Here is a 225144-nt window from a genome sequence, read left to right on the forward strand (position 1 = left end):
AGTCCGGCACCACACCCAAGGACTCCACCCACCGGAACAACGCCACCTCAACCGCGAACAACCCCGGCTGCGTCCACCCCGTCTCATCCAGCCCCCGCCCGCCGAACACCACATCCTTCAGTGACCCCGGCAACAGACCTTCAAATCCAGCGCAGACCTCATCAAAGGCCGCCGCGAACACCGGGAAGGCCTCATACAACTCCCGCCCCATACCCGGACGTTGGGCGCCCTGTCCCGTGAACAAGAACCCGGTACGCCCCTCAGCAGCAACCCGAGACACCACACCCGGCACCGACTCACCACGAGCCAACGCCTCCAGACCGGCGACCAGTTCACCGCCGTCGGCCGCGAGTACCACCGCGCGATGCTCGAACGCCACCGACCGCGAACTCGCCGCCGACAGACCCACATCCAACGGGGACACCCCGTCCCCGGCCACCGACACCAACCGCCCCGCCTGCGCCCGCAACGCCTGCTCGGTCTTGGCCGAGAGCACCACGGGCACCACCGGCAGAGAAGCGGTCGGCTCCACGGGCTCGCCGGGGTCGGCCGCCGGGGCCTGTTCGACGACCAGGTGGGCGTTGGTGCCGCTGACGCCGAAGGAGGAGACGGCGGCGCGGCGCGGGCGGCCGGTCGTCGGCCAGGGGCGTTCCTCGGTGACCAGCTCGATCGACCCGGCGGTCCAGTCGACGGCGGGGGTGGGCTCGTCGACGTGGAGGGTCTTGGGGACCACGCCGTGCCGCATCGCCATGACCATCTTGATGACACCCGCGACACCGGCGGCGGCCTGCGTATGACCGATGTTCGACTTCAACGACCCGAGCAGCAACGGCTGGTCGTCGGGCCGGGACTGGCCGTAGGTCGCGAGGAGCGCCTGGGCCTCGATCGGGTCGCCGAGCATCGTGCCCGTGCCGTGTGCGTCGACGACGTCGACCTCGGCGGGGGAGAGCCCGGCGTTGGCCAGGGCCGCGCGGATCACGCGCTGCTGCGAGGGTCCGCTCGGGGCGGTCAGGCCGTTGGAGGCGCCGTCGGAGTTCACCGCGGTGCCCCGGATCACCGCGAGGACCGGCAGGCCGCGCCGCCGGGCCTCGGAGAGCCGCGCGAGGGCGAGGACGCCGACGCCCTCGGAGAAGCCGGTGCCGTCCGCGGCGGCCGCGAACGCCTTGCAGCGGCCGTCCGGCGAGAGGCCGCGCTGCCGCGAGAACTCCACGAAGGGGTCCGGCACCGGCAGGACCATCGCCCCGCCCGCGAGGGCCAGCGAGCACTCGCCGCCGCGCAGCGCGGAGACGGCCTGGTGGATCGAGACCAGCGACGAAGAGCAGGCCGTCTCCACGGTGACCGTCGGGCCTTCGAGGCCGAGGAGGTAGGAGATCCGGCCGGAGGCGACGCTGGTCAGCATCCCGGTCATCATGTAGCCCTCGGTGCCCGCGGCCGAGGCGTCGACGTCGGACGCGTAGCCCGTGTACATCACGCCGACGAACACGCCGGTGTCGCTGCCGCGCAGCGAACGCGGGTCGATGCGGGCCCGCTCGACGGCCTCCCACGTGGTCTCCAGGAGGAGGCGCTGCTGCGGGTCCATCGCGAGGGCCTCGCGCGGGGATATCCCGAAGAAGGCCGCGTCGAAGCCCTTCACGTCGCTGAGGAAGCCGCCCTCGCGCGCGGAGACCTTGCCGGTGGCGTCGGGGTCCGGGTCGTACAGGTCGTCCACGTCCCAGCCGCGGTCGGCGGGGAATCCGGAGATCGCGTCGACGCCGTCGGCGGCCAGGCGCCACAGGTCGTCGGGTGTCGTCACGTCGCCGGGGTAGCGGCAGCCCATGCCGACGATGGCGATGGGCTCGGAGCGGCCCGCCTCCAGCTCCTCGACCCGGGCCCGGGCCTTGTGCAGGTCGGCGGTGACCCACTTGAGGTAGTCGAGGAGCTTCTCGTCCTTGTTCATCTGCTGACCGCTCATTTGGCTACCGCCCGAATCGAGTTCTCAAGGCCTGTCGCGGGATCGTGGTCGGCGAGCACCGTGGAGCCGAGCCGTCCCGCCAGGTACAGCGCGAGGTGCAGGCGCAGGCGGTCCTCGCGCAGGGACCGCCCGAGGAGCTGCTCCGCCTTCTTCACCCGGTAGACCACGGTGTTCTTCGCGATGTGCAGGTGTTTGGCGGTGAGGGCGACGCCGCGCTCGTTGTCCAGGAGGCAGCGCACGGTCTCGCGCAGCGCGGCCATGGACCTGTTGTCCGCGGCGAGCGGACCGAGTTCGCGGCGGACGAAGTCGGCGGTGGCCTCGGCGTCGTTGCCGAGCAGGATCACCGGCTCCAGGTCGCCGTAGTCGCAGAGCCCGTACGGTCCTGGCTCGATGATGCCGCCGACGCGCTCCGCGGTGACGGCCTGCTCGTGGGAGCGCTGGAAGCCCGCCACGCCGTCGCCGGGCAGGCCGGAGGCGACGTGGATGTGCGGGGGCAGGTCCACGGGCTTCTCGGCGCGCCGCAGCTCGGCCGGGCGGTCGGTGGCGCGGCCGCCCCACGCCCACAGCCGCCCCGGGCCCGCCGGGAGCATCAGCATCGAGGAGCAGCCGACCTGGTCGAGCAGGCGCAGGGCCGTGGCCTCCAGCTCGCGGCTGCTGTCGGGGGTGATCTCGTCCTGCCACAGGACGAGCGCGACGTGGTGCAGCGTCAGGTCGTACCCGAGCTGGCGCAGCGCCCGCATGGTGTCGATCGGCTTGCCCTTGAGGATGGAGGAGACCAGCTCCAGGCGCTCGCCCACCGAACCCGCGAACCAGCGGTCGCGCTCGGCGGCGAACTTCTCGGCGACCGCGGCGGACAGCGTCTCCATTCCCTCGAAGAGGTCGGCGGAGATGGACCGCATCATCGTCGCCTGGTCCTCGGCGGGGATCACGGCGTCGCGGAACTCGAACAGCTCACGGGTGAAACTCGCGTGGGCGGCCCGGACATAGCGAAGGACGTGGTCGACGGTCGTGTTGTCCGAGATGCGTTCCCGAATGGTGTGGGTGAGCTCCGCGGAAAGGACGCCGGTGATGGATCTTATGCCGCTGAGCCGCAGGACCACCCAGAGCGCTATCGCCTCGACGAGCCTGGTCTCGCTGCGGGACTTCTGGTCGAAACGGGCGAAGGGCTCTCCGGAGAGTTCGGCAAGCAGCAGGCGGCTGTTCTCGATCGCCCAGCCGGTCGCTCCCGTACCGACGCGGGCGACTACCTCCTCGACCAGCTGCGGATTCGTCGCCGGTAAATGGAGTACGGAGTCGTCAGCGGGGCGCAGTAGATGCAGCAGGGAACTGGTGGACGTGATCTGTGGACGCGCAGGAATAGTGGCCTGCGAAGTCGGGCAGCCTGACAACGAGTAGCCTCCCTAACGGAAAGCGGACGCGACTGGGTGCGGGCAGCCTATACGCGCTTTCGGCCACGGCGGGTAACCGCCTGGTAACCGGCTCTGACCGGCGGAATTACCGCGCGGTGGGCGGTAGTTCCGGCCTTTGGGGATATCTTGCGCTCGCGGTCGACCGATGGGCAGTGGTCTTGGTGCTGCCCGGTCCCGCCGATGGGCAGCGGTCCTGCGCTGCGCGGTCCCCCTGATTGGCAGCGACGAGGAGTGCTCGTGACCAAGCCCGCCACGCAAGACCTTCGAATCGGCGCAGTGACCGGCACGGTGCCCTGGGTCCTTTCCGGGCGCAGCGCGGCGGGACTGCGCGCCCAGGCCGGTCGCCTCCTCGCCCGGCTCGCCCCGGGACCGGCGGCGGGCGCGGCCGAGGCCGCGCTGCTCGCCGAGGTGGGCCGGTCGCTCGTGGCGGCCGGGGCCGCGGGCGAGTACCGGGCCGTGGTCATCGGGCGCGACCGCGCCGAACTGCTCGACGGGGTGCGCGCGCTCGCCGAGGAGCGGCCCGCGCCGCACGTGATCACCGGCCGGGCGCCCCGGCGGGCCGGGGCGGGCACCCGGCCGGTGTTCGTCTTCCCCGGGCAGGGCACCCAGTGGGTCGGCATGGCGGTGGCGCTGCTCGACGCCTCGCCCGTGTTCGCCGAGGCGGTCCGGGACTGCGAGAAGGCCCTGTCGCCGTATCTGAACTGGTCCCTTGAGGACGTGCTGCGCGGCGTTCCGGGCACCCCGCCGCTGGACCAGGTCGACGTCGTACAGCCCGTGCTGTTCTCGATGATGGTGTCCCTGGCCCGGCTGTGGCGCCGCTTCGGCGTCGAGCCGGGCGCGGCGGTCGGCCACTCGCAGGGCGAGATCGCGGCGGCGCACGTCGCGGGCGCGCTGTCCCTCGACGACGCCGCGCGGATCGTCGCGCTGCGCAGCCAGGCCCTGACGAAGATCCGCGGCCGGGGCGAGATGCTGACCGTGCTCGCCCCGGGCGACCAGGTGCGCGCCATGCTGGCCGACTGGCAGGACACCCTCTCGGTGGCCGCGGTGAACGGCCCTGCGACCATCACGGTCTCGGGCGACGTGGCCGCCATGGCCGACTTCGGGGCCGCGCTGCGGGCGGCCCGGATGATGCGCTGGCGGGTGCCGGGCGTGGACTTCGCCGCGCACTCGCCGCACGTGGAGGACCTGCGGGAGACCCTCCTCGACCTGGCCGCGAGCGTCGAACCCGCGGCGGGCGACGTGCCGTTCTACTCGACGGTGACCGGGCAGCGCGTCGACACCGAGGGCCTCGACGCGGAGTACTGGTACCGGAACCTGCGCCAGACGGTCAGGTTCGACGACGCCGTGCGCTCCCTGGTCACCGACGGCCACGAGGTCTTCGTCGAGTGCAGCGCCCAGCCCGTGCTCACCGTCGGCATGCAGGACATCGTGGAGGAGCTCGGCCGCTCGGCGGTGCTCATGGCGACGCTGCGCAACGAGGACGGCGGCGCCGCCCGGTTCCTCGCCGCGCTCGCGGAGGCGTACGTCCACGGGGTCGCCGTGGACTGGACGGCGGCCTTCGCGTGACGGACCCCCACGGGGCCGAAGGCCCTGACCGGAGCGACGGTCAGGGCCTTCCCGTACGCGGCCGGTGCCGGGCCGTCAGTCGACGTCGATGCCCAGCGTGCGGAGCTTCGGTTCGATGACCGCCCGGCAGTACGGCTGGAAGCGGTTCTTGTTGTAGAAGTCCTGCTGATCGGAGTCCGCCACGACGAACTGCTGATAGGGCCGCAGGTCGGTCACGATGTCCTGCCCCAATTCCTTCCGCACCCGGTTCATGACCTCTTCGGAACGCGCCCGCTGGTCCTCGTCGACGTAGAAGATCGTCGAGTGGTAAACGGTGCCGTGGTCCGCTCCGCTCTGGTTCGGCGTGGTCGGATCATGGCTCTGGAAGAAGAGGGTGAGAATCTCCTCGAAAGAGATGGTGTCGGGCCGGAAGGTCAGTTGCACCGCCTCGACGAACTTCTGCGGATTGAGTCCGTAGCGCTCGTAGTCCTCGTAGTTGGGGGGCGGGCCGTGGTCTCCCGCGAAACCCGCGACACTTGATGTCACACCGGGGGTCCGACGCATCACAGCGTCGAACGACCAAAAGCATCCGGGACCGAGTGTCGCGGTCTCGGCATTCCCTGATTCGGATATTTCATCGGCCATCGGAGTCCTCCCCAGACTCAGGTCCGAATTTTCGCTCGATGGTAGCAGGAATTACATTTCCAGCGGTGGGTGAAGAGGCTGTGCGGGAAGGGGAGTTCGGCGGTTTCGCGGACCGTGCGGGGGGTTGGTACCGAAGCGGCGGGAACCCGGCGGGGCCCCGGCGCGACTCCTGGGCTGCCGGTGCGCGAGGCCCGGCCCTGAAGAGCGGTTCCAGGAGAGGTGCGATGCGTAGGCGTACGGGGTGGGGAGTGGCGGTCGCGGTGGGCGGTCTGCTGGTCGCGGGCTGCGGCGGTGGCGGCGACGGCACGGACGGCCCCGCCGGGGGCGGCAGGGCCGCGGGGTTCCCGGTGCGGGTCACCGACTGCGAGGGCGACGCGACCAGCTTCTCCGCTCCGCCCCGGAAGATCGTGACCAGCAACGCCGCCGCCCTGGAGCTGCTGCTCAGGCTCGGCGCCGGGGACCGGGTGGTCGGCACCGGCTTCCCGCCCGGCAAGGGCACGCTGCCGGGCGCGCTCGGGGCGCGGGCGGACGACGTGAAGGTGCTCAGCCGCTCCGTGATCCCCAAGGAGAAGCTGCTCGGCTCCGGGGCCGAGCTGTACATCGACACCTTCGCCTCCATGGGCGGGATGGGCGGCGGCATGGGCGACGCCCCGACCCCCGAGGAGTACAAGGCCGTCGGGATGAAGCACATCTACTTGAAGTCCACCGCCTGCGCGCAGGGCCACAAGGGCCCCGTGACCGACCTGTCCGCCGTGGAGCGGGACATCACCACGCTCGGCGCCGTCACCGGCAACCGGAGCACGGCCAAGGAACTCGTCGACGGCATGCGCGCCAAGCTGGCCGCCGTGCGCACGGCCGTGCGCGGCGTCCCCGAGCACAAGCGGCCCACGTACTTCTTCTTCGACTACGACGCGGGGACCAAGCAGCCCACGGCCGTCTGCAACCGCCAGGTCGGCCACGCGGTGATCACCCTCGCGGGCGCCCGGAACGTCTTCGCCTCCTGCGACGGCGCGTTCAAGCAGGTCGGCTGGGAGGACGTGGTCTCCAAGAACCCGGACTGGATCCAGCTCGGCGTCCGCAACCGGGGCAGCGCCGCGGCCAACGAGAAGGCCTTCGACGAGGCCAGGAAGTGGCTGGAGAACAACCCGGCCACCAAGGGCCTGCGCGCGGTGAAGCGGGGGAAGTTCCTGCGCGTCGGCTCCGAGGCCACGACCATCGCGGGCGTGTCCAACGCCGACACCGTGGTGCGGATCGCCAAGACCCTCTACCCGGGCAAGGTCCGCTAGCCGTGGCCTCCCCGCGCACCGGGGCCAAGGAGGCGGGCCGCGCCGACGGCGAGGCGCGGGTCCTGCCCGCGTGGCCCGTCGCCGCGGGCCTGGCCGTGCTGCTCCTCGCGGCGCTCACCGCGGCCGTGTCCTGGGGCTCGACGTCGCTGCCGCCGGGCGAGGTGTGGGGCGTCGTCGGGCGCAGGCTGACCGGCGCCGCGCCCAGGCCGGGCACCAGCGACCTGATCGTGTGGCAGCTGCGGGTGCCGCGCGCCCTGCTCGCCGCGCTCGTCGGCGCCGGGCTCGGCCTGGTCGGCACCGCCGTGCAGGCGCTCGTACGCAATCCGCTGGCCGACCCCTATCTGCTGGGGGTCTCCAGCGGCGCCTCCCTGGGGGCCGTCGCCGCGATCGTCCTCGGGGCGGGCGCGGGCAGCGCGCTCGGGCTCTCCGGCGCGGCCTTCGCGGGCGCCCTCGTGACCTTCGCCCTGGTGTGGGCCGTGGCCCGGCGCGGCGGCGGCTTCGCGCCCCTGCGGCTCGTGCTCGCCGGGGTCGCGATCGGCCAGTTCCTGTCCGGGTTCACCAGCTACCTGGTGCTCCAGGCCGGGGACGAGCAGCAGACGCACAGCGTGCTCTTCTGGCTCATGGGCAGCCTGAGCGGCGCCACCTGGCAGCTGATCGCCGTGCCCGCGGTGGCCGTCCCGGCCGCCCTGGTGCTGCTCCAGGCGCGGGCCCGGGGCCTCAACGCGCTCCTGATGGGCGACGAGACGGCCGCCGGGCTCGGCGTCGACGTGGGGCGCCTGCGCCGGGAGCTGTTCGTGGTGACGAGCGTCCTCACCGGTTCCCTGGTGGCGGTGTCCGGGGCGATCGCCTTCGTCGCCCTGATGGTGCCGCACACCCTCCGCCTCCTGGTCGGCGACGACCACCGCAGGCTGCTGCCGCTGTCCGCGCTCGGCGGGGCCGTCCTCATGGTCGTCGTCGACATCGTGTGCCGGACCGCCATGGACGCGCAGGAGCTGCCCGTCGGGGTCGTCACCTCGCTGATCGGCGCCCCGGCGATGCTGTTCCTGCTCGACCGGCGTCTGAAGAACGGGAGTTGAGGCCGCGTGCGCGTCGACATCGAGGACCTGTCCGTCGCCTACGCGGGGCGCACCGTCGTGGCGGGCGCGCGCCTCGTCGCCGCCGAGGGCGAGATCACCGGGCTCGTCGGCCCGAACGGCAGCGGCAAGTCCACGCTCCTGCGCACCGTCTACCGCCATCTGCGGCCGGTGGCGGGCCGGGTGCTCCTGGACGGGGCCGATCTGCGCGAGCTGACCCCCGCGCGGTCGGCCCGGCACGTCGCCGCGCTGCCGCAGGAGCGCGGCGCGGACGTCGAGCTGACCGTGCGCGAGGTCGTCGCGATGGGGCGCACGCCCTACAAGCGGGCCTTCGCCGGGGACGACGCCGCCGACCGGGACACCGTCGCGCGCGCCCTCGCCGAGGTCGGCATGGCCGCGGCGGCTGGACGCCGCTTCGCGGCCCTGTCCGGCGGCGAGCGCCAACGCGTCCTGCTGGCCCGCGCGTTCGCCCAGGACCCCGACGTCCTCGTGCTCGACGAGCCGACCAACCACCTCGACGTGCGCCACCAGGTGGAGCTGCTCGCCCTGCTGCGCGGCAAGGGGCGCACCACGCTCGTGTCCCTGCACGACCTCAACGCGGCCGCCTCGGTCTGCGACCGCCTGCACGTGCTGCACGGCGGGCGCGTCGTCGCGTCCGGGCCGCCCCGCGCGGTGCTCACGCCCGCGCTGCTCGCCGAGGTGTTCGGCGTCCGGGCGGCCGTCGTGGACCATCCGCTGACCGGCGACCCCCTGATCGCCTTCGACCACCGGGAACCGGCGGGGGAGCCCGCGGCCGACGCGCCGGAGCGCGTGCGGTGCGCGGACATCCCGTGAAGGCCCTGTGGCGCGCCCCGCGCCCGCAGTAGGTTCGGTGAGCGCGGGGCCGCCCACGGCCGCCCGCGGGGTCCGGACCACGGCTGAGGGGAGCAGGGGTGCGCCGGGGCACGACGGTCGGCGGGCGCTACCGGCTGGTGCGCGGCCCCCTCCACGGGGGCATGGGCGAGGTGTGGATCGCCCGCGACCAGCGGCTGCCCCGCCAGGTCATCCTCAAGCGGCTACGGCGGCGCGGCCGCCGCGGCGCCGACCGCGGGGAGTTCGACCGCCTCGAAGCCGAGGCCCGCGCCCTCGCGCGGTTCAGCCACCCCCACGTCGTCACCCTGCACGACGTGCTCACCCTGCCCGAGGGCGCCCTGCCGCGCCGCAGGACCGCGTCCTGGCTGGTCATGGAGTACGTGTCCGGGGGCAGCCTCGCCGACCGGCCGCCGCTCACGCCCCGGCGGGCCGCGCGCGTCGGCGCCCAGGTCGCGGCCGCGCTCGCCGCCCTGCACGCCGAGGGGATCGTGCACGGCGACGTGAAGCCCGGCAACGTCGTCGCCACGCCCGAAGGCCTCGCCAAGCTCGCGGACTTCGGCGCCGCCTACCGGGTGGGCGGGCAGGAGACCCTCACCCCGCCCGGCACCCTCAGCTACACGCCCGACTACGCCGCCCCCGAAGTCGTGCGCGGCCGCCCCGAACCGGCGTCGGACGTGTTCTCCCTCGCCGCCCTGCTGCACACCCTCGTCACCGGCCGCCCGCCGCGCCCGCGCACCGGCGGCGACGTCGACCCGTTCGTCGCCGAGCGGCAGGCCGAGCGCGGCGAGGTCGCCCTCGACCCGGACCTCGGCCCGCTCGGCGACCTCCTGCCCGCGATGCTCGACCCCGCGCCGAAGAACCGCCCGGGCGCGGCCGAGGCGGGCCGATTGCTCGCCGGGATCGCGGGCCCGCAGGAGCCGCTGCCGCGCGGGGACATGGGCGGCGACGGCGCGGGCGACGGCGTCGGCCAGGACAGCGAGAGCTCCGGGCGGATGGTGCTCCCGGGCCGGTCACGGCAGTTCCTGATCGTGGCGGCCGTGGCCGGGGTGACGCTCGCCGCCGCCCTGTGGCTGCCGCCCCTGCGGCCGGGCGGCCACGACGAGGGCCCCGGCGGCGCGGACCGGGCCCCGACGGCCTCGCCCCTCGGCGACCACCGCACCGTCGACCCGTGCGCCCTCGCGGACCCGGCCGCCCTCAAGCGCTTCGGCCAGGCCGAACTCGACCGGCGCTACGGCAACTTCGACCGCTGCGACATCCTCGTGGACATCGGCGGCGACGCCCCCGTGGACGTCCAGTTCCACCTCGACACGGGCGGCGGCTCCGGACGGCCCGCACCCCGCCGCACCGAGGGGAACGTAGCCGTGGTGAAGGAGTCCGGCGACAGCGACGAGTGCGTCCGTACGCTGCTTCTTGCCACCGAACGCGACGCGCACGCCGCCGTCGTCGTGGAGGACACCGGGTCCGGCCGCGACAGCGCCGCGCGGCTGTGCGCCCTGGCCGACGCCGCCACCCGCGCGGCCGTGCGGCGGCTCAACGCCGGGCCGCTCGCCCGCCGCCCCGAGGCCCCGCCGGACTCCCTCGTCCACCAGGACGCCTGCGCGCTCCTGACCGGGCGGGCCCTCGAAGCCATCCCCGGCGTCGACGCCCGCGACCCCGACGTCGGCTTCGGCAACTGGGACTGCGAGTGGGCGAGCACCACCAGCGACCTCTGGCTGGAGCTGCGCTTCGACCAGGGCCGGGCGGTGCCGGACGCGGGCGATGGCACGCTCACTCGCGTCGGTGGCCGCCGGGCCGTTGTCGAGCCCGGTGCGGAGGGGCCGCGCACGTGTCGCGTTCGCGTGGTGCACCGGGGCCCTGGCGGTGGCCGGGCCGTCGAGACCCTCAACGTCACCGTTGGCGGTGATCCCTCCCGAGACCGGCTGCGCCGTCTTGCGCTGCGCTTGGCCGCGGAGGCGGTGGCTGGGATCCGGTGAACGCTTCTTCTGCGGGCCGTCGGTGGCTGGTCGCGCAGTTCCCCGCGCCCCTTAGGGGGGTGTACTTCGGGACGGGTCCCGGGACAGGGCATCCACACTGGCGGACACCGCGGCCAAGGAGGAGACGCCATGAACGGTCCCGCGAGCCTTGCGCGCGGCGTCGCGCCCGCGCCCCCGGGCACCCTGCACGCGCGCACCGTCACCGGCGACCTCCAGGCCCCGCCCAGGCCCGGCCTGACCGTGCGGTTCGGACGCGGCGAGGAGCCCGGCGTCGACCTCGGCGTCGGCGAGCACGACCTGATGGTGAGCCGCCGCCACGGCGAGCTCACCTACCGCGACCGCGCCTGGTGGCTGCGCAACACCGGACGCCAGCTGCTGCGCCTGCCGCGCGGCCGGATGATGCACTCCAGCACCGACCCGGTGCCGCTCGCGCCGGGCTACACCCCGCTGTTCGTACGCGGCTCCGGCTACCGCGAGCACCTGGTCGAGCTGTACGTGACGGGCCACGACGACCTGGGCCCGGTCTCCCGCCGCCGCGCCGACACCGTGCCGCCCAAGCGGTGGCCGCTGTCGGACGAGGAGCGGCTGCTCCTCGTCGTCCTCGGCCAGGAGTACCTGCTGTACGAGGAGAGCCCGCGCCCGCTGACCTACCCCAGGGCGGCCGAGCAGCTCGCCTATCTGCGCCCCGACGAGCTCTGGGGGGAGCGCAGGATCGAGTACCGGATCGAGGTCGTGCGGCGCAGGCTGCACGACAGCGGCTTCCCGTACCCGCTCCTGCACGACACGTCGGTGGGCCGCCCGTCCGACAACAGCCTGCTGCACAACCTGCTCAGGGGCCTGGTGGAGTCCACCACGCTGGTGCCGCCCGACCTCGGCCTCATGGACGACGAGCCGGGCCGGTAGCGGGCAGTGACTCCAGGAGGAACACGGCGGCGTCCCGCACCGGCGGGGGCGCGGCGCCGGGCTCCCGCAGGCGGCGGGCGAGCCGCCCGAGGACCTCCGTGGTGCGCGCGGAGCCGATGGCCCCAGCGCGCGGGGCGAGGTCCGCGACCAGCCGCTCCGCGTCCCGCCAGGCGCCCGCCCGGACGAGGGCCGCGAGCAGCTGGGCGGTGAACAGGTGCCGGTAGGACGGGCCGGGAGCGGTGGCCGCGCGGTGCAGCGCGGGCACCGCACCCTCGGTGTCGCCGAGCCGGGCGAGGACCCAGCCGCGGTGGCCGAGCAGCTCCCACTCGTCGAGCCACCACGCCCACGGCGGGTCGCGCCGCGAGACGCCGTCGAGGAACCGGCTTGCGGCCCGCGCGAGCAGGTCGCGCGGCTCCCGCCGGGCGCCGAGCAGCGCGGTCGCGTGCGCCTCACGGATCAGGACGAGGCTCGCCACGCGCGGCGGCAGCGGCTGCGGCCCCCGCGCGCGGGCGGCGGCGGCCAGCGCGGCGCGGGGGCGGCCGGTGTGGGCCAGGAGCATGCTGTCGTTCAGGAGCGTGAGGCGGGCCGTCCAGCGGTCGCCGCACTGCTCCGCGAGGGCGAGCGCGCGGGCGTTGAGCCGGTGCGCCCGCCGGTAGTGGCCCGCGTCGAACAGGATCCACCCGGCGACCTCGTACAGCTCGGCGAGCGCGGCGAGCCGGTCGCTGTCCGCGCCTCGCGCGGCCCCGGACGGGCGGCGGCGGGCCGGGCGCGCGGCCGTGCCGGGCAGGCCCCGCAGGGCCGCGCGGACCAGCGGCACGGCGGCGCGGGCGCCCTGCGCGGCGTCCACGGCGACGAGCCGCCGCACCGCGTCCACGGCGTACGCGGTGACGTCGCCCTCCCCGTGCTCCACCACACCTCCCCGGCCGCAGGCGATCTCTATGTGCGCTGCAACGGCCCCCGCGCGGGCTCTGTTCCCGCCACGGCCTGGGCCGGGGCCGCCGCGCCCGCCCACTCCATCCGCGACCAGGGCAGCGCGAGCGCGTCCAGGGACGTGACCGTGCGCGGCGCCAGGGACGCCAGCGGGGCCGCCTCCGCGTGCCGGGCGAAGACCGTGTCCACGTAGCGGTGGCCGGTGTCGGCGGCGATGAAGACCGTGGTGCGGCCGGGGGCGGCGGCGTGCTCCCAGCGCGCGGCCGCGTAGGCGGCGCCGGTGGACAGGCCCGCGAACAGCGCGTGCCGCCGCAGCAGGTCCACGCTCCCGGCGAGCGCGGTGTCGAAGGACAGCCAGTGCAGGGTGTCGTACGCGCGGTGGGAGACGTTGGCGAACGGGATGGAGCTGCCGATCCCGGCGATGATGATCTCCGGGTCGGCGACGTGCTCGCTGCCGAAGGTGACGCTGCCGAAGGGCTGCACGCCCACCAGGCGCACGTCGGGGCGGCGGGCCCGCGCGTAGCGGGCGAGGGCGCCGGTCGAGGCGCCGGAGCCCACGCCGCCGACGAGGGTGAGGCCGCCGGTGGCGCCGGTCTGCGCGCACAGACGGTCCGCGATCGCCTCGTAGCCGAGGTAGTGGATGTCGTCGTGGTACTGCCGCATCCAGAAGTACTCGGGGTGCTCGCGCAGGATCTCGTGGACGCGCGCGACGCGCCGCCTCTGGTCGAGCTTCAGGTCGTCGCTGGGCGGCATCTGCTCCAAGGTGGCGCCGAGGACGGCGAGTTGGGTGCGCAGGGTGTGGTCGACGGTGGTGGAGCCGACGATGTGGCAGCGCATGCCGTAGCGGTGGCAGGCGAGCGCCAGCGCGTAGGCGTAGATGCCGCTCGAACTGTCGAGCAGCGTGTCGCCGCGGCGCACCGCGCCGGTGTCCAGGAGGTGGCGCACGGCCGCGAGGGCCGAGACGGCCTTCATGGTCTCAAAGCGCAGGCAGACGAACCCGTCGGCCACGCGTATCAGGTCGGGTCGGCCGATCGCTTCCGCGATGTGCTCGTCCATGCGGGGGCTCCTCGCTCGTGGTCGCAGGCGGGGTGGGGGTGGTGTGGAAGGTGTGGGTGGCGGGGATGCCCGTGGCCGCGAGGGCCCTGCGGCAGGCGCGCAGCTGGCCGCGCAGCTCCCGCGCGGCGGGGTCGAAGAGCAGCCCCGCCACGTTGCCGCTGTGCGCGACCTGGACGCCGAGCGCGCCGACGCGGCCCGCGATGCCGGTGAGCGCGGTGAACTCCGCGTGCGGCAGGACCCGCTGGCGCAGCCGGGCGCTCTCGGTGGCGACGTGGCCGAGCAGCGCGGGGTCGGCGGCGGCCACGGCCTGGCGCAGCAGGTCCCGCAGCCGCTCGTAGGCCGGTACGTCGGTGTCGTCCGCCGGGGCGGGGGCGGGCAGCGCGAGGGTGTCCACCGACCGGCCGCCGCCGAGCGCGCAGCCCACGACGACCGCCGGGGGCAGGGCCGCGCCGAGGTCCTCCAGGACGCGGCCCTCGCGCTGGGCGAACAGCAGCGCGCGGCCGTCCAGCATCAGCGGGTCCGAGGCGCGCTCGGCGCGCACCGCGAGCCGCGCGACGGCCTCCGGCGCGAGGCGCACGCCGAACGCGTCGGCGACCGCGCGCACGGCCGCGATCACGTCGCTGCTCGACGAGCCCATGCCGAGCCCCACCGGGACGTCGCCGACCAGCCGCAACTCGCCGCCGCACACCGGCTCAGCGCCGTGCGCGGCGCACTCGGCGAGGGCGTACGTCGCCGCGCGCAGCGCCTTGGTGCGGTCGGCGGGGACCACCGTCACGGCCGCGGTGCCCGGGCGGCGGGTGAACTCCGCGCGGGTGCCGAGCCCGGCGAGCGGCAGCGTGACCAGGCCCGCGACGCGCCGCCCGCGCCCGTCCAGGAACACGCCCTGGAGGATCTCGCCGTGGTGGCAGGCGGCCCGCCCGGTCCCGGCCCTCACGCCCCGCCCTCGTCGCCCGGCGCGACCCGGTACCGGTACAGGACCGTCGCCTCGGCGCTGAACTGCGAGAACGGGAACGGCTCCGCGGACAGCGCGGTCACCCCCGCGCCCAGGAAGGCCCGCGCGACGGCGCTGCCGGACTGCGCGTACACGACCAGCGGGACGCCCCGCTCGCGGCAGCGGGCGAGGATGGTGTCGAAGCTGCCGTTGGACAGGGTCATGCCGGTGGCGACGACGGCGTCGGCCCGGTCGAGGACCTCGTGCATGTCGCGGCTCACGGGGTCGCCCCACTGGGTCGTCCGCAGGTTGAAGTCGCAGGGCAGCGGGTCGCCGCCGCGCTCGCGGATCGCCGCGACGAGCGGGTTGACCACGCCGATCAGCGCGACCTTGGCGCCCGGCCCGATGTCGAGCAGGCCCGCGATGGCCGTGTCCCGGGCCACCGCGCGCACCTCCGGCGGCCCGGCGGGCAGCGCCACAGGATCGGCCCCGGCGGCCTCCCGGTGCGGCGCGACAAAGGCCAGGTAGGCGTCGAGGGCGGCCGTGCGCAGCGGCGTCGGCGCGTCCTTCAGGAGCGCGCCCAGCGAACTCCCCGACGCCTCGCGGCAGATGGCCGGGTCGATCTCGCCCGCCTCGAAGGCGCAGCCGCCGAAGGCCCCGCCGACGCGGACGAGGACGTACTGGTTGAGGTAGGTGACGTCGCCCCCGGCGAGCCGCGTGCCGTGGTGGATCCAGAACACGCTGGTGGCCGTCAGGCCCGCGGGGTCGGGACCCAGTTCGCCCGCGAGGGCGGCGGCGAGGAGTTCGGTGACGTTCTCGGGGTGCTTCACGCCCGGCCTCCCCGGGTGAACGCGAACAGGAAGGTGAGCACGCCGTCGCGCCAGTCGCGCACGGAGTCGACCCGTGGCGCGAAGCCCCGGTCCTGGGCGTCCTGGACGATGCGGCGCAGGTCGGCGGTGTTCGACGCGATCACGTACGCCACGCCGTCCGGCGCGAGCAGCTCCCGCTCGGCGAGCTGCGTGAAGAACCGCGCGAGCAGGGACGAGCCGACGCAGGTGTTGCGCACGACGTCGGGGTCCTCGCTCACCGCCTGGCTGACGGCGGGCGGGTTGAAGGTGACGACGTCGAGCCGCGCGCCGGGCGGAAGACCGTCGAACAGGTCGCCCGCCGCGGGCAGGAACGCGGTGCCCTCCTGGGGGCCGACCAGGCGGGCGTAGTGCCGGGCCGCGGTGGCGACGCTGGTGGCGTGCACGTCCATCGCGTAGATCTCACGCGCCCCGCGCACCCCCGCGGCGACGGCCTCCACACCGAGCCCCGCCCCCATGGCCCCGTAGCGCAGGCCGCGGGTCTCGATGCGGCCGTCGAGGATCCGCTCGTGCACCATCCGGCTGGTCTCGCCGGGCAGGAACACGCCGGGCGGCACGTCGAAGCTCCAGCCGTTCCACTCGTACGTACGCGTGGTGTGCAGGTCCGCCTTCGGCTGGTTGAGGGCGACGATCCGCTCGGCGGGCAGGGGTGGCGGCAGCTGCCGCAGCAGGTCGGGTCCGATGGCTCGGGTGTTCATCAACTGTCCTTCTTCATAGGGGAGTGGGAGGAGGAAAGGGGGCCGCGGTAGCTGACCGCGAGGTGGCCGAGGGCGTCCGGCCCTGTCTCGGCGTCGACCTCGAAGACCTCCGCGAGCAGCTCGGGCGTCAGGACGTCCTTCGGCGGTCCGGCGGCGACGAGGCGCCCGCCGTGCAGCAGGAGCAGCCGGTCGCAGTGGCGGGCGGCGAGCGACAGGTCGTGCAGCGCGACGAGGACGGTCTGGTCGGTGCCCGCGAGCAGGGCGAGCAGCTCCAACTGGTGCTTGACGTCGAGGTGGTTGGTCGGCTCGTCGAGCAGGAGCGCGTACGGCTGCTGGGCGAGCGCCCGGGCGATGTGGGCGCGCTGGCGCTCGCCGCCGGACAGGGCCTTCCAGGCGCGCTCGCGCAGGCCGCTCAGGCTGAGCCGCGCCAGGGCGGCGTCGACGACGGCCCGGTCGTGGGCGTCGGGCCCGCGCCACCGGTCCCCGAACGGCGTCCGGCCGAGGCTCACCACGTCCACGACCCGCAGCTCGCTGTCGGTGTCGGCGGCCTGCTCCACGAAGGCGACGCGCCGGGCGACGCGCCGGGCGCTCCAGGCCCCGATCGGCTCGCCGTCGTAGCGGACGACGCCCTCGGTGGGCGTCCGGAGCCCGGCCAGGCAGCGCAGCAGGGAGGACTTGCCGGAGCCGTTGGGCCCGATCAGGCCGACGGTTTCGCCCGGGGCGACGTCCAGGGACACGCCGTCGACGATCGCCCGGCCCGCGACCGCCCAGCGCACGTTCTCCGCGGTGATCCTCACAGCTCACCCCGGCCGCGCAGGACCAGCAGGAACAGCGGCACGCCGAGCAGCGCGGTGAACACGCCGACGGGCACCTCCTGCGGCGTGAACGCGACCCGCGCGAGCGCGTCCGTCCACACCAGGAACACCGCGCCGACCAGGGCCGACAGCGGAAGCAGCACCCGGTGCCCGGGCCCGACGAGGAACCGTACGCCGTGCGGCACGATCAGGCCGACGAAGCCGATCGCGCCCACGGACGCGACGGCCACCGACGTCATCAGGGACGTCACGACGAGCAGCACCCAGCGCGTGGCGCGCACGTCGACGCCGAGCGACGAGGCGGTGTCCGCGCCGAAGGAGAACCCGTCGAGGGCCGCCGAGTTGAGCCAGAGCACGAGCAGGCCCACCGCCGTCACGGCGGCCGTCACGGCCACCGCGTCCCAGCGCGCGGGCGCCATCGAGCCGAGCAGCCACTGCGTGATCGCCCGGATCATCTCCGCGTCGCCGGACGCCATCAGGACGAGCGAGGTGAGGGCCGTGAACAGCTGCGACACCACGACGCCCGTCAGGACGATCCGCACCGAATCGAGGCCGCCGCGCCGCAGCAGCAGCATCAGCAGGGCGAACGACACCATGGCGCCCACGAACGCGCCGCCCGTCACGCCGAGCGAGGCGGACCCGACGCCGAGCACCACGACGGTGACCGCGCCGGTCGAGGCGCCCGAGGAGATGCCCAGGAGGTAGGGGTCGGCGAGCGCGTTGCGCGTGACCGCCTGGAGCGCGGCGCCGCACACCGCGAGCGCGGCGCCGACCAGGGCCGCGAGCAGCACGCGCGGCACCCTGAGCTCCCAGATCAGCGAGTCCACGAGCGGCGCCGACGGCTCGGCGCCGAGCCCCAGATGGAAACCGGCGCTGCGGGCGATGTCCCCGTAACCGACGTCGGTGGTGCCGAGGCGCACGGACACGGCGGCGGACGCCACGAGGGCGAGCGCGGCCAGGAGGAAGAGCCCGGCCCGCGCGCCCGGCCCCCGCAGCACGCTCCGGGCGGCCGCGGGGGAGGGGGCGGCGGCCCCGGGGGAGCGCACGGCCGCCCGGGCCGAGGGGTGCAGCAGGTCCGGTGCGCCGCCGCCAGGACCCGGCGGCGCGGGCAGGCCGAGAGTGCCCGCCGGGCCCGGGCTAGCGGACATACCCGAGGTCCTCCATCCCCGTGACGAGCCGCGGCAGGGCGCCGACCGCGCGGACCGAGGGGTCCATCTCCGTGCCGGGTATCTCGACGAAGCGCTTCTCCCGCACGGCGGGCAGCTTCGCCATCACCGGGTTGGCGCGGACCGCCGCGCGCTTGTCCTCGGCGCTGTCGCCCGGCTTGCCGCGCTCCGACAGATCGCCGAGCACGATGAAGTCCGGCTTGCGCTTGGCCACTTCCTCCCAGCTGACCTGCGGCCAGTCCTCGTCGACGTCGTCGAAGGCGTTCCGCGCGCCGACCACGCGGCTCATCTCGCTGGGCACCGCGGAGCCGCCCGCCACGTACGGGGTGTCGCCGTACACCGAGTACAGCCACACCACGCGGGGCTCGCCCTTGACCCGCTTCTTCGTTTTCGCGGCCTTCGCGAGCGCGGCGCGCTGCCGCTCCACGAGCTTCCCGGCGCGCTTCTCGACGCCGAAGACCTTGCCGAGGTCGGCGTAGTCCTTGAAGAGCAGCTCGAAGGGGGTGCGGTCGGCGCCGCGCGGCGGGCAGTCCACGGCGCTCACGAACGACGGGAGCCCGAGCCCGGCCAGCTCCTCGCGGGTGCCGACGCGGTCCTTGGTGAAGTAGTCCGCGAAGCCGCCGACGGCGAGGTCGGGCGTCGCGGCCCGCAGCTGCTCGCTGTTGAGGATCTTCGGGCTGAGCACCTTCACCTCGTCGTACGCCGACGCGTACTCCGGCGCGATCCTCGTCTTGAGGTTGGACGTGCCAGCCATGCGGTCCTGGAGCCCGAGCGCGAGGAGCACCTCGGTGGAGGACTGGTCGAGGGCGACCGCGCGCTTCGGCGGGCCGTCGAAGGCCAGCTTCTTCCCGCAGCTCGTGACGGTCGTCTTCCGGGCGGCGGCCGCCCTGTCGTCCGACGGTTCGCTGCCGCCGGAGGCGCAGCCGACGGCCGTGAGGGACAGGACGAGGGCGGCTGTGCCGAGGCGGACGGGGTGGCGCGGACGCATGGGACCTCCGGTGTGGGTGGGGACGCGACAAGGGTACTGTAATGGTAATCATTTTCATTAGCGGGCCTCGGGGTGGCTGCCGACGAAGGGGGGCCACCCGTGACGGGGCCGCAAGTCCCTTACTCGGTACGGGACTTGGGGGGCCCCGCGAACCCGCATAACGATTTCGAGACCGCGCGGACCGCTTCGAGACCGCGCGGACGACAGCAGAGGAGTACGTCACGTGGCGACCACGCCAACGCAAGCGGCCGGGCCCGCCGAGGGTGCGGAAGGGGGCGCGGCGGAAGGAGGCACGGTCCCCGCGCGGAGCGTCCTGCGGGAGCCCGCCTTCCTGCGGCTCTGGGCGGGCACCACCGCGTCCGGGCTCGCCACCTGGGCGCTGCCCTTCGTCCTCGGGCTCGCCGTGCTCGACCGCGCCATCGGCGCGGGCACCCTCGGCCTGCTGCTCGCCGCCCGCACCGCGGGCTTCCTCGTCGCGGTCGCCGTCGGCGGCGTCCTCGCCGACCGGTACTCGCGGCGCGGCGTCGTGCTCTGGGCGGGCCTCGCCGCCGCGGCCGCGACCCCCCTCCTCGCGCTCGGCCTCGGCCGCTCGCTCCCGCTGATGCTCGCGGCCGCCGTGGTCGCGGGCGCCGGGCAGGGCGCGTGCCGCCCCGCCTTCCAGGCGCTGACCGCCGAGGTCGTCGACGAGGACCGGCGCCAGGCCGCCAACGCCGCGATGACCCTGTCCGTACGGGCCACCACGCTCACCGGACCCGCGCTCACCGCGCTGCTCGCCGTGGTCCTCGACACCTGGGCGCTGCTGCTCGGGATCGGCCTGCTGTGGCTGGTGGCGGCGCTGGTGCCGGGCCCCGGCCGGGCGGAAGCGGCGGCCGCGGGCACGACCGGTGAACGCCCCTCCCTCCTCGCCGAGTTCGGCGAAGGGCTGCGGGAGGCCCGGCGCCACCCCTGGTTTCTGGCCGGGCTCGGGGCGCTGACCACCGTCATAGCCACCGGCTACTCGGCGACCGGCGTGGCACTGCCGCTGGTCAGCCGCGACAAGTACGACACCGGGGTGGTGCTCGCCGCCGCCATGACCGCGTACACGCTGGGGGCGCTCGGCGGCGCCCTGGTCGTCGCCCGCTGGCGGGCGCGCGCCCAGGGCCGGGCCGCCCTCGCGGGCCTCGCCCTCTACGGCTTCGCGCCGCTCAGCCTCGTCCTGCCGGTGCACTGGACGGTCGTCGTGGCGGCGTACGCGGTGGCCGGGGTGGGCATCGAACTGTTCAACGTGCCGTGGTTCACCGCCACCCAGCGCGAGGTCGCGCCCGACAAGCTGGCGCGGGTGTCGTCCCTGGACTTCATGCTGTCCTACGGCCTCGCCCCCGCGGGCCTCGCCCTGATCGCCCCGGCCATCGACACCTTCGGCCCCCGCCCGGTGCTCGTGACCTGCGCCGCCCTGTGCTTCGCGGCCCCGGCCCTGGCGGCCCTGGTGCCGAGCAGCCGGGGGTTCAGCAGGTCTCCGGCCTGATCTCGGCGGAAGGCGACGGCGCGCGGCCGAAGGATTCAGCCTGTCCGGCGTTTGAGGACAAGGCGCGGAGCGCCGGTGAGGCGGGGGTCCGAGGGGCGGCAGCCCCCGGAGGGCCCGGCTACAACGGGGCCTGCCAGGTGGTGGTCGTGCCCGTGCCGGAGGCGGAGTCCGCTTCCCCGTCGTCATGGACGACAAGCCGCACACCGGCACGCCCGTCCGGCAGGACCCCCGCCTCCACCGTCACCTCGACCCGGGTGACGCCCGGGCGCCGAGACGTCGCGGCCAGGGCCCGGCGCAGGGCGGCGAGGAGGCGGCCCGCGGTGGGCTCCGTGACCCGGGTGTCCACCGCGCCCGTGAAGTGCACCGACGGCTGCACCCCGAGCACCGCGCCCGCCCCGGCCGTCTCCTTGAGCACCTTGCCCCGGAACGTCGTCGGCGCGTCGGCGGGCGGCTGCTGGAGCGCGAAGATCGCCGTCCGCACCTCCTGGATGGTGGACTCCAGCTCGTCCACGGCCTGGTCGAGCGCCGACTGCTCGGGGGCGGAACCGGCCCTGCGGCGCGTCGACTCCAGCATCATGCCGGTCGCGAAGAGCCGCTGGACGACGAGGTCGTGCAGGTCGCGGGCGATGCGGTCGCGGTCCTCGAACACGGCGAGCCGCTGCCGGGACTGCTGCGCGTCGGCGAGCACGAGGGCGAGCGCGGCCTGCGAGGCGAACTGGGTGGCGAGCAGCCGCTCCACCGCCGTGTACGGGCGTTCGCCGCGGCGGCGCGGCAGCGCGAGCGTGCCGATGAGACGGCCGCCCGCCTGCAGCGGCAGCATCATGCTCGGCCCGAACCGGGACCGCACGTGGGTCGTCATCCGGGGGTCGGTCGCCGAGTCCTCGATGAACACCGGCTGCCCGCCGAGGAGTTGCTCCAGTACGGCGCTGCCGGGCTCGATGGTGGTCCCCATGAGGTCGTTCTGCGCGGCCGCCGCGGGGTGGCGCCGGTACCCCGGCCCGGCCGACCCCGAGGTCGCCGCCGCGACGATCCGCATGCCGCCCTCGGCCGTCGGCTGGAGGACGACGCCCGCCGCCGCGTCCGCGAGGAGCCGGGCCTGCTGAGCCACCGTCATCAGGGCGTCGGGCGCCGCCTCGCCGGTGAGGAGGGCCGTGGTGACCGCCGCCGCGCCCTCGATCCAGCGCTCCCGCTGCCGGGCGGTCTCGTACAGGCGGGCGTTGGCGATGGCGATGCCCGCCTGGCTGGCGAGGACCCGCAGCATCCCCCGGTCCTCGGCGGTGAAGGCGCCGCCCCGCTCGTGGGTGAGGCGGAGCAGGCCGAACTCCTCGTCCTGGACGTGGATGGGCACGCTCAGCACGGAGTCCCCGTCGTCCCCGTCGTCCCCGTCGTCCCCGTCGTCCCCGGAGCCCGTCGCGCCGGGCTCCGGCTCCGCTCCGGCCGTGAACCGCTCCGGCCGCGCGCCCTCCGCCGCCAAGACCCGCAGCACGGCGTGCCGGGCCCCGGTCAACGCGGCGGCGCTGTCCACGATGTGCTGGAGCGTGGGGCGCAGGGACAGCTCCGTGCCGATGCCGATGACCGCGTCCAGGAGCAGCGGCAGGGGCGGCGGAGCTCCGCTGACGACGTCGTCGGTCATGGCGGCGGCGTACTCCCGTCACGGACGGGCCGAGCCTCGTCAGCCTGTCAGGGGAGCGAGGACCAGCGGCTGGATCTTGCCCTCAAGCATGGCACCGAGGCCCAGCACCGCGCACACGTCGGGCCGCTCCGCGATGTGCACGGGCATGCCCGTCGCGTTCCGCAGCATCTGGTCGAGGCCGGGGAGCAGCGCGCTGCCGCCGACCATCATGATGCCCCGGTCGGCGAGGTCGGCCACGAGGTCCGGCGGGCAGTCGCGCAGCACCTTGCCGATGCCGTCGAGCACGGCGGTGAGCGGGGTGTGGATGGCGTTGCGGACGGCCGCCGTGTCGACCTGGACGGAGCGGGCCAGGCCCGTGGCCACGTCCCTGCCGTGGATCTCGGTGGACTCGGGGCCGTGCGGGGTCAGGCCGTTGCCGCTGAGGGCGAGTTGCAGGGGGCGTACCGACTGGGAGGGCAGCATCAGTTCGTGCTGGTGGCGCAGGTGCTGCACGATCGCGTGGTCGATGGCCTCGCCGCCCACCGGGATCCGCTCGGCCGTCACGATGGAGCCGAGGGAGAGCACCGCGACCTGCGTGGTCGCGGCGCCGCACACCATGATCATGGTGGCTTCGGCACGCTCCACCGGAAGCCCGCAGCCCACCGCCGCCGCGATCAGCGTGTCCACCAGCTCCACGCGCCGCGCGCCCAGGCCCACCAGGGTCTCGACGGTGGCGCGCTGCGCGAGCGGGTCCGCGTCGTGCGGGGTGCACGCGGCCGCGCGCAGGCGGGGCTTGCGGCGCAGGGTGCGGCGCAGCTTCTCGCCGAGCAGGCTGCGCAGCATGCGCTGGGCCATCTGGATGTCGACGACCGTGCCGCCGGAGACGGGGCGTACGACACGGATGTAGGCGGGGGTGCGTCCCGTCATCTGCTCCGCGAACTGGCCGACCGCGATGAGCGCGCCCGTCCGCGTGTTCACGGCGGCCACGCTCGGCTCGTCCACGACGAGCCCGGCCCCCTTCACGAACACGCGCGTGCGGGCCGCCCCCAGGTCGACGCCGATATGGCAGCGGCGCAGCTGTTCCAGACTGACGGTCACGGCGGATCCTCCCGAGAGCACGCGGGGGCCCACCGGGCGGCGGGCCCTGCCCTTCGCATCCTGCGGGGGCCCGGGGGCGGCCGCATGCGGGGGTGGGCCGGGCGGGGTGCGGCCGAGCGGGTGGTTCCGCCCACCGCACGGGCCGGACACACCCTGCGCGTAATTCAGTTCCTGGCCTCCAGGAGTGCCGGTTAGCATCCCGTGTGACACGAGCATCCACTGAAGACGCGACTGACGACGAGCGCCCCGCCATAGCGGACGCGGGGCCCGGTTCCGGTGCGTCCGTCGCGCCCAAGCGCCGTATCCTCGCCGATCTGACCCCGCTGCGGACCTCCGCCGACTACCGGCGGCTCTGGCTCGGCAACACCGTCTCCTGGGTCGGCCAGGCGATGACCGCCCTCGCGGTGTCCCTCCAGGTGTACGACATCACCGGGTCCAGCTTCTCGGTCGGCCTCGTCGGACTGTTCTCGCTCGTCCCGCTCGTGGTCTTCGGCCTGTACGGGGGCGCGATCGCGGACACCGTGGACCGCCGCAAGCTCGGTCTGTACTCGGCCATGGGCCTGTGCGCCCTGTCGGTGGTCCTCGCGGCGGCGGCGTTCGCGGACTTCCACCACGTGTGGTTCCTGTACGGCGTGGTCGCGCTCCAGGCGATGTGCGGCGCCCTGAACTCGCCCGCCCGCACCGCGATGATCCCCCGCCTCCTCCCGCCCGAGCAGCTGCCCGCCGCCAACGCCCTCACCTCCCTGACCACCACCTCGGGCACGACCGTCGGCCCCATGCTGGGCGGCCTCATCGTCGGCCTGTGGGGCTACCAGGCGGCGTACGCCATCGACGCCGTCGCCTTCACGGCCGCGCTGTACGCGATGTGGCGGCTGCCGTCGATGCTCCCCGGCGACGACGGTGCCGACGGCGGCGGAGGCCCGGCGGATGGCGGCAAGCGGCGCCGGGCCTCCGTGGTCGACGGCCTCCGCTTCCTCGCCACCCGGCCGAATCTGCGCATGACGTTCTTCACCGACATGTGCGCGATGGTGCTCGCGCACCCGCGCGCGCTGTTCCCCGCCATCGCCGTCGTCTGGTACGGCGGCGACGCGAAGACCGCGGGCCTGCTCGCGGCGGCGCCCGCCGTGGGCGCGCTGCTCGGCAGCGTGTTCTCCGGCTGGCTCGGCCGCGTCCACCACCACGGGTTCGCCATCGCGCTCTCGGTGGCGGGCTGGGGCACGGCCGTCGCCGTCTTCGGCCTCACCCGCGACCTCTGGCTGGGCGTCGTCTTCCTGGCCCTCGCGGGCGCCGCCGACACCATCTCCATGGTGTTCCGCAGCACCATGCTCCAGGCGGCCACGCCGGACGCGATGCGGGGGCGCCTGCAAGGCGTGTTCATCGTGGTGGTGGCGGGCGGCCCCCGCCTCGGCGACTTCCTCGCGGGCACGGTCGGCGACCTGACCTCGCCCCGGGTGGCGATCGTCGGCGGCGGCGCGGCCTGCGTGCTCGCGGTGGGCCTCCTTGTGCTGCGCTGGCGCGCCTTCCTCCGCTACGACGCCCGCGACCCGCAGGCCTGACGCCTCGACGCGGCTGCGCGCAGGCGTCGGCCTCAGCCGCCACCGCGCCGAGGTTCCCGCGGCGCGGGGTCCTTCTCCGGTGACCAGGAGAGCCGCACCAGGAGATGGCCCTCGGCGGAGCCCTTCACGAGCACCGCCCCGGCCTCGGCCGTCATCCGCACCCCGAACTCGATCTCCACCGTGTCCGGCCTGAGCGTGCCGTCGCGGAACACCTGGAGCGCCGACTCGGCGGCCGCCCGCGCGCTGTCCAGGGTGGCCTCGAAGGTGCGGGCGGCCTGCGCGGGCCCGTCGCCGCGCGAGACGAGCCGGACGCCGTCCAGGTCGTCGGGGTCGAGCGCCACGACCACCCGCGCGCCGCTGTTCGTCGTGTACTCGACCAACCCACCGTCCATACCGCCCATGCCGCCCCCGTCGCCACGCGGGCCCGCCGCGGCCCACAGCTCGGTCTCCGAGCCCACATTCTGGCCGAGGTCCCCGCTGGCGGGAAGCCGCCCTGGCAGCTTCCCGCCAGGCCCGCGCAACTCTCCCGCAACACAAGCGGACTGACACTTGCCGCATCGCTCGCGGGCCTCCGCGCCCCGGGCGCCACCCGCACGTGGTGCCGACGAAGAGAGGTCGCCTTGAGACCGAGACCCCGTCAAGCCCGCCGCCCCCGCCGGGCCCGCCGCACACTCCTGCCCGCCGGGCTCGCCCTCGCCCTGCTGCCCGCGGGGCTGACCGCGGCCGCCGCCCCCGCGTCGGCGGCACCGGGACCCGACCCCCGTGCGCCCCAACCGGCCGCGCACACACGGCAGTCCACCGTCACCCTCGTCACCGGCGACGAGGTCACCGTCACCCGGCTCGGCGGCGGCAAGCAGACCGTCACCGTCGACCGTCCGCGCGGCGCGAGCGGAGCCGTGCGCACGCGCGTCGTCGACGGCCGCGTCACCGTCGTACCGGACGAGGCCCGCCCGTATCTGCGCGCGGGCGTCCTGGACGAGCGCCTCTTCGACGTGTCGGAGCTGATACGTCAAGGAGTCGGAGCCCGGCAGGGAGCACAGGGGGCCGCGTCCGGTGGCCTGCCGCTCATCGTCACGTACGAGAAGGACGCCCCGGCCGCCCGCCAGGCGCCGCGCGGCACCCGCCAGGTCCGCTCGCTGCCCAGCATCCGGGGCGCCGCGCTCAAGGCGGCCCCCGGCCCGGCCTTCTGGCGGAGCGTCACCGGCGGCGGGAAGGCCCCGCGAGCCCTCGGCGGCGGCATCGCGAAGGTGTGGCTCGACGGCCGGGTCCGGGCGGACATGGCGGCCAGCAACGCCCAGATCGGCACTCCCGAGGCCTGGCAGGCCGGGCTCACCGGCAAGGGCGTGAAGGTCGCCGTCCTCGACACCGGCGTCGACGCCGACCACCCCGACCTCAAGGGCCGCGTGGGCGCCACGAAGAGCTTCATTCCCGGCGAGGAGGTCGCCGACCGGGGCGGCCACGGCACCCACGTCACCTCCACGGTCGGCGGCAGCGGCGCCGCGTCCGACGGCAAGGAGAAGGGCGTCGCGCCCGGCGCGGAGCTCGCCGTCGGCAAGGTGCTCAGCGACGAGGGCTTCGGCAGCGAGTCGCAGATCGTCGCCGGGATGGAGTGGGCCGCCAGGGACGTGGACGCCAGGATCGTGTCCCTGAGCCTCGGTTCGAGCGAGCCGAGCGACGGCACCGACCCGATGGCCGCCGCCGTCAACGCCCTCACCAAGGAGACCGGCGCCCTCTTCGTGGTCGCCGCGGGCAACACCGGCGCGCCCTCCTCCATCGGCTCGCCCGCGGCCGCCGACTCCGCGCTCACCGTCGGCGCCGTCGACTCCGCCGACGAGGCCGCGTACTTCACCAGCCAGGGCCCCCGCCACGGCGACCGTGCCCTCAAGCCGGACCTCTCCGCCCCGGGCGTGGACATCCTCGCCGCCCGCTCCCGACTGACCCCCGGCCAGGGCGACTACACCACCATGAGCGGTACGTCGATGGCGACCCCGCACGTCACCGGCGTCGCCGCGCTGCTCGCCGAGCGCCACCCCGACTGGTCGGCGCAGCGGCTCAAGGACGCCCTGATGTCCACGTCGCACGAGCTGGACGAATCCGCGTACACGCTCGGCGCGGGCCGCGTGGACGTGCCGTCCGCGATCGGCGCGAAGGTGACCGCGACCGGCGCCGCCGACCTCGGCTTCTACGCGTGGCCGTACGACGGCAACAAGCCGGTGCGCAGGGCGCTGACGTACACCAACGAGACCAACGAACCGGTGGAGTTGAGCCTCGCCGCCGAGGGAGCCGCCGACGGCGTCGTCACGCTCGCCGACAAGAAGCTCACCGTGCCCGCGCACGGCACCGCCGCCACCACCGTCACCGGCGACGGGGCGCGGGCACCCGTCGGCAACACCAGCGGCCGCGTCGTCGCGAGCGCGGGCGGCAAGCGCGTCGCGCACACCGTCTTCGGCCTGGTCAAGGAGGAGGAGCGGTACACGCTCACGCTGCGGGTCAAGGACCGCGACGGCGCCCCGACCGGCGCCGACGTCGTGGTGCACCCGCTGGCCAAGGGCGCGGACCCCACCCCGGCCGCGGTCGGCGGCTCCGGCGAGCTGAAGCTGCGGCTCAAGCCCGGCGCGTACTCGCTGTCCTCCTTCCTCGACGTGCGCGGTGCCCACGGCGCGGACTCCCTCGGCCTCGGCTTCCTCGCCGCGCCCGAGGTCACCCTCGACCGGGACCGGACCGTCACCCTCGACGCGCGCGACCTGCGGGAGGTCACCGCGAAGGTCCCGCGCCGCACCGAGACCCGGCAGCTGCTCATGGAGGCCGCCCGCACCGCGAACGGCTCCTCCTACCAGGGCGCCGTGCAGGTGCCCGTCAAGTACGACAGCGTCTTCGCGGCCCCGACCCCGAAGGTGCGGCAGGGCACTTTCGAGTACCGCACCGTCTGGCGCCTCGGCAAGCCCGTCCTCGACGTCAAGGGCGTCGGCGCGGCCGTCGCGCAGCCCGGCGGCACCGTCACCGAGGGCCGGGCCCGGCTGAAGGCCTTCGACGCCGGGGACGGCACCCCGGGCGCGTACGCGGGCAAGGACGCGCGCGGCAAGGCCGCCGTCGTGCGCCGCACCGGCGCGGCCGGGCAGCCCACGCCCGCCGCGCTCGCCCAGGCGGCCCAGGACGCGGGCGCCGAGGCGCTGTTCGTCACCGACGGCGTGCCCGGCCGCCTCAACGCCTGGTTCGGCACGGACGACAACGCGGACCGGCCCCTGACGATCGCCACGGTCGGCGCCGCCGACGGGGCGCGGCTGCTCGCCGCCGCGCGCGCGGGCCGCACGCTGGAGACGACCGGCACCCCCTATACGCCCTACGTCTACGACTTGGAGGACGGCTTCACCGGCGCCGTCCCGGACCGGCCGCTCACCTACGCGCCGGGCAAGCGCGAACTCGCCGTCGTGGACGCCGCGTTCCACGCGCCCGCGCGCAAGGCCACGCCCGGCGGGGAGTTCCGCTACTCCCTCACCGACACCTTCCCCGTCGGCCTCGGTTTCCTGGAGAAGGTCGCGTACCCCGCCGAGCGCACCGACTACGTCGCCTCCGGCAAGGGCCGCCTGTGGCACGAGACCGTGCACGCCGGGCCCGCCGCCCTGGAGCAGCGCGGCGGGCTCGTCGACTACCGGGGCGGCAAGCACACCGCGCTGAACTGGTTCAAGCCCGTCTGGCACCCGTGGCTCGGCTCCGGGCTCGGCTGGGGCCAGGAGCGCACCGGCGACGACCTGGCCTTCAACGTGCCCGGCTGGGGCGACTCCGGGCCCGACCACACCGGCTTCGGCGACGTCTGGAACGACGACTCCATGACGCAGGTCAGCGCCGTCTACGCCGACGGCGAGCTGGTCGACCGGCGGAAGAGCTCCGGCGTGTACGTCTGGGACGCCGCGCCCGAGGAGCGCACGTACAAGGTCGTGACCGACACCACGCTCTCCGCCGAGCGGTGGCGCCTGGCCACCCGGGGCCACGCCGAGTGGACCGTCCGCTCCGCCCGCACCCCCGCCGACCGCAAGACCGTCCTGCCCGTGCTGAACCTCGGCTTCGACGTCGACACCGACCTGTACGGGGACGTGCGCGGGGGCCGGACGCTGCCGGTGGGCCTCTCGGCCGCCTACGTCCGGGGCGCCGCCGCCCCGGGCGCGATTCGCTCCGCGCGCCTTGAGGTGTCCTACGACGACGGGGCGTCGTGGGCCGTTGTCCCGCTGCGGAGGGACGGGGCGTCCTGGAGTGGGAAGCTGCGGGTGCCGCGGGGTGCTGCCGCGGTGTCGCTGCGGGGCTCCGCCTCGGACGACCGGGGCGGGGCGGTCACCCAGGAGATCCTGCGGGGCGTGGGCGTGCGCTAGCCCCCTCCCCGCCCCCGCGCCGCTGGCTTGCCTTACCCCACCGCGCTACCGCGCTTGTCCTCAAACGCCGGACGGGCTGAAACACCCCGCCCGCCCGCCCCTCTTCGGGACGGGTGGGCGGGGTTCGTCGCGAAGCGGCGAAGCAGACGAGGGACGGCGTGCGAGCCGGCAGGTCGGGGCCGGGCGGGGTCACCGGGGCAGGTACGGGCGGGTGGGAGGAAGGCCCGCCGCGGTAGCGGTGGGGGCGGTTCAGCTGGGCGCGGTCAGGGCTCGCTTCAGGATCTTGCCCATGTCGTTGCGCGGGAGGGCGTCGAGGACGTGCAGGGCCCGGGGGCGCTTGTGGGGGGCGAGCCGGTCCGCCACGTGGGCGGCGAGCTCGTCGAGGGACGGCACCCGGCCGGGGTCCGCGGGGACGATCCACGCGACGACCCGCTCGCCCAGGTCGAGGTCGGCCTCCCCGGTGACGGCGGCCTCCCGCACCCCGTCGTGTTCGAGGAGCGCGTTCTCGATCTCCCCGGCTCCGATCTTGTACCCGCCGCTCTTGATGAGGTCGGTCGCCTTGCGCCCCACGATGCGGACGTACCCGTCGGGCTCCCGCACGGCCATGTCGCCGGTCCGGAACCACCCGCCGTCGGCGAACGCGGCCGCCGTGGCGTCGGGCCGGTTGAGGTACTCGGTGAAGAGGTTCGGCCCGCGCACCTGGATCTCGCCGACGGCGTCGGGCTCCGCGGGGACCTCCCGGTCGGCCTCGTCGACGAGGCGGAGTTCGACGCCGGGCAGCGGCACGCCCACGGTGCCCGCGCGGGCCTCGCCGTCCGCGCGGACGCTGGTGTTCATGAGCGTCTCGGTCATGCCGTACCGCTCGATGACGCGCCGCCCCGTGGCCGACGCGATCCGCTCGTGGTCGTGCACGGGCAGCGCCGCCGAGCCCGAGACCAGGAGCCGCGCGCCCGCGAGGGCCTTGACCAGGCTGGGCTCGTCGGGCAGCGCCTCCGCGACGCGGTGGTACATCGTGGGCACGCCGAAGAGCATCGTGGCCCCCGAGGCCAGCTCCCGGGCGACGCCGTCCGTGCTGAACCGGCCCAGGTGGCGCAGCGATCCGCCGCGCCGCAGCGGCCCGAGGACGCCGAGGATCAGGCCGTGCACGTGGAACAGCGGCAGGCCGTGCACCAGGACGTCGTCGCCGGTCCACTGCCAGGCGTCGGCGAGCGCGTCGAGGGTGGCGGCGAGCGCGCTCCGGGGCAGTACCACGCCCTTGGGCGGGCCCGTCGTACCGGAGGTGTAGACGACGAGGGCGGGGGCGTCGGGGGACACCGCGCGGGGCGTGGCGGGCGCGGGCCCGGCCGCCGCCGGGTCCACGTCGACGCGGTCAAGTCCCGCGAGGGCCGCGGGCAGTTCGTCGCCGGGGGCCGCGAGCACCAGGGACGGCGCGCTGTCCCCGACGATGTGCCCCAGCTCCTTCTCGCCCGACTTGGGGTTGAGCGGCACCGCGGGCACCCCGGCGAGCAGGGCCGCCACCACGCCGACGGCGGTCTCCAGGCTGGGGGTCGCCCAGACGGCCACGCGGGCCGCGCCCGCGTCGACGAGCCGGTCGGCCAACGCGCCCGCCGCCGCGCCGAGCCCGGCGTAGCTCAGGGCCCGGTCCCCGAACCGCAGGGCCGGGGCGTCGCCCGGCGCCGTCAGGGCGGGGATGAGGGGTTCGGGTTCCACGAGTCGTCCTCCGTATGTACTCAGCGTGTGCGCGGCGGCTTGCTGAGGGCGTGCCGCCGCCCGCGTCACGATCACTTCCCCCGGCAAACCTATCCACCTCCCCGCCGCCCCAAGCCCCCGGCCACGGGCCGGGAGAAATGCGCTTTCCCGGTGGGGGAGGTGCGGGTTAGCCTGCGGCTTCCGTCGTCCGGCTCCATGGTGCCCGCCCCGGGCCCCCGTACCCGAGGAGAGCGCCCGTGGCCCTCGCCGTCGCCCTTGCCACCTTCCGGCCCCAGGACCACATCGGCGCCGTGGACCGCGACCTGCCGGACCTCGCGCGGGCCGTCGGCGCGGCGGGCGCCACCACGCGAGTCGCGTACTGGGACGACCCGGACGTCGACTGGGGCGCGTACGACCTCGTCCTCATACGCTCGACCTGGGACTACATCGAGCACGTCGCCGAGTTCACGGCCTGGGCCGAGCGCGTCGCCGCGGCCACGCGGCTCGCCAACCCGGCGGACGTCGTGCGCTGGAACGCCGACAAGCGGTACCTGGGCGAGCTGACGGCGGCCGGGGTGCCGACCGTGCCGACGGCGTACGCGGCCCCGGGGTCCGGCGCGGAACCGGACCTGCCCGCGGGCGAGTTCGTCATCAAGCCCACCGTCGGCGGCGGCTCCCACCTCGCGGGGCGCTACGGCCCCGGCGAGCACGCGGCCGCGCGCGCCCACCTCGCCCGGCTGGCCGCCGAGGGCCTCACCGCGATGGTGCAGCCCTACATGAGCCGGATCGACACCACCGGCGAGCGCGCCTTGATCTTCTTCGGCGGCCACTACCGGCACGCCATCCGCAAGGGCGCCGTCCTCACCCCGGGCACCGCGTACGACGCCGACAAGACCTCGCACCCCGACGTCCGCGCCTGGCGGCCCACCGACGCCGAACTCGCCCTCGCCGAGCGCGCCCTGGCCGCCGTGCCCGGCGCCCCCGAGCTGCTGTACGCCCGCGTGGACCTGGTCGACGGCGACGACGGTACGCCGCACGTCATGGAGCTGGAGCTGATCGAGCCGAACCTGTTCCTCGACGTCCACCCGGAGTCCCTGCCGGTGGTCGCGGAGCTGATCGTGAAGGCGGCCGGGCAGTGACCAGACCCTAGGGGCCCTCGGGGTACGAGACCCGCTGCAACAGGCCCCAGGTGAACTCCGCCACGCACGCCCGCGGCCGCCCGGTCTCCCCGTCCGCGGCGCTGAACGCGAGCCGCCACCGCGTCGGCGCCGTGCCCTCCATCGGCCGCGCGGGGGCGAAGGCGCGGGCGGCCTCGTCGACCGTGCAGGACCAGGGCGTGAGGTCGGCGAGCGTGCGCAGGGCCGGGGGTGCGGCGCCGGGGGCCCGCACCAGCCACTCGTTCCAGACGGCGTTGCGCGGCCCGAGCAGCACCTCGAAGCGCAGGTCGGGCCAGAGCGGCACCGGCCACAGCAGGGCCTCGCACTCCAGGTCGCCGATGGTGCGCCGGGCGGTGGCCGCGGGCTCGCCGAGCACCGAGCGGTACCGGGAGACGGCGGCCCGTGACCGCGGGGAGCGCACCATCGCCTGCCAGCGCCGGTTGGCCTCGCGCATCTCGCCGATGGAGGCGCCGAGGGCGTGCCGGGCGTCCTCGACGAGGTCCGGGTTGTGGTCGGCCATGCGGCGCAGCAGCACCAGCTGGAAGTCCAGCGGGGTGAAGGGCGCGGAGGGACTTGAGGGCATGGGACCCATCGTGGCCCATCGCCCGGCCGGGGGTGGACGGCCCCTCCGCGCCCCGGCTTCAGGGAGCGGTCTGCGTCAGGAGCCGCTCGTGCTCCTCCTCGGTGACCTGCTCGCCGGAGGACGGAAGGAGCTGCGGGATGCCGTCGACGATGGGGTAGCGGCGGCGCAGGCGCGGGTTGTACAGGGCCTGGTCCGCCTCCGCAGGGCCGGACCGCTCGGGCAGCACGAGCACCAGCGGCCCCTTGTCCAGCGGGCAGGCGAGGATCTTCAGGAGGGGGTCGTCGGGGTTCATCCTGAGGTGAGCTCCTTGGGAGGCGTGGGGGTGTGGGCGGCGGGCGGCGCGTCGTGCTTGGGCATGACGAGCAGGACGGTCACGGCCAGGGCCGTGCCCGCGACGCGCAGCGCGAGGCGCGCCGGGTCGTGGGGCAGCGCCTCGCCGAACGCGAGCGTGCCGAGCACCGCGGTGAACAGGCTCGTCACCGTCGTGCACACCGGTACGATCAGCGAGGCCCGGCACCGCTGGAGCGCCGCCTGCGACATGACCAGGCCGAACGCGCCGGTGAACAGCAGCAGATAGGGGTAGGGCGAGCGCAGCAGGTCGAGGAGCGCGCCGCCGATGTCGTGCGTCGTCAGCGAGCTGGAGACGCCCTTGATGGCCAGCGAGCTGACGCCGTACAGCAGGCCGACGGCGACGCCGTACTCCACGCCGGACGTCGGCTGCCGGTGCTGTTGTCCGGCCCGGCGCTCGCCGTTCGCGTACAGCCAGACGCCGAGGGCGAGCGACGGCAGGCTGACCAGCAGGACCAGGGCCACCGGGGCGTCCTTGCCCACGGTGTCGGCGCCCTCGTCGAGGGAGAGCACCACCATGAGCAGCGCGACCAGGATCGCGCCGACGGCGATGCGCTCGCGCCCCGAGGTCCGCTCGCCGAGCAGCCGCGAGGACAGCAGCAGGAGCAGGACGAGGCCGGAGACGAAGATGCCCTGGGCGGCGGCGATCGGCAGCGTACGGTAGACGGCGAGCTGCGCGCCGAAGCCCGCCGCGAGCGCGAGGGAGCCGCCGAGCCACAGCGGGCTGGAGACGACCTGCCCGAGCAGCCGCAGCGGCGCCCGCACGCTCACCGACGGCATCGCGGACAGGGCCCGCTTCTCCAGGACGAAACCGGTGCTGTAGAGGACGTTCGCGAGCAGCGCCGCCACCACACCCACCCACATGGGCCTCAGGCCCTTCGGGCGTGCAGCAGCAGGATCGAGGCGGCGCCAGGCACGGCGCAGGCGAGCCGGTCCAGGGCCCGCAGCGGCCGGGGCACGCCGTGGAAGGGCGCGCCCGCGAGCCGGACCACGTCGAAGCCGGAGGCCGCCACGAACTCCTTGAGCGCGCGTGCGGTGTACAGGCGCAGGTGCCCGACGACCTCGCGCCCCGGGCGGCCGTGGATGGCGCGCAGGCTCACCTCGGAGAACACCGGCTGCACCCCGGCGAGCAGCAGGCCGCGGTTGTACCAGGCGGCGAGGTTCGGCGTGGACAGCATGAGGTGGCCGCCGGGGCGCAGCACGCGGCGCAGCTCGTCGAGCGCGGCGTCGGGGTCGACGAGGTGCTCGACGACCTCGCTGAACAGCACCGCGTCCACGGTCCCGGACGCGAACGGAAGGCCGCCGTCGGTGAGTTCGCCACGCACGACGTACGGCAGGTGGCCGCTCGCGCGGCGCAGCGCGTCCTGGGACCAGTCCACGCCGACGACGCGGTGCCCGGCGAGCAGGGGCGCGGCGACCCGGGCGGCGGAGCCGTCGCCGCAGCCCACGTCGAGGACCACGCGGGCGCCGCGCGTGGCGGGCCCGAGCGCGGCGGCGAGCATCCGGGCCTGCCGCAGGCTGCGGGCGTCACCGGAGGCGACGGGGACGGCCGGGTTCTCGTAGAAGTCCCGCAGGCCGCGCGGGCGTTCGGGCGCGGGCCGCGCCGCGGCCCCGGTCGTGCCGGTCGTCGTCATGGGGCGGGTTCCTCCTCGGTGACGTGGAGGTAGTGCTCGAAGAGGTCGCGCAGATGGGCGCCGTCGCCGTGGCCGAGCAGCGTCCGGGACCAGCGCAGGGCCAGGTGCAGGCGGCCCCCGGTGGAGGCGGTGGTCACGGTCAGGCCGCGCGGCATGCGGGCGGGCGCCGAGAACCACACCGCGTGCGCCGCCCCGGCGTCCCCGAAGTCGAGCGCGTACGGGATCCGGCCGATGTTGCTCAGCAGCGTCGTCGACGTCCACGGCGCGGCGGCCCTGCGCAGCCCCCGGGTGACGGCCGCCCGCACCCCGACCGGCAGGACCGGCGCGGTGAGCAGCGTCGCGCCGTGGCCGAGCTGCGGCCGGGAGAGGGCCTTGAGGGCCCGGGTGCGGTCGGAGGTGCGGCGCAGGAGCGTACGGACGTCCTCGGGGCGCGGTTCGGTGTCGAGGAGCGGGGTCAGCTCGTCGGCGCCGAAGGGGACTTCGACGAGCCGGGTGCCGTTGCCGATGGGCATCGACATGTCGCGGGGGCGGTCGTCCACCGGCATGGTGATGCGCAACGGCCGCGGCTTCGCCCCGTGTTCGCGGTTCCAGTGGGCGATCATCAGGGCGGTCGCGATCATCAGCTGGTCGTTGACGGTGAACGGCGAGCCCTTGGGGCGGCGCGGCACCGGCAGCTCCGCGACCAGCATGCCGTTGCCGGGCGAGGGCTCGGGGGCGCCGTGGGCCACGCGGGCGGGCGGGGCCCACGGCGAGGGCAGCTCCGGCGCGTCCGCGGCCGGGGCGGTCGCGGGCGTGCGCGTCGGGGGCGCGGCGGGCGCGTTGTCCCGGCCCCCGTACAGCTCGGCGGCCGTGGCGAGGACGCGCAGACAGGCCGGGCCGTCCAGGGCGGTGTGGTTGATGGTGAGGAACAGGACGCTGGCCGCCCCGCTCCCCTCCGGCGCGGCGACGACCTCCAGGCGCACCGGCGGGGACGCGGTCAGCGGCGGCGCGTCGCACAGCGCCCGCTCCCGGGCCCGCCGCAGGCCGTCCGCCCGGGCCTCGGGGAAGGAGACGGCCTCCACGTCGGGGCCGTCGGTCAGCTCCCACTCGTAGCGGCGCCGGTACCAGGCGCCGCGCGCCTCGCGCATGAGGATGCGCGGATGGCGGCGCAGCGCCTCGGTGAAGGCCGCCCGCAGCCGGTCCGGGTCCGGGGCGCCCGGCAGGTGCACCTCGATGTGGACGGTCTCCGGCTCCTCCTCCTGGAGGCAGTGCCGGGCGACCTCGTCGACGACGGGGAACGGCACCCGGCGCCGCGGACGGCCGGGGCCGTCCGCGCGCCGTGCCGGGTGTTCCAGCGCGGTCATGCCTGGTGGTCCTCTCCTTGCTCCGTGCCGTCGCCGGACTTCCGCTCGCGGTGCGGCAGCGGCGGCGCCCCCGGGCCGCGGTCGGGGCCGAGCGGCAGCGTCGTCGCGGACGGGTCGCTGTCCGACGGCCCGGCGGGCCGCGCGGCCGGGCCCGGCGCGGGCTTCGCGAGCGGGTCACCGCCCGGGGGAGTCCCGGCATCGGCGCCCGGCCCGGCCGCGGGTGGCCGCGGCGATCCCGCGGGCGGCGCGGCCTGAGCGGGCACGGTCGCTCCGCCCGGGCCCGCGGCCCCCGCCGGGGCGGCATCGCGCACCGCCACCAGGGCCGCGAACAGGCCGATGAACGCCATGATCTGGGCCGCGTGCCCGAAGGCCCCCTCGTCCGCGGCGACCGTCTCCCCGGCACCGACGGCGGCGGCGATCCCCGCCCCGGCGAGCGCGACGAAGGCCAGCGGCGCGAGCAGCTGGTGCCGCCGCCACGCGAGCACCGCGAGGGCGGGCACGAGCAGCGCGAACCAGCCCGCGACGACCACGGCCACCAGGGTCAGGGCCACCGTGCCGAGGACCGCGCCGGGCGCGGGCGGCGCCACGTCGGGGCCGTCCGGGTTGGCGTCCTTGCGGCGCACGAACACCAGCACCACGAGCGCGAGGACGCCGACGCCACCGCCGATGAGCCCGGCCTCGTACGCCGTGGACGGCTCGTAGCTGAGCTTGACGGTGCCGCCCTCGCCCGCCGGGATCAGCCAGCCCTGCTGCCAGCCGTCGAGCCGCACCTCGCGCAGCTCCTCGCCGTTCAGGGTGGCCTTCCAGCCGTCGTTGACGTTCTCGTACGTGGTGAGGTACGAGGCCGCGCCGTCCCCGACGGCGAGCTCGCGCCGGTCGCCAAGCCAGTCCTTGACGCGCAGGTCGCGCGCGGTGGTGTCGAGGTTGCCGGGCGTGCCGCGCGTCAGCGTGACGTCGGTGAGCTTGAGCGGGCCCGCGTCACCGGCCTCCACGGTGTGCTCGCCCGCGCCCAGGTTCACCTCGGGCCGGGGCTTCGGCCGCCGTTCGCCGCGCTCGCACAGCGTGACCTCGACGGGCCGCCGCTGCACGAGGTCGCGCACGGTGCCCTTCACGGAGGTCGGGTACAGCTTGCCGTCGACGGCCACCTCGGGGCCCTGGCCGCAGGCGAGTTCGAAGGTGCGCCCGGCCCGCGGCTGCTTGGTGCGGTACTGGTCGAGCGCCGGGATGTACGCCTCGGTCAGGCCCACCGGCAGCTGGAGCTTCTTGTCCGCGACCGGGTTGTGCAGGGTCAGCGGCGCGGTCTTGGTGATGGTGATGTCGAGCCGGTCGGTGGTGATCGGCGTGAAGCGCGCCATGCCGTTCTCGTCGACACCGGCGACCGCCGCGCCGTCCGGCGAGCTGATCTCGATCTTCTCGGCGCGCGTCGACAGACCGCCCGCGGGCGGCAGGACGATCTCACCGACGGGCACCTTCCCGGGCCAGCGCAGATGGATCACCGGGCTGTCCCCGGCGATCCACGCGGTGGTCAGGTCGCCGTCCGTCAGATTGCGCGCGGACAGGCCCGTGCCGAGGCCGGACGTGGAGTCGGCGCTGGCGCGGATCTGCTGGCGCTGGTCGGGAGCCACGTCGTAGAGCAGCTCGTCGAGCGCGGACCCGGGCGTGGCGACGGCGCTCATCCGCACGTCGTACGTGTCCTGCCCCTCGGTCGTGAACCGGCGGTGCAGGCCCGGCTCGGAGGTCACCGGCGACAGGCCGCTGAGGTCGGCCGAGCGGTGCATGGAGTACGTCGTCGCGTCGGCGTCGGCGCCCTCCGTGCCCTTCACGTCGTTGGGCATCCGCAGCAGCTTGGTCACCTGGACGCCGGGGATGCTGATCTCCGCGAACCCGGCGCCGGTCAGGCCCTCCGTCGCCACCTGGGAGTCCAGGATGGTGATCTTGATCCAGTCGGTGTCGCCCGGCACGGCGGCGACGCGCTGCGTCGTGCCGTTGGCCTTGAGGAACGACTCCTTCTCGCCCTTCTCGGTCTCGACCCGCACCCGCGTCGGGGCCGCCCGCACCCCGTCCTGGGGCAGCGGCCTCACCTTGAACGAGGCCGGGACGTGCGTCTTCTTCCGGAACTCCGCCTTGATCCACTCGCCGTCGGGGCTGCCCGGGTTGCCTTCCGTCCAGGCCGTGTCGGGGTTGCCGTCGAAGGCGTTCACGGGGTCGTACTGCGGCAGGTGGAAGAGCCAGTTGCCGTAGGAGGACGCCGTCACCGACTTCGCGCCGCGCAGCTCCGCCGTCGTCTGGTGCTCGATCCCCTTGGTCGGCAGGATCTGGTGCGGCTTCTTGCCCGGATCCTGGAGCGCGTCCGGCGCGTTCCGCTCGTCGCGGGTGTACGTGTACGAGGTGTTGGTGTTGACCAGGCCGAACCGCGTGTCCGCGCGCCGCAGGCCGTCACCGACCGCCTGGAGCCCGGGCGCGGACCCGAGGCCGGGGTGGTTGTCCCCGGTCAGGACCACCGGGCGGTCGCGCAGCTGGGGATCGGCGGACAGCGGGAGCAGTGCCTCCGGGCCGCCGCTGACGACGGCCGTGTTGGACACCGGCTTCAGGCCCGCCTGGCCCGGCCGCGGGGTGTCCTTGCCCGGCGTGTAGATCTCCACCGCGCGCTGGCGCGGGTAGAGGCCCTCGACCTGCACGGGCGTGTCGTTCGCGATGCGGCCGCCGGTCTGGGTGGGGCCGAAGCCGGTCACCCGCGTATAGCCGGACTGCTCCAGGGTGCGCTTGACGGTCGCCGTCGGGACGTGGCCGATCTGGTCCGGGTCGAGGTCGTTGCGCACGACCACGTAGTACAGGCCCGCCCGCGTCAAGTAGTCCTTGAGGCCCGGGACTTGACTGCCCGTCATCAGGGCCTGCTCGACGGCGTCCATGGCGCGCCGGTTGCCGGGCGTGCCGAAGGGCACGTAGTCGCGCTGGGCCCAGCGCGACTCCGCCCGCACGTCCAGGGGCTGGTCGATCGGGGAGCCCCAGGTGTAGATGCCGTGCGCGGACGCGGGCACCACCAGGGCGCGCGAGTCCGGCGAGTACTTGTCCAGCCAGTCGGCCGTGGCCTGCCAGTGGTTCGGCAGCTTCTTGAACGAACCGGGCTGCAGGATCGAGCCGTTGAGGTACGGCCACAGCAGACCGGGAAGGACCAGGACGGCCGCGATCAGGGGCGCGTACCGCCGCCCGGGCAGGGCCCGCGCGCCGCGCGCGGGGCCCACCACGCCCGCCAGGTGCGCGAGACCGAGGGCGAGGGCGAGCGCGAGGCCCGTCTGGAACTTGTAGATGTTGCGGAACGGCACCAGCCAGCCGTTCAGCCAGTCCTGCACCGTGCCGTGGAAGAGTGCCCCGGAGGCGCCGCCGTACCCGGCGAGCAGGACCAGGGCGGTGGAGAGGACCGTCAGGGTCAGCCAGCGCCGCTCCGGCAGGTCGCGGCGGGCGAGCCCGGCGAGCCCGAGCCCGGCCGCGAGCGCCGAGCACACGACGGTGACCACGGAGGTCGCCACCGTCCAGCCCGCGGGCAGCCAGGCGTCGCCGAAGTGCAGGTACGCCACCCAGTTCCCGGCGCCGCGCAGCGCCTCGGTGGCCGACATGGTGCCGGTCGTGGTGGCCGCGTTCTCCACGTACGGAAGGAAGTTCTCGCCGTAGATGCCGAGCAGCAGCAGCGGCACCACCCACCAGGCGGTGGCGAGGATGACGCCCGGCACCCACCAGACGATGAGCTTGCGCTTGCGCGGCCCGTTCGGGCGCGAGAGCAGGTACAGCGCGACGGGAAGCAGCGAGGCCAGCGTGGACGCCGCGTTCACGCCGCCCATGAACGGAATGACGAGCGCCGAGCGGAACGCCGCGATCCGCGCGGTCACGCGGTCGTTGGTGAGCGGAAGCAGCACCCACGGCAGGAAGGCCCCGGGCAGCGCCGCCGCCGACGTCGAGCCGATGACCACGGTGAACGTCGGCCACAGCGCGTACACCACCGCGCCGAGCAGCCGTGAGCCGCGGCTGCCGATGCCGAGCCGCTCGGCGAGCCGCAGCGCGCCCCAGAACGCGGCCGTCACGATCAGCGAGAACCACAGCCGCTCCGCGATCCACACCGGCAGCTGGAGCAGGTCGGTGAGCGCGTAGTACGGCAACATCGGGAAGGCGTACCCGATGTACTGGTCCTGGAGGCCCCCGAAGCCGCCCCGGTCGTGCCACAGCTGACCGAGGTCGGACAGGAACTGCCATGGATCGACGGCGACACCCAGCTTGGTGTCGAACGTCATCCGCCCCGGCTTCACCGCGAGGAAGCACACGAACGTGACGGCCCAGAACCCGACGGGCCAGCGCCGCCGGTGCGGGCCGTGCTCGGGTTCGGGCCGGCGCGCCGTCGGCCGCGTCGCGGCCGGGGGAGGGGCCTGGACCGTTGTGGTCATGGACACCGCCTGAGGATGAGGAGAAGGTTCCAGGTCGTGAACTCGCGCACGCCCGGTACCTTCGCCACGGACTCGGCGAGGAACGGCCAGTAGCGCGAGCGCGCCGAGACGACGGTGACGTCGTCGCGCGCCCGCACCTGTCTGAGCGTGGGTCCTATGTGGTGCGCGAAGAGATTGACGCCGAGCGTGTGCTTGGCGGGCGTGCCGGTGCGCCGCTCGTAGCGGACGCGGGCGCGCTCGGCGCCCAGGTAGTGCCAGGGCGCCCACTCGTGGCCGCCCCAGGGGGACAGCCAGTTCGTGAACGCCACGTAGATGAGTCCGCCGGGCCGGGTGACCCGGACCAGCTCGCTGAGGAACGTCTCCGGGTCGGCGACGTGCTCCAGGACGTTGGAGGAGAACGTGACGTCGGCGGCGCCGGTCGCCACGGGCAGCAGATAGCCGTCCGCGACCACCGCGCCCTCGGGCGGCTTGGCGCCGCTCGCGTCCCGCGCGCCGAGCTCTTGCAGGTCGGGCTCGAAGAGGAACGCCTGCGCGCCGCGTCTGCGGAACTCCTCGGTGAAGTAGCCCGCGCCGCCGCCGACGTCCACGACCACCTTGCCGTTGACGGGCAGATACCGCTCGACCTGGTCGGCGGCGTCGCGGGCGAGCAGCGCGTAGCAGCGCTCCGGTTCCTGCCGCTCCCGCAGGAAGGCCCGGAACAGGGTCGCGGAGCGGCGCAGCGAGGGATCCTTCACCCGGACCCCTCGGCGGACGACGGGGCGGGCTCGTGCGCGGCGACCGCCTCGGCGGCCACCGCGGCGAACTGCCGCACCGTGTTGGCCCAGCGGAACTGCGCGGCGCGCTCGGCCGCGGCCTTGCCGAACGCCCGGCGCCGCTCGGTGGAGAGCGCGAGCGTGCACCAGGCGGCGGCGAAGGAGCTCTCGCCGCCCGCGAGCAGGCCGGTCACGCCGTCCTCGACGGAGTCCCGTACGCCGGGTACGTCGAAGCCGATCGCGGGCGTGCCGCGCACCGCGGCCTCGGTGATGACCAGGCCCCAGCCCTCGACGGCGGAGGGGTGCAGGAGCAGCCAGGCGGCGCACAGCAGCCGGTGCTTCTCGGCCTCGGAGACGTGCCCGGTGAACTGCACGTCCGGGCCCGCCATCCGCTCCAGGCGGGCCCGCTCGGGGCCCTCGCCGACGATGACGAGCCGCCCGCCGGTGACCGGGCGGACCCGCTCCCACAGGCGCAGGAGCAGATCGACGCGCTTGTACTCGACGAGGCGGCCCATGGCGAGGAAGAGCGGTTCGTCGGAGCGCTCGTGCAGCGGCCCCGGCTCCTCCACGCCGTTGTGCACGACCCGGATGCGGTCGCGGTCGACGCCGAGGTCGCGCAGGGCGGTGGCCGTCGAGGGCGAGACGGCGACCAGGAGGTTGCCGCGCTGGGCGCCCGCGAGCGCCCAGTGTTCGAGCCTGCGCCCGAGCCGGGCGGCCGGGGCGAGGGGGCCCTGGAAGCGCATCGCCCACAGCTCGGTGTGGACGTGGTTGACCAGGCAGAGGGTGGGGCCGCGGTGCCACAGGGGCGCCAGGTACGGCATGCCGTTGCACACCTCGACCAGCAGGTCGCTGCCGCCGATCTGGCGGCGGTAGGCCGAGCGGGCGCGCAGGTAGTGGCCCAGGTCGCCGCCCGCGGACACCACGCGGTAGTCGCGGTAGGCGGCGGGGCCGCCGCACAGCAGGGTGACCTGGTGACCCCCGCGGGTCAGCCCGTCGGCCAGGCGGTCGACGAGGAGTTCGGAGCCGCCTGCCGCGGGGTTGCCGAGATCGCGGCGGGCGAGGAAGGCGATCCGGCGCGGCTGCGGGGGAAGCGCCGGCAGGAGCCGCGCGGGCCGCTGGGCGGCGGGGCGCAGCGACGACGGCACGTGCTGGGGCATGGGGTGCTCCAACTCGTCTCAGGGTGCGGAACTGTGGGGGGATCGGACGGCGGTGCGGTGGCGCTCTTCCTCGCTGTGGTGGCGGACGGGTGGTGCTCGGCGGGGTTCCGGGTGGCGCGTGGGGGCGGAATCCCGCAGGTCGGTCGGGGGGTGCGGGGTGCTCGGGGGGTGGTGCGGGCCGGCGTTTGTGGGTGGGGTGGTTAGTTTTCGCCGCACCGAACGGTGCGGCTACTCACCGGCGTGACAATTTCAGGCCTTCTTAGATCTGACGTCTCATCATTTCGTGCTGGTTTGCAGGGCGCTTCGTGAGATATCAGAATGTGGACCTTCCGCATCCGGATTTCCACCGTGCCCGTTCGAGCCATCCGGGCCGTTCGGGTCGTTCGGGTCGTGGGGGTCGTTCACCCCGTTCGTGCCCGCGCTCCGGCCCCGCAGGACCAGCGCGCCGCCGAACAGCGCGAGCGCCCCGCCCAGGACCACACTGAGCAGCGGCAGGGTCTCGCCGACCAGCTTCAGGCGCGAGCTGTCGTCCTTGGCGAGCTTGACCTGGGCCCGCTGCGTCTTCTCGTTGAACGCGATGCGCTGGCTGTCCAGGAGCACCGTGCGGTCCGTCTTGCCGCCGGGCGCGCGCAGTGTCTTGCGCGGGCCGATGGCCGCGTAGATGATCCGCCCTGTGCGCTTGTCGGCGACCAGTTCGATCTTGTGGTTCGCGTACCACTCCTCGGCCATGACCTGGCCGCGCTTGGGCAGCCCGACCAGGCGCCCCGGCACCTGCCGGGTCCCGGCCTTCGTGGCCTTCACCTCGCCGGTGAAGCGGTAGCCCTCGTACCCCTGGACCTTCTTCGGGCCCTGGTACGTCAGCGGGACGGTGTCGCCGAGGGTGCTGTCCCACCACAGGTAGGCGCGCTTCTGCACGTCGAAGGGGAACTTGAGGTACGCCTCGCCCTCGAAGTACGGCTTCTCGCCGCAGCAGTGCACGGGCTTGTTGGTCTTGCGGTCGGTCACCCAGCGCTCCAGCGTCCACTGGAGCGAGTCGTGCGGATCGGCGGCGGGCAGCGACTTGTCCGGGTCGACGGACGTGGACACGTCCCAGATCGCCCGCCCCGACTTCTCGCTGTCGGCGACGTCGCCGCGCACCTGCCGGGTGATGGTGAGGTGCTGGTCCTCTACGGTCTTGATCTTCTCGGTATCGAAATAGCTGCCCGTCCCTTCGAAGACGGTGATCTGGTCTACGTCGATCGGCGTGCGTTTCGCCCGCGGCTCGACGTACCAGGCCAGCATCGGGGCCAGGACCAGCAGAAAGGCGCCGAGGCCGAGCAGGACCAGGGACAAGGGCGAGGCTGTACGGCGCGTCATCCGGCGCTCCTGCCGTGAGGTGAACAGGGGGACGGTCGAACACAGAGCTGTGGTGCGGAAAAAGCGGTGGATCACGGATCGGTCGCACACTGGTCGGCCGCTCAACTGTGAGGCATTACCGATGAGTTGCGCAGGCGCTTCGGATCTGTTGCCGATGAGTTGCCCGAATCGCTGCGTCGCTGTCGCCACGGTGTTACTGACCCGTATGAGCCGCGAACGCTAGGCGGACCCTTGACGCAGTGTCAATGGTTGTCGACACTGGGCACCGCCGGGCGGGGCCGGCGACGGGCCGGTTATCGACTCTGTGTAACCGGACAGTTCGTGATCAGGGTGGGGTACGACCTCCAGCAGAGAGGCTGACCCTCGTATGCACAGAATGCTCGCCGCGGCACTGACCGTAGCCGTCGCCGCGGCCCTCGCCGTGGGCGCAGGATTCGGCGTCGTCGCGCTCCTGAACGCCACGCCCGACCAGCCCAACCGGCCGCTCGTCCACTACGACTCACCCGACCGCGACCAGCGGGACCAGTGATCCGGCCATGTCCGCCGCCCCCGACGTCTCCGAGAGCGAGCGCCCGACCATGACTCGCTCCGCCTGGCGCGACGTGCCGCCCCTCCAGGTCAGACGCTTCGCCGCGCTGGCCCTCGAAGAGGTGCCCGTGCTCGCCCAGGACATCCTGCGGGAGATCCGCGCCGAGTATCCGGGCCTGCCCGTCGTCCTCGACGACTCCGGCGAGCCCATGGCGCTCGTCGGCATCCGGCGCGCCCTCGAAGGCTTCGTCCAGCAGCTGGCCGCCGCCGACCGGCCGCGCTACCACCCCGAGGTCTTCCAGGAGTTCGGCCGCGGCGAGGGCCTCGAAGGCCGCAGCCTCGACTCGCTCCAGGCGATCTACCGCCTCGGCGTCCGGCTCGCCTGGCGCCGCCTCGCCGAGATCGGCCAGCAGACCGAGATCCCGCCCCCGGCCATGTACGAACTCGCCGAGTCCGGCTTCGAGTACCTGGACGGCCTGGTCGACCAGTCGGTACGCGGCTACGCCGAGGCCGCGGCCCGCCAGGCCGGGGAGCGGCTGCGGCTGCAACGCAAGCTGATGGAGTCCTTGCTCGCCGAGCGCCGCCCCGAGCCGCAGCCGAACGCCGTGCTCGGCGCCGAGGGCGGACTCGACGAGCGGGCAGCGCGGGTCGGCTGGCCGCTGCCCGAGCGCGTCGCCGTCGGCGTGCTGCTCCGTCCGGCGCGCGAGGCGGTCGCCCCGGCCGTCGGCGAGGGCGTGCTGCTCGACATGGAGGCCGAGCAGCCCCGCATGGTCGTGCCCGACCCGGAGGCGGCGGGCCGCCCCGAACTCCTCCGCCGCGCCATGACCGGCTGGTCCGGCGCCATCGGCCCGCCCGTGCCGCTCGCCGACGCCGCGAAGTCGCTGCGCTGGGCGCAGGCGGCGGTCGGCCTGATGCAGCGCGGACTGCTGCCCGCGGGCGAGGTGCTGCACTGCACCGAGCACACCGAGGCCCTGGTCCTGCTCCAGCCCGAGGAGCTCATCGAGGACCTCACCCGGCGCTGTCTCGCCCCCCTCGAACACTGCGGGCCCGCCCACGGCCGCCGTCTCGCGCAGACGCTGCTCGCCTGGCTGGAGACCCGCGGCGGCGCCCCCGAGGTAGCCGCCCGCCTTGGTGTGCACCCGCAAACCGTGCGCTATCGCCTGCGGCAGATCCGGGAGCTGTGGGGCGACGAGATCGACGACCCGGACCGCCGCTTCGAACTGGAACTGGTCCTGCGGGCCAGACGCCTACGCGGCGAACTGGGTCGCCCCTGACCCACTCCGCCCGTCGGAGCGCCCCGAAGGGGCGCGGGGCTGTATCGATGTGCGGCTCCGCCGCGTGGGCGCGACCAGCCACAACGCACCCGCAGAGGAAAGGGAACAAGGGGAGGCGAGGGCGCTAGCCCTCGCCCAGCATCCTGCGCAGCAACCCGCGAAGGGACTCGCGCTCGTCCCGGGAGAGCTGAGCCAACGGCTCACGCGCGAAGTCGAGCGACTCGCGCAGACTCCGCGCGGTCCGCACCCCCTCCTCCGTCGGCGCCGCCAGCTTCACGCGGCGATCGGCCGGGTCGGGGCGCCGCTCGACGAGGCCCCGGGCCTCCAGGCGGTCGACGATTCCGGTCACGTTCGACGGCTCGCACTTCAGCTTCTGGGCGATGCGCCGCATCGGCATCGGCTCCAGGGAGAGCAGCCCGAGGACGCGGGCCTGCGCCCCGGTCAGGGCGTGCTTGCCCGCCGCCACCTCGTACTCCTCGTGATAGCGCGCCACGACCGTGCCGATCAGCTCGACGACCTCGAGCGTCAGCGGGTCGATCCGGGGGGCGGGGGAGTCCTTGGTGACCATGTCTCACAGCGTACCCATTTACTTGACAATCTAAAATATCGAAGCGCATGCTTATTTCAGAACCTGAAGCATTAGGCCCCGCAGCCCTCGCACCCCCGACGGCGCCCGGGGCCTGACGTCCGAGGAAGTCTGAGGAGGACGCCCCCATGTCCGTCACCCCCGAGCAGCTCCCCGCCACCGGCCGCGCCTGGCACCTCGTGCGCCGCCCGCACGGCTGGCCGGTCCCGGAGGACTTCGCGCTGCGGGAGGTCCCCGTCGAGGCCCCGGCGGAAGGCCGCGTCCTGGTCCGGAACCTGCACTTCTCCGTGGATCCGTACATGCGCGGCCGGATGAACGACGTGAAGTCGTACATCCCGCCGTTCCAGCTCGACCAGCCCATGGACGGCGGCGCGGTCGGCGTGGTCGTGGCCTCGAACGCGGACGGCTTCGCGGTGGGCGACCACGTGCTGCACTTCTCGGGCTGGCGGGAGTACGCCTCGGTGCCCGTGCGGTACGCGACGAAGGTGGACCCGGAGGCGGCCCCGCTCTCGGCGTACCTGGGCGTACTCGGCATGACGGGCCTGACGGCGTACGCGGGCCTGCTCGAAGTGGCCTCCTTCAAGGAGGGCGACACCGTCTTCGTCTCCGGCGCGGCGGGCGCGGTCGGCAGCCAGGTCGGCCAGATCGCCCGGCTCAAGGGCGCCGCGCGCGTCGTCGGCTCGGCGGGCTCGGACGACAAGGTCAAGCTCCTGGTCGAGGAGTACGGCTTCGACGCGGCCTTCAATTACAAGGACGAGAAGCCGGTCGTCGACCAGCTCAAGGAGGTGGCCCCCGACGGCGTCGACGTCTACTTCGACAACGTGGGCGGCGAGCACCTGGAGGCCGCCATCAGCCGCATGAACGTGGGCGGTCGCGCCACCATCTGCGGCATGATCGCGGGCTACAACGACACCGAGCCGACCCCGGGCCCGCGCAACATGGCCATGATCATCGGCAAGCGCCTGCGGCTCCAGGGCATGCTCGTGGGCGACCACGAGAACCTCCAGCCGCAGTTCGTGCGCGAGGTCGGGGCCTGGGTCCGCTCCGGCGAGCTGAAGTACACCGAGACGTTCGCGCACGGCATCGACAGCGGTGTGGACGCGTTCCTCGGCATGCTGCGCGGCGAGAACACCGGCAAGATGATCGTCTCGCTCGACGGCTGAGAACTTCCGCTACTCGGTAAGGTAATTCCAGATAGCCGGGCCGACGGGCGCGCGGAACGGCACACACCAGGAGGATTCGACACCCATGTCCATCCAGAACATCGACGTCAAGTACACGGCCGTGGCCACCGCGGAGAACGGCCGCGACGGCCGGGTCGCCTCCGACGACGGCAAGCTCGACGTCGTCGTGAACCCGCCGAAGGAGCTGGGCGGCAGCGGCGCGGGCACCAACCCCGAGCAGCTCTTCGCCGCCGGTTACAGCGCCTGCTTCCAGGGCGCGCTCGGCGTCGTCGCCCGCCGCGAGAAGGCCGACATCTCCGGCTCCACGGTCACCGCCAAGGTGGGCATCGGCCAGACCGAGTCCGGCGGCTTCGGCCTGGAGGTAGAGCTCGTGACCTCCATCCCGAACGTGGACGCGGCCACCGCCAAGTCCCTGATCGAGCAGGCCCACCAGGTGTGCCCCTACTCGAACGCGACGCGCGGCAACATCAAGGTCGACATCAAGCTGGCGTGACCTGGCGGGGCGCCTTGAGCAGCGTTGGCTCGCGCTGACGCGCTTGCTTCCCCCGCCCACCCGCCCCCCTGCCAAGGGGGGGCGGGTGGGCGGGGTTTTTCAGCCCCTCCGGCGTGTGAGGAGCGGGGGTCTGGGGGGCGGAGCCCCCAGGATCGGGAAGGGGTGCCCGCGCGCGGAGCGCGCTGATGGGCACGGCGGGGCGCCCCGCGAGGGCTAGCGCGCAGCGAACAGCGCCCGCGCCACCTGGGCGTACTCGCCCTTCGGGTGCGCCCGGAACAGGGGCTCCGTGCCGAACAGGGTCACTCGGGAGCCCCTGGCGTCACCGGCGACGACCGACGCCTGCCCCGCCGCGTCGGAGGGCCCACCGCGTCCGCCGTCCGCCGGACGCCAGTGCCCGGACACCAGCGGATTCCCCGAGCCATAGGCCTGCTCGACCCGCACCCCGCCCCCGAGCCCCGTGAACCACACCGGCGCGTAGACGAAGCTGAACCCGGCCGCCCCGCGGGCATCGCGCACGCGCACCACGCCGTTGGCGTCGCCGTTGCCCTCGACGGCGGTGACGGGCAGCAGCCCGGCCGCGGAGTTCAGCGCGGCGCCCTCCGCGCCGCGCCCCACAAGACGGCCCCCGCGCGCGAAGAACGCGTCGAGCCGGGACTTCGCCCCGGCGTTCAGCTTCGCGTGGTCCAGGCCCGCCGACACGAAGAGCACGTCCGTCCTGCCCCAGTCGAAACCGGAGTTGAGGGCGTTCGTCGACACGGGCACCACGTCGAAGCCCATCTCCCGCAGCGCGAACAGCTCGCCCGGCGTCACCGCGGCCGCGACCCGCGTGCGCCGCAGCACCTCGCCGCCGCGCTCCCGGGTCGCGTGGAAGGCGACGTCGTACTCGGCGGCGGCCTCCCGGGCGAGCCGCCGCGCGGACCCGGGCACGATCGCGCCGCCGTCCCCGGCGTCGCGCACCGCGACCCCGTCCCCGAGCAGCGAGTTCAGGGCCGCGACCTCGCGCGGGTCGTCGAGCCGCAGCCGCAGGTCACCGCGCGGCGCGACCCGCGCGACCGGGGTGGCGGCGTGCACGCGCCGGGCCGGGACCCGCGCCGGGTCGCCCCGGTCCACCGACCGCACGGACGCGCCCCACAGCCGCCCGAGGCTCCAGCCCGAGATGTCGTACATGGTCGACACCTTGGCGCTGATGTCACGGCCGTCGGCCAGGATCACGTTCGCCAGGCCCCGCTTGGGCTGGCGCATGTCGACGACGTACGAGCCCTTCGCGTACGCGCGCCCGCCGAGCCGGAAGTCCCCGGTGGCGCGCCGCACGCGCACGTCGTTAGCGAGCAGGTGGTCCACGAGCCGGGACGCGGCCGCCGCCGAGCGCTGGTCACGGCCGCCCGCCGGAATCACGTACGCGCGCGGGAACGTCGTCGTGTAGACGTCCTCCGGGCCGATGCCGGGCACCCCGGGCACCGTGTCCTTCGACACCGGCACCTGCTTCGCGCCCGCCGCGCCGCGCCGGAACACCTCGATCTGGTCCGCGATCAGCGACCGTCCCCTGCGGTCGGCGAAGCCGATGCTCGCCTTCATGGCCGCGCCCGCGACGTCCACGTTGATGGCGGCGCGGCGGCGCAGCTCGGCGACCGGCTGGGAGTCGTACTCCTCGTTGTTGACCTGCATCGGGAACTCGATGGTGTGCGCCGCGACCGCGCCGTGGAACGGCATGTACTGCGGCGTGAAGATGGGCGGCCAGTCGTCCCAGCCCTCCTTCTGGTCCCGGAACGGGATGATCGCCGGTTTTACGCCGTCCTTCGCCTCGGTGTAGCCGAGGCCGTTGACGGCCTTCTCCATGCCGAGGGCGTTGGCGTAGCTGTTCTTCAGGAACAGGTCGTACTCGTAGTTCTCGCCGTGCGGCGGCGTGGTCGGCTCGATCAGCGTGCCGTTGACGTAGCCGTGCAGGTCGATCATCACGGCGGGCTGCTTGGTGACGGCGATGCGCCGCACCGCGCGCGCCTCGGGCTGCGACGCGGTGATGAAGTCGCGGTTCAGGTCGAAGCCGCTCGCGTTCTGCCGGGTGCCCGCGATCCGGCCGTCGGGGTTCATGGTGACGTTGAAGTACAGGCGGTTGCGGGCGAGGAGCCGCCGCGTCCCGGCGTCCCGCGCCTTCGCCAGCTTCCTGATCAGCTTGAGGGCCGCGTCCGTGCCCTCCCACTCGTTGCCGTGGATGTTGTTGTTGATGAACACGGGCGTCTTGTACGCGGACTTGATCGCCTTGTCCTTGGCGGCCGCGGCGGGCGCCTCGCTGATGAGGCGGCGCATCCGCTCCTGCCGCGCCGCCTCGCGGGCCGACTCGGGCGCGGTCACCGTCACCAGGTACAGCTCGTGGCCGCCCGCCGAACGCCCGGCGATCTCCACGCTGACCCGGTCGCCGATCTTCTGGATCTCGTTCAGCTCGGGCGCGATGGCGTGGTACGGGGTCAGGCCCAGCTTGATGGACTTGTCGGCCGGGTCCGGCGGCTCCGGGGCGAGCCTGCGCTCGCGCGGATAGCCGCGGACCGCGCCCGTGCCCAGCGGCACGTCGGCGCCTTCCAGCGCCCGCCGGGCCGCGGCCTCGGGCGTCCTCGCCGCCTTGTCGGGTGAGTCGAGCGGCGTCCCGTCGCGGACGACGGGGCGCGGCGCGGGCCGGGGGTCGGCGCTGGCGCCGCCCGGCGTGAGCGCGGTGAACAGCAGCGTGCCCGCGGCGGCCGAGGCGGTGAGCAGAACCGGTCTGGATGGCCGGGATGTCCCCATCCGTACCTCCCTTGGAAGATCCTGAGAGCCCTGAGAGATCAGGTAGGGGAGGTCTACAGGGTGAACTCCGCCGCAACAAGGGGGTTTTCACCCACCGGATAAGGTGTGCCGCATGCGTGATCTAGGTCAGGGCTTCGGCTATCTGGTGAAGGGGCAGCGCTGGGTCGCCCAGCACCGCAAGAGTTACGGCTGGGGGTTGCTGCCGGGCCTCATCACCCTCGTGCTGTACGCGGCCGCGCTCGTCGCGCTCGCGCTGTGGGGCACCGACCTGGTGTCCTGGGCGACGCCGTTCGCCGACGACTGGGGCGACCCGTGGCAGGGCACGTTCCGCGGCTTCCTCACCGCCCTGCTCTTCGCCCTCGCCCTGCTCCTGTCCGTGGTGAGCTTCACCGCCGTGACCCTCCTCATCGGGGAGCCGTTCTACGAGTCCCTGTCGGAGCAGGTCGACATCTCCGTGGCGGGCTTCGCCCCCGAGTCGGGCCTGCCGCTCTGGCGCGACCTGTGGATCTCCGCGCGCGACAGCCTGCGGATCGTGGTGCGGGCCCTGCTGTGGAGCGTCCTGCTCTTCGGGCTCGGCTTCCTGCCCGTCGTGGGCCAGACGGTGATCCCCGTCCTCGGCTTCCTCGTCACCGGCTTCTTCCTGGCGGAGGAGCTGACGGCGGTCGCCCTCCAGCGCCGGGGCGTCCAGCTCCGCGAGCGCCTCGCCCTGCTGCGCGCCCGCAAGCCCCTCGCCTGGGGCTTCGGCGCACCCCTCGCGGTGGCGTTCCTGGTCCCCTTCGTCGCCGTCTTCCTCATGCCGGGCGCGGTCGCGGGCGCGACCTTGATGGCCCGCGACCTGCTCAATGAAGACGACGCCGCCACCGACGATGACGACGCCGCTCCGGTCGTACGGCCACCGGGTTTCAGCCCGTCCGGCGTTTGAGGACGAGGCGCGGAGCGCCGGTCAAGCGGGGGTGCGGGGGCGGCAGCCCCCGGAGCGGGAAGGGGCGGGCCTGGGGCGCCACCCGCGAGGGCAGCTAGCCTCGGGCCTCCACCGCGGCCACCACGATCCGCCGCGTCTGCCCGACGATGTCGGCCCGGTTGCGCAGGAACTCGGGATCGGTGACCGCCCCGGCCGCCGGGTCGGTGTTGCCCGCCCCGAACTGCAGCACCGGCGTGTGCACATGCCCACCGGGCAGCCGGTCGCGCAGCCCGAGGCGATCACGCAGCAGCGTCACCCGGTAGGCGATCTCGTTCGACAGGTAGTCACCGCCCCCGCCCTGGCGCGCGACCGACCCGGGCGTCGGCCCGTCGGGCCGGTTCACGGGCGTGCTGCCGCCCGCGGGGATCTCGGTGACGGCCGTGTTGTCGTACACGGGGAAGCGCCCGGTGGAGGCGGCCACGATGTCCTTGTACGGCAGCGTCGTCGTGGTCCACTGCGGCTGCGACGCGGGGTCGGAGACCGGCACGGTGCCGGTGCTCGACAGGTTCTCGTTGTCGCCGAAGCCCCCGCGCCACGCGCCGTTGGTCCGCTCGATGTCGAACTTGCCGACCCGCCCCTGGCTGACGGTCGTGAACAGGTCCACCCGCGGCAGCTGCCGCCGCAGCGCCCGCTCCACCGCCCCGTCCGCGAAGTCCGTCCAGCGCACCGGGAACGTGACCGTCTCGATCCGGACGGGGCCCGCGGCCGTCCGTACGACCGTGCCGTCGAGGGCGAGCGCCGTCGCGCCGGACGGATTGCTGATCCGGACGTCCCGGTCCAGCGTGAACGGGTCGAAGCCGGTCAGGAGCACCCGCTTCATCCGCTTGCCGTGCCCGTGGGGGTACGTCACCGCGTCCTGGCCCCGGGACGACACCTCCAGCTTCCGCAGCAGCCGCGCGCGCTGCTCCGCGCCGAGTCCGAGGCCCTCGGGCTGCCACGCCCGCAGCTCCCGCGTCATCCCGAGCCGCGCCCAGTAGAGCGGCCGGTCGTCATCCCGGCTCAAGTCCCCGCCGCTCGGTCCCCGCCCCTGCACCCGGTCCACGGCGCGCTTCCACAGCGCCTGCCCGTGGCGTACGACGATCCGCTCGGCCTGCCCGTACGAGTGCGCGCGGTCCAGGGCCCGCGCGAAGGCGGGCGCCACCGCGTCGAAGCCGCTGCGGCGCAGGATCTCCTGGGGCACCGCGCGCTCCAGGCGCTGCTCCTCGACGGTGGGCGCGGCCCCGCGCGGGGCCGGGGAATCGGCCAGGGCGGGTGCGGCCGAGGCCCCGAGCAACAGCGCGGCGCCGAGGGCCCCGAGCCGGAGCCCGACTATGTGAGAGGAAGCCACGAGAGTCCTTCCGTTGCAGGTGAGGTGGCCGCAGTATCGCGGGGCGGGGGAGCCGCGCGCTACGGGTACGGGATCTTTGCCGGGCGGCGCGGCCCGTGAGGCCCGCACCGGCCGCACGGCCCGCGGGTGTCCGCCGCAAGGCCCGGCCCGCCTCCCCCGCGCGGCGGAGGCGGACCACCGCGGGAGCCGATGCCCCGGCCGGGCCCGCGCACCAGCATGGAACGCATGCTGAGAGTCACCTCCCTGCCCGGCGTGCCCCGCCGGGTCGCACTCGCCGCGCACGCCGTGCCGTGGGTCGTCCTGCCGTCCAGCCTGTGGCGCGTCGCCCTCGTCCTGGGCCTTCCCGTCTCCGACTACCGCCCCGGGCCCGGCGAATCGCTGTACGTCCTCGCGCTCAGCGCCGTCTCGGAGGGCCTGGCCCTGCTGACCCTCGGCCTGGTCAGACCGTGGGGCGAGGTCGTGCCCCGCTGGCTGCCGCTGCTCGGCGGCCGCCCGGTGCGCCCGCTCGCCGCCGTGGTCCCGGCCGCGCTCGGCTCCGTGGCGCTCGCCGTGATCTGGGGCTTCGCCTTCTGGAGCGTGGGCACCGGCATGGACTCGGGCATCGGCCCCGGCGGCATGGGATCGCCCGCGCAGGACGCGTTCCTGGTGCTCTGCTACGCCCCGCTGCTGCTGTGGGCCCCGCTGCTCATGGCGGTGACGGCGGCCTACTACCGCCGCCGCACGGCACGCCCCTCAGTCGGTGAGCAGCCGCCCGGACTCCCGCAGGGCGGCCAGGAACGGCTCCACGCTGGGCGCGCGTGAGCGCCCCCGCGCCGTCGCCGCGTACACCGCGCGGGCGGGCGTGCCCTCGTCGTGGACGGGGACGAGCACGACGTCCTGCCGTACGCCCTGGGCCGCGAGCGCCGGGATCAGCGTGACGCCGAGCCCGGCGGCGACGTACCCCTGCTTGGCCGTCCACTCGGCGACGACGTGGGCGACGCGCGGCCGGAAGCCGTGCCGCAGGGCGGCGTCGAGCAGCGTCCCCGCGGGCTCCGCGCTGCCGGAGATCCAGTCCTCCCCGGCGAGCCGCGCGAGCCCCAAGGAGGCCTCGCCCGCCAGGGGATGGGCGGCGGGCAGGGCCACGTACAGCGGCTCGTCCAGGAGGTGGTGCAGCTCGTACGCCTCCTGAGGGAGCGGGCCGCCCGTCGTGGACACCACGGCCAGGTCGAGCTCGCCGTCCGAGAGGCGGGTCAGCAGCGGCCCGGTGAAGCCCTCCTCACGCGTGAGCGTCACCCCGGGGTGCCGGGCCCGGAACGCGGCGATGGCGCGCGGCACCAGGGCCACGTCCGCCGTCGCGAACGCCCCGAACCGCAGCAGGCCGCCGGCGGCGCCCTCCAGGTCCGTCAACTCCTGCCGCAGCCGCGACAGTTGGCCGGTCACGGCCCGCGCGTGCGGCAGCACGGCCCGCCCGTGCGCGGTGAGCCGCACGCCGCGCGGCAGCCGGTCGAAGAGCGGGGCCCCGCCGAGCGCGGCCTCCAGGGACGCGATCTGGCGGGACACGGCCGACTGCGTCAGGGACAGCCGCCGCGCCGCCACCGTGAACGAGCCCTCGACGGCCACCTCAAGGAAGGCCCGCAGCCAGTAGGTGGAGAGGTCGGCGGCCCCCGGCCCGGGGCCGTCCGCTCCGCCATGCGCAGTCTGCATGCCAGCCATGCTAGACATTCGCTTGTCGCATCACATGCCCGGTCCTAGCGTCGTCCCCATGGAACAGCGCACACCGCAGCCGGAACGCATCGCCTTCCTCGGCCTCGGCCACATGGGCACGCCCATGGCCCGCCACCTGCTCGCCGCCGGGCACCCGTTGACCGTCTGGAACCGCACCGCCGCGAAGGCGGAGCCGCTCGTCGCCCAGGGCGCGCGCCTCGCGGCCTCGCCCGCCGACGCCGTGCGGGACGCCGACGTCGTGATCACGATGCTCGCGGGCCCCGACGCCGTGCGGTCCGTCGCCGACGCGATCCTCCCCGCCGTCCGCGAGGGCGCGTACTGGGTGGAGATGTCGACCGTCGGGCCGGACCTCGTCAAGGAGCTGGGGGAGCGGGCCGCGGGCCGCGTCACGCTCGTCGACGCGCCCGTCGCGGGCAGCACGGACAAGGCCGCGGCGGGGCAGCTCGGCATCCTCGCGGGCGGCGACGCCGACGGGGTCGCGCACGTGCTCGCCCGGCTCGGCACCGTGACCCGCACCGGCCCCGCCGGGTCCGGCGCCGCCCTCAAGCTCGTCGTCAACACCGCGCTGCTCGGCGGTGTCGCCCTGGTCGCCGAGGTCCTCGCCCTCGCCGACGCGCTCGGCCTGGACGGGGACGCGGTGCGCACCGCCCTCGCCCAAGGGCCCCTCGGCGGCGCCGCGCACCGCGCCTTCGCCCAGGACGTGCACTTCGGCGCGGACCTCGCCGCGAAGGACACCGCGCTGGCCGCGCGGGTCGCCCGCCTCCCCGTCACGGAGGCCGTCGCGGCCCACTTCGAGGCCGCGGCCGCCGACCCCGACACCGCCCACCAGGACATCTCCCACGCCGTGGCCCGCATCCGGGGCCGCGCCGCCCACACCGACTGAAGACCGGAGCCCGCACCCATGTACGCCACCCTGGACAACCCCGCCGACGCGCCCCAGCCCCTCGGCCCCTACTCCCAGGTCGCCCGCGTCCCGCTCGCCGACGGCCACGCGCTCCTGCACGTCTCCGGCCAGATCGCCGAGGGCGACGGCATAGCCGAGCAGAGCCGGGGCATCTTCGAGGCCCTCACCGCCCTCCTCGCCGCGTACGGCGCCACCCTCGACGACATCATCAACATCCGTACGTACCTGACCGACATGGACGACCTGCCCGGCTACGGCGACGTGCGCTGCGCCTACCTCACCGGTACGCCGCCCACCAGCACGACGGTCCAGGTGGCCCGCCTCTTCCAGCCCCAGGCGCGGATCGAGGTGGAGGTGGTGGCGGTGACCCCCTAGGAGCCGGTCAGCCGGTCAGGGGCGGCGGGAGGTGATGCCGCGGTAGGCCATCTCGGCGAGCCGCGCCTGGCCGCTCTTGCTGGGGTGGAACCAGTCCCAGTGGCTCAAGTGGTCCCCGCCGAAGCGGAAGTCGAACACCGCCCCGCCGTCGTACCGGCACCGCAGGTCCTTGGCGCAGACCTCCTTGAGCACCGTGTTGTACGCCACGACCCGCTCCTGCACGGACTCCCTGCGCTGGGTGGCGGCCCGGTCCGTCGCGTCCGCGTCCTGGAGCATCGACTTGCAGATGCCGAGCTTCCACACCTGCTTGCCGAGCAGGTTCTCGCGGCCCTCGGACCACAGCCGCTTGAGGTCCGGCACGCTCGCCACGTACACCTGCGCCGTGGGCCGGGTGGCGCGCAGCGCCGCCATCGCGTCCTCGAAGTCCGCCCGGAACTCGGCCACCGGCGTCATCTCGGCGACGGAGGACCGGCAGGCGTCGTTCGCCCCCGCCATCACGGTGACGAGCTCGGGCCGCCGGGCGGCGGCCTGCTCCATCTGCCCGGGCAGATCGGCCATGCGGGCGCCGGTCTTGGCGTAGTTCCAACTGTGCGTGGCGGCGCGTTGCCTGCCGAGCAGCCGCTGCGCGAGGCTGCGCACCTCGCCGTCGCTGCCGGTCGCCCAGGACGCCTCGGGACAGTCGGAGAGCACCGAGCAGGCGTCGAAGCCACGGGTGATGGAGTCGCCGACGGCGGCCAGGGAGCGGGGGCTCCCGTCCCACTCGGGCACGGCCTTGCGGCCCGCTCTGTCCTGCGCGGAGGGGCCGTTCGGCGCCGGGTCGTCACCGCCCGACGCGTCACACGCGGTGAGCGTGGCGATGCCGGTCAGAGCCGCCGCCGCGACGGCGACGGCGGCCCGGGAGCGGCGCCGTGAGTTCCGCATACTCGTCCCCTCTGTCCCGTAGTCGTCCAACGGGACGTCGTACGGGCCCTTCAGGTTGCGTGCCACCGCATGGTGAGATGTCCCGGCGACGGCCGACGGACACCCGGCCGGGGGGCAACGGGCCTCCCAGCGAGTGAAACATCCGTGTTGCCCGGCATGCGGACCGACGGTACGTCACAATCCTTGCCTCACATCACGGTAGCCTCGCCACCCAGTGGCAACCGATTTTTTTCGGTTCCGCTAAATTACATCACGTCACATCTGTCCGGTTTTCAGTCTTTCCTTGTCTTTCCTCGGATTCGAGGAACAGCTGGAACACCGCTCGGCACGGGCTCGGGGCCGCCGGGAACGGCGTGTCCCGTCCCACACTGGAGGTCCCGGTGACGACACGTGGAGTTCTGTACGTGCACTCCGCACCGCGCGCGCTGTGCCCGCACGTCGAGTGGGCGGTCGCCGGGGTACTCGGCGCCCGCGTCAGCCTCGACTGGATCAGGCAGCCCGCGGCGCCCGGTACGTGGAGATCCGAGTTCTCCTGGCGCGGCGCGGCGGGGACCGCCTCCAAGCTGGCCTCCGCGCTGCGCGGCTGGCAGCTGCTGCGCTTCGAGGTCACCGCGGAGCCGTCCGCCGCAGCCGAGGGCGAGCGCTACAGCGCCACGCCCGAGCTCGGCATCTTCCACGCCGTCACCGGCATCCACGGCGACATCCTGATCCCGGAGGACCGGCTGCGCGCCGCCCTCGCCCGCTCCAAGGGCGGCGAGAGCGATCTGGAGGCCGAGGTCGCCAAGCTCCTCGGCAAGCCCTGGGACGACGAGCTGGAGCCGTTCCGCTACGCGGGCGAGGGCGCACCGGTGCGCTGGCTGCACCAGGTCGTCTGACACCTCGTCCGGGCGTACCGTACGCGACGCGAAAGGGCCCCCACCGCTCGGTGGGGGCCCTTTCGCGTCGGCTACCGGCTCGTCAGACCGTCCGGAAGGCGAGCACCACGTTGTGGCCGCCGAAGCCGAACGAGTCGTTCAGGGCCGCGATCGTGCCCTCGGGCAGCGGGCGGGCCTCGCCGCGGATGATGTCCGCGTCCACCTCGGGGTCGAGGTTGTCGATGTTGATCGTCGGCGGGGCGATGCGGTGCTTGAGCGCGAGGACCGTGGCCACGGTCTCCACGCCGCCCGCGCCGCCGAGCAGATGCCCGGTCATCGACTTCGTCGACGCGATCGCCATGTGGTCCACGTCGTCGCCGAAGGCCTTGCGCAGCGCCTTGATCTCACCGATGTCGCCCTGCGGCGTCGAGGTGGCGTGCGCGTTGATGTGCGCGATCTCGGACGGCTTGAGGTCGTTGTTCTCGACCAGGTGGCGCAGCGCCTGCGCGATGCCGCTGCCGGACGGCTCCGGCTGCGTGATGTGGTGCGCGTCGGCCGAGATGCCCTGGCCCACCGCCTCCACGTAGACCTTGGCGCCGCGGGCCCTGGCGTGCTCCTCGGACTCGAGCACGACCACGCCCGCGCCCTCGCCGAGCACGAAGCCGTTGCGGTCGACGTCCCAGGGGCGGGAGGCGCCCTGCGGGTCGTCGTTGTTCTTCGACATCGCCATCATGTTGCCGAACGCGACGATCGGCAGCGGGTGGACCGCCGCCTCCGTGCCGCCCGCGACGACGACGTCGGCGCGGCCGGTGCGGATCATCTCGATCGCGTAGCCGATGGCCTCCGCGCCCGAGGCGCAGGCCGAGACCGGGGTGTGCACCCCGGCGCGGGCGCCGAGGGCGATGCCGACGTTCGCCGCGGGCGAGTTGGGCATCAGCATCGGCACGGTGTGCGGGGAGACGCGGCGTACGCCCTTCTCCTTCAGCACGTCGTACTGGTCGAGCAGGGTGGTCACGCCGCCGATGCCGGAGGCGATGACCGCGCCGAGCCGGTCGGGGTCGACGCTCGCGTCCTCTCCGGCCTTGGCGGTGAAGCCCGCGTCCTGCCAGGCCTCCTGGGCCGCGATCAGCGCGAACTGCGCCGAGCGGTCCAGCTTGCGGGCCTGCGGGCGCGGGAGGATCTCGCCCGGTTCGACGGCGATCTGCCCCGCGATGCGGACCGGCAGGTCCTCGGCCCAGTCCTGCTCCAGGAGGCTGACCCCGGAGCGCCCGGCGAGCAGGCCCTCCCAGGTCGAGGCCGCGTCGCCACCCAGCGGTGTGGTTGCGCCGATACCGGTGACGACCACGGTGCGATTGGTCGAGTTCACTGGATTTCTCTCTCCACGATTGGTTCAGATGCGGATGCGGCGGCGCCACCGCCGGGTGGCGGCTGGCCAGAGCCTGCTGGCCGCCAGGATCAGGCCTGGTGCTCGAGGATGTACTTGGTGGCGTCGCCGACCGTCTTGAGGTTCTTGACGTCGTCGTCCGGGATCTTCACGTCGAAGCGCTCCTCGGCGGCGACGACGACCTCGACCATGGACAGCGAGTCGACGTCCAGGTCGTCCGTGAAGGACTTGTCCAGCTGGACGTCCTCGACCGGGATGCCGGCGATCTCGTTGACGATCTCCGCGAGACCGTCGACGATCTCCTTCTCAGTGGCGGCCATGAGGCGCTCCTTCTTGTGTATCCAGAGGGTGTGACGGCAACCGTACGGATCCGAAGATCCGCAGCGGGTGCCTAGGGGAGGGTAACGACCGTGGCGGCGTACACGAGACCCGCCCCGAAGCCGATGACGAGAGCGGTGTCGCCGCTCTTCGCCTCGCCGGTCGCCAGGAGCCGCTCCATCGCGAGCGGAATCGAGGCTGCCGACGTGTTGCCGGTGGTCTCCACGTCACGGGCGACCGTGACGTGCTCCGGCAGTTTCAGAGTCTTCACCATCGAGTCGATGATCCGCATGTTGGCCTGGTGCGGGATGAAGACGTCCAGGTCGTCCGCGCTGATCCCGGCCGCGTCGAGCGCCTCCTTGGCGACCTTCGCCATCTCGAAGACGGCCCAGCGGAACACCGCCTGGCCCTCCTGCGTGATCGCGGGGAACTTGACCTCGCCGTCGGCGCCGACGGGCAGCTGGGTGACGTCGCCGATGCGGTACTCGTCCCAGGCCACGGTCTGCTTGATGGTCTCGGACTTGTCGCCCTCCGAGCCCCAGACCGTCGGGCCGATCGCGGGCTCCTTGGCGGGGCCCACGACGACCGCGCCCGCGCCGTCACCGAACAGGAAGGCCGTCTTGCGGTCCTCGAGGTCGGTCAGGTCGCTCAGCCGCTCCACGCCGATGACCAGGGCGTACTCCGCGGAGCCGTCGATGATCAGGCCCTTGGCGAGGGTCAGGCCGTAGCCGAAGCCCGCGCAGCCCGCGGAGATGTCGAACGCGGCGGGCTTGCCGGTGCCGAGCTTGTCCGCGATCTCCGTGGCGATGGCGGGGGTCTGCTTGAAGTGCGAGACGGTGGAGACGATCACCGCGCCGATCTGCTCGGGCCGGATGCCCGCGTCCGCGATGGCCTTGCCCGCGGCCTCGACGGACATCGCGGCCACGGTCTCCTCGGGCGACGCCCAGTGGCGCGTCGCGATGCCGGAGCGGGAGCGGATCCACTCGTCGGAGGAGTCGATCTTCTCCAGGATGACCTCGTTGGGCACCACCCGGACCGGGCGGTAGCCGCCGACCCCCATGATGCGCGCGTACGGGGCGCCCTTGCTGGGCTTGATCTTCGTCATGCTCCAGGCTCCTTCTCAGGCACCCGCCGCGTCGGCGGCGGCGGTCTCGGCGATGAGTGCACGCGCGGCGTCGAGGTCGTCCGGCGTCTTCACGGCCAGGTTCTTGACCCCCTTGAGCGCGCGCTTGGCGAGACCGGTCAGCGTGCCACCGGGGCACACCTCGATCAGCGCCGTGACGCCGAGCTCCTGGAACGTGTCCATGCACAGGTCCCAGCGCACCGGGTTCGCGACCTGGCCGACGAGGCGGGAGACCACCTCGGCGCCGCTCGCGACGGCCTGGCCGTCCCGGTTCGAGATGTACGTGAGGCGCGGGTCGGCGACCTCCAGGCCCTGGGCGGCCTCCTCGAGCGCGGCGACCGCGGGAGCCATGTGGGGGGTGTGGAACGCGCCCGCGACCTTCAGCGGCACGACCTTGCGGACGCCCTCGGGCTTGTCCTCGGCGAGCGCGGCCAGCTGCTCGGCGGTGCCGGCGGCCACGATCTGGCCCGCGCCGTTCACGTTCGCCGGGGTCAGGCCGAGCTTCTCCAGGTGCGGAAGCGTCACCTCGGGGTCGCCGCCGAGGAGCGCGGCCATGCCGGTCTGCGTCACGGCGGCGGCGTCGGCCATGGCCAGGCCCCGCTTGCGGACGAAGCCGAGCGCGGCGTCCTCGGAAAGCACGCCCGCGTACGCGGCCGCGGTGATCTCACCCACGCTGTGGCCCGCCACGGCGCCCGGGGTGATGTCACCCAGTGCCTGCGCGGAAAGGAGACCCGCGGCGACGAGCAGCGGCTGCGCCACGGCGGTGTCACGGATCGCGTCGGCGTCCGCCTGCGTACCGTAGTGGACGAGGTCGAGCCCGATGGCGTCCGACCAGGCGGCGAGGCGGTCCGCGGCGCCGGGAAGGTCGAGCCAGGGGGTCAGGAAGCCGGGCGTCTGAGCGCCTTGGCCGGGAGCGACGAGTACGAGCACTCTCACACTCTCTCTTGTGGACAGTACGAACCGCCCGTGGGGACAGGGACGAAGAACCGCTGGGGGAATTGTAGGGGCCCGACAAACCCCTACGACTGGGGATCGCCAGCGGCCAGGCGTCCCAGGATCAGTGCGATCCGCAGTGTGAAGGCGGAGCGTACATCTGAAGGAGACCATCCGGTGACGTCGGTCACACGTCGAAGCCGGTAGCGCACGGTGTTGGGATGCACAAAGAGCATCCGCGCCGCACCCTCCAGGCTGCTCGCCTGTTCCAGGTAGACACTGAGGGTCTCCAGGAGCGCGGAGCCCGCTTCCTCCAGTGGTCTGTAGATCTCCTCCACCAGCTGTTCGCGCGCCGCCGGATCGCCCGCCATCGCCCGCTCGGGCAGCACATCGTCCGCGAGCACCGGACGGGGAGCGTCCTGCCAGGCGGCGCAGGCCTTGAGCCCCGCCGCGGCGGCCTGGGCCGAGCGGGTCGCGGCGAGCAGGTCGGGCACGATCGGCCCGGCCACCACGGGCCCGGCCGCGTACGGGCCGATCAGGGCCTTGGCCACGGCCAGGGGGTTGTCGTTGCCGCCCGCGATGACGACAAGACGGGCGCCGAGCACTCCGGTGAGGACCTGGAGCTTCGCGTGCCGGGCGGCCCTGCGGATGGCCTCGACGGTCAGCTCGCTGTCGCCGTCGGGGGCGGTGCCGAGGACCACGCACACGTGGTCGGGGGAGTTCCAGCCGAGCGCGGCGGCCCGGGACACGGCGCCCTCGTCGGCCTCGCCGGACAGCACGGCGTTCACCACGAGGGACTCCAGGCGGGCGTCCCAGGCACCGCGTGCCTCGGCGGCCTGGGCGTACACCTGAGCGGTGGCGAAGGCGATCTCGCGGGCGTAGACGAGCAGCGCCTCGCGAAGCACCGCCTCGTCGCCGGGCGCGGCCACCTCGTCGATGGCGGACTCCATGACCTCGATGGTCGTCCGCACCATCTCCACGGTCTGGCGCAGCGTGATGGCGCGGGTCAGCTCGCGCGGCGCGGTCCCGAAGACGTCCGTCGAGATCGCCTGCGGGGCGTCCGGGCGCCGGAACCACTCGGTGAACGCGGCGATGCCGGCCTGGGCGACCAGGCCGATCCACGAGCGGTTCTCCGGTGGCATGGCCCGGTACCAGGACAGCGTCTCGTCCATGCGCGCGATGGCCTGCGCGGCGAGGCTGCCGGACGACTTCTCCAGGCGCCGCAGGGTCGCGGTGTGCGGGTGGGCGCGGCCGGTGCGGGCCGGACCCGTGGCCGTGGCGCCTGTGTCCTGGTGGATTTCGTTCGCTGAGGGTTCGGGCACGGGGACAAGACTGCCTTATCGGGGCGGCGGCGTGCGGGGCCGGGTCTACCGTGGGGACGTGATTGATGTGCGGCGCTCCGGCGAGCGGTACCCCGGTGGCGACCCCGGGGCGGGGATCGACTCCTACCACGCGTTCTCCTTCGGGCCCTACTACGAGCCCGACAACCTCCGCTTCGGCGCCATACTCGCCTGCAACGAGGAGCGCCTCGCCCCCGGCGCGGGCTTCGACGAGCACCCCCACAGCCACACGGAGATCGTCACGTGGGTGGTCGAGGGCGAGCTCACCCACCGCGACTCCACCGGCCATGAGTCGCTGATCGGGCCCGGTGACGTCCAGCACCTCAGCGCGGGCGCGGGCGTCCGCCACGTGGAGCGCAACGCGGGCCCCGCCCCCTTGACCTTCCTCCAGATGTGGCTCGCCCCCCTGGAGCCCGGCGGCGACCCCGCGTACGGGATCGTCCCCGGCATCGCCGACTCCACCCCCTACGCCCTGCCCGCGGCGGGCGCCCTCCTGCACGTCCGCCGCCTCGCCCCGGGCGAGCGCACGGCGATCCCACCCGCGCCGCACGTGTACGTCCACGTGGTGCGGGGCGAGGTCGCCCTGGGCCAGGAGGACCTGGCCCCCGGCGACTCGGCGAGAATCACGGAGGAAGAGGACCTGGAAGCAGTGGCGTACGAGACCCCGGCGGAACTACTGCTCTGGGAAATGCCCTAGCCCCCGCCCCGCCTCCCGTACGGCCGAAGCTCAGACCTCGGCCAGGACGGCGTCCGTGAAGGCGGGCCACACCTCCACGGCCCAAGGCCCGAAGGCCCGGTCCGTGAGGGCCACACACGCGGCCCCCGCGTCGGGGTCCACCCACAAAAACGTTCCCGCCTGCCCAAAGTGCCCGAAGGTCCGCGGCGAGGACGAGCCCCCCGTCCAGTGCGGAGCCTTCCCGTCCCGGATCTCGAAGCCGAGCCCCCAGTCGTTGGGGTTCTGGTGCCCGTACCCCGGAAGCACCCCCTTGAGCCCCGGGTACGTCACCGACATGGCCATCGCCACGGTCCGCGGATCGAGCAGCCGCGGCGCCTGCACCTCGGCGGCGAACCGTACGAGGTCGTCGACGGTCGACACCCCGTCCTTGGCGGGCGACCCGCCGCCCGCGAGCGAGGTGGACGTCATCCCGAGGGGTTCGAGCACGGCCTGCCGCAGATAGTCGGCGAAGGGGATGTCCGTCGCCTTGGCGATGTGGTCCCCGAGCACCTCGAACCCGGCGTTGGAGTACAGCCGCCGCGTGCCCGGCGCGGCCATCACCTGGTGCTCGTCGAAGGCGAGCCCGCTGGTGTGCGCGAGCAGGTGCCGCACGGTCGACCCCTCGGGCCCGGCAGGCTCGTCGAGCTCGACGGCGCCCTCCTCGTACGCGACGAGCGCCGCGTACGCCGCGAGCGGCTTGGTGACCGAGGCCAGGGCGAAGCGGTGCGCGGTGGGCCCGCGGCTCCCGGCCACGGTGCCGTCCGCGCGGACGACGGCGGCGGCAGCGGTGGGGACCGGCCAGTTATCGATCAGCTCCAGGCTCTGCATGCGTACGAGCGTAAGCGCCGGGTCCTCGCGCGGGCAGCCAGGGGGTCGGGCCGCGGGAGCGGGCGAAAACCCCTTGCTTCGAGTGCGCTCGAAGGCCATAGCGTGGGGGCCATGACGGTCATGGAGACGGGGTCCGCCCTCGCGGAGAGCCAGTACACGATCAGCGAGGTCGCCGCGGAGACCGGCCTGACCGCGCACACCCTGCGCTGGTACGAGCGGATCGGCCTGATGCCGCACATCGACCGCTCCCACACCGGTCAGCGCCGCTACCGCGACCGCGATCTGCGGTGGCTGACCTTCCTCGGCAAGCTGCGGACCACCGGCATGCCGGTGGCGGACATGGTGCGCTACGCGGAGCTGGTGCGCGCGGGCGACCACACCTTCGCCGAGCGCCAGGCCCTCCTGGAGCGGACCCGGCGCGACGTCCGCGCGCGCATCGAGGAGCTCCAGGACACCCTCGCCGTGCTCGACCACAAGATCGGTTCGTACGCGGTGGCGCGGTCGGAGGCCGCCGTCAGCGCGGAGGCGGCCGCCGGGGCCTGCGGGCCCTGACCGCTCACAGCTCGGCGAGCAGCTCCGTCTTCTTCGCCGTGAACTCGTCGTCCGTGAGCAGGCCCGCCTGGTGCAGCTCGCCCAGGTGCCGGATGCGCTCGGCGATGTCGGCCGGGTCGCGCCGCACCGCCGGGGCCGCCGGGGCGCTCTGCGCCGCCGGGGCCGGGCCGGACGCCCTGACGGCCGCGAGGACCGACGCGGCGAACGGCAGTGACTCGTGCACAGGGCCGTAGCCGAGCCCGAAGACGACCGCCGCCGGGTCCTGGTCGGCCTGGGCGGGCTGCGCCACCGGCGACTCGCGGCGCAGCAGGCGCAGATGCCCCTCGAAGACCTCAGGGGAGCGCCACTCGATCCCGCTGAGGTCGGTCACCGCGAAGCTCTGGTCCCCGGCCTTCCACTTGGCCGACGACGCGCCGGTCCAGAACCAGCGGAAGGCCACCGCCTTGCCGTCGAAGGACGCCTTCCCGTCGTACGCCTTGAACTGCAGCGGAGCCTCGGGCGCGGCCACCAGATAGCGGTCCGCCTCTCCTGGATCCTCGGCGGGCAGCAGGGCGCGCAGCTCATCCGCGTAGTACTCGGCGAGCGTCTCCCGCTCCGCGGGCAGCACCAGGCGGTACGGGTCGGCCCCGTCCTTGAGCTGTCCCGCCGCTGCCTCCATCAGTGGATCGGCACCTGGTCTCGGGACCAGGTGCAGAACCGTCGTCCCCCGTTTGCCCGGTGTGAGCGTGACCCCCGCGATCGCCTCAAGGGGGATGCGGCGCTCGCCGAGAGCCTGGAACAGCTTCGGCGTACGGATCCCCCGTTCGAAGCGGATGAGCACGGAGTCGGACTCGAACTCCCAGGCGGCGTGAAAACCGGCCAGTACATCACCCATGCGGCTCATCGTATGCGGCACGCGCTCCTCCGTCTCTCCTGCGGCGGGCCGCTGTTTCGCCGATTTCTACGCGCGTCAGGCCGCCGTCGTACCGGAAATTCCGTCGTGGCAGCCCGCGTCCCCGTCGGCGCAGCGCACCGCGTCGTACGCGCCGACGCCGATCCGGGCGAAGTTGCTGAGGCTGTCCGTGCCCGGCTCGAAATAGCCGGTGTGGCCCTGGGCGCGGTCGGCGGACACCACGCGGGCGCCGAAGCCGCCCGACACCGGGTCGGCGCCGTGGCCGAGCCCGCCGACTTCCATGTGCGGCACATCCTGGATCCAGTCGTCGCTGTCCCGTGCGGCCCAGACCCGCGCGCGGGTGCCGAGCCCTGACACGTTGTCGGCGCGCATCCCGGGGCTGCCCGCGACCGCGATGTCCGTGACCCGGGCGGGCAGCCGCCGGGCGGCGACCCCGCACACCACCGAGCCGTAGCTGTGGCAGTACAGCGCCACGCCGGTGCGCCCCGGCAGGGCGCGGACCAGCGCGTCGAGGCGGACGGCGCCGTCGTCGGCCCGCATGGAGGTGGCGGCGTCCACACCCAGCCCGACGGGCGTGGTGTAGTCGGCCCACGCGATCACGGCGGTCCGGGTGCGCGGGTCGGTCCTGCGCTCGGCGCGGTAGAGGGACCGGGCCATGCCGACGGGCGCCGCGTACTTGCGCTGGGTCCGCTCGAAGGTGAGGACGTCGGTGTCGACGCCGGGCACGATGACCGACACGCGGCTCGCCCGGTCGAGGTCGCCGAGGACCTCGGCCATGCGGCCCGAGCCCATCGGGTCGAAGGCGAGGACCTGGCGGTCGGGGCGCATCATCACGCCGAACCGCTTCATCCTGCGCTCCGCGTCCTGCTTGCCGATGGGCGAGAGCCGGTCGTCGTGCATGCGCCGCCGCTCGATCGCCCGGGCCTGCTTGAGGGCGATGCGGTTCGCGCGGTAGCGCAGCGCCACGGGGGCGCCGTTCATGTTGCCGACCGCGAGCGGGTAGCGCGCGGCGAGCCGGTCGCGCTGGTACGCGGTGAGCGAGGCGAAGAACCGCGCGAGCCGGTCGGCGGGCGCACCGGGGTCGGGCAGCGCGCGTCCGTCGATGTGCCCCCGCTCCCAGGCGGCGAGGGTGGCTTCGAGCGGCGACGCGTCGCCTCTGTTCTGGCGCACCGCGGTCCACCCGGTCGTCGCCAGCATGACGAACACGACGGTGAGCGCGAGCAGCGCGCGCCAGATGCTGAGTTGGGGGGATGAGTCGAAGGAAGTCACTGCGGGACACCCTAGGAGAAGGCGGAAGCCCGCCGTGCACGGGGTGAGGCAGATCACGTTTCTTGCTGGGTATTTGCGGCAAAGCGGGCGCACGTCGTATCGGATGGTCACGCTCCGTCGAAGGGGCGTACGTGTGGCGCGCGTGGGGCGTGCGGGGGAGCGGGGGCGGGAGCCGCCACGAAGCGTCAAGCTCCGCTACCCAATGTAGCGTCAGGTGGGGGGTGTTGATCAGCCGCGCTCGGCGCTGGCGGTCGCCTCCGGCAAGCTCCGCCGCGCGCGGGGGGCGGGTCAGCGTCCCCGGTGCCAGTCCTCGGCGAGCGCGCCCAGGTGGTCGAGGTACGCCTCGGTCGTCGCGCGGATCGAGGCGACGCTGACGTCCTCGCCGGTGGCCCACAGCCGCCCGGCCGCCCGCATGACGCCGCCGAACGCGGCGGTCGCCACCCGCGGCCGCGGATCCGCGGGGTCCAGGCCCTCCCGCTCGGCGAGCACGTGCGCGGCCCGCGCCTCCAGCTCGGTGGAGCGGTGCAGATGGACCGCGAGCAGCGAGGGCGTCGACTCGATCATCTGGTACGTACGGATGTGGAGTTCGACCGGGATCAGCTCGGCCAGCGCCTCGTTCATGGCCTCCCAGGAGTCGAGCACGGCGCCGCGCAGCGCCAGGAACGGGGGCTCGCCCGGAGGGCGTTCGCGCAGCGCCCGCATGAAGCGGGTCTCCACCATCTCGGGGACGGCGAAGGCGGTCTCCTGCTTGCCCGCGAAGTGCCGGAAGAACGTGCGCTGGGAGACGTCGACGGCCTCGACGATCTCGTCGACCGTCGTCTCCTCGAACCCCTGTGTGGTGAACAGTTCGAGCGCCGCGCGCAGCAGCGCGTCACGGGTGCGCCGCTTCTTGAGTTCGCGCAAGCCGGGCCTGGTCACGCCGCTCTCTTTTCTCCTGGAGTCCGCCCACCCTACCGGCGCCCTCCGGGGCGCGCGGGCGTCCGCGTCAGCGGCTGTCTCCTGAGGCTCCCTACCAAGTGTCAGTGGCTGACACTAGCCTCGGTCCATGACGACTCAGACTCCGATCGGCTCGGCGGACAAGCCGCCGGATCCGTCCTCAACCTCCGGCCTGGGCAAGGGACTTCGCGGTCACCCCTGGCTGACCCTGGTCTCCGTCGGGATCGGCGTGATGATGGTGGCCCTCGACGGCACGATCGTCGCGGTCGCCAACCCGGCCATCACCAAGGACCTGGACGCCACCCTCGCGGACGTCCAGTGGATCACCAACGGCTATCTGCTCGCGCTCGCCGTCGCCCTCATCACGGCGGGCAAGCTCGGTGACCGCTTCGGCCACCGCCAGACCTATCTCATCGGCGTCGTGGGCTTCGCCGCCGCGTCCGGCGCCATCGGCCTGTCCGACACCGTCTCCCTCGTCATCGCCTTCCGCGTGCTCCAGGGGCTGTTCGGCGCGCTCCTCATGCCCGCCGCGCTCGGCCTGCTGCGGGCGACCTTCCCGGCCGAGAAGCTGAACATGGCCATCGGCGTCTGGGGCATGATCATCGGCGCCTCCACCGCGGGCGGCCCCATCGTCGGCGGCCTGCTCGTCGAGCACGTCAGCTGGCAGTCGGTCTTCTACATCAACGTGCCCGTCGGCGCCCTCGCGCTCGTCCTCGGCCTGGTGATCCTCAAGGACCACCGCGCGGAGAAGGCGCCCCGGTCCTTCGACGCCCTCGGCATCGTGCTGCTCTCGGCCGCGATGTTCGCCCTGGTCTGGGGGCTCATCAAGGCGGGCGACCCGTGGGGCTGGGGCAGCGGGAAGACGTGGCTGTTCCTCGGCGGCTCCGTCCTCTGCTTCGCCCTGTTCGCCTTCTGGGAGAACCGGGTCGAGGAGCCGCTGATCCCGCTCGCCCTGTTCCGGTCGGTGGCGCTGTCCGCGGGCGTGGCCCTGATGGTCCTGATGGCCTTCGCCTTCCTCGGCGGCCTGTTCTTCGTGACCTTCTACTTGCAGAACGTGCACGGCATGAGCCCCGTCGACAGCGGCCTGCACCTGCTGCCGCTGACCACCATGATGATCGTCTCCTCGCCGGTCGCGGGCGCCCTGATCACCCGGGTGGGGCCGCGCCTGCCGCTCATGGCGGGCATGGTCTGCACCGCCGCCGCGATGTTCGGCATGACGAGCCTGACGGAGGACACCGGCACCCTCGCGATGTCCCTGTGGTTCGCGCTGCTCGGCCTCGGCCTCGCGCCGGTCCTGGTCGGAGCCACCGAAGTCATCGTGGGCAACGCCCCGTTGGAGCTGTCGGGCGTCGCGGGCGGCCTCCAGCAGGCGGGCATGCAGGTCGGCGGCAGCCTCGGCACGGCCGTCCTCGGCGCGGTGATGTCCACCACCGTGGACTCCGACCTGGAGGGCAACTGGCGGGACGCCGGACTGCCCGGCGCCCCGCCACCGGGCCTGGAGAAGGCGGCCTCGACCGGATCGGTGCCCGAGGAGGTGGCCACGTCCCCCGGCATGACCGAGAGCACCTTCGCCCGCATCACCGACGTCGTCCACGACACCTTCATGTCGGGCCTGGGCGTCGCGTTCGCCGTGGCGGGCGTGGTCGGCGCACTCGCGGCGGCGGTAGCCCTCCTGACCAAGCGCGGCACGAACACGGAGCCAGGCTGACCGCCACCCCAAAGGGCCAGCGCCCCAAAGGGGCGCGGGGAACTGCGCGCCCAGCCACGACGCACCCGCGGGTGAAGGGAAGGGGGGAGGGAGCCCCTAGGGCCCACCCAGGGCAAAGCCAGGGGGATTTCGCCTATCCGGGTGAGCCCCACCGAAACCCCTTCCCGCCCCGGGCACCCGCGGCGGAGAGTGACGACAAGTGATCGATACGACACGGGGGTTCACACATGCGTACGACCAAACCCGCCGCCACCTTCACGGCCCTGACCGCCGCCGCACTAGCCGCGGCGGTCCTCACCCCCGCCCACGCGGGCACCACGGGCACCACAGCTCCGGCACGGGCCGGTGCCGCGCCCCCGGGCAAGCTCGGCGCGTGCGGGCCCGGGGAGCTCTGCCTCTGGGAGAAGGCGGGCTTCAAGGGCGAGCGGCACGTGTTCGAGCTCGCCGGGGTCGACATCGAGAGCTGCGTCGCGCTGCCGGAGGGGGGCAGCGCGCAGGCCCTCGCCAACCGCACCGGCCGCCCCGTCACGACGTACCAGTCCCGGGAGTGCGCCGAGACGGCCGAGTTCAACACCTATCCCGGCGGTGGCACCTGGGCCCCCGAATCGCCCTACCGCATCAGGGCGTTCAAGGTCTGGGAGCGCTGAGGCGCGCGGCCGCCCGGCCCGCCGACAGGCAGGTCAGGGCCTGCGGGGCCCCGGGACGGGCGGGGCGGCCGCGTCCTCCCCGTCGGGCACCGGGAGCGGTACGGGGCCACCGGACAGCGCGGCGACCTGCGCCCGCAGCGCCATCACCTCCGCCGTGAGGGCCTCGATCGCCGCGGTCTGGCGCCGCTCCTCCAGGTTGTCCTTCTCGAAGCGGGCGATGAACCAGGCCGCGATGTTGGCGGTGACCACACCGAGCAGCGCGATGCCCGACAGCATCAGGCCCACCGCGAGGACCCGGCCGAGCCCCGTGGTCGGCGCGTGGTCGCCGTAGCCCACGGTCGTCATCGTGGTGAAGGACCACCACACGGCGTCCCCCAGGGTCTTGATGTTGCCGTCCGGCGAATCCCGCTCCACGGACAGCACCGCGAGCGAGCCGAACATCAGCAGCCCGACCACCGCCCCCACGACATACGTGGTCAGACGTATCTGCGAGGCCATCCGCGCCCGCCGCCCCACCAGGAGCAGCGTCGCGACCAGCCGAAGGAGTCGTAGCGGCTGGATCATCGGCAGGACCACGGCACACAGGTCCAGCCAGTGCGTGCGGACGAAGTGCCCCCGGCGCCCGGCCAGCGAGAGCCGCACCAGGTAGTCGACGGCGAACGAACCCCAGACGAACCACTCCACAGCCGTGCAGGCGCTGGTCAGGGACGCGCTCGCCTCGGGCCTGACTATCGGTACGGCGTAGGCGACGGCGAAGGCCACGGCCAGGGCGAGCAGCGGACGTTGCGTGCGGCGCTCCCAGCGGACCTGTGCCGACGGCTGCCGCTCAGCCATTTCCTCCATGAGCGCATCGTAGGAAAAGCCCGAAGGGCGACGGGCCCCGGGCCCGTCGCCCTTCGCACTGATGAGGTGTTCCCCCGCGGCACGGGGTGATGGACAGGCGCGGCGCGTTACGCGTCGCCCCCGGCGGCGCCCGGGTCGGCCGCCGTCACGTCCAGGAGCTGGTAGCGGTCGATCGCCTGCTTCAGCGCGGAGCGGTCCACCTTGCCCTCGCGGGCCAGCTCGGTGAGGACCGCGACCACGATCGACTGCGCGTCGATGTGGAAGTAGCGGCGGGCCGCACCCCGGGTGTCGGCGAAGCCGAACCCGTCGGCGCCGAGCGACTGGTAGGTGCCGGGCACCCAGCGGGAGATCTGGTCCGGGACGCTGCGCATCCAGTCGGAGACCGCCACGAACGGACCCTCGGCCCCCGACAGCTTGCGCGTCACGTACGGCACCCGCTGCTCCTCCTCGGGGTGCAGCAGATTGTGCCGCTCCACCTCCACGGCCTCGCGGCGCAGCTCGTTCCAGGAGGTCGCGGACCAGACGTCCGCCTTCACGTTCCACTCCTCGGCGAGGATGCGCTGCGCCTCGACAGCCCACGGCACCGCGACGCCGGAGGCGAGGATCTGCGCCGCAATGGCGCCCCGCTCGCCGGGCTTGAGGCGGTGGACGCCCTTGAGGATGCCCTCCACGTCCACGTCCGCGGGCTCGGCCGGGTGCTGGATCGGCTCGTTGTAGACGGTCAGGTAGTAGAAGACGTCCTCGCCCGGCTTGCCGTCGGCCGTCTCGCCGTACATCCGGCGCAGGCCGTCCTTGACGATGTGGGCGATCTCGAAGCCGTACGCCGGGTCGTACGCCACGCACGCCGGGTTGGTGGAGGCGAGCAGCTGCGAGTGGCCGTCCGCGTGCTGGAGCCCCTCACCGGTCAGCGTCGTGCGCCCGGCGGTCGCGCCGAGCACGAAACCGCGCGAGAGCTGGTCGCCCATCTGCCAGAACTGGTCGCCGGTCCGCTGGAAACCGAACATCGAGTAGAAGACGTACACCGGGATCAGCGGCTCGCCGTGCGTCGCGTAGGCGGAGCCCGCGGCGATCAGGGACGCCGTGCAGCCCGCCTCGGAGATGCCGTCGTGCAGCATCTGGCCGGTCGGCGACTCCTTGTACGCGAGCAGGAGCTCGCGGTCCACGGCCTCGTACTGCTGGCCGAGCGGGTTGTAGATCTTCGCGCTCGGGAAGAAGGAGTCCATGCCGAAGGTGCGGTACTCGTCAGGCGCGATCAGCACGAAGCGCTTGCCGATCTCCTTGTCCCGCATCAGGTCCTTGAGCAGCCGTACGAACGCCATGGTGGTGGCGATGGACTGCTGGCCGGAGCCCTTCTTCACGGACGCGTACGTCTTGTCTTCCGGTAGCTGCAGCGGCTTGGCGCGCACGACCCGGGTCGGGACGTAGCCGCCCAGGCCCTTGCGGCGGTCGTGCATGTACTGGATCTCTTCGGAGTCGCGGCCCGGGTGGTAGTAGGGCGGCGCGCCCTCCTCCAGCTGCTTGTCGGTGATCGGCAGGTGCAGCCGGTCCCGGAAGCCCTTGAGGTCGTCCACGGTCAGCTTCTTCATCTGGTGCGTGGCGTTGCGGCCCTCGAAGTTCGGGCCGAGCGTCCAGCCCTTGATCGTCTTGGCCAGGATCACCGTCGGCTGGCCCTTGTGCGCCTTGGCCGCGGAGAACGCCGCGAAGATCTTCCGGTGGTCGTGACCGCCGCGGCCCAGGTGCAGGACCTGGTCGTCGGTCATGTTCTCGACCATGGCGCGCAGCCGCTGGTCCTCGCCGAAGAAGTGGTCGCGGATGTACGCGCCGGTCTCCGTGGCGTACGTCTGGAACTGCCCGTCCGGGGTGGTGTTCATCTTGTTGACCAGGACGCCGTCGCGGTCCTGGGCGAGCAGCGGGTCCCAGCTGCGGTCCCACACCAGCTTGATGACGTTCCAGCCCGCGCCCCGGAAGATCGACTCCAGCTCCTGGATGATCTTGCCGTTGCCGCGCACGGGGCCGTCGAGGCGCTGGAGGTTGCAGTTCACGACGAACGTGAGGTTGTCCAGGCCCTCGCGGGCGGCAAGGGAGAGCTGGCCGAGCGACTCGGGCTCGTCCATCTCGCCGTCGCCGAGGAAGGCCCAGACGTGCGACTTCGTCGTGTCGGCGATGCCGCGCGCCTCCATATAACGATTCATACGGGCCTGGAAGATCGCGCCGAGCGGCCCGAGACCCATGGAAACCGTCGGAAACTCCCAGAAGTCCGGCATCAGGCGCGGATGCGGATAGGAGGAGAGGCCGTAGGGCTCCTTGGACTTCTCCTGCCGGAAGGCGTCGAGCTGCTGTTCGCTCAGCCGGTCGAGCAGGAAGGCGCGGGCGTAGATGCCCGGCGACGCGTGCCCCTGGAAGAAGATCTGGTCGCCGCCGTCGCCCTCGTCCTTGCCGCGGAAGAAGTGGTTGAAGCCCACGTCGTAGAGCGAGGCGGAGGAGGCGAAGGTGGCGATGTGGCCGCCCACGCCGATGCCGGGGCGCTGGGCGCGCGAGACCATCACCGCGGCGTTCCAGCGGGTCGCGTTGAGGATCTTCCGCTCGATCTCCTCGTTGCCGGGGAAGAACGGCTCGTCCTTGGTGGCGATGGTGTTGACGTAGTCCGTGCTGCGCATCTCGGGCACGGCGACGCGCTTCTCACGTGCGCGTTCGATCAGCCGGAGCATCAGGTAGCGGGCCCGCTCCCGGCCGCGCTCGTCCACGGCGGCGTCGAGGGAGTCGAGCCATTCCTGGGTCTCTTCGGGGTCGAAGTCCGGGACCTGGCTGGGCAGACCGCCAATGATGATCGGGTTGCGATCGGATCCGGAAGCCACGCTGTTCCTTCGCTGTGTTGTCGCGCATGCACGCGATCGGATTCGTGCTCTGCCTTGACTCTGCTGTGAACTCTGCTCTGCGCTGTGCGTGTGCTGGGGTGTGCTGTACCGGTACGTACGACGTTCACCATCGTGTACCCCGGTGGTGGATACGTCATCTCTACTGGGGGGTAACCGGGATCCTGACTGGTGACCCTGGGGTAGGCTCGGTCAAATCGCAACGATACGCCCATCCTGCCTAAGGGCCGCGCGGCCCCGTACGGGCCCGACGGATGTGGCGGGAGTTGCGGTGACACGGCCGGGAACGTCACCGTTTCGGCGGTCTCGACGGCCGGGTACTTGCGCGATCCGTCCCGCCCGTGTGGACTACGGCCAATGCCCCGCGCACGCGCGTGGCTGAAGGCATTCCCAAAACATGATCAGGAGGCAATCCGTGAGCGCGACCGCGGACCACGCGGAGACGAACCTTGCCGTAAGGCTGGGTTTCCAGCCCGACATGGTGGTCCAGGAGATCGGCTACGACGACGACGTCGACCAGGAGCTCCGCGAGGCCATCGAGCAGGCTACCGGCACGGAGCTCGTCGACGAGGAATACGACGACGTGGCTGATGCCGTGGTGCTCTGGTTCCGTGAGGACGACGGGGACCTGACTGATGCGCTGGTGGATGCCATCGCGTACATGGAGGAGGGCGGCTCGATCCTGCTCCTCACACCGAAGACGGGCAGGGACGGCTACGTCGAGCCCAGCGAGATCGGTGAGGCATCCACCACGGCGGGTCTGTCCCAGACCAAGAGCATCAACGCGGGCAAGGACTGGAACGGCAGTCGGCTCAGCACGCCCAAGGGTGCCGCCAAGAAGAGGTAGCCGGAGATAGCCAAGAAGAGGTAGCCGGCCACAGGCCCACCGCACGGCCCCCGACGGTCCCGCCCGTCGGGGGCCGCGCGTGTTCCGCCACCCGCCCCCTCCCCGCTCCGGGCCGGGGAGCCCGCCGTAGGCTGGGGGACGCCCCAATGGCGTACCCGAAGGGAAGTGGGTCCTCGTGACGGTTGCGGTCGGCGAGACGGCTCCGGATTTCGAGCTCAAGGACAACCACGGGCGGACCGTGCGGCTGGCGGACTTCCGCGGACGGAAGAACGTGGTGCTGCTGTTCTACCCGTTCGCCTTCACCGGCGTGTGCACCGGCGAGCTGTGCGCGCTGCGCGACGAGCTGCCCACGTTCGTCAACGACGACACGCAGCTGCTCGCCGTCTCCAACGACTCGATCCACACCCTGCGGGTCTTCGCGGAGCAGGAGGGGCTCGAATACCCCCTGCTCTCCGACTTCTGGCCGCACGGCGAGGTGTCCCGGGCCTACGGCGTCTTCGACGAGGACAAGGGCTGCGCGGTGCGCGGCACCTTCATCATCGACAAGGACGGCGTGGTGCGCTGGACCGTCGTGAACGGCCTGCCCGACGCCCGCGACCTGAACGAGTACGTCAAGGCCCTGGAAGAACTCGGCGGCCGCTGAGGCGGCGCTCGCCCCCTAGGGGCGACACCCTGGGATTCTTCGGGTGCGGAGCCTGTGGCGGGCGGGAACCGCTCACTAGGATCCAGACGTTGATCCGATGGCAAGCACGACTGGGGCTCCCCGCCCCTGGACACTATTTGGGAGGACTCGTGGGAGTCAGCCTCAGCAAGGGCGGCAACGTATCGCTGAGCAAGGAGGCGCCTGGTCTGACCGCGGTCACGATCGGCCTCGGCTGGGACGTCCGTACCACCACCGGTACGGACTTCGACCTGGACGCCAGCGCCATCCTGACGAACGCGGAGGGCAAGGTCACCAGCGACCAGAACTTCGTGTTCTTCAACAACCTGAAGAGCCCGGACGGCTCCGTCGAGCACACCGGTGACAACATCACCGGTGAGGGCGAGGGTGACGACGAGCAGATCAAGGTCAACCTCGCGGCGGTCCCGGCCGACGTCGAGAAGATCGTCTTCCCGGTCTCCATCTACGACGCCGAGAACCGCCAGCAGTCCTTCGGCCAGGTCCGCAACGCGTTCATCCGCGTGGTGAACCAGGCGGGCGAGGCGGAGATCGCCCGCTACGACCTCTCCGAGGACGCCTCCACGGAGACCGCCATGGTCTTCGGCGAGCTCTACCGCCACGGCGCGGAGTGGAAGTTCCGCGCCGTCGGACAGGGTTACGCCTCGGGCCTGCGCGGCATCGCGCAGGACTTCGGCGTCAACGTCTGAGCCGAGCAGTCCGCAAGACCCAAGCCGTCCGGCGCCGCACTCCCGAGTGCGGCGCCGGACGCGCTCAGCACGACAGCCCAACGGCAGGCACCACCCCGGGGAGGACACGATCATGGGCGTCACACTCGCCAAGGGAGGCAACGTCTCCCTGTCCAAGGCCGCACCCGACCTCACGCAGGTGATGGTCGGACTCGGCTGGGACGCTCGCTCCACCACCGGAGCCCCCTTCGACCTCGACGCCAGTGCCCTGCTGTGCCAGTCGGGCCGGGTCCTGGGCGACGAGTGGTTCGTCTTCTACAACAACCTGAAGAGCCCGGACGGCTCCGTCGAGCACACCGGTGACAACCTCACGGGCGAGGGCGACGGGGACGACGAGTCGCTGCTCGTGGACCTCTCCAAGGTCCCGGCCCACTGCGACAAGATCGTCTTCCCCGTCTCGATCCACGAGGCGGACAACCGGGGACAGACGTTCGGCCAGGTCAGCAACGCGTTCATCCGCGTGGTCAACCAGGCCGACGGCCAGGAGCTCGCCCGCTACGACCTCTCCGAGGACGCCTCCACGGAGACCGCGATGATCTTCGGCGAGGTGTACCGCTACGGCGGCGAATGGAAGTTCCGCGCCGTCGGTCAGGGGTACGCGTCCGGTCTGCGGGGCATCGCTCTAGACTTCGGAGTCAATGTTTCCTAAAGGACTCTGCCCGGGATCCCCAAACAGCTGACGCGGTCGGCTCGCAGGGGTCCCGGGAAGCCCCCGGAAGCGCAAGCGGCCGGGGACGGCGCGGGGGAGACCCGTACACACACGATGGGGTAGCCAGTGGTTCTGAAAACCTTCGGCTGGTCGTTCGCAGTCACTGCGCTCGGCTTGGTCGCAGCGGTGCTCTTTGGGGGGTGGACGGCGTTCGGGATCGTGGCGATCCTGTCCATCCTCGAGATCTCGCTGTCCTTCGACAACGCGGTGGTCAACGCCGGGATCCTGAAGAAGATGAATGCCTTCTGGCAGAAGATCTTCCTCACCGTCGGCATTCTCATCGCCGTCTTCGGCATGCGCCTCGTCTTCCCGGTCGTGATCGTCGCCGTCAGCGCGAGCATGGGCCCGATCGAAGCGGTCAAGCTCGCGCTCAACGACAAGGACCAGTACCAGCAGCTGGTCACGGACGCGCACCCGTCCATCGCCGCCTTCGGCGGCATGTTCCTGCTGATGATCTTCCTCGACTTCGTCTTCGAGGACCGTGACATCAAATGGCTCGGCTGGCTGGAGCGCCCGCTCGCCAAGCTCGGCAAGGTCGACATGCTGTCGGTCTGCATCGCGCTCGTCGTGCTGCTCGTCTCCGCGATGACCTTCGCCAAGCACGCGCACCAGCACGGCGGCACCCACGCCGACAAGGCGGAGACGGTCCTGATCTCCGGTGTGGCGGGTCTGATCACCTATCTCATCGTGGGCGGTCTCTCCAGCTACTTCGAGGACAAGCTGGAGGAAGAGGAGGAGCGCGAGCACGAGGCCGAGGAGGAGGCCAAGGCCAAGGGCAAGCAGGTCTCGGTGATCCAGCTCGCCGGCAAGGCCGCGTTCTTCATGTTCCTCTACCTGGAGGTCCTGGACGCGTCGTTCTCCTTCGACGGCGTCATCGGCGCCTTCGCGGTCACCAACGACATCGTCCTGATGGCGCTCGGCCTCGGCATCGGCGCGATGTACGTCCGGTCGCTCACGGTCTACCTGGTCCGCCAGGGCACCCTCGACGACTACGTCTTCCTGGAGCACGGCGCGCACTACGCCATCGGCGCGCTCGCCGCGGTCCTGCTCGTCACGATCCAGTTCGAGATCCACGAGCTCATCACCGGCTCCATCGGCGTCATCCTCATCGGCGCCTCCTTCTGGTCGTCCGTGCGCCGCAACAAGGCGCTGGCGGCGGCCGAGGGACAGGCGGGCTCGGACGAGAAGGCAGAGGTCTCCTCAGGCGTCTGACCGCCCCGGGCCCCGGCCCGGCCACGAGCACCGCACTGGCGGCGTCCCCGGCACCGGGGGCGCCGCCAGTGGCGTCCGGGCGCTGCCGTACGGTGAGATCCGGATCACTGGACGGGACGTGTGACACCGGCTTGGGCGAGGAACTCTCTTGTTCGGGGCCGCTGTTGGGGCGCGGCTCCCCGTCCGCCCCGGGGGGCGCGGGCGGGCGGTGACCGGGGCATCGAGTGGGGGTAGGCATGGGCTTCTTCGACGGTCTGCGGCCCGGTCGGGCGATGGACTTCGCGGCGGGCGCGGCCGCGACGAACGCCATCGAGCTGACCAAGCGGCATCCGATGGTGTCGCTCACCAAACAGGGCGCGGCCACGGGCAACCTCCGGGTCAACCTGTCCTGGCAGATGCGGACCTCCGACCTCATCGGCAAGAAGCGCGGCGGCGGCCTGCTGCGCCACCCCTTCAAGCTGTTCCAGCCCGAAGAGGTCCAGGCGCACACCCAGAGCATGGTCAATGTGGACCTCGACCTCGGCTGTCTGTACGAGCTGGCGGACGGCGCCAAGGGCGTGGTGCAGCCGCTCGGCAACTTCTTCGGGAGCATCAACTCGCCGCCCTATGTGAAGGGCAGCGGCGACGACCGGTTCGGCTCGGGCACGGGCGAGACGCTGTACGTCAACCTCGACCACCGGGAGTCCATCAAGCGGCTCCTGGTGTTCGTCTACATCTACGACCAGACCCCGGCGTTCGACCGCACCCACGCCAAGGTCACGCTCTACCCCAGCAATGGCCCGCGGATCGAGATCGACCTGGACGAGCGCCAGCCGCAGGCCCGCTCGTGCGCGGTGGTCCTGATCGAGAACATCAAGGACGAGCTGATCGTGCGCCGCGAGGTGAAGTTCGTCTACGGCTTCCAGGCCGAGCTCGACCGGCTCTACGGCTGGGGCCTGCAGTGGGGCCGCGGCTACAAGTCCAAGGTCGGCTGAGCCGCCGCCCGCGCCCCGCTCAGCGCGGCAGGAACTGTGGCCCCTGCGGCGGCATCCGGAAGGCCGGGTCGGGCACGGGCGGCGCGACCGGGTGCGGATAGCCGTACGCGGGCTGGGGCGCCACCGGCGGCTGGGTGACGTGCGCGGCCGCGGGCTGCGGGTAGCCGTAGGCGGGCCCCGGTGCCGGATGGCGTGGCGGCTGGGGCGGGTAGCCGTACGCGGGCTGGGGGGCGATGGCGGGCGCGGGCGGCGCGACCGGGTACTGGGTGTGGGGCTCCGGCTGGGCCGGGGGCGGCGGCTGTACGGGGTGGGCGGCCGAGGGCTGCGCGGCGGCGCCGGGCCCGCGCGGCAGCGAGGCGTCCGGGGTCGGCTCGGGCACCGCCTCCGACTCGTCCACGGAGATGCCGAAGTCGGTGGCGAGGCCCACCAGGCCGTTGGAGTACCCCTCGCCGAGGGCGCGGAACTTCCAGCCCTCGCCGCGGCGGTAGAGCTCACCGCAGATCAGCGCGGTCTCGGCGCCGGTCTGCGGGGTGATGTCGAAGTACGCGAGCGGCTCGGCGGTGGCAGCGGCGGCGGGCGAGGCGTCGTACAGCAGGATCCGCAGCGCCCGCACCTGCTCGAAGGGCACGTCCTCGGCGGAGGCGACCAGGAGCACGCGGTCGACGGCCGCGTCGAGGCCCGCGAGGTCCGCCTGGACGGTGTCGGTCAGATGGACGGCGGTGCCCTCGGTGACGCGCTTCTGGCCCAGGCGCCAGACCTTCCCGGAGGGGTGGCGCGGCTGGTTGTAGAAGACGAAGTCCTCGTCGGAGCGCACCCGGCCGTCAGCGCCGAGCAGCAGCGCCGACGCGTCGACGACGGGGGAGCCCTGGCTCAGCGCCCAGCGCAGGACCGCGCGGACCGCGGTGGCTTCCAGCGGGACGTTCGACCCCTTCAACATCGCGTGCGTCATGCCGTCATCCTGCCCTTCCCGTCCCGGGGGGTACAACGTGGGGGCCCGGGCTGCTGCCCCGGACCCCGGGCCCCGGACCCCGGGCTTGCGGTGCCTCAGGCCCGAGCGTTTCGCCTCGTGTGCCGTGCTGGGGCGTCGCTCGCCTGCAGGTTTGTTGTGGCTGGTCGCGCAGTTCCCCGCGCCCCTACGGGGCGCGCCCCCTGGGGATGCCCCGTAGGAGCGCCTTGTCCTATGACATCCGGTTGTGCCGGTGTGGTGCCGAGGTGTACGTCATGGCCGGGTTACCTGGATTTCACGCCCGCGGGGAACCTCTGCCACCCGTCCTTACGTACTATTACCGGCCACATCTTCGGATCGCATACGCGATGCGGGCGGAAACAGGAGAATCCCAGGGGAACCCCATGCGTCACTTCGGGCACATAGCCCCAGAGGTGCGAGAGCGCCTCTTTCACAGGGAGCCGTGCGCCTTCACCGCGGACTCCCCGCCGCAGCTCATCGCCGCCGCTCTCGGCGCCACGCTGTACAGCCCGGCCACGCGGCCGCGCCTGGCTGACGACATCCTCAAACAGGCTGGCCGTGGCGTGATCTCGATGGTCCTCTGTCTGGAGGACTCCATCGACGACGCCGAGGTCGTCGGCGCCGAGGAGAATCTGATCCGGCACTTCCGGGATCTCGCCGCGCGCCCGGACGCCGAGCCTCCGCTGCTCTTCATCCGCGTCCGCGCCCCGGAGCAGATCCCCGATCTGACCCACAGGCTCGGCCCCGCGGTCCGTCTCCTGTCCGGATTCGTACTGCCGAAGTTCACCGAGGAGCGGGGCGTTCCGTTCCTGGAGTCGCTCGCCGCCGCCGAGACGGCGAGCGGGCGGCGCCTGTTCGCCATGCCGGTCCTCGAATCGCCGCAGCTCCTCCATCTGGAGAGCCGCGCGGAGACGATCACCGGCATCGCCCGCACCGTCGACAAGTACCGCGACCGGGTGCTCGCGCTGCGGCTCGGCGTCACCGACTTCTGCTCGGCGTACGGGCTGCGCAGGCCCCCGCACATGACCGCCTACGACGTGCAGATCGTCGCCTCCGTCATCGGCGACGTCGTGAACCACCTCGGCCGCGCCGACGGCACCGGCTTCATCGTGACCGGGCCCGTGTGGGAGTACTTCCGCGTCCAGGAGCGGATGTTCAAGCCGCAGCTGCGCCAGAGCCCGTTCCTGGAGGTCCGCGCCGAGGAACTGCGCCAGGCCCTGATCGAGCACGACCTCGACGGCCTGCTGCGCGAGATCGAGCTGGACCGGGCCAACGGCCTGCTCGGCAAGACCTGCATCCACCCCTCGCACGTCATGCCCGTGCACGCCCTGTCCGTGGTCAGCCACGAGGAGTACGGCGACGCCCAGGACATCCTGCGCCCCGAGCGCGACGGCGGCGGAGTCATGCGGTCCGCGTACACGAACAAGATGAACGAGGTGAAGCCGCACCGCGCCTGGGCCGAGCGGACCCTGCGCCGCGCCGAGGTCTTCGGCGTCGCGCGCGAGGACGTCGGCTTCGTGGAGCTGCTCTCGGCGGGACTGCCCGTCTGATGGCGCGACGGAGCCAAGAAGCAACAGCGAGTGACGGTGAGCGGCAGTGAGTGACAGAAAGGCGTCCGAGGACGTGGTGTGGTCGGGTACGTGGGTCGCTGAGCGGCTGGGTGTGGAGCTCGTCGGCGACGACCTGCGGGAGCTGCTCGGGCTCGCGCTGCGGCGCAACCCCCGGCGCGCCCACCTCCTGGTGTCGAACGTGCTGGGCAAGCACGTGCCGCAGCTGCCGTCCGTGGTGCGGCGCTCCGGATACGAGCTCGGCCTGCGGGTGCGCGAGCTGCTCGGCCCGGACGCGTGCGCGCGCGCCGTCGTGCTCGGCTACGCGGAGACGGCGACGGGCCTCGGCCACTGCGTCGCCGACGGCGTCGGCGACGCCCCCTACCTGCACTCGACGCGCCGCCCCGTCGCGGGCGTGGCCCGCGCGGGCGGCTTCGAGGAGGCCCACTCGCACGCCACCTCCCACCTGCTGCTCCCCGAGGACCCCCGGCTGCTCGCGGGCGCGGGCACCCTCGTCCTCGTCGACGACGAGTTCTCCACCGGCAACACCGTCCTGAACACCATCCGTGACCTGCACGCGCGCTTCCCCCGCGAGCGGTACGTCATCGTGGCCCTGGTCGACATGCGCGCCCCCGCCGACCGCGACCGGCTCGACGCCTTCGCCGCGGAGATCGGCGCCCGCGTCGACCTGGTGGCCCTCGCGTCGGGCACGGTACGGCTGCCGGAGGACGTCCTGGAGAAGGGCCGGGCCCTGGTCGAGGCACACGAGGGGCAGGGGGAGCGCGGGGCCGCGGCCGAGCGGCCGCCCGCGCCGCGCACCGAGCCCGCCCCCGTCACCCGCGTGCCCCTGGCCTGGCCGGACGGCGTCCCCGACGGCGGCAGGCACGGCTTCACGCCCGCGCACCGGATGCGCCTGGCCGCCGCCCTGCCCGGCATGGCTCAGCGGATCGCGCGGGCGCTGCCCGAGGGCGCCCGGCGCGTCCTCGTCCTCGGCTTCGAGGAGCTGATGTACGCGCCGCTCGCGCTCGGCGTCGCCCTGGAGGGGCACCTCGGCGGCGAGGCGGAGGTCCGCTACTCCACCACCACCCGCTCGCCCGTCCTCGCCGTCGACGACCCGGGCTACGCCATCCGCACCCGGCTCGTCTTCCCCGCCCACGACGACCCCGCCGACGGGCCCGGCGACCGCTACGCCTACAACGTGGCGGGCGGCGGCTTCGACGCGGTCGTCGCCGTCGTCGACTCCACCGCCGACACCCCCGCCCTGCACGCCCCCGACGGCCTGCTCGCCCGCCTCGCCGCGCACACCGGGCACGTGCTGCTCGCCGTCGTGCCCTCGTACGCACCCGAAAGGTCCCCGTCCGTGCTGCCCGAACCCCTCCGCGGCCCCGCCTTCTCCTCGTACGCGCCCGACGACGTCGGCTGGCTGCTCCAGGACCTGTCGGCGGTCACGCTCGAAGCGCCCACCGAGGAGCGCGAAGAGGCGATCCAGAGCGGCGGCGCGCACTACGCCGAGTCGCTGCCCGTCGAGTACCAGCCGAGCGCGCGGTACCAGGAGCTGTTCCGGGCCGCGCTCGACGACTCCGCCGCCCGGATCGCCCGGGCCGTCGGCACGGTCACCGAGACGGTCATCGCCGAGCGCTCGCCCCGCCCCGTGCTCGTCTCCCTGGCCCGCGCGGGCACCCCCGTCGGCGTCCTGATGCGCCGCTGGGCGCTGCACCGCCACGGCCTCGACCTGCCGCACTACGCGGTGTCGATCGTGCGCGGCCGCGGCATCGACGCCAACGCGCTGCGCTGGCTCGCCGCGCACCACGACCCGGCCGACGTCGTCTTCGTCGACGGCTGGACGGGCAAGGGCGCCATCACCCGCGAACTCGCCGCCGCGATAAGGGAGTTCGAGGAGGCCGAGGGTGTCAGCGGCTTCGACCCGGACCTGGCCGTGCTCGCCGACCCGGGCTCCTGCGTGCGCACGTACGGCACCCGCGAGGACTACCTCATCCCCTCCGCCTGCCTCAACTCCACGGTCTCCGGCCTCATCTCGCGCACCGTGCTGCGCGCCGACCTCGTCGGCCCCGACGACTTCCACGGCGCGAAGTTCTACCGCGAGCTCGCGGACGCCGACGTGTCCGCCGACTTCGTGGCCGCGGTCGCCGCCCGCTTCGACGAGGTGGGCGAGGCCGTGGACCGGCGGGTCAAGGAGATCCTGGCCGCCGACCGCACCCCCACCTGGGAGGGCTGGGCCGCCGTGGAGCGGATCAGCGAGGAGTACGGCATCCACGACGTGAACCTCGTCAAGCCCGGCGTCGGCGAGACCACGCGCGTGCTCCTGCGCCGCGTGCCGTGGAAGATCCTCGCCCGGGCCGGAGCGGGCGCCGACCTCGACCACGTCCGGCTGCTCGCCGCCCAGCGCGGCGTGCCCGTCGAGGAGGTGGACGGACTCCCGTACACCTGCGTGGGCCTCATCCACCCCCAGTACACGCGCGGGGCGACCGGCGTCGACGGCAAGGCGGTGACCGGAGCGTGAGCGCCCGCCCCGTCCGGCTTGTCGCCAGCGACCTCGACCGGACCCTCATCTACTCCGCCGCCGCGCTCGGCCTGCGCATGCCCGACGCCGAGGCGCCGCGCCTGCTGTGCGTCGAGGTGTACGAGGGCAAGCCCCTGTCGTACGTCACGGAGACCGCGGCCGGACTCCTCGCGGAGCTCGGCCGGGCCGCCGTGTTCGTGCCCACGACCACGCGCACGCGCGAGCAGTACGCGCGCATCCACCTGCCGGGTCCCGCGCCCGCGTACGCGATCTGCGCGAACGGCGGGCAGCTGCTCGTCGACGGCGTCCCGGACCTCGCCTGGCGCGCGGCCGTCGACCGGCGCGTCGCCGCGGAGTGCGCCCCCCTGGAGGAGGTCCGCGCCCATCTGCTGCGCACCGCCGACCCGGCCTGGCTGCTCAAGGAGCGCGTCGCCGAGGACCTCTTCGCCTATCTGGTCGTCGAGCGCGCCCTGCTGCCGGACGGCTGGGTCAAGGAGCTCGGCGTGTGGGCCGGGCAGCGCGGCTGGACCGTCTCGCTCCAGGGGCGCAAGGTGTACGCCGTGCCGCGGCCGCTCACCAAGAGCGCGGCCATGCGCGAGGTCGCGCGGCGGGTGGGGGCCGACGAGACGCTGGCCGCGGGTGACTCCCTGCTCGACGCGGATCTGCTGGCCGCGGCGGACCGGGCCTTCCGGCCCTCGCACGGGGAGCTGGCCGACGTCGGCTGGACCGCGCCCGGCCTCGTGGTGGTGCCGGAGACGGGGGTGGCGGCGGGGGAGTCGATCGCGCGCCGCCTCCTGTCGGAGTGACCCTCGCGGTGCGCCCCAGACCCGCCCCTTCCCGATCCGGGGGCTCCGCCCCCGTGCCCCCGTTTTTCGGCGCTTCGCGCCTCGTCCTCAAACGCCGGACGGGCTGAAAGATCCAGCCCCTCCGGCGTTTGAGGAGCGGGGGTCTGGGGGCGGAGCCCCCAGGAAGCGGGAAGGGGCGGGTCTGGGGCGCAGCGCGGCGTAAAGTTGGGGCATGCCCCGTTACGAGTACCGCTGCCGCCCCTGCGGCGACACCTTCGAGCTGAGCCGCCCGATGGCGGAGTCCGCGGACCCGGCCGTGTGCCCGGCGGGCCACGAGGACACCGTGAAGCTCCTGTCGACCGTGGCGGTCGGCGGCAGCACCCCGGCCCCCGCCTCAGGGAGCGGCGGCGGAGGCTGCTGCGGCGGCGGCTGCTGCGGCTAGCGCAGCACGTCGGCCGCGCCGAGCAGGCCCAACTCCGCCCGCGTGGGGGCGCCTTCCCAGTCCCCGCGCGAGGCGACCGCGAAGGCCCCGGTGGTCACCGCCCGCTCAAGCCGCCCCGGCACCTCCGCGCCGTCGAGCAGCGCGGACAGATACCCGGCGACGAACGCGTCCCCGGCGCCCACGGTGTCGACGACGCGCACCGGCACGGCGGGGCGGTGCCACACCGCGCCCCCGCCCCCGTACGCGGTGGCGCCGTCCGCCCCCAGCTTCACGACGACCTCCGGGACGCCGAGCCGCAGCAGCCGCTCGGCCGACTCCCGTACGTCGGCCGGTCCTTCGTCCGGCGGCAGGCACACCGGCAGCTCGTCGGCGGAGGCCACGAGCACGTCGACAGCCGAAAGCCAGGGGCGCAGGAAGGCCCCCGCCTCCCGCGTACTCCACAGCCGGGAGCGGAAGTTGACGTCCAGACAGACGGGCACGGCGTGCTCGCGCGCCAGGCGCAGCACGCCCTCCCAGGCGGCCCGGGCCGCCTCGCCGAGGGCCGGGGTGACCCCGGTCAGATGCAGCAGGCGCGGCGGCGCGGCGGCGAAGGCCCGCGCGACGGACTGGGCGTCGACGCGGGAACCGGCCGAGCCGGAGCGGTAGTAGTGGACCCGCGTCACCTCCGGAAGGCGCGGCTCGAAGAGGATCAGGCCGGTGGGCGCGTGCGGGTCGCGCCGCGCGCCGGTGACGTCCACGCCCTCGGCCCGCAGCGTCCGCAGGACCAGCTCACCGGCCTCGTCGTCGCCGACGGCACCCGCCCAGGAGGCGCCGTGCCCGAGCCGGGCCAGGCCCACGGCGACGTTCGACTCGGCCCCCGCGACGGACACGGTCATGGTGCCGCCCAGCTTCAGCGGCCCCGTGCCGCGCAGGGCGACCATGGTCTCCCCGAAGGTGAGCACGTCCGGGCCGGGGCCGGTGCCCGCGCGCACCCCGCTCACGCGCACACCTGCGCGAACCGCCGCGCGCGCCGCCGCAGGGCGTCCAGGTCGCCGCCGTCCGCCGCGTCCCCGACGAGCGGCGAGCCGACGCCCACCGCCGCCGCACCGTGCTCCAGATAGGCCGCCGCCGCGTCCGCGTCCACGCCGCCGACCGGTACGAACGGCAGGCCGGGGAAGGGCCCGCGGAGCGCCTTCAGATAGTCGGGGCCGCCCGTCGCCGACGCCGGGAAGACCTTCAGGGCGGTCGCGCCCACCGCGCTCGCGGCGATCACGTCGGTCGGGGTGAGGACGCCCGCGAGCACCGGCAGGCCGAGCGCCAGGCCGGTGTCGACACCCGCGCCGAGGCCGGGTGTCACGATCAGGTTCGCGCCCGCCCCGGCCGCGCCCTGGGCGTCGTCCGCGGTCAGGACCGTACCCGCGCCGAGCCACGCGTCCGCGCCCAGCTCGGCCCGCGCCCTGCGCAGCACTCCGAGCGCGTCGGAGCCGCTCAGCGAGACCTCGACCAGCGGCACCCCGGACTCGACGAGCGCCAGGACGGTACGGAACGACGCCTCCGGGTCGCGGCCGCGCACGATGGCGAGCAGCCGCCGGGCCCGCAGCGCGGCGAGGAAACCGGCCGCGCCTGCGGCCGGACCGTCGGTCGGACTCTTGCGCACACCCTCGGTCATGCCCTCAGGCTCGCACAGCGGCCGGGCCGTCCCGACGCGGGGCCCGGGGCTCAGCCCGCGCCCTGCCCCCGCTCCTCGCGGATCCGCGCGACCACCCGGGCCGCCGTCGCGCGCACGGCCTCCATCTCGGTCAGGAACTGCCAGTAGTCGGGGTGGCGGCCCTCCAGGGCCGCCACCGCGCGGTCCAGGCGGGCCACCGACTCGTCCAGCGGGCGGGCGTCGCGCGGGTCGGGGCGCTGGCGGCCCGCCATGGCCAGGCGCTGGGCGTCCCGGACCGCGAACCGGGTGCGCTCGATCTCCGCCTGCGGGTCCTTGGAGACCTCATTCAGGCGCCGCAGCCGGTCACCGGCGGCGGACACCGCCTCGTCGGTGGAGTTGAGCAGGGCCCGCACGGTCGACAGGCGCGCCGTCGCGTCCGGCCACCGCTGCTCCTCGCGGGCCCGCTGGGCCTCCGCCAGCTTGGCCTCGGCCTGCCGTACGTTCTCCACGGCCTGCTCGGGGACGCGCTGGAGGTCCTGCCAGCAGGCCGCGGTGAAGCGGCGGCGCAGCTCGCTGAGGACCGGCTCGACCTGCTCGCTGCGGGTGGTCAGGGCCTGGGCGCGGGTGCGCAGTGACACCAGGCGCCGGTCGATCTCGCGGGCCCGCTCGGGCAGCCGCTCCGCCTCCGCGCGGACGGCCTCCGCGTCGCGTACGACGCGGTCGGCGCGCTGCAGCGTGTCGGCGACGCCGTGCTGCCCCGCGCCCTGGTTGAGCTTGGTCAGCTCGGGCGCCAGCGCGGCGAGCCGCCCCGCGAGGTCGTCGGCCTTCAGGCCCGCGCCGCGCACCGCGTCCAGGGCGTTGCTCGCCGCGAGGAGCGTCTGGCGGGCCCGCTCCACGGCCGGGGCGAGCCGGGCGAGCTGCGTCTCCGCCTTGTCGAGCAGCGGCCCGAGCCCTTGAGAGAAACGGTCCAGGTCCTGCTTGGTCCTGCCGAGCGCGTCCTTGGCCGCCGTCAGCTCGGTGCGCGCCCGGGTCGCGGCGGACGCCTCCAGGTCGTCGCGGTCCAGGTCGTGCGCGTCGACCGCGGTGATGTACTGGTGGCTGACCTCGTCGATGCGCTGCCCGAACGCCTCGAAGTCGGCGGCGGCGCGGCGCGCGGCGGGCGAGGAGTCCACCGCCACGATCGTCTCGATGGAGATCCGCAGGTCCCGCTGCGCGGTGTCCAGCTCGTAGAACGCGGCCGCCGCCGCGTCCTTGGCCGCCTGCGCGTCGGCCCGCGCGCCCTCGCCCCGCCCACCGAACCACCGCCGCGTCCCGCCCCCGGCGAAGGACCCGGGCAACACGGCGAGGACAAGGGGCAAGAGGGCGAGCGTCAACGCCCCTGGAAGGGGCGCGGGACGGGACACTCTGCGGCTCCGCCGCGTGGGCGCGCCCGGCCACGACCGGCCCGCAGATTTCCGTACGGGCGACACGAGACGGCGCACACCGCCGAAGGCGGAAGGGGCCACCGGCACCGAGGGACAGGCACAGGAGGCCGTGCCACACCTGTGTGGCTGCGATGGTGTCGCCGTCACTGTCCCTCTCCCGCGCTGTCGTCCGCCCTGCCAGGCCGGTGTCACATTCTCCCACCGGTAGAGGACGAACACACGAGGTGGTCAGTTCGCCGCGCGCACCGTGATGTGGCCGTCGACGCTGCGTACGGACACCCGGTGCGGGCTGTCGTCGGCGCGCGGCACGGACACGTCGACGCCGCCGTCCACGCTCTCGGTGTCCACGCGGTACCGGGCGTCGGGCAGGCCGACGGTCACGGACCCGTCCGTGCTCCGCGCCCGCACCCGGTCCGGTACGGCGCCGAGTTCGAGCCACACGGAACCGTCCCGGGAGCGGGCGCTGACCCGCTTCGACGTGACCCCGTCGGTCCGCACCGACCCGTCGGCGCTGCTCAGGTCCAGCGGCCCGCTGGAGTTCCGCACGGTCACGCTGCCGTCGGCCGTGCGCACCTTCAGGGGCTCGCGGAAGCCGCTGGCGGTCACCTGGCCGTCGCGGTTCAGGATGGTCACGGCGACGCCGCGCGGTACGACGACGCGGTGCTTGGCGGAGCAATTGCTGATCACCCCGCTGCACTTCACGCGGAACGTGAGCTTGTCGCCCTCGGCGCTCTGCTTCCACGTGACCTTGGGGCTGTTGCCGAGCACGGTGCGCCCGTCGAACCAGCGCGTGACCCGGACGTCCTTCACGTGGTCCGACACGACGACGTCCAGGGCGGAGTCGTCGGAGTCGAGGGTCAGCGTCCGCCCGGGCAGGCTGAACGCCCGCCGGTCCGGCGTCTTGTCGTCCTCGGCGCTCGCCCCGCAGGCGGCGACGAGCCCGCAGACGGCCACCGTGGTGCCGACACCGGCGAGGATCCGCGCGCTCCGCGGCCCCAGTGGACCCCGGCGGCGGCTGTGGACGGTGGTCATGACGTTCTCTCCCCTGAAGGCCCCCTCGCGACCCCTGCCGCGAGCTCACGTCCGACAGTAGGGAGCGGGGCGCGCCCGGAGGATCCGGGCCGCTACCGGATCCGGGGTGGGGATATCCCCCCGGCCGGTCGGGGGCCCCTACGGGTTTGCGGTCCACCGCCACCAGCAAGGTAGGCTGTCCACTCGTCCCGGGCGCGTAGCTCAGGGGTAGAGCGTCGCCCTTACAAGGCGAATGTCGGCGGTTCGAAACCGTCCGCGCCCACCGGGTTCAGTACCACGCCGTCGGCCTCTCGGAGAAATCTTCACGATCCCCGGGGGGCCGTCGGCTTGTCCGCGTTCAGGATGGTTTCCGCGTTCTTCAGGGCGCGGGCGCGGAGTTGGCGCCACTGGGTGAGCTCCGTGCGGTGTCCGGCGCGGACTTCGGCGAGGGGGCGGGCGGCGTGGGCGGCTTCCGGCTTGAGGTTGTTCACCACCGTCGAGACGCGGAACCAGCGCTTCTGGTCGCCGTAGAGGGTGCGCTGGGCCGCGGCCAGGCAGCCGTCGGTGTGCGCGCTCACCGAGTGGCCCGTGGGCAGGGTCAGGGAGAGCTCCGTGCGGCCGGTGCCGAACAGGGCGGCGGCCACGCGCTGCCGCTCGGCGGCGGGCGGCGGGCGCTCGCCCGGGCGGGGCGGGGTGAAGCCCCGGTGCCGCAGACAGCCGTCGGTGAGCCGCTGCTGCGCCGCCTTGATGACGTCGTCCGGGTGGGGCGCGGGCGGACGCGGCGCGGGCGACGAGCACCCCGCCGCGAGGGCGCCCGCCAGGAGGACGGGCAGGGGGACGAGGGCGCGCAGGCGCATGGGGGCTCCCGGGGTGGGCTCGGCACGGTGCGTGCGCAGACTCCCCGGTGGCGGGGCGGGTAAGCGTCGCTTCACCCGCGACGGTGAGTAGTCCTACCGGTTCCGGTGACGCGGCGGGCCCTAGGTGCGGCGTGCCTTCGACGGGTGCGTACGGCGGTACCTGCGGTCCCAGCGCTCCTGGCGGGACCGGCGGATGCGGTAGTCGCGGTACGTGACGGGGGCGCTCGCCCCGCCCTTGCCGCCGGTGCCCGCGCTCCCGGCTCCGCTCAGGCCGCCCTTGACCGCGGCGCGGTCGTGGCGGCGGATCAGGAAGTACGCGATCGCCGCGGCGACCAGCCACAGCAGGGGCTGGCTGAAGCCGAGGACGATCAGGACGAGCAGCAGGGCGATCGTCAGGACAATCATGGATGTACCTCCGCAGGCTGGACGCGGGGGCTGGGCGTGACCTTCGTGGACGGGGGGCGGGCCCGCGCCGCGCGAAGCGGGGGCGGCTCCGGCGCGCGGACCGCGGAGTGCGGGGTCGTAGACGGGCTCGTTCGGGCCTTCGTACGGCGGAGTCAACGCCCGCCGTCGGTGCCTGTCAATGCCCTCGGGGCTCGGGGAAGGCCACCCGTCGTGGGTCCTTGGGCCCCGTCCGGGTATCCACCGCCTCCGGTGCCGAAACCCGCGGGACGCACCGGGTTCTCGTCGGGGGCCGGGACGCGCGAAGCTGGAGGCATGTGCCGCAGCATCAAGACGCTCCGCCCGCCCGCGCTCCCCGAGGAGGCCACCGAGGACGAGATCCGGGCGGCCGCGCTTCAGTACGTACGCAAGGTGTCCGGGTTCCGGGCGCCCGCCGCGCACAACCGGGAGGTGTTCGACCGGGCCGTGGACGCGGTCGCCGCCGCCACGGCCGAGCTGCTCGACGGGCTTGAGGTGCGGGGCGCCCGCGCCTAGGCGCCGGACGGGCTCGAGTTCGCCGCGGGGCGGCGGACCAGGTAGGCCGCGCCCGCGCCCGCCGCGACGAGGGCGAGCACGGAGACGCCGGTGGCCAGCCAGGTCGCGCCGAGCCACTGGCCGCCGAAGTAGCCGAGGCCCACGCTGTAGCCCGCCCAGGCCACGCCCGCGAGGGCCGACCAGGGCAGGAAGTCGCGCTTGCGGCGGTGCGCGGCGCCCGCGCCGAGGGAGACGATGGAGCGCCCCGCGGGGGCGAAGCGCGCGATGACGACGAGGACGCCGCCGCCCCGCGAGAGGGCCGTGCCGAGCCGCTCCTGCGCGCTGGTCAGGCGCCGGGAGCGGGCGATGGCCCGGTCGAGGCGCTCCCCGCCGCGCCAGGCGATGCGGTAGGCGACGAGGTCGCCGAGCACGGACGCGGTCGCGGCGCACAGCATCAGCAGGAGGATGTCCGGCACGTCGTGCGGCACCCGCCCCGTGCCGGTGCCCGCCGCGGCCGCGGCCGTGGCCGCGGTGATGACGAGGACACCGCTGGGCAGCAGCGGCAGGAACACGTCGAACAGGACGGAGAGGGCCACGACCGCGTAGATCCACGGACTGGCGGTCAGCGCCCCCACACTCTCAAACACCCGAATCTCCCCGTAACTCCCCGGTCGGCAACTCATCGCCGCGATGTCTCGGGGAGCGGCGGGTGGCGGCCTGACGACAGCTGTACAGCGTACGCCGCGAGATCGCCCAGAGATCCACTGGGGGCTCAGTTGTTCGCTACGTCACGTTCATCAGGGGGTCGGCTCGTTCACCCGGCGGGCCGCGCGGCCGGGGCGTACGGTGGTGGGCGGCCCGTACGAACAGTGACAGAGCGCCCCAAAGGGGCCTGACCTGGCGATACGAGGAGCTTGCCATGGTGGCAGGAGTGTTTGCCTCGGCTGTCGCGGCGGCTGTGCTCGCCGCGGCCGGAGCCGTCGGAAGCGGTACGGCGGACCGGGTGGAGAGCGGTCCGGCGGACCGGGTGGAGCGTGGCACGGCGGACCGGGCGGAAAGCGGCGCGCAGGACCGCCTGGGGCGTCGTACGTCGGACCGTGTGGAGGTCCGCGCGGAGGCGCGGTTCGCACCGCCGACGGCCTTCGTGCCGTCCGCCGCGATCACGTACGAGCAGCAGCTCGTCCCCGCCGCCTCCTGGATCGAGGTGACGCAGCGCAGCGATCAGATCGGCACGCGTGTCTCCCTGCGCGTGAAGGGCCTGCAGCCGGGCCACGCGTACGGCGTGCACGTGCACCAGAAGCCGTGCGGCGCGGACCCGGCGGCCGCGGGGCCGCACTACCAGAACGAGCCGGGTCCCATGAATCCGGAGAACGAGGTTTGGCTGGACTTCACCGCCGCCAAGGACGGCTCCGGCAAGGCGTCCGCCGTCCACAACTGGGGCTTCCGGCGCGGCGAGGCCGCGGCAGTCGTGCTGCACCGGGAGCAGGGCGGCGCGGGTGAGCGGCTCGCGTGCTTCAGCGTGCCGTTCGCACCGCCCCCGGCGGGCTAGGGCTCCGGCCCCGGCGTCCGCGCGTGACGGTGCCCGTTCCGTACCCGTGAACGTGACGGTGCCCCCGTTCCGTACCCGTGAACCGGTACGGAACGGGGGCACCGTCCGCGCGTGGGGCGCGGTCAGGCCGCGATGGGGGTGCGGTCGGAGCCCGCTTTGGCCTTCTGCTCGCCGCGGGCCGCCGCGATGAGGCGGTCGACGCCGAACGCGCCGGAGCCGGTGAAGACCAGGAGCAGCATGGCCCAGCAGAACATCGCCGAGGCCTCTCCCGCGTTCTCTATCGGCCACAGGGCCTCGGGCTGGTGGACCTTGAAGTAGGCGTACGCCATCGAGCCGGACGAGATGAACGCCGCCGCGCGGGTGCCGAGGCCGAGGGCGACGAGGGCGCCGCCGACGAGCTGGATGACGGCCGCGTACCAGCCGGGCCAGGTGCCCGCGTCGATGGTGGCGCCGTTGCCGTCGGTGCCGCCGAAGGCACCGAAGAGCGAGGCGGCGCCGTGGCAGAAGAAGAGCAGGCCGACGACGATGCGGAAGAGGCCGAGGGCATAGGGCTGGGCGCTGTTCAGCCGCTCAGTCATGGTGGGGGACTCCTTCGGTCTTGTTCGGTTGGGGACGTGAACCGATCGCGAAGCCTCAAGATTAGGTGGGCCTAAGTAGTACTTGCAACTTCAACATCTGAGTGTTTGATGAGAATCATCTGGATTCGGCCGTCTCGTTTCCCCGCTCGCTCATGAGGTGTTGGTCTGTACCAAGTCGGGGGTCTGGACCAAGTCTGGAGCCTGGGGAGCGCCGGGGGCCAGAGTCGTGCCGGGGAAAGCTGTCACGGCCCGCAGCGCGGCACGCGCCACCGCGTCCGCGTCCGCAAGGGTCACCGAGTCCACGCCCGGCCGGGCCCCGGCCGCCGTCACCCAGTGCACGCCCTCCGTGGGCACCCCGAACGCGAACCGCCGTGGGTGCGCCCGCCCCTGACGGTCAATCAGGTGGTAGGGGCGCCCGGTCACGTCGAGGCCGCCCGTCACGTGGTCGTCGACGGTGTGCGGGCGGCACTGCCCGGTCCGCAGCAGGCCCGCGAGCAGCGCGTCCCCGGTGCGCCGCAGGTCCGGCTCCGGGAGCCGCGCCTCCACGAGGGCCGTCACCCGCACCTCGGAGCCCGGCACGTCCGGCGAGCGCGCGACGAACGCCCCGTCCCGCGCCCGCACGTCCAGGCGCGGCCCGAGCACCTCGACCACGCCCGCCTCGATCAGCGCCGTCAGCTCCTCCGTGCGGCGTCGGGGCGGGCCGATCGACAGGAAGGCGTTCAGCGGGGTGTACCAGGCGTCCAGGTGGTCGCGGCGCGAGCGGCCCGTGATGCCGCCGTGGTCCACGGCGAGGCGCAGCTCGTTGCGCAGGTCGCGCAGCACGTCGAGGGCCGACTTCAGCGGGCCCGCGACATTGCCGAGCGCGGCCTGGGCCGCGTCCTCGCGCAGCCGGGCGAGCAGCCAGGCGCGGAACTCCTCCGGCGAGCCGAAGACCTGCCCCGCGCACGGGCGGGCGAGCCGGTCCCAGGACCAGCGGTCGGCCTCCGCTATCCCGAACGCGTCCAGGAGCAGGGGCTCTTCGGGCCCCCGGTGGGGGAGGTCGAGGAAGCGGTCGCGGAAGTCCCGCGCCCGCCCGGGTGTGCCACGGGCGCTCAGCAGCGCCCCGTAGTAGACCGTCTCCACCTCCTTCGCCACCAGCGGCCAGACCTCGGCGAGGAAGTCCGGCGCGTCCCCGCTGTCCGCGCGCTTGCGGAAGCGGGCGATCACGTCGGCGGTGAGCAGGGCGGGTTCGTGCCGTCCGTAGGGGCCCTTCGCGTTGTCGCCGCGCGCGTGGTACGGCACGCCGCGCCGCGAACCGGCGTACAGGCGCGGCTCGTTGCCCGACGGTACGTAGCGCGGCGGGCGGCCCGGCGTGCGGACGAAGCGGCCGCCGCGGCCCTCGGTCAGGAGCGTCACGTGGTCGAAGAAGTTCAGGCCGAGCCCGCGCAGGAGCACGGGAGCGCCGGGGGCGAGGGCGGAGAGGTCGACGTCGGCCGGGTTGGCGGGCAGGACGTGCCGCAGGCCGTGGCGGGCGGCGTACTCCGAGAGAGCGGTCAGCGAGGCGTCGGGCGCGGTGGGCAGATGGCCCTGGGCGAGCACCACGGCCGACAGGCCGGTCAGGGCGCGGGAGTCGTCGAGTACGAGGGTCTGGAGGCCGTCGGCCGTCTCGGCGAGACGGGCCGCGCGGGCCGCGTGGGTGACGACGCGGACTGCGTCCGGGGCGGTGCGCAGCGTCCGGGCGAACACCCACTCCAGATAGCGGCCGTACGCGGCGCGCGTCGGATAGTCGTCCGGGCCGAGCCCGGGTATGTGCCCGTCCGCCGCCCACTCGTACAGGCTCGGCCCCGGTCTGACCGGCCCCGCGCAGTCGACGCTGGCGTCGGTGAACAGGGTCACCTGGGAGGCGACGGTGTTCATCAGGAGCTCGGGCGCCTGGTCGGTGCGCCAGACCCGGCCGGGGCCCGGGGGTGCCGGGTCGATCACGTGGACGGTGATCCGCGTGCCCGGGGCGAGGAGTTCGGTGGCCGAGGCGCAGAGGCGTTCCAGGACGCTGGTGCCGCGGGGGCCCGCCCCTACGACGGCCAGGGCGGGGGTGAGGGGTGCGAGGGACAAACGGGGGCTCCCTTTGCGATGCGGCGCACATGGTGCACGGGGAAGCGGACGGTCCGCATCATGCCTCGCGGTGCGCCCCTGGCCCGCCCCTTTCCCGAAACTGGGGCTCCGCCCCCGGGCCCTGGCCTAGGGCCTGTCCGATGGGTCGGCGCGGCGTCGCGACGCCTGGCACGCACGCTCGCCGCGTTGCCGAAATGCCCTAGTAGCTCCTTCCCCAAGCTCTCAGCTGCGTTCGAGCAGGGGAGACCCCACCCGAGGACATTCCGGCGCCTTGCGATCGCACGCACCAGACGCCGCTCCTTGCTCCACGCCGACCCATCGGACAGGCCCTAGAGCTGCCGGGACGCCGTCGTCGTCAGGCCCCCGGTCCGCCGGGCCTGGTCCAGGCGGAGCTCCGCGCCGCGGCCCCGCATCGTCAGGGTCATGAGCTGGTTGCCGAACCAGGGGCCGCCCGTCCTGCGCCAGCTCACCCCGGCGCGGGCCAGCCTGCCGTGGCGGGCGAAGAGGCGGCCGAGGGCGCGCCCCGCGCGGCTCCAGCCGAAGCGGAAGCCGACGCGTATCGAGGCGGGGATGGAGTTGTGCACGGGCGAGCAGGTGAGCTGCAGGACCCGCGCGGCGGGCGCCGAGCCGCGCGGCCAGGCGGGCTCGGCGACGTAGGCGTGGTGGACGTCTCCGGACAGGACGAGGACGGTCGCCGGGGCGTTTGGGCCCGTGCCCGCCTCGGCTATCAGCTCGGTGAGCGCGGCGAAGGAGTCGGGGAACGCCGCCCAGTGCTCCAGGTCCGCGCGCCGCCGCAGGTCCTCGCCGAAGCGGGCCCAGCGCGCGCCGCGCTCGCCCCGGCACAGCGCGGCGTTCCACCCCTCGGCGTCGTGGATGAGGTGCGGGAGCAGCCAGGGCAGCGAGGTGCCGATCAGGAGGTGGTCGTAGCCCCCGTCGAGGGCCTGCTCGCGCAGCCAGCGGGCCTCGTCGGCGTCGAGCATGGCCCGCCGGTCCTCGTCCAGGACGCGGGCGGCGCGGGTGTCGACCATGAGCAGGCGCACCCCGCCGAAGTCGCGGCGGTAGCTCCATCGGACCGCCGCCGGGTTGGCGTCGGCGCGGGCGGCGAAGGCGCGCAGCTCCTCCGTGCCGTCGGGGGCCGCGCGCACCGCCGCGTACAGCTCGTCGCGGTCGAGTTCGGCGGGCGGCAGATTGCCCAGGTGCTGGTACACCCAGTACGACATCAGTCCGCTGCGGACGCGCTCGCCCCACCAGGGCGTGGCCCGCATGTCGGCGAGCCAGGAGGCGCTGGTGTTCCAGTCGTCGATGACGTCGTGGTCGTCGAAGACCATGCAGCTCGGCACGGTGGAGAGCAGCCAGCGGACCTCGGGGTCGAGCCAGGACTCGTAGTAGAGGTGGGTGTACTCCTCATAGTCCGCGACCTGGTCGCCCGGGGGCTCGGACAGGTCGCGGCGCGCGGCGAGCCAGCGGCGCGTGGCCCCGGAGACCTCGTCCGCGTAGACCTGGTCCCCGAGGAGCAGCAGGACGTCCGGGCGCTCGGCGGCCGGGTCGGCGGCGATGCGCGCGGCGAGGGCGTCCAGGGCGTCCGGGCCGACGGGGTCGTGCTCACCGGCGGGCGGCGCGGCCCAGCGGCAGGAGCCGAAGGTGACGCGGACGGCCTCCGGCTCGTCCGGCGGCGTCCGCAGGGTGCTCGGCGGGAACGGGCTCTCGGGCAGCGGCCAGACGCCGTTCCCGTCGAGCGTCACCTCGTACGCGGTCTCCGTGCCGGGGCGCAGTCCGGTCACCGGGACGAGCGCGTAGTGGTGCCCGGCGATCTGGAACGTGCGGGCCGAGCCGCCCGCGCCGTCCGCGCACCGCACCTCGGCGGTGCAGGGCCGGTCGGCCTCGACCCACACGGTCGCGCTCCGCCCGTCGACGTATCTCAGCAGAGGGCCCAGACGCAGCCGTGCCACAGTGATCACTCTCCTCCGTCGCCCCGTACGGTACGGAACGACGGAGGCGGGCGGGACGGTTCCGGTGATCTGCCGGTCAGCAGCCGTTCAGGATCGAGGCGAGCTTGCTCTTCTCGGCCGGGTCGACGCTCAGGTTGTAGTGCTGCTTCACGTCCACCCACATGCGCGCGTAGAAGCAGTGGTAGGAGGCGGCCGGCGGCATCCACTCCGCCGGGTCCTTGTCGCCCTTGGCCTGGTTGACGTTGTCGGTCACCGCGATGAGCTGGGGCTGGCCCAGGTCGTTGGCGAAGGCCTGGCGCTGGGACTGGGTCCAGGCGTTGGCGCCGGACTTCCAGGCCTCGGACAGCGGCACCACGTGGTCGATGTCGAGGTCGGAGGCCTGGGTCCAGGTGGCGCCGTCGTACGCGGACTTCCAGGTGCCAAAGACGGCGGCACAGCTGCCGTCCTGCTGGACGTTCTCGCCGTCGCGCTTGAGGACCACCTCACGGGTGTTGCAGGCGCCGGACTGGGTGATCCAGTGCGGGAACTTGTCCCGGCTGTAGCCGTCGGACGAGCCCTCGGCGCGCTCGGTGAGCTGGCCGAGGTAGGTGCGGGCGGTGGCGGCGCTGACCGGCGTGGGCGGCGCGGCCTGGGCGGGGGAGCCGGACAGGAGGGTGGCGGCACTGGCGAGGGCGGCGGCGCCGGCGAGGGCCGCGAGGCGGCGACGCGCGTAGATTCCGGGCATGCGAACTCCCTTGAGGTGGGGGGATGTTGACCACTCGGGCGTGGACAGGCTGGCGGTGTGGGGTGGCCAGCAGATGTGCGCGCGGTGACAGGGTCGCGTCAAAAGGGTGACCGAGGCAAGGGGTTCGCCGGTATGTCACGGCTTGTCATATGTGCGCGGGGCCAAGGGGGTTGCGTGGACGTGACCCGGCTCACCCCGCGCGGCGCCCGGAACCGGACCAAAGTCCCTGTTCACGGGCCTGGAGGGATCGCGTAGCATGGCCGGTGCAGAAGGGGAGTAGCTCTTCGCCGGACCGTCGACACACTGCTCAGCGCGAGCTGGGCCGGCGCCCGGAGGCGGCCCACCCGGTGGGCGGCCAGCGAGACCTTCGGCAAGCAGTGCCCCGCGCACACGTCCGTGTGCGCCGCCGTGCGCTGCCGTGCCGAGGTGTCGTACGCGAAGGCTGCTGCGGAGCTCTCGGTGGGGTGGCCCGACCGATTGAGGAACCTTGATCAGCTTGAGTGTGACGGCGCTCGTCTTCGGCGTCGTCTTCCTTGCCGAACTGCCCGACAAGACCGCGCTCGCCGGGCTCGTGCTCGGCACCCGCTACCGCGCGAGCTACGTCTTCGCGGGCGTGGCCGCCGCGTTCACCGTGCACGTCGTGCTCGCCGTGGCCGCGGGCAGCGTCCTCACCCTCGCCCCGCAGCGCCTGGTGCACGCGATCACCGGCCTGCTGTTCCTCGGCGGCGCCGCGATGCTGCTCCTGAAGAAGGGCGACGGCGACGACGAGGTCAAGGCGCCCAAGGACCAGAGCTTCTGGCGGGTCTCCGGGGCGGGCTTCATGCTCATCCTGGTCGCCGAGTTCGGCGACCTGACGCAGATCATGACGGCGAACCTGGCCGCACGCTACGACGACCCGCTGTCGGTCGGCATCGGCGCGGTCCTGGCCCTCTGGGCGGTCGCCGGGCTCGGCATCGTCGGCGGCAAGGCGCTGATGAAGCGGGTGCCGCTGGCCCTCATCACCAAGGTCGCGGCGCTCCTGATGCTGGCGCTCGGGCTGTGGAGCCTCTACGAGGCCGTGGCCTGAGGCGGCCGCGGTGGATGCCCCGGGTGGGGCCGCTTTTGCGGGCCTGACCTGCGTTGTTGCCCCTTGCGGGACTTGTTTTGTACCGTGAAGAAACAAAGTGGCTCCGCCCGTACTCCCTGACCGGCGGGCGGGGTCGCCTTGTTCTTGTCGACCTTCGCTCGACCTCCCGAGCTCCTCTCGACGCGTGTGCGGGTTCCCTTCGCCTTTGGAGTACGCCGATGACGGCCGTGACCGAACTGACCGCCCGAGCCCTCCTCCTCGACATGGACGGGACCCTCGTCAACTCCGACGCCGTCGTGGAGCGCTGCTGGCGCGACTGGGCGGCCCGGCACGGGCTCGACCCGGACGAGGTCATGAAGGTCGTGCACGGCCGCCAGGGGCACGCCTCCATGGCGCTGCTGCTGCCCGACCGGCCCATGGCCGAGAACCACGCGGAGAACCGCGAGATGCTCGCGCGCGAGACCGCCGACCTGGACGGCGTCGTGCCCGTGCCCGGCGCCCCCGCCTTCCTGGCCTCCCTCGCCGGGCTCCCGCACGCCCTGGTGACCTCCGCCGACGTCGCCCTGTCCACCGGCCGCATGGGCGCGGCGGGGCTCCCTATGCCCGCGATACGCGTCACCGCCGAGAGCGTCGGTGCCAGTAAGCCGGACCCGGAGGGCTTTCTCAAAGGGGCGGCGGAGCTTGGGGTCGCTCCCGAGGACTGTGTTGTCTTTGAGGACTCGGGGGCGGGGGTTGCGGCGGGGCGCTCCGCGGGCATGAGGGTGGTCGGGGTCGGGCCTCGGGCCGCCGAGTACGGGCCGACCGTGTGCGTCGATGACCTCACCCAGGTGCGGGTCACCGCCCTGCCGGGCGGGGGGCTGCGGCTTTCCTTTGGCTCCTTCTGAGTTTCCTGTAGCGCCGTACGGGGGCTGTGGTCGCTCGTCTGACGGTTGTCTGTGGCTGGTCGCGCAGTTCCCCGCGCCCCTTTGGGGCGGCTTCGCCGCGGCCGCTCACGGTGCCCTTGTCTCCGCTTCCAAAGCTCGGCGGGTCGCTCTGCCGTAGGTGCCGAGGGGGTCCTGGGTGATGCCCCGGGCCCATTGGTAGCGGGCCACCGCCTGGGCCAGCAGGGGGGAGTAGACGCCGTCCGCCGGGCCCTCGTACAACTGGATCCGGCGTAGGCGGTGCTGGAGTTCGGTGACCTCCCGGCCGTGGTCGCCCAGGTGCAGGACGGGGGGCGGGGGTGGCGGGAAGGACACCGTGCCGGTGGCGCGGGCCGTCGTGCGCGTGGGGGACGTGGCGGGCGCGTGCAGGGGCCGAGGGGAGTGCGAGGCCGACGGGGTCGGGGGCGCGGACACGGACCTGGACGGCGAGGGCCGCACGCGGCGCGGCGGCGGGCTGGACACGGGCTCGGCCGACACGCGCGCGGCCGGTTCCTCCCGTGGCGGGTCGTCGTCGGTGCTGGCCGTGGCGTCCGGCAGCGCCCGGTCCGAGCCGCCGCCACCGCCCCCGGAGAACATGCCGGTGGCGAACACGGCCGCCGAGGCGAACAGCGCCCCCGCCCCCGCGAGCAGCGTCGTACGGCCGCTCCGGCGGACCCGTCTGTGGGTGGCCCGCGCGGCGCCCCGCTCCCCGGCCGCACGCGCCACCGCGGGCCGGGCCACCGGGGGCGGCGGAGCCGACGACAGGGCCGGAAGCGGCGCCCGCGGCTCCGGCAGCGTCACGTACGGGCGGATCCGCAGCGGATCGAAGTCCTCGGCGGCCGCCGCCTGCGCGGAACGGGTCTCGCGCAGCGCGTCCGCCGTCTCGCGCGCACAGCCGCACGCGGGCGCACCACCCGGCGCACGCGATCTGCCGCACCGGGGACAGCACGCCCCCACCGGCGTCCCACCAGGCCCTAAGGCAGGCTCCTCGGGCCCCACGGCCCTCCCGTGCTGCTCGCCCACTGGGTGCTCCCCTCGCTCGGCGGCCCCGTAGAGCTCTTCAGGAGTATGCAGCCGTACGACTCAACAGGCCATAACGGGTGACTCGGCTCAGGATGGAGATGAGGAGCACCCGGGGAGGTGGCCATGACGCAGGACGTGAGCGCCCGTCCGTCCGGGCCGGAGCACGGGGCGGGGCCCGGCGAACACGTGCCCGGTGGCGTACTGGTCTCCATCGGCGCGCTGCTGCTCGGCATGCTGCTCGCCGCCCTCGACCAGACCATCGTCTCCACCGCCCTCCCGACGATCGTCAGCGACCTCGGCGGCATGGAGCACCTGTCGTGGGTCGTCACGGCGTATCTGCTCGCCGCCACGGCGGCCACCCCGCTGTGGGGCAAGCTCGGCGACCAGTACGGCCGCAAGAAGCTCTTCCAGACCGCTATCGTGATCTTCCTGGCGGGTTCGGCGCTGTGCGGCGCCGCCCAGAACATGTCCGAGCTGATCGCCTTCCGCGCCCTCCAGGGCCTCGGCGGCGGCGGGCTCATGGTCCTGTCGATGGCGCTCGTCGGTGACCTGGTGTCGCCGCGCGACCGCGGCAAGTACCAGGGCCTGTTCGGCGCGGTCTTCGGCGCCACGAGCGTGCTCGGGCCGCTGCTCGGCGGCCTGTTCACCCAGCATCTGAGCTGGCGCTGGGTCTTCTACGTCAATCTGCCCGTCGGCGCGGTCGCGCTCGTCGTGATCGCCGCCGTGCTGCGCGTCCCGGCCCGCTCGACCCGGCACACCATCGACTACCTCGGCACCTTCCTCATCGCGTCCGTCGCCACCTGCCTGGTGCTCGTCGCCTCGCTCGGCGGCACCACCTGGGGCTGGGGCTCCCCGCAGATCATCGGGCTCGCGGTGCTCGGCGTGGTGCTCGCCGGGTGCTTCGTCGCGGTCGAGCGCAGGGCGGCGGAACCAGTGCTTCCGCTGAAGCTCTTCCGGGTGCGCACCTTCACGCTCTCCGCCGTCATCAGCTTCGTCGTCGGCTTCGCGATGTTCGGTGCCATGACGTACCTGCCGACGTTCCTCCAGGTCGTCCAGGGTGTGTCGCCCACCATGTCGGGCGTGCACATGCTGCCGATGGTCGTCGGCCTGCTGATCTCGTCCACCGCGTCCGGCCAGATCGTCAGCCGCACAGGGCGCTGGAAGGTGTTCCCGATCGCGGGCACCGGCGTCACCGCGCTCGGCCTGCTGCTCCTGCACCAGCTGAAGCCCGACAGCCCGACCTTCGAGATGAGCGCGTACTTCTTCGTCTTCGGCTTCGGGCTCGGCCTCGTCATGCAGGTGCTCGTCCTGATCGTGCAGAACGCCGTGGGCTACGAGGACCTGGGCGTGGCCACCTCCGGCGCGACCTTCTTCCGGTCCATCGGCGCCTCCTTCGGCGTCGCGGTCTTCGGTACGGTCTTCACCCACCGGCTCGGCGACAAGCTCGGCGCGGCCCTCGGCGGGCAGCAGCTGCCGCCGGGCGTCAGCGCCGACTCGCTCAAGGCCGACCCGCGCGGCATCGCGGAGCTGCCGCCGGGGCTGCGGCCCGGCGTCGTCGACGCGTACGCGAGCTCGATCACCGACGTCTTCCTGTACGCGGCCCCCGTGGCGCTCGCCGCCTTCGTCCTGGCCTGGTTCCTGCGCGAGGACAAGCTGCGCGGCGCGGTCACCGCGCCCGACCCCACCCAGACGCTCGCCAGCAACCCCGTCCAGCGGTCGTCGTACGACGAGGTGGCGCGGGCCCTGTCGGTCCTCGGGACGCGGGAGGGGCGGCGCGCGGTCTACGAGGACATCACCCGGCGGGCCGGGTACGACCTGCTGCCCGCCGCGAGCTGGCTGCTCCTGCGCATCAGCAGGCACGGGCACGTGGAGCCCGCGACGCTCACCGAGCGCAGCATGGTGCCGCTGACCGTCATCACCCAGGCCGCGCGCCAGCTGGAGGAGCGCCGCCTAGCGGTGCGCGAGGGCCTCGGCCTGCGCCTCACCCCCGACGGCGCCGAGGCCGCCGCCCGCCTCGCCGGGGCCCGCGAGGACTCCCTCGCGGAACTCCTCGGCGACTGGTGGGGGCCCGAGCGCCCGACGGACCTGCGGGAGCTGGTGGAGGAACTGGGCGCGGAGCTGTGCGGGTCGGACGGGGAGCGCCCACGCGACCCCGTGCGGGGAGCCGTGCGGTAGGGCTTGCCCCGTCCCGCTCCTTCATCGCGCTGCGCGCTCGTCCTCAAACGCCGGACGGGCTGAATGATCTCGGTGCACGTCGGATGCCTTCTGCGGGCTCGCGGACGACATCCGGTCCGCACCGGCAGCAATTCAGCCCGTCCGGCGTTTGAGGACGAGGCGCGGAGCGCCGAAAAGGCGGGGGTCCGGGGGCGGAGCCCCCGGGATCGGGAAGGGGCGGGACAGGGGCGCCCCCGCGAGCTCAGACGACAGTCGACCACCCACCGGAAGGTCCGGCGGAGTCCTCATCAGTCACGCCAAGGCACAGCAACCACGGCCACGTCATCACCGAGACGTCGATACGCCGCCTGCCACCGGGCTGCGCCAGGCAGTTGTCCTGCACGGCATGCTGCACGACGTTACTGGCGAGTTCGGAGACAACGAGCCGGGCGTCATCGCTGATGTGCCCAAGCCGCCAGTCCTGGAGGGACCCTCGAACCATGTCCCGTGCGGCGCGAACCGCGTCCTGGGAATCGGCCGAGAACGTCAGCGCCCGGTGATGACCGGCCGACGATTCGGCAGCGCCAGCTCGCGGAGTTGCCACGCCTGGAGTGTTCGCTCTGTGTTTGCTCGGACGAGGTCCCCTCACGCCCCCTCCTGACTTCCGACGGGCGGCGCACCCGGTCATTCCGTGCCGAACAGTGAACGACACGAGCCGACGAGTCGGGGGCGTTCGCCAGGGGGTTCATGTGAACACCGGCAAAGGCAAAGGGGGCACATACAGGGGAGCATGGACCGAGATCCGAACGCGCGCCTCATTTCCCTGATGAAAGAGGCCAGAGTCTCGAACAAGCGCCTCGCGAAGCGCATGTGCGACCGGGCGAAGCAACGCGGCACACCTCTCGGAACCACCCACGTGTCCGTCCAGCGATGGCGGGACGGAGCAGGCACCAGGCCACAGACGGCGGCGGTCATGGCGGATGCGCTCAGCGCCAAGCCGAGTCGCCACGCCGGGCGATCTTGGATTCTGCCCGCATCGCAGCCGATCGGGTACCCGGCGACCGACGCTTCGGCTGTCCCAGGTCAATGGCGACCGCATGTTCGGCACTCGCATCCTGACCAACCTCAGCCACCAGGCCAACTACCTCGGCAACCACGCCCAAGCGATCCAACTCGCCCGCGCGTCAGCCGAAGGCGGCAAAGGCCAGTCGACACCGCGCCCTGGCCAATGCCGGTGACGCCCGCGGCGCTGGCCGCGCCATGAACGAGGCCGAGTGCTACTTCGAACGCGCCGACACAGCCGAAGACTCCGACTGGCTCCACTACGTCGGCGCCGCAGAGATCCAGAGCGAAACCTGCCACTGCCTACGCGACCTCAAACAGTGCCGCGAGGCCTTGGGCCACGCCCAACGCGCCGCCGACAGCACGGTCCCGGAGTATGCCCGGACTCTGGGCTTCTGCCGCATGGTCCTAACCCAAAGCCACTTACTGAACGGCGAGTTGGAAGCAGCAGGTGACACCCTCCAGTCCGCCCGCTTCCAGCGGTACGTCACGGACTTCCAGGCAGAGGTCAGCAGGCACGCGGCAATCCCAGCCGTGGCAGCATTCCACGAAAAGGTTCGCGACGCCCTCGCCCGTTTGGACGATGACTGACCCACCACGGGCACGCCAAATACGAACCCTCAGCCGAGCCGAACAGCGAAGAAGTTGCAGGTGGCTTCACCGTGATCGAGTAACGTCGGCGGGACCAGCAAGGGTGTACCACCACAGCCCTTCGATAGCCCCAGCACCGAGCCACCACTGTCCACTTCATGCGAGATTATGGGACTTTCCACCAAATGACCACAATGCCGGTCTCTCAAGAAGTAAGCAAAAACTCCTCGCCTGCCTAGCAAATCCCCAGGTCACGACCTGCGGTCCCCGCGCGTGCGGGGGTGGTCCCGTCCTGATTGGCTCCACCGCGCGCATGGGCAAGCGGTCCCCGCGCGTGCGGGGGTGGTCCTTTGAAGTGCAATTCGGCGTGGCCGCGTTGCCTGCGGTCCCCGCGCGTGCGGGGGTGGTCCCACGTCGCTCTTTGAGCCGTACTACAAGTGGTCCGCGGTCCCCGCGCGTGCGGGGGTGGTCCCGCCCTGCGATGGCGGTTCAGTCATCGGGCAATGCGGTCCCCGCGCGTGCGGGGGTGGTCCCGCACTCTTCCGCGTCTTCGGGTCGAACTTGCGGTGGTCCCCGCGCGTGCGGGGGTGGTCCCAGTCCGGGGAGCATCGCCGTGGCCACGGCCAGGTGGTCCCCGCGCGTGCGGGGGTCTCATCGCAAGGCTCAAGCCATCCACAGCCAGGCCGTAGCCGGGGCCACACGCCCCCCACGGTCCTTCAACAGCGGATTCCGCCGAACCTCCTCGTACCTACCAAGGCCGCCAATCCCGAGGCCCATCGTCGTCCCTCAGCGCCGCGATCCGGCGTCGGTACTCGTCCGCCACCCTCTCGCTCACCCGCACGTTCTGCATGAGCCAGGTCGTCATGTTGAACTCCTGCAGCCCGCGGAGCGTCCCGTAGCCCTCCCAGTCGACAGGTCCCGCCCGTACGCGCCCACGAAGTCGGCGTACTGCTCGGACGTGACCATGAGGTCCCACTCCGGGTGGTCGTAGCAGAGGACTTCGAAGTCGATGAGGATCACGCGGCCTTGAACGTCCGTCATGAGGTTCTGGACGTGCGCGTCCCCGTGGACGGGCCCCTTCGGCGTCTCGAACTTCAGCTCGGCGCACTTGTCCTGGAGCTCCCGTGCGCGCTTCCGCAGGAAGGTCTTGTCGTCGTCCGGGAGCGCGGCCTTGTCCAGCCGTACGTCCGACTTGTCGAAGGGCTCGTACGACGGCAGGTGGAGGCCCTCCGGCACGGTCATGGAGTGCAGGTCCCGCAGGACACCGCCCAACTCCCCGTACGTGGCCTTGAGATCCGCCTCCACGGCCCTCGCCCGTCAGCCAGCGCCCTGAGCAGCGTCAGCCGCCATGCCCGAACCAGCCCCCCCTTAGTCGCGCGCGATCAACCGGCGCCCACCCATGGGTGACCAACCCGGCATGCGCCAGACAGACGGCAAGGACGAACCCCCACGCCAGAGTGTCGACGTGGGGCTCGCCGCGGCGCGACCCTTCGGGGCGTTCTCGCGGGCGCTCTAGGCCTGCTTCGGGGCCGCCTGCTGCACGACCTCGAAGGACCAGACCTCGTTGCCCGTCGCGGCGGGCTTGGGGCGGTCGCCGCCGCCCTGGTGGGCCGCCTTCATCGGGCCCTCCATCCACGCCTGGAAGGACGCCTCGTCGCGCCAGCGCGTGTACACCAGGTAGTTGTCCGTGCCGTCGACCGGGCGGAGCAGCTCGAACCACTCGAAGCCGTCCGAGCCCTCGACGGTCCCGGCGCGGGACGCGAAGCGCTTCTCCAGGACCTCGCGCTGCTCGGCGGGCACGTTCAGGACGTTGATCTTCACGATGCTCATGGGGTCATCCTCGCGTATGGCCGCGTCGGGGCGGCGTGAGGCCCCGTACGGCCGCGGCCCGAGGGGCGGGCCCGTTGGCGGCGGCGAGGCTAGGATGCGCGCGAGTGTCCGAAACCATGGGGGTGCGGAGATGCTGGAGCTCACGATGGCCACGGTGTCGGGTGCGGACGCGGGGGCGACCGCGGGCATGACGATGGCGGAGGCCCCCAGCGAGCCGGGCGCGGTGCTCCTGGTGGGCCGCGACGGCAGCGTGTGCAGGCTCGTGCCGCCGCAGGACTGGCTGTTCGTGTCCCGTACGCATCTGGAGTTCCGCTGCGGCCCCGACGGCGTCTGGACCGTCACCTGGCTGCGCGGTTCGCAGCCGAACCCGGCGTCCGAGGTCCGCCTCCTCGCCCACGGGGCGGCGACGCCGCTCGCCTACGGAGGGGCGGCGCCGCTGCCGCGGGGCGGCTCCGGGGAGATCGTGGTGCAGGACCGCTCGGGGCCGCGGAGCGTGAACGTGGGCTTCTACCACGAGGGGTGAGCCCCGGTCCGCCGTGGCTCAGGCCCGCACCCGGGCCAGCGCGAAGCCGTCGTAGCCCTTGTCGCCGACCGTCTGCACCGCCGTGCCGTCGAGGTCCGGATGGCTCGCGATGAGCTCCAGGGCCTCGCGGGTGCCGAGGATCGACGGGTCGTCCGAGGTGGCGTCGGCGACCCCGCCGCCCCGGACCACGTTGTCCAGGACGATCAGGCCGCCCGGCCGGGTCAGCTTCAGGGACCACTCCAGATAGCGGGCGTTGTTCGCCTTGTCCGCGTCGATGAAGACCAGGTCGAAGGGGGCGGTGCCCTCGGCGTGCAGCGCGGCCAGGGAGTCGAGGGCGGGGCCCGTGCGCACCTCGGCGACCTTGTCCAGGCCCGCGTGGGCGAGGTTGGCGCGGGCCACGGCGGCGTGGGCCGGTTCGAACTCCAGGGTGATCAGGCGGCCGTCGTCGGGCAGGGCCCGCGCCAGCCAGATGGTGCTGTAGGCGGCGAGGGTGCCGATCTCCAGGATCCGCCCGGCCGGGACGAGCCGGGCCAGGAGGTGGAGGAGCTTGCCCTGCGTGGGGGTGACGCTGATCGCGGGCAGCCCCGCGGCCTCGGCGGCGTGGCGGGCGTGGGTGAGGGCCTCGTCCTCGGGGACGAGGAGGTCCGTGAAGTAGGTGTCCACGGTGGTCCAGGCGGGGTGGGCCGTCACAGGGGGCTCCTAGGTGCGGGGGTGGCGTGGGCGGTGTGCCCTGCCGGTGGGCTCCCCACTCCCGCCCCACCCCGAAACCACGGCCCTGGGCGGAGTCAGGCGCCGGGCTCGACCGCGGGCGGCGACCCCGGCAGGGGGCGGCCCGCGGACTCCGTCATGCGCCAGACGGCGAAGCCGCCCACGACGGCCGCGGCCATCATGTAGTACGCGGGCATCATGACGTCCCCCGTGGCCCCGATGAGGGCCGTGACCACCAGCGGGGTCGTGCCGCCGAAGACGGACACGGAGACGTTGAAGCCGATGGACAGCGAGCCGTAGCGGACCTTCGTGGGGAAGAGCGCGGGCAGCGCCGACGGCATGGCGGCCGTGAAGCAGACCAGGAGCAGGCCGAGCGCGGCCATGCCGAGCCCGATGGCCCACAGGGAGCCGTCGCGGATCAGGAGCAGGGCGGGCACGGAGAGCAGGAAGAAGCCGGCGCAGCCCGTGGCGATGACGGGGCGGCGGCCGACGCGGTCGGTGAGCGCGCCGACGAACGGCTGGGCGCACATCATCAGGGCCATCACCGCGAGCACCACGAGCAGGCCGTGCGTCTCGTCGTACTTCAGCTCGCCGGTCAGGTACGTCGGCATGTACGACAGGAGCATGTAGTCGGTGACGTTGAAGACCAGGACGAGGCCCACGCACAGGAGCAGGGTGCGCCACTGGCCGGTCACCATCTCGCGCAGGCCGACCTTGCCGCGGGTGCGCTCGTCGGCGTGCGCCCGCTCCAGCTGGGCCGCGAACGCCGGGGTCTCCTCCAGGCGCATGCGCAAGTAGAGGCCGATGAGGCCCATCGGGCCCGCGATCAGGAACGGGACGCGCCAGCCCCAGGACAGCAGGTCCTCGCTGGACAGGAGCGCGGTCATCAGCGTGACCAGGCCCGCGCCGCCGATGTAGCCCGCGAGGGTGCCGAACTCCAGCCAGCTGCCGAGGAAGCCGCGCCGCTTGTCGGGGGCGTACTCGGCGATGAAGGTGGCGGCGCCCGCGTACTCGCCGCCGGTGGAGAAGCCCTGCACGAGACGGGCGATGAGCAGGAGGACCGGGGCCCAGACGCCGATCGTGGCGTACGACGGGATCAGGCCGATCGCGAACGTGCCCGCCGCCATCATGATCATGGTGAGGGCCAGCACCTTCTGGCGGCCCACGCGGTCGCCGAGGGGCCCGAAGACCATGCCGCCGACGGGGCGGATCAGAAAGGCCGCGGCGAAGGCGCCGAAGGTGGACAGGAGCTGTGCCGTCGGGTTGCCCGAGGGGAAGAAGACCTTGCCGAGGGTGACCGCGATATAGCTGTAGACGCCGAAGTCGAACCACTCCATCGCGTTGCCGAGCGCGGCCGCCTTCACCGCGCGCTTGACGAGCGCCGGGTCGGTGACGGTGACCTCGGGGGCCGGGGCGCCGCCGGGTCCCGCGGGGGACGGCGCCTGCTGCTTGCTCGGGGCGACGGGGGTGGCGTTCGGCAAGAGCTCGCTCGCCTGCCTTTCGATGGACGACAAGGACACAAGTCGACGACCATAGGTGTAAGCACCATCATTACGGAGAGTGGTTATCTCGTGTCATAGAGATGTAAAAGTGGGTGTACGCAGCTCAAACGGATCAAGATGGTCCAGTGCGGACATGGCGGCTTTGTGATCTATGTCGCGTCCCGCTCCGGGAACCGAACCCCGGGGCGCCGAGAGTTCTGTGAAAGAGGGGGTGACCGTCGTCGTGCCTGGTACGGGCCTTGTCCGGGCGGGCGCTCCGGGGGCCGCCCCGGTTGGCCACCTCAGCCGGGAAGCCGGTAGAAAGCGGTGTGGCCGCCAGGTGAAGCGGGGGTGGCGCGCGTCTCTCCCAAGGGCGTGCGAGCCTCTTCAGGTGAGATCGCGGATCTCCTGGCACTTTGATCGAGGATGACGGATGGGGCGGGAGGGCCGACAGGGCGTGGCGAATGTTGAGCACAGGGGACCGGGAAGCGCCTTTGGCGCGGGGCCGCCCGGTTCGCCCAAGGCGCGGATCGAGGCGATCCGGGTCGCCCTCTGGCTGGTCGCCGCCGTCCTGGCGGTCCGGCAGGCCGCCGTCGTCCTGCGCACCCCCAAGGGCGAGCGGCTGACCGACCTGGAGACCTGGATCGGGCCGAACGGCGTGCTGCACGTGAAGGGCTCGCTGTACGACGCGGACAAGTTCACCGGCACGCCGTTCGCCGGGCTCGTCCTCAAGCCCTTCGCCAGCTCCGCCGAGCAGGCGCTCGGCTGGGCCTGGACCTTCGGCACCCTCGGGCTCGTCGTCGCCCTCGGGCTCGTCGCCGCCCGCGCCCTGCCGCAGCCCGTCTCGCGGCGCGCCTCGCTGCTCGCGGCGCCCGTCGCCATCTGCCTGCTCATGCTGTCCCTGCCCGTGCGCAACACGCTGCACCTGGGGCAGACCAGCATCATCCCGGTCCTGCTCGTGCTGCTCGGGTGCTTCGCCGCCCGGGGCGAGCGGGCCAGCGGCATCCTGATCGGCGTCGCCGCCGCGCTCCAGCCCGCCGTGCTGCTCTTCGCGCCGCTGCTGTGGTTCACCGGCCGCAGGAAGGCCACCGCGTCCCTCGGCCTCACCTTCGTCGGGCTGACCGGCGTCGCCTGGGCGGCCCTGCCGCACGACTCGACGACGTACTGGGTGCACCACCTGGCGGGCGCGGGCCTCGGCGCGAACCCGGACGCCAACGCCAACCAGTCCCTGCACGGCGCGCTGCTCCGCCTCGGCCTCCAGGGGCCGCTGGAGATCGGGCTCTTCCTGGCCCTGGGCGCCGCCGTCGCCGTCCTCGGCCTGCGCCGGGCCGTGCGGTACGCCAAGGACGGCCAGCTGCTGCTCGCCGTCGCGCTCACCGGCTGCGTGGCCGTCGCCGTGTCCCCGACGAGCTGGCAGCACCAGCTCCTGTGGCTGCTGCTCGCGGTGGTCGGCCGGGTCGGCAAGCGCGCGTCCGACCGGTACGTGTGGCCCATCGCCATCGTCCTGGTGATGACGCTGCCGTCGAAGATGATGCTCCCGAACATGTCGGTCCTCGACCCGCTGCGCGACAACGTGGTCCTGCTCGCCGCGCTCGCCTCCGCGCTGATCGTGCCGTTCCTGTCCCGGACCGCGCCGGAGTACCGCAAGCCGATCCCCACCTCGTACGCCGCCCCGGTCCCGGCGCGGTGGACGTGGGTGCCGCTGTTCCCGTTCTGGCGGCGCGTGCTCACCCGGCCGAACCTGCTGCTCGAACTGCTCCTGATCCGCGTCGGCTACTCCGCCTACCAGCAGACCCGCCTCGCCGCGACCGGCGGCACCATCTCCGGCGGCCGCGAGCGGGCCGAGGCGCACGGCGAGCAGGTCCACTCCATCGAGCAGTTCCTGCACATCGACATCGAGCACTGGTTCAACCATCTGACGGCACGGACGCCGTGGATGGAGAGCTTCTTCAACTTCTACTACACGTCGTTCCACTTCGTGGTGCCGCTGAGCGTCCTCGCGATCCTGTATCTGCGGCGCCCCGCCCAGTACCGCTGGGCGCGCTCCGCGCTCGGCTTCGCCACGCTGCTCGCGCTCGTCGGCTTCTGGGGCTACCCGCTGGCGCCGCCGCGCCTGATGGAGGACCTGGGCTTCATCGACACCATCCACGGCCCGCAGGACTTCTCGCAGCCGGACTACGGCACGCTGACCAAGCTCACCAACCAGTACGCGGCGATGCCCTCGCTGCACTTCGGCTGGTCCCTGTGGTGCGGTCTGACCATCGCGATCCTCGCCCCGAAGTGGTGGATGAAGGCCCTCGGCCTGCTGCACCCGTTCTTCACGGTGTGCGCGATCGTCGGCACCGGCAACCACTGGGTGCTCGACGCGGTGGGCGGCGCGGCGGTCGTCGGCGCGGGCTTCGGCCTGACCTATCTGCTCCAGGGGCCGCGGGTGAAGGAGGTCCTCAAGCTCGGTTCGCCGAAACCGGGGCTCGGATCCCTGGTGCCCGCGACGGCGGGGGCCGGGGGCGGCGCGGAGCCCGCGGCCGGGCCCGAGCCGCAGATCGGGGCCCAGGCCAAGGCGGAGAGGGCCGAGGCCCAGGCCGAGGGGGCCAAGGCCGAGAGAGCCGGAGCCGAGGGCGAGAGCCGGGACGGCCCCGAGCCGCCGGACGGGTCCGCGCCCGTCAGCAGCGGGCGGGACGCGCCGGGCGACCGTACCCCGAGCTGATCGTGTAGGTGCCCGGCGCGGGCACCGTGAGCCGGGTGAAGTCGCCCTCCTTGGCCAGGCACGCGCCCTTGGCCCGCAGCCACGGCGAGTACACGACGCGCACGGTGACCGGCCCCCGCTCCGGGACCCGCACCACCACGTCCGTACTGGTGGAGCGGACCACGGAGGCGGGAGCCGACGCCATCGGGACGGCGTCGCGCACGCGGAAGACCTGCCAGTGTCTGCCCTTCCACACCGGCTCCAGCCACGTCGGGCGGCTCCTGACGAGGGCGGCCTCGTCCAGGGCGGGCCCGTCCGGGCGCCCGGAGGGAAGGACCACGAAGCCCACGGCCCACTTGTCGAGCCAGGCCCGGTAGGTGGTGGCGGAGAACGAGCCGTCGTAGAAGAGGCGGCCGCGCTCGATGTCGAGCTGGCGGTTCCAGCCGCGCGCCATGTTCACGTACGGGGCGAGCGCGGTGGCCTCGCGGTGGTTGCGGGCCGGGACCACTTCGACCCGGCCCCGGTCGGCGCCGAGCCGCTGCAGGGCGCTCACCACCCCCTGGGTGTCGGTGGCCCACGCCGGGACCACCGTCGACACCTCCAGGTCGTCGACGGTCTTCTGCGCCACCCACGCCGTCGACGCGACGAGCGCCGTGACCAGGGCGACGCGGCGCAGCACCGGGAGCGCCGGGGTGAGCAGCGCGGCGAGCAGCAGCGCGGGCGCGACCAGCTCGGCGAGCCGCTCGACGTTCGTGCCGATCGGCGAGGGGATGAGGTACGTCAGGACGGTCCCGGCCGCGTACACGCCCGCGCCCCAGCGCAGCACCCGCCACTCGCGCGGCCCCGCCAGGATCAGGACGAGGCTGAAGAGGACCGGCGGGAAGATCCGGTCCGCCCACATCAGGTGCTCGCCCTTGAAGGGGAACAGCACGGTCGTGGTGCCGACCACCGCGACGGGCGGAAGCAGCAGCGCCAGGGCCCGGCCCCACTCCCGTACGAAGAAGTAGCCCGCGCCCGCCACGAGCAGGAACAGGCCCGCCACCGGGGACGCCATGGTGGCGAGCGCCGCGCACAGGGCCGCGACGGCCGGGCGCCGGGTGCCGAGCAGGGCGAGGACGGCGCCGAGGCCGAAGGCGAGGCCGAGCGCGAACGTGGTGCGCCCGGAGGCGACGTTGCACCACACGGCGAGCGAGGCGAGCACGGCGGGGGCGACCGGGCGGCCCACCCCGGCCCGCTCGATGAGCTTGGCGACCAGCCAGGCACCGGCGACCCCGGAGAGCACCGTGACGGTCTTCACGCCGAGCGCGGCCATCAAGTACGGCGAGATCACGCTGTAGTTGGCGGTGTGCATGCCGCCGTACCAGAACAGGCTGTACGCGGCCGTGCCGTGGTCGTCCGCGAAGCGGGCCCAGGCCTGCTGCGCGGCGAGGTCGCCGCCGCCGGTGGCGAGGAACGCGGCCCAGACCGCGTACAGCGGGAGCGTGGGGGCGGTGGCGAGGACGGGGACGCGGTGGCGCCGGTAGAAGGAGCGGGCGACCCGGAAGGGATTCTTCCGGTCGGTGGGCGAGCTGCCGGTGGGAACGATCGAGAGGTCGGCAGAGACCACGGTCACCGTTTCCGTTCGAAGTCTTGACGCTGATGAAGGGGCGGCGTTCACCCCCCTAGACGCTCCGGATGACGAAAACGTTGGCGCGTTCTGCCGATCAAGTGAACATATGGCGGAATGACTCGGGGTGGTTCGGGGCGGTACGAGTGTGATGGGTGGTTCGCGCGAGGCGCGGGATTCGGCCAGGGGAGGCAGGGGCGGAGCGTAGGGGATGGGCCCCTGCCTCCCGTGGGGCCCGGTCAGCGGGTGCTGACCCGGAGCTCCTTGACCCCGTTGAGCCAGGCCGAGCGGAGGCGGCGCGGGTCGCCCGTCAGGCGCAGGTCGGGCATCGCCTCGGCGACGGCGTCGAAGATGAGGTTGATCTCCAGGACCGCGAGGGACTTGCCGAGGCAGAAGTGCGGTCCGCCGCCGCCGAAGCCGAGGTGGGGGTTCGGGTCCCGGGTGATGTCGAACGCCTCGGGGTCCGCGAAGACTTCGGGGTCGTGGTTGGCGGAGGAGTAGAAGACGCCGACGCGGTCGCCCCGCTTGATCGGGGCGCCGCCCAGCTCGGTGTCCTCGGTGGCCGTGCGCTGGAAGGAGACCACGGGCGTGGCCCAGCGCACGATCTCCTCGGCGGTGGTCACCGGCCGCTCCCGCTTGAAGAGGTCCCACTGGTCGGGGTGGGTGAGGAAGGCGTGCATGCCGTGGGTGATGGCGTTGCGCGTGGTCTCGTTGCCCGCGACGGCGAGCAGGATCACGAAGAACCCGAACTCGTCGGAGGAGAGGTTCCCCTCGTCCTCCGCCGCGACCAGCTGGCTGACGATGTCCCCGGCCGGGCACTCCTTGCGCGCGGCGGCGAGGTTCATCGCGTACGAGACGATCTCCATGGCGGCCTCGGTGCCGACCTCCTCGGTGATCGCGTACTCCGGGTCGTCGTACCCCGCCATCTTGTTGGACCATTCGAAGATCTTGGAACGGTCCTCCTGGGGCACCCCGATGAGCTCGGCGATGGCCTGCAGGGGCAGCTCGCAGGCGACCTGGGTGACGAAGTCGAAGTCGCCGTCGGCCCGCGCGTTCTCCAGGGCGGCGCGGACGATCCCGTGGGCGCGCGTCCGCAGGGCGTCCTCCAGGGAGCGGATGGCGCGGGGCGTGAAGCCGCGCTGGACGATCTGGCGGACCCGGGTGTGCTCGGGCGGGTCCATGTTGAGCATGATCAACTTCTGGACCTCGATCTGGTCGCGGCTGATCGACTCGTTGAAGCGGATGATCGCGGTGTTGAGGTTCGAGGAGAACAGCTCGGGGTGCGTGGAGACGTGCTTGACGTCGGCGTGCCGGGTCACGGCCCAGTAGCCCGCGTCGTCGTAGCCTGCGATCCCCGGGCGCTGCGCCACCCAGCGCACCGGCTCCACCTGCCGAAGGCGCGCGAACTCCGGGAAGGGCACGCGGTCTTGGAGGACGTCCGGGTCGGTGAAGTCGAACCCGTCGGGCAGCGCGGGACAGGGCATCGGGGGCTCCAGGCGTTCGGCACCGGTGTGGTCGGGCGGCGGTGTGCGGCCGCTCGGGGTCTGACGGTCCATCAGGAGATGGCTCGAAAGGTAATAACGGGTTCTACAAGTCGCAAGGCTCACGGGGCGGTTCGTTGCGCGCGTGGCGGGTCTGGGTGCGTGCACGACCCTTGCGGGAGAGGGGTGGGGCTCAGCAGACTGCTGACCGGAACTAGAACGCGTACCAGTTCTCGCGTGCTACGCGGGCGGGGCGCCGGGACGCCCCGCGGCATCCGGAGGAGAGGACGAGATCGTGGCCGCCGAACCTGTCATCGTCGAAGCCGTACGCACCCCGATCGGCAAGCGAGGAGGAGCCCTCGCCAACCTCCATCCCGCCTACCTCCTCGGCGAGACCTACCGCGAGCTCCTCGGGCGGACCGGCATCCACGCCGACTGCGTCGAGCAGATCGTCGGCGGCACCGTCACGCACGCGGGCGAGCAGTCCATGAACCCGGCGCGCACGGCCTGGCTCACCATGGGCCTGCCCTACGAGACGGCCGCGACGACCGTCGACTGCCAGTGCGGCTCCTCGCAGCAGGCCAGCCACATGGTCGCCAACATGGTCGCGGCGAGCGTGATCGACATCGGCATCAGCTGCGGCGTCGAGTCCATGTCCCGGGTGCCGCTGGGGTCCGGCAGCAAGCACGGCCCGGGCAAGCCCTTCCCCGACGAGTGGAACGTCGACCTGCCCAACCAGTTCGAGGCCGCCGAGCGGATCGCGCGCAGGCGCGGGCTTACCCGGCGGGACACGGACGCCCTCGGGCTGCTCTCCCAGGAGCGGGCGGCCGCCGCGTGGGCCGAGGAGCGCTTCAAGCGGGAGACCTTCGCGGTCCAGGTGCCCACCACCGAGGAGGAGCAGGCCGCAGGGCAGGGGATGTGGCGGCTCGTGCACCGGGACGAGGGCCTGCGCGACACGTCCCTTCAGGCCCTCGCCGGGCTCAAGCCGGTCATGCCGACCGCCGTGCACACCGCCGGGAACTCCTCCCAGATCTCCGACGGGGCCGCGGCCCTGCTGTGGGCCTCCAAGCGGATGGCGCGCGCCCTCAAGCTCAGGCCGCGCGCGCGGATCGTCGCGCAGGCCCTCGTGGGGGCCGACCCGCACTTCCACCTCGACGGGCCCGTCGACGCGACCCGGGCCGTGCTCGGCAAGGCCGGGATGTCCCTGCGGGACATCGACCTCGTCGAGATCAACGAGGCCTTCGCCTCGGTCGTACTCAGCTGGGCGCGGGTCTTCGAGCAGGACCTGGAGAAGGTGAACGTGAACGGGGGCGCGATCGCGCTCGGGCATCCCGTGGGCGCGACGGGGGCGCGGTTGCTGACTTCGGCGTTGCATGAGCTGGAGCGGCGCGACAAGGAGTTTGCCCTGGTGACGATGTGTGCCGGGGGTGCGGTGGCTACCGCCACGATCTTGCAGCGCCTGTAGCGCCAGGGGGGCTCCGCCCCCCTGGACCCCCCGTATCGGCGCTCCGCGCCTCGTCCTCAAACGCCGGACGGGCTGAATACCCACGGCCCGAGCCGGAGAGTTTCAGCCCGTCCGGCGTTTGAGGACGAGCGCGCCAGCGCGATGAGGGCGGGCGGGTGGGGAAAAGGGCGGCCACCCCGCCCGGGGGTGACCGCCCTCACTGTTCGAGGCCCAGGGGCCAGGCTCAGTACCAGCCGTTGGCCTGCCAGTGGTTCCACGCCGCGCACGGGCTGCCGTAGCGCTCGTTCATGTAGGAGTGGCCCCACTTGATCTGGGTCTCGGCGTTGGTCTTCCAGTCGGCGCCCGCCGAGGCCATCTTCGAGCCGGGCAGGGCCTGGACCAGGCCGTACGCGCCGGACGAGGAGTTCGTGGCGGTGACGTTCCAGCCGCTCTCGTGGGAGACGATCTTGTCGAAGCACTGGAACTGGCCGGCGTCGCCGATCACTCGCTGCGCCACGGCCTTGGCCGAGTCGGACGCCGGGGCGGCCTGAGCGGGGGCCGCGGCGAAGACCATGCCGGTGGCGGCGGCGGCGAGGGCACCGCCGACGAGGGCCTTCTTGGGCGTGATGCGGCGGAGGAGCGTGACGGACACAGAGGACCTTCCGGTCGGGTACAGGACGGTCGCGGGGCGCTTGCCGCTCCGGCTCGTGAGGAGCGGGGGCAAATGCGTCGGCGCCGAGGCCTTGAGCTGTTTCCCGGAAGTGCCCGGGGGGCTCGTGGACGGCCGGTCGGCGCCGTGCGACTCATCCAGAGAAGCAGGGCTGTTACGTCGCCGCAATGACCCCTCTTACTAGTGGCACTCGCACCTCGGACGAAGGGCCCCGCTGTGATCTGGCTCTCAATCCGCAGGTCAGGGCGTGAATTGGCGTGTACGTGACAGCAAGGTGCGGCTACGGGGTTCCGTAGTAGAGGACCAAAGTCCTGTGGGGCGGCTCACCGCCCACCCCCCTGTTTCATCACAGAACGCGCAACGCCGCTCACGGCTTCGGGGCCTCGAATGTGACCGGCGCCTCGAACGCGGCCCGCCGCGTGGCCCGGCGCAGCGCCTTCAGGACGGCCGGGCCGAGCGCGAGGCTCAGCACGACGGTGAGCACCGCCCGCGGCAGGTCCCAGCCGAGCGACGTGGCCAGGCAGTACGCGAGGAAGCGGGCCAGGTTGTCGCCGACCGCGTCACCGGGGACGTAGGAGACGCCGGTGGCGAGGCCGGAGATGTAGGGCCAGCCCTGGAGGTTCATCACGGCCCCGTACAGGACGGAGGCGACCGCCCCGTACGCGCCGAGCAGCCACAGCTCGCGGCGGCCCCGCAGGCTTTCGGCGCCCGGCAGGAGCCCCGCGCCCATGCACACCCACCCCATGGACAGCATCTGGAACGGCATCCAGGGGCCCACGCCGCCGGTGAGCAGCGCGGAGGCGAACATCGACACGGCCCCGAGCACGAAGCCGAAGCCCGGCCCGAGCACGCGCCCGCTCAGCACCATCAGGAAGAACATCGGCTCGATCCCGGCCGTACCGGCGCCGAGCGGCCGCAGCGCGGCCCCGGCCGCGGCGAGCACCCCCAGCATCGCGACGGCCTTCGCGTCCAGGCCTACGTCCGAGATCGTCGCCACGACGATGCTTACCAGCAGGGGGAGCAGGGCCGCGAACAGCCAGGGTGCGTCCTGCGCGTGTGCGCCAAGGCCTGAGTCCGGCCCGGCGAGCAGGGGCCAGGCGAAGGCCGCCACGCCGATGGCGCTCACCAGCGTCAGGGCGGCCACGGAGCGGGGGCCCAGCCTTATGGGGCGCACGTGGTCGTCCCCTCCGCGGGCCGTCGGGGGCTGGGCGCGCCCACGCGGCGGAGCCGCACATGTCCGAGCCCCGCGCCCCTTTGGGGCGCTATCCATCGGCCGCCTCCAGAGCGTCTCGTACCTCGGTCACCGTGAGCCACCTCTGTGGTGCCAGGACCTTCGTGACCTGGGGGGCGAAGGCCGGGGACGACACGACCACCTCGGCGGTGGGGCCGTCGGCGACGATCTCGCCCTCGGCGAGGACCACCACCCGGTGCGCCAGCTCGGCGGCGAGCTCCACGTCGTGCGTGGCCAGGACGATCGCGTGGCCCTCGGCGGCGAGGCCGCGCAGGATCGTGACCAGACGGGCCTTGGCCGCGTAGTCCAGGCCCCGGGTCGGCTCGTCGAGGAGCAGCAGCGGCGGCCGGGCCGTGAGGACGATCGCGAGGGCGAGGGCCAGGCGCTGGCCCTCGGACAGGTCCCGCGGGTGCGTGTCGTCGGCGATGCCCGGCAGCAGCTCAGCCACCAGGTCGCGGCAGCTGCCCGCGGGCGCCCCGGCGTCGCGGTCGGCGGCCGCGCACTCGGCCGCGACCGTGTCCGCGTACAGCAGGTCGCGCGGCTCCTGCGGGACGAGGCCGACGCGGCGGATCAGCTCGCGCGGGGCCGTGCGGTGCGGGGTGAGGCCGCCCACGCGGACCGTCCCGGCCGTCGGTGGCAGCAGGCCCACCAGGGTGGACAGGAGGGTGGACTTGCCCGCGCCGTTGCGGCCCATCAGAGCGAGGGTCTCGCCCGGCGCCACGGCCAGGTCGACGCGCCGCAGCGCCTCGACGCGCCCCCGGCGCACCGCGAGCCCCTCGACCCGCGCGCCGCTCGCGGCCGCGCCGGGGCCCGCGCCGTCCGCGGGCTCTGCGGGCTCCTCGGGTGACGTCCGCCCGAGCCGCCACCACCGCCCCGCCGAGGCCGCCCGACTCGGGGCGGACGGGGCGGGCACGGCGGGCGCCGCGTCCCGCTCCGGCGGCACGGCGTCGGCGAGCCGCTCGCGCAGCCCGGCCGCCTTGCGCCGGGCGTCCCGCACGGTCAGCGGCAGCGGAGTGAGCCCGGCGAGTCGACCCAGGGCCACGACCGGCGGATACACCGGCGAGACGGCCATCAGCTCGGCCGGGTCGCCCAGGACGGGGGCCGCGCCGGGGGCGGGCAGGAGCAGCACCTGGTCGGCGTACTGGACGACCCGCTCCAGGCGGTGCTCGGCCATCAGGACCGTGGTGCCCAGGTCGTGGACCAGGCGCTGGAGGACGGCCAGGACCTCCTCGGCCGCGGCCGGGTCGAGCGCGGACGTCGGCTCGTCGAGGACCAGGACCCGGGGGTGCGGGGTGAGGACGGAGCCGATGGCGACGCGCTGCTGCTGGCCGCCGGACAGGGTGGCGAGGGGCCGGTCCCGCAGCTCGGCGAGGCCGAGCAGGTCGAGGGTCTCCTCGACGCGGCGGCGCATCACGCCGGGGGCGAGCCCGAGCGACTCCATGCCGTACGCCAGCTCGTCCTCGACCGTGTCCGTCACGAAGTGGGCGAGCGGGTCCTGGCCCACCGTGCCGACCACGTCGGCGAGCTCGCGCGGCTTGTGGGTGCGGGTGTCGCGGCCCGCCACGGTCACGCGCCCGCGCAGCGTGCCGCCGGTGAAGTGCGGCACGAGCCCGCTGACGGTGCCGAGCAGCGTGGACTTGCCGACCCCGGACGGGCCCACCACCAGGACCAGCTCGCCCTCGGGGACGGCCAGGTCCACGTGCTCGACGGTGGGCCGTGCCGTGCCCTCGTACCGTACGGAGACGTCCTCGAACCGGATCATGGTCATGGGCTCTGCTCCTGGGCGGCGGTGGCTCGGGACGGGCGGGGGGCGGGGGCCTGCGCGGGCGGCGGCACCGGCGCGACGAACGCCGGGAGCAGGCCGAGCAGGACCGCCGCGGCGGGCCACAGCGGCAGCTCCGGCGCGATCAGCGGGACGACTCCCGGATGCAGGGCGGCGGCCCCGGACGAACTCGCGGCGATCATCAGGCCCGCGACGGCGGCGCCGGACCCGGCGACGAGCCAGGCGCGCACGCCCCACGCGTCGGGCCGGTAGCGGGTGCGCACCGCGCGCCGCCCGCCGAGCCGCAGGCCGCCGAGCGCCGCGGCGACCCCGGCGCCGAGCACCGGCAGGCCGTACGTCCCGCCGTCCGCGGTCAGCAGCCCGTACGTGCCCGCGCACACGCCGAGGAGCCCGCCGAGCGTCAGGGCCGCCGTGGTCCTGCGCACCCGCGCGGGTACGGCGGCGGTGCGCCCGAAGCCGCGCGCGTCCATCGCGGCGGCCAGCGCCACGGACCGTTCGAGGGCGCCCTCCAGGACGGGCAGGCCGACCTGGAGCAGGCCGCGGACGCCGCGGTCCGCGCGCCCGCGCAGCCTGCGGGCGGCGCGCAGCCGCTGGACGTCGGCGATCAGGTTCGGCGCGAACGTCATCGCGACGACGACGGCGACGCCCGCCTCGTACAGGGCGCCCGGCAGGGACTTCAGCAGCCGGGCGGGGCTCGCCAGGGCGTTCGCGGCGCCCACGCAGATCAGCAGGCCCGCCAGACGCACCCCGTCGTACAGCGCGAACACCACGCCCTCCGCGGTGACCCGGCCGCCGATCCGCACGCCCTGCGCCCAGTCCGGCAGCGGCACCTCCGGCAGCGTCACGATGAGGTGGGTGCCCGGGATCGGCGAGCCGAGGAACACCGCGAAGACCAGGCGGATGCCGATGACGAACAGGGCGATCTTCACGAACGCCCCGTACGCGCGCGCCCACGGAGCGGAGGTGCGCCGGGCCGCGACGACGTATCCCGCGACCCCGACGAGCAGCCCGATGAGCAGCGGGTTGGTGGTGCGCGACGCGGCCGTGGCGAGCCCGAGGGCCCACAGCCACCAGGCGCCCGGGTGCAGGGCGTTGGAGCGGTTCGCCTCGGGGGCGAGGCGGCGGCGCGGGGCGGCCCGCACATCGCGTGGGCTGGTCATCGCGTCGGGCCGGTTCACCCGCGCCGGCGGCGGGCCTGCCAGACGGCGGCGGCGCCGAGCACGACCACGGCGGCGACCCCGGCGACCAGGCCGACGGACGGGCCGCCGTCGCCCCCGTCGGCGGCGCCGCGCTCGCTCCGGTCGCTCTGGTCGCCGGACACCTGCTCGCCGCAGCCGGACTTGGGGTAGTCGGAGATGGCGCACAGCAGCGCGTTGTTGTCGTAGCGCAGGGGCTCGGCGACGGCGGCGAGCGCGTCGGCGCTCGAACCGCCGTCGTCGATGCGGGCGCACGCGGTACGCGGCTTCGGCGGGGTCCGCCCGCCGGGGGCGTCGGCGGCCGTGCCGAAGTCGATGACGACCGCGATCCGCTTCTTGCCCGCAGCGGCCTTGGTGTCCGCGCAGACGGTGTCGAAGTCGGCGGCGCCGCGCGGCTTCTTCGCGGTCTTCGCGTCGGCGGACACGGCGAAGCGGTACCCGTCCACGTCCCCGTCGTCGGGCCGTGCCGTCGAGGGCCCCTGGGTCGCGTACGCCCACGTGCCGCCCTCGCCGCGCTGCCAGAACGACCAGTAGCGGTAGTCGGCGGCGTGGGCGGGGGCGGCCGCGAGGAGCGCGAGCAGGGCGGCGAGGAGCACGGCCACCGTGCGGCGGTGGCCGGGTCCGCGACGGCGGTGCGTCACGGCTGGTTCTTCTTGCGGCCGCTCAGGAGGAAGCCGATGCCCGCGCCCGCGGCCAGGCCGACGCCGACGATCCACCAGACGCTCACGCCGCTGCCGTCGTCGTCCTTGTCCTTCTCCTCGTCGGCGGCCTGCGCCCGCGGGGCCGGGCCGGTCGCGTTGAGCTGCTTGACCAGGTCGGCGCCGCCGAAGTCGCGCGGGTCGAGGCCCGCGGCGTGGGCGGCGAAGACCAGCTGCGCGTAGGCGGCGGGGCCGCCCTGCTTCGCCCAGTCCGCGGAGTTGTCCGCGAGCCAGTCCGCGGCCTTCTTCGCCTGCTCGCCCTGGCCCGCGGCGGCCAGCGCGACGACCGCGTCGGCGGTGTTGCCCACGTCGGGCTTGTCCGTGGAGCCGGGCAGGGAGGAGGTGAGGTGGCCGGACTTGCCGAGGGCGTCGATGAGGTAGCCGGTGCCGTTGGCCGCGGCCTGGTCCGCCGACGCGGCCTTGACGCACTTCGGCGCGGCGGCGTCCTTCTTCGGCGCGCTCACGACCAGGCCCTTGCCGAGGCCGCCGAGGACTCCGGCCGCCGTGGCGTCGGCGTTCGGCGCGAGCTTGCCGGACTTGGCGTCGGCGAGGCCGAAGGCGCCGCCGTCCTTGCCGCAGTCCATGGCGAGCTTCGTCAGCGCGTCCAGCGGGGTCCTGCCCTTCTGGGACTTCGCGGCCGCGGGCTTCTCCCCGGCGGCGGCGAGCGCGCCGATCACGATGCCGGTGGAGTTGGCGTCGCTCGGCAGGCCCGGGGTGTAGCCCCAGCCGCCGTCCTGGTTCTGCACGGACTTCAGCCAGGCCACGCCCTTGTCGACGGCCTTCTTCTCGCCGCCGAGCGCGGCCAGGGCCTGCACGGCCGCGGCCGTCGAGTTGCTGTCGACCTGCGCCTTGGAGTCGCAGGGCACGTCGGCGTCGGCGCGGTAGGCCGCGAAGCCGCCGCTGGCGCACTGCTGGCCGGTCAGCCAGTCCACGGCCTTCGTCGCGGGCGTGACCCCGGTCGCGTCCTGCGCGAGCAGGGCGTACGACTGCCGGAACACGCCGTCGAACTTCGGGTCCGCCTTGCCGTACAGACCCGAGGGGAGCGCGCCGGAGGGCGAGGGCGAGGCCTCGTCGGCGAGGGCGGCCGGGGCCGCGGCCGCGCCGAGGGCGGCGACGGCGGCCAGGGCAGCTGCGCTGCGGCGAACGTTCATGATGCGGCGGGTGCCTCTCCCTGCGGGGAGCCGGGCGGCACGGCACGACAGGGGCACCGGGCGGCTCCGGCTCCGTATGCCTCGACGGTGCCGGCCATCGGTACGGTCCCGATGACGCGAGCCGGTCACGCGCCGCACGAGGTGCTCCGGCCCGCCACGGGCGGGTGGTGCCACGGCGGCCCCTCCCGGGTCGAGCGAAGCCAGGACCTCGGGGAAGGTTCAGCGCCGGACTTCCACCGGCTTCCCCTCGTACGTACGTGATGACGACCCGCACACTCTACCGGCCCGTACGCCGCCCCTCCCGGGCAGGCGCGGCCCGTGATCGCGCTCTGGTGCCCTCCGTGCGGCGGGCGTAGCGTGGCGGGAGCCTCAAGGCGTGGCAGTCGAGGGGAGCACCACCGTGACGGACCCGAGCCGTGGGCGGCAGGACAGCGGCGCGGACCCGGCCGCCCGTACCTATCTGATCACCGGGGCCGCCTCCGGCATCGGCAGAGCCACCGCGCGCCGGTTGAGCGCGCGGGGCCGCCGGGTCATCGGCGCGGACCTCAAGGACACCGACGTCAGTGCCGACCTCGCCACCGCGGAGGGCCGCGCGCTGCTCGCCGAGGCGGCGGCCGACCTCGGCGGCGGGCGGCTCGACGCCGTGATCGCCTGCGCCGGGGTCGCCGCGTACGACCCCGTGACCGTGCGGGTGAACGCCTTCGGCGCGATCGCCACGCTCAGCGGACTGCGGCCGCTGCTCGCCGCGGGCCGCGATCCGCGCGCGGTCGCCGTGGCGTCCGTGGCCGTCCTGCACCCCGCCGACCCGGCGATCGTCGAGGCGGTGCTCGCCGACGACGAGGCCGCGGCCGTCGCCGCCGCGCGCGCCGCGATCGAGCGCGGCGAGGAGCAGCGGGTGTACGCCTCCGCCAAGCAGGCCCTCGCGCGGTGGGTGCGGCGCGCCGCCGTGAGCGAGGCGTGGGCGGGCGCGGGCATCCCGCTGAACGCGATCGGGCCCGGCATCATCCGCACCCCCATGAGCCGCCCCCTGATCGAGGACCCGGAGATCCGCGCGATGGCGGACGCCGCCGTCCCCATGCCGCTGAACGGCTACGGCGAGCCGGAGCAGGTCGCCCCGCTGCTCGACTTCCTCACCTCGCCGGAGAACACCCACGTCACCGGCCAGGTGGTCTTCATCGACGGCGGCGCGGACGCGGTCCTGCGGGGCGAGTCGAGCTGGTGACGGGGCGGACGCGCGCCGCGGGGCCTCACACCGCCGCGTACGCCACCGGGTCGCTGCCCGGCACCGCTTGCGCCCGCCCCAGCTTCACCAGCCTGCGCACATGGGCCTCCGCCTCGGAGACGGCGATGGTGCGGGACCCCGCGGGGATGTCCGCCCAGGGCCTGTTCCACTCCATGCGCTCGGCGAGCTGCCAGGGCGTGCGCGCCTCGGCGAGCAGCGCGAGCAGGCCCGTGAGCCGCGCCTCGTGGTGGGCGAGCAACTCCCGTACGCGGGCGGGCGCGTGGGCGAAGGCGTGCTGGTGCGCGGGCAGGACCTCCGCGACACCGAGCCGCCCGACCCGCTCCAGGGAGTCCAGATAGTCCCCAATGGGGTCTCCCCTGCTCGAGCGAAGCCGAGAGCTTGGGGAAGGATCGGTCACCGTCCTGTCGTCCGGGTCCTCGTACAGACCGATGTGCGGGGTGATGCCCGGGAGCAGGTGGTCGCCGCTGAACAGGCGCCCGCGCCCGGGGAGCCGAGCCGGATGCTCCTCCTCCAGGTGCAGGCACACGTGGCCCGGGGTGTGGCCCGGGGTCCAGAGCGCGCGCAGGCGGCGGCCGGGCAGGTCGAGGAGCTCGCCGGGCGGGATCGGCCGGTCGGGCAGGGCGGGGAGGCGGGTGGCGAGCCCGGGGACGCGCCCCGCGTCGCGGGCGGCGGCCAGCGGCGCCACGTGCTCGGCGGGCGCGCCCGCAGCGGTCAGCTTGTCCACCAGATACCCGAACCACCGCCGCATCGGATACTCCCGGGTGCGCCGCACCACGTGCGCGTCGGCCTCGTGCATCGCGAGCCACGCCCCGGAGGCGGCCCGCACCCGCGCGGACAGGCCGTGGTGGTCCGGGTGGTGGTGGGTGAGCAGCACCCCGTGCACCTCGGCGACCTCGGTGCCGCAGGCGGCGAGCCCCGCGACGAGCGCGTCCCACGACGCCGGGTCGTCCCAGCCGGTGTCGACCAGGACCGGGCCCCGGTCGGTGTCGAGCACGTACACGAGCGTGTGGCCGAGGGGGTTGTCCGGGATCGGCACGGCGATGCTCCACACCCCGCCGCCGTGCCCGGTCACCCCTGTGCCCGTCGCCTGGGTCATCCGCCGCCCCCGTCCCTGCCGCCGGAGCTGTCGGCCGCACGGCCGTTGCCCACTATAACTAGAACTGATATCAGTTCTGATACAGCGTCAGAAAGCGTCCCGCAGGAGGCGGTCGGCCATGACGGAGCTCGTGGAGCACGGACAGCTGTTCATCGGCGGGGAGTTGACCCGGCCGCTCGGCAAGGACGTCATCGAGGTCGTCTCGCCGCACACCGGCGAGGTCTTCGCGCGGGTGCCGCACGCCGCGACGGCCGACGTCGACCGGGCCGTGGCCCGCGCCCGCGAGGCCTTCGACGAAGGGCCCTGGCCCCGGCTGGGCCTCGACGAGCGGATCGAGGTCGTCGCGAGGATCAAGGACGGCCTTGCCGCGCGGCACGAGGAGCTCGCCCGGGTCATCAGCTCCGAGAACGGCACCCCGATCACCGCCTCCGTCCTGGTGCAGGCCCTGGCCGCGACGATGGTCTGGGACGCGGCGATCGCCACGGCCCGGGAGTTCACCTACGAGGAGGCGCGCGCGGGCGTGCTCGGCGGGATCCTGGTGCGGCGCGAGCCCATGGGTGTCGTGGCGGCCGTGGTGCCGTGGAACGTCCCGCAGTTCACCGCCGCGGCCAAGCTCGCGCCCGCGCTGCTCGCCGGGTGTCCGGTGATCCTCAAGACCTCGCCGGAGACCCCGCTCGACGCGTACGTCCTCGCGGAGATCGTCGCCGAGGCGGGCCTGCCGGAGGGCGTGCTCTCCATCGTCTCCGCGGGCCGGGAGGTCAGCGAGTACCTCGTCGGGCACCCCGGCGTCGACAAGGTGTCCTTCACCGGGTCCGTGGCCGCGGGCAAGCGCGTCATGGAGGTCTGCTCCCGCCATCTCACGCGCGTCACCCTGGAGCTGGGCGGCAAGTCGGCCGCCGTCGTCCTGCCCGACGCCGACGCGGCGAGCGCGGTGGCGGGCATCGCGCCCTACGCGTGGATGATCAACGGCCAGGCGTGCGTGGCCCAGACCCGCATCCTCGTGCCGCGCTCCCGCGCGGGCGAGTTCGCCGAGGCCTTCGCCGCCGCCGCGTCGGCGCTCAAGGTCGGCGACCCGATGGACCCGGCGACCGAACTCGGGCCGCTGGTCGCCGAGCGGCAGCAGCGGCGCTCGCTCGACTACATCCGCATCGGCCAGGAGGAGGGCGCCAAGATCCTGGCGGGCGGCGGCCGCCCCGCCGGGTTCGACCGCGGCTGGTACGTCGAGCCGACGCTGCTCGGCGGCGTCGACAACTCCATGCGGGTCGCCCGCGAGGAGATCTTCGGGCCCGTCATCTGCCTCATCGAGTACGGCGACGAGGAGGAGGCCGTGCGGATCGCCAACGACTCCGAGTACGGCCTCAGCGGCAGCGTGTGGACCGCCGACGTCGAGCGCGGCCTGGACGTCGCCCGCCGGGTGCGCACCGGCACGTACGCGGTGAACACCTTCAGCCTGGACATGGCGGGCCCCTTCGGCGGCTACAAGAACTCCGGCCTCGGCCGGGAGTTCGGGCCCGAGGGGTACGGCGAGTACTTCGAGCACAAGATGATCCATCTGCCCGCCGGGTACGCGCCCGAGGGGGCCGGGGCCTGATGGGCGACCGCTGGCACGTCGAGGTCGACCGGTCGGTGTGCATCGGCTCCGGGATGTGCGTGAACCTCGCGCCGGACGGCTTCACCCTGGACGCCGCCCGCCAGTCGCACCCCCGGCGGGCGGAGACGGACGCGTCCGAGCAGCTCCTTGGGGCCGCCGAGGGCTGCCCGGTCGAGGCCATCACGATCACCCTGCTCGGCAGTGGCGAGGTGGTGTTCCCGCCGGAGGAGTAGCCGACCGCCCCGCAGGGGAGCCGGGGTGCGCTACGAGGGGTCCGGCGCGGTCAGGTCGATCAGTCGGCACACCATCTCGATGTCGATCTTCACCTGGGCGATGGAGGCCCGGCCGGAGAGCCAGGTGATCAGCGCCGAGTGCCAGGTGTGCTCGATCACCCGCACCGCGGAGAGCTGCGCCGCCGTCGGCTGCCCGTCCAGGCCCATGGCGTCCAGGACGATCGCCGTGGTGAGCCGCGAGACCGTGTCCACCTCGGGGCTCACGGAGCGGTCGGCGAAGGTCAGGGCGCGCACCATGGCGTCCGCGAGGTGCGGCTCCCGCTGGAGCGCGCGAAAGGCCCGCATCAGGGTCTCCGCGACCCGCTCGGCGGGCGTCTCCCCGGCAGGCGGACGCTTGCGCAGCGTGGTGTGCATGCGCTGGAGCTGGTCCTGCATCGTCGCGACGAGCAGGTGCACCTTCGAGGGGAAGTAGCGGTAGAGCGTGCCGAGCGCGACCCCGGCGGCCTCCGCGACCTCGCGCATCTGGACCGCGTCGAAGCCGCCCCGGCTGGCCAGTTGGGCGCTGGCGTGCAGGATGCGGCGGCGGCGCGCCTCCTGGCGCTCGGTGAGCGGGGGTGACACCGTCGCCCGCGCCCCGGCCGTCTTCGCGTCAGCTGTCATCGTCCCGTCGCCCCGTCAGTCCCGTCAGCCGTCCCTGGGGTCCCGGGGGTCCCGAGCCCGGCCCACTCGTCCGCAAAAGATCCCACAGTTCCGCCCCGTGGTCCCGTCCCCGGGACGCCGGGACCGCGACCGCGATGCGACCGTACAGCAGGGCGGTCGCCGTGGCGCGAATCACCTGATCCGGGCCTTCCGGCGTGGCTACCTGCCGGTAGATTCGAGCCCGTCCGGCGATCACGGGCGGTCGCGACGGGGACCAACTCTGAAACTTGTTCTACATTACCGTCCCGGCGTAGTCTCCCGGATACTGAAGGAAGAAGGGGGCCGACAGTGACCGCTGAGGCCAGAGAGGCGGGCCCCCCGCCGGGCCCTGCGACGGACGGCGGCCGCGCCCTGCGCATCGCTCTCCTGACCTACAAGGGGAACCCGTTCTGCGGCGGCCAGGGCGTGTACGTACGCCACCTCTCGCGTGAGCTCGCCCGGCTCGGCCACCGCGTCGAGGTCATCGGCGCCCAGCCCTACCCGGTGCTCGACGAGGGCGAGGACCTCGCCGGGCTCAGCCTGACCGAGCTGCCGAGCCTGGACCTCTACCGCCAGCCGGACCCCTTCCGCACCCCCAGGCGCGACGAGTTCCGCGACTGGATCGACGCCCTCGAAGTCGCCACCATGTGGACCGGCGGCTTCCCGGAGCCGGTCACCTTCAGCCTGCGGGCCCGGCGCCAACTGCGCGCCCGGCGCGGCGCGTTCGACGTCATCCACGACAACCAGACGCTCGGCTACGGCCTGCTCGGCGACCTCGGCGCCCCGCTGGTGACGACCATCCACCACCCGATCACCGTCGACCGGCAGCTGGAGCTGGACGCGGCCGCCGACTGGAAGCGCCGCGCCTCCGTGCGGCGCTGGTACGCGTTCACGCGCATGCAGAAGCGCGTCGCGCGCCGCCTGCCCTCGATCGTCACGGTCTCCGGGACCTCGCGCCAGGAGATCGTCGACCACCTCGGCGTCCGCCCGGACCGGATCAACGTCGTCCACATCGGCGCCGACACCGACCTCTTCTCGCCCGACCCCGCCGTGCCCCAGGTGCCGGGCCGGATCGTGACGACGTCCAGCGCGGACGTGCCGCTCAAGGGCCTGATCCACCTGGTCGAGGCGCTCGCGAAGACCCGTACGGAACACCCCGACGCGCACCTCGTCGTCGTCGGCAAGCGCGCCGAGGACGGCCCGGTCGCCGCCGCCATCGAGCGGTACGGCCTCGAAGGGGCCGTCGAGTTCGTCAAGGGCATCACGGACGCGGAACTCGTCGACCTGGTGCGCTCGGCGCAGGTCGCGTGCGTGCCCTCCCTGTACGAGGGCTTCTCGCTGCCCGCGGCCGAGGCGATGGCCACGGGGACGCCGCTGCTCGCCACGACCGGCGGGGCCATCCCGGAGGTCGCCGGGCCCGACGGCCGCACCTGCCTCGCCGTGCCGCCCGGCGACTCGGGGGCGCTGGCCGCGGGCCTCGGACGGCTCCTCGGCGACCCGGAGCTGCGGGCCAGGCTCGGCGCGGCCGGGCGCGCCCGCGTCCTTGAGCGCTTCACCTGGGCGCGGGCCGCGCAGGGCACGGTGGAGCGCTACCGCGCGGCCATGGCCGACGCCGCGGGCGCGGCCCCGGTCCGCCCCGCGGCCCCCGCCGCCGCCCTCACCGAAGTTGCTGGCCCCCACCACGAAAGCAGGACCCCGTGCTGACCGTCGACTTCACCCGCTTCCCGCTCGCGCCGGGGGACCGCGTCCTCGACCTCGGCTGCGGGGCCGGACGGCACGCCTTCGAGTGCTACCGGCGCGGTGCCCAGGTGGTGGCGCTCGACCGGAACGGCGAGGAGATCCGCGAGGTCGCGAAGTGGTTCGCGGCCATGAAGGAGGCGGGTGAGGCCCCGGCGGGCGCCACCGCGACCGCGATGGAGGGCGACGCGCTCAACCTGCCCTTCCCCGACGAGTCGTTCGACGTCGTGATCATCTCCGAGGTGATGGAGCACATCCCCGACGACAAGGGCGTCCTCGCGGAGATGGTCCGGGTCCTGAAGCCCGGCGGCCGCATAGCCGTGACGGTCCCGCGCTACGGCCCGGAGAAGGTCTGCTGGACCCTCAGCGACGCCTACCACGAGGTCGAGGGCGGTCACATCCGCATCTACCGCGCCGACGAACTCCTCGCCAGGATGCGTGAGTCGGGCCTCAAGCCCTACGGCACCCACCACGCGCACGCGCTGCACTCCCCGTACTGGTGGCTCAAGTGCGCGTTCGGCGTGGACAACGACAAGGCGCTGCCCGTCCGCGCGTACCACAAGCTCCTGGTCTGGGACATCATGAAGAAGCCGCTGGCGACGAAGCTCGCCGAGCAGGCCCTGAACCCGCTGATCGGCAAGAGCTTCGTGGCGTACGCGACCAAGCCGCACCTGCCCCGCGCCGCCGCCACCCCCGCCCCCGCCGACGCGAAGGCCGGGGCGTGACGAGTCCCGAGCGCACCGAACACCTGGCCCTGCCCGGCGTGCTGACGGCGCATCAGGCGGCGGACACGGTCCGCGGCATCCTCGCCGCGCAGCGCCCCGACGGCGCCATCCCCTGGTTCCGCGGCCACCACCTGGACCCGTGGGACCACACCGAGGCGGCCATGGCCCTGGACGCGGCGGGCGAGCACGCGGCCGCCGCCCGCGCCTACGACTGGCTCGCCCGGCACCAGAACGCGGACGGCTCCTGGTACGCGGCGTACGCCGACGGCGACCCGGACGCCGTCACGGACCGGGGCCGCGAGACCAACTTCTGCGCGTACGTGGCCGTCGGCGTCTGGCACCACTATCTGACCACCGGCGACGAGGTGTTCCTCGACCGGATGTGGCCGGTGGTCGTGGCCGCCGTCGAGTTCGTGCTCGCGCTCCAGCAGCCGGGCGGCCAGATCGGCTGGAAGCGGGAGCCGGACGGCACCCCGGTCGCCGACGCGCTCCTGACCGGCTCCTCCTCCATCCACCAGGCGCTGCGCTGCGCCCTCGCCATCGCCGAGACGCGCGAGGACCCCCAGCCGGACTGGGAGCTGGCGGCGGGCGCCCTGGCCCACGCGATCCGGCGCCACCCCGAGCGGTTCCTCGACAAGGACCGCTACTCGATGGACTGGTACTACCCCGTCCTCGGCGGCGCGCTCACCGGGGCCGAGGCCAAGGCCCGCATCGAGGAGGGCTGGGACCGCTTCGTCGTGCCCGGCCTCGGCGTGCGCTGCGTGGTGCCCAACCCCTGGGTCACCGGCGGCGAGAGCGCCGAGCTGGCCCTCGCCCTGTGGGCGCTCGGCGAGTCCGACCGCGCCGTGGACGTCCTGAAGTCCATCCAGCACCTGCGCGACGACGAGACCGGCCTGTACTGGACGGGATACGTCTACGACGACGCGGCCGTCTGGCCCGTCGAGCAGACCACCTGGACGGCGGGCTCCCTGCTCCTCGCGGTGGCGGCGCTCGGCGGCGACGAGGCGACCTGCCGGGTCTTCTCGGGCACGGACCTGCCCACGGGGCTCGACCCGGACTGCTGCTAGGGCCTGCCCGGCGGGGCCCGCGCTCAGTGCCGGCGCAGCTGCCCCGCCACCAGGTGGCCGACCACGAAGTACACGACGGCGGCCAGGCCGTAGCCCGCCACGACCCGCGCCCAGCGCTCGTCGAAGGTGAACAGGTCGTGCGACCAGCTCGCGAGCCACCGGGCGACATCGCGCACGACCTGCACCAGGTCGTTGCCCCGGTTGGCCTTCAGCAGGTCCATCAGGATCCACAGAACGATGATGATGGCCGCGACGTCCGCGAGGACGACGACGACCTTCGCGGCGTCGGCGCCGCCTCGGGTGCTCTTGGTGAATCGGGGGGACATGAGGGGCGGGTACCGGCTTCCGCGCCGTTGAAACGTCGTTGAAACCCGGAGGTCCGGGAGCCTCCAACGGCCCCGCCCGCCTTGCGGGGCCGTCCGGGCGGGGTGAGGCTGCTGGCCGGGGGAGCCGTCCCCGCCTCCGGGAGGTCACCCGTGTTCCGCTCCGCACCGGCCACCGCGGTACGCCACGCGCTCGTCCCGCTCCTGCTGTGCTGCGCCCTGCTCGCCGGGGCCACCGGCTGCGGCGGCGGTGACGGCGACGCGGCGCGCCCCACCGGCACCAGCTCCGCCGAGCGGCAGAAGTTCGCGAAGACCCGCTTCGTCACCAACGCGGGGCTCGCCGCCGGGGCGACGTACCAGTGGATCGTGAAGCCGTATCGGGAAGGCCGCTTCAAGGCGGGCGCGGACGGGCGGAGGTTCGCCCTGGTCAAGGCCGGGATCGCCGGGGCCTTCAGCTACCACCGGCTCAGGGCGGCCCTGCGCAACGCCCAGGGCGACGCCACCCTCGCCCGGGCCGTGGCCCCCCTGACGGCGGGCGTCGAGGCCCTCAAGGACCTCCCGTCCAAGCTGCGCAAGGGGGAGTCCACTCAGGCGGTGGTCGGGTCCTTCGACGACACGATCAACTCCGTCAAGGAGGCGGGTCGCTCCGCGGGCGTGGAGGTCACGCCCCAGGTGCCTTCCCCGGGCCAACTGACCAAGGGCTGAGCCCTGCCGGGGGCCTCCCTCAAACGCCGGAGGGGCTATTCATAGCCCGTCCGGCGTTTGAGGACGAGGCGCGGAGCGCCGATAAGGGGGTCCAAGAGGGCGGAGCCCCCTTGTTCGGGAAGGGCGGGATTGGGGCGCCCCGCGAGGGCTGCGGCAGCTGATGGGGCGTCATTCACCTTGGGTTCAGGTGGAGTTGGGGCCTCCGGGGCACCCCGTTCGCAGGGGAGGCGCATGCTCCTGCCCCCGCCCACGGCAGGAGAGCGCGGTGCCCGACAGAGCCAGCACGTCCAGCAGAGAAGAACCCCGCCTGGCCACCCGCCGCCCGGCGCCCCGGCGCCGCCGCCGCTTCCCCCGGCACGTGGTCGCCGCGATGCCCCTCGCCCTCGCGGGCACCCTCGCCCTGCTCGTCTCGGGCAACGCCCTGCGCCCCTTCGAGCGCATCACGACGATCGACGGCAAGATGGCGTCGAAGTCGGACTACTTCAAGGACCCCGAGGTCCAGCGCCTGCTCCTGAAGCACGGCATCCGCGTGGACATCCACCGCCTGGGCTCGCGCGGCATCGCCACGCAGTCGCTCGCGGGCATGGACGTCGTCTTCCCCTCGGGCCAGCCCGCCGCCCGCCTGATCATGCGGGACCAGCGGCGCTCGGTGCGCACCGCCCGCCCGTTCGTGACGCCCCTGGCGCTCGGCACGTTCCGCGAGTACGCCCAGACGCTGGTGGCCGAGGGCGTGGCCCGCCCGCAGCGGGCGCGCGACGGCGGGGACACGCTGTACTACGACCTCGACATGGCGGGGTTCCTGCGGCTCATCGAGCGCGACAAGACCTGGAACGGCATCGGCTACCGCGAGCACTCCACCCACAGCAACAGCGGCCGCGTCCTCGTGCGCACCTCCAGCGTCTGCGAGTCCAACGCCGCCGGTACGTACTTGAGCATCCTCGCCTTCGTGAAGAACGGGAACCGACCCCCGGGTACCGAGCGGGGGCGCGGCGACGCGCGCGGCGGCGACCCGGTCCTCGACGTCGCCGCCAAGGTCAAGCCGCTGATCAACCTCCAGGGCATGGCCGCCGACGAGCAGGCCGACAGCTACTTCTCCGACGAGGGCGAGTCCATCGCGCCGGTGTCGCTGATCTACGAGCACCAGTTCCTCGCCCACCAGGTGGACTTCCAGAAGCGGCACCGGCGGGCCGACAGCCGCCGCGTGCTGCTCTACCCCTCGCCGCAGGCGCTCACCGAGCCGCAGCTCATCTCCCTCAACGAGGAGGGCGACCGGCTCACCGACCTGATGGAGTCCGACCCCGAACTGCGCCAGCGGGCCATCGAACTGGGCTTCCGGGTGCGGTTCTCCGGCGAGGACAGCACCAGCGAGCAGCTGAACTCCTATCTGCGCGCGCACGGCGTGCAGGTGCCCACCCCCAACCCCGACCAGACGAAGGCCGACGCGCCCGACCTGGACGCCCTGGAGCGGATCATCAACTACGTCGGCACCTGCCCGCCCGTCGACGGCGGCCCCTCATGAGGCGGCGCGCCCTCGCCGCCTGCCTGGCGCTGCTCGCCACCGCCCTGACCGCCTGCGGCCAGGGCGGTGACACCACGACCCTGCGGGTGCTCGCGAGCCCCGAACTCGCCGACGTGGAGCCGTTCCTCGGCGAGCTGAAGGACGACACGGGGGTCGAACTCGACGTCGACTTCAAGGCCACGGCCGACCTCTCCGAGCCGCTCGGCTCCTACGACCTGGCCTGGCCCGCCTCCGACCGCTCGTACCTGCTGCGCCTTCGGGAGCGCGGGCGGCCCACCGCGCCGCCCGAGTCCACCGCGATCATGCGCTCCCCGGTCGTCGTCGGCCTCACCGCCGCCACTGCGGAGCGCGTCCGCGCCTCCGCCCGGGGTTCCCGGATCACCTGGGCCGACATCGCGGACGCCGCCGCCGACGGGACCGTGCGCTTCGGCATGGCCGACCCGCGGCGCAGCGACACCGGGCGCGCCGCGCTCGTCGGCGTGGCCACGGCCGCCGCGGGCACCGGCGGGGTGCTGCGCGAGCGGGACGTGTCCTGCGACCGGCTGCGCGGCTTCCGCTCCGGGCAGACGCTCACCGCCGCCAGCTCCCGCGCCCTGATCGACGCCTACGCGCGCCGCCCCGGCCGGGCCAACGCCCTCATCGCGCACGAGGCGGAACTCCTCTCCCTGAACGCGGCCGGGACCCTGCGCCGCCCCCTGGAGATCGTCCACCCGGCGGACGGCATGGTCCTGTCCGACTTCCCGCTGATGCTCCTCGACGCCAAGCAGCACAAGGCGTACCGCAAGGTCGTCGACTGGCTGCGGCGCGACGACGTACAGAAGAAGCTGGTGGAGCGCACCTGGCGGCGGCCCGTCGGCGCGGACGTGCCCCGGCCGCCGCAGCTGCGGTCCGCCATCGGCAACGCGCTCTCCTACCCCGACCAGCTCTCCGTCATCCAGCGCCTGATGGACGACTACGGCGACCCCGCCCGCCGCACCGGCGACCACGTGGTGTTCCTGCTCGACTTCTCCACGTCGATGCGCGGCGCGCGGATGGCGGACCTGCGCGCGGCCTTCGCCGGGCTGAGCGGCGCGGACCCCACGGCGGCGGGCAAGTTCGCCCGCTTCTACCGGGGCGAGCGGCTGACCGTGGTGCGGTTCGCGGGCCGCGTCCTTCAGGAACGGACGGTGACCGTGCGCGGCGACGGCGATCTGCGCGCCCTGAACTCCTTCGTCGCGGGCGGCGGCTTCGGCGACGCGACGGCCGTGTGGTCGGCCCTCGACCGGGGCTACGACCGGGCCGGGGCCACCGTCGACGCCGACCCGGGCCGCCGGGTCTCGATCGTCCTGATGACCGACGGCGAGAGCAACTCGGGCCTGTCGTACGGCCAGTTCGCCCGCCGCTACGCGCACCGGGGCGCCGCCGTGCGGGCGGTGCCCACCTTTCCCGTCCACTTAGGAGAGGCCGACGCGAAGGCGCTGCGGCGCGCCGCCGGGGCGACCGGCGGCCGGGTCGTGGACGCCGGATCCTCCTCCCTCTCCCAGGCGTTCAAGGAGATCCGTGGGTGTCGTTGACAGCGCGTGGTGGGGCCTGTGGTGGCCGTGGATGACCGTCTGGCTCCTGACGGCGGTGTGCGTGGGCGTGCTCGCGCGCCACGCCCTGGTGCGCCTGGGCTGGCTCCGGCGCGGCCCGCGGCGGGCCGCGCGGGGCCGCAGGACCTTCCACGGCATGTGCTTCTACCTGCACGAGCAGCGGGTGATGGACCTCTATCAGACGGGCGGCTTCTCGGCCGCCCTGGAACAGGAGGTGGCCGACCGCACGAACGTGACGGCGGGCTTCAGCCTGTGGACGAGGTTCCGCGGCTCCGGCGGCACCGCCGGGCGGGACGTCACCAAGGAGCGGTTCACCTCGTACGTCCAGCAGAACACCCCCATCACGGTGATAGGGCTGCTCATGGACACCATGCGCAGGGAGGACGCCGTCGTCCACGCCGACCTCACCACGGGCCACCTCGTCCCCAACCGGGCCCTCGCCGACAGCCTGCGCGACAGTGACGACGACCGCGTCGCGCTCAGCGCGGTGATGTCCGAGTTCGTCTCGGTCACCGGGCGCTTCACCGCGCGCGGCCTGCCCGGCGGCGACGTCGTCCTGCGCGCCCGCTACGGCGAGGGCCGCCCGCCCGCCCACGTCAAGATCACCTGTGCCGAGGACGGCATCCGCGAGGAGTTCCACGAGGAGGACTACTTCAGCGGCGAGTTCCAGGCCCGCTGCCTGGGCAAGGTCCGCACCTGGAACCGCGACGCGGGCGAACTGACCCTGGACCCGGTGGCCATCTTCCGCTGAGCCGCGCTTAGCCGCAGAGCTCGGCGAGCGCCCGCAAGGTGTGCGGCTCCCGGGCGAGAACGAGGAGGTCCGTGACCGGCCCCTCGCGCCACAGCTCAAGCCGCTCCGCGATCCGTTCGCGCGGGCCGACCAGGGAGATCTCGTCGGCGAAGGCGTCCGGCACGGCGCGCACGGCCTCCTCGCGCCGCCCGGCAAGGAACAGCTCCCGCACCCGCCGCGCCTCGTCCGCGAACCCCATCCGGGCCATCAGGTCGGCGTGGAAGTTCCTCTTCGCATGCCCCATGCCGCCGATGTAGAAGCCGAGCATGGCCTTCACCGGCAGGAGGCCCTCCTGGACGTCGGCGCACACGGTCGCGCGGACGAGCGGGGCCACCATGAAGCCGTCCCGCAGGCCGGTGAGGGAGGCCTCGTACACGTCCGGGCGCGTCGGCGACCAGTACAGGGGGAGCCAGCCGTCCGCGATCCGGGTCGTCTGGGCGACGTTCCTCGGCCCCTCGGCGCCGAGCAGCAGCGGCAGGTCGCCGCGCAGGGGGTGGGTGATGGACTTCAGCGGCCTGCCGAGCCCGGACCCGTCGTCCCCCGGGTAGGGCAGCGGGTGGAAGTGCCCGTCGAGCGTCACGGGGGCCGCGCGCCGCAGCACCTGGCGTACGACGTCCACGTACTCCCGCGTCGCGGTCAGCGGGGAGGCGGGGAACGGCCTGCCGTACCAGCCCTCCACCACCTGCGGCCCCGAGAGCCCGAGCCCGAGGAGCACGCGGCCGCCGGAGAGGTGGTCGAGGGTGAGGGCGTGCATGGCCGTGGCGGTGGGGGAGCGGGCGGCCATCTGCGCCACCGCCGTGCCGAGCCTGATCCGCGAGGTGTGCGCGGCGATCCAGGTCAGTGGCGTGAACGCGTCCGAGCCCCAGGCCTCGGCGGTCCACACCGAGTCGTACCCGAGCCGCTCGGCCTCCTGGACGAGCGCGAGCTGCCCGGGTTCGGGGCCGCGCCCCCAGTATCCGAGCGCGAGCCCAAGCCGCATGGTCCCTCCCGGCCGCCAGCTGACGGAGCGTCAATTCCCGGTTCCGCCGGGACTGTACGCCAACGGCCCCCCGCCCGGAAGGGCGAGGGGCCGCTGAAGCCGTGCGGAGGGCCGGGTCAGCCGCGCTGGATCCCGGTGGTGTCCTGAAGCACACCGCGACGCCCGTCCTGCGTCTGCGCCACCAGGCTCTGGCCGCGCTGCTCGACGGCCAGGTACCAGGTGCCCGGCGCCAGTTCGGCGATCGGGGTCGGCGAGCCGTCCTCCGGGTACAGCGGGCGCGGCACCGGCACGGCGAACCAGAACGGCGAGAAGTCCGCCGCCGCGGGCTGCGCCTGCGCGGCGGCCGGCGGCGGAGTGGCGCCGCCACCCTGCGGCTGCCCACCGAACGACGGCTGCTGCGGCTGCCCCGGCTGCGCGCCGTACGGCTGCGACTGGGCCCCCGGGTAGCCGTAGCCACCCTGCGGCTGCCCGCCGTAGGGCTGCGGGGCGACGGGGCGCGGGGCGCCCATGAGGGGGGCCTTGAGGGCGGGGACGATGTTCGAGGCGACGGCGGCGGCGACGAGGACCAGCGCGCCGATCAGGCCGAGGATGAGGCCCACACCGGCGTCGGGGGACTCGGCCCCGCCGCCGCTGGCGCCGAACCTGGCGTTGAGGAGCTCGAAGAACTTGTCGTAGGACTGGCCGGTGTCGAAGATCGCGCCGAGCGAGCTCCAGGCGGCGGCGAAGGTGAGGCCGATGCCGAAGGTCCCGAGGTCCAGACCGGCGACCTTGCGCTGCGCGCCCATGGCACGGCCCACGACGATGAGCCCGGCGCCGATGATTCCGGCGAGGTAGACGCTCATCAGCAGGTTGCCGTTGTCCCAGGCATTGGGAGCTTCGTCACCGTCAAAGGTGTCGAGGAACGAGGCGATGAAGAGCAACACCGCTGCTCCGATCACCACGCCGTCGCCTCGAGTGAGGGAGCGGAAATTCACTTCAGGTCCTTCGTCAGTCGTCTCGTCGTTAGAGGCGTCGCTGTCGCCTGGTCGCGGTTGGCTCGCGGGCGTGAAGCGCGGGGGTGGCCCCTCATCGTACGGAGGACCATATCCTCCGTCCGGCCGGGGTGTCTGCTTGAGATAAAGATCGTCACTCAGTGAAGATCTCCCGGTTGCCGTCCCGTGACGAGGCGGCAACGGACGCGTCCGGGCCGCCCGCGCTCAGCCGGTGAGGAAGCTCGCGATTCCGGCGGAGATGCCGCTCGCGGCCTTCTGGCGCCAGCCGGAGTTGGTGAGCAGTGCCTCGTCCTTCGGGTCGCGCATGTTGCCGCATTCGATGAACACCTTGGGGACCTTGGAGAGGTTGAGGCCGCCGAGGTCGCGGCGGACGTCGAGGCCGGTGCCGTCGCCGACGTAGTTGGAGGGGGCGCTCTTGGTGGCGGAGAGGAACTGGCCCGCGATGCGTTCGCCGAGGTCGCGGGAGGGCCCGACGATGGCGGTGGTGTCGGCGGCGCCGCCGCGGACCTTCGCGGGCAGGATCACGTGGAAGCCGCGGTTGCCGACGGCCGAGCCGTCGGCGTGCAGGGAGACGACCGCGTCGGCGCGGGCCGCGTTGCCGATGCGGGCGCGCTCGTCGACGCACGGGCCCCACGCCCGGTCGCCGTCCTGGGTGAGGCGGACCGTGGCGCCCTGCCGGTGCAGCAGGTCCCGCAGCCGGTGGGCGACGTCGAGGGTGAACCGGGCTTCGGTGTAACCCCGGTTGGTGGAGGTGCCGGTGGTGTCGCACTCCTTGGAGTGGGTGCCGATGTTCACCGGGCGGTTGATCTCCGCGGTGTGGCGGAAGTTGCCCGGGTTGTGGCCCGGGTCGATCACCACGACCTTGCCCTTGAGGGGGCCCGAGGGCGCGGGGCGGCCCGCCGACGGGGCCTTCGGGTCCTTGGGGTCCTTCCCCGAGGGCTTGTCGTCCGGCTTGTCCTCGGGCTTCTTCGACCTGCTCGGGGCGGGGGCATCGGAGGGGCCGTCCGCGGTCGGCTTCGAGGGCGCGTTCTGGTCCGAGCGGACGGCCGACGGCTGCGTTCTCGCCGAGCCGGAGTCGTCCGGTCCGCTCGTCGCGTCGTGGATGAGGTAGCCCGCGAGCGTGGCGGGCGCGAGCACGGCGAGGGTGACCGCGAGCGCCCGGCCGCCGCCGAAGCGGCGGGGCGGGCGCGGTGGCTGACTGTCCGGACCTACGTACGACACGACAGGGAGCCTATCCGCGGCCGGAGTCGCCCGCGCCGGTTCGGCGCAGGACGCGGAGGGAGTCGGTGACGGAGGCCTCGGTGAACATCCCGGACTCAAGTGCCCTGAGGTAGACGCGGTACGGGGCCTGCCCCGTCCACTCGTCCACCGGGTCGGGGAACACGTCGTGGATGACGAGGAGACCGCCCGGCGCCACGTGCGGCGCCCACCCCTCGTAGTCCGCGTTGGCGTGTTCGTCGGTGTGCCCGCCGTCGATGAAGACCAGGCCGAGCGGGGCGTGCCAGAGCCGTGCCACTTGCGGGGAGCGGCCGACCACCGCGATCACGTGGTCCTCCAGGCCCGCCTTGTGCAGCGTGCGCCGGAAGGCGGGCAGCGTGTCCATCCGGCCCACCTCCGGGTCCACGGTCTGCGGGTCGTGGTACTCCCAGCCGGGCTGCTGCTCCTCGCTGCCCCGGTGGTGGTCGACCGTGATCACACTCACACCGGCCGCGCGGGCCGCGTCCGCGAGCAGGATCGTGGAGCGCCCGCAGTACGTGCCGACTTCGAGCAGGGGCAGGCCGAGGGCCGCCGCCTCGCGCGCGGCCGCGTACAGGGCGAGCCCTTCGTGGACGGGCATGAAGCCCTTGGCCGCCTCGAAGGCGCCGAGGACCTCCGGCGTCGGGGCCTGGGCCTGAGTGGCAGCCATCGTCGTTCCTTCCGGGGCTCGACCTGCGCGGGATCCACCCGCGTACGTACGGGCGCCCATGGTGCACCACACCCCCGGCACCGGGGTGACGGGGGTGTGGCCCGCGGCCGCGCGGACGGCTCAGGCGAGGACCTCGCTGTCGCCCGGCAGCGCCAGGTCGACCTCGACGGCCCGCTCCTCGCCGCGGTGCACGGCCGAGACGGCGCCCGGCGCGTGCCCGGCGGCGGTGGCCGAGAGGACGTACGCGCCGTCGGCGGGGACCGCGAGGGCGTAGCGGCCCTCGCCGTCGGTGAGGGCGGCGCCCGCCCGGCGGCCGTGCGGGTCGATCAGCGTGACCTGCGCGCGGGCGACGGGCGCCCCGGCGGGGGAGAGGACCCGCCCCCGGAATCCGCCGGTGAGCGCCTCGGCGGCCCGGGCGAGCGCGGCGTCCTCCTCGCTGCTGGCCCGCAGCCGCGGGTGCTGCCCGGCCGCGGCCCGCTGCCTGCCCGGCAGGAACAGCGCGAGGACGAGGCCGATCGCGACGGCCCCGGTGGCGATGAGGAAGGAGGCGCGGAAGCCCTCCATGGTGGGCACCTCGACGGGGCCCACGGTGTGGGCGGTGTTGGCGAGCACCATGCCGATGACGGCGCTGGACACGGAGGTGCCGATGGACCGCATCAGGGTGTTGAGGCCGTTGGCCGCGCCCGTCTCGGACGGGTCGACGGCGCCGATGATGAGCGCGGGCAGCGAGGAGTAGGCGAGGCCGATGCCCGCGCCGACCACGACCGAGATGACGATGGTCTGCCAGGCGGCGCTCATCAGGCCGAGGCCCGAGCCGTAGCCGACGGCGATGACGAGCATGCCGAGGATCAGGGTGACCTTCGGCCCGTACGCGGCCGAGAGCCGGGCGTAGAGGGGCGCCGTGAACATCATCGTCAGGCCGAGCGGCGCTACGCACAGGCCCGCGACGACCATCGACTGGCCGAGGCCGTAGCCCGTGGCGGCGGGCAGCTGGAGGAGCTGGGGGAGCACGAGCGAGATGGCGTAGAAGGCGACGCCGACCATGATCGAGGCGAGGTTGGTGAGCAGCACCTCGCGCCGGGCGGTGGTGCGCAGGTCGACCAGCGGCGCCTCGACGCGCAGCTCCATCACGCCCCACAGGACGAGCACCACGGCCGAGGCCGCGAACAGGCCGAGGGTCAGGCCCGAACTCCAGCCCCAGTCGCTGCCCTTGGTGATGGGCAGCAGGAAGAGGACGAGGCCCGCCGAGAGGCCGAGCGCGCCGAGGACGTCGAAGGTGCCCGGGGCCCGCAGCGGGCTCTCCGGCACCAGCAGGACGATGAGCAGCATGGCGAGCGCGCCGAGGCCCGCGGCCCCGAAGAACAGGGCGTGCCAGTCGGCGTGCTGCGCCACGAGGGCGGCGGCGGGCATGGCGAGGCCGCCGCCGACGCCTATGGACGAGCTCATCAGGGCCATCGCCGAGCCGAGCTTCTCGCGGGGCAGCTCGTCGCGCATCAGGCCGATGCCGAGCGGGATGGCGCCCATCGCGAAGCCTTGCAGCGCCCGCCCGGCGATCATGACGACGAGGTCGTCGGTGAGGGCGCACACCAGCGAGCCGACGACCATGACCGCGAGGCTCGTGAGCAGCATCCGGCGCTTGCCGAAGAGGTCGCCGAGTCTGCCCATGATCGGGGTGGCGACGGCGCCCGCGAGGAGCGTCGACGTCATGACCCAGGTGGCGTTGGACGGCGTCGTGCGCAGCAGGGTCGGCAAGTCCTTGATGACGGGGACGAGCAGCGTCTGCATGACGGCGACGGTGATACCGGCGAAGGCGAGGACGGGCACGACGCCGCGGGGTGCGCGGTCAGCGCGGGACTGGGCCGTCGCGTGGGACATAGGGCTGAGGCCTCCGGGACGAAGGGTGACGGGGCGGTGGGGCGGTGCGACGGCCGGGTGGGGCGTGGAGCGCGTCGCGCGTGTGGCGTGGGTGTGAGCGGCGTTGTGCGTGTGACGTGTGAGGCGCCGCGTGTGTGACGTATAGGCGTACGGGACGTAAGTGCGTGTGGCGGACGGGGCGTACGGAACGTAAGTGCGGGTGACGGGTAGGGCGTACGGGGCGTAGTGCGTGTGACATGTGGGGCACACGGGGTGCCCGCAGTTACATGCACGATGAACCTGTATCCCGGGGCGACTATTCCGACGTGCGTCGAACTAGGGGAACTCTTGACCTCCCATTGACCGGGCTTGTGCACACGCGCGCCGCCCCCCTGTCCGCCGCCCGCCCCTCACCCTGCCCGCCGTCCGGCGCCCTACCCCCGGGACCCTGCATCTGACCTTCCATCAGATTGGAACGTGTTCTATTCTGCCGCCGTCCCGCCGGGCACTGCCAGGGAGGCACGGATGAAGGCGTACGTCGTCGGCGTCGGCATGACGAAGTTCGAGAAGCCCGAGACCAGGGACTGGCAGTACTGGGACATGGCGGAGGAGGCGGGCACCGCGGCCCTGGCGGATGCCGGGGTTCCGTACGCGGTGGTGGAGCAGGCGGTCGTCGGCTACTGCTTCCAGGCCTCGACGGCGGGCCAGCGCGCGGTGTACCAACTCGGCCTGACCGGGCTGCCCGTCTACAACGTCAACAACAACTGCGCGACCGGCTCGACCGCACTGATGCTCGCCCGCCAACTCGTCGAGGGCGGCGCGGGCGACTGCGTCCTGGCCCTCGGCTTCGAGCGGATGAAGCGCGGCTCCCTCGGCGGGAGCGGCGACGGCGACTTCGCCGCGTCGCCCGTGGCCCGCCACTACGGCGTCATGGCCGCCCGGCACGGCTTCGCGGCCGCCCCGCCCACCGCCCAGATCTTCGGCAACGCGGCCCGCGAGCACATGGAGCGGTACGGCACGACACCCGCGCAGCTCGCGGCGGTGGCCGCCAAGAACCACCGGCACTCGGTGCCCAACCCCCGCGCCCAGTTCAGGGCCGCGTACACCGTGGACGAGATCCTCGCCGCCCAGGTCATCCACGCCCCGCTCACCAAGCTCCAGTGCTCGCCCACCTCCGACGGCGCGGCGGCGGCGCTCGTGGCGTCCGAGCGCTTCGTGGAGCGGCACGGGCTCGCGGACCGGGCCGTCGAGATCCTCGCCCAGGCCATGGCGACGGACACCGAGGAGTCCTTCGCCTCCGGCTCGTGCCTCGACGTGGTGGGCCGCCCGCTGACCCGCGCGGCGGCGGACCGGGCCTACGCGCGCGCGGGCCTGACCGCCGACGACCTCGACGTCATCGAGCTCCACGACTGCTTCTCCATCAACGAACTCCTCACGTACGAGGCGATCGGTCTGTGCGCGGAGGGCGAGTCCGGCAAGCTCGTCGAGTCCGGCGCGACCACGTACGGCGGGCGCTGGGTGGTGAACCCCTCCGGCGGGCTGATCTCCAAGGGGCACCCCCTGGGCGCGACGGGCGTCGCCCAAGTCGCCGAGCTGGCCTGGCAGGTGCGGGGCGAGGCGGGGGAGCGGCAGGTGCCGGGGGCGCGGGTCGGGCTCGCGCACAACATCGGGCTCGGCGGCGCGGCGGTGGTGACGCTGCTGCGGAAGCCGGAGTGAGGCCGGGGCGGGGCGGCCGGGGGGCCGGGACTTCCGGCCTAGGTCCCGCGCCCCACGGCCTACCCCGCCAATTTCCGATGTACGGGGCACGCGTCGGCTGTCAGCATGGAGCCCATGCTGGAGACCCCCGTCGACACCCCGATATCCCGGCGCGCCGCCGCCCCCCTGTGGCTCGTCGTGGCCGCCGCCTGCGCCGGACAGTTCCTCGTCGTCCTCGACGTGTCCGTCGTCAACGTGGCTCTGCCGTCCATGCGCGCCGACCTGGGCCTCAGCGCCACGGGCCTGCAGTGGGTCGTCAACGCCTACTCCATCGCCTTCGCCGGGTTCATGCTGCTCGGCGGGCGCGCGGGCGATCTGTTCGGGCGCAAGCGGATGTTCCTGGTGGGGCTCGGCCTGTTCACGCTCGCCTCGCTCGGCGGGGGGCTCGCGCAGGAGGGGTGGCAGCTGCTCGCCGCGCGGGCGGTGCAGGGCCTGGGCGCCGCCGTCCTCGCGCCCTCCACCCTGACCATCCTCACCTCCGCCGTGCCGGAGGGGGCCGCGCGGGTGCGGGCCATCGCCACCTGGTCGGCCGTCGGGGCCGGGGGCGGCGCCGCGGGCGGACTCGTCGGCGGCGTCCTCACCGACGGGCTCTCCTGGCGGTGGGTGCTGCTCGTGAACGTGCCCGTCGGCGTCCTGGTGTTCGCCGCCGCGCTGCGCTGGATCAGCGAGAGCCGGGCGAGCGGCGCCCGGCGGCTCGACGTGCCCGGGGCCGTCCTGGTCACCGCGGGCATCGCCACGCTCGCGTACGGCATCGTGCAGACCGAGGTGGCGGGCTGGACCGCCGCCGCGACCCTGGTGCCGCTCGTGGCCGGGCTCGCCCTGATCGGCGCGTTCCTCGGCGTCGAGGCGCGCTCCAAGGCGCCGCTCATGCCCCTGAAGCTGTTCCGGGTGCGGTCCGTCTCGGCGGCCAACGCGACCATGTTCGTCTGCGGCATGGGCCTGTTCGCGATGTGGTTCTTCATGACCCTGTACGCGCAGAACGTCCTCGGCTACACGCCCCTGGAGGCCGGGCTCGCGCTCATCCCCAGCTCCGTCAGCGTCGTCGTGGGCTCCAAGGTCGCGCCCCGGCTGATGCGGGTCATGGGGGCGCGGACGGTCACCGTCATCGGCGTCCTGACCGCCGCCGCCGGATTCGCCTGGCAGTGGCGGATGCTCGCCGGGGACGGCGCGCACGGCGCGTACGTCACCTCGATCATGCTGCCCGGCATCCTCATGATGCTGGGCGCGGGGCTCGCGGGCACCCCCCTGGCGTCGCTGGCCACCAGCGGGGCCGAGCCCGGGGACGCGGGGCTCGTCGCGGGCCTCATCAACACCTCGCGCACCATGGGCGGTTCGCTGGGGCTCGCGATCCTCTCCACGGTCGCCACGGCCCGCACGGCCGGGCGGCCCGGCGCCGCGGCGGTCGCGGACGGCTACGCCCTCGCGTTCCTGTGGGGCGCGGTGTTCCTCGCCCTGGCCGCGCTCGTCGTCCTCGTCTGGATGCCGCGCGCCGCCCGCGACTGACCGTCGGGGCTACAGCCACCCCTGGTGGCGGGCCTCCCGCACGGCCTCCATGCGGTTGCGCGTGCCCGTCTTGCCGATGGCGGCCGACAGGTAGTTCCGTACGGTCGACTCCGACAGGTGCAGCGCCGCCGCGATGTCGGCGACCGTCGCCCCGTCCACCGAGGCCCGCAGCGCGTCCGCTTCGCGCGGCGTGAGCGGGCTCGGCCCCGCGCTCAGCGCGGCCGCGGCCAGGGCCGGGTCGATGACGGTCTCGCCGCGCAGCACCTGGCGGATCGCCTCCGCGAGGTCCTCCACCGGCCCGTCCTTGACCAGGAAGCCCGCCGCGCCCGCCTCCATCGCCCGGCGCAGATACCCGGGCCGCCCGAACGTGGTGAGGATCAGCACCCGGCAGTCCGGGCACTCCTCCCGCAGCTCCGCCGCCGCGTCCAGGCCGCTGCGCCCCGGCAGTTCGATGTCGAGCAGCGCCACGTCGGGCCGCGCCGTGAGCGCGGTCCGCACGATCTCGTCGCCCGCCCCGACCTGGGCGACGACCTCGATGTCCGGCTCCATGCCGAGCAGCAGCGCGAGCGCCCCACGCATCATGCCCTGGTCCTCGGCGAGGAGGACCCTCGTACATTTCGTGGGCCGCCGATCCCGGGGCATCTCGTCCATGGACTCAGGCTACGGCCCAAGACCCACGTGCTCATGGTGCGCGGCGTACGCCCGGCCGACCGGACCCCCGGGGGCTTTCGGGTCCGGTCGGCCTGCCCCCGTCCGGGGGTTCGGGCGAGCCCCGGGGCGTCAGCCCCTGATGTTGATGTCGACGCAGGCGTAGAACGCGTTGGCGGTGTCGTAGATGTTCCAGACCGCGAGCATCTTGTGGCGGCCCGTGATGCCGCCGAAGTCGACGGTGTGGGTGACGGTCGTGGGCGGCTGGCGGCCGCCGTCGTTGATCTCCTTGACCTTGCGGCCGTCGACGAAGTACTGCCAGGTGCTGGTGCGGTGGGGGGCCGTCAGGCGCCAGGTGAACGCCTGCGAGGAGCTGACGTCGGAGACCTTCCAGCCCTTGCTGTCGTCGTCCAGGTCGCGGAACCGCGCGTTGCCGCCGCTGCAACTGGTGAGGCCCTTGGGGCCCTCGACGCTCTGCGGCTCCCACTTGATCTCGCCGCACGGGACGGTGTTCGCCGCGCACTGGGCCTGGCGGCTCGGCGGCGAGTTGATGTAGCCGTGGGCGCTCGCCGGAGTGACCGAGGCGAGGACGAGGGCGGGCGCGCACAGCGCGCCCAGGCCCGCGGCCAGCTTCCGTTTGGTGTGCATCGTGTGCTCCCTCCGCGGTGGGGGATGAGGGGGGAACCGGCCCGGCGCCTGGGCCGGTCCATTGGCCTAGACCTTACGGATTGACTGAACTCCGTCAAGAGTTGCGGCACGTTCTGCCGCACAGCGCGCCATGGCCGCAGGTCCACGGCCCCCGCCGGGGCGGGCGCCCCCGGTCACGCCCGGGCGGCCCCCGCCCGCTCCGCCCCCGCCTCGGCCCGCTCTCCGCCGCCGGTCGGCAGCGCGGCCGTGACCCGGAAGCCGGAGCGCGGCGCCGGGCCCGACTCCAGGGAGCCGCCCGCCGCGGCGAGGCGTTCGGCCAGGCCCTTGAGCCCGCTGCCGGGCGGGGTCGAGCCGACGCCGCGGCCGTCGTCGGTGATCGCCAGGCGGGTCCGGTCCGCGGTGCCGGTGACCTCGATCTCGCACCGGCTCGCCCGGGCGTGCCGGACGACGTTGGTGGCCGCCTCGCGCACCACCCAGCCGAGCAGCGCCGACGACGGCGGGTCGAGCGGCGGCCCCGACTGGCGTACGACCGTCTCCACGCCCGCGGCGTCCAGCAGGTCGCGCACCCGGTCGAGCTCCGTGGCCAGCGAGGCCTCGCGGTAGCCGGTGACGGCCTCGCGGATCTCGGTGAGCGCCTGCCTGCCGACGGACTCGATCTCCGTGACCTGGCCGAGCGCCGCGTCCAGGTCGCGCGGCGCGAGGCGGCGCGCGGCCTCCGACTTCACCACGATCACCGACAGGGTGTGGCCGAGCAGGTCGTGCAGGTCCCGGGAGAAGCGCAGCCGCTCCTCCGCCACCGCGCGTCGCGCCAGCTCCTCACGGGCCGCCCGCAGGTCCCGTACCGCCTCGGACAGGGACAGGATCGCCGCCGTCACCATCGTCGAGAGGAACGTGCCGTAGCCGATGTTGACGCCGTCCCAGCCCTCCCTGAGCCCGGCGACCGCGCCCGCCAGAGCGCTCAGGGCCAGGCCGATGGGGCCGAGGCGGCGCCCCCGGACCACCGCGCCGACGGCGAGGCCGAACAGCGGGAAGAACATCAGCCAGTTCCCGCCGTACCCCGCGGCGAGCGCGACGGTCAGGACCCCCAGCGCCAGGAGCGCGGCAAGGGTGGCGCGCGACTCCCGCCGGGCCTTGTCGAAGGCACGGAACGAGATCGAGATGTAGAGCGAGTTGAAGACCAGCAGGCCGAGGCCCGCGACCCACGGGTTCGGGGTCCTGCCCTGGAGCAGATGGGAGAACGCGCCCAGGCCCATGAGCAGCCACGGAAGCAGCGCGAAGCCGCTGGGCGGGCCCGCGAGCGCCGTCCTGTCCTGCTTGCAGTTCCGCTTGCGTTCCCGCCAGGCGGCCTTCCGCTGTGGCCACTCGGCGCGCCACGCGGCCCGCGCCGCGCGTGCCTCGTGCAGTCGGCGGGTGACACCGCGCGTCCAGGACATCTCGTACTCCCCCGATTCCGTTCCTCGTATGACGTCGACGGTACGAAACGGAGGGCCGGGGTGCGTAGCCCCCTGCGTACGGTCCTGGCCAGGACAAATGTCACGGGTGGCGAGGGTGGCGGCTGATCTGACGCTACGTCAGGAGTGGCCGCCGGGAGCCTTCCCAACTCCGGGGCGCTGGGCTATACAGGAGAGCGCCGGAATGGAACGCGTTCTAGAACGGGCTCCATTCGGCCCCGTCGCGACCTCGGTGCGGCCGACGGTGCGGACGGTCGCACCGAGGTCTCACGACCCCCAAGGAGCCGCCCCCCATGCCCATCGATGCCGCCAAGGCCCTGGCCGCCGAGCCCCGCAGCACCGAGATCAGCTGGGGCCACAAGGACGTGCAGCTCTACCACCTCGGCATCGGCGCGGCCGCCAACCCCGACAAGGAGCACCCCGCCACCGACCCGGACGAGCTGCGCTACACGCTGGAGTCCCGGCTGCACGTGCTGCCCAGCTTCGCCACCGTCGCGGGCGCGGGCATGGGGGCCATGAGCGCGCTCTCCGCCCCCGGCATCGACGTGCACCTGTCCGCCGTCCTGCACGGCGGCCAGGCCATCGAGCTGCACCGCCCCATCCCGGTGAGCGGCACGGCCACGCTGACCTCCAAGGTCGCGGCCGTCCACGACAAGGGCAAGGCCGCCGTGATCGTCCTGCGCGCCGAGGCGGTCGACGGCGACGGGCCGCTGTGGGCCAGCGAGGCACAGCTCTTCCTCCGCGGCGAGGGCGGCTTCGGCGGCGAGCGCGGCCCCTCCGCGCGGCTCGACACGCCCGACCGGCCCTTCGACCGGACCGTGGAGCGCCCCGTCCGCGAGGACCAGGCCCTGCTCTACCGCCTGTCCGGCGACTGGAACCCGATGCACGCCGACCCCGAGTTCGCCGCGCTCGGGGGCTTCGACCGGCCGATCCTGCACGGCCTGTGCTCGTACGGGATGACGCTCAAGGCCGTCGTGGACACCGTGCTCGGCGGCGACGTGTCCCGGGTGCGCGGCTACCGCACCCGCTTCGCCGGGGTCGTCTTCCCCGGCGAGACCCTGCACATCGGCATGTGGGAGTCCGCGGGCCGGGTCCAGGCGGCCGTCACGGCCCTGGAGCGGGACGGGGCGCCGGTGCTCGCGGACACGGTCGTGGAGCACGACTGACGCAACGACCACCGGTGCACCACGGACGCCACGTACCCCAGAGGTGAGAGGAGCCCCACCCTCATGCGCGCAGCCGTACTGCACGAGACAGGCCAGGACAAGCTCGACGTGCTCGACGACGTCGAGGCGGTGGGCTTCGGCCCGGGGAAGGTGCGTATCCGCGTCCGGGCCACGGGCCTGTGCCACTCCGACGTGTCCGCGATGAACGGCGTCCTGCCGCAGCCCGCGCCGTTCGTCCCCGGGCACGAGGGCGCGGGCGAGGTCATCGACGTCGGCGACGGCGTCACGAACGTCAAGCCGGGCGACCGGGTCGTGGTGTGCTGGCTCCCGGCGTGCGGGCAGTGTCCCGCCTGTCGGCGCGGCCAGACCGAGCTGTGCCTCGCCGGGTTCATGAACGCGGGCACGCCCAACTTCAAGCGCCCGCAGGGCGACGTCTTCGGCTTCGCGGGCACCGGCACCTTCACCGAGGAGGTCGTGGTCGACGCGGCCTGCGCGGTGCCGGTCCCGGACGACGTGCCGTACGACATCGCGGCGCTCATCGGCTGCGGCGTCACCACCGGGCTCGGCGCGGCCCTCAACACCGCCGACGTGGCGGCCGGTTCGTCCGTCGCCGTCATCGGCTGCGGCGGCGTCGGCGTCTCGGCGATCCAGGGCGCGCGGCTCAAGGGCGCGGCCCACATCGTGGCCGTCGACCCGGTGGCGGCCCGGCGCGAGGCGGCGCTGCGGTTCGGCGCGAGCGAGGCGGTGGCGCCCGACGCCCTCGACGACGCCAAGCAGCGGGTGACGGCGGGCGAGGGCTTCGACTACGTCTTCGAGGTCGTCGGCAAGTCCGCCACGGCCCGCGCCGCGTACGAGGCGACCCGGCGCGGCGGCACGCTGTGCGTGGTCGGCGCGGGCGCCATGGACGACCACGTCCAGTTCAACATGTTCGAGCTGTTCTTCGACGAGAAGCGCATCCTGCCGTCCCTGTACGGCGGCGGGGACGTGCTGCGGTCCTACGAGCGGGCCATCGCGCTGTGGCGCGCCGGACGCGTCGACCTCGCGGGCATGATCACGCACCGGGTGCGGCTCGCCGAGATCAACGAAGCCCTGGACCAGATGCGCACGGGCGCCGCCCTGCGGACCTGCATAGAGATCTGAGGGAGTCACCGTGCTGCAGCCGCTTGAGGGCCTGTCGGCCGTCGTCACCGGGGCGGGCCGCGGGCTCGGCCGGGCCGAGGCGCTCGAACTCGCCCGGCTCGGGGCGAGCGTCGTCGTCAACGACTTCGGACAGCCGGGCCGCGACGGCACCGGCGCGGCGTCCGCCGGGCCCGCGGAGGACGTCGCCGCGGAGATCCGCGAGGCGGGCGGCAAGGCCGTCGCCCACGGTGGGGACGTGGCCGACCACGCCCAGGCCCGCGCCCTGGTGGACCTGGCCGTCGAGACCTACGGCAAGCTCGACGTCCTCGTCAACAACGCGGGCATCCTGCGGGACCGGATGATCTTCTCGATGTCCGAGGACGAGTGGGACTCGGTCGTCCGCGTGCACCTCAAGGGCCACTTCAACACCGTCCGGTTCGCGTCCGCGCACTGGCGCGAGCGCTCCAAGGCGGCGGGCGGCCCCGTCTACGGCCGGATCGTGAACACCTCGTCGGAGGCGTTCCTCGCCGGGTCCGCAGGACAGCCCAACTACGCCGCCGCCAAGGGCGGGATCGTCGGCCTGACCACGTCCACGGCGCTCGCCCTCGCCAAGTACGGCGTGACCGCCAACGCCATCTGCCCCCGGGCGCGTACGCGGATGACGTCCGACGTGTTCGCGGGCTTCGCCGAGCCCGCCGCGGGCGAGCTCGATCCGCTGGCGCCCGAGCACGTGGCTCCGCTGGTCGGCTATCTCGCCTCGCCCGCGGCCGGGCGCGTCACCGGCCAACTCCTCGTCGTGCACGGGGGGCTCGTGGCCGTGATGGAGCGCCCCAGGGTCGCCGCCACGTTCCGCGCGGGCGCGGGGGCGTTCAGTGCTGCCGAGCTGGACGAGTCCCTGACCCCGTACTTCGCGGGCCGCCCGGAGGGGGAGACCTTCGCGGCGACGGAGGTGCTGGGGCTGAAGCGGGATTGATCCCCTAACCCGCCCCTTCCCGATCCGGGGGCTGTCGCCCCCGTGCCCCCGCTTTTTCGGCGCTCCGCGCCTCGTCCTCAAACGCCGGACGGGCTGAATACCCACGGCCCGAGCCGGAGATCTTTCAGCCCGTCCGGCGTTTGAGGACGAGCGCGCCAGCGCGATGAAGGGCGGGGTGCCAGGGGCGGCAGCCCATGGTTCGGGAAGGGGCGGGCCTGGGGCGCACCGCGAGGGCTAGGCCTCGGGGCCCTCGCGGCGGTGGCGGCCGCTCGGCGCGGCCTCCTCGTCATGCGCGGCCCCGGGCCCGCGATGGCGCCCGTGCCCCGCCTCCTCGCCGCCCTCGGCCTCCGCCGTCGTGTCGGTCGTCATGAAACTCACCCCGTAGTAAAGATCGTTCGTACCGGCGGGCGAGTCTAACCGCCCGCCGCGCGCCCCCCGAGGGGTGCCTGTTGCAGGGGCACGGGCCGGGCGGCCCGGGGGGCGCTGCCCCGCGCGGCCGGGGCTCCGGGCACCTCGACCCGGGCGACCCCGCACGGCACCGCCCCACCGGCGTACGGCAGGCGCAGCACGCCCTCGGGCGTCCAGTGGCCGACGCCGGGCAACCAGCCGTCGGGCGGCGCGAGTTGCTGGACCCTGCGGTCCGCGGGGCGCCAGGCGCAGAGCGCGGGGCGGGACGCGGGGTCGGCGGCGTCGAGGCGCAGGGCGACCGCGCAGGCCTCCGGGAGGAGGACCTGGCCGGGCTGGATCGCGAACGGCGTCGCCCCGTGCCCGGGAAGGCGCAGGCACTCGGGGAAGCGCACCGGATGCGTACTGCCCAACACGCCCCAGCCCAGGCGCGGTTCGCCCGGCGCGTCGGAGCGCAGGAGCAGCAGCCCGCTGGCGGCGTCGGCGAGCAGCAGCCGGTCGTCGCTGTCGGCCGCGATCTGGAGCAGCGGCGTCACCTCGCCGCCGCGCTCCAGGTCGACGGCCACCGTCTTGGTCAGCCCGTCGAGCTCCCGGTCGAGGGCCAGCATGCGGTTGGTGCCGTCGAGCCAGACGCCGCCGGTGCAGCGGCCGGGGACCTCGGCGAGGTGCTCGGGCCCGAACGAGCCGCCCGCCACCAGCCACACCGCCGTGGAGCGCTCGCCCGCCGCGAGGGCGTACGCGTACGTGCCGTCCGGGGCGGGCGGCAGCAGCGTCAGCTCCGCGCCCGCGCACTCCACACCGCCGAGCGCCACCTCGCCGGTGCCGGGCCCGGTGGGGTACAGGAGCGCGAAGACGTGCCGGCCCGCGGCCCGCCGGTGCACCAGGACGCGGCCGTCGGCCATCGGGTGCACCGCCGTGCCGGGCTCCTCGGGCTGGTGCCCCGGCAGCGGCACGGCGTACGGCTCGGGGGAGTCGAGCGTCCAGCGCTCGGGGTACCAGGAGCCGCCGGTGTGGGTGAGCCGGGCGGCGTAGGCGCCGTCGGCGGTGAGGACGGCGGCCGGGGCGGGTCCCCGCCGCGGGGCGGCGGGCGGTGAGGGCTCGGCCACAGGCGCTGTCATGGGGGTCACCTCCGCTCGCGACGCTAGTTTTCGCACGTTCTGGCGTGGCATCCGAGGCCGGTCGCTTCACGCGTACGTGTGGTGATGTCCTGAATCGCCTGAGAAGCCGGGGGTGAGTGTGCTGGGTGGGGGAGCGGATATGGTTAGGTAAACCTAAGTTGCGTACGGGTCCGCCCCCTCGGCCCCGTGCGCCCCGCACGTCCCCCTGGAGTACCGCATGTCCGTACGACGCCGTCGACCCGCCCGCGCCACCGCCGCCGCGGCCCTCGCCGTGGCCGGGGCGCTTGCCCTCGCGGCCTGCGGCTCCGGCGACGGCTCGGGCAAGAGCGACAACGGCGGCGGCAGCAAGGCCGTGGCCCAGGGCGGCGAGGACTTCGCCAAGGCCGCCGAGCGGACCGCGCGGATGGGCACCACGGCCAAGCCCGGCCAGTTCCCGCGCACCCTCACGCACGCCATGGGCAAGACCGAGCTGGAGCGGCGGCCGCAGCGGGTCGTGGTCCTCGACGTCGGCGAGCTCGACAACGTCGTGTCCCTCGGCGTCAAGCCCGTCGGCTACGCGCCCACCGAGGGCGACGACGGCGTCCCCGGCTATCTGAAGAAGCGGGCGGGCAGCCCCAAGGACGTCGGCACGATCAACTCCCTCAACCTGGAGGCGATCGCGAAGCTCAAGCCCGATCTGATCCTCGGCAGCGAGCTGCGCGCCGCCAAGCTCTACCCGCAGCTCTCCAAGATCGCCCCCACCGTGTTCTCCGTGCGCCCCGGCTTCACCTGGAAGGAGAACTACCTCCTGAACGCGGCCGCGCTCGACAAGTCCGCCGAGGCCAAGGCCCAGCTCGGCGCGTACGAGAAGAAGGCGAAGGCGCTCGGTGACGAGCTCGGCCCGAAGAAGCCGACCGTCACCATGCTGCGGTACCTGCCGGACCGCGTCCGCCTGTACGCGAAGGCGTCGTTCATCGGCACCATCCTCGACGACGTCGGCCTGCCCCGGCCCAAGAACCAGCAGGTCAACGACCTCGCCACGGAGATCAGCCCGGAGAGGATCGACGAGGCGGACGCCGACTGGATCTTCACCGGCGTCTACGGCGACCCGAAGAAGACCGGCCGCGCCGCCGCCGAGCGCAACCCGCTGTGGAAGAAGCTCGACGCCGTGCGGGAGGGCCGGGCGAAGAACGTCCCGGACGAGACCTGGTACCTGGGCCTCGGCGTGACCGCGGCCGACGCGGTCCTGGACGACCTCAAGGGCTACCTGGCCAAGTAGCGGGCACCCGGCGCCCGGGCGGCCGTCCCCCGGGCGCCGGTGCCTCCCGGGCGCCTGTGGCGAAGATCACTGGGGCCGGGGAGCGGGGGTCACCGGCGGCGATCGGCCAGGTCGGCGAGAGCGGCGCCGGTTCAGGCGCGCAGGACCTACAGGTAGCCTTTCGTACGTGCCCCGTCTGTCTGAAGTCATCGCCGCGCTCGACGCCCTGTGGCCCGCGGAGCGGGCCGAGCAGTGGGACGCGGTCGGCACGGTCTGCGGTGACCCGGACCAGGAGGTCTCCCGGGTCCTGTTCGCCGTCGACCCCGTCCAGGACATCGCCGACGAGGCGGTCCGGCTCGGCGCCGACCTGCTCGTCACCCACCACCCGCTCTATCTGCGCGGTACGACGACGGTGGCCGCCTCGACGTTCAAGGGCCGGGTCGTCCACGACCTGATCAAGAACGACGTCGCGCTGCACGTCGCCCACACCAACGCCGACACCGCGGACCCCGGCGTCTCCGACGCCCTCGCGGGCGCCCTCGGCCTGCGCGTCCTGCGCCCCCTGGTGCCGGACCCGGCCGACGAGCACGGGCGGCGCGGGCTCGGCCGGATCTGTGAGCCGGAACACCCACTGACCCTCGCCGAGTTCGCCGAGCAGGCGGCGCGGCGGCTGCCCGCCACCGCGCAGGGCGTCCGCGTCGCGGGCGACCCCGAGCAGCTCATCCGTACCGTCGCGGTCAGCGGCGGCTCCGGCGACAGCCTCTTCGGCGCCGTGCGCGCCGCGGGAGTCGACGCCTTCCTCACCGCCGACCTGCGCCACCACCCGGTGTCGGAGGCCCGCGCCGAGGCACCGCTCGCGCTGCTCGACGCCGCGCACTGGGCCACCGAGTGGCCCTGGTGCGAGCTGGCGGCCGCCCAGCTCGACCAGATCTCCGACCGGCACGGATGGGGCCTTCGCGTCCACGTCTCGAAGACGGTCACCGACCCCTGGACCGCCCACGCGGCGTCGTCCCCCGCAGGGAGCGCCCTCGGCGCCCCTTCTGATTCCTTTGGAGCCCCCAACTGAACGCCGCGCCCGCCGACCAGATCCGTCTCCTCGACGTCCAGGACCTGGACGTCCGCCTCGCGCAGCTCGCGCACAAGCGCAAGTCGCTGCCCGAGCACGCCGAGATCGAGTCGCTGACGAAGGACTTCACGCAGCTGCGCGACCTGCTCGTGGCCGCGCAGACCGAGGAGAGCGACTGCGCCCGCGAGCAGACCAAGGCCGAGCAGGACGTGGACCAGGTGCGCCAGCGCGCCGTCCGCGACCAGCAGCGCCTGGACTCCGGCGCGGTCACCTCGCCCAAGGACCTGGAGAACCTCCAGAAGGAGATCGCCTCCCTCGCCAAGCGCCAGGGCGACCTGGAGGACGTCGTCCTGGAGGTCATGGAGCGCCGCGAGTCCGCGCAGGAGCGCGTCGCCGAGCTGACCGAGCGGGTCTCCTCCGTGCAGGCCAAGCTCGACGACGCGACGGGCCGCAGGGACGTCGCGCAGGCCGAGCTCGACCGCGAGACCGCCGCGGTCACCAAGGACCGCGAGGTCGTGGCCGGGGCCGTGCCCGCCGACCTGCTCGCGCTCTACGACCGGCTGCGCGTGAAGCAGGGCGGCATCGGCGCGGCCAAGCTCCACCAGCGGCGCTGCGAGGGCTGCCGCCTGGAGCTGGACATCACCGAGGTGAACGAGATCAAGGCGGCCGCGCCCGACAAGGTCGTGCGCTGCGAGAACTGCAGCCGCATCCTGGTGCGCACCTCCGAGTCCGGTCTGTAAGGGGCGCGCGTGGCACAGGAGTTCATCGTCGAGGCCGACGGCGGCTCCCGGGGCAACCCGGGGCCCGCGGGCTACGGCGCGGTCGTCATCGACGCCGTCACCGGCGAGACGCTGGCCGAGACCGCCGAGTACGTCGGCGTCGCCACGAACAACGTGGCCGAGTACAAGGGCCTGGTCGCGGGCCTGAAGGCGGCCCGCGAGCTGGACCCCGACGCGACGGTCCGCGTCCGCATGGACTCCAAGCTGGTCGTCGAGCAGATGTCGGGCCGCTGGAAGATCAAGCACCCCGACATGAAGCCCCTGGCCGCCGAGGCGGCCGCGGTCCTGCCCCGTGCGCAGGTCACCTACCAGTGGATCCCGCGCGAGAAGAACAAGCACGCGGACCGCCTGGCGAACGAGGCGATGGACGCGGGCAAGCGCGGCGAGCACTGGTCGCCCTCGGCGTCCACCGCGGACCTGCGCGCCGCGTCCCGCGCCGCCGCGGAGCCCGCGGGCCCGCCCGGCGACGCGGCCGCGGGCGCGGCCAAGGCCCGGGCGGCGCTCGCCGGAGCGACGGGCAAGGCCGCCGACGGGGCGGTCGTGGTCGCGGACGCCGTGGCCGCCGACGTACGCGCGGCGCACTCGGTGGCGGCGGACACCTCCGCCTCCTCCGGCACCTCCGCCTCCTCCGGCACCGGTGCGGACACCGCGACCCCGCCCGTCGGCTGGGCCGCGCCCGCCGACCTCGGCGCCCCCGCGACCTTCGTACTGCTGCGGCACGGCGAGACCCCGCTGACGCCCGAGAAGCGCTTCTCCGGCAGCGGCGGGAGCGACCCCTCGCTGTCCGATGCGGGCCGGGAGCAGGCCGTCCGGGTCGCCGCCGCGCTCGCCGCGCGCGGCACCGTGCAGGCCGTCGTCTCCTCGCCGCTGCTGCGCTGCCAGGAGACCGCCCGCACGGTCGCCGCCCGGCTCGGCCTCGACGTCGAGCTGGAACCGGGGCTGCGCGAGACGGACTTCGGCGCCTGGGAGGGCCTCACCTTCGCCGAGGCGCGCGAGCGCTACCCCGACGAGCTGACGGCCTGGCTCGCCTCGCCGAACGTCGCGCCGCCGGGCGGCGAGTCCTTCGCCGAGGTCACGAGCCGGGTCTCGGCGGCCCGCGACAAACTCCAGGCCGCGTACGCGGGCCGCACCGTGCTGCTCGTCACGCACGTCACGCCCATCAAGACGCTCGTCCGGCTCGCGCTCGGCGCGCCGCCCGAGTCGCTGTTCCGCATGGAGCTGTCGGCGGCGTCGCTGTCGGCCGTGGCGTACTACGCGGACGGCAACGCCAGCGTGCGCCTCCTCAATGACACGGGGCACCTGCGCTAGGCCCCCGAAGGGGCGCGGGGCTGTGTCCATGTGCGGCTCCGCCGCGTGGGCGCGACCAGCCACGATGGATCCGCAGTCGATCGACGACCGATCGTGGCAATTCCAGCGAGGCGCCTAGCGCAGGCCCGCCGCCTCGCGGGCCAGGGACTCGACCAGCGCCCAGTCCCCGGCCGCGACGGCCTCCGCGGGGAGCATCCAGCTGCCACCCACGCAGCCAACGTTCGCCAACCGCAGGTACGACCGCGCGGAGGCCGCGGAGACGCCGCCCGTCGGGCAGAAGCGGGCCTGCGGGAGCGGGCCCGCGAGCGACTTCAGATAGGCGGTGCCCCCGGCCGCCTCGGCGGGGAAGAACTTCATCTCGCGCACGCCGCGTTCGAGCAGCGCCACGACCTCCGAGGTCGTCGAGACGCCCGGCAGGAACGGGACGCCCGCCCCCTTCATCGCCTCCAGGAGCGCGTCCGTCCACCCCGGGCTGACCAGGAACCGGGCGCCCGCGTCCACCGAGGCCTTCACCTGGTCCGCCGAGAGGACCGTGCCCGCGCCCACCACCGCGTCCGGGACCTCGGCGGCGATCGCCCGGATCGCGTCCAGGGCCACCGGCGTGCGCAGCGTGACCTCGATGGCGGGCAGGCCCCCCGCGACGAGCGCCCGCGCGAGCGGCACGGCGGCGTCGACGGTGTCCACCACCACTACGGGGATGACGGGGGCGAGGTCCAGCACGGAGGCCTGGGCGGCGGGGGTGTCCATGGGGGCATCGTGCCTCGCCGCCACCACCCTCCGCAAAGCCCGTTGCACTCCCTGCAACAGCGCGGCGGTGGCCTCAGTGGATGTCCCGCACCACCACGTCCAGGGACCACGCCGCGGTCGGCTTCGCGGGCGGCTGCGCCTCCACCGCGTAGCCGAGGTCCCGGAGCGCCTCCACCAGCTCCGCGGGGGAGGCGGGCGCGGCCCCGGCGGTCAGGAGCGAGCGCACCACGCGGCCCTTCGTGGCCTTGTTGAAGTGGGAGACGACGGAGCGCCGCTCCACTCCGTCCACCACGCGCGCGTGCAGCACCCGTACCGTCGCGGTCCGCCCCGCGACCTCGCCCTTCGGCTTCCACGCCGCCGCGTACGCCGCGGAGCGCAGGTCCAGGACAAGACCGTCCCCCGCGGCCTCGGGGAGCACGGCCGCCATCGGGGTGCGCCAGTGCGCGGCGAGCGCGCCGAGGCCCGGCAGCTTCACGCCCATCGAGCAGCGGTAGGAGGGGATGCGGTCGGCGACGGAGACCGCGCCCCACAGGCCGGAGAAGACGAGCAGGGAGCGCGCGGCCCGCCGCTTCGCCGCGGCGTCGAGCGTGGCCAGGTCGAGCGCGTCGTACAGGACGCCGGTGTAGATCTCACCGGCGGGCCGGGCCCCCGCGGTGCGCAGCTCGGCGTTCTTGGCGACCTCGCCGCGCAGCCCCTCGCTGAGGCCGAGGACCTCGCGCGCCTTCTCCTCGTCGGCGGCGCACAGCTCCACGAGCTCGTCCAGGACAGCGGCCCGGGCCTCGGCCAGCCCCGGAAGCGACAGGGACTCCGGCTTGAGCGGCGCCCCGCGCCCGGAGGCGGCCTTACCCTCGGACGGCGGCAGCAGGACGAGCAAGGTCTTCTCCTTTGGGGGATACGGGGCCGGGGCTCGGCCCCCGCGACAGCGTACGGGGTGGCGCGCTGAGCGGTGGCTCCCCAGGGGCGCGGGACTGTGCCGATATGCGGCTCCGCCGCGTGGGCGCGACCAGCCACGACGGGGCCCGCAGGTGACGACACGCGGATGCCCCCCGAGAGGACCGGGCCTACGCTCGGGGTATGCCCCGGCGCAAGCTCCGCGTGACCGGCGCAGCCGAGGCCCCGCTGCGGGCGGCGCTGCGGAACCTGCGCACGCGGCTGGACGTACCCGAGGAATTCCCGGCGCGGGCCACCGCCGAGGCGGAGCGCGCCGCCGCGGCCCCGCGGCTGCCCGACGAGGACGCGACGGACGTCCCCTTCTTCACGATCGACCCGCCGACCTCGGTCGACCTGGACCAGGCCATGCACCTGTCGCGGCGGCCGCGCGGCGGCTACCGCGTGCGGTACGCCATCGCCGACGTGGCCGCGTACGTCACCCCGAAGGGCCCGCTCGACACCGAGGCCCACCGGCGCGTCACCACCCTCTACTTCCCCGACGAGAAGGTGCCGCTGCACCCGACCGCCCTCAGCGAGGGCGCGGCCAGCCTGCTGCCGGACCAGACCTGCCCGGCGCTGGTGTGGACGCTCGACCTGGACGCGGACGGCCGGACCGAGTCCGCCCACGTGCGCCGCGCCCTGGTCCGCAGCCGCGCCAAGCTCGACTACGACGGCGTGCAGCGGAGCATCGACGCGGGCACCGCGGAGGAGCCGCTCGCGCTGCTCGCGGACATCGGCCGACTCCGCGAGCGCCTTGAGGTCGAGCGCGGCGGCATCTCCCTCAACGTCCCCGAGCAGGAGGTCGTCGAGGGCCCGGGCGGCGACACGTACGCCCTCGCCTACCGCGCGCCCCTGCCCGCAGACGGCTGGAACGCCCAGATCTCCCTGCTCACGGGCATGGCCGCCGCGCAACTCATGATCGACTACGGTACGGGCGTCCTGCGGACGCTGCCGACGGCCCCGGACGGCGCGGTCGGCCGTCTGCGCAGAACCGCGCGGGCCCTGGACATCGACTGGCCGCACCACGTCCCGTACGCCGCGCTCGTCCGCTCCCTCGACCCGCGCCTGCCCCGCCACGCCGCGTTCCTCCAGGAGTGCACGACGCTGCTGCGCGGCGCCGGGTACACCGCGTTCAGCGGCGGCGAGGTCCCCGAGCTGACGACGCACGCCGCGGTGGCCGCGCCGTACGCGCACTGCACGGCGCCGCTGCGCCGCCTCGTCGACCGGTACGCGGCCGAGCTGTGCCTGGCCGCGTGCGCGGACGCCGCGCCCCCGGAGTGGGTGCTCGCGGCCCTGCCCGGCCTGCCCAAGGAGATGGCCGAGGGCACGCGGCGCGGCAACGCCGTGGAGCGCGCGAGCGTCGACATCGTCGAGGCGGCCCTGCTCAAGGACCGCGTGGGCGAGCTCTTCGACGCGGTGGTCGTGGACGTGAAGGAGGCGGAACCGGCCGTGGGCACCGTCCAGTTGACCGACCCCGTCGTCGTCGCCCGCGTCGAGTCGGCCGCGGCCCGGCTGCCCCTGGGCGAACGCCTGCGCGTCCGCCTGGCGCGGGCGGACCCCGCCGAGGCGAAGGTCCTGTTCACTCCCGCGTGACGAGGCCGTGCGGCTCCGGCGGGACCGGCGCCGGGCGGTCCGCCACCGCCGCCCGCCGCTCCTGGGCGCCGCGGAGCGCGTCGACGAGTCCCTTCGGGTCGTCGGCGTGCAGCCGCACCACCCGGGCGTACGCCGTCCGCCCCAGCGGGCGGACGAACGCGACGGGTTCGGCGAGCTCCACGGTCACCGTCGTCTGGTTGCCGACGGAGACGTCGACCGTGCCGTCGGCGCCGAAGCGGAGCGCGCGCCCCTCGGGATAGCGCCGGTCCACGCGGACGCCGCGGACGAGCGGCGCCGGGATCCGCAGGTCCAGGAGCTGGCCGTAGCGCACCCGCAGCGAGCCGTCCGCGCCCGCCACGTGGGGCCGCGTCACGCACGCGGCGTGCAGGGCGATGATCTGCAGCACGGTGTACGCGTCGACGAACAGCAGCGCGGCGTGCACGAGCGGCCACGGCACGACGACGGCCAGCACGACCGTCTCGACCACCGCGAGGAAGGCGAAGGCGAAGAGCGTCGGGGTCTGCGGGCCGGTGTACGCCGCCGCCCGGTCGCCGGGGCCGACCCCGTGGCGCCGCCGCGCCGCCCACGGGCCGAGGCCGCGCAGCCCCCGCAGCTCGTGCGCGAGCAGCCGCCGCGCCACCCGTACCGGCGCGGTCACGGTGACCATCGCGGGGTCCCGGTGAGCAGCTTGAGCATGTGCCGTACGGCCGCCGCCTGGGCGGGCGCGAAGTCGTCGAGGAACGCGTCCCCGAAGGCGGTGCCGAGGCGGGCCCGGCCGCCGGGCGCCTCGCGGTCCTCGCCTCCGCCCGCGAGGGCCGCGAGGATGCCGTCGGGCACGAGCCCGGCGAGGTCCTCGCCTAGCGGCACGACCCGGGGGTCGTCGGCGGGCGCGTCGGCCAGGTCGTCCAGGCGCGCGTACACCTGCCGCATTCGGGCGCTGAGCCCGGCGTCGTCGGCGACCTCGCGCAGCGTCGCGTAGAGCCGCTCGCGCAGGCCCGGCTCGGCGATGGCGTCGAACAGGGCGAGGTGTTCGAGGTCCTTCGCCGCGCTCGCCGAGTCGGCGGGCCACAGCCGCGCGAACAGGTCGGCGAGCCCCGGCGAGACGGGACCGTCGCCGGGCAGCAGCCCCTGCCTGGACAGCTGGAGCAGCTCGGCGAGCCGGGTGCGCCGCTCCCGGACGGCCGCCTCCTGCCGGGCCAGGTCCTCGTCGAGCTCGGCGAGGACCTCGGTCAGCTCGCGCCCGGCGTCGTCCGCGAGCACGTCCCGCACCTCGTCGAGGCCGAGGCCGAGTTCGGTGAGGCGTCTGATCCGCGCGAGCGCGATGGCCTCGCGCAGGCCGTACGAGCGGTAGCCGTTGGGTCGGCGCACCGGCTCGGGAAGGAGTCCGAGGTGGTGGTAGTGCCTGATGGCGCGCGTCGTCAGGCCGACGGCCGCCGCGATCTCTCCGATCCGCATGCCCTCAGTAGAAACGTTGACGCCGCGGCAAGGTCAAGCCTCCGCCCTGCCTCCGCCTTGACGGCTAACAGCGTTAGCCATACGGTGTGGCTAACGCTGTTAGCCACACTCGGAGGAGACCTCATGTCCACCGTCGCCACCCCCGCACCAAAGGCCCAGGGCCGCACGGCCGCGCGCGTCGGCTGGTTCGCCGCCGCCGTCTTCTGGACCGCCTTCGCCGTCCTGGAGGGCGTGCACCACGGCTGGCCCGCGGGCACCGCCGCGCTCCTCTTCGCCCTCGCCCCCGACCTGGCCCTCTTCGTCGGCCTGAGCGAGGCCCCGCGCATGGCCCGAGGCCAGCTCCCGCCGCGCGCCGTGCCGTACTACAACGCGGCCCACCGCGCCCTGGTCCCCCTCGCCCTCATGGCCCTCTACACCGTCGCGCCCCTCACCTGGCCCCCCGCGTTCGCGGCCCTGTGCGCCTGGCTCGCCCACATCTCGTACGATCGCGCCTTCGGCTATGGACTGCGTACGAAGGAAGGGTTCCAGCGTGGCTGACCGAGGAAGGGCTCCGGCGTGGCCGACCAGCGACTGACCGCCCGCGCCCGCGAGATCGTCACGGCGGCCCGCGCCCTCGTGGAGGAGGCGGGCCCCGAGGCCCTGACCATGCGCTCCCTCGCCGACCGGCTCGGCATCAAGGCGCCCTCGCTGTACAAGCACTTCCCCGACAAGGCCGCGGTCGAGGTCGAGCTGATCGCCCAGCAGCTCGCCGAGTCCGCCGCGGCCTGCGAGGCCGCCGTGGACCGCGCGCCCGGCTCCCTCGCCGCCCTCGCCGAGGCCTACCGCGCCCACGCCCTGGCCCACCCCCACCTCTACCGCCTGGCCACCGAGCGCCCCCTGCCCCGCCACGCCCTGCCGCCCGGCCTGGAGGAGCGGGCGGCCGCCCCGCTCCTGCGCGTGTGCGACGGCGACGTGGAACGGGCCCGCGCCGTATGGGCCTTCGCCCACGGCATGGTCATCCTGGAGATCCACGGCCGCTTTCCCGAGGGGGTCGACCTAGGGGAGGCGTGGAAGAGGGGAGTGGCGGCGTTCGAGGGGGCCGCCCCCTAAGGGCGCGGGGAACTGCGCGACCAGCCACGACGGATCCGCAGTGACGCGACGACCGGGCAAGGCACGTCCAGCACGGAGGCACGGGGGCAACGGGGATGACGGGCAGGGAAGGGGCACGTGGGGGCGCGGCGAACGCGGGGGGTGGTGAACGCGGGGGCGGCGGCGAACGCGCGATCTGGACCCGAGCCCCCCTAGGGGGCGGAGTCACCCTGGACCTACTGACCGCCCGCTTCGACCGGCACCGCTACGCCCCCCACGCCCACGAGGAGTACACCGTGGGCGTCTGCGTGGCGGGCAGCGAAATCATCGACTACCGCGGCGGCCGCCTGGACATCGGCCCCGGCGCCGTGGTCGTCCTCGCCCCCGGCGAGCCCCACACCGGCCGCCCCGCCCTGGGCGAGGGCTATGCGTACCGCGCGATGTACCCCGCCCCGCACCTGCTGGCCGACGCGGCCAGCGACCTGCCGCACTTCAGGGAGGCGGTCGTGGACGACAGCCAGCTGGCGGCGGCCCTGTACGCGGCGCACACCGAGCTGAGCGGGGGCGGGGGCGCCGACCCCCTCACCGCCCTGGCCGCCGAGTCCCGGGTCGCCTGGCTGCTCAGCACGCTGGCCCGGCGCCACGGCAGCGCGCGCCCCGCCCCCGACGCGGTCCCGGGCGCGGCCGCCCTGGCCCTCGCGGTCCGCGACCGGCTGGCGGACGACCTCAGCACCCCGCCCACGCTCGCCGAGCTGGCGGCCGAAACCGGTCTGTCCCGCTACCAGCTGCTGCGCGCCTTCCGTACGACGATGGGGATGCCGCCGTACGCCTGGCTGGCGCAGCACCGCGTCGCCCGGGCCCGCGCGCTCCTGGAGGCGGGGCGCCGACCGGCCGAGGTCGCGACCGTGGTGGGCTTCGCCGACCAGGCCCATCTGACGCGCTGGTTCAGGAGGGTGCTCGGGGTGACGCCGGCGGCGTACCGGAGGAGCGTGCGCGGGGTGGCCGTGCCCTGAGCCCGGCGCCCGCCTCCGGGGCCTGCGCCCGGGGCCCGCGCCCGGGGCCCGGGCCTGCAACACCGTTCAAGACACCGCCCACCCGCCCTCCGCACACTGCGGACATGACGGCACGAGGCTGGTTTCTCTTCTCGCTCATGGGTGTCCTGTGGGGCATCCCGTACCTCATGATCAAAGTGGCGGTCGACAGTGAACTGACACCGTCCATGGTGGTGTTCACGCGCTGCGCGCTCGGCGCCGCGCTGCTGCTGCCCTTCGCGATACGCCAGGGCGGACTCCCCGGCGTACTGAAGACCCACTGGCGCCCGATGCTGGCCTTCGCCGCCGTGGAGATCCTCGGCCCCTGGTGGACCCTGACCGACGCCGAACGGCAGCTGTCCAGCTCCACGGCGGGCCTGCTCATCGCCGCGGTGCCGATCATCGGCGCCGCCCTTGCCCGCTTCTTCGGCGCCGCCGAACGCCTCGGCGGCCGCCGTCTGACCGGCCTCGGCCTGGGCTTCGCGGGGGTCGCGGTCCTCACCGTCCCGCACCTGACGGGCGGCGACGCCTGGTCGCTCACCGAGGTCCTGATCACGGCACTCGGCTACGCCACGGCCCCGCTGATCGTGGCCCGCCACCTCCGGCAGGTGCCCACGCTCCAGCTGATCGCCCCGTGCCTGACGCTCGCGGCCCTGGTGTACGCCCCCGCGGCGGCGGCGACCTGGCCGAGCGAGGTCCCGGACGCCACGACGCTCGCGGCCCTGGCGGGCCTCGGCGTCATCTGCACGGCCCTGGCCTTCGTGGTCTTCCTGGAACTCATCCACGAGGCGGGCCCGACCCGGGCCGTCGTCTTCACGTACATCAACCCGGCGGTGGCGGCGATCGCGGGCGTCGTCTTCCTCTCCGAGCGCCTCACCCCTGCCTTCTGGGCCGCCTTCACCCTGATCCTGGCGGGCTCGTTCCTGGCCACGGCGGCCTCGGCACCGCGGGGCCGGTCACGGCGGGTACCATGGTCGACACGGCAGACGAGCCGGGCGGACGGCCGCGTGGAGGTCCTTGCGGACCTCTCCGAGGAACGTCCGGGCTCCACAGGGCAAGGTGGTGGCTAACGGCCACCCGGGGTGACCCGCGGGACAGTGCCACAGAAAACAGACCGCCGGGGACCTCGGTCCTCGGTAAGGGTGAAACGGTGGTGTAAGAGACCACCAGCGCCTGAGGTGACTCAGGCGGCTAGGTAAACCCCACCTGGAGCAAGGTCAAGAGGGGCGCTGTAAAAGGCGCCCTGCGCGGACGACCGAGGGCTGCCCGCCCGAGTCCGCGGGTAGACCGCACGAGGCCGGCGGCAACGCCGGTCCTAGATGGATGGCCGTCTCCCCGGCCGCCGCGAGGCGCCCGGGCGACAGAACCCGGCGTACAGCCCGACTCGTCTGCCTCCCCACCTCCATCGCCCGGCCGTGGCGTGCGGCCGAGGAGCGCGTATTCGCTAGGCGTTGAGGTGGCGCGTGAGTGCCTTCAGGGTTTCCCAGGCGGAGGGGTCGCTGCCGTCGCCCAGGGGATAGTGCAGGGCGGGGCCCAGGGATACGGGGGCGGCGTCGATCGGTGGGCGGCGGGCGTGGGCGAGGCCGACCTTCCGTACGGCGTCGGGGCCGAGGGTGAAGGCGAGGGGGATCGGTGGGGTCTCCCAGCGTGGCGGGACGGTCAGGTCGCGGCGGGCGGCGCGCAGGCTCGTGAGCATGGAGGCGAGGCCGTGCTCGGCGGCCAGGGCTTCGGCGAGGGGTGCGATGGCGTCGAGGGCGGGCGGCTCGTCCGGGCCGAAGCCGACCGCGAGGGTGATGTCCTCCTCGACCCCGGCGGGCGTACGGGAGACGCGGACCGTGGCAAGGGCGGGACGGGAAGGGTTTCCGACGGCGATGAGCCAGGTGGGCCGGGGCGCGCGGCGGCGGGCCAGGTCGGTGACCTGGCGACGTGACCAGGGCAGGTTGACGGGTTCTGCCGTGCTCCAGCCCGCGGGCGGGGCGCCGGTGAGGTGCCGGAAGGCGGTTTCCAGCGCACCTGCGAGTACGAGACCGTCCTCCGCCGGGTGCCGCGCGCGGATGGAGAGGAGCAGCTGGCGCTCGCCTGAGTCGGTGTCGGGTGCGAAGGCTGCTGCTGGGCGCGCTGTGCCGTCTTCCTCGCGTACGGGAGTGAACTGGCCGTCCTGCCAGTGCAGTACGGCACCCGAGAGGCCGTCGTAGTAGCCGCTGTCCGGGTGCTGGACGACCCATCGGTTCGGGTGGCCCTGGAGAGCCGTGCGGGTGGCAGGGGAGAGGCGGGCGTGGGGCGGCGTGACGATCTGCAGGGCGCGGTCGGCGGCGGTCGCGATGCGCAGGGCGTCGGACATCCAGCTGGTCATGGCGACGATGGGGCGGTCTTGGATGACGACGGCTGCTTTGTCGGTCAGTACGTCGAGGGCGGGCGGGGGCGCCTGATCCGGGGCCGGGAGGTCGGCGGGGAGTTCGACGACCTCGGTGTGGGCGGTTCGCGGAGGCCACACGCTGCCGCCGAGCACGGCCGTCACCCGCCCGGCGAAGGACCCGGCGAGCCGCCCGGCTTCGTCCCAGGCGGTGGCGGCGCGGGCCTCCGTCCACCAGAAGGGGCCGTCGGGTGCGGGCACGTCATCACCGAGCAACCGCTCGGCCTCGCCGGGCACTTGAACGAGGAGCGGCGTCTCGACCGACACCAACGGCAGCCCGCTCGGCGCACACAGCTGTACGACGGCTCCGTCCGCCAGCGTCCCGACCCTGACGTCGGGCCCACCCGCGAACAGCCCGGCGAGCACGGTCTTGGGGTCGGGCATGGACGGGGTGAGGGCGATGACGTCCCTGGTCACGGTTGTTCGATCTCCGTCAGGTGCGCTCGGATGGAATGCTCGCCGGGCCAGGCGCGCTGGAGCAGGTACTTGGGCTGGTATGCCAACTCGACATCTACGGGGATCGCTCCACCGTGAACCGGGCGACAGAGACCAGCGGCCTCAGGGCCGCAGTTCACTCATCAAGACTTGGCGAGACGCGGAGCACCACTTCCGCGTTAGCGATCATCCTGGCAATCTCGATGGGGGGATTCCTGAATTCTTCCATGACGACGTCATACGGTTCTACCCGATGCGTTTCACCATCGAGTCCCAAGGCCTGGATGTAGTAGCGGTATCCGGCTGGTGAACCGGGATCGTCGACACGGGTCCAGGCGGCTCCACGTCGACGAACGAGGACGTCGCCGAGGAACGAAGTGAGGTCACTGTGCAGTGTGATCCAGTCCGACTGTTCGAACTGGTCAAGAGGCAGGCGTGAAACGTAGTTCTGGAGCCCGGGCAGCAGTTCCAGTGGATCCGCCTCAAACCGATCGCGCGCAATACCCAACATGTCTGCAAGGTGACCGACGTTCTGATGTGCCCCCTCGGCCCATTCCTGGGTTTCCGCGTCGACCTCTTCCGGCGTTCCGTCCTGCATCATGCTTAGCCTTTCAATCGCCTTGCGGCAAGTCTACTGCTTGGGAGTGGGGCCGTACTCAAGGAATATGATCCTGGCCTTCTTCAGGTAATCCCTGAGTTCGGCCGAGGGGCCAGCATGGGTGAACGACCAGCGTGGATCATACTTTGGATCGATCCGCCTCAAGGCTATGTCCTTGTGGATCTGTTCCTTTATGTGTTTGCTGAGCGGGACTTCGCCCTTGACTGCCTTCTTGGTGCCGTCATGCAACGTAATCGTGCGGTATTCGCGGTACGTCTTCACTTCGACCGCGAGCGTACGGCCGTCAGGCATGTCGACCGGCACGTCGACCTTCCGCCCGCCCGATGCCGTAACTGGATACACAGGGTCTGCATTCGTGGGAACCGGGTAGTGGCGTTCCGGGGCCCCGCCGAACATCTGCCGGTGGAACTCTTCACCGCGTTCCCAACGAGTACGCGGATGGCGCGTTTTGCGAACGTCGTCCAGTGTGAGCGGGCCATCCGCGGGAAGCAACTCTGGCCTGGTCGGGCCGGGGTGATTCCCGGCATCGGCATCGTGGGCGGCACTGGACGCTTCCGCGTCCTCGCCTCGGACAGGCTCGGCTCCGTCATTCGCTCCATGCGTGTCCGGCACGTCGTCACCGGCTCGCCCTCCACTGCCCGAGCCCCGCGGATCCGGCGCATGGCTCGGCTCGCCCGCGCCGGGATGCTGGGCGTCGGTCCCGCTGGGTCGGGAGGGGCTCCCCGATGAGTTGTTGGCGGAGTGATGATCGCCACCGTCTCTGCCGGGTGCCGGTTCAGGGCCACGAGCAGCAGCACTACCGCCGCCTCCAGTCGCGGTGTCGTGACTGGCCTGGGGTGGCAAGTGCCCGCCTGCACTCCCATGACCGGCCCGCGGTGACAGGCCATCGACCGCACCACCGTGGGAAGACTGTGCGCCGGAGCCGACCAGGGCGGGTTCTGGTTGAGGCGTGGGAGCGTTCTCCGGCTGGGTCCGCTGGTGGGCGGGGGATTCCTGGTGGGGTGTTTCAGTGATCGGTTTGCCGTCCGCGTTGACCCGGACCCACTTGCCGTCCTTGATGACGACTTTGGAGCCGTCGTCGAGGGGGATCTCGCTGTACACGCCACCGCGGTCGGGCGTGAGGCCGAGGCCGGTGCGGAGGCGGCTGGTGACCTCGGAGAGCTTCGGCAGGGAGCGGATGGCCTTCCCGGTGGCTCGTGCTCCCAGGACGACGGGGTCGATGGCGTTGCCGACCTTGGCCAGGGCACCGGCGCCCTTGGCCGCGATGCTGCCGCCCTTGGCCGCGGCGGATGCCGCTCCCATCGGTGCCGCGCCCAGCGTGAGCATGTTGAAGGTGGCCGTGCCCGCGGCCCGTGCGGGATTCTCGTCCCACTGGTCCCAGGCGACGACGGCCTTCGCGAAGTCCCTGGCGGCCTGCTTCTGCCGTTTCTCCCCGGCGCTCTCCTCGTCGGGGCCGAACGCTTGGTCCATGGCCCAGTCGTAGGGCTTCGCCGTGTACTGGCCTATGCCGCCTAGGACGTCTCCGAGCTTGCTCCACGCCTCGCTCGTGTCGCCCTCGCCGATACCGGCCAGTGTGCCGAGGCCCTTCAGACCGGCCCATGCGCCGTCGATTATCAGGCCGTCCCAGATGTAGGACTTGGCGCCGTGCACGAACCAGTCCACGCTGCCGGGCTCGTAGGTGCGGCTCTCCGGAGTCCCCCAGGGCAGTTCCTTGGCCTTGTTCAGGGTGTCGAGGTCATATCCGTACATGACCTCCTTCTTGTTCGCCTTGTGACTGCCGTCATCCACGACGAACTTCGGGCCGCCCACGATCGCGGAAATCTTGGAAGCCGCGTTCCGCTCCGCTTCCTCGAAGGCGTTCTTCGCGGCGGCAACGTCACGCATCAGCTGCTGATGCTCATCGACCTTGTCCTGGTCCTCGGTCCAGTCGTCGTCACCCTCAACACTGGCCACAAAAGCCACGGCGCGCGCCCGCAGCCGGTCCAGCCGCTTGGCGAAGGGCCGGGCCTCGGAGACGAAGGTCTCCAGGGCATCGGCGACCTTCTCCAGATTCCCCGCGAAGGAATCGGCCCTGTCCATCACCGGCTGGGTGGTGGCGAACAGGTCATCGGCTTCCGGTGCCTTGTAGTAGGCGCCCAGCATCTGGAAGCGGGAGTGCACCGAGGCCCCGCCGTTGCGAATGCCCACGGCATTGCTCCGCAGCGCCGATATGTCCTTTTCCAGTTGTTCGAAGCTGCCTGTGAACTGCGGTATGTCCGTCGGGTCGATCACTTGTGGCCGTCCTGCTTGCCACCTACGCCCGGCAGGTCGACGACGGGTGCGGCCAGGGACCGGAACTGGGCGATCGTCGCCATGTGCAGGTCACCAATGACGTAGAAGGTGGTGGCCTCGTGCGCCCCGTTCACCGACTTCGCGGCCCGGGCGCCGAGAAACAGCACGTCGTGCGCGGTCTCCTGCGCGAACAGCGTGAGCGCCGCGCCGATCGGCCCCGTCGCGTCCGAGCCGCAGGACGCCTCGCCCAGCGTGCCCGCGGAGGCCGCCGCGCTCTTCAGATTCTCTCCGTACGCCTTGACGTCCTTGGCCACGTCGTCCATCGCCAGCCCCACCAGCGACGTCACCGACGACACCCCCGACGGCGAGATGTCCCACCCCGTCACGACAACCCCCTGTGAATCCCCGTTGTGCACCTACATGCGCGAGCTATGGCCTGTCGCGCTCAGCCGATGTTGTTCACCGCCGCCCGCGCGCGCGACAGCGTCGTCTGGGCCGTGCCGTCGTTCTCCTCCAGCGTGGAGCGTACGAGGCGGATGATCTCGCGTACCTCGTTGGCCGCCTTGTTCCAGCGGACTTCCTTGCCGTGGTACTCGTCCGAGACGCCGTCGGCCTGGTAGTCGGCCATCGCCGCCTTCACCGCGCGGTCACGGTCGCCGAGGACCCGCTCCAGCTGCCCGATGATGACGTGCAAACCGCCCTGCACATCCGCCGACGCACCCGTGTCGTACGAACGCCGGTCCTGGTTTCCCGCCATGACAAACCCCTTGAGCAGTACTGAAATGGGACACACTCAGCCGGAGAAGCGGGCCGCCTGGAAATTCGCCGCGCCCATGTTCCGCCGCGCGTTGTCCGACTGCTCCTGCGTGCCCGTCGCGAACGCCTCGTCCATGCCTGCCTGGCCGCCCAGGATCGACTGGAGCGAACCGTTCAGCGCCGCCGTGATCTCGTCCGCCCGCAGCTTGAAGGAGTCGAACGTCGCCTTGCCCGCGCCGTTGAACTTCCCCTCCAGCGGCTCCGCCGCCGACACCAATGCCCGGATCAACGCACCCAAGTCATCACTCGACCCCGACGTCTGCTTCCCCAGCGTCGACAGCGTCGTCTCACCCATGTCGAACTTCATGAATCCCCCTCCTGCTCCGCGACAGACCGCTCTATCGGAGCAGGCGTATCTCGTCACGCCCGGCTCACGCCCCTCCACGCGCGCATCGCGCACCGTATCGAACATGCTCTCTCGTGGGCCGTTGCAGGCGCAATGCGGGATGAGACAGGTGGCTCGAATCACCCGCTGAGTGACCCGCCGGACGGCACAAGTCCGTAGCCCTCATGTGCGGCTGTCTCCGTGGCCCCTGGATGACCTCGCTCACCCGACGGCTATCTGGCGCTCCATCAGGTGCGGTGGCATGGTGAACTCAGCTGTGAAAACGGGGAGTTGACCAGTAGGTCAGGGGGGGCGAGCCGAGCGCGGAGCTTCCGTTGGCGCCCCGTGCGTACGGTGACCCTCCGCGCATTCAGGAACTGGCAGACAGCGCGCTCGACGCGGCCACTGCGGGCTCCCCGCCGATCGACGTGCTCGACTCCTGAGCCCTTCCTCTCCCGATCCGCACGAGCACGGCCACCGCCGCCGAGCGCTCGAAGGCTGGTGCGGAGTTTGCGGTGTACACGGACAGGCTTGCTTAGGGGCCAACCTCGCCCGTGTCTCGCCGGGCGGTGTCGTAGGCACCCGTTGCCGGCTCGCCGCCGTGCTGTTCCGGGACGGCCGCTGGGGGTCCACCGGCGTACTCCGCACAAGTTGAGGCTCCCCCCGGCCAGGTCCCGCTGTTGTGGTCCAGACCTTCACGCGTTGGTGACGCGGAGGTGTGGCTTCCGTCACGGCGGGTGACATTACTCTCTGCTTAAGTGATCTTCACCGAACGGACGCAAGGGCGTCACGCTCACAAGGCGTGGCGGCCTCGCTGTGTCCAGGATCACTGCCTTGAGGGGGACTTCTCAGCTCATGTCCACTGCCACGATCAGCCGACGCGCCCTGACCCGCACCTCTGCGGTACTCATCGGCACTCTGACGGCGACCACGCTGTTCACCGCCGCCGCCACCGCTGACACCGCCGACGACTCCGTCCCGGTCGCGGACGCCGCCGGGGTCGTCGACGACGCGTCCACGGTCAGCCTTGAGGAGGAGGGACTGTTCGAGCTGCAGGCCCCCGACGACGGCGAGGTCCACACGCAGAACTTCAGCAGCAGCGTCAACGGCTGGGTGCCGGGCAGCAAGGAGTCCCGTCACTGGGCGGACAACGACTACACCGAGATCAAGTTCACCGGGTGCACGATGACCGAGGCCACCGGGCGTTCCCTCGACGTGCAGCTGCACCAGGCCATCCCGTTCGGTCTGGACAAGAGCATCGGATCGAAGCGGTTCTCGAACTGCTTCAAGGGGTCGAGCAAGACGTCCCGGGGCGAGTGGGACGCGCACTACTCGAACGGCGACAACCGCTACTTCACCATCCCGAAGCACAATGGGTCCGAGTACCAGCACACCCACGTGTCGGTGAAGAAGGTGTACGTCGACGTCTCGAAGGCCGACTAGTCACGGCTGGCTCGATGTGACGCAGAGCCGGGAAGCACCCGTGTGCTTCCCGGCTCCTCCCCATTTCTTCACAGAGCGGTCTCGATTCCTTGAACCTTCGCACCCGACTGCGCACCACTCCGGCCGTATGGACCGCGCCGATCTGGCTCGGCATCATCGGCTTCTACTACTTCTACGCCCTGCACTTCGAGGATTCGTACGAGGAAGTCATCACGGGCCCGCTGTGGGCGCCCGAGCAGGTCGAGCTGGCCCTGTCCTACTTCTACGTCTTCGCCTATGCGATCACTCTCGGCCTGGCCGTCTGGGAGGGCGGGCGGTTGCGGCGGGACGGAGTGTGGCAGCTCGCCCCCGGACGGCCCCGGTACGGGGTGGCCGCCCACACGCTGCTGCCCGTCGTCGCCGCTGGCTGGCTGATCCTCGTGCTGCCGGTGGTGATGCGGTTGATCGAGACTCGACTCGTCCCCACCCCGGCCGCGCTGGCGCCCCTCGCCATGGCCATGGGCATCGTGTGCGCGTACGCGGTCCTTGGGTGCGCCATCGGCCACATCACTCCCCGGGTGATCTCCGCTCCGCTGTCCGCCGTCGCCGTGTTCTACGTCATCGTCGAGACGGTGAAGTACGACGATCCGGTGTGGCCGAGGCATGTGTCGGGGCAACCGGACACTTCGCTGGGGTTCGGTGAGGAGTACGGCGCTGCCACGCTGTTCATTCCCTTCCTGTTCGTCGCGGCGCTGGCAGCCGCGGTCGCCGTGTGGTGGATCCGTACGGCGGGAGGATCCCGGTGGGTGATACGCGGCGCGGCCGCCGCGGCGGCGGTCGCGACCATGGTGGCGTGCACCGATGTCGCCTCGGGGTGGGCGATCGCGGACGGCCCCGTCACCTCCGGACAGGCGGCCGCACGCTGCACCGGCCATGCCCCGCGTGTGTGCATGGCCGAAACCGGCGGAGCGGTCGACGAACTCGACGATGTGCGGGGCGAGATCGTGCGATCGGTGAGCAGGCTCCGCAAGGCCGGAGCGAACGTCCAGATGCCCGAAACCGTGTCCGACAGCCTGCTCAACGGCCGGGACCGGAAGACGTCATCGCACACGGTGTGGTGGCTCCCGCTGTCGCGACAGGCCGGAGAGCGGGGTGGAGGCATGCCCTTCGTCCGCTATGCCGTGCTGCGCACCGGCGTCACGTTCCCCTGCGCCTTCCCGGCCTCGTTCGACGAGGCTCCTTCCGCCGACTACGTCGTCAACCGCGACGCCGCGATGCTGTGGGCCGCCACCCTCATCGATGCCGACAAGCCGTACCTGGCGTGGCGGAAGGCGGAGTACGGAGGTGCGTTCCAGAACCCCCGCCAAGTCCTGGCGAAGGTGCGGGAGCGCGCGGACGCGGCTCGTCGGCTCCCGGCTGACCGGCAGGCACGGTGGTTCCACAAGGAGCAGGCGAAGGCGTGCCGCCTCGTCAGCCGGAAGGCAGGGTCATGATCTGGTGGATCAAGGCGCGACGGGTGCTCCCCGTGCTCCTGCCGGGGACCGCCGCGTTCACGCTGATCGTCGCCGTCGCGCACGACCGGGCCATCGAACTTCCCGGCATGCTGAGCGCCGGCGGGAACCGCGTGTTCCTCATGCAGATCATGCCGCTCGTGATCACCTCCGTCCTGGCGCACTGCCTCGCCCAGCGGCTCGTGGAGGCCGAGGCGGTGGCCGCACGGAACCTGCGCCGCCTGGACGCGCTCCTGGTCGTGGCGTGCGTGCTGACCGCGACCCTGGCGGGTCTGGTGGTCGGTGCCGTCTCGGGTTCCGACGAGGCGACCGCGGTCGGCCGCAACACCGTCTTCCTGACGGGGCTGATGCTGCTCGCCGACGCCGTGTACGCGAAGGCGGCCACGGTGGCCCCGGTCGGATGGGTCTTCGCCATCATGTTCCTCGGCTACGCCGACTACCACCGCCCCTGGCCATGGGCCCTCACCCTGCACCCCCCGGGCAACGTGCCCGCCCTCGCGCTCTGCCTGCTCGTCTTCCTCGGCGGACTCGTCGCCCAGGCCCGTGTCCGCCGCTCCGTGTGAAAGGCCCTCCCGCATGTCCGTCCAGCTCGATGCTGTCTCCTACGCGTACGGCCGCAACAAGCCCCGCGTCCTTGACCAGCTCTCCTACGCCACACCGGCGGGATTCACCGTCCTCCTCGGCCCCAACGGCGCCGGAAAGTCGACCCTGTTGAAGCTCGCCGCCGGTGTCAACGAGCCCACCACGGGTGCCGTACGCCTCGGTCGGCTGTCCTCGACCTCCCGGGAGTACCGCAGCAGGGTCGCCTGGATGCCCCAGTCGATCACCGCCATGACGGGCCTCACCGCCCGCGAGCAAGTCGCCTACACCGGCTGGCTCAAGGGCATGAACCGCGCCGATGCCTGGACAGCCGCGGAAACCGCCCTGGACCGTGTCCAGATGAAGGACCGCGCGGACACGAAGACCAAGCAGCTCTCCGGCGGGCAGCTCCGGCGCGTCGGCGTCGCCTCCGCCCTCGTCCACGACGCCCGCGTCCTGCTCCTCGACGAACCCACCGCCGGAATGGACCCCACCCAGCGCCGCGTCTTCCGCGACCTGATCCTGCGCCTCGCCACAGACGAGGTACAGGTGCTGATGTCGACTCACGATGTCGCCGACCTCGCAGAAGAAGCCGACACCGTCACTGTTCTCACCGAAGGGGCGATCACCTTCACCGGGGCTACACGGGACTTCCTCGCCCACGCACCGGCCGACACCCCCGAAGGACGACGGGCGGAAGTCGCCTACACCGCTGTGTCCACCTACTCCAGCCTCTCCGGCTAGGCGGCTTCGTTCGGAGCCGCCCAGTTCCTCTTCGGCGGCGAGGGGCCGCGCCGCGCCCGGGACGCCGTCCTGGCCCTGGCCCTGCCCGCCGGGGTGACCTGGGTGGTGGTCCGCACCGGTCTCACGCCGTCCGTGGCGTGGGACGAGAAGCGGCTCGTGGTCCGCAACCCGTTCTTCGTGTACGAGGCGTGCCTGGCCGACGGTGGAGTGGACCGACGCCCTGGTGCTGCCGATCCTGGGCGTCCGTCTGGGCGTTCCTGCCGTAGGCCGGTCCGGTCAGGCGGGGGGGCGGTTAGGCGAGGGGCGGTCGGACGAGGCGCGGTCAGATGAGGGGCGGGCGGCCCAGCTTCGTCATCAGCCACACCGTGCGCCAGCGCATCGGCCGCCGCTCGCCGCACGAGGTGCGCAGGCCCTCGACGAAGCCGCCCGCCCAGGCGCGCAGGCCGCCGAGGGACCGGGTGCGCACCAGCGTGAGCAGCGTCCACACCGCCAGGTAGAGGGGGACGAGCGGCAGCGGAAGGCGGCGCCGGGCCAGCCAGACGCGGTTGCGGGCCGTCATGCGGTAGTAGACGGCGTGCCGGGCGGGGGACGTCTTGGGGTGCTGGAGCAGCAGCGCCGGTTCGTACAGGACCTTCCAGCCGTCGTCGAGCGCGCGCCAGGCGAGGTCGGTCTCCTCGTGCGTGAAGAAGAAGTCGGCGGGCCAGTCGCCGATCCGCTCCAGCATCTCCATGGAGAAGGCGTGGCCGCCGCCGAGGAAGGACGTGACCAGGCCCCGGCGCATCGGGTCCTTGGCGCGCAGGCGCGGCACGTGGCGGCGCTGGGTCTCGCCGTGCTCGTCGGCGATGCGGAAGCCGACGACGCCGAGGCGCGGGTCCTCGGCGAACAGGCGCCGGACGGTGCGGAACACGTCGGGGTCGACGAGCAGCCCGTCGTCGTCGAGCTCGATCGCCACGTCCACGTCGCCGAACTCGCGCAGCCGCCGCAGGGCGACGTTGCGGCCGCCGGGGCAGCCCAGGTTCTCGTCGAGCGCGATCGTGGTGACCTCGCCGGGGTAGGCGGGGAAGTCCGGCAGCTCGGTGCCGTTGCCCACGATGACGACCCGGGTGGGCGGGACGTCCTGCTTGGCGACGGACTCCAGGAGGGCGTCGACGTCCTTGGGGCGGTTGCCCATGGTCACGATGGCCACACCCAGGCGCGGTTCGGACACGGGGAGCCCTCCAGATCGGGTCGCAGGGGTGGTCGGGGCGGTTCGGCCGCGGCCGGGGGAGCGGTGCGCCGCCTTGACGGTCCTGGCGATGGTAGCCGTTCACCGGTGTGTTCATCGCACGACGGGGCGCGTTCATGGCGTTCGCTCCGGCGCGTGCGCCAGGTGGCGCAGTGGCGGGCGCCGACGGCTCGGCCGGTTTTGGTCGTGACATGTCAAGAATCAAGAAGGCGCCCCTTGTGACCTCTGGGGGAGCGTGCCTCAATGCCCCCAACCCGAATCGCTGACGTACCGTCAGCCGCCGTGGGGCGGAGGCGTGTTCAGCGAGGCGGCACCCCACACTCCCCCCATGCGAAGGCAGGCCATTCCATGCGGCACGGCAGACTCGCCCTCTGTTCGGCACTCGGCACCGCGGCGCTCACGCTGAGCGCCCTCGCGCTCTCGCCCACCGCGACCGCCGTGGACCCGACGACGGCGACCCTCGACTTCGAGTGCGGCTCGTTCGGCTCGGGCGCGGCGACCCTCAAGGCCACGCAGAGCGGCACCAGCGCCACCATCGAACTCTCCACGTCCGCGATCACCGCGCCGGTCGACGTCGGCGCGGGCGCCGTCAACTCCACCCTCACCCTCACCAAGAACGGCACCGGCACCACCACCTTCACCGGCAACGCCAACCCGGCCATCCCCGCCGGCGGCGCCATCTCCACCGGCCCGCTCAAGGGCACCGTCGCCTCCGGCGACAGGCTCTCGGCCACGTCCCTCAAGGTCGTCGTCTTCGGCATCACCGTGACCTGCAACGCCACGTCGGCGCAGAAGCCGGGGCCGTTCGTCTTCTGACCGCCCCGCAGGGTGCCGCCGCCCGGACGGCGGGCGGCGGCACCCCCCGGGTAATCCCGTTGCCGCCGCGCCCGCGCCCTGCCTACCGTTCCGATCATGCTGCCCCCCGTGCACACCGGCGAGGAATGGGACGCGATCGTCCCGGACGAGGCCGTGATGCGGCCCGGCGCGGCGGACCTGTGCGCCCGGCTCGGCCTCGCGGGGGCGCCCCTGGTCCGCTTCCGCGAAGGCTCCCAGCCCGTCTACGCCGTCGGCGACGACCTCGTGCTCAAGCTCTTCCCCGCCGCCGCGGCCGACGACGGAGTCACCGAGGCCCGCGTCCTCGCCCACGTGCACGGCCGCCTGCCCGTCGCGACCCCCCGGGTCCACTCCTTCGGCGCGTACGAGAACGGCTGGCGCTACGTCCTGATGACCCGGCTCCCCGGCGAGGGGCTGCACCACGCCTGGCCGCGCCTGCCCGGGGCCGACCGGGAGCGGCTCGTCGAGCGGGCCGGGGAGGCGCTCGCCGCGCTGCACGCCCTCGACCACGCCCCGCTCACCGGCGCCCTCGGGCCCGGCGACTGGGACGCGTTCCTGGCCCGGCAGCGGGCGGGCGCCGTCGAGCGGCAGCGCGCGCGGCACCTCCCCGAGCACTGGCTGGAGCAGATTCCGGACTTCCTCGACGCGGTGGAGGGCGAGGTGGCGCCCACCGGGCCCCGGCGCGCCCTGCTGCACACCGAGTTCATGCGCGAGCACCTCCTCGCCGCGCCCGCGCCGGACGGCCGCTGGGAGCTCACCGGGCTCTTCGACTTCGAGCCCGCGATGATCGGCGACCCGGCGTACGACTTCGTGGCCGTCGGCCTCTACGTCACGCGCGCCGACCCCCGACTCCTGGCCCGCCTCAGCACGGCGTACGGCCACGCCTTCGAGCCCCGCCTGCTCCTCGCCCACACGCTGCTGCACGTCTACGGCAACCTGTCCCGGTATCTGCGCGAGCTGCCCGCCCCGCCCGAGCCGACCCTCGACGCGCTGGCCGAGCACTGGTTCGGGCGGGGCTAGCGCCGGGCTAGTCCACGGGCACGAGCGTCAGATAGGCGATGCCGAGCAGGCCGCGGTAGCCGCGCAGCCAGGTCGCGCGGTGCCGGTCCGCGCGCTCGCGGGCCTCGGCCGCGCGCGGATGGTCCGCGTGGGCGGCGAGCCAGACCTCGACGTCCGCCAGGTACGCCGACTCGAACTCCTCCCACTCCTCGGCGTTCGCTGTCTCCACCCACATCGGCCGGAAGCCCGCGGCGACCGCCGCGTCCGTCAGGTCGCCCAGGAGCAGGTGCTCGTCGGCGCGGGCGTCCGGCCACATCGCGGCCAGCTCCGCCGCCGTCGGCGTGCGTTCCCAGAAGCCCTCGCCGAGGACGACGCGCCCACCGGGGCGCACCAGGCGGCGCAGGGCGCGCAGCGCGTCGGCGGTGTGCGGGGGCGCGGCGTCGGCCGGGCGCAGGGTGTGGGCGGAGCCGAGGCAGAGCACGACGTCGGCCGGGCCGCGCGCGGTGTCCGTGGCCGACTCGGCCGCGAACTCCACGCGGTCCGCGAGCCCCCTGGACCGGGCCAGGGCCCGGCCCCGCTCCAGGTCCTCCTCGTTCAGGTCGACCCCGACGGCGGTGGCGGCGGGCGCCGCCTCCAGCAGTCGCAGCGTCAGTTCGCCCCAGCCGCAGCCGAGGTCGAGCACGGTGGGCCGGTCCGCGGCCGTCAGGGCCTCGGCGGCCCGCGCCACGATGCGGGTGGCCCGTGCCTCGGACAGGGGGCCGTGGAAGGTGAGGCGGGTGAGGCGGGGCGGGGTGTCTGTGGAGGTCATGGTGCGGCACGCTATGCGTTCTTGGTCGGCCGGTGCGCGGGATTTATGCCTGGCCGTGGCGACGGGGGCCCGCCCCTTCCCGCCTTCTGGGGGCTCCGCCCCCAGACCCCCGCTCCTCAAACGCCGGGGGGCTGGAACCCGGCCGTGGTCACGGAGCGTGCGGGCGTCGGTGGCGGGGGCGGCGTGGTGGTGTGACCGTGGACGCATGACCATTCCGGTGAACCAGCTCAGCGACCCGACGGTCAGGGACTTCGTCACCGCCCTGAACGCGGGCGACAAGACCGCCCTGACGGGCCTGCTCACGCCCGACGCGACCATGTCCGACGACGGCACCGACCGGAACCTGATGGAGTGGCTCGACCGCGAGGCCTTCTCCTCCGGCGGCCACATGGACGTGGAGTCGGAGGCGGACGACGGCCTCTCCCTCGTGGCTAACTACCGCAACGACACCTGGGGCGCGATGCGTACCAAGTGGCGGTTCACGGTGGACGGCGGAAAGGTGTCCCGGTTCGAGACCGGACAGGCCTGAACCGGGACCGGAGGGCGTCGCTCCAGGTCAGGCCGGGATGCGGACCGCCGTGCCCGACACGCGCACCCGGGCGTCGCCCTCGCGCAGCGTCACCGTGAGGACGCCGGGGCGCCCCATGTCCGCGCCCTGGTGCAGGGTCAGCTCCGCCGCGGCGGGCACCAGGCCGAGCTCGCGCGCGTAGGCGCCGAACGCCGCCGCTGCCGCGCCGGTCGCCGGGTCCTCGACGACGCCGCCGACGGGGAACGGGTCCCGTACGTGGTAGACGGACGGGGTCTCCCGCCAGACCAGCTGGACCGTCACCACGTCGAGCCGCAGCATCAGGGACTTCAGCCGCTCGAAGTCGTAGTCCAGGTCGGCGAGCCGCTCGCGCGTGGCCGCCGCGAGGACCAGGTGCCGGGCGCCCGCGAAGGCGATGCGCGGCGGCAGCTGCGCGTCGAGGTCGTCCGCCGCCCAGCCGAGGGCGGCGAGGGCCTCGGTGACGTCGGCCGCGGGGGCCTCGCTCACCTTCGGCTCGACGCTGGTCAGGGTGGCGCGCAGCGCCCCGTCGGCCGCCGCGACGGTGACCGGCACGGTGCCCGCCAGGGTCGCGAACGCGAAGTCGCCGGGCCCGTCGCGCTCGGCGAGGGCGACCGCCGTCGCCACGGTGGCGTGGCCGCAGAAGGGGACCTCCAGCTGCGGGCTGAAGTACCGCACGGTGAAGGCGCGGCCCTCGGGCCCGAGTCCGGCGGGTCCGGGCGTCACGAACGCCGTCTCGCTGTAGCCGAGGTCGGCGGCGATCGCGAGCATCCGCGTCGCGTCGAGCCCGGCGGCGTCGAGGACGACTCCGGCCGGGTTGCCGCCGTCGGGGTCGGTGGCGAAGGCCGTGTAGCGCAGGACGTCGGTGGCCCGGGCGGGCTGGTCTGATGTGCTCATGCCGCACGATAACCTCCGTGCGGTCCGGGAGTGTTCCCGGGCCGCACGGAGGTGCGCGCGAGCCCCGCGCGGGCTCAGTGGCAGTTCTTGGCGCCCCCGTCGCGCGTGGTCCAGGAGCAGGAGTCGAGCTGCGAGCCGTTCGGCTTGATCAGGCGGGCCTTGTCGCTCGTGTTGTTCCACACGTGCCAGCCGCGGCCCCAGTAGCGCACCCCGGAGGCGTTGGTGCCCTTGCCGGTGCGGACCTTGACGGTCTTGCCCGCGCCTATCTTGTAACTGCCGAAGGTGTAGGTGTAGTTGGTGTTGTCCTTCAGCTTGTAGCCCTTGAGCTGGATCGGGCTGCCGCTGTTGTTGTGGATGTTCACCCACTCGCCGTTGACCGAGGCGCGGGCGGTGGTGTCCCGGCCCGGGCTGTCGTACTGGATGTAGCCGAGGTGCAGACCGCCCTGGTGGCGCGGGGCGGCGGTCGCCGGGCCCGCGGCGAGCAGCGGGGCCGTGAGTGCGGTGGCGGCGAGGACGGCCGTGGCCGCCGAACGAATGCGCAACGTGTGCTCCGTGTGTGAAGTTTCCGTGGAGAGCTGCCGAGCCTAGCGGCTGGCCGCGGGCCCCGAGGGCGGATTCCGGCGGCTGGCCAGAGCCTGGTCCCCAGCTCGTCCGAAATCCGTAGGGGGTCATCCGCCGCTCGGCGCAGGGCGGTTCCGCGCCCGAGCGGGCCGGGTGAAGTCCGCCGCGGTACGGATGTGCCGCGCCGGCGCGTCGGACGTCTGCGGTCTCGTCGTGGCTGGTCGCGCCCACGCGGTGGAGCCGCACACAGACACAGCCCCGCGCCCCTATGGGGTGCTCCCCGGCGTATGCGGTATGGATGTGCCGCGCCATCAGGTCGGATGTCTGCGGCCTCGTCGTGGCTGGTCGCGCAGTTCCCCGCGCCCCTACGGGGCGCGCCCCCCCCCGGCGGATGCGGTACGGATGTGCCGCGTCAGCGCGTCGGATGTCTGCGGTCTCGTTGTGGCTGGTCGCGCCCACGCGGTGGAGCCGCACACAGACACAGCCCCGCGCCCCTACGGGGTGCTCCCCGGCGGATGCGGTATGGATGTGCCGCGCCATCAGGTCGGATGTCTGCGGCCTCGTCGTGGCTGGTCGCGCCCACGCGGTGGAGCCGCACACAGACACAGCCCCGCGCCCCTACGGGGCGCTCCCCGGCGTACCGCCCTCAGCCCCGCCCCACATACGGCATCGTGGTCGCGAGCACCGTGGCGAACTGCACGTTGGCCTCCAGGGGCAGCTCCGCCATGTGCCGCACCGTGCGCGCCACGTCGGCCACGTCCATCACCGGCTCGACCGCGACGTCCCCGTTAGCCTGCGGGATCCCCGCGCGCATGCGTGCGGTCATGTCCGTCGCCGCGTTGCCGATGTCGATCTGGCCGACGGCGATGCGGTACGGACGCCCGTCCAGGGACAGGGACTTGGTCAGGCCCGTGAGGGCGTGCTTGGTGGCGGTGTACGCGACGGAGTGCGGGCGCGGCGCGTGCGCGGAGACCGAGCCGTTGTTGATGATCCGGCCGCCGCGCGGCTCCTGCTCCTTCAGCTGCCGGAACGCGGCCTGCGCGCACAGGAACGCGCCGTTGAGGTTCGTGTCGACGACGCGGCGCCAGTCGTCGTACGCCAGCTCCTCGACGGGCACGCCGCCGGGCCCGAACGTACCGGCGTTGTTGAAGAGCAGGCCGAGCCGCCCGAACCGCTCGCGCACGGCGGCGAAGAGCGCGGTGACGTCGTCGGGCGCACTGACGTCGGCCCGTACGCACAGCGCCCGTTCGCGGACGGCGTCGCCCAGGTCGGCGGCGGCCAGGGCGACCGTCTCGCGCAGCGGGTCCTCCCGGCGGCCCGCGAGCGCGACGGACCAGCCCGCGCGCAGCAGCTCCAGGGCGACGGACCGGCCGATTCCGGAGCCCGCGCCGGTGACCACGGCGGTCTTCGCGGCGGCGTCCGGAGCGGCCTCCGGGGTCATCCCGGGGGCCGTCTCCGGGGCCTCGGAGGCCTCCTGAGGGTCCGTCCGGGAGGCGTGGGGAGAGGCCGTTCGCTCTGCGTTCATGGCCCCGCAGCGTACGGGAGGGTCCGCAACTCGGACCTCATCTGCTCGACATATGGCTGTTGTGTACGCGACAGGCCATCGTCGTCCCCCGGCACTCCAATGCACCGTACAGCCACTGTCCGGGAGGGGCACATGTCAGCTTCAGGTCACCACGCACCCGAACTCCGCGCGGCAGCACGCCACTTGGGCCGCCGTCGCTTCCTGACCGGCACCGGCGCGGCCGCCGCGCTCGCCTTCGCCACCAACCTGCCCACGGCCGGTGTCGCGGGCGCCGCCGAGCTCGACGCCGCACGCGTGACCGACGACCCGTTCACCCTGGGCGTCGCGTCCGGCGACCCGCAGCCCGACTCCGTGCTCCTGTGGACCCGCCTCGCGCCCAGGCCGTACGAGGAGAACGGCGGCCTGCCCGCCGAGCGCGTCACCGTCCAATGGGAGCTGTCCCGCGACCCCCGCTTCCGCCGCTCCGTCAGACGCGGCACCGCGACCGCGCACCCCGAGTTCAACCACTCCGTGCACGTCCAGGTCGACGGCCTCGACACCGACCGCGCGTACTACTACCGCTTCCGCACCGGCAAGTGGACCTCCGACACCGGCCGCACGCGGACCGCGCCGCGCCCGCACGGCCGCACCGGCGCGCTCACCCTGGCCGCCGTGTCCTGCCAGGCGTACCACGACGGCTACTTCACCGCGTACAAGCACCTCGCCGAGGACGACGTCGACGTCGTCCTCCACCTCGGCGACTACCTCTACGAGTACGCCGTGAACTCCGTGGGCGGCGCCCGCAAGTACACCGACCGCGTCCTGCCCGACGTCTTCAACCGCGAGACGCAGACCCTCGACGACTACCGCCGCCGGTACGCGCTCTACAAGTCCGACCCCGACCTGCGGGCCGCGCACGCCGCGCACCCCTTCGTCGTCACCTGGGACGACCACGAGGTCGAGAACAACTACGCCGACGACCTCGACGAGAACGGCAACCCGCCCGAGGAGTTCCTCCTGCGCCGCGCCTCCGCGTACCGCGCGTACTGGGAGAACCAGCCGCTGCGCCGCCCGCAGCGGCCCGCCGGGCCCGACATGCAGCTCTACCGCCGCCTCCAGTGGGGCCGCCTCGCCCAGTTCGACATCCTCGACACCCGGCAGTACCGGTCCGACCAGGCCTACGGCGACGGGGCGCACGTGCCCGGGCCCGAGTCCCTCGACCCCAAGCGGACCATCACCGGCGCCACCCAGGAGCGCTGGCTCATCGACGGCTGGCGCCGCTCCCGCGCCCTGTGGAACGTCGTCCCGCAGCAGGTCACCTTCTCCCAGCGCAAGCTCGACCTGAACCCCGTCGCCAAGGTCAGCATGGACGCCTGGGACGGCTACGCGGCCTCGCGGCAGAGGGTCCTCGCCGGGGCGAAGGCCGCCGACGTCGAGAACCTCATGGTCCTCACCGGTGACGTGCACGTCGGCTACGCCTTCGACATCCTCGACGACTTCGACGAGCCCTCGTCGAAGATCCTCGGCACGGAGATCGTCGCGACGTCCATCGCCAGCGGCAAGGACGGCGCGGAGCGGCCCGCCAACTGGGAGACGTACACGAAGGCCAATCCGCACCTGAAGTTCTACAACGGCCGCCGCGGCTACGTCACCGTCGCCCTGGGCCGTGACGAGGCCCGCGCCGACTTCAAGACGGTCTCCGCCGTCACCACGCCTGGCGCCCCTCTCACGAGGGCCGCGTCCTTCGCCATGGAGGCGGGCAACCCGGGCCTGCACCCGGCGTAGCCTCCCCTCCCCGCTTTTCGGCGCTGCGCGCCTCGTCCTCAAACGCCGGACGGGCTGGATGGTGCCGCTTGCGGCTGTGTTTTCAGCCTCTCCGGCGTTTGAGGAGCGGGGGTCTGGGGGCGGAGCCCCCAGGATCGGGAAGGGGCGGGATTGGGGGCCACCCGGCAGGGCCTGCGACGATAGGGGGACGTGACGACTACCGGGAGGGGCGCGATGGCGGAAGCACAGGCGGAGGGACAGATACGGGAGGCGACGGGGCCCCAGGACCCCGTCGCCCGTCGCATCGCCACAGGGGCCCTCGTCACGCTCATCCTCGGCGGCCTCACCGCCATGCCCCCGCTCTCCATGGACATGTACCTCCCCGCCCTGCCGGAGGTCACCGACGCCCTGCACGCCCCGGCCGCCACCATCCAGCTCACCCTCACCGCCTGCCTCATGGGCATGGCGCTCGGCCAGCTGGTCGTGGGGCCGATGAGCGACAAGTGGGGCAGGCGCCGCCCCCTCCTCGCCGGACTGCTCGTCTACGTCCTCGCCACCGCGATCTGCGCGTTCGCCCCGACCGCCGAGCTGCTCATCGCCTTCCGCCTGCTCCAGGGCCTCGCGGGCGCCGCCGCGATCGTGATCGCGCGGGCCGTGGTGCGCGACCTGTACGACGGCGTGGAGATGGCCCGGTTCTTCTCCACGCTGATGCTGATCTCCGGCGTCGCCCCCGTCGTCGCGCCGCTCATCGGCGGCCAGGTGCTGCGCCTGACGGACTGGCGCGGCATCTTCGTCGTCCTGACCGTCGTGGGCATCGCCCTGACGCTGTTGGTGTGGCGCGGCCTGCCGGAGACCCTCGCGCCCGGGGACCGGCACGGCGGCGGCACCGCCGAGGCGCTGCGCACCATGCGCGGGCTCCTCGCGGACCGCGTCTTCACCGGCTACATGGTCGCGGGCGGCTTCGCCTTCGCGGCCCTGTTCGCGTACATCTCCGCGTCGCCGTTCGTCATCCAGGAGATCTACGGAGCCTCGCCGCAGACCTTCAGCCTCCTGTTCGGCGTGAACTCCGTCGGCCTGATCGTCGTCGGCCAGATCAACGGCAAGCTGCTCGTGGGCCGGGTCAGCCTCGACAAGGCGCTGGGCTTCGGGCTCGTGGTGATCACGCTCGCCGCTGCCGCGCTGCTGCTGATGACGAGTGGCGTCTTCGGCGACGTCGGCCTCGTCGGGGTGGCCGCCGGGCTGTTCGTCCTGATGTCGGCGATGGGCCTGGCCATGCCCAACACCAACGCCCTCGCGCTGACGCGCACCAAGCACGCCGCGGGGTCGGCCTCCGCGCTGCTCGGCACCTCCTCCTTCCTGATCGGCGCGATCGCCTCGCCGCTCGTCGGCATCGCGGGCGAGAAGACCGCCGTCCCGATGGCCGTCGTCCAGCTGACGTGCGGGCTGGCGGCCATCGGCTGCTTCGTGGGACTGTGCCGCCCGTGGCAGCGCACCAGTACCAAGGAGGAGCCGGAGGGGGCGGACCGCTGACGCCGCCCCGGGTCCTGCGCCCGGGCACCGCGGACCGCGCCGGACTCGACCCCGACGCCCTCGCCCGCCTCGTCCACGACGTACGGGAGCTGACGCGCGGCCCGCGGCCGTGGTGCGCGGGCGCCGTGGTCCTCGCCGGGCGCGGCCCGGTGATCGCCGTGGCCGAGGCGGCGGGCTGGGCGGTGCGGTACGCCGCGTACGACGAGCGGGCCGACGCGGGCGTCGAGCTGCCGGACGGGCGGCGGGTGCCGATGACCGTGGACACGCCCTTCGACCTGGCCTCGCTCACCAAGCTGTTCACGACCGTGGCGGCCGTGCAGCAGCTGGAGCGCGGCACGCTCGGGCTCGACGAGCCGGTCGCGGCCCACGTCCCGGAGTTCACGGGCGCCGCCGCCCACGGGGTCACCGTGCGCCAGCTCCTCACGCACACGTCCGGCCTCCGGCCCGAGCTGCCGCTGTACGACCTGCCCGACGCGGCCGCGCGGCTGCGGGCCCTGCGCGCCGAGGCACCCTCAGGCCCGCCGGGCACCCACCTCTACTCCGACCTGAACCTGCTGCTCCTCCAGCACGTCCTGGAGCGCGTCACCGGGCGCCCCCTCGACGTGCTCGTCCGCGACGGCATCACCCGGCCGCTCGGCATGGCCGCCACCGCCTTCGGGCCCTGCCCCGGCGCGGCCGCCACCGAGGACCAGCGCGGGCCCTGGGCGAAGGCCGAGCGGGGGATGCTGCGCGGCGAGGTCCACGACGAGAACGCGTGGGCGCTCGGCGGCGTGGCGGGCCACGCCGGGCTCTTCTCCACCGCGCGGGACCTCGCCGTGTTCTGCCGGGCGCTGCTGTGCGGCGGCGCGTACGGCTCCGCCCGCGTCCTGGGGCCCGCCTCCGTCGACCTGATGCTGGCGCCGCCCGGGCTCGGCTTCGCCGTCGACCAGCCGTGGTTCATGGGCGAGCTGGCCGGGCGCGGGGCCGCGGGACACACCGGGTTCACGGGTACGTCCCTCGTCCTCGACCGGGCTTCGGACACCTTCCTGATCCTCCTGGCCACCACGGTCCACCCCCGGCGGCGGCCCCCGTCCAGCGCCCCCCGCGCCCGAGCGGCCACCACCCTGGCCCGGGCGCTGCGCCCCCGCTGACCCGGCAGGGCGCCGGGGCCCCGCGAGACCGGCCTAAAATCGACAGGTGCACGACCACCTTTCCCCCGCCGAGACCCTCCGCACCGCCCTCGCCGACCTGCTGGAGGACCTCCCTCCGCGCGCCGCGGCCCAGGCGGTGGACCGGCTGATCGCGAACTACCGGGGCGCCACCCCGACCGAGGCCCCCGTCCTGCGGGACCGCGCCGACGTCACGGCGTACGCGGCGTACCGGATGCCCGCCACCTTCGAGGCCGTGCACTCCGCCCTGCGGGCCTTCGCCGCCGCGGCCCCCGAGGGCTGGGCCCCCGCCAGCCACACCGACATCGGCGGCGGCACGGGCGCCGCCACCTGGGCGGTCGGCGCCACCTGGCCGGGGGAGCGGCCCGTCACCGTCATGGACTGGGCCGAACCCGCCCTGGACCTGGGCCGCGAGCTGGCCGCCGCGCACCCCGACCTGGCCGCCGCCCAGTGGCAGCGCGCCCGCATCGGCGCGTCCCTGACCGTGGCGCCCACCGCCCTCGTCACCCTCTCGTACGTCCTCGGCGAGCTCACCGACGACGACCGGGCCTGGGTCGTCGACATCGCCGCCCGCGCCGCCACCGACGCCGTGGTCGTGGTGGAGCCCGGCACCCCGGACGGCTACGCCCGCGTCCTTGAGGCCCGGGACCGGCTCGTGGCCGCCGGGTTCCGGGTGGCCGCGCCCTGTCCGCACAGCGACACCTGCCCGATCGTGCCCGGCAGCGACTGGTGCCACTTCTCCGCCCGCGTCAGCCGCTCCTCCCTGCACCGCAAGGTCAAGGGCGGCTCCCTGGCGTACGAGGACGAGAAGTTCGCGTACGTCGCCGCGGTCCGCGCCACCGGACCCGCGGCCGAGGGCCTCGCGCCCGCGCCCCGCCGCGTCGTCCGCAAGCCGCAGATCCGCAAGGGCCAGGTCCTCCTCGACCTGTGCGAGGCGGAGGGCGCGCTGCGCCGGGAGACCGTGACGAAGCGGCACGGCGCCCTCTACCGGCAGGCGCGGAACGCCGCCTGGGGCGACGCCTGGCCCCAGGCGTAGGCGCCGCGCTACCGCGTCCCGTTGTACGGGACAGCCCTGCACGGCGCGACCGTCAGCGCAGAGGTGCGGGCGGTTCAAGGCCGCCCGCACTGGGAAGCGCCCCCGAAGGGGCGCGGGGCTGTTCACATTTGCGGCTCCGCCGCGTGGGCGCGACCAGCCACGACGGTCCGCAGTCGAGGGACGGCCTAGCGCAGCCTCAGCTCCTGCGTGCAGCACTTGACGCTGCCCCCGCCCTTGAGCAACTCGCCCAAGTCCATGCCGATAGGCTCATAGCCCCGGTCGCGCAGCGGCTGGAAGAGCCCGGTCGCCGCCTGCGGAAGCAGCACGTGCAGACCGTCGGAGACGGCGTTGAGGCCGAGGGCCTCGGCGTCCGCCTCCTCGGCGATCAGCGCGTCGGGGAACAGCCGCTTGAGCACGGCCTGGCTGCCCGGCGAGAACGCGCCCGGGTAGTACATGACGTCGTCCGCCGCGTCGTCCAGGACCGCGAGGGCGGTGTCCAGGTGGTAGTAGCGCGGGTTGATCAGGTCCAGGCCGATCACCGGGCGGCCGAAGACCTCCTGGGCCTCGCCGTGCGAGAGCGGGCTGGCGCGGAAGCCGCGGCCCGCGAGCACGTAGGAGGACGTGACGGCGAAGTCGCCCTCGCCCTCGTTGATGTGGGTCGGCTCGTGCACGTGCTCGAAGCCGTGGGCGCGGAACCACTCCAGGTGGGCCGCCGCCTCGGCCTGCCGCTCGGGGTAGGCGAAGCTCGCGCCGAGGACCCGGCCGTCGACGACGGTGGCGCCGTTGGCCGCGAAGACCATGTCCGGCAGGTCGGGTCGGGGTTCGAGCTCCTCGACGGTGTGGCCGAGCGAGCGGTAGCGGTCGCGCAGGTCTTCCCACTGGGCGATGGCCAGCGGGACGTCGACGGGTTTGGCGGGGTCCATCCACGGATTGATGGAGTACGTGACCTTGAAGTGCGCCGGTGGGCACATCAGGTAGCGCCGGGGTGTGGCGCGCCGGGCAGCTTGACGCAACGAAGGCTCCTCACGAACCGCAGGGGCTATTGCTGCCCATGGTGCGGTCTGAGAAGCCTTCGCGCAGTGATCTGTGGCGCTCGAACTGTGGTGTGGACGGGAAATTGCTCATGAACCGGAGGTTCCGGCGGTCAGGAGCCTCCGTTCCCGGGGGCATCCCGCGTCATGAGTCGTGGTTCGCCGCCCGGCCCTCCTGGAGTTTGCGCAGCAGCTCACGCTTCTGCTCCTGGGCGCTGAGCCCGCCGCCGACGCGGCCCGCGCCCTTCCCGCCGCGCAGGGCCTTGCGCGACAGGTTGCTGCGGGTACCGCCCACGCCGAGCATTCCGGATCCGCCTCGCGACATGGTGTGACCTCCGTGAGTCGTCGAAGTAGTCGTCGGCGCCGCTGACACACCGACGACTGGCGAGACGTTTCGTCTCGTTGCGCCTCGACAGTAGCCGAGACGCTCCGTCTTGTCGAGGGAATTGATGGCGCCGTCGGCATTGATGAGACGCGGCGTCTCGCGGCGCTGCTACATTCGACGGCATGGCCCAGAAGACCGCACCTGACTCCACGCGCCGCAGCGAGCGCTCTCGCCGCGCGATCTACGACGCCGCTCTCGCCCTGGTCGGCGAGGTCGGCTACGGCAAGATGACCATCGAGGCGATCGCCGCGCGCGCGGGCGTCGGCAAGCAGACCATCTACCGCTGGTGGCCCTCCAAGAGCGCCGTCCTGCTCGACGCCTTCCTGGACCTCGCCGAACAGGCCAACGCCCAGCTCAGCGAGGAGGCCGGGCTCGCGGAGCCCGCGACCGACATCCCGGACACCGGCGACCTCGAAGCCGACCTCAAGTTCGTGCTGCGCGCCACCGTCGACGAGATGACCGACCCCAAGTTCGACGCCCCCGCCCGCGCGCTCGCCGCCGAGGGCGTCGTCAACCAGGAGTTCGGGGCCGAGTTCGTCGAGAAGCTCCTCGAACCCCAGCTCCAGCTCTATGTGAAGCGCCTGCGCAGCGGCCAGGACCGCGGCGAGATCGCCGCCCACGTCGACCCGCGCGTCGCCCTCGAACTGTGGACGGGCCCGCTCGCCCAGCGCTGGATGCAGCGCACGGGCCCGCTCACCCACGCGTACGCCGACAAGCTCGTCGAGTACGCCCTCTACGGCATCGCGCCCCGCGTCACCGCTGGTTGAGCGGCCCCGGCAGGCGCCGGACCGCCTTCCGCGCGCCCTTGACCGGGGTCCGCGCAAGGAGCCCAGGGGCGTCCGTGATCACGCCGTTGCAGCCGAGCCGGAGCACCCGGTCGCGCTGCGCGGGCGTGGTCACCGTGTGCGCCCACACGCGCGGGACGCCGGAGTTCACCGCCCGCCGCAGGTCCTCGTCGCGCGCCTTGTAGTCCACGTCCAGTACGTCGACGAACGACGCCCAGCGCTCCGGGCGGTCCGAGCGCAGCTGCCGCTTGGACCGCCACAGCTGCGCGAGCAGGCCCAGGTGGTGCGCGCGCCGGGCCACCCAGGGCTTGTTGGAGTTCACGAACACCGAGCGGGCCAGGCCGCGCTCGTGGATCAGCGCGCTCAGCCGGTTCAGGCTCTCGGGGTCCTTCGCCTCCAGCATCAGCATGACCCGCCCGCCGAACCGGTCGAGGACCTCCGTCACGGTCGGCGGCCGCTCGATCCGCCACAGGCCCGGCACGTGCCGCTGCGGGCGCAGCCGCACGTGCTGCCACTCGCGGGCGGTCAGCAGGTGCACCGGCCCCGTCGCGTACGTCGTGCGGTCCAGGGTCGCGTCGTGCAGCACCACCAGGGTGCCGTCGGCCAGCATCCGCGTATCGGCGTCGAGGACCTGCGCGGTGCCCCGCTCGAACGCCGTCATCAGGCCCGACATGCTGTTCTCCGGCACCTCCAGGGCGCCGCCCCGGTGGGCGGCGTAGACGAACGGCGGCAGCGCGTCGACCGTGAGGGGGCCGCCGCCCCACTCCAGCGGGGCCAGGAAGGCGGTGGGCCCGGTGAGGGCCAGGGCGGTGACGCCCGAGAGTGACAGCACAGTCCGTGTGACCATGGCGACCACGGTAGGAGCGGAAAACGCCACTTCGCCCGTAATGACGCGCTATGTCACCCCCCGCCTTGCATCACCCCAGCTACCCCGGATGTGGGCTACGGCCACCCGGGGAGCAGGATGGTGGGACCATAGGTCATGCTGTTCCGCACGACGGCGAGGTGAGGGGATAGATGGGCGCAGAGTTCGGCCGGACGTCCGGCGCGCAGAGCAGGATCTCCCAGTGGCTTCGCCGACGGGCACGTGCGGGCGCGGACGGCGACGCCGAAGCCACGCGCCGTGAGGACCTGCTGCTCGCCGTCGCCGCGGCGGGGCTGCCGCTCGCCCCGGCCGCGTACCCCGCCGGATACCGCTGTTCCTGCGACCGCATCGGCTGTCCCACCCCCGCCCGGCACCCCGTCTCCTTCGCCTGGCAGACCCAGTCCACCACCGACCGCGGCCAGATCGAGCGCTGGGCGCGACACCAGCCGCAGGCCAACTTCATCACCGCGACCGGCATGGTGCACGACGTCCTCGACGTGCCGCTGGAGGCCGGGCAGGCCGCCCTCGCGCGGCTGCTCGCCGACGGCATCGAGGTCGGGCCCGTCGCCGAGTCCGAGGGGGCGCACGGACAGGGGCGGATGCTCTTCTTCACCGCGACGCGCGGGACACCGGAGGACGAGGACGAGTGGTGGCCCTGCGAGCTGGACTGCCACCCGGAGACCATGGACGAGCATCCGGGGCTGCGCTGGCACTGCCGCGGGTCCTATGTCCTGGTGCCGCCCGCGCGACTGCCCGGTGACCTCGCGGTCGGCTGGGTGCGGGGGCCCGAGTTCGCCCTGCCCGACCCGCTGACCCTCCTTGAGATCCTCACCGACGAATGCGCCCGGTACGCGGGGGAGCCCCAGGGAGACGTGGCCGCCTGGCCGCTGCGCGGCTGAGGCCTAGGCGCCCTTCGCCCCCACCAGGCCCTGCATGCGGCCCAGTATCGTGACCTCGCCCTTCGCCCTGGGCGTCAGAGAGACCTGGTTCGAGACGCGTTCGAGGGTGACGGACTGCTTGGCCTCGCCCTTCATGAGGGCCTTGACGTCCGGTTCCACGGAGACCGTGAGGCCCTTGGACGCGGTCTGCTTCTCGTAGTGGTGGGTGGAGAAGAACACGAGCGCGCCGCCGTCGCGGGTGCGCAGGCCTATGGGGGCGAACGCGCCGGTGTTCCGCGGCTCGTCCAGGTACTGCACGGCGAGGCCGAGGCGCTTGCCGTTCTTGTCGCGGGCGGCCTTCCACTGCGTGGTGTGCGGGCCCGGGGCGAACGCGTCGCCGCCGGACTTGAGGAACGCCGTGTACGCCGCGCCGAGCCGCCGGGGCGCAAGGGCGAGACCGGCCCGGTCGGCGGCGACCGGCTCCACGTACCCGTCCTCGTCCCGCTTCAGGTCCGGGATCCGGTCGGGACGGACCAGGTTCAGATACGTGGCCTCCCACAGCTGGTCCCCGCCCGCGCGGGTGAAGACGATCAGCCAGCGGTAGCCGTGCGGCTTGCGGTTGCTGAGGGCGTCGACGACGAAGAACCGGGGCCAGCCCGCCTTCTTCGGGACCGCGTACTTCACGTCCGTGAACCGCAGCGGCACGTGCCGGGCGTTGCCGTCCGGGTGCTGCGCGCGCCGCGCCTTGAGGCCCGCCTGGTTGATGGCGCCGAGCGGTCCTGTGACGCGGGCCGCGTCCAGGGCGGGGTCGTAGGCGCGGTCGGCCTTGTTGTAGGCGCGCAGGAATTCCTTGAGGGCGCGGGAGGCCTCGGCCTTGGTCGCGGTCGGGATGACCTCCCGCTCCCCGTGCACCGTCACGCATCCGCTCGCCGTCGTCGACAGGGCGAGTGCCGCTGCCGCCGAGGCACCGAACCGCCCGAGCCTGCGCACCCTGATCATGGGACCCCTTCACTCTCCCCGCTCCCGGGCCCGAACCCTACCGGGGCCCCGCCGGGAGCGGGCGCGGGGGCGCCGTCAGGAACCGGAGGCGTCGGCCTTCGCCGGGCCTGCGGCCTTCGGGGCCCGCTCGGCGGGCGTACGGGAGCCGGTGCGGGCCGGTGCGAGGAACAGCGCGAGGACCGGCACCAGGTACAGCGACCAGACGACGACCTGGAGGACCGTCGGGTTCGGCTGGAAGTTGAACACGCCCTTCAGGAGGGTGCCGTACCAGCTGTCCGGCGGGATCGTCGTGCTGATGTCGAACGCCTTGTCCTCCAGGCCGCCGAGGAACCGTGCCTCCTGGAGGTCGTGCACGCCGTAGGCGAGGACGCCCGCTGCCACCACGACGAGCATCGCGCCGGTCCAGGTGAAGAACTTGGCGAGGTTGATGCGCAGGGCCCCCCGGTAGAACAGCCAGCCCAGCGCGACGGCCGTGAGCAGGCCGAGGACCACGCCGAGCAGCGGCCCGTGCGTGCCGTCGTTGGACGCGCGGACGGACGCCCAGACGAACAGGGCGGTCTCCAGGCCCTCGCGGCCCACGGCCAGGAACGCCGTCGCGACGAGGGCGGCCGTGCCCATCCGCAGGGCCGCGTCGAGCCGCCCGTGCAGCTCCGCCCGCAGATGCCGGGCGGTGCGCCGCATCCAGAAGACCATCCACGTCACGAGCCCCACCGCGAGGATCGACAGGGAGCCGCCGAGGGCCTCCTGCGCCTCGAACGTCAGCTCCTGTGAGCCGAAGGTGAGGGCGCAGCCGAAGCCGAGGGACAGCGCCACGGCGACGCCGATGCCGGTCCACACCGGGGCGAGCGCGTCGCGCCGCTCCGTCTTCACCAGGTACGCGACGAGGATGCACACCACGAGGCTGGCTTCCAGGCCCTCCCGCAGGCCGATCAGGTAGTTGCCGAACATCGCCTCACGCCTTCCCGGTGAACAGCGCGCGGCCCCACCAGTCGTCCTTGTCCCGCACCCCGGGCGGGACGGCGTAGACCGCCGAACCCACGTGCTGGATGTATTCGTTGAGCGCGTCCTTCGCCGCGAGCGAGCGCTGCACGGGGATGAAGCCCTCGCGCACGTCGCGCTGGTAGGCCAGGAAGAACAGGCCCGCGTCGAGGCGGCCGAGGCCGTCGGTGCCGTCGGTGAAGGAGTAGCCCCGGCGCAGGATCGTCGCGCCGCCGTTGGAGTCGGGGTGCGCGAGCCGTACGTGTGCGTCGGGCTTCATCGCCTTCAGGAACGGCTCGTCGCGCTCCTTGGCCTTGCCGACGGCGGCGCCCTCGCCCTTGTCGCGGCCGAAGACGTCCTCCTGCTCGCGCAGCGAGGTGCGGTCCCAGGTCTCGATGTTCATGCGGATGCGGCGCGCGACGAGGTAGGAGCCGCCGGTCATCCAGTCGGGGCCGTCCTTCTCGCCGACCCACACGTGCCGGGCGAGGCGGGCCTCGTCGGTGCCCGCGATGTTGCGGGTGCCGTCCTTGAAGCCCATGAGGTTGCGCGGCGTCTGGGCGTCGGGCGTGGTCGAGGACGTCTTGCCGAAGCCGAGCTGCGACCAGCGGATGGCGACCTTGCCGAAGCCGATGCGGGCCAGGTTGCGGATCGCGTGCACCGCGACCTGCGGGTCGTCCGCGCAGGCCTGCACGCACAGGTCGCCGTCGCTGCGGGCCCGGTCGAGGTTGTCGCCGGGGAACTTGGGCAGGTCCACGAGGGCCTTGGGGCGCCTGCCCGCGAGGCCGAACCGCTCGCCGTGCCTCTCGAACAGGGAGGGCCCGAAGCCGAGGGTGAGCGTCAGGCGCGAGGGCTTGAGGCCGAGCGCCTCGCCGGTGTCGTCCGGCGGCGCCTCGGCGAGCCCGCCGAAGGCGCCCTCGCCGACCGCGTGGCCCGCGGTCATCCGGGCCGCCGCCCGCGTCCACTCCTTCAGGAGCGCCACGAACTCCTCGCGGTCCTCGGTCTTCACGTCGAACGCGGCGAAATGCAGCCGGTCCTGGACGGGCGTCGCGATGCCCGCCTGGTGCGGGCCGTAGAAGTCGACGGCCGCGCCGGTCGAGGCCGCGGGCACCGCGTCACCGGCGTCGGACTCCTCGCGGGTCACCGCGACCGCGCCGCCCGCGGCCGCCGCGCCGAGCACGAGCCCGGCGCCGCCCCAGCCGAGCAGGGAACGCCGCGACGGCGCACCGGTGCTGGTCTCCTCAGTCATGGTTGAGCCTCCCCTCCCTGGGACGCGTCACTTGGAGGTGACGACGGCCGCCGCGAGCTTCGACAGCGGCTCCGCGAGCGCGTTCACCCCGTCGAGCAGCTCCTTGCGGTCCGCCTTGCCGACCTTGTCGTACGACGTGAAGTCGGAGGAGCCCGCCTTGCCGGAGCGGTGCCGGTCGAGGAGCTCGCCCAGGGCCGCGAACTGCTTGTCGAGCTCCTTGGCGAGCGCCGGGTCGTTCTCCGCCGCCACCGGCTTGAGCAGGGCGAAGGCCTTCTCGGCGCCCTCCACGTTGGCCTTGAAGTCGACGAGGTCGGTGTGCGAGTAGCGCTCCTCCTCGCCGGTGACCTTGCCGGTGGCGACCTCGTCGAGGAGCTCCTTGGCGCCGTTGGCCATGGACGTCGGGGTGATCACGGCCTTGCCGACGCGCTTGCGCCAGTCGGCGAGGTCCTTGTCGAGCCGGGTGGCGAGGTCCTTCTCGCGCTGCCCGATCTTCTTGTCCTGCCAGAGCGCGCGCTCCAGGCGGTGCCAGCCCGTCCAGTCCTTCGCGGGGTCCTGGTCGTCGCCGAGCCCGTCCTCGCGGACGTCGACCTTCGGGTCGATGTCGCCGAACGACTCGGCGACCGGCTCGGTGCGCTCCCAGCCGATGCGGGAGGGCGCGTACGCCTTCTTCGCGGCCTCCAGGTCGCCCTTCCTGACCGCGTCCGTGAAGACCTTCACCTTGGGGAGCGTCTCGTCGGCCTGCGCCTGGACGTAGGAGCGGTATTCGGCCACCGCCTTGTCGAGGCGCGGGTCGCGCTTGGCCGCCTTGCCGCCGCCGGTGGCCTTTACGGTCTTGCGGATGCCCTTGCCCTTCATGCCGGGCTTGCAGGCGATGCGGTAGTCGCCCTCCTTCACCTCGGCGGTGAGGGTCTGCCGGGTGCCGGGGCCGATGTTCTCGCGCTCGCTGACGATGCGGTCGTCAGGGAAGAGGAGGTAGACCTCGGTGACCTTGGAGCCCTTGTTCTCGATGGCCAACTTCACGTGCCCGGCGGGGAATTCCTTCTTCGACACCTCGCACGCGTCGTCGCTCGCGGTCACCTTGATGGTGCCGTCGCCGCCCTTGCCGTCGCTCTTCTCGGTGCAGCCGGTGAGGGCCACGAGGGCCGCCGCCGCGGTGGCGGTGGCGAGGGGAAGGCGGGCGCGGTGCATGGAGGCTCCAGGTGGAAGAAAGTGAGGGGAGCCTAACTTAACCGAGCCTTACTTCGGGCATGCCCACGAATGGGCAAAGGACGGGTCAAGCGATGTCCTGAAATCGACGGTGATCGTTGGCGCGGTCGCCGTCAGCTGCCCCCTCGCACCGGCGTCACCAGCGGCTTTCCGATCCGCGGATGGGGAAACACCTCGATCGGCTGGCGGTACACCCCGGACAGCAGCGCGGCGTCGAACACGTCACACGGGGCGCCGTCCGCGGCCACCGTCCCGCCGTGCAGCACCACCGCCCGGTCCGCGTACGCCGCCGCGAGGCCGAGGTCGTGGAGCACGACGACCACCGCGTCCCCGGCCGCGGCGCGCTCCCGGCAGATCCTGAGGACCAGCTCCTGGTGGCGCAGGTCGAGCGCGGCGGTCGGCTCGTCGAGCAGCAGCAGCGGCGCCCGCTGGGCGAGCACGCGGGCGAGCGCGACCCGGGCCCGCTCGCCGCCGCTGAGCGCGGAGAACGGCCGCGCCGCGAACCCGGTGACCTCCGTGGCGGCCATCGCCTCGCGCACCACCTTGTCGTCGTCCTCCTCCAGGCGGGTCCCCGCCCAGGGCGCGCGCCCCATCCGGACGACGTCCTCGACGGCGAAGGGGAAGGACAGCGCCGCCGACTGCGGCAGCACGGCCCGGTGCAGGGCCAGTTCGCGAGGGGGCCAGTCCCCGGCCGCCCGGCCGCGGATCCGCACGGCACCGGAGGTGACCTGCAGGTCGGCGGCGAGCGCGGCCAGGAGGGTGGACTTCCCCGCGCCGTTGGGGCCGACGAGGGCGAGCACCTCGCCCGCCCGGACCGGCACCGACACGCCCTTGAGGACCTCGCGGCCGCCGAGCGCGAGCCGCGCGTCCGCGGCCTCGGCGAGGACTTCGCCGGGCGCCACGGGCCCGGGCAGCGCGCGCCCGCGCCCGCCGAAGAGCCGCCCGATCATGCCCAACCCCCTTGCTTACGACGGGTCCTGCGCAGCAGCCAGAAGAAGAACGGGCTGCCGAAGAGCGCGGTGAGCACGCCGAGCGGCAGCTCGGCGGGGGCGGCCACGGTACGGGCCGCGAGGTCGGCGCCGACGAGCACCACGGCCCCGCCGAGCGCGCTGCCCGGCACCAGGAAGCGGTGCCCGGGACCGGCCGCCATCCGCAGCAGGTGCGGCACGAGCAGCCCCACGAACGTGATGATCCCCGCCACCGCCACGGCCGCCGCGGTGAGCAGCGCCACCACGAGCACCAGGACGATCCGCAGCCGCTCGACGTCCACGCCCAGGTGCCGCGCGGGCCGCTCCCCGAGCGCGAGCAGGTCCAGCCTGCGGGCGTACAGGGGAGCGACGAGCAGCCCCGCCGCCGCGCACGGCAGCACGGCGAGCACCTTCGGCCAGGTGGCCTGGGCGAGCGAGCCGAGCTGCCAGAACGTGATCTGCGAGACCTGGGCGTTGTCGGCGAAGAAGATGAACAGGCCGATCAGCGCGCCCGCGAAGGCGTTCACGGCGATGCCGGTGAGGATCAGCGTCACCACCTCGCTGCGGCCGCCCTCGCGCGACAGGGCGTACACGAGCAGCACGGTGGCGAGACCGGCGGCGAACGCGCAGACCGTGACGGTCCAGTTGCCGAAGAAGCTCAGGCCGAAGGTGATCGAGGCGACCGCGCCCACGGCCGCGCCGGAGGAGATCCCGATGACGCCCGGCTCGGCCAGCGGATTGCCGAACACGCCCTGCATCAGGGCGCCCGCGCAGCCCAGCGAGGCGCCCACAAGGAGTGCGAGCGTCACGCGCGGCAGGCGCACCTTCCACAGCACGCTCTCCGGCACCCGCTCCAGGGCGTGCCCGCCGAGCCCCGCGCGGTGCTGGACGGAGGCGAGGACGTCGCCGAGCGGGATGTCGTACGCGCCGAGTCCCGCGGACAGCAGGCACAGCACGGCGAGCGCGGCGGTCAGGGCGGCGGCGAGCAGCGCGGGCGTGCCGCGCCGCCCGCGCCGGGCGGTGGCGGTCTCCCGCGCGGGGGCCGCCGCGGACCCGGTCGCGAGGGTCATGCGGCGTCCCCGTACAGCTGGTCGACGAGGGAGGCGAGCACCCGGTCCGTGCGCGGGCCGTAGTTGAGGAGCATCCCGTCCTCGACGGAGACGACGCGGCGGTCCATGCCCGCCGGGGTCTCGGCCACACCGGGGATCTTCACCAGGCCGTCGACGCCGCCGACCGAGTCGAGCCCCTTGGACATCACGAGGATCGCGTCGGGTGCGGCCTTCGCCAGGGCCTCGCTGGTGATCGCCGTGAAGTCCTTCCGCAGGCCCGACTCCTTGCCCGCGTCGACGGCGCCCGCCGCTTCGAGCAGCGACGGGGCGCCCGAATCGCGGCCGCCGAGCAGATACACGGAGGCCGAGCCGCGCAGATAGAGGAAGGCCACGCGCGGCTTCCTCGCTCCGGCGGGCACGGACCGGCGTACCTTGTCGAGCCGTTGTTCCGTACGGGACGTGAGGGCCGCGCCCGCCTTCGGGACGCCGAGCGCCCGCGCGACCGCCTTGATGCGCGGGCCGACGTCGTCCAGGCCCTTGGCCGGGTCGAGGACGACGAGCGGGATGCCCGCGTCCCTGATCTGGTCGACGGCCTCGGCGGGGCCCGTCGTGCTCTCGGCGAGGACGACCGTCGGCTTCAGGGAGAGCACGCTCTCCGCCGACACGTCGTGGGCCCGCGTCACCACGGGCAGCTTCTCGGCCTGCTCGAAGGTCGCGGTGACGTCCCGGCCCACGACGTGCCCGCCGAGGCCCAGGGTGAACACGATCTCGTTCAGGCTGCCGCTGAGCGGCACGATCCTGCTGGTGTCCTCGACCGTGACCTTCTTGCCGTCGGCGGAGTCGACGGTCACCGGGAGCTTCGGCTCCGGCGTGCCCTTGAGCGGTTCGACGCGGTCGGCGCGGGCGGCCTTCGTCCCCGCGCCGCCGCCTGCTGAGCCCCCGTCACCCGTGGATCCGCATCCGGTGAGGGAGAGGGCGAGGACGGCCGCCAAGGCGCCGACCGTCCGAAGTGAGCGCGGCTTACGCACCGAAGTCCACCGTCCTGTCGTGTGGTTCCCTCATGACGAGATCGTAGTTTAGGTTAGCCTTACCTAACGATCTAGACCGCCTCGGAGGGGTCCCATGCCGTTGTCCAGACCGTCGCGAGCACGCCTCGGCCACGGCGTCCGCGGCACCGTCGTGGCCGTGCTCGCCGGGCTCGTCACCGCGCTGCTCCCGGCGGCGGCCGCCCACGCCGAGGAGCGCACCGTGCGCGGCGGCAGGCTCGACTGGGGCATCAAGTCCTCCTTCCAGAGCTATGTCACCGGGCCCGTCGCGCACGGCAGTTGGAACCTCCAGGGCGGCGCGGCCACCGTCGGCGGCAGCCAGTTCCGCTTCCACTCAGCCCAGGGGGCCTACGACCCGGAGAGCGGCGCCTTCAGTGCCCGGTTCTCGGGCGGGGTGCGCTTCACCGGCCACAAGAAGGGCTCCTCGTACCAGCTCGACCTGACGGTCAGCCGCCCCACCGTGAAGGTCTCCGGCGGCTCCGGCACGCTCTACGCCGACATGGTCAGCAAGGCCAAGGGCACCGGGAAGGTCACCTCGACCGCGCAGGTGCCGCTGGCCTCGCTGAACCTGTCCGGCATCGACATGAAGGGCGGCTCGGGCCCGATCGCCCTCACCAACATCCCCGCCACGCTCACCGCGCGGGGCGCGAAGGCCTTCGCCGGGTACTACACGGCGGGCACGCGGCTCGACCCGGTGAGCCTGTCGACGGACCTCGCGGCGGCCACCGGCAAGAAGCCCGCCGACAAGCCGTCCAAGGAGCCCGGTGACCGGCCGTCCAAGGAGCCCGGCGATTCCGGGGACAAGGACGGCAAGAAGGGCGCCGAGGGCAAGAAGGCGAAGGCCGCCGGGCGCATCGAGGACGCCGCCGTCGACTGGGGCGTGCGCCGCACCTTCCGCGAGTACGTCTCCGGTTCCATCGCCCAGGGCAAGTGGACCCTGTCGTCAGGGGCCCGGGACGGCGGCGCGCTGTTCCGCTTCCCGCGCGGCGAGGGCTCGTACGACGAGAAGAAGCGCACCCTTGACGCGGACTTCACCGGTGCCGTCCGCTTCACCGGGAAGCACGGGCTCGACATCCGGCTGAGCCGGGTCGCGGTCGGCGTCGAGGACGGCGAGGGCACGCTCTACGCCGACGTCGACAGCGGGGACTTCACCCAGAAGAAGGCGCCGCTCGTCACCTTCACCGGCAAGGGCCTCGCGGACCTCAAGCCGAAGGACGGCCTCATCGCCGTCACCGAGGCGCCCGCGAAGCTCACCGCCGACGGGGCCAGGGCGTTCGGTTCCCTGTACAAGGCGGGCACCGCGATGGACCCCGTCTCGCTGGCCGTCGCCGTCGACGAGAAGGCGGAGCTGCCCGCGCTGCCGGACCTCGGCTCGGCCGCTGAGCCCAAGGCCGCGAAGGCCCCGGACGCCGGGCCGAAGGCGGAGAAGGCCGCGCGCTCCGCCGACGACACGTCGGACTCCTCGCCCGCCCTGCCGATCGCCGTCGGTGCCGTCGCCGCCCTGCTCGTCGCGGCAGCGGTCGTCTTCGGCGTCACCCGCAAGCGCCGCGCGGCCCGCGCGACCGGCACCGCCGACGACACCACCGGCACCCCCTGAACCACCCCGTCCCCCCTTCCCGTCCCTCCCTCCACCCCAAGGAGCACACACCATGGCTGCCCCCCGCCGCCCCATAGTCCGCGCGGCCGCCGTCGCGACGGCCGCCGCGCTCGGCGCGAGCGCGCTCACCCTCCCGGCGTTCGCCGCCGACGAGCCCGCCGCCGCGTCCCCGAAGGCCCCGCCGGTGTACAGCGTCGTGGACGGCACCCTGGACTGGGGTCTGAAGGAATCCTTCCGCACCTACGTGGTCACCATGGCGGCGGGAAAGATCACCACCACCGGCGGCGCCCAGCAGGCCCCGCGCAACGGCGTGTTCACCTTCGGCGGTGCACAAGGCACGTACGACCTGGGCGACCACGCCCTGAAGGCCGCCTTCAAGGGCGGCGTCCGCTTCACCTCCACCGCGCACCGCTTCGACATCGCCATCGCCGACGTGAAGGTGCGCACCCAGGGCAAGACCGGCGCCATCCAGGCGGACGTCACCCTCAACGGCACCAAGCAGAACGACATCGACCTCGCCACGCTCGACCTCAACGGCATCCAGCCGGGCCACGGGGAGGGCGGCGCGGTGACGTACAAGGACGTCCCGGCGAAACTGACCGCCAAGGGCGCGAAGGCCTTCAACGGCATGTACCGCGAGGGCGAGGTGCTCGACCCCGCCACCTTCACGGTGAAGCCCGGCGCGCCCGTCCCCGGCCCGGGCCCCGACCCGAAGCCCAAGCCGACCCCGTCGACCCCCACGAAGCCGAAGCCCAAGCCGAAGCCCGAGCCCAAGCCGACCCCGTCGACCCCCGCGAAGCCGAAGAAGGTCGTCGGCGGCAAGATGGCGTGGGGCATGAAGGAGAGCTTCCGCCGCTACATCTCCACCGGCGGCAAGGTGACGACCGCGGGCGGTGCCAAGAAGAAGGCGAACGGCTATGACTTCCCTTACGCCAAGGCGAAGTGGAACGCGAGCGCCAAGACGGTGGACGCCTCCTTCGGCGGCAGCGTGCGGTTCCGGTACTCGGGCCACGGCATCGACATGACGTTCAGCGACCTCAGGGTCAAGGCGAGCGGCAAGAAGGGCACGCTGTACGCCGACGTGAAGGCGCAGGGCCGCACCCGTGACGACGTGAAGTTCGCGACGCTCGACCTGTCCCGCGTCTCGTACGCCGCCAAGAACGACGTGGTGCTCCTCAGCAAGGTCCCCGCGAGGTTCACGGCGGCGGGCGCGCGGCAGTTCGCCAACGGCACGGTGGGCTCCCTCTACAAGGCGGGCGACCCGATCGACCCGGTGACCGTCGCGCTCACCCTGTCCGACCGGGCGAAGGTCCCGTCCTCCGCCGCGGCCCCCTCCGGCTCGTCCGGCATGGGCGGCGACGCCGGGCCTGCCGGGTCCGTGGGCGGTGGCGGTTCCGTGGGCGGCGGCTCCGTCGGTGACGGCGGCACCGGGGCCCTCGCGGAGACCGGCTCGGGCGCTCCCTCGGGCGCGCTGCTCGGGGTCGCGGGCGCGGTGGTCGCGGCCGGTGCGGGCGCCGTGTACGCGGCGCGGCGGCGCGGGCCCGGCCACGGTGTGCCGGGCGTGACGCCCGCGCCCTGACCCGGGCCGGGGTGTGACGACCCCAACTCCTCCTCCGGCGCCGCACGTCCGTGCGGCGCCGGATGCTTGAATGCCCGAATGACCGAAGAACAGGGGCCGGGGGTACCCGGCGCGCCCGCCGGGGCCGATGTGCACGCCGGAGTCGACGTCCTGCGGGTCTTCTGCGGCCCCGACGGCGGTTACGGCAACGAGCTCGGGGTCGTCAGGAACGGCGGCCGCGTGCCCGCGCGCGAGGCGCGGCAGGAGCTCGCCGGGAAACTCGGCTTCAGCGAGACGGTGTTCGTCGACGACCCCGAGCGCGGGCACATCGACATCTACACGCCCACCACGCGGCTGCCCTTCGCCGGACACCCCTGCCTCGGCGCGGCCTGGCTGCTCGACGTGCCCGAGCTCGTCACCGAGGCCGGGGTCGTCGAGGCGCGACAGGACGGGGAGTTCACCTGGATCACGGCGCGGGCGCAGTGGGCGCCGCCGCGGACGCTGCGCGCGTACGGTTCGGCGGCCGAGGTGGAGGCGCTCGCGGTGCCGCCCGCAGGGGAGTGGATCTACGCCTGGGCGTGGGAGGACGAGGCCGCGGGGCGGGTGCGGGCGCGGGGCTTCCCCGGGCGCGACGACGGCATCCGCGAGGACGAGGCCACCGGGGCGGCGGCCCTCCTGCTCACCCACGAACTGGGCCGGGCCCTCAACATCACCCAGGGCCGGGGCTCCCAGATCATCACGGCCCCGGGCCCCGGAGACCTCATCGAGGTGGGTGGCCGCGTGGCCCTGCCTTCGCACGCCACCTGGGCCTAGGCCTGGGGAGGATCGGCCTGAGGCTGGGAAATCAAGCCCGTCCGGCGGTTGAGGACGAGCGCGCAGCGCGAAACGCGGTCGCCCAGCCCGGCCGGAGGGCTACGCCGCGTGTGGGAACTCGGTGGCCAGGTCCCGGAACAGGGCCGTGTTCAGGGCGAAGGCCCGCTTGCACTCGTCGACGATCCGGTGCCGCTCCAGCTCGTCGGGGACGGTGACCTCGATCCGGTCGAGCAGCTCGCGGTAGTCCCGCTTGAACGCGGCCGGGTTGGAGATCCCTTCGAAGACGTAGAAGCGGACCCCGTCGCCCTTGCGGGCGAAGCCCCAGGTCTTCTCGGCCCGGCCCCGGATGATCTGCCCGCCGGAGAGGTCCCCGAGGTAGCGGGTGTAGTGGTGGGCGACGTACCCGCCGGGCCAGGTCCGCGCGCACTCCTCGACCCGGGCGGCGTACGCGGCCGTCGCGGGCAGCGCGGTGGCGTGCTCGCGCCAGTCCGCGCCCCGCAGATGGGCGAGGTCCCGCTCCAGCTCGGGGACGCGCTCCAGCTCGGGCCGGACGAAAGGACCCGCGACGGGGTCGTCGCGCAGGGCCTCGGCGGCGTCCTCCAGGGCGCGGTAGACGAACCAGAGCTGTTCCGTGTAGCGCGCGTACGCGTCCACGCCCAGACGGCCGCCGAGCAGGTCGCTCATGAACGTCGACGTCTCCGCCTCCGTGTGCTGTTCGTGGGACGCGGTGCGGATGAGCGTCGAGAACGAAAGCGGCGCCGTGGGCTGAGGGATCGCCGAGTCCATGCGGACCTCCGGATGCCGAGAGGGGACGGGAAACCAGTGTGGCCAGCACCGATCATGCAAGTTAGGCTCACCTAAGTCAACTGGTTCCCGACACCCTGTCGGTAAAAACGTTACGCGCCCATCCGGTTCACGGCAGCGTGAGGATCTCCGCCCCGCTGTCCGTCACCACGAGCGTGTGCTCGAACTGCGCGGTGCGCTTGCGGTCCTTGGTCACGACCGTCCAGCCGTCGTCCCACATGTCGTACTCGTGCGTCCCCAGCGTCAGCATCGGCTCGATCGTGAACGTCATGCCGGGCTGGATGACCGTGGTCGCGTGCGGGCTGTCGTAGTGCGGGACGATCAGGCCGGAGTGGAACGACGTGTTGATGCCGTGGCCGGTGAAGTCACGGACCACGCCGTAGCCGAAGCGCTTGGCGTACGACTCGATGACGCGGCCGATGATGTTGATCTGACGGCCGGGCTTGACGGCCTTGATGGCGCGGTGCAGGGCCTCACGGGTGCGCTCGACGAGGAGCTTCGACTCGTCGTCCACGTCGCCCACCAGGTACGTCGCGTTGTTGTCGCCGTGCACGCCGCCGATGTACGCGGTGACGTCGAGGTTCACGATGTCGCCGTCGCGCAGCACGGTGGAGTCCGGGATGCCGTGGCAGATGACCTCGTTGACCGAGGCGCACAGCGACTTCGGGAAGCCGCGGTAGCCGAGCGTCGACGGGTAGGCGCCGTGGTCGCACATGTACGCGTGCGCGATGCGGTCGAGCTCGTCGGTGGTCACGCCCGGAGCGATGGCCTTCGCGGCCTCCTCCATCGCGCGGGCGGCGATGCGGCCCGCCGTGCGCATCAGCTCGACGGTCTCCGGGGTCTGCACCTCCGGCCCGGTGTACGGCGTCGGGGCGGGCTTGCCGACGTACTCCGGGCGCCTGATGTTCCCGGGCACGGAACGGGTGGGAGAGAGCTCCCCTGGTACGAGCAGTGACTGGCCAGACATGCCAGCGAGTCTAACGAGCGCGGATGGGGCAGCATGGCGGGAGAGAACGGGGGAGACGGGAGCTGTGGCCATGGCGCTGTTCAAGAAGCGGACCGCCGGGAAACCGGGCGAGTGGTACTACTGCCTGGAGCACCAGAAGGTCGAGGAGGGGCCTGAGTGCCCCGGCAAGGACCGGTTCGGGCCCTATGCCTCCCGGGAGGAGGCCACGCACGCGATGCGGACTGCGGCCGAGCGGAACCTGGAATGGGACACGGACCCTCGCTGGCACGACGCCCCCGACCAGGGCCACCCCAACCCCTGACCCCACCGGGCCCGGCCCCGACGCGGAGCGCTCGCAGCTGGCTGCCCGCCCCCACCGCTACCGCGGCGGGTTCCTCCCACCCGCCCACCCGTGACACCTCAGCCTTGCCGGGCCTGCCCCGACGCGGAGCGCTCGCAGCTGAGTGGGTGGTACCGCCGCTACCGCGACGGACTTCTCCCACCCGCCCACCCGTAACGCCTCAGCGTTGCCGGGCCCGGCCCCGACGCGGAGCGCTTGCGGGTGGTGCCTTTTGGGCTGCCGTCCTGGGGGGCGGGTGGGTGGGACCACGCCGATCGCGCCCTGGCTCTCCGCTGTGGGCAATCGTCCCGCAGGGCGGGACGGGTGGGCACAGCCCCAGGTGCCGAGCAACCGCTCCTCCGGGGCCCGGCCCCGGTGGGGTGGGGGGCGGGTGGGTGGGAGTGTCCCGGCGGCGCGCAGCGCGGCCCTTGGCGCCGGGGTCTAGGGGCAAGGCTGCACCCCAAGGCGGTGGGGTGCGGCGGGGTCGGCCCGGCGGTGCGGGGCGCGGCTTTGGCGTGGGGTGGCTGCGGACGGTGCCCCGCGGGCTACCGCGTGGCCAGGATCGCCGCGGCGACCTCGCGAGGACGGTCCCGCATCAGAAGGTGGCCCGCAGGGCACAGGGCCTGGAAGGACGCCCCGAGGGACGCCGCGAGGGCCCGCTGCCGGGACACCCAGCGGCTCGCGCCCGCAGGGCCCGCGGCGAGCACCGCCACCGGCACGTCCGGCAGCGCGACCTCCCGCCTGAGCAGGGCGAGTTCATGCGCCACGTCGCCGTACGTCACGTACTCGACGAGCCCGGCCCGCCACACCCGGCTCACCCCGTACACCGCCCGCGGCCCCCGCGGCACGCCCCCGCCCCGCACCAGGGGCCCAAGAGCCCGCGGCACCCCGAGCGCGCCGAGGACCGCCCCGCCCGCGCGCGCCCCCGCGACCCGCGCCCCGCGCGCGGGCAGCGCCCGCGTCCGCTCCTCCACGCTGGAGTCGACGAGGACGAGCCCGGCCACCCGCCCCGGCCACCACCGCGCGAACGCCTCCGCGTGGAACCCGGCGAGAGAGTGCCCGACGACCGTCACGGCCCGTTCCCCCAGCCCCACCGCGTCCAGGACACGGCCGACGCGCTCCGCCTCCGCCGCCAGCGTGGGCGCCCCGCGCGCGGGCCCGCTGCGGCCGAGCCCGGGCCGGTCGAAGCGGACGACGGTGCGGGTGGGGGCGAGCAGCTCGACCACCGGGTCCCACTCGAACCACGCGAGCCCGAGCCCCGCGCTGAGCACGCACACGGGACCGTCCCCGGTCACGTCCACGTGGTGCGGCACCCCGTCGATCCGTACGAACACCCTCCCCGTCACCTCCGCCGTCGTACGAGGACGAGCCACGCCAGGCCCACCAGCCACAGGGCGATGGCGAGCACCTGGAGCCGCTGGCCGATGCCGAGCCCCCACGTGCCGTGCCCGGCGTCGAAGGCGAAGACGGCCGCGAGGGTCCAGACGGTGGCGGCGAGTTCGACGGCCACGAGCACCGCGAGCGCCGCCCGCTGCCGCGCCCCGCCCGCGCCCGCCCGGCGTACGGCCGCCGTCAGGAGCACCATCCCCACCAGCGCCCCGACCACGGCCACGCTGCTGCTGACCGCGTGCGCGGCGTGCGTGGAGGGCACGAGCCCGGCCCGCTCGCGCGCGCGGCACGCCGCGTCCACGGTGGGCGCGCAGCTCAGCGGAAGGCGCGCGTCGGCGGCCGTGGCCGCGCCGAAGAGGACGAGCCCGGCCCAGCCCAAGGCCGACAGCACGGCGGCCCGGCAGCGCAGCCGCGCCAGGCCGCCCAGGGCCCCCGCGCACACCAGCACGCCCGCGGCGAAGTCCACCGCCCGGAAGAAGGCCCCGTACGGCTGGTCCTCGGCGGCGAGCTCGCTCACGTACGTCCTCAGCGGCGAGAGCCCGGTCGGCAGGACCGCTTCGAGGGTCCACGAGGTGTACGCGGCGGCGCCGAGGGCCAGGAGCGCGGCCACGGCCACGCGCACGGCGCGGGGCGCTTCGGCGTCTCGGGGCACGGGGGACATACGCGTCTTGAGGCTAGGTGAGGGCATGCGTGCCTTGGTGGTCGGGATGGACCCATTCCGGTTTGCGGAACTTGAGGAAGGCGACCGGCGCGGCCACGCCGATCGCGAGCAGCCCGCCGCCGACGATCATCAGATAGCGCCACAGCGGCGCGTCGCCGAACTGGTCCGGCGGCACGAAGCCGATGCAGAGCGCGCACGCCGAGGCGACGAAGCCGACCCCGGCGACGAGCGTGACGGCGGGCACGACGAAGCCGCGCTCGACGTGCGGCTGCGTGCGGCGCAGCCGCACCACGGCCACGAACATCAGCAGGTACGCGATGAGGTAGATCTGCACGGTGATCACCGAGAACATCCAGTACGCGCTGGAGACGTCGTCGCTGAACGCGTACAGGACACCGATCAGGGTGGTGATCACACCCTGCGCGATCATGATGTTCAGGGGCACGCCGTGCTTGTTGAAGCGCTGCAGGAACGGCGGCAGATAGCCCTCCTGCCGGGCCAGCGTCACCAGGCCCTTGGCGGGTCCCGCGAGCCACGTCAGCATGCCGCCGAGCGCGGCCATGACGAGCATGATCCCGACGACCTTCGTCATCCAGCCGATGTGGAAGTGGTCGAAGAACGCCTGGAAGGCCTGCATGAGCCCGGCGGTGAGGCTGAGCTGCTCGGACGGCATGACCCAGCTGATGGCCAGGGCCGGAACGACGAAGATCAGCAGGACGAGGCCGGTGGCCAGGAAGATCGACCGCGGGTACTCCGCGCGCGGGTGCCGCAGCGACGACACGTGGACGCCGTTCATCTCCATGCCCGCGTACGACAGGAAGTTGTTGACGATGAGCACGAGGCTGGCCAGGCCCGTCCACGGCGGCAGCCAGTGGTCGGCGGTCATGGGCGCGGCGGGCTCGTTGCCCTGTCCCAGGAAGACGAGGCCGAGGGCGACGAGCACGACGCCGGGGACGAGCGTGCCGATCACGAGCCCCAGGGACGAGAGGCCCGCCACGGTCTTGGTGCCGCGCGAGGTGATCCACACCCCGGTCCAGTAGATGACGACGATGACGATGGCTACGTAGAGGCCGTCCTCGGCGAGGCTCGGATGGACGACGTACGCGAACGTCGAGGCCACGTACGCGAGCAGGCTCGGGTAGTACGCGATGGTCATCGCGAACTGGCACCACACCGCGACGAATCCGAGCGGCTTGCCGAGCGCCTCGCTCACCCACCGGTAGATGCCGCCCGTCCACCCGGAGGCCAGCTCCGCGCCGACGAGGGCCGTGGGCAGCAGGAAGACCACGGCGGGCAGGAGGTACAGGAAGACGGCGGCGAGGCCGTAGATGGCCATGGCGGGCGAGGGCCGCAGGCTCGCCACGGAGGCGGTGGTCATCAGGGCGAGCGTCACCCAGGAGATGAACTGCCGTGAGGTCCCGGTGTCCTCCCCGAACTCCGCGGCCCCGGCGTCACCGGCCCTCGCGGCCGCCGCGGCCTGTTCGGCCGCCGTCGTCTCGCCCGCGCTCTGTCCGGGCTTGTCCGTAGTCGTCATGGGTTCATGATCAATGTTTCTCACGGGCCCCGCACATCGCCCCATACCGGGGAGGGGTAGGCTCCCCACCATGGCCCCGAAGCAACTGCCCACGAGCGCGAGCGGATTCCTGCTCCTCGTGGCGCTGTTGTTCGGCATCGTGACGATGCACACGTTGGGGCATCCGCAGGAGCACGGGGGCGGCTCGACGCCCTCGCCCCACGCGGCCACCCGGGGCACCGGGGCGGAGCCTGCCCCGCACGTCGCGGGGGCCGGGCCCGTGGCCGGGAACCAGACCGCCCTGCGCACGGGCGCTGAGCCCGCGGCCCCGTACGCGGGCGCTGGGCCCCTCACCGCGAGCCACACCGTCACACACGCGGGCGCCGGGCCCATGACCGTGCATCAGGCCGCCCCGCCCAAGGGCACCGGCCCCATGACCGCGAGTCACACTGACACGCACGCGGACGTCGGACCCCTGACCGCGGGTCAGGCCACCCCGCATCCGGGGGCCGCGCCCCTGGCCGCGAGCCACGCCGTCGCGGCCGCGGGCGTCGGGCCCGAGGCCGCCCCGCCCGGCTCTCCTTCCCATGACACGGGCATGGACCCGATGTCCGTGTGCCTGGCCGTCCTGGGCGGGGCCCTCGTGCTCGCGCTGTTCGGCGCGGGGGTGGCGCGGCCGCCGGTGGCCGTGCCCGGCCCGCTGCCCGCCGGGCTCCGGGCCGCACCGTGGCCCGAGCCGCCCCCGCCGCGCGCGCTCCTCGCCCGGCTCTCCGTGCTGCGGATCTAGGCCGCCGTACCGGCTGCTTCGCGCTGCCCGCGCCGGGGGGAACCTCCGGGGCCGGAGCGGTGTACCAGAAGCAGCAGACGCGCCCTTCTGCACGCACCACTCAGTACGGACGAGGTGTATCCAGTCATGCGCACCCACACCGAGCGCACCCCGCACACATCGCGCCGAGCCCTGCTCGGCGCCGCACTCGCCACCGCCGGGGCCGGGCTCGTCACGGCCTGCTCCAGCGGCGGCTCACACTCCGGCCACGGCGGCCGGGGCGGCCCTTCGGCCGGTTCGAAGGGCTATGTGACGCCCTCCGGCCCCGAGGTCGCCGCCGCCGAGAAGAAGCGCCCGGGCGGCGGCCGCCTGCGCGAGCTGAAGCTCATGGCCATGCCCACGACGCTCGACCTGGGCGGCCCCACGGTCAAGTCCTGGGCGTACGGCGACGCGCTGCCCGGCAAGGAGATCCGCGCGACAGCGGGCGACACGCTCTCGCTCACCCTCGCCAACCACCTCCCGCAGCCCACCAGCCTGCACTGGCACGGCCTGGCCCTGCGCAACGACATGGACGGCGTCCCCGCCCTCACCCAGCGGGACATCAAGCCCGGCGCCGCCTTCACGTACCGCTTCAAGGTCCCGCACCCGGGCACCTACTGGTTCCACCCGCACTCCGGCACCCAGCAGGACCGGGGGCTGTACGCACCCTTGATCATCGACGACCCCAAGGAGCCCCTGGCGTACGACAAGGAGTGGGTCGTCGTCCTCGACGACTGGGTCGACGGCGTCGACGGCTCCACCCCCGACGCGGTCCTCGCGGAGCTGCGCGGCGGCATGGACATGGGCGGAGGCATGGACCACGGGGGCGGCATGGACCACGGCGGGTCCGGCGGGTCCGGCGACTCGGACGGCTCCGGCGGCAGTGGCGGCAGTGGCGGCTCGGGGCACGCGGGGCACATGTCCCGCACCGCCCTGACCGGCTCCGCGAAGGCCTCCCCCGAGCCCACCCCCAAGGGTCCCAAGGACGCCAAGGGTCCGTCCCGCATGCTCATGGGCTCCACCAGCGACATCCTCGGCCGGGACGCGGGCGACGTGGCCTACCCGCACTATTTGATCAACGGCCGCACCCCCGAGGCCCCCACCTCCTTCCGCGCCCGCCCCGGCGACCGCATCCGGCTGCGCCTGATCAACGCGGGCGGTGACACCGCCTTCCGGGTGGCCCTCGGCGGCCACGAGCTGACGGTCACGCACACCGACGGCTTCCCGGTGCGGCACCAGAAGGCCGACGCCCTGCTCATCGGCATGGGCGAGCGGTACGACGTCCTGGTCACCGCCAAGGACGGCGTCTTCCCGCTGACCGCCGTGGCCGAGGGCAAGAAGGCGGCGGCCCAGGCGGTGCTCCGCACGGGCGGCGGCCGCGCCCCGTCACCGTCGGCGCGGCCCAAGGAGCTCAAGGGACGCGTGGTGCTGGCCGAGCGGCTTACAGCGGACGACTCCGTGGCCCTCAAGCCCGGCGCCCCCGACCGCACCATCAAGATCCGGCTGACGGGAGGCATGGCGACATACGACTGGGCCTTCGACAAGAAGCCGTACGCACCGGACCAGCGTCATCCGGTGCGCGCCGGTGAGCGCGTGCGCCTGGAGTTCAGCAACTCCACGTCGATGTGGCACCCCCTCCATCTGCACGGCCACACCTTCGCCCTGGCGAGCGCCCCCGGGCGCCCCCGCAAGGACACCGCGATCGTGCTGCCGAACGGCCGCCTGACGGTGGACTTCGAAGCCGACAACCCGGGCCTGTGGATGATCCACTGTCACAACGTGTACCACGCGGAGGCAGGAATGATGACCGTCCTCGGCTACCGCTCCTGACCCAGGTCAGACCCGTGACGCGAGGTCTCCGGGCGGCCGCCGGTCGGCCGTCCCGGGGGCATCGCGTCGGGTTGACGATTACACTGGGGCCGTGCCTCAACTACGCCTTGCGCTGAATCAGATCGACTCCACTGTCGGCGACCTCACCAAGAACGCGGACGCGGTCCTCCGCTGGACCCGGCACTCCGCCGAACAGGGCGCGCACCTCGTCGCGTTCCCGGAGATGGCACTCACCGGCTATCCGGTGGAGGACCTCGCCCTGCGTCCCTCCTTCGTGGAGGCCTCCCGCCAGGCCCTGCGCGCGCTCGCGGTCCGCATCCGCGACGAGGGCCTGGGCGAACTGCCCGTCGTCGTCGGCTATCTGGACCGCAGCGACGAGGCCAAGCCGCGCTACGGCCAGCCCGCCGGGGCCCCGCGCAACGCGGCGGCCGTGCTGCACCGCGGCGAGGTGGCGCTCACCTTCTCCAAGCACCACCTGCCCAACTACGGCGTCTTCGACGAGTTCCGCTACTTCGTCCCCGGCGAGACGCTCCCGGTCGTCCGCGTGCACGGCGTCGACGTGGCGCTCGCGATCTGCGAGGACCTGTGGCAGGACGGCGGCCGCGTCCCGGCCACCCGCACGGCCGGGGCCGGGCTCCTGCTGTCCATCAACGCGTCCCCGTACGAGCAGAACAAGGACGACCAGCGGCTCGAACTCGTCCGCAAGCGGGCGCAGGAGGCCGGGTGCACCACCGCCTACCTGGCGATGACGGGCGGTCAGGACGAGCTGGTCTTCGACGGCGACTCGATCGTCGTCGACAAGGACGGCGAGGTCGTCGCGCGGGCCCCGCAGTTCACCGAGGGCTGCGTGGTGCTCGACCTGGAGCTGCCCGCGGCCGCCGCGCAGGCGCCCTCGGGCGTCGTCGACGACGGGCTGCGCGTCGAGCACGTCACGCTCTCCGCCGAGCCGCTCGCGCCGTACGAGGCCGAGCACACCGGCACGTACGCGGAGCGCCTCGACGACGACGAGGAGGTCTACTCGGCCCTCGTCGTCGGCCTGCGCGCGTACGTCCAGAAGAACGGCTTCCGCTCCGTGCTCATCGGGCTCTCCGGAGGCATCGACTCGGCGCTCGTGGCCGCCCTGGCCTGCGACGCGCTCGGCGCGGAGAACGTGTACGGGGTCGCGATGCCCTCCCGGTACTCCTCCGAGCACTCGATCGCCGACGCGGCGGAGCTGGCGCGGCGCACCGGCCTCCACTTCCGCACCGTGCCGATCGCGCCGATGTTCGACGCGTACATGGAGTCCCTCGGGCTCACCGGGCTCGCCGAGGAGAACCTCCAGTCGCGGCTGCGCGGCACGATGCTCATGGCGCTCTCCAACCAGGAGGGCCACATCGTGCTCGCGCCGGGCAACAAGTCCGAGCTGGCGGTGGGCTATTCGACGCTGTACGGCGACTCCGTCGGGGCGTACGGGCCCATCAAGGACGTCTACAAGACCTCGGTCTTCCGGCTCGCGAAGTGGCGCAACCGGGCCGCCGCCGAGCGCGGCGGGACCCCGCCGATCCCCGAGAACTCCATCAGCAAGCCGCCGAGCGCGGAGCTGCGGCCCGACCAGGTGGACACGGACTCGCTGCCGGACTATCCCGTCCTCGACGCGATCCTGGAACGGTACGTGGACCGGGACGAGGGCGCCGACGCGGTCGCCGCCGCGGGCTTCGACGCGGAGCTCGTCGTGCGGACGCTGCGGATGGTGGACACCGCCGAGTACAAGCGGCGGCAGTACCCGCCGGGCACCAAGATCTCGCCCAAGGGCTTCGGCAAGGACCGGCGGCTGCCGATCACCAACGCGTGGCGCGAACGCCTCTAGCCCCCGGCGGGCCGCACCACCCCACCGCTACCGCGGCGGGGCCCCGGGCTCGGGCCCGGCCCCCGCTGCCCGCCGCCACGGCGGGACGACACCGCCGCTGCCGCGGCGGCCTTCCCTCCCACCCGCCCACCCGAAACTCCCCGGCTGCGGAGGCGGGGGCCCGACGCGGGGCGCTGCGGGTGGGTGGGACCACCCGCGACCGCGCGGAGCGCGGTGGTGCCAGGGTGCGGGCCGGGGCGGTCCCGGCGGGTGGCGGGGCCTTAGTGGCGGGTCCGCTGGCGAGGGGGCGGGGCGGTGCCGGTGATGACCCGGCCCGGGGACGTCGACGGTGCGCGGCGGAGGTCTGCGGCGTAGGCGATCGCCGCGACGCCAAGGCCGAGGACGGCGAGGGCCGCACCGGCGAGGGCGGGGGACGTGACGCCGAAGCCCGCCGCGAGGGCGAGGCCGCCGATCCACGCGCCACCGGCGTTCGCGAGGTTGAACGCGGCCTGGTTGGCGGAGGAGGCGAGCGAGGGCGCGGCGGCGGCCTTCTCCATGACCATGAGCTGGAGGGGCGAGCCGGTGGTGAAGGCGGCCATGCCGAGGAGGGTCACGCCGACGGCGGCGCTCCACTCGGCCTTCATGAAGAGCGGGAAGAGGAGGAGGACCAGGGCGAGGGAGGCCAGGCCGCCGAAGAGGGTGCCGCGCAGGGCGTGGTCGGCGAGCCGCCCGCCGAGCAGGTTGCCCGCGGTGGCGCCGACGCCGAAGAGCGCGAGCAGCAGCGTCACGCTGGCCTCGGCGAACCCCGCGGAGTCGGTGAGCATCGGCGTGACGTAGCTGTAGGCGGCGAAGAGCGCCCCGAAGCCCGCGACGGTCGTACCGAGCGCGAGCCACACGGGCAGCGAGCCGAGTGCCCGCAGCTCGCCGCGCAGGCCCGTGCTCTCGCCGTGGCCGTGGTCGGCGGGGACGAGCAGCGCGAGCGCGGCGATGGCGGCGAGCCCGATCGCGCTCACGGCGAGGAACGTGGCGCGCCAGCCGAGCTGCTGCCCCATGAGCGTGGCGATGGGCACGCCGACGACGTTGGCGACGGTGAGCCCGAGGAACATCAGGGACACCGACCGCGCCTTGCGCTCGGGCGCGACGAGCCCGGTGGCGACGACCGCGCCGACGCCGAAGAACGCCCCGTGCGGCAGTCCGCTGAGGAAGCGGGCGGCGAGGAGCAGGTGGTAGTCCGAGGCCGCGGCCGAGAGCGCGTTGCCGACGACGAAGAGGACCATGAGGCCGATCAGGACGCGGCGCCGGGGCAGCCGCGCGGTGACGGCGGCGAGCAGCGGGGCGCCGATGACGACGCCGAGCGCGTACGCGGACACGAGGTGTCCGGCGGTGGGTATGGAGATGTCCAGGTCGTCGGCGACGTTGGGCAGCAGGCCCATCATCACGAACTCGGTCGTGCCGATGCCGAAGGCGCCCACGGCGAGGGCGAGCAGGGCCAGGGGCATGGAGACGTACTACCTTCCGAAGGGCCCGTACGAGGGCAGGGACGATCAAGGGAATCGTTTGGTTTACGTACGGAACAAAGAGGTCCGCACTCCGTATTCCGCCCGACCGTTCCGCCCGACCGTTCCGCGCGGCCACGGGCGCGTGACCTCAGAGGTCGACGCTCGCCGCCACCGGCAGATGGTCGCTGTCCGTGCGCGACAGCGTCCAGGAGGACACCGGCTCGACGCCCTTGACCATGATCTGGTCGATGCGGGCCATCGGGAACGACGCGGGCCAGCTGAAGCCGAAGCCGTCGCCCGCGGCGCCCTGCGTGGAGCGCATCTGGGAGGTGACGGCGTTCAGGGCGCGGTCGTTCATCGTGCCGTTCAGGTCGCCGAGCAGGATGACCTTGCTGATCTTCTCGTGGGCGATGGCCTCGCCGAGCGCGTCGGCGCTGTCGTCGCGCTGGCCCGCGGTGAAGCCCGCGTCGAGCTTGACCCGCACCGACGGCAGGTGGGCGACGTAGAACGCGACCTCGCCCTTGGGCGTGTGCACGGTCGTCCGCATGGCCCGGGTCCAGCCCAGCTTGATGTCGACGGGCTTGGTGGCGGTCAGCGGGTACTTGCTCCACAGCCCGACGGTGCCCTGCACCGAGTGGTACTTGTACGTGCCCGCCAGGGCCTTCTCGTACGTGGGGACCGCGGCGGAGGTGAGCTCCTCCAGGGCGATGACGTCCGCGCCGGACGCGGCGACGTCACGGGCGGTCGAGGCCGGGTCGGGGTTGTCCGCGTTCACGTTGTGCGTGGCCACGGTGAGGTCGCCGCCGCTGCCCGACTTGTCGGTGACGAGGCCGCCGAAGGCGTCGAGCCAGACGATCACCGGGAGCAGCAGGGTGATGAGCGCGGTCGCGGACTTGCGGACGACGGCGATGACGAGGAGCACGGGGATGAAGAGGCCGAGCCACGGCAGGAACGTCTCGGTGAGGCTGCCGAGGTTGCCCACGCCGTTCGGGATCTGGGCGTGCACGAGCATCACCAGACCGATCACGACCGCGAATCCGGCCGTGACGAGTCCGCGCCGCCAGATGCCGGGGTCGCCCCGCCAGCCGTCGACGAAACGCCGCAGCGGGGAGCCCTGGCGCTCGGGCCGCGAGCTGCCGCTGTCCGTCTCCGCCTTGTACGCCTGCGCCATACTCTCGTCGCCTCACTGACTGCCGTGCACACCGTCCCTCGCCCCTGAACCCTAGGCGATGATCGGGTGTCGTCCCCGCCGTCCGCGGACGGCCCTACGGACCCGAGGACGAGCGGGGGCGCACGACAGGTTCCGGATGCGCCCCCAGGGTCCGCACTCTGTGACGAAACGCGCATATCGCCTGCGAGTTCAGGGCTGCTCGGGGCGACACGCTAACACCCCGGGCCCCTCTGGGGGGCTCACTCGGAGGGGCGCAGTCCGCCGAGGACCAGGTCGACCACGCGCTCCGGCAGGTCCTCGTCGAGGGGGGCGTCGGAGCGCATGACGGTACGGACCAGCATGGGGCCGACGAACAGCTCGTGGGCGAGCGCGATGTCGACGTCCGCGCGCAGCTCGCCGTTCTCCTGGCCCCGGCGCAGGACGTCGTGGGTGCGGCGGCGCTGCGGCTCGATGACCGTCGCGTGGTACGCGTCCCAGAGCTTGGGCAGGGTCTTCATTTGCGCGAAGACGTTGTGCAGGATCGCCGACGCGCGCAGGTTCAGACCGCGGCGGCGGATCTGCTCCAGGAGGACGACGAGGTCGTCGCGCATGGAGGTGCCGGGCAGGGCGGCGGGCGGGGCCTCCAGGGTGCGCAGGACGTCGACGAAGATCTCTTCCTTGCCGCTCCAGCGGCGGTAGATGGTGGCCTTGCCGACGCCCGCGGTGCGGGCGATGCGCTCGATGGACAGCTCGGCGAGGGGGGTGCCCTCCTCGATGAGCCGGATGACGCCCTCGAGGATCGACCGCTCCACGGCCTCGCTGCGGGGGCGGCCGCGGGTGGCTCGGGTGGGGCTCTGCTCCACGGTGTCGACTCCTCTGCGGTTGAGCGGCTGGGCCCATTTTCCCTGGCCCGACGGTCCGGCGCGCCCCCCTGCCGCGGGCCTCGCCCCTACCCTGGCGCCGACGGCCCGGGGCGGCTGGGGCTGTGCCCACCCGTTCCGCCCCCTGGGCGGACCAGTTGCCCACAGCGGGGACGGGGGCACAGCCCCGGTGCGTCAGCGGCTCGTGGCGGCGGGTTCCCGGTCGACGGGTTCGGCGGGGGCGGGTGCGGCGGAGGCCGGGGGCTTGCCCGGGAGGAACAGGGCCACGACCAGGACGCCCACCAGGGCGACGCCCGCGCCGCACAGCGCGGTGACGTGCATCGCGTGCAGGAAGGAGTCGTTGGCGGCGGAGACCAGGCCCTCGCCGCGCGGCCCGAGCCGCGCCGCCGCGCCGAGGGTCGCCTCGATGGACTCGCCCGCCGTGTGCCGCATCCCCGCCGGCAGGAGCCGCATCTCGTCCTCCACGCCGCCCCGGTACGCCGCGGAGAGCACGGACCCGAGCACCGCGATGCCGAGCGCGCCGCCGACCTGGCGGAAGGTGTTGCTGAGCGCGGACGCGGAGCCCGCCTTCTCGCGCGGCAGCGCCTGCATGATGACGACGCTGGTGGGCGTCATGATGTGCGCCATCCCGGTGCCCATGAGGAAGAAGACGACCTCCAGGATCCAGATCGGCGTGTCCGAGTCGAGGATCGTGAACGCGGCGAGGGTCACGGCGATGACGGAGAGCCCGCCCACGCAGGTGGCCCGCACCCCGAACCGGTCGACGACGTGCCGCGCCCGCGGCGCGAAGATCAGCTGCGCGGCGGCGAGCGGCAGCATGAGGAGTCCGGTCTGCAGCGGCGTGTAGCCGCGCACGCTCTGCGTGTAGAAGACCGAGAAGAACGTGACGCCCATCAGCGCGAAGAAGACGAGCGCGATCGCGGTGATCGCCGCCGAGAAGACGCGGTTCTTGAAGTACGAGATGTCGATGGACGGGTGGTCGGCGCGCTTCTCGTACCAGACGAAGCCGACGAGCACGGCGAGCCCGGCGAGGATGGTCGCGAGCACGGCCGGGTCGGTGAAGTCGGCCAGCTGGCCGCCCTTGATGATGCCGTAGACGAGCAGCACGAGGCCGATCACGGACAGGACGACGCCGACCAGGTCGATCCGGCCGGGCTTCGGGTCCTTGGAGTCCGGTACGAGGACGACCATGAGGATCAGCGCGACGATCACGATCGGCACGTTGATGAGGAAGACCGAGCCCCACCAGAAGTGGTCGAGCAGGACGCCGCCGGTGATCGGGCCGATGGCGACGGCGAGGCCGACGCCGGCCGCCCAGATGCCGATGGCCTTGGGCTGCTCCTCGCGCTCGAAGACGTTCATGAGGACGGCGAGGGTGGCGGGCATCACGAAGGCGGCGCCGAGGCCCATCACCCCGCGGAACGCGATGAGCTCGACGGGCGAGCCGGACTGGGCGGCGAGCGCGGAGCCGATGCCGAACACCGCGAGCCCGGCGAGCAGCACCTTCTTGCGGCCGACGCGGTCGCCGAGCAGGCCCGCGGTGAAGAGCAGACCGGCGAAGACGAGCGTGTAGGAGTTGATGGCCCACTCCAGCTCGCCCTGGGTGGCGCCGAGGCCGGTGGGTGCGGGGGTGGAGATGGTCTTGATCGCGACGTTCAGGATGGAGTTGTCCAGGACGACGATCAGCAGGCTGAGCATCAGGACGCCGAGGATCGCCCAGCGGCGCCGGTGGACGGCCTCCGGTATCCGGGACGTGCCGGGGACGGCAGGTGTTGTCATGCTCCGACCTTAACCGCATTCCGATACGAGACCGTCTCGTATTGGAAAGGCTTTGCCAGGCCTTTCCCGGAAGGACACCCAGGAACACCCCCGTCCATCACGCGTCTCCACAACGGCCGAAAAGGACCCCTCTAGCGCCCGGGCGGCACGCGATGCCACCATGGACGTGATCCGGGGACGCCGTCAGGGCGCCTCGAGACGACAGAAGGAGCCGTTGCGATGACGCAGCTTTCGGCTGCCCAGAGCCCTGCCCAGAACGGGCGGAAGACCGACAGCAGCAAGGCGCTGTACGGCGGCAAGGGCACACGCCGCATCACGGTCCGCGACATCACCGCCGCCAAGGAGCGCGGCGAGAAGTGGCCCATGCTCACCGCGTACGACGCGATGACCGCGTCCGTCTTCGACGAGGCCGGGATCCCGGTCATGCTCGTCGGCGACTCGGCGGGCAACTGCCACCTGGGGTACGACACCACCGTGCCCGTCACCCTCGACGAGATCACCATGCTCTCGGCGGCCGTCGTACGGGGCACGAGCCGCGCCCTGATCGTCGCCGACCTGCCGTTCGGCTCATACCAGGAAGGGCCGGTCCAGGCCCTGCGGTCCGCGACGCGCCTGGTCAAGGAGGCGGGCGTCGGCGCGGTCAAGCTGGAGGGCGGCGAGCGCTCGCTGGCCCAGACCGAACTGCTCGTGCAGTCCGGCATCCCGGTCATGTCCCACCTGGGGCTCACGCCGCAGTCCGTGCACACCATGGGCTACCGCGTCCAGGGCCGCAGCGAGGAGGCGGCGCACCAGCTGGTGCGCGACGCCAAGGCCGCCGAGGCCGCGGGCGCCTTCGCCGTGGTGCTCGAACTCGTACCGACCGAGCTCGCCGCCGAGGTCACGCGCTCGCTGCACATCCCGACCGTCGGCATCGGCGCGGGCGTCGACTGCGACGCGCAGGTCCTGGTGTGGACGGACATGCTGGGCCTCACCGGCGGGAAGATGCCGCGCTTCGTGAAGCAGTACGCCGATCTGCGCGGGGTGATGGGCGACGCCGCGAAGGCGTTCGCCGAGGACGTGGTCGGCGGGGCGTTCCCAGCCGCGGAGCACTCCGTCCGCTAGTCCGGAGCGCCGACCGGCGCTCGTTTCGAGCCACTGTGGCACTGACGGCAGCCCGCCGACCGTCCCCCGTCGGCGGGCTGCCGGGCCCGGCAGAGTGGATCTGTCGGTTTCCGGTGGATGCCCATCGGTGTCCATCGGTGTCTGTCGGTGCCGCTGTCGTCCGCCTGTAGGAAGTCTGTCGGCGCGTTGTCGGTGGCTGCTGCTCTCATGGAGGGCATGACACGCATCGAGAACACCCCCCGACGGGGAGCGAGCGGCGCGGCGAGTGCCGTCTCGGTACGGGGGCTGGTCAAGCACTACGGCGAGACCAAGGCGCTGGACGGCGTCGACCTGGACGTCCGCGAGGGCACGGTCCTCGGCGTCCTGGGGCCGAACGGCGCCGGCAAGACCACGCTCGTACGCTGCCTCTCCACCCTGATCACCCCCGACTCCGGCAGCGCCGTCGTCGCGGGCTACGACGTGCTGCGCCAGCCGCGCCAGCTGCGCCGCGTCATCGGCCTCACCGGCCAGTACGCGTCGGTGGACGAGAAGCTCTCGGGCTACGACAACCTGTACATGATCGGGCGGCTGCTCGACCTGCCCCGCAAGGAGGCCCGCACGCGGGCCCACGCCCTCCTGGAGCGCTTCTCCCTCACGGAGGCCGCCAAGCGCCCGGTGCGGACGTACTCCGGCGGCATGCGCCGCCGCCTCGACCTCGCGGCGTCGATGATCGGCAGCCCGGCCGTGCTGTATCTGGACGAGCCCACCACGGGCCTCGACCCCCGCACGCGCAACGAGGTCTGGGACGAGGTCCGGCGCATGGTCCGCGAGGACGGCGTCACCGTCCTGCTGACCACCCAGTACATGGAGGAGGCCGAGCAGCTCGCCAGCGAGCTCACGGTCATCGACCGCGGCCGCGTGGTCGCGGGCGGCAGCATCGGCGAGCTGAAGGCGAAGGTCGGCGGCCGCACCCTGCGGATCCGCCCGACCGACCCGGCGCAGCTGCGCCCCACGGCGCTCGCGCTCGACGAGGCGGGCCTGACCGGCCTCGCCACCACGACCGTGGACACCGAGGGCGGCACGGTCCTCGTGCCGATCCTCAGCGACGAACAGCTCACGGCGGTCGTCGGCGTGCTCAGCGCGCGCGGCATCACGCTCGCCGACATCGCCACCGAACTGCCCAGCCTGGACGAGGTGTTCCTGTCCCTGACCGGCCACAAGGCCGGTCTCACGGACGACGCCGCGACCACCGAGTACGAGGAGGTCGCCGCATGAGCGCGACCGCAGTCAAGGCGCCCCCCGCGCCCCAGGGCCAGGCCGTCCCGCTCACGGACCAGGCCGACACCCGCATCGGCCTGCGCGCGTTCGCGCGGCACACCGGCGCCCTGGTGCGCCGCAATCTGCTGTGGATCAAGCAGGACGTGGAGTCGATGTTCGACGCCGTCCTGATGCCGATCGTCTTCACGCTCCTGTTCGTGTACGTCTTCGGCGGCTCCGTCGGCCAGGCGCTCGGCGGCGGTCGCGAGGAGTACATCCAGTACGTCATCCCCGGCCTGATGGCCATGATGGGGATGAACATGGCCATGGGCGTGGGCACCGGCTTCAACCAGGACTTCCAGACCGGTGTCATGGACCGCTTCCGGTCGCTGCCGATCGGGCGCTCCTCGGTCATGATCGCCAAGATCGTGGTCGAGCTCATGCGCATGCTGGTCGCCACCGGGATCCTGTTCATCGTCGCCCTGTGCATCGGCTTCTCCGTGGAGAGCGTCCCCGGTCTGTTCGCGGCCGTCGGCCTCGCCATGGTCTTCGGGATAGGCCTGATGTGGATCTTCCTCACCATGGGCGTCGTGATGAAGAGCGCCCAGGCCATTCAGGGAATGGGATTCCTGGTGCTGCTGCCGCTGCAGTTCGGCTCGTCGATCTTCGCGCCGACCGACTCCATGCCCGGCTGGCTCCAGGCGTTCACGGACTACAACCCGCTGTCGTCCCTCGCGGACGCCGCGCGCGGCCTGATGAACGGCGGCCTGCCGGTGGCCCACGACATCTGGGTGACGCTGATCTGGTCGGTGGCCCTGACGGCGGTCATGGCGCCGATAGCGATCCACAAGTTCCGTACGAAGACGTGACGTCGGCAGTTCCGTACGACGACGTGACGTCGGCGGCGCCCGCCCGGCGCGGGCGTCACAGGCCCGCTGCCGCGACGGCCTCCTCCCAGGTGAGGCCGGAGCCCTCGGCGTACGCGGCGGCGTAGGCCGGGTCGCCGAGGGGCGTCCGGACCGCGTGCTCGGCGGCCGTGCGCACCTCCCGCTCGAAGACGGTCCGCACGTGGCCGGGCGGCAGCTGTCCGTCGGCCACCGCAAGGAGGCGCGCCGCGACGGCGGCCCGGCCCGGGTCGGTGCGGGCGAGCGCGTGGGCCACGGTCCCCAGATGGATGGCGAGCAGCTGCGGGGCCACGATCTGCGACAGCGGGTCGGCGGCCTTCTCCAGGGTCGCGCGGGCGCCCGCGAGCGCGGCCTCATAACGGCCCTCGATGGTGTCGAGCCAGGCGCTGACGGCGAGTACCGTACCGTCGAAGACGGCGAAGCCGACGGCCTTGAACTCCTTGCGCAGCAGCGTCAGCTGGTCGCGGGCCTCGCGGACCCGGCCGCGCATGCCGAGCAGTCCGATGAGGAAGATGCGGGCGGCGGGCAGCGCCCCGTCAAGGCGGCCCACGCTGTCGTCCACGACGCGCCGCAGCAGCCGCTCGCCGCGCTCGGTCTCGCCCAGTTCGACGAAGACCGCGCCGAGCCGGGCCGTCAGGAGGGACACCTGCGTCTTGGCGCCGAGCGCCTCGGCGTGGGCGATGGCGGCCGCGAAGTCCTCGGCGGCGCGCGGGAAGGCGCCGCGCCGCTCATGGGCCTCCGCGCGCGAGGACAGCGCCTCGGCCATGCCCCAGGTGTCGCCGAGCCGGGTGAAGATCTCCAGGGCCTCGTCGGCGTCGCGCCAGGCGTCGCCCGCCCAGTCGACGCGGTTGGCCAGGACGTTGGCGCGCCACTGCAGGGCCCCGGCCAGCTCCCAGGTGTAGCCGAAGTCGCGGCAGGCGGCGACGGTCCGGTCCACGATCTCCCGGACCCGGTGGACGTCGCCGCTCAGCAGGACGGCGTAGAACCACAGGCTCCCGGGGTTCCGGCAGGTCTGCGGCAGGCCCGGCCGGTAGGCCTCGCGGATGGCGCGCAGCTTCTCCTCGGCCCGGGGGGTCTGCCAGGCGTCCGGGTCCATGTCCATGCAGGACATGTGCACCAGGTGCACCCCGCGCCGGGCCTCTTGGAGCACCTCGGGCCGCATCGGCGGCGGGGCGTCGGTGCAGCGCTCGTGCAGCGGCTCCACCGGCGCGACCGGCTCCGCGAACGGGTCGGGCCCGAGCGCCATCACCTCGCGGGACCAGTGTCTGACCTCGGTGCGCAGGTCCCGCATCAGCCAGAACCAGGACAGGGAGTGCACCAGGCACAGCGCCTCGTGCTCGTCGCGGGCGGCGACGGCGCGGCGCAGCGCGGTGCGCAGGTTCTCGTACTCGCTCTCCAGGAGCGAGACGGCCGCGCGCTGGCCGTGGCCGCGCAGCTCGGGGTCGGTGCGGCGGGCCAGCTCCCGGAAGTGGGTGAGGTGCGCGCGCTCGGTCGCGGCCCGCTCCCCCGACTCGTCGAGCCGCTCGACGGCGTACTCGTAGACGGTCTCGAGCAGGCGGTAGCGCATGCCGCCGCCCGCGGCCGAAGGGGCGGCCACCACCAGGGACTTGTCGACGAGGGAGCCGAGCAGGTCGGGCACGTCGCGCGGGTCGACCTCGACGTCCCCGGCCCCGGGGGCGGCGCACACCGCCTCCGCCGCGGCGAGGTCGCAGCCGCCCGCGCAGACCGCGAGGCGGCGCAGGACGGCCCGCTCGGAGCGGTCGAGGAGGTCCCAGGACCAGTCGACGACGGCGCGCAGGGTCTGCTGGCGCGGCAGGACCGTGCGGGCGCCGTTCGTCAGGAGCCGGAAGCGGTCGTCGAGCCGGTCGGCTATCTGGCGCGGCGTGAGCATCCGCAGGCGGGCCGCCGCCAGCTCGATGGCCAGCGGGAGCCCGTCGAGGCGCGCGCAGATCTCGGCGGCGGCCTCCGGGTCGTCCGTCACCCGGAAGCCCGGGCGCGCCGCCTGCCCCCGGTCGGCGAGCAGCCGAAGGGCGAAGGGCTCCGGCAGCGGGCCGACGGGGCGCAGCGCCTCGCCGGGGACGCCGAGGGGTTCGCGGCTGGTGGCGAGGACGGTCAGGCCGGGGCAGGCCGCGAGGAGCCGCTCGGCGAGGTGGGCGGCGCCGTCGATGACGTGCTCGCAGTTGTCGAGGATGAGCAGCATGCGGCGGGGCGCGCAGTACTCGGTGAGCCTGAGGACCGGGTCGTCGCCGAGCCGCTCCGCCGCCGCGCGCAGCTCCTCCGCGCCCGCGCCGCGCAGCACGGTCTCGCGGGCGCCGAGCGCGGTGAGCACGGCCTCCGGCACGCCCTCCGGGTCGTCCAGGGGCGCGAGTTCGGCGAGCCACACCCCGTCCGGGGCCTCGATCCCCTCGGCGGCCTCCTGGGAGAGCCGGGTCTTCCCGGCCCCGCCGGGGCCGACCAGGGTGACGAGCCGGGCCCGCCGCAGGTCCTGCCGGATGGCGTCGATGTCGTCCGCGCGGCCGACGAAGGAGGTGAGCCGGACGCGGAGGTTGCCGGGGGCGGCCGCTCCCGATGCCCGCGCGGCGGCTGTCGGCTCCTCGCCCGCGCGCTCCTGCCCGGCGGCGGGCCCGGCGTGCTCCGCGGCCGCGCCGGGGCGCAGCAACTCCTCGTGCAGGGCGCGCAGTTCGGGCCCCGGGTCGGTGCCGAGGCGGTCCGCGAGGAGGCGGCGGACGTCGTCGTAGGCGGC

At 73.5% G+C, this 225144-nt stretch carries 201 protein-coding genes, 1 tRNA gene, 1 other RNA gene, 2 pseudogenes and 1 CRISPR repeat array (1 of these 206 only partly in view); of the genes and pseudogenes, 91 read left to right on the forward strand and 114 right to left on the reverse strand.

Annotation, left to right across the window (positions count from 1 at the left end; all coding sequences use genetic code 11):
- Positions 1–1936 (reverse strand): annotated as a pseudogene (locus tag ACIG3E_RS09885) (type I polyketide synthase); the annotation flags it as partial.
- 11 nt (positions 1937–1947) lie between these two features.
- The gene (locus ACIG3E_RS09890) at positions 1948–3339 is read right to left on the reverse strand and encodes a PucR family transcriptional regulator (protein WP_399613554.1); all 1392 of its coding nucleotides are present in this window, start codon (positions 3337–3339) and stop codon (positions 1948–1950) included.
- 297 nt (positions 3340–3636) lie between these two features.
- Here ACIG3E_RS09890 and ACIG3E_RS09895 point away from each other — a divergent pair, with 297 nt between their 5' ends.
- The gene (locus tag ACIG3E_RS09895) at positions 3637–4926 is read left to right on the forward strand and encodes an acyltransferase domain-containing protein (protein WP_399613556.1); all 1290 of its coding nucleotides are present in this window, start codon (positions 3637–3639) and stop codon (positions 4924–4926) included.
- Positions 4927–5001: 75 nt separating this feature from the next.
- Here ACIG3E_RS09895 and msrA read toward each other — a convergent pair whose 3' ends face one another.
- Entirely contained in the window at positions 5002–5550 is a 549-nt protein-coding gene (msrA, locus tag ACIG3E_RS09900) for a peptide-methionine (S)-S-oxide reductase MsrA (RefSeq protein WP_399613559.1), read from the reverse strand.
- Positions 5551–5774: 224 nt separating this feature from the next.
- Between msrA and ACIG3E_RS09905 the strand changes: the two genes are divergently transcribed.
- From ACIG3E_RS09905 to ACIG3E_RS09925, 5 genes are all read left to right on the forward strand, one after another.
- The gene (locus tag ACIG3E_RS09905) at positions 5775–6836 is read left to right on the forward strand and encodes an ABC transporter substrate-binding protein (protein WP_399613562.1); all 1062 of its coding nucleotides are present in this window, start codon (positions 5775–5777) and stop codon (positions 6834–6836) included.
- A gap of 2 nt (positions 6837–6838) precedes the next feature.
- Positions 6839–7912, forward strand: a complete 1074-nt coding sequence (locus ACIG3E_RS09910; protein WP_399613565.1) for a FecCD family ABC transporter permease — start codon at positions 6839–6841, stop codon at positions 7910–7912.
- 6 nt (positions 7913–7918) lie between these two features.
- Positions 7919–8743, forward strand: a complete 825-nt coding sequence (locus ACIG3E_RS09915) for an ABC transporter ATP-binding protein (RefSeq protein ID WP_399613567.1) — start codon at positions 7919–7921, stop codon at positions 8741–8743.
- Positions 8744–8841: 98 nt separating this feature from the next.
- The gene (locus tag ACIG3E_RS09920) at positions 8842–10734 is read left to right on the forward strand and encodes a serine/threonine-protein kinase (protein ID WP_399613569.1); all 1893 of its coding nucleotides are present in this window, start codon (positions 8842–8844) and stop codon (positions 10732–10734) included.
- A gap of 129 nt (positions 10735–10863) precedes the next feature.
- Positions 10864–11637, forward strand: coding sequence for an FHA domain-containing protein (locus ACIG3E_RS09925; RefSeq protein WP_366793958.1), 774 nt, complete (start codon positions 10864–10866; stop codon positions 11635–11637).
- Here ACIG3E_RS09925 and ACIG3E_RS09930 read toward each other — a convergent pair.
- The 8 genes from ACIG3E_RS09930 to ACIG3E_RS09965 are packed head-to-tail and all read right to left on the reverse strand — an operon-like array spanning position 11612 to position 19087.
- Positions 11612–12547, reverse strand: coding sequence for a DNA-binding protein (locus ACIG3E_RS09930; RefSeq protein WP_399613572.1), 936 nt, complete (start codon positions 12545–12547; stop codon positions 11612–11614). The genes ACIG3E_RS09925 and ACIG3E_RS09930 overlap by 26 nt on opposite strands.
- 26 nt (positions 12548–12573) lie before the next feature.
- Positions 12574–13623, reverse strand: a complete 1050-nt coding sequence (locus ACIG3E_RS09935; protein ID WP_399613575.1) for a pyridoxal-phosphate dependent enzyme — start codon at positions 13621–13623, stop codon at positions 12574–12576.
- On the reverse strand, positions 13544–14557 hold the full coding sequence (locus ACIG3E_RS09940) for a GHMP kinase (RefSeq protein ID WP_399613577.1): 1014 nt from the start codon (positions 14555–14557) through the stop codon (positions 13544–13546). The genes ACIG3E_RS09935 and ACIG3E_RS09940 overlap by 80 nt, the downstream gene beginning before the upstream one ends.
- Positions 14554–15384, reverse strand: a complete 831-nt coding sequence (locus tag ACIG3E_RS09945) for a Rossmann-like domain-containing protein (RefSeq protein ID WP_399613580.1) — start codon at positions 15382–15384, stop codon at positions 14554–14556. Before ACIG3E_RS09945 ends, ACIG3E_RS09940 begins: the two co-directional genes overlap by 4 nt.
- Complete coding sequence (locus tag ACIG3E_RS09950) at positions 15381–16118, reverse strand: methyltransferase (protein ID WP_399613582.1); 738 nt, start codon at positions 16116–16118, stop codon at positions 15381–15383. The genes ACIG3E_RS09945 and ACIG3E_RS09950 overlap by 4 nt, the downstream gene beginning before the upstream one ends.
- Positions 16118–16915 (reverse strand): ABC transporter ATP-binding protein, encoded by a 798-nt coding sequence (locus ACIG3E_RS09955; RefSeq protein ID WP_399613585.1) that lies wholly within the window; start codon positions 16913–16915, stop codon positions 16118–16120. The genes ACIG3E_RS09950 and ACIG3E_RS09955 overlap by 1 nt, the downstream gene beginning before the upstream one ends.
- A complete protein-coding gene (locus ACIG3E_RS09960; RefSeq protein WP_399613588.1) occupies positions 16912–18081 on the reverse strand; it encodes a FecCD family ABC transporter permease in 1170 nt (389 codons plus the stop codon). Before ACIG3E_RS09960 ends, ACIG3E_RS09955 begins: the two co-directional genes overlap by 4 nt.
- The gene (locus tag ACIG3E_RS09965) at positions 18071–19087 is read right to left on the reverse strand and encodes an ABC transporter substrate-binding protein (protein WP_399613590.1); all 1017 of its coding nucleotides are present in this window, start codon (positions 19085–19087) and stop codon (positions 18071–18073) included. Before ACIG3E_RS09965 ends, ACIG3E_RS09960 begins: the two co-directional genes overlap by 11 nt.
- 313 nt (positions 19088–19400) lie before the next feature.
- On the opposite strand from ACIG3E_RS09965, the gene ACIG3E_RS09970 reads away from it, so the two are divergent.
- Positions 19401–20591 (forward strand): MFS transporter, encoded by a 1191-nt coding sequence (locus ACIG3E_RS09970; RefSeq protein ID WP_399614783.1) that lies wholly within the window; start codon positions 19401–19403, stop codon positions 20589–20591.
- A 118-nt stretch (positions 20592–20709) separates the two neighbouring features.
- On the opposite strand, the gene ACIG3E_RS09975 is transcribed toward ACIG3E_RS09970, so the two are convergent.
- Both ACIG3E_RS09975 and ACIG3E_RS09980 read right to left on the reverse strand, forming a co-directional pair.
- Complete coding sequence (locus ACIG3E_RS09975; protein ID WP_399613593.1) at positions 20710–22224, reverse strand: GAF domain-containing protein; 1515 nt, start codon at positions 22222–22224, stop codon at positions 20710–20712.
- Between the two features lie 39 nt (positions 22225–22263).
- A complete protein-coding gene (locus ACIG3E_RS09980) occupies positions 22264–23301 on the reverse strand; it encodes a rod shape-determining protein (RefSeq protein ID WP_138959557.1) in 1038 nt (345 codons plus the stop codon).
- A 251-nt stretch (positions 23302–23552) separates the two neighbouring features.
- On the opposite strand from ACIG3E_RS09980, the gene ACIG3E_RS09985 reads away from it, so the two are divergent.
- The gene (locus ACIG3E_RS09985; protein WP_399614785.1) at positions 23553–24857 is read left to right on the forward strand and encodes an MFS transporter; all 1305 of its coding nucleotides are present in this window, start codon (positions 23553–23555) and stop codon (positions 24855–24857) included.
- Between the two features lie 32 nt (positions 24858–24889).
- On the opposite strand, the gene ACIG3E_RS09990 is transcribed toward ACIG3E_RS09985, so the two are convergent.
- On the reverse strand, positions 24890–25249 hold the full coding sequence (locus ACIG3E_RS09990) for a CU044_2847 family protein (RefSeq protein WP_399613595.1): 360 nt from the start codon (positions 25247–25249) through the stop codon (positions 24890–24892).
- A 228-nt stretch (positions 25250–25477) separates the two neighbouring features.
- Between ACIG3E_RS09990 and ACIG3E_RS09995 the strand changes: the two genes are divergently transcribed.
- Entirely contained in the window at positions 25478–29221 is a 3744-nt protein-coding gene (locus tag ACIG3E_RS09995) for a S8 family serine peptidase (RefSeq protein WP_399613597.1), read from the forward strand.
- Between the two features lie 249 nt (positions 29222–29470).
- Here ACIG3E_RS09995 and ACIG3E_RS10000 read toward each other — a convergent pair whose 3' ends face one another.
- On the reverse strand, positions 29471–30931 hold the full coding sequence (locus ACIG3E_RS10000; protein ID WP_399613599.1) for an acyl-CoA synthetase: 1461 nt from the start codon (positions 30929–30931) through the stop codon (positions 29471–29473).
- Positions 30932–31167: 236 nt separating this feature from the next.
- Here ACIG3E_RS10000 and ACIG3E_RS10005 point away from each other — a divergent pair, with 236 nt between their 5' ends.
- On the forward strand, positions 31168–32049 hold the full coding sequence (locus tag ACIG3E_RS10005; protein ID WP_399613601.1) for a hypothetical protein: 882 nt from the start codon (positions 31168–31170) through the stop codon (positions 32047–32049).
- 7 nt (positions 32050–32056) lie between these two features.
- On the opposite strand, the gene ACIG3E_RS10010 is transcribed toward ACIG3E_RS10005, so the two are convergent.
- The 9 genes from ACIG3E_RS10010 to ACIG3E_RS10050 form a co-directional block, all read right to left on the reverse strand.
- A complete protein-coding gene (locus tag ACIG3E_RS10010; protein WP_399613604.1) occupies positions 32057–32650 on the reverse strand; it encodes a hypothetical protein in 594 nt (197 codons plus the stop codon).
- A gap of 58 nt (positions 32651–32708) precedes the next feature.
- Positions 32709–32942, reverse strand: coding sequence for a Trm112 family protein (locus ACIG3E_RS10015; RefSeq protein WP_399613606.1), 234 nt, complete (start codon positions 32940–32942; stop codon positions 32709–32711).
- Complete coding sequence (locus tag ACIG3E_RS10020; protein WP_399614787.1) at positions 32939–33850, reverse strand: hypothetical protein; 912 nt, start codon at positions 33848–33850, stop codon at positions 32939–32941. Before ACIG3E_RS10020 ends, ACIG3E_RS10015 begins: the two co-directional genes overlap by 4 nt.
- Positions 33851–33867: 17 nt before the next feature.
- Positions 33868–34632 carry a class I SAM-dependent methyltransferase gene (locus tag ACIG3E_RS10025; protein ID WP_399613608.1) on the reverse strand — a complete coding sequence of 255 codons (765 nt, stop codon included), beginning with the start codon at positions 34630–34632 and terminating at the stop codon, positions 33868–33870.
- A complete protein-coding gene (locus ACIG3E_RS10030) occupies positions 34629–35975 on the reverse strand; it encodes a condensation protein (RefSeq protein ID WP_399613610.1) in 1347 nt (448 codons plus the stop codon). Before ACIG3E_RS10030 ends, ACIG3E_RS10025 begins: the two co-directional genes overlap by 4 nt.
- Entirely contained in the window at positions 35972–40408 is a 4437-nt protein-coding gene (locus ACIG3E_RS10035; RefSeq protein WP_399613612.1) for an alpha-(1->3)-arabinofuranosyltransferase, read from the reverse strand. The genes ACIG3E_RS10030 and ACIG3E_RS10035 overlap by 4 nt, the downstream gene beginning before the upstream one ends.
- Complete coding sequence (locus tag ACIG3E_RS10040; protein WP_399613614.1) at positions 40405–41142, reverse strand: class I SAM-dependent methyltransferase; 738 nt, start codon at positions 41140–41142, stop codon at positions 40405–40407. The genes ACIG3E_RS10035 and ACIG3E_RS10040 overlap by 4 nt, the downstream gene beginning before the upstream one ends.
- Positions 41139–42317 carry a glycosyltransferase family 4 protein gene (locus ACIG3E_RS10045; protein ID WP_399613617.1) on the reverse strand — a complete coding sequence of 393 codons (1179 nt, stop codon included), beginning with the start codon at positions 42315–42317 and terminating at the stop codon, positions 41139–41141. Before ACIG3E_RS10045 ends, ACIG3E_RS10040 begins: the two co-directional genes overlap by 4 nt.
- Before the next feature lie 276 nt (positions 42318–42593).
- Positions 42594–43673, reverse strand: coding sequence for a DUF3068 domain-containing protein (locus ACIG3E_RS10050; RefSeq protein ID WP_399613619.1), 1080 nt, complete (start codon positions 43671–43673; stop codon positions 42594–42596).
- 367 nt (positions 43674–44040) lie between these two features.
- Between ACIG3E_RS10050 and ACIG3E_RS10055 the strand changes: the two genes are divergently transcribed.
- Both ACIG3E_RS10055 and ACIG3E_RS10060 read left to right on the forward strand, forming a co-directional pair.
- Positions 44041–44202 carry a hypothetical protein gene (locus ACIG3E_RS10055; RefSeq protein ID WP_399613622.1) on the forward strand — a complete coding sequence of 54 codons (162 nt, stop codon included), beginning with the start codon at positions 44041–44043 and terminating at the stop codon, positions 44200–44202.
- A 7-nt stretch (positions 44203–44209) separates the two neighbouring features.
- Positions 44210–45475, forward strand: coding sequence for a helix-turn-helix domain-containing protein (locus ACIG3E_RS10060; protein WP_399613624.1), 1266 nt, complete (start codon positions 44210–44212; stop codon positions 45473–45475).
- A gap of 124 nt (positions 45476–45599) precedes the next feature.
- Here the strand turns inward: ACIG3E_RS10060 and ACIG3E_RS10065 are convergent, their stop codons facing one another.
- Complete coding sequence (locus tag ACIG3E_RS10065) at positions 45600–46043, reverse strand: MarR family winged helix-turn-helix transcriptional regulator (protein WP_399613626.1); 444 nt, start codon at positions 46041–46043, stop codon at positions 45600–45602.
- A 146-nt stretch (positions 46044–46189) separates the two neighbouring features.
- Between ACIG3E_RS10065 and ACIG3E_RS10070 the strand changes: the two genes are divergently transcribed.
- Together ACIG3E_RS10070 and ACIG3E_RS10075 are read left to right on the forward strand one after the other, a co-directional pair.
- Positions 46190–47224: an NADP-dependent oxidoreductase gene (locus ACIG3E_RS10070; protein WP_399613628.1), complete on the forward strand. Its 1035-nt coding sequence runs from the start codon at positions 46190–46192 to the stop codon at positions 47222–47224.
- 85 nt (positions 47225–47309) lie between these two features.
- A complete protein-coding gene (locus ACIG3E_RS10075) occupies positions 47310–47738 on the forward strand; it encodes an organic hydroperoxide resistance protein (RefSeq protein WP_399613631.1) in 429 nt (142 codons plus the stop codon).
- Positions 47739–47951: 213 nt separating this feature from the next.
- Here ACIG3E_RS10075 and ACIG3E_RS10080 read toward each other — a convergent pair whose 3' ends face one another.
- Positions 47952–50513, reverse strand: a complete 2562-nt coding sequence (locus ACIG3E_RS10080) for a M14 family zinc carboxypeptidase (protein WP_399613633.1) — start codon at positions 50511–50513, stop codon at positions 47952–47954.
- 112 nt (positions 50514–50625) lie between these two features.
- On the opposite strand from ACIG3E_RS10080, the gene ACIG3E_RS10085 reads away from it, so the two are divergent.
- Positions 50626–51435, forward strand: a complete 810-nt coding sequence (locus ACIG3E_RS10085; protein WP_399613636.1) for an EI24 domain-containing protein — start codon at positions 50626–50628, stop codon at positions 51433–51435.
- A 94-nt stretch (positions 51436–51529) separates the two neighbouring features.
- On the opposite strand, the gene ACIG3E_RS10090 is transcribed toward ACIG3E_RS10085, so the two are convergent.
- Entirely contained in the window at positions 51530–52801 is a 1272-nt protein-coding gene (locus ACIG3E_RS10090) for a pyroglutamyl peptidase (protein ID WP_399613638.1), read from the reverse strand.
- 225 nt (positions 52802–53026) lie between these two features.
- Here ACIG3E_RS10090 and ACIG3E_RS10095 point away from each other — a divergent pair, with 225 nt between their 5' ends.
- Positions 53027–53602 (forward strand): hypothetical protein, encoded by a 576-nt coding sequence (locus ACIG3E_RS10095; protein ID WP_399613641.1) that lies wholly within the window; start codon positions 53027–53029, stop codon positions 53600–53602.
- Here the strand turns inward: ACIG3E_RS10095 and ACIG3E_RS10100 are convergent.
- The gene (locus tag ACIG3E_RS10100) at positions 53534–54493 is read right to left on the reverse strand and encodes a LysR family transcriptional regulator (RefSeq protein WP_399613644.1); all 960 of its coding nucleotides are present in this window, start codon (positions 54491–54493) and stop codon (positions 53534–53536) included. The genes ACIG3E_RS10095 and ACIG3E_RS10100 overlap by 69 nt on opposite strands.
- Before the next feature lie 49 nt (positions 54494–54542).
- On the opposite strand from ACIG3E_RS10100, the gene ACIG3E_RS10105 reads away from it, so the two are divergent.
- Both ACIG3E_RS10105 and ACIG3E_RS10110 read left to right on the forward strand, forming a co-directional pair.
- Positions 54543–55388, forward strand: coding sequence for an NAD(P)-dependent oxidoreductase (locus tag ACIG3E_RS10105; RefSeq protein WP_399613646.1), 846 nt, complete (start codon positions 54543–54545; stop codon positions 55386–55388).
- Between the two features lie 18 nt (positions 55389–55406).
- The gene (locus tag ACIG3E_RS10110; RefSeq protein WP_399613649.1) at positions 55407–55784 is read left to right on the forward strand and encodes a RidA family protein; all 378 of its coding nucleotides are present in this window, start codon (positions 55407–55409) and stop codon (positions 55782–55784) included.
- 15 nt (positions 55785–55799) lie between these two features.
- On the opposite strand, the gene ACIG3E_RS10115 is transcribed toward ACIG3E_RS10110, so the two are convergent.
- Positions 55800–56705: an SGNH/GDSL hydrolase family protein gene (locus tag ACIG3E_RS10115; protein WP_399613651.1), complete on the reverse strand. Its 906-nt coding sequence runs from the start codon at positions 56703–56705 to the stop codon at positions 55800–55802.
- A gap of 380 nt (positions 56706–57085) precedes the next feature.
- On the opposite strand from ACIG3E_RS10115, the gene ACIG3E_RS10120 reads away from it, so the two are divergent.
- Positions 57086–57580 (forward strand): DUF3145 domain-containing protein, encoded by a 495-nt coding sequence (locus ACIG3E_RS10120; RefSeq protein WP_399613653.1) that lies wholly within the window; start codon positions 57086–57088, stop codon positions 57578–57580.
- A gap of 82 nt (positions 57581–57662) precedes the next feature.
- On the opposite strand, the gene fabF is transcribed toward ACIG3E_RS10120, so the two are convergent.
- The 5 genes from fabF to ACIG3E_RS10145 all read right to left on the reverse strand — a co-directional run bounded on the left by fabF (position 57663) and on the right by ACIG3E_RS10145 (position 62639).
- Positions 57663–58925 carry a beta-ketoacyl-ACP synthase II gene (fabF, locus tag ACIG3E_RS10125; RefSeq protein WP_399613656.1) on the reverse strand — a complete coding sequence of 421 codons (1263 nt, stop codon included), beginning with the start codon at positions 58923–58925 and terminating at the stop codon, positions 57663–57665.
- A gap of 89 nt (positions 58926–59014) precedes the next feature.
- Positions 59015–59263, reverse strand: a complete 249-nt coding sequence (locus tag ACIG3E_RS10130; protein WP_030358543.1) for an acyl carrier protein — start codon at positions 59261–59263, stop codon at positions 59015–59017.
- A gap of 71 nt (positions 59264–59334) precedes the next feature.
- The gene (locus ACIG3E_RS10135; protein ID WP_399613658.1) at positions 59335–60366 is read right to left on the reverse strand and encodes a ketoacyl-ACP synthase III; all 1032 of its coding nucleotides are present in this window, start codon (positions 60364–60366) and stop codon (positions 59335–59337) included.
- Positions 60367–60381: 15 nt separating this feature from the next.
- Positions 60382–61314 carry an ACP S-malonyltransferase gene (locus ACIG3E_RS10140; RefSeq protein ID WP_399614790.1) on the reverse strand — a complete coding sequence of 311 codons (933 nt, stop codon included), beginning with the start codon at positions 61312–61314 and terminating at the stop codon, positions 60382–60384.
- Positions 61315–61403: 89 nt separating this feature from the next.
- Entirely contained in the window at positions 61404–62639 is a 1236-nt protein-coding gene (locus tag ACIG3E_RS10145) for a PucR family transcriptional regulator (protein WP_399613661.1), read from the reverse strand.
- Positions 62640–62697: 58 nt separating this feature from the next.
- Between ACIG3E_RS10145 and ACIG3E_RS10150 the strand changes: the two genes are divergently transcribed.
- On the forward strand, positions 62698–63354 hold the full coding sequence (locus ACIG3E_RS10150; RefSeq protein WP_399613663.1) for a pirin family protein: 657 nt from the start codon (positions 62698–62700) through the stop codon (positions 63352–63354).
- A gap of 30 nt (positions 63355–63384) precedes the next feature.
- On the opposite strand, the gene ACIG3E_RS10155 is transcribed toward ACIG3E_RS10150, so the two are convergent.
- Positions 63385–64200 (reverse strand): serine hydrolase domain-containing protein, encoded by an 816-nt coding sequence (locus ACIG3E_RS10155; protein ID WP_399613665.1) that lies wholly within the window; start codon positions 64198–64200, stop codon positions 63385–63387.
- Between the two features lie 111 nt (positions 64201–64311).
- Here ACIG3E_RS10155 and ACIG3E_RS10160 point away from each other — a divergent pair, with 111 nt between their 5' ends.
- The gene (locus tag ACIG3E_RS10160) at positions 64312–64752 is read left to right on the forward strand and encodes a MerR family transcriptional regulator (protein WP_399613668.1); all 441 of its coding nucleotides are present in this window, start codon (positions 64312–64314) and stop codon (positions 64750–64752) included.
- Positions 64753–64756: 4 nt separating this feature from the next.
- On the opposite strand, the gene ACIG3E_RS10165 is transcribed toward ACIG3E_RS10160, so the two are convergent.
- The 3 genes from ACIG3E_RS10165 to ACIG3E_RS10175 form a co-directional block, all read right to left on the reverse strand.
- A complete protein-coding gene (locus ACIG3E_RS10165; protein ID WP_399613671.1) occupies positions 64757–65626 on the reverse strand; it encodes a DUF4429 domain-containing protein in 870 nt (289 codons plus the stop codon).
- A 75-nt stretch (positions 65627–65701) separates the two neighbouring features.
- Entirely contained in the window at positions 65702–66913 is a 1212-nt protein-coding gene (locus ACIG3E_RS10170; RefSeq protein ID WP_399613674.1) for an alpha/beta hydrolase, read from the reverse strand.
- A 288-nt stretch (positions 66914–67201) separates the two neighbouring features.
- Entirely contained in the window at positions 67202–67831 is a 630-nt protein-coding gene (locus ACIG3E_RS10175; protein WP_399613676.1) for a TetR/AcrR family transcriptional regulator, read from the reverse strand.
- A gap of 127 nt (positions 67832–67958) precedes the next feature.
- On the opposite strand from ACIG3E_RS10175, the gene ACIG3E_RS10180 reads away from it, so the two are divergent.
- Together ACIG3E_RS10180 and ACIG3E_RS10185 are read left to right on the forward strand one after the other, a co-directional pair.
- Positions 67959–69557: an MFS transporter gene (locus tag ACIG3E_RS10180; RefSeq protein WP_399613678.1), complete on the forward strand. Its 1599-nt coding sequence runs from the start codon at positions 67959–67961 to the stop codon at positions 69555–69557.
- 227 nt (positions 69558–69784) lie between these two features.
- Positions 69785–70204, forward strand: coding sequence for a peptidase inhibitor family I36 protein (locus tag ACIG3E_RS10185; RefSeq protein WP_399613682.1), 420 nt, complete (start codon positions 69785–69787; stop codon positions 70202–70204).
- A 33-nt stretch (positions 70205–70237) separates the two neighbouring features.
- On the opposite strand, the gene ACIG3E_RS10190 is transcribed toward ACIG3E_RS10185, so the two are convergent.
- Positions 70238–71038, reverse strand: a complete 801-nt coding sequence (locus ACIG3E_RS10190) for a potassium channel family protein (RefSeq protein WP_399614793.1) — start codon at positions 71036–71038, stop codon at positions 70238–70240.
- A 116-nt stretch (positions 71039–71154) separates the two neighbouring features.
- Positions 71155–73902, reverse strand: a complete 2748-nt coding sequence (aceE, locus tag ACIG3E_RS10195; protein ID WP_399613684.1) for a pyruvate dehydrogenase (acetyl-transferring), homodimeric type — start codon at positions 73900–73902, stop codon at positions 71155–71157.
- Positions 73903–74335: 433 nt separating this feature from the next.
- On the opposite strand from aceE, the gene ACIG3E_RS10200 reads away from it, so the two are divergent.
- The 6 genes from ACIG3E_RS10200 to ACIG3E_RS10225 all read left to right on the forward strand — a co-directional run bounded on the left by ACIG3E_RS10200 (position 74336) and on the right by ACIG3E_RS10225 (position 79069).
- Positions 74336–74767 (forward strand): DUF3052 domain-containing protein, encoded by a 432-nt coding sequence (locus ACIG3E_RS10200; protein WP_058845858.1) that lies wholly within the window; start codon positions 74336–74338, stop codon positions 74765–74767.
- A gap of 175 nt (positions 74768–74942) precedes the next feature.
- Complete coding sequence (locus tag ACIG3E_RS10205; protein WP_399613687.1) at positions 74943–75410, forward strand: peroxiredoxin; 468 nt, start codon at positions 74943–74945, stop codon at positions 75408–75410.
- A gap of 149 nt (positions 75411–75559) precedes the next feature.
- Positions 75560–76135 (forward strand): TerD family protein, encoded by a 576-nt coding sequence (locus ACIG3E_RS10210; protein WP_366794009.1) that lies wholly within the window; start codon positions 75560–75562, stop codon positions 76133–76135.
- 112 nt (positions 76136–76247) lie between these two features.
- Positions 76248–76823: a TerD family protein gene (locus ACIG3E_RS10215; RefSeq protein WP_138959517.1), complete on the forward strand. Its 576-nt coding sequence runs from the start codon at positions 76248–76250 to the stop codon at positions 76821–76823.
- A gap of 126 nt (positions 76824–76949) precedes the next feature.
- Positions 76950–78095 (forward strand): DUF475 domain-containing protein, encoded by a 1146-nt coding sequence (locus ACIG3E_RS10220; protein WP_399613691.1) that lies wholly within the window; start codon positions 76950–76952, stop codon positions 78093–78095.
- 236 nt (positions 78096–78331) lie between these two features.
- Positions 78332–79069 (forward strand): Tellurium resistance, encoded by a 738-nt coding sequence (locus ACIG3E_RS10225; protein WP_366794011.1) that lies wholly within the window; start codon positions 78332–78334, stop codon positions 79067–79069.
- 19 nt (positions 79070–79088) lie between these two features.
- On the opposite strand, the gene ACIG3E_RS10230 is transcribed toward ACIG3E_RS10225, so the two are convergent.
- Entirely contained in the window at positions 79089–80018 is a 930-nt protein-coding gene (locus ACIG3E_RS10230) for a TerD family protein (protein ID WP_399613694.1), read from the reverse strand.
- 401 nt (positions 80019–80419) lie between these two features.
- Here ACIG3E_RS10230 and ACIG3E_RS10235 point away from each other — a divergent pair, with 401 nt between their 5' ends.
- The 4 genes from ACIG3E_RS10235 (at position 80420) to ACIG3E_RS10250 (ending at position 85331) form a co-directional block, all read left to right on the forward strand.
- On the forward strand, positions 80420–81586 hold the full coding sequence (locus ACIG3E_RS10235; RefSeq protein WP_399613697.1) for an HpcH/HpaI aldolase/citrate lyase family protein: 1167 nt from the start codon (positions 80420–80422) through the stop codon (positions 81584–81586).
- A gap of 46 nt (positions 81587–81632) precedes the next feature.
- On the forward strand, positions 81633–84104 hold the full coding sequence (locus ACIG3E_RS10240; protein WP_399613700.1) for a phosphoribosyltransferase: 2472 nt from the start codon (positions 81633–81635) through the stop codon (positions 84102–84104).
- 77 nt (positions 84105–84181) lie between these two features.
- Positions 84182–84910, forward strand: a complete 729-nt coding sequence (locus tag ACIG3E_RS10245; RefSeq protein WP_399614795.1) for an HAD family hydrolase — start codon at positions 84182–84184, stop codon at positions 84908–84910.
- A gap of 211 nt (positions 84911–85121) precedes the next feature.
- Entirely contained in the window at positions 85122–85331 is a 210-nt protein-coding gene (locus ACIG3E_RS10250) for a zinc ribbon domain-containing protein (protein ID WP_399613702.1), read from the forward strand.
- Here the strand turns inward: ACIG3E_RS10250 and ACIG3E_RS10255 are convergent.
- The 4 genes from ACIG3E_RS10255 to ACIG3E_RS10270 form a co-directional block, all read right to left on the reverse strand.
- Entirely contained in the window at positions 85328–86311 is a 984-nt protein-coding gene (locus ACIG3E_RS10255; protein ID WP_399613705.1) for a sugar kinase, read from the reverse strand. The two genes, ACIG3E_RS10250 and ACIG3E_RS10255, sit on opposite strands and share 4 nt — an antisense overlap.
- Positions 86308–86979, reverse strand: a complete 672-nt coding sequence (locus tag ACIG3E_RS10260; RefSeq protein ID WP_399613707.1) for a bifunctional 4-hydroxy-2-oxoglutarate aldolase/2-dehydro-3-deoxy-phosphogluconate aldolase — start codon at positions 86977–86979, stop codon at positions 86308–86310. The genes ACIG3E_RS10255 and ACIG3E_RS10260 overlap by 4 nt, the downstream gene beginning before the upstream one ends.
- A gap of 50 nt (positions 86980–87029) precedes the next feature.
- Positions 87030–88529, reverse strand: coding sequence for a hypothetical protein (locus ACIG3E_RS10265; RefSeq protein WP_399613710.1), 1500 nt, complete (start codon positions 88527–88529; stop codon positions 87030–87032).
- 81 nt (positions 88530–88610) lie between these two features.
- Positions 88611–89414 (reverse strand): DUF4097 family beta strand repeat-containing protein, encoded by an 804-nt coding sequence (locus ACIG3E_RS10270; protein ID WP_399613713.1) that lies wholly within the window; start codon positions 89412–89414, stop codon positions 88611–88613.
- Between the two features lie 190 nt (positions 89415–89604).
- Between ACIG3E_RS10270 and ACIG3E_RS10275 the strand changes: the two genes are divergently transcribed.
- A tRNA-Val gene (locus ACIG3E_RS10275) sits at positions 89605–89676 on the forward strand.
- Positions 89677–89716: 40 nt separating this feature from the next.
- Here ACIG3E_RS10275 and ACIG3E_RS10280 read toward each other — a convergent pair.
- Positions 89717–90250 carry a hypothetical protein gene (locus ACIG3E_RS10280; protein ID WP_399613715.1) on the reverse strand — a complete coding sequence of 178 codons (534 nt, stop codon included), beginning with the start codon at positions 90248–90250 and terminating at the stop codon, positions 89717–89719.
- A 120-nt stretch (positions 90251–90370) separates the two neighbouring features.
- Positions 90371–90655, reverse strand: coding sequence for a hypothetical protein (locus ACIG3E_RS10285; protein WP_399613717.1), 285 nt, complete (start codon positions 90653–90655; stop codon positions 90371–90373).
- 312 nt (positions 90656–90967) lie between these two features.
- Between ACIG3E_RS10285 and ACIG3E_RS10290 the strand changes: the two genes are divergently transcribed.
- Complete coding sequence (locus tag ACIG3E_RS10290) at positions 90968–91186, forward strand: DUF2277 domain-containing protein (RefSeq protein WP_399613719.1); 219 nt, start codon at positions 90968–90970, stop codon at positions 91184–91186.
- Here ACIG3E_RS10290 and ACIG3E_RS10295 read toward each other — a convergent pair.
- Positions 91183–91812 (reverse strand): DedA family protein, encoded by a 630-nt coding sequence (locus tag ACIG3E_RS10295; RefSeq protein WP_399613722.1) that lies wholly within the window; start codon positions 91810–91812, stop codon positions 91183–91185. The two genes, ACIG3E_RS10290 and ACIG3E_RS10295, sit on opposite strands and share 4 nt — an antisense overlap.
- Positions 91813–92084: 272 nt before the next feature.
- Here ACIG3E_RS10295 and ACIG3E_RS10300 point away from each other — a divergent pair, with 272 nt between their 5' ends.
- Positions 92085–92714: a superoxide dismutase family protein gene (locus ACIG3E_RS10300; protein ID WP_399613724.1), complete on the forward strand. Its 630-nt coding sequence runs from the start codon at positions 92085–92087 to the stop codon at positions 92712–92714.
- A gap of 122 nt (positions 92715–92836) precedes the next feature.
- On the opposite strand, the gene ACIG3E_RS10305 is transcribed toward ACIG3E_RS10300, so the two are convergent.
- From ACIG3E_RS10305 to ACIG3E_RS10320, 4 genes are all read right to left on the reverse strand, one after another.
- Complete coding sequence (locus ACIG3E_RS10305; RefSeq protein WP_399613727.1) at positions 92837–93292, reverse strand: DoxX family protein; 456 nt, start codon at positions 93290–93292, stop codon at positions 92837–92839.
- 150 nt (positions 93293–93442) lie between these two features.
- Positions 93443–95383, reverse strand: a complete 1941-nt coding sequence (locus tag ACIG3E_RS10310) for an FAD/NAD(P)-binding protein (protein WP_399613730.1) — start codon at positions 95381–95383, stop codon at positions 93443–93445.
- 329 nt (positions 95384–95712) lie between these two features.
- Positions 95713–97332 (reverse strand): alkaline phosphatase D family protein, encoded by a 1620-nt coding sequence (locus ACIG3E_RS10315; RefSeq protein ID WP_399614798.1) that lies wholly within the window; start codon positions 97330–97332, stop codon positions 95713–95715.
- A 76-nt stretch (positions 97333–97408) separates the two neighbouring features.
- Positions 97409–98056, reverse strand: a complete 648-nt coding sequence (locus ACIG3E_RS10320; RefSeq protein ID WP_399613732.1) for an HNH endonuclease family protein — start codon at positions 98054–98056, stop codon at positions 97409–97411.
- Between the two features lie 487 nt (positions 98057–98543).
- Between ACIG3E_RS10320 and ACIG3E_RS10325 the strand changes: the two genes are divergently transcribed.
- Complete coding sequence (locus tag ACIG3E_RS10325) at positions 98544–99122, forward strand: TMEM165/GDT1 family protein (protein WP_399613735.1); 579 nt, start codon at positions 98544–98546, stop codon at positions 99120–99122.
- Positions 99123–99340: 218 nt separating this feature from the next.
- Positions 99341–100006, forward strand: a complete 666-nt coding sequence (locus ACIG3E_RS10330; RefSeq protein ID WP_399613737.1) for an HAD family hydrolase — start codon at positions 99341–99343, stop codon at positions 100004–100006.
- A 105-nt stretch (positions 100007–100111) separates the two neighbouring features.
- Here the strand turns inward: ACIG3E_RS10330 and ACIG3E_RS10335 are convergent, their stop codons facing one another.
- Positions 100112–100978, reverse strand: a complete 867-nt coding sequence (locus ACIG3E_RS10335) for a peptidoglycan-binding protein (protein ID WP_399613739.1) — start codon at positions 100976–100978, stop codon at positions 100112–100114.
- A 189-nt stretch (positions 100979–101167) separates the two neighbouring features.
- On the opposite strand from ACIG3E_RS10335, the gene ACIG3E_RS10340 reads away from it, so the two are divergent.
- Entirely contained in the window at positions 101168–103219 is a 2052-nt protein-coding gene (locus ACIG3E_RS10340; RefSeq protein ID WP_399613741.1) for an MDR family MFS transporter, read from the forward strand.
- Positions 103220–103460: 241 nt separating this feature from the next.
- Here ACIG3E_RS10340 and ACIG3E_RS10345 read toward each other — a convergent pair whose 3' ends face one another.
- A complete protein-coding gene (locus tag ACIG3E_RS10345) occupies positions 103461–103802 on the reverse strand; it encodes an ATP-binding protein (RefSeq protein ID WP_399613743.1) in 342 nt (113 codons plus the stop codon).
- Positions 103803–104458: 656 nt separating this feature from the next.
- Between ACIG3E_RS10345 and ACIG3E_RS10350 the strand changes: the two genes are divergently transcribed.
- Positions 104459–104851 (forward strand): hypothetical protein, encoded by a 393-nt coding sequence (locus ACIG3E_RS10350; RefSeq protein ID WP_399613745.1) that lies wholly within the window; start codon positions 104459–104461, stop codon positions 104849–104851.
- Between the two features lie 260 nt (positions 104852–105111).
- Positions 105112–105507: direct repeats of the CRISPR family, unit length 26 nt; unit sequence GGTCCCCGCGCGTGCGGGGGTGGTCC.
- A gap of 205 nt (positions 105508–105712) precedes the next feature.
- Here ACIG3E_RS10350 and ACIG3E_RS10355 read toward each other — a convergent pair.
- Together ACIG3E_RS10355 and ACIG3E_RS10360 are read right to left on the reverse strand one after the other, a co-directional pair.
- Positions 105713–106156 (reverse strand): phosphotransferase family protein, encoded by a 444-nt coding sequence (locus ACIG3E_RS10355; protein WP_399613747.1) that lies wholly within the window; start codon positions 106154–106156, stop codon positions 105713–105715.
- 207 nt (positions 106157–106363) lie between these two features.
- Positions 106364–106681 carry an antibiotic biosynthesis monooxygenase family protein gene (locus tag ACIG3E_RS10360; protein ID WP_399613750.1) on the reverse strand — a complete coding sequence of 106 codons (318 nt, stop codon included), beginning with the start codon at positions 106679–106681 and terminating at the stop codon, positions 106364–106366.
- Between the two features lie 130 nt (positions 106682–106811).
- Between ACIG3E_RS10360 and ACIG3E_RS10365 the strand changes: the two genes are divergently transcribed.
- Positions 106812–107204: a hypothetical protein gene (locus ACIG3E_RS10365; protein ID WP_172386709.1), complete on the forward strand. Its 393-nt coding sequence runs from the start codon at positions 106812–106814 to the stop codon at positions 107202–107204.
- Between the two features lie 18 nt (positions 107205–107222).
- On the opposite strand, the gene ACIG3E_RS10370 is transcribed toward ACIG3E_RS10365, so the two are convergent.
- Positions 107223–107894: an O-methyltransferase gene (locus ACIG3E_RS10370; protein ID WP_399613753.1), complete on the reverse strand. Its 672-nt coding sequence runs from the start codon at positions 107892–107894 to the stop codon at positions 107223–107225.
- 95 nt (positions 107895–107989) lie between these two features.
- Positions 107990–109393 carry a glycine betaine/L-proline transporter ProP gene (gene proP / locus ACIG3E_RS10375; protein WP_399614800.1) on the reverse strand — a complete coding sequence of 468 codons (1404 nt, stop codon included), beginning with the start codon at positions 109391–109393 and terminating at the stop codon, positions 107990–107992.
- Between the two features lie 457 nt (positions 109394–109850).
- Between proP and ACIG3E_RS10380 the strand changes: the two genes are divergently transcribed.
- Positions 109851–112100, forward strand: a complete 2250-nt coding sequence (locus tag ACIG3E_RS10380) for a bifunctional glycosyltransferase 87/phosphatase PAP2 family protein (RefSeq protein WP_399613755.1) — start codon at positions 109851–109853, stop codon at positions 112098–112100.
- On the opposite strand, the gene ACIG3E_RS10385 is transcribed toward ACIG3E_RS10380, so the two are convergent.
- Positions 112057–113691 carry a hypothetical protein gene (locus tag ACIG3E_RS10385; RefSeq protein ID WP_399613757.1) on the reverse strand — a complete coding sequence of 545 codons (1635 nt, stop codon included), beginning with the start codon at positions 113689–113691 and terminating at the stop codon, positions 112057–112059. The two genes, ACIG3E_RS10380 and ACIG3E_RS10385, sit on opposite strands and share 44 nt — an antisense overlap.
- Positions 113692–113924: 233 nt before the next feature.
- On the reverse strand, positions 113925–115169 hold the full coding sequence (locus ACIG3E_RS10390) for a cytochrome P450 (protein WP_399614801.1): 1245 nt from the start codon (positions 115167–115169) through the stop codon (positions 113925–113927).
- A gap of 292 nt (positions 115170–115461) precedes the next feature.
- Between ACIG3E_RS10390 and ACIG3E_RS10395 the strand changes: the two genes are divergently transcribed.
- The gene (locus ACIG3E_RS10395; RefSeq protein WP_399613759.1) at positions 115462–116631 is read left to right on the forward strand and encodes a steroid 3-ketoacyl-CoA thiolase; all 1170 of its coding nucleotides are present in this window, start codon (positions 115462–115464) and stop codon (positions 116629–116631) included.
- Between the two features lie 223 nt (positions 116632–116854).
- Here the strand turns inward: ACIG3E_RS10395 and ACIG3E_RS10400 are convergent, their stop codons facing one another.
- The 6 genes from ACIG3E_RS10400 to ACIG3E_RS10425 form a co-directional block, all read right to left on the reverse strand.
- Positions 116855–117262 (reverse strand): transglycosylase SLT domain-containing protein, encoded by a 408-nt coding sequence (locus ACIG3E_RS10400; RefSeq protein ID WP_138959476.1) that lies wholly within the window; start codon positions 117260–117262, stop codon positions 116855–116857.
- Between the two features lie 385 nt (positions 117263–117647).
- Positions 117648–118550 carry an ECF transporter S component gene (locus ACIG3E_RS10405; RefSeq protein ID WP_399613763.1) on the reverse strand — a complete coding sequence of 301 codons (903 nt, stop codon included), beginning with the start codon at positions 118548–118550 and terminating at the stop codon, positions 117648–117650.
- The gene (locus tag ACIG3E_RS10410) at positions 118543–120273 is read right to left on the reverse strand and encodes an ABC transporter ATP-binding protein (protein ID WP_399614804.1); all 1731 of its coding nucleotides are present in this window, start codon (positions 120271–120273) and stop codon (positions 118543–118545) included. Before ACIG3E_RS10410 ends, ACIG3E_RS10405 begins: the two co-directional genes overlap by 8 nt.
- A gap of 2 nt (positions 120274–120275) precedes the next feature.
- On the reverse strand, positions 120276–121454 hold the full coding sequence (locus tag ACIG3E_RS10415; RefSeq protein ID WP_399613765.1) for an energy-coupling factor transporter transmembrane component T: 1179 nt from the start codon (positions 121452–121454) through the stop codon (positions 120276–120278).
- 14 nt (positions 121455–121468) lie between these two features.
- Positions 121469–122131: an SCO2322 family protein gene (locus tag ACIG3E_RS10420; RefSeq protein ID WP_399613768.1), complete on the reverse strand. Its 663-nt coding sequence runs from the start codon at positions 122129–122131 to the stop codon at positions 121469–121471.
- On the reverse strand, positions 122128–123339 hold the full coding sequence (locus ACIG3E_RS10425; protein WP_399613770.1) for a prenyltransferase/squalene oxidase repeat-containing protein: 1212 nt from the start codon (positions 123337–123339) through the stop codon (positions 122128–122130). The genes ACIG3E_RS10420 and ACIG3E_RS10425 overlap by 4 nt, the downstream gene beginning before the upstream one ends.
- A 376-nt stretch (positions 123340–123715) precedes the next feature.
- Between ACIG3E_RS10425 and ACIG3E_RS10430 the strand changes: the two genes are divergently transcribed.
- Positions 123716–124561 (forward strand): SDR family oxidoreductase, encoded by an 846-nt coding sequence (locus ACIG3E_RS10430; protein WP_399613772.1) that lies wholly within the window; start codon positions 123716–123718, stop codon positions 124559–124561.
- Positions 124562–124586: 25 nt separating this feature from the next.
- On the opposite strand, the gene ACIG3E_RS10435 is transcribed toward ACIG3E_RS10430, so the two are convergent.
- Positions 124587–125678, reverse strand: a complete 1092-nt coding sequence (locus ACIG3E_RS10435) for an MBL fold metallo-hydrolase (protein WP_399613774.1) — start codon at positions 125676–125678, stop codon at positions 124587–124589.
- A gap of 118 nt (positions 125679–125796) precedes the next feature.
- Here ACIG3E_RS10435 and ACIG3E_RS10440 point away from each other — a divergent pair, with 118 nt between their 5' ends.
- The gene (locus ACIG3E_RS10440; RefSeq protein WP_399613777.1) at positions 125797–127269 is read left to right on the forward strand and encodes an aldehyde dehydrogenase; all 1473 of its coding nucleotides are present in this window, start codon (positions 125797–125799) and stop codon (positions 127267–127269) included.
- Positions 127269–127502 (forward strand): ferredoxin, encoded by a 234-nt coding sequence (locus ACIG3E_RS10445; RefSeq protein WP_399613780.1) that lies wholly within the window; start codon positions 127269–127271, stop codon positions 127500–127502. Before ACIG3E_RS10440 ends, ACIG3E_RS10445 begins: the two co-directional genes overlap by 1 nt.
- A gap of 30 nt (positions 127503–127532) precedes the next feature.
- Here the strand turns inward: ACIG3E_RS10445 and ACIG3E_RS10450 are convergent, their stop codons facing one another.
- On the reverse strand, positions 127533–128162 hold the full coding sequence (locus tag ACIG3E_RS10450) for a TetR family transcriptional regulator (protein WP_399613782.1): 630 nt from the start codon (positions 128160–128162) through the stop codon (positions 127533–127535).
- Between the two features lie 327 nt (positions 128163–128489).
- On the opposite strand from ACIG3E_RS10450, the gene ACIG3E_RS10455 reads away from it, so the two are divergent.
- From ACIG3E_RS10455 to ACIG3E_RS10465, 3 genes are read left to right on the forward strand one after another with little or no spacing between them, the layout of a single operon-like run.
- Complete coding sequence (locus ACIG3E_RS10455) at positions 128490–129884, forward strand: glycosyltransferase family 4 protein (RefSeq protein WP_399613784.1); 1395 nt, start codon at positions 128490–128492, stop codon at positions 129882–129884.
- Positions 129878–130642, forward strand: a complete 765-nt coding sequence (locus ACIG3E_RS10460; RefSeq protein ID WP_399613787.1) for a methyltransferase domain-containing protein — start codon at positions 129878–129880, stop codon at positions 130640–130642. Before ACIG3E_RS10455 ends, ACIG3E_RS10460 begins: the two co-directional genes overlap by 7 nt.
- The gene (locus ACIG3E_RS10465; RefSeq protein ID WP_399613789.1) at positions 130639–131709 is read left to right on the forward strand and encodes a prenyltransferase; all 1071 of its coding nucleotides are present in this window, start codon (positions 130639–130641) and stop codon (positions 131707–131709) included. Before ACIG3E_RS10460 ends, ACIG3E_RS10465 begins: the two co-directional genes overlap by 4 nt.
- A 23-nt stretch (positions 131710–131732) precedes the next feature.
- Here ACIG3E_RS10465 and ACIG3E_RS10470 read toward each other — a convergent pair whose 3' ends face one another.
- A complete protein-coding gene (locus ACIG3E_RS10470; RefSeq protein WP_399613792.1) occupies positions 131733–132035 on the reverse strand; it encodes a hypothetical protein in 303 nt (100 codons plus the stop codon).
- Positions 132036–132185: 150 nt separating this feature from the next.
- Here ACIG3E_RS10470 and ACIG3E_RS10475 point away from each other — a divergent pair, with 150 nt between their 5' ends.
- The 4 genes from ACIG3E_RS10475 to ACIG3E_RS10490 all read left to right on the forward strand — a co-directional run bounded on the left by ACIG3E_RS10475 (position 132186) and on the right by ACIG3E_RS10490 (position 136578).
- Positions 132186–132737, forward strand: a complete 552-nt coding sequence (locus ACIG3E_RS10475) for a hypothetical protein (RefSeq protein ID WP_399613794.1) — start codon at positions 132186–132188, stop codon at positions 132735–132737.
- Positions 132738–133002: 265 nt separating this feature from the next.
- Positions 133003–134256: a hypothetical protein gene (locus ACIG3E_RS10480; protein WP_399613796.1), complete on the forward strand. Its 1254-nt coding sequence runs from the start codon at positions 133003–133005 to the stop codon at positions 134254–134256.
- Positions 134253–135809 carry a substrate-binding domain-containing protein gene (locus ACIG3E_RS10485; protein WP_399613798.1) on the forward strand — a complete coding sequence of 519 codons (1557 nt, stop codon included), beginning with the start codon at positions 134253–134255 and terminating at the stop codon, positions 135807–135809. The genes ACIG3E_RS10480 and ACIG3E_RS10485 overlap by 4 nt, the downstream gene beginning before the upstream one ends.
- Positions 135796–136578, forward strand: a complete 783-nt coding sequence (locus ACIG3E_RS10490; protein WP_399613800.1) for a hypothetical protein — start codon at positions 135796–135798, stop codon at positions 136576–136578. Before ACIG3E_RS10485 ends, ACIG3E_RS10490 begins: the two co-directional genes overlap by 14 nt.
- A gap of 7 nt (positions 136579–136585) precedes the next feature.
- Here the strand turns inward: ACIG3E_RS10490 and ACIG3E_RS10495 are convergent, their stop codons facing one another.
- The 5 genes from ACIG3E_RS10495 to ACIG3E_RS10515 all read right to left on the reverse strand — a co-directional run bounded on the left by ACIG3E_RS10495 (position 136586) and on the right by ACIG3E_RS10515 (position 142369).
- The gene (locus ACIG3E_RS10495) at positions 136586–137596 is read right to left on the reverse strand and encodes an LLM class F420-dependent oxidoreductase (protein ID WP_399613803.1); all 1011 of its coding nucleotides are present in this window, start codon (positions 137594–137596) and stop codon (positions 136586–136588) included.
- Positions 137597–137712: 116 nt separating this feature from the next.
- Positions 137713–138570, reverse strand: coding sequence for a hypothetical protein (locus ACIG3E_RS10500; protein ID WP_399613804.1), 858 nt, complete (start codon positions 138568–138570; stop codon positions 137713–137715).
- Positions 138571–138792: 222 nt separating this feature from the next.
- On the reverse strand, positions 138793–139809 hold the full coding sequence (locus ACIG3E_RS10505) for an N-acetylmuramoyl-L-alanine amidase (RefSeq protein WP_399613806.1): 1017 nt from the start codon (positions 139807–139809) through the stop codon (positions 138793–138795).
- Between the two features lie 10 nt (positions 139810–139819).
- Entirely contained in the window at positions 139820–140494 is a 675-nt protein-coding gene (locus ACIG3E_RS10510) for a class I SAM-dependent methyltransferase (RefSeq protein WP_399613808.1), read from the reverse strand.
- Between the two features lie 120 nt (positions 140495–140614).
- Positions 140615–142369 (reverse strand): MFS transporter, encoded by a 1755-nt coding sequence (locus ACIG3E_RS10515; RefSeq protein WP_399613811.1) that lies wholly within the window; start codon positions 142367–142369, stop codon positions 140615–140617.
- Between the two features lie 456 nt (positions 142370–142825).
- Here ACIG3E_RS10515 and ACIG3E_RS10520 point away from each other — a divergent pair, with 456 nt between their 5' ends.
- Both ACIG3E_RS10520 and ACIG3E_RS10525 read left to right on the forward strand, forming a co-directional pair.
- Positions 142826–144064 (forward strand): thiolase C-terminal domain-containing protein, encoded by a 1239-nt coding sequence (locus ACIG3E_RS10520; protein WP_399613814.1) that lies wholly within the window; start codon positions 142826–142828, stop codon positions 144062–144064.
- A 114-nt stretch (positions 144065–144178) separates the two neighbouring features.
- Positions 144179–145606 (forward strand): DHA2 family efflux MFS transporter permease subunit, encoded by a 1428-nt coding sequence (locus tag ACIG3E_RS10525; protein WP_399613817.1) that lies wholly within the window; start codon positions 144179–144181, stop codon positions 145604–145606.
- 9 nt (positions 145607–145615) lie between these two features.
- Here ACIG3E_RS10525 and ACIG3E_RS10530 read toward each other — a convergent pair whose 3' ends face one another.
- From ACIG3E_RS10530 to ACIG3E_RS10540, 3 genes are all read right to left on the reverse strand, one after another.
- On the reverse strand, positions 145616–146257 hold the full coding sequence (locus tag ACIG3E_RS10530; RefSeq protein WP_399613820.1) for a response regulator: 642 nt from the start codon (positions 146255–146257) through the stop codon (positions 145616–145618).
- 129 nt (positions 146258–146386) lie between these two features.
- A complete protein-coding gene (locus ACIG3E_RS10535) occupies positions 146387–146902 on the reverse strand; it encodes a lytic polysaccharide monooxygenase auxiliary activity family 9 protein (RefSeq protein ID WP_399613822.1) in 516 nt (171 codons plus the stop codon).
- 173 nt (positions 146903–147075) lie between these two features.
- Entirely contained in the window at positions 147076–148335 is a 1260-nt protein-coding gene (locus ACIG3E_RS10540; RefSeq protein WP_399613825.1) for a sensor histidine kinase, read from the reverse strand.
- Positions 148336–148646: 311 nt separating this feature from the next.
- Between ACIG3E_RS10540 and ACIG3E_RS10545 the strand changes: the two genes are divergently transcribed.
- The 3 genes from ACIG3E_RS10545 (at position 148647) to ACIG3E_RS10555 (ending at position 151611) form a co-directional block, all read left to right on the forward strand.
- Positions 148647–149519, forward strand: coding sequence for a MaoC/PaaZ C-terminal domain-containing protein (locus ACIG3E_RS10545; protein WP_399613826.1), 873 nt, complete (start codon positions 148647–148649; stop codon positions 149517–149519).
- 63 nt (positions 149520–149582) lie between these two features.
- Positions 149583–150659 carry a Zn-dependent alcohol dehydrogenase gene (locus ACIG3E_RS10550; RefSeq protein WP_399613828.1) on the forward strand — a complete coding sequence of 359 codons (1077 nt, stop codon included), beginning with the start codon at positions 149583–149585 and terminating at the stop codon, positions 150657–150659.
- A 10-nt stretch (positions 150660–150669) separates the two neighbouring features.
- On the forward strand, positions 150670–151611 hold the full coding sequence (locus ACIG3E_RS10555; protein WP_399613832.1) for a 3-oxoacyl-ACP reductase: 942 nt from the start codon (positions 150670–150672) through the stop codon (positions 151609–151611).
- Between the two features lie 234 nt (positions 151612–151845).
- Here ACIG3E_RS10555 and ACIG3E_RS10560 read toward each other — a convergent pair whose 3' ends face one another.
- Both ACIG3E_RS10560 and ACIG3E_RS10565 read right to left on the reverse strand, forming a co-directional pair.
- Positions 151846–151980, reverse strand: coding sequence for a hypothetical protein (locus ACIG3E_RS10560; protein WP_399613835.1), 135 nt, complete (start codon positions 151978–151980; stop codon positions 151846–151848).
- 44 nt (positions 151981–152024) lie between these two features.
- Complete coding sequence (locus ACIG3E_RS10565) at positions 152025–153134, reverse strand: hypothetical protein (RefSeq protein ID WP_399613837.1); 1110 nt, start codon at positions 153132–153134, stop codon at positions 152025–152027.
- Positions 153135–153351: 217 nt separating this feature from the next.
- Between ACIG3E_RS10565 and ACIG3E_RS10570 the strand changes: the two genes are divergently transcribed.
- The 4 genes from ACIG3E_RS10570 to ACIG3E_RS10585 all read left to right on the forward strand — a co-directional run bounded on the left by ACIG3E_RS10570 (position 153352) and on the right by ACIG3E_RS10585 (position 157524).
- Entirely contained in the window at positions 153352–154392 is a 1041-nt protein-coding gene (locus ACIG3E_RS10570; protein ID WP_399613840.1) for an ABC transporter substrate-binding protein, read from the forward strand.
- Between the two features lie 166 nt (positions 154393–154558).
- Positions 154559–155437, forward strand: coding sequence for a Nif3-like dinuclear metal center hexameric protein (locus ACIG3E_RS10575; RefSeq protein ID WP_399613842.1), 879 nt, complete (start codon positions 154559–154561; stop codon positions 155435–155437).
- Positions 155434–156177: a zinc ribbon domain-containing protein gene (locus ACIG3E_RS10580; RefSeq protein ID WP_399614807.1), complete on the forward strand. Its 744-nt coding sequence runs from the start codon at positions 155434–155436 to the stop codon at positions 156175–156177. Before ACIG3E_RS10575 ends, ACIG3E_RS10580 begins: the two co-directional genes overlap by 4 nt.
- 9 nt (positions 156178–156186) lie before the next feature.
- Positions 156187–157524: a bifunctional RNase H/acid phosphatase gene (locus tag ACIG3E_RS10585; protein ID WP_399613845.1), complete on the forward strand. Its 1338-nt coding sequence runs from the start codon at positions 156187–156189 to the stop codon at positions 157522–157524.
- Between the two features lie 114 nt (positions 157525–157638).
- Here ACIG3E_RS10585 and eda read toward each other — a convergent pair whose 3' ends face one another.
- Entirely contained in the window at positions 157639–158271 is a 633-nt protein-coding gene (gene eda, locus ACIG3E_RS10590; protein WP_399613848.1) for a bifunctional 4-hydroxy-2-oxoglutarate aldolase/2-dehydro-3-deoxy-phosphogluconate aldolase, read from the reverse strand.
- Between the two features lie 73 nt (positions 158272–158344).
- Complete coding sequence (gene yaaA, locus ACIG3E_RS10595; RefSeq protein ID WP_399613850.1) at positions 158345–159145, reverse strand: peroxide stress protein YaaA; 801 nt, start codon at positions 159143–159145, stop codon at positions 158345–158347.
- Positions 159146–159345: 200 nt separating this feature from the next.
- Between yaaA and ACIG3E_RS10600 the strand changes: the two genes are divergently transcribed.
- Complete coding sequence (locus ACIG3E_RS10600; protein WP_399613852.1) at positions 159346–160794, forward strand: RNB domain-containing ribonuclease; 1449 nt, start codon at positions 159346–159348, stop codon at positions 160792–160794.
- Here ACIG3E_RS10600 and ACIG3E_RS10605 read toward each other — a convergent pair.
- Positions 160781–161461: a hypothetical protein gene (locus tag ACIG3E_RS10605; protein WP_399613854.1), complete on the reverse strand. Its 681-nt coding sequence runs from the start codon at positions 161459–161461 to the stop codon at positions 160781–160783. The two genes, ACIG3E_RS10600 and ACIG3E_RS10605, sit on opposite strands and share 14 nt — an antisense overlap.
- Positions 161449–162249 carry a MerR family transcriptional regulator gene (locus ACIG3E_RS10610; protein WP_399613857.1) on the reverse strand — a complete coding sequence of 267 codons (801 nt, stop codon included), beginning with the start codon at positions 162247–162249 and terminating at the stop codon, positions 161449–161451. The genes ACIG3E_RS10605 and ACIG3E_RS10610 overlap by 13 nt, the downstream gene beginning before the upstream one ends.
- Before the next feature lie 123 nt (positions 162250–162372).
- Here ACIG3E_RS10610 and ACIG3E_RS10615 point away from each other — a divergent pair, with 123 nt between their 5' ends.
- From ACIG3E_RS10615 to rnpB, 5 genes and pseudogenes are all read left to right on the forward strand, one after another.
- On the forward strand, positions 162373–162786 hold the full coding sequence (locus ACIG3E_RS10615; RefSeq protein WP_399613860.1) for a DUF4260 family protein: 414 nt from the start codon (positions 162373–162375) through the stop codon (positions 162784–162786).
- A 33-nt stretch (positions 162787–162819) separates the two neighbouring features.
- A complete protein-coding gene (locus tag ACIG3E_RS10620; RefSeq protein WP_399614810.1) occupies positions 162820–163338 on the forward strand; it encodes a TetR/AcrR family transcriptional regulator in 519 nt (172 codons plus the stop codon).
- A 95-nt stretch (positions 163339–163433) separates the two neighbouring features.
- Positions 163434–164330 (forward strand): AraC family ligand binding domain-containing protein, encoded by an 897-nt coding sequence (locus ACIG3E_RS10625; protein ID WP_399613863.1) that lies wholly within the window; start codon positions 163434–163436, stop codon positions 164328–164330.
- Positions 164331–164434: 104 nt separating this feature from the next.
- Positions 164435–165217, forward strand: a pseudogene (locus tag ACIG3E_RS10630) (DMT family transporter); the annotation flags it as partial.
- A 118-nt stretch (positions 165218–165335) separates the two neighbouring features.
- Positions 165336–165739, forward strand: an RNA gene (gene rnpB, locus ACIG3E_RS10635) — RNase P RNA component class A.
- Between the two features lie 53 nt (positions 165740–165792).
- Here the strand turns inward: rnpB and ACIG3E_RS10640 are convergent.
- The 6 genes from ACIG3E_RS10640 to ACIG3E_RS10665 form a co-directional block, all read right to left on the reverse strand.
- Entirely contained in the window at positions 165793–167178 is a 1386-nt protein-coding gene (locus ACIG3E_RS10640) for a DUF6177 family protein (RefSeq protein ID WP_399613865.1), read from the reverse strand.
- Between the two features lie 154 nt (positions 167179–167332).
- Positions 167333–167797 carry a hypothetical protein gene (locus tag ACIG3E_RS10645; RefSeq protein WP_399613868.1) on the reverse strand — a complete coding sequence of 155 codons (465 nt, stop codon included), beginning with the start codon at positions 167795–167797 and terminating at the stop codon, positions 167333–167335.
- A 30-nt stretch (positions 167798–167827) separates the two neighbouring features.
- The gene (locus ACIG3E_RS10650) at positions 167828–170086 is read right to left on the reverse strand and encodes a hypothetical protein (RefSeq protein ID WP_399613869.1); all 2259 of its coding nucleotides are present in this window, start codon (positions 170084–170086) and stop codon (positions 167828–167830) included.
- Positions 170083–170472 (reverse strand): DUF6507 family protein, encoded by a 390-nt coding sequence (locus tag ACIG3E_RS10655; protein WP_399613871.1) that lies wholly within the window; start codon positions 170470–170472, stop codon positions 170083–170085. The genes ACIG3E_RS10650 and ACIG3E_RS10655 overlap by 4 nt, the downstream gene beginning before the upstream one ends.
- A 59-nt stretch (positions 170473–170531) precedes the next feature.
- Entirely contained in the window at positions 170532–170843 is a 312-nt protein-coding gene (locus ACIG3E_RS10660) for a pore-forming ESAT-6 family protein (protein WP_399609712.1), read from the reverse strand.
- A 36-nt stretch (positions 170844–170879) separates the two neighbouring features.
- A complete protein-coding gene (locus ACIG3E_RS10665; RefSeq protein WP_399613873.1) occupies positions 170880–171209 on the reverse strand; it encodes a hypothetical protein in 330 nt (109 codons plus the stop codon).
- A gap of 873 nt (positions 171210–172082) precedes the next feature.
- On the opposite strand from ACIG3E_RS10665, the gene ACIG3E_RS10670 reads away from it, so the two are divergent.
- The 4 genes from ACIG3E_RS10670 to ACIG3E_RS10685 all read left to right on the forward strand — a co-directional run bounded on the left by ACIG3E_RS10670 (position 172083) and on the right by ACIG3E_RS10685 (position 175483).
- Positions 172083–172670 carry a hypothetical protein gene (locus tag ACIG3E_RS10670; protein ID WP_399613876.1) on the forward strand — a complete coding sequence of 196 codons (588 nt, stop codon included), beginning with the start codon at positions 172083–172085 and terminating at the stop codon, positions 172668–172670.
- 89 nt (positions 172671–172759) lie between these two features.
- Positions 172760–174142, forward strand: coding sequence for a hypothetical protein (locus tag ACIG3E_RS10675; protein ID WP_399613878.1), 1383 nt, complete (start codon positions 172760–172762; stop codon positions 174140–174142).
- A complete protein-coding gene (locus ACIG3E_RS10680; protein WP_399613881.1) occupies positions 174139–174723 on the forward strand; it encodes a hypothetical protein in 585 nt (194 codons plus the stop codon). The genes ACIG3E_RS10675 and ACIG3E_RS10680 overlap by 4 nt, the downstream gene beginning before the upstream one ends.
- Before the next feature lie 13 nt (positions 174724–174736).
- Complete coding sequence (locus ACIG3E_RS10685) at positions 174737–175483, forward strand: ATP-binding cassette domain-containing protein (protein ID WP_399613883.1); 747 nt, start codon at positions 174737–174739, stop codon at positions 175481–175483.
- A 322-nt stretch (positions 175484–175805) separates the two neighbouring features.
- On the opposite strand, the gene ACIG3E_RS10690 is transcribed toward ACIG3E_RS10685, so the two are convergent.
- On the reverse strand, positions 175806–176690 hold the full coding sequence (locus ACIG3E_RS10690) for a glycosyltransferase family 2 protein (RefSeq protein WP_399613885.1): 885 nt from the start codon (positions 176688–176690) through the stop codon (positions 175806–175808).
- Positions 176691–177056: 366 nt separating this feature from the next.
- Here ACIG3E_RS10690 and ACIG3E_RS10695 point away from each other — a divergent pair, with 366 nt between their 5' ends.
- The gene (locus ACIG3E_RS10695) at positions 177057–177524 is read left to right on the forward strand and encodes a hypothetical protein (RefSeq protein ID WP_399613888.1); all 468 of its coding nucleotides are present in this window, start codon (positions 177057–177059) and stop codon (positions 177522–177524) included.
- Positions 177525–177620: 96 nt separating this feature from the next.
- Complete coding sequence (locus ACIG3E_RS10700; RefSeq protein WP_399613890.1) at positions 177621–178562, forward strand: aminoglycoside phosphotransferase family protein; 942 nt, start codon at positions 177621–177623, stop codon at positions 178560–178562.
- Between the two features lie 7 nt (positions 178563–178569).
- Here ACIG3E_RS10700 and ACIG3E_RS10705 read toward each other — a convergent pair whose 3' ends face one another.
- Positions 178570–179349 (reverse strand): SAM-dependent methyltransferase, encoded by a 780-nt coding sequence (locus tag ACIG3E_RS10705; RefSeq protein ID WP_399613893.1) that lies wholly within the window; start codon positions 179347–179349, stop codon positions 178570–178572.
- A 205-nt stretch (positions 179350–179554) separates the two neighbouring features.
- On the opposite strand from ACIG3E_RS10705, the gene ACIG3E_RS10710 reads away from it, so the two are divergent.
- Positions 179555–179878, forward strand: coding sequence for a nuclear transport factor 2 family protein (locus ACIG3E_RS10710; RefSeq protein WP_399613894.1), 324 nt, complete (start codon positions 179555–179557; stop codon positions 179876–179878).
- Between the two features lie 27 nt (positions 179879–179905).
- Here the strand turns inward: ACIG3E_RS10710 and ACIG3E_RS10715 are convergent, their stop codons facing one another.
- The 3 genes from ACIG3E_RS10715 to ACIG3E_RS10725 form a co-directional block, all read right to left on the reverse strand.
- Complete coding sequence (locus tag ACIG3E_RS10715) at positions 179906–180790, reverse strand: PhzF family phenazine biosynthesis protein (RefSeq protein ID WP_399613896.1); 885 nt, start codon at positions 180788–180790, stop codon at positions 179906–179908.
- A 74-nt stretch (positions 180791–180864) separates the two neighbouring features.
- Complete coding sequence (locus ACIG3E_RS10720; RefSeq protein WP_399613898.1) at positions 180865–181332, reverse strand: lamin tail domain-containing protein; 468 nt, start codon at positions 181330–181332, stop codon at positions 180865–180867.
- 665 nt (positions 181333–181997) lie between these two features.
- Positions 181998–182792 carry an SDR family oxidoreductase gene (locus ACIG3E_RS10725; RefSeq protein WP_399614812.1) on the reverse strand — a complete coding sequence of 265 codons (795 nt, stop codon included), beginning with the start codon at positions 182790–182792 and terminating at the stop codon, positions 181998–182000.
- Between the two features lie 216 nt (positions 182793–183008).
- Between ACIG3E_RS10725 and ACIG3E_RS10730 the strand changes: the two genes are divergently transcribed.
- From ACIG3E_RS10730 to ACIG3E_RS10745, 4 genes are all read left to right on the forward strand, one after another.
- Complete coding sequence (locus tag ACIG3E_RS10730) at positions 183009–184640, forward strand: alkaline phosphatase D family protein (RefSeq protein WP_399613901.1); 1632 nt, start codon at positions 183009–183011, stop codon at positions 184638–184640.
- A 213-nt stretch (positions 184641–184853) separates the two neighbouring features.
- Positions 184854–186149: a multidrug effflux MFS transporter gene (locus ACIG3E_RS10735; RefSeq protein WP_399613903.1), complete on the forward strand. Its 1296-nt coding sequence runs from the start codon at positions 184854–184856 to the stop codon at positions 186147–186149.
- Positions 186101–187279, forward strand: a complete 1179-nt coding sequence (locus ACIG3E_RS10740; RefSeq protein WP_399613905.1) for a serine hydrolase domain-containing protein — start codon at positions 186101–186103, stop codon at positions 187277–187279. Before ACIG3E_RS10735 ends, ACIG3E_RS10740 begins: the two co-directional genes overlap by 49 nt.
- A 46-nt stretch (positions 187280–187325) precedes the next feature.
- The gene (locus ACIG3E_RS10745) at positions 187326–188333 is read left to right on the forward strand and encodes a small ribosomal subunit Rsm22 family protein (protein WP_399613908.1); all 1008 of its coding nucleotides are present in this window, start codon (positions 187326–187328) and stop codon (positions 188331–188333) included.
- Between the two features lie 185 nt (positions 188334–188518).
- On the opposite strand, the gene ddaH is transcribed toward ACIG3E_RS10745, so the two are convergent.
- Positions 188519–189346: a dimethylargininase gene (gene ddaH, locus ACIG3E_RS10750; protein WP_399613912.1), complete on the reverse strand. Its 828-nt coding sequence runs from the start codon at positions 189344–189346 to the stop codon at positions 188519–188521.
- A gap of 163 nt (positions 189347–189509) precedes the next feature.
- The gene (locus tag ACIG3E_RS10755) at positions 189510–189689 is read right to left on the reverse strand and encodes a DUF6243 family protein (protein ID WP_399613914.1); all 180 of its coding nucleotides are present in this window, start codon (positions 189687–189689) and stop codon (positions 189510–189512) included.
- A 182-nt stretch (positions 189690–189871) separates the two neighbouring features.
- Between ACIG3E_RS10755 and ACIG3E_RS10760 the strand changes: the two genes are divergently transcribed.
- The gene (locus tag ACIG3E_RS10760) at positions 189872–190516 is read left to right on the forward strand and encodes a TetR/AcrR family transcriptional regulator (protein ID WP_399613916.1); all 645 of its coding nucleotides are present in this window, start codon (positions 189872–189874) and stop codon (positions 190514–190516) included.
- Here the strand turns inward: ACIG3E_RS10760 and ACIG3E_RS10765 are convergent.
- Positions 190503–191381 (reverse strand): glycerophosphodiester phosphodiesterase, encoded by an 879-nt coding sequence (locus ACIG3E_RS10765; protein ID WP_399613919.1) that lies wholly within the window; start codon positions 191379–191381, stop codon positions 190503–190505. The two genes, ACIG3E_RS10760 and ACIG3E_RS10765, sit on opposite strands and share 14 nt — an antisense overlap.
- Before the next feature lie 170 nt (positions 191382–191551).
- Between ACIG3E_RS10765 and ACIG3E_RS10770 the strand changes: the two genes are divergently transcribed.
- Positions 191552–192298: a bifunctional DNA primase/polymerase gene (locus ACIG3E_RS10770; protein WP_399613921.1), complete on the forward strand. Its 747-nt coding sequence runs from the start codon at positions 191552–191554 to the stop codon at positions 192296–192298.
- Positions 192299–192301: 3 nt separating this feature from the next.
- Here ACIG3E_RS10770 and ACIG3E_RS10775 read toward each other — a convergent pair whose 3' ends face one another.
- The 7 genes from ACIG3E_RS10775 to ACIG3E_RS10805 all read right to left on the reverse strand — a co-directional run bounded on the left by ACIG3E_RS10775 (position 192302) and on the right by ACIG3E_RS10805 (position 199751).
- Positions 192302–193276 (reverse strand): hypothetical protein, encoded by a 975-nt coding sequence (locus ACIG3E_RS10775; protein ID WP_399613924.1) that lies wholly within the window; start codon positions 193274–193276, stop codon positions 192302–192304.
- Positions 193277–193351: 75 nt separating this feature from the next.
- The gene (efeU, locus tag ACIG3E_RS10780; RefSeq protein ID WP_399613927.1) at positions 193352–194224 is read right to left on the reverse strand and encodes an iron uptake transporter permease EfeU; all 873 of its coding nucleotides are present in this window, start codon (positions 194222–194224) and stop codon (positions 193352–193354) included.
- 4 nt (positions 194225–194228) lie between these two features.
- Positions 194229–195500, reverse strand: a complete 1272-nt coding sequence (gene efeB, locus ACIG3E_RS10785) for an iron uptake transporter deferrochelatase/peroxidase subunit (protein WP_399613929.1) — start codon at positions 195498–195500, stop codon at positions 194229–194231.
- 27 nt (positions 195501–195527) lie between these two features.
- Positions 195528–196688, reverse strand: coding sequence for an iron uptake system protein EfeO (gene efeO / locus ACIG3E_RS10790; protein ID WP_399613932.1), 1161 nt, complete (start codon positions 196686–196688; stop codon positions 195528–195530).
- A 131-nt stretch (positions 196689–196819) separates the two neighbouring features.
- Positions 196820–197656, reverse strand: a complete 837-nt coding sequence (locus ACIG3E_RS10795) for a heme ABC transporter ATP-binding protein (protein ID WP_399613934.1) — start codon at positions 197654–197656, stop codon at positions 196820–196822.
- Positions 197653–198744 (reverse strand): FecCD family ABC transporter permease, encoded by a 1092-nt coding sequence (locus ACIG3E_RS10800; protein WP_399613936.1) that lies wholly within the window; start codon positions 198742–198744, stop codon positions 197653–197655. The genes ACIG3E_RS10795 and ACIG3E_RS10800 overlap by 4 nt, the downstream gene beginning before the upstream one ends.
- Positions 198741–199751 (reverse strand): hemin ABC transporter substrate-binding protein, encoded by a 1011-nt coding sequence (locus tag ACIG3E_RS10805; RefSeq protein WP_399613938.1) that lies wholly within the window; start codon positions 199749–199751, stop codon positions 198741–198743. The genes ACIG3E_RS10800 and ACIG3E_RS10805 overlap by 4 nt, the downstream gene beginning before the upstream one ends.
- A 94-nt stretch (positions 199752–199845) precedes the next feature.
- Between ACIG3E_RS10805 and ACIG3E_RS10810 the strand changes: the two genes are divergently transcribed.
- The 3 genes from ACIG3E_RS10810 to ACIG3E_RS10820 all read left to right on the forward strand — a co-directional run bounded on the left by ACIG3E_RS10810 (position 199846) and on the right by ACIG3E_RS10820 (position 203737).
- A complete protein-coding gene (locus ACIG3E_RS10810; protein WP_399613940.1) occupies positions 199846–201366 on the forward strand; it encodes an HtaA domain-containing protein in 1521 nt (506 codons plus the stop codon).
- Between the two features lie 52 nt (positions 201367–201418).
- A complete protein-coding gene (locus ACIG3E_RS10815) occupies positions 201419–202945 on the forward strand; it encodes an HtaA domain-containing protein (RefSeq protein WP_399613943.1) in 1527 nt (508 codons plus the stop codon).
- 78 nt (positions 202946–203023) lie between these two features.
- Positions 203024–203737, forward strand: coding sequence for a PhzF family phenazine biosynthesis protein (locus ACIG3E_RS10820; RefSeq protein WP_399613946.1), 714 nt, complete (start codon positions 203024–203026; stop codon positions 203735–203737).
- 99 nt (positions 203738–203836) lie between these two features.
- Here the strand turns inward: ACIG3E_RS10820 and ACIG3E_RS10825 are convergent, their stop codons facing one another.
- Complete coding sequence (locus tag ACIG3E_RS10825; protein ID WP_399613948.1) at positions 203837–204523, reverse strand: heme oxygenase (biliverdin-producing); 687 nt, start codon at positions 204521–204523, stop codon at positions 203837–203839.
- Positions 204524–204650: 127 nt separating this feature from the next.
- Positions 204651–205508, reverse strand: coding sequence for a type I methionyl aminopeptidase (gene map / locus ACIG3E_RS10830; RefSeq protein ID WP_399613950.1), 858 nt, complete (start codon positions 205506–205508; stop codon positions 204651–204653).
- Between the two features lie 70 nt (positions 205509–205578).
- Between map and ACIG3E_RS10835 the strand changes: the two genes are divergently transcribed.
- On the forward strand, positions 205579–205809 hold the full coding sequence (locus ACIG3E_RS10835; RefSeq protein WP_399613952.1) for a hypothetical protein: 231 nt from the start codon (positions 205579–205581) through the stop codon (positions 205807–205809).
- 563 nt (positions 205810–206372) lie between these two features.
- Here ACIG3E_RS10835 and ACIG3E_RS10840 read toward each other — a convergent pair.
- Genes ACIG3E_RS10840 through ACIG3E_RS10850 form a run of 3 tightly spaced genes read right to left on the reverse strand, consistent with a single transcriptional unit; the run spans position 206373 to position 209411 of the window.
- Positions 206373–207173, reverse strand: a complete 801-nt coding sequence (locus tag ACIG3E_RS10840) for an alpha/beta fold hydrolase (RefSeq protein WP_399613954.1) — start codon at positions 207171–207173, stop codon at positions 206373–206375.
- Complete coding sequence (locus tag ACIG3E_RS10845; protein WP_399613957.1) at positions 207170–207877, reverse strand: DUF998 domain-containing protein; 708 nt, start codon at positions 207875–207877, stop codon at positions 207170–207172. Before ACIG3E_RS10845 ends, ACIG3E_RS10840 begins: the two co-directional genes overlap by 4 nt.
- Positions 207878–207890: 13 nt before the next feature.
- Complete coding sequence (locus ACIG3E_RS10850; RefSeq protein ID WP_399613960.1) at positions 207891–209411, reverse strand: APC family permease; 1521 nt, start codon at positions 209409–209411, stop codon at positions 207891–207893.
- Between the two features lie 70 nt (positions 209412–209481).
- Here ACIG3E_RS10850 and ACIG3E_RS10855 point away from each other — a divergent pair, with 70 nt between their 5' ends.
- The 3 genes from ACIG3E_RS10855 (at position 209482) to ACIG3E_RS10865 (ending at position 213871) form a co-directional block, all read left to right on the forward strand.
- On the forward strand, positions 209482–210177 hold the full coding sequence (locus ACIG3E_RS10855; RefSeq protein ID WP_399613961.1) for a hypothetical protein: 696 nt from the start codon (positions 209482–209484) through the stop codon (positions 210175–210177).
- A 126-nt stretch (positions 210178–210303) separates the two neighbouring features.
- Positions 210304–212025, forward strand: a complete 1722-nt coding sequence (locus tag ACIG3E_RS10860; RefSeq protein ID WP_399613963.1) for a multicopper oxidase family protein — start codon at positions 210304–210306, stop codon at positions 212023–212025.
- Positions 212026–212116: 91 nt separating this feature from the next.
- Positions 212117–213871: an NAD+ synthase gene (locus tag ACIG3E_RS10865; RefSeq protein ID WP_399613965.1), complete on the forward strand. Its 1755-nt coding sequence runs from the start codon at positions 212117–212119 to the stop codon at positions 213869–213871.
- Positions 213872–214131: 260 nt separating this feature from the next.
- On the opposite strand, the gene ACIG3E_RS10870 is transcribed toward ACIG3E_RS10865, so the two are convergent.
- The 4 genes from ACIG3E_RS10870 to ACIG3E_RS10885 all read right to left on the reverse strand — a co-directional run bounded on the left by ACIG3E_RS10870 (position 214132) and on the right by ACIG3E_RS10885 (position 219159).
- On the reverse strand, positions 214132–215349 hold the full coding sequence (locus ACIG3E_RS10870) for an MFS transporter (RefSeq protein ID WP_399613967.1): 1218 nt from the start codon (positions 215347–215349) through the stop codon (positions 214132–214134).
- Between the two features lie 148 nt (positions 215350–215497).
- Complete coding sequence (locus ACIG3E_RS10875; protein WP_399613969.1) at positions 215498–216520, reverse strand: endonuclease/exonuclease/phosphatase family protein; 1023 nt, start codon at positions 216518–216520, stop codon at positions 215498–215500.
- A 239-nt stretch (positions 216521–216759) separates the two neighbouring features.
- Positions 216760–217362 (reverse strand): TetR/AcrR family transcriptional regulator, encoded by a 603-nt coding sequence (locus ACIG3E_RS10880; RefSeq protein WP_399613971.1) that lies wholly within the window; start codon positions 217360–217362, stop codon positions 216760–216762.
- A gap of 192 nt (positions 217363–217554) precedes the next feature.
- Positions 217555–219159: a DHA2 family efflux MFS transporter permease subunit gene (locus ACIG3E_RS10885; RefSeq protein ID WP_399613973.1), complete on the reverse strand. Its 1605-nt coding sequence runs from the start codon at positions 219157–219159 to the stop codon at positions 217555–217557.
- A 219-nt stretch (positions 219160–219378) separates the two neighbouring features.
- On the opposite strand from ACIG3E_RS10885, the gene panB reads away from it, so the two are divergent.
- From panB to ACIG3E_RS10900, 3 genes are all read left to right on the forward strand, one after another.
- On the forward strand, positions 219379–220260 hold the full coding sequence (panB, locus tag ACIG3E_RS10890; protein ID WP_399613975.1) for a 3-methyl-2-oxobutanoate hydroxymethyltransferase: 882 nt from the start codon (positions 219379–219381) through the stop codon (positions 220258–220260).
- A gap of 216 nt (positions 220261–220476) precedes the next feature.
- Entirely contained in the window at positions 220477–221514 is a 1038-nt protein-coding gene (locus ACIG3E_RS10895) for an ATP-binding cassette domain-containing protein (RefSeq protein WP_399613978.1), read from the forward strand.
- A complete protein-coding gene (locus tag ACIG3E_RS10900) occupies positions 221511–222365 on the forward strand; it encodes an ABC transporter permease (RefSeq protein WP_399613981.1) in 855 nt (284 codons plus the stop codon). The genes ACIG3E_RS10895 and ACIG3E_RS10900 overlap by 4 nt, the downstream gene beginning before the upstream one ends.
- Positions 222366–222420: 55 nt before the next feature.
- On the opposite strand, the gene ACIG3E_RS10905 is transcribed toward ACIG3E_RS10900, so the two are convergent.
- On the reverse strand, positions 222421–225144 hold the 3' portion of the coding sequence (locus ACIG3E_RS10905) for an AfsR/SARP family transcriptional regulator (RefSeq protein WP_399613983.1). The gene runs 621 nt beyond the window's last position; the window shows 2724 of its 3345 coding nt (coding positions 622–3345); its start codon lies off the right edge, out of view; its stop codon occupies positions 222421–222423.

The sequence above is a fragment of the Streptomyces sp. NPDC053474 genome (assembly GCF_044544845.1).
Taxonomy (GTDB): Bacteria; Actinomycetota; Actinomycetes; order Streptomycetales; family Streptomycetaceae; genus Streptomyces.

What these genes read in the sequence shown, in the direction of transcription:
- msrA (WP_399613559.1), bottom strand. Translation starts at nt 5,550, where the DNA reads ATGGCCGATGAAATATCCGAATCAGGGAATGCCGAGACCGCGACACTC.
- ACIG3E_RS09905 (WP_399613562.1), top strand. Translation starts at nt 5,775, where the DNA reads ATGCGTAGGCGTACGGGGTGGGGAGTGGCGGTCGCGGTGGGCGGTCTG.
- ACIG3E_RS09925 (WP_366793958.1), top strand. Translation starts at nt 10,864, where the DNA reads ATGAACGGTCCCGCGAGCCTTGCGCGCGGCGTCGCGCCCGCGCCCCCG.
- ACIG3E_RS09935 (WP_399613575.1), bottom strand. Translation starts at nt 13,623, where the DNA reads ATGGACGAGCACATCGCGGAAGCGATCGGCCGACCCGACCTGATACGC.
- ACIG3E_RS09950 (WP_399613582.1), bottom strand. Translation starts at nt 16,118, where the DNA reads ATGAACACCCGAGCCATCGGACCCGACCTGCTGCGGCAGCTGCCGCCA.
- ACIG3E_RS09960 (WP_399613588.1), bottom strand. Translation starts at nt 18,081, where the DNA reads ATGTCCGCTAGCCCGGGCCCGGCGGGCACTCTCGGCCTGCCCGCGCCG.
- ACIG3E_RS09965 (WP_399613590.1), bottom strand. Translation starts at nt 19,087, where the DNA reads ATGCGTCCGCGCCACCCCGTCCGCCTCGGCACAGCCGCCCTCGTCCTG.
- ACIG3E_RS09975 (WP_399613593.1), bottom strand. Translation starts at nt 22,224, where the DNA reads ATGACCGACGACGTCGTCAGCGGAGCTCCGCCGCCCCTGCCGCTGCTC.
- ACIG3E_RS09990 (WP_399613595.1), bottom strand. Translation starts at nt 25,249, where the DNA reads ATGGACGGTGGGTTGGTCGAGTACACGACGAACAGCGGCGCGCGGGTG.
- ACIG3E_RS10010 (WP_399613604.1), bottom strand. Translation starts at nt 32,650, where the DNA reads ATGCCCTCAAGTCCCTCCGCGCCCTTCACCCCGCTGGACTTCCAGCTG.
- ACIG3E_RS10015 (WP_399613606.1), bottom strand. Translation starts at nt 32,942, where the DNA reads ATGAACCCCGACGACCCCCTCCTGAAGATCCTCGCCTGCCCGCTGGAC.
- ACIG3E_RS10025 (WP_399613608.1), bottom strand. Translation starts at nt 34,632, where the DNA reads ATGACGACGACCGGCACGACCGGGGCCGCGGCGCGGCCCGCGCCCGAA.
- ACIG3E_RS10030 (WP_399613610.1), bottom strand. Translation starts at nt 35,975, where the DNA reads ATGACCGCGCTGGAACACCCGGCACGGCGCGCGGACGGCCCCGGCCGT.
- ACIG3E_RS10035 (WP_399613612.1), bottom strand. Translation starts at nt 40,408, where the DNA reads ATGACCACAACGGTCCAGGCCCCTCCCCCGGCCGCGACGCGGCCGACG.
- ACIG3E_RS10045 (WP_399613617.1), bottom strand. Translation starts at nt 42,317, where the DNA reads ATGCCCCAGCACGTGCCGTCGTCGCTGCGCCCCGCCGCCCAGCGGCCC.
- ACIG3E_RS10050 (WP_399613619.1), bottom strand. Translation starts at nt 43,673, where the DNA reads ATGACGCGCCGTACAGCCTCGCCCTTGTCCCTGGTCCTGCTCGGCCTC.
- ACIG3E_RS10055 (WP_399613622.1), top strand. Translation starts at nt 44,041, where the DNA reads ATGCACAGAATGCTCGCCGCGGCACTGACCGTAGCCGTCGCCGCGGCC.
- ACIG3E_RS10060 (WP_399613624.1), top strand. Translation starts at nt 44,210, where the DNA reads ATGTCCGCCGCCCCCGACGTCTCCGAGAGCGAGCGCCCGACCATGACT.
- ACIG3E_RS10065 (WP_399613626.1), bottom strand. Translation starts at nt 46,043, where the DNA reads ATGGTCACCAAGGACTCCCCCGCCCCCCGGATCGACCCGCTGACGCTC.
- ACIG3E_RS10070 (WP_399613628.1), top strand. Translation starts at nt 46,190, where the DNA reads ATGTCCGTCACCCCCGAGCAGCTCCCCGCCACCGGCCGCGCCTGGCAC.
- ACIG3E_RS10075 (WP_399613631.1), top strand. Translation starts at nt 47,310, where the DNA reads ATGTCCATCCAGAACATCGACGTCAAGTACACGGCCGTGGCCACCGCG.
- ACIG3E_RS10080 (WP_399613633.1), bottom strand. Translation starts at nt 50,513, where the DNA reads ATGGGGACATCCCGGCCATCCAGACCGGTTCTGCTCACCGCCTCGGCC.
- ACIG3E_RS10085 (WP_399613636.1), top strand. Translation starts at nt 50,626, where the DNA reads ATGCGTGATCTAGGTCAGGGCTTCGGCTATCTGGTGAAGGGGCAGCGC.
- ACIG3E_RS10095 (WP_399613641.1), top strand. Translation starts at nt 53,027, where the DNA reads ATGCTGAGAGTCACCTCCCTGCCCGGCGTGCCCCGCCGGGTCGCACTC.
- ACIG3E_RS10100 (WP_399613644.1), bottom strand. Translation starts at nt 54,493, where the DNA reads ATGGCTGGCATGCAGACTGCGCATGGCGGAGCGGACGGCCCCGGGCCG.
- ACIG3E_RS10105 (WP_399613646.1), top strand. Translation starts at nt 54,543, where the DNA reads ATGGAACAGCGCACACCGCAGCCGGAACGCATCGCCTTCCTCGGCCTC.
- ACIG3E_RS10110 (WP_399613649.1), top strand. Translation starts at nt 55,407, where the DNA reads ATGTACGCCACCCTGGACAACCCCGCCGACGCGCCCCAGCCCCTCGGC.
- ACIG3E_RS10115 (WP_399613651.1), bottom strand. Translation starts at nt 56,705, where the DNA reads ATGCGGAACTCACGGCGCCGCTCCCGGGCCGCCGTCGCCGTCGCGGCG.
- ACIG3E_RS10130 (WP_030358543.1), bottom strand. Translation starts at nt 59,263, where the DNA reads ATGGCCGCCACTGAGAAGGAGATCGTCGACGGTCTCGCGGAGATCGTC.
- ACIG3E_RS10135 (WP_399613658.1), bottom strand. Translation starts at nt 60,366, where the DNA reads ATGACGAAGATCAAGCCCAGCAAGGGCGCCCCGTACGCGCGCATCATG.
- ACIG3E_RS10155 (WP_399613665.1), bottom strand. Translation starts at nt 64,200, where the DNA reads ATGCAGAGCCTGGAGCTGATCGATAACTGGCCGGTCCCCACCGCTGCC.
- ACIG3E_RS10160 (WP_399613668.1), top strand. Translation starts at nt 64,312, where the DNA reads ATGACGGTCATGGAGACGGGGTCCGCCCTCGCGGAGAGCCAGTACACG.
- ACIG3E_RS10165 (WP_399613671.1), bottom strand. Translation starts at nt 65,626, where the DNA reads ATGGGTGATGTACTGGCCGGTTTTCACGCCGCCTGGGAGTTCGAGTCC.
- ACIG3E_RS10180 (WP_399613678.1), top strand. Translation starts at nt 67,959, where the DNA reads ATGACGACTCAGACTCCGATCGGCTCGGCGGACAAGCCGCCGGATCCG.
- ACIG3E_RS10185 (WP_399613682.1), top strand. Translation starts at nt 69,785, where the DNA reads ATGCGTACGACCAAACCCGCCGCCACCTTCACGGCCCTGACCGCCGCC.
- ACIG3E_RS10190 (WP_399614793.1), bottom strand. Translation starts at nt 71,038, where the DNA reads ATGGCTGAGCGGCAGCCGTCGGCACAGGTCCGCTGGGAGCGCCGCACG.
- ACIG3E_RS10215 (WP_138959517.1), top strand. Translation starts at nt 76,248, where the DNA reads ATGGGCGTCACACTCGCCAAGGGAGGCAACGTCTCCCTGTCCAAGGCC.
- ACIG3E_RS10225 (WP_366794011.1), top strand. Translation starts at nt 78,332, where the DNA reads ATGGGCTTCTTCGACGGTCTGCGGCCCGGTCGGGCGATGGACTTCGCG.
- ACIG3E_RS10230 (WP_399613694.1), bottom strand. Translation starts at nt 80,018, where the DNA reads ATGACGCACGCGATGTTGAAGGGGTCGAACGTCCCGCTGGAAGCCACC.
- ACIG3E_RS10235 (WP_399613697.1), top strand. Translation starts at nt 80,420, where the DNA reads ATGCGTCACTTCGGGCACATAGCCCCAGAGGTGCGAGAGCGCCTCTTT.
- ACIG3E_RS10245 (WP_399614795.1), top strand. Translation starts at nt 84,182, where the DNA reads ATGCCCGACGCCGAGGCGCCGCGCCTGCTGTGCGTCGAGGTGTACGAG.
- ACIG3E_RS10250 (WP_399613702.1), top strand. Translation starts at nt 85,122, where the DNA reads ATGCCCCGTTACGAGTACCGCTGCCGCCCCTGCGGCGACACCTTCGAG.
- ACIG3E_RS10260 (WP_399613707.1), bottom strand. Translation starts at nt 86,979, where the DNA reads ATGACCGAGGGTGTGCGCAAGAGTCCGACCGACGGTCCGGCCGCAGGC.
- ACIG3E_RS10270 (WP_399613713.1), bottom strand. Translation starts at nt 89,414, where the DNA reads ATGACCACCGTCCACAGCCGCCGCCGGGGTCCACTGGGGCCGCGGAGC.
- ACIG3E_RS10280 (WP_399613715.1), bottom strand. Translation starts at nt 90,250, where the DNA reads ATGCGCCTGCGCGCCCTCGTCCCCCTGCCCGTCCTCCTGGCGGGCGCC.
- ACIG3E_RS10285 (WP_399613717.1), bottom strand. Translation starts at nt 90,655, where the DNA reads ATGATTGTCCTGACGATCGCCCTGCTGCTCGTCCTGATCGTCCTCGGC.
- ACIG3E_RS10290 (WP_399613719.1), top strand. Translation starts at nt 90,968, where the DNA reads ATGTGCCGCAGCATCAAGACGCTCCGCCCGCCCGCGCTCCCCGAGGAG.
- ACIG3E_RS10300 (WP_399613724.1), top strand. Translation starts at nt 92,085, where the DNA reads ATGGTGGCAGGAGTGTTTGCCTCGGCTGTCGCGGCGGCTGTGCTCGCC.
- ACIG3E_RS10305 (WP_399613727.1), bottom strand. Translation starts at nt 93,292, where the DNA reads ATGACTGAGCGGCTGAACAGCGCCCAGCCCTATGCCCTCGGCCTCTTC.
- ACIG3E_RS10320 (WP_399613732.1), bottom strand. Translation starts at nt 98,056, where the DNA reads ATGCCCGGAATCTACGCGCGTCGCCGCCTCGCGGCCCTCGCCGGCGCC.
- ACIG3E_RS10330 (WP_399613737.1), top strand. Translation starts at nt 99,341, where the DNA reads ATGACGGCCGTGACCGAACTGACCGCCCGAGCCCTCCTCCTCGACATG.
- ACIG3E_RS10340 (WP_399613741.1), top strand. Translation starts at nt 101,168, where the DNA reads ATGACGCAGGACGTGAGCGCCCGTCCGTCCGGGCCGGAGCACGGGGCG.
- ACIG3E_RS10350 (WP_399613745.1), top strand. Translation starts at nt 104,459, where the DNA reads ATGAACGAGGCCGAGTGCTACTTCGAACGCGCCGACACAGCCGAAGAC.
- ACIG3E_RS10360 (WP_399613750.1), bottom strand. Translation starts at nt 106,681, where the DNA reads ATGAGCATCGTGAAGATCAACGTCCTGAACGTGCCCGCCGAGCAGCGC.
- ACIG3E_RS10365 (WP_172386709.1), top strand. Translation starts at nt 106,812, where the DNA reads ATGCTGGAGCTCACGATGGCCACGGTGTCGGGTGCGGACGCGGGGGCG.
- ACIG3E_RS10390 (WP_399614801.1), bottom strand. Translation starts at nt 115,169, where the DNA reads ATGCCCTGTCCCGCGCTGCCCGACGGGTTCGACTTCACCGACCCGGAC.
- ACIG3E_RS10405 (WP_399613763.1), bottom strand. Translation starts at nt 118,550, where the DNA reads ATGGATAGCGCCCCAAAGGGGCGCGGGGCTCGGACATGTGCGGCTCCG.
- ACIG3E_RS10410 (WP_399614804.1), bottom strand. Translation starts at nt 120,273, where the DNA reads ATGATCCGGTTCGAGGACGTCTCCGTACGGTACGAGGGCACGGCACGG.
- ACIG3E_RS10415 (WP_399613765.1), bottom strand. Translation starts at nt 121,454, where the DNA reads ATGACCAGCCCACGCGATGTGCGGGCCGCCCCGCGCCGCCGCCTCGCC.
- ACIG3E_RS10425 (WP_399613770.1), bottom strand. Translation starts at nt 123,339, where the DNA reads ATGAACGTTCGCCGCAGCGCAGCTGCCCTGGCCGCCGTCGCCGCCCTC.
- ACIG3E_RS10435 (WP_399613774.1), bottom strand. Translation starts at nt 125,678, where the DNA reads ATGACCCAGGCGACGGGCACAGGGGTGACCGGGCACGGCGGCGGGGTG.
- ACIG3E_RS10440 (WP_399613777.1), top strand. Translation starts at nt 125,797, where the DNA reads ATGACGGAGCTCGTGGAGCACGGACAGCTGTTCATCGGCGGGGAGTTG.
- ACIG3E_RS10445 (WP_399613780.1), top strand. Translation starts at nt 127,269, where the DNA reads ATGGGCGACCGCTGGCACGTCGAGGTCGACCGGTCGGTGTGCATCGGC.
- ACIG3E_RS10450 (WP_399613782.1), bottom strand. Translation starts at nt 128,162, where the DNA reads ATGACAGCTGACGCGAAGACGGCCGGGGCGCGGGCGACGGTGTCACCC.
- ACIG3E_RS10470 (WP_399613792.1), bottom strand. Translation starts at nt 132,035, where the DNA reads ATGTCCCCCCGATTCACCAAGAGCACCCGAGGCGGCGCCGACGCCGCG.
- ACIG3E_RS10485 (WP_399613798.1), top strand. Translation starts at nt 134,253, where the DNA reads ATGAGGCGGCGCGCCCTCGCCGCCTGCCTGGCGCTGCTCGCCACCGCC.
- ACIG3E_RS10495 (WP_399613803.1), bottom strand. Translation starts at nt 137,596, where the DNA reads ATGCGGCTTGGGCTCGCGCTCGGATACTGGGGGCGCGGCCCCGAACCC.
- ACIG3E_RS10510 (WP_399613808.1), bottom strand. Translation starts at nt 140,494, where the DNA reads ATGGCTGCCACTCAGGCCCAGGCCCCGACGCCGGAGGTCCTCGGCGCC.
- ACIG3E_RS10515 (WP_399613811.1), bottom strand. Translation starts at nt 142,369, where the DNA reads ATGTCCCACGCGACGGCCCAGTCCCGCGCTGACCGCGCACCCCGCGGC.
- ACIG3E_RS10525 (WP_399613817.1), top strand. Translation starts at nt 144,179, where the DNA reads ATGCTGGAGACCCCCGTCGACACCCCGATATCCCGGCGCGCCGCCGCC.
- ACIG3E_RS10530 (WP_399613820.1), bottom strand. Translation starts at nt 146,257, where the DNA reads ATGGACGAGATGCCCCGGGATCGGCGGCCCACGAAATGTACGAGGGTC.
- ACIG3E_RS10535 (WP_399613822.1), bottom strand. Translation starts at nt 146,902, where the DNA reads ATGCACACCAAACGGAAGCTGGCCGCGGGCCTGGGCGCGCTGTGCGCG.
- ACIG3E_RS10540 (WP_399613825.1), bottom strand. Translation starts at nt 148,335, where the DNA reads ATGTCCTGGACGCGCGGTGTCACCCGCCGACTGCACGAGGCACGCGCG.
- ACIG3E_RS10545 (WP_399613826.1), top strand. Translation starts at nt 148,647, where the DNA reads ATGCCCATCGATGCCGCCAAGGCCCTGGCCGCCGAGCCCCGCAGCACC.
- ACIG3E_RS10550 (WP_399613828.1), top strand. Translation starts at nt 149,583, where the DNA reads ATGCGCGCAGCCGTACTGCACGAGACAGGCCAGGACAAGCTCGACGTG.
- ACIG3E_RS10560 (WP_399613835.1), bottom strand. Translation starts at nt 151,980, where the DNA reads ATGACGACCGACACGACGGCGGAGGCCGAGGGCGGCGAGGAGGCGGGG.
- ACIG3E_RS10565 (WP_399613837.1), bottom strand. Translation starts at nt 153,134, where the DNA reads ATGACAGCGCCTGTGGCCGAGCCCTCACCGCCCGCCGCCCCGCGGCGG.
- ACIG3E_RS10570 (WP_399613840.1), top strand. Translation starts at nt 153,352, where the DNA reads ATGTCCGTACGACGCCGTCGACCCGCCCGCGCCACCGCCGCCGCGGCC.
- eda (WP_399613848.1), bottom strand. Translation starts at nt 158,271, where the DNA reads ATGGACACCCCCGCCGCCCAGGCCTCCGTGCTGGACCTCGCCCCCGTC.
- ACIG3E_RS10600 (WP_399613852.1), top strand. Translation starts at nt 159,346, where the DNA reads ATGCCCCGGCGCAAGCTCCGCGTGACCGGCGCAGCCGAGGCCCCGCTG.
- ACIG3E_RS10605 (WP_399613854.1), bottom strand. Translation starts at nt 161,461, where the DNA reads ATGGTCACCGTGACCGCGCCGGTACGGGTGGCGCGGCGGCTGCTCGCG.
- ACIG3E_RS10610 (WP_399613857.1), bottom strand. Translation starts at nt 162,249, where the DNA reads ATGCGGATCGGAGAGATCGCGGCGGCCGTCGGCCTGACGACGCGCGCC.
- ACIG3E_RS10615 (WP_399613860.1), top strand. Translation starts at nt 162,373, where the DNA reads ATGTCCACCGTCGCCACCCCCGCACCAAAGGCCCAGGGCCGCACGGCC.
- ACIG3E_RS10625 (WP_399613863.1), top strand. Translation starts at nt 163,434, where the DNA reads ATGACGGGCAGGGAAGGGGCACGTGGGGGCGCGGCGAACGCGGGGGGT.
- ACIG3E_RS10645 (WP_399613868.1), bottom strand. Translation starts at nt 167,797, where the DNA reads ATGATGCAGGACGGAACGCCGGAAGAGGTCGACGCGGAAACCCAGGAA.
- ACIG3E_RS10660 (WP_399609712.1), bottom strand. Translation starts at nt 170,843, where the DNA reads ATGGCGGGAAACCAGGACCGGCGTTCGTACGACACGGGTGCGTCGGCG.
- ACIG3E_RS10665 (WP_399613873.1), bottom strand. Translation starts at nt 171,209, where the DNA reads ATGAAGTTCGACATGGGTGAGACGACGCTGTCGACGCTGGGGAAGCAG.
- ACIG3E_RS10670 (WP_399613876.1), top strand. Translation starts at nt 172,083, where the DNA reads ATGTCCACTGCCACGATCAGCCGACGCGCCCTGACCCGCACCTCTGCG.
- ACIG3E_RS10680 (WP_399613881.1), top strand. Translation starts at nt 174,139, where the DNA reads ATGATCTGGTGGATCAAGGCGCGACGGGTGCTCCCCGTGCTCCTGCCG.
- ACIG3E_RS10685 (WP_399613883.1), top strand. Translation starts at nt 174,737, where the DNA reads ATGTCCGTCCAGCTCGATGCTGTCTCCTACGCGTACGGCCGCAACAAG.
- ACIG3E_RS10695 (WP_399613888.1), top strand. Translation starts at nt 177,057, where the DNA reads ATGCGGCACGGCAGACTCGCCCTCTGTTCGGCACTCGGCACCGCGGCG.
- ACIG3E_RS10700 (WP_399613890.1), top strand. Translation starts at nt 177,621, where the DNA reads ATGCTGCCCCCCGTGCACACCGGCGAGGAATGGGACGCGATCGTCCCG.
- ACIG3E_RS10705 (WP_399613893.1), bottom strand. Translation starts at nt 179,349, where the DNA reads ATGACCTCCACAGACACCCCGCCCCGCCTCACCCGCCTCACCTTCCAC.
- ACIG3E_RS10710 (WP_399613894.1), top strand. Translation starts at nt 179,555, where the DNA reads ATGACCATTCCGGTGAACCAGCTCAGCGACCCGACGGTCAGGGACTTC.
- ACIG3E_RS10715 (WP_399613896.1), bottom strand. Translation starts at nt 180,790, where the DNA reads ATGAGCACATCAGACCAGCCCGCCCGGGCCACCGACGTCCTGCGCTAC.
- ACIG3E_RS10725 (WP_399614812.1), bottom strand. Translation starts at nt 182,792, where the DNA reads ATGACCCCGGAGGCCGCTCCGGACGCCGCCGCGAAGACCGCCGTGGTC.
- ACIG3E_RS10730 (WP_399613901.1), top strand. Translation starts at nt 183,009, where the DNA reads ATGTCAGCTTCAGGTCACCACGCACCCGAACTCCGCGCGGCAGCACGC.
- ACIG3E_RS10735 (WP_399613903.1), top strand. Translation starts at nt 184,854, where the DNA reads ATGGCGGAAGCACAGGCGGAGGGACAGATACGGGAGGCGACGGGGCCC.
- ACIG3E_RS10755 (WP_399613914.1), bottom strand. Translation starts at nt 189,689, where the DNA reads ATGTCGCGAGGCGGATCCGGAATGCTCGGCGTGGGCGGTACCCGCAGC.
- ACIG3E_RS10760 (WP_399613916.1), top strand. Translation starts at nt 189,872, where the DNA reads ATGGCCCAGAAGACCGCACCTGACTCCACGCGCCGCAGCGAGCGCTCT.
- ACIG3E_RS10765 (WP_399613919.1), bottom strand. Translation starts at nt 191,381, where the DNA reads ATGGTCACACGGACTGTGCTGTCACTCTCGGGCGTCACCGCCCTGGCC.
- ACIG3E_RS10770 (WP_399613921.1), top strand. Translation starts at nt 191,552, where the DNA reads ATGGGCGCAGAGTTCGGCCGGACGTCCGGCGCGCAGAGCAGGATCTCC.
- ACIG3E_RS10775 (WP_399613924.1), bottom strand. Translation starts at nt 193,276, where the DNA reads ATGATCAGGGTGCGCAGGCTCGGGCGGTTCGGTGCCTCGGCGGCAGCG.
- efeU (WP_399613927.1), bottom strand. Translation starts at nt 194,224, where the DNA reads ATGTTCGGCAACTACCTGATCGGCCTGCGGGAGGGCCTGGAAGCCAGC.
- efeB (WP_399613929.1), bottom strand. Translation starts at nt 195,500, where the DNA reads ATGACTGAGGAGACCAGCACCGGTGCGCCGTCGCGGCGTTCCCTGCTC.
- efeO (WP_399613932.1), bottom strand. Translation starts at nt 196,688, where the DNA reads ATGCACCGCGCCCGCCTTCCCCTCGCCACCGCCACCGCGGCGGCGGCC.
- ACIG3E_RS10795 (WP_399613934.1), bottom strand. Translation starts at nt 197,656, where the DNA reads ATGATCGGGCGGCTCTTCGGCGGGCGCGGGCGCGCGCTGCCCGGGCCC.
- ACIG3E_RS10800 (WP_399613936.1), bottom strand. Translation starts at nt 198,744, where the DNA reads ATGACCCTCGCGACCGGGTCCGCGGCGGCCCCCGCGCGGGAGACCGCC.
- ACIG3E_RS10810 (WP_399613940.1), top strand. Translation starts at nt 199,846, where the DNA reads ATGCCGTTGTCCAGACCGTCGCGAGCACGCCTCGGCCACGGCGTCCGC.
- ACIG3E_RS10815 (WP_399613943.1), top strand. Translation starts at nt 201,419, where the DNA reads ATGGCTGCCCCCCGCCGCCCCATAGTCCGCGCGGCCGCCGTCGCGACG.
- ACIG3E_RS10820 (WP_399613946.1), top strand. Translation starts at nt 203,024, where the DNA reads ATGACCGAAGAACAGGGGCCGGGGGTACCCGGCGCGCCCGCCGGGGCC.
- ACIG3E_RS10825 (WP_399613948.1), bottom strand. Translation starts at nt 204,523, where the DNA reads ATGGACTCGGCGATCCCTCAGCCCACGGCGCCGCTTTCGTTCTCGACG.
- map (WP_399613950.1), bottom strand. Translation starts at nt 205,508, where the DNA reads ATGTCTGGCCAGTCACTGCTCGTACCAGGGGAGCTCTCTCCCACCCGT.
- ACIG3E_RS10835 (WP_399613952.1), top strand. Translation starts at nt 205,579, where the DNA reads ATGGCGCTGTTCAAGAAGCGGACCGCCGGGAAACCGGGCGAGTGGTAC.
- ACIG3E_RS10845 (WP_399613957.1), bottom strand. Translation starts at nt 207,877, where the DNA reads ATGTCCCCCGTGCCCCGAGACGCCGAAGCGCCCCGCGCCGTGCGCGTG.
- ACIG3E_RS10850 (WP_399613960.1), bottom strand. Translation starts at nt 209,411, where the DNA reads ATGACGACTACGGACAAGCCCGGACAGAGCGCGGGCGAGACGACGGCG.
- ACIG3E_RS10855 (WP_399613961.1), top strand. Translation starts at nt 209,482, where the DNA reads ATGGCCCCGAAGCAACTGCCCACGAGCGCGAGCGGATTCCTGCTCCTC.
- ACIG3E_RS10860 (WP_399613963.1), top strand. Translation starts at nt 210,304, where the DNA reads ATGCGCACCCACACCGAGCGCACCCCGCACACATCGCGCCGAGCCCTG.
- ACIG3E_RS10870 (WP_399613967.1), bottom strand. Translation starts at nt 215,349, where the DNA reads ATGCCCCTGGCCCTGCTCGCCCTCGCCGTGGGCGCCTTCGGCATCGGC.
- ACIG3E_RS10875 (WP_399613969.1), bottom strand. Translation starts at nt 216,520, where the DNA reads ATGGCGCAGGCGTACAAGGCGGAGACGGACAGCGGCAGCTCGCGGCCC.
- ACIG3E_RS10885 (WP_399613973.1), bottom strand. Translation starts at nt 219,159, where the DNA reads ATGACAACACCTGCCGTCCCCGGCACGTCCCGGATACCGGAGGCCGTC.
- panB (WP_399613975.1), top strand. Translation starts at nt 219,379, where the DNA reads ATGACGCAGCTTTCGGCTGCCCAGAGCCCTGCCCAGAACGGGCGGAAG.
- ACIG3E_RS10895 (WP_399613978.1), top strand. Translation starts at nt 220,477, where the DNA reads ATGACACGCATCGAGAACACCCCCCGACGGGGAGCGAGCGGCGCGGCG.
- ACIG3E_RS10900 (WP_399613981.1), top strand. Translation starts at nt 221,511, where the DNA reads ATGAGCGCGACCGCAGTCAAGGCGCCCCCCGCGCCCCAGGGCCAGGCC.